The following is a 230,686-nucleotide window of genomic DNA, read 5'->3' as shown; positions in this document are numbered from 1 at the left end:
CATAACTCTTTTCAATTTGGTCCAACTCTGCTTCATTTTCTGTCTCCAACAAGGGAAACTCCCAAAGGTTTTGCCAAATACCCTTTCCTTTTCGCTGCCTAAGTTGAGTGATTTTGTCACCAGCTTCGGTAATACTTATAGGTACCAAATAGTTAAAATACCTTTTTTTTACTTTGGTCTTTCCAACCTTGACCGGTAAATTTTTTATGGTTCCTTTTGCCAAGGCCAAGCATCCATCAGCAATTGGACACATTTCACAATTAGGATTCTTTGGAGTGCATTGTATGGCACCGAATTCCATAATACCCTGATTATAATCCCCGATATTGATTGGGGGCAACATTTCCTGAGCCAACTGCTTAAAATATTTTATTCCTTCGGAACTATTAATGGGTATATCTACACCAAAATATCGGGACAATACCCTATACACATTTCCGTCCACTACCGCCTGGGGCTCGTTAAAACAAATGGATGATATTGCACTGGCCGTATAATCCCCAATTCCCTTTAACTTTAAAAGCTCCTCATAACTAGTGGGAAACACACCATTGTAATCCTGAACTACCATTTTTGCCGCGGCATGTAAATTTCTTGCCCTCGAGTAGTATCCCAGACCTTGCCATAGTTTTAAGACCTGCTCTTCTTCCGCATTGGCCAAATCCCTAACCGTTGGAAACGCATCAACAAACCTAAAGTAATACGGCATTCCCTGTGCTACCCTTGTCTGTTGCAAGATAATTTCCGATAACCAGATTTTATAAGGGTCCAAGGTCTCCCGCCACGGCAGATCTCGCTTATTTTCATGGTACCAGGCCAAAATTTTATCGGAAAAAGACATTGCCAAAAATAATAAGGGGCAAAAGTATCAGTTTAAATACTTAAAATTAGATCTTTAGAAAGAAAGATTGAATTTAATTTATATATTTGCAACCCGAAAAAAATACAGAAAATCTAATATTGTAAGATGACGAAAGCGGAAATTGTATCGAAGATCTCAGATAAACTGGGAATTGAAAAAGGAGATGTACAAGCGACAGTTGAATCCTTTATGGAAGAAGTTAAAACTTCTTTGGAGAGTGGTGATAATGTGTACCTACGAGGTTTTGGAAGTTTTATAATCAAAACCAGGGCAGAGAAAACAGGTAGGAACATCTCTAAAAATACAACCATCAAAATCCCCGCCCATAACATTCCTGCATTTAAGCCGGCAAAGGTTTTTGTAGAAGGTGTAAAAAGCAACGTACAAGTAAAATAATAATCTAAAAAGAAGAACTTTATGCCGAGCGGTAAGAAAAGAAAAAGACATAAGGTAGCTACCCATAAGCGTAAAAAGCGCAGAAGAGCTAACCGACACAAGAAAAAGTAGTTTTAGAAACTACTTTTTCGTTTTAATACCCACGTTCCTTGACATAGAGACTCCAAAGAGAGCCTCGGCAGATTTTTTAAATCTGTTTCCAGCATTGTTTAATCCATCTATCCCTAATTTTTATTGGGATGGATATAAATACATTCAGGTGAATAGAGAATTAATCGTAAGATCTAGTTCCGATGCCGTAGACTTTGCCTTATTAAAGGACGGAAAACTCACTGAGCTGCACAAAGAGGAAGACAATAATAACTTTTCGGTCGGCGATATATTCTTGGCCAAAATTCGCAAGCCGGTTACCGGACTAAATGCGGCCTTTGTCAACGTTGGTTATGAAAAAGATGCTTTTTTGCATTATCATGACCTTGGACCACAGTTATCTTCCATGTTAAAGTTCATAAAGCAAGTGAGTTCCGGGAAATTAAAGGATTACTCCTTGAAAAACTTTCCATTTGATAAAGATATTGATAAGAATGGCGTAATAACGGATGTTATTAAGGCCAATCAATCACTTTTAGTGCAAATTGTAAAAGAACCGATTTCCACCAAAGGACCCAGAATAAGTTCAGAGCTTTCCATTGCAGGACGATATCTAGTGATGGTGCCCTTTTCCGATCGCGTATCCGTATCACAAAAGATAGCGAGCAAGGAAGAGAAGGACAGGTTGAAAAGACTTGTCAAGAGCATAAAACCAAAAGGGTTTGGAGTCATCATTAGAACAGTTGCAGAAGGCAAAAAAGTTGCGGAACTGGACAAAGATCTAGAAAACTTGCTGAACAAATGGTCAGCAATGTGTAAAAAATTATATCGGGCTCAGACGCCCTCAAAAGTATTGGTGGAGCTCAACAGGGCTTCCTCTATCCTTAGGGATATATTTAACGATAGCTTTACCGGAATTTATGTGGACGATCCTACTTTATATGGCGAAATCAAGGACTATGTTTCAGAGATTGCACCAGAGAAGGAATCCATTGTTAAACACTACACCACCAATGTTCCTATTTTTGAGAAATTCGGAATAGACAGACAAATTAAAACTTCCTTTGGACGCACCGCGACCATGAGCAAAGGTGCTTATCTTATCATAGAACATACCGAAGCATTACACGTTATAGACGTTAATAGCGGTAACCGTTCCAGTAAGGCAAAGAACCAAGAAGATACAGCTTTGGAAGTAAACCTTTTGGCCGCTTCTGAAATTGCAAGACAGCTTCGCTTAAGGGATATGGGAGGTATCATCGTAGTGGATTTTATCGATATGGTAAAATCTCAACACAGAAAAAAGCTTTTTGACCATCTTAGGGATGAGATGAAAGATGACCGGGCAAAGCATAAGATCTTACCTCCAAGTAAGTTTGGGCTAATACAGATAACAAGACAGCGTGTTAGACCCGAAATGAACATTAAAACCACCGAAGAAAATCCTAACAAAGGTGGACAGGAGATTGAAGCTCCCATTGTATTGATCAATAAAATCAATGCGGATTTAGAGCGCTTGCTGAAAGGACCTGCTAAGGACAATAGCATTATATTGAACATACACCCTTTTATTGCAGCTTATATTTCCAAAGGATTCCCATCGATCCGTACCAAGTGGTTCTTGGAACATAAAAGATGGATAAAAATTCAACCAAGGGATGCGTATACGTATCTTGAATACCGTTTTAAAAATAAAGACGGCAAAACAATATATTAACGAAAAAGCGACTCCTTTTAGGAAGTCGCTTTTTTTGTTGGTAAGGATTTCGAATATGTAATGTCGTAAAAATTTGAACTCCTAAAATGCCGGAAACCTTTTCACAAAAATTATGCTTCCCTTACCTTTAGCAAGTAATATTGCAAATGAAATACTTGTCCATGTCAAAAAACAATCTACGGCAACAACAAGCCAAAGTTCTTCGCATTTCCCGGAAATTACACAGAACAACCGGTGCCCTTCTTTTTTTCTTTTTTTTATTCATATCGATAACAGGCCTGCTGCTGGGATGGAAAAAAAATAGCAATGGACTTATCTTGGCAAATACGGAGAAAGGGACCTCTACCGAACTCTCCGAATGGTTACCCATGCATCAACTTAAATCAAACGCTCAAAAAATATTCAGGGATTCCATTTCAAAGGAATTGTCATCGGAAATTAATAGAATAGACGTAAGACCGGACAAGGGTGTTTTAAAGTTTACCTTCAAGGACAATTTCTACGGAATTCAATTGGATGGGGCTACCGGCGCCTTGTTGAAAATAGAAAGGCGTAGGTCCGATTTTATTGAACAAGTACATGATGGCTCCATTCTTGACCATTATGCGGGAACTTCAGGCGGACCCATCAAACTCTTTTATACCTCCGTAATGGGTTTGGCCCTATTGCTCTTTACGATAACAGGATTTTGGCTTTGGTACGGCCCGAAAAGAATGAGAAGAACTTCAAAGGTTTAATGAAGCGTAACGAAACATATACTTTGGAAGAAGCCACCCGAAAACTGGAGGGTTACTGCGCCTATCAGGACAGATGCCATAAGGAAATTGTGACAAAACTAAAGGGTATGGGTATGATTCCCTTGGCAATCGACACCGTTATCTCCCATTTAATCAAGGAAAATTTTCTTAACGAAGAACGTTTTGCAAAAAGCTTTGCCAGGGGTAAATTCAAGATAAAAAAATGGGGTAAAAATAGAATCGTTAATGAATTGAAATTCCGTGATATTTCAAGATACAATATCCAAACGGCCTTAAAAGAAATAGAAGGTCCTGAATATTTTAACACACTGGACAATTTGGCTAAAAAAAGACTAAAACAAATCACCGAAAAAAATAGCCAAAAAAGAAAAAAGAAACTTGCCGATTACCTTTTATACCGTGGTTGGGAAAGTCATTTAGTGTACGATAAGGTAAATGAGCTGGTTGGTTAAGCCTTTCAACAAACTTAGGGCGTCAATTTCGTTTTTTGTTGTTGGTTTCAATTGCTTCGCTCAGGATAACAAGCTTACTGTTAATCGGTAATTTTCCCTTGACTATAATTCCCAACTTCTATCTACTTGTATTTTTCAATTTATCAGTCCTGGAAATGGCCCTTTCATTTTTTTGATCAATCCACTTTTGTCCTTTTATCTTTCGCATTAAAACATCATAATGACGCATTATTAACACATTGTAAAGCGCCTTGGCGAGGTTTTTTGGGTTCCTTGCAATAGCCCTTAAACTCATGGAGAAACCCGGAGTAATATATTTCATATAATGCCAATACCCTTCTGGCATATACAATACCTCTCCATGTTTTAAATTAGTCCTATAGCCATTCGCCTTCCTTAAAACAGGCCATTTTTCATAATCTGGATTAGAAAAGTCTATACTCTCGTGTGTAATCAAGGAATGGGGAACCTTATACAAGTATTTGGTTTCGGATTGTGGAAAAAGAATACACTCCTTTTCACCTTCAAAATGAAAATGAAATATATTTCCTAGATCAATATCGTAATGCATAAAAGTATATGAGTCCTGCCCCCCGAAGAACAACATGGGAAGCCCTTTCATTAGTTTGACCCCAAAATCAGGATACGAATAGTCCTGTTGTAATTCTGGCACCTCCTTTAATATATTCCAAAGAAAGATGCGGTATTTTGTGGGTTTTGTTTTAAGTAACTCTATATACTCTGACATTTTCATTTTTGCATGTGGCTCGTTAAATCCGTCCTCATGCTGCACGGGCCTATCATCATAAAGTGGTACGACCTTATCCCCCGCTATGTTCTTCATGTAGTCCAAATTCCATTTACTGAATGCAGGCCAATCCTGGATTGCACTTTGTATGACAACAGGCTTTTGGGGCTTGAAATAATACGTTATAAAATCTTCCTTGGTAATAGAAGCTACCTTTGGAATTTCTGTTAACTTCAAAGCAATTTGGGTTTTTAGTAAACCGCAAATTTAGTTAACACGGAGAAAATACTTTATTAAAATTGTAATAATGTAGGACTAGTCCGTCAATTTTGTCTTCTGTTTGGCCTCTTCGTTCCGTTCAATGGTGTGACCGGGTCTGGTCCATTTTGGCTTTTCGTTTAACGATTTAAATTCTGATTCCGTAGCCTCTACCGTTTTTGGCTGTGACACCTTGATAAACGGTTTTTGAGGATTCAACCCTAGAAGTTTGAGCATTTCCATGTCTTCATTAACATCGGGGTTGGGAGTCGTCAATAGTTTATCGCCGGCAAAAATGGAATTGGCTCCGGCAAAAAAGCACATGGCCTGTCCTTCCCTACTCATTTGTGTTCTGCCTGCCGATAGACGAACCTGAGTTTCGGGCATCACAATTCTAGTAGTTGCGACCATACGGATCATATCCCAGATCGCGATGGGTTCCATGTCTTCCATGGGAGTCCCCTCTACAGCTACCAAGGCATTAATGGGTACCGATTCCGGTTGGGGATTAAGTGACGCCAAGGCCACTAGCATGCCTGCCCTATCCTCTTCCTTTTCCCCCATTCCAATAATACCACCACTACAGACCGTTACATTACTCTTGCGTACATTGTCTATCGTATCCAAACGGTCCTGAAACGCCCGGGTTGAGATTACATCTTTGTAATAATCCTCTGAAGTATCCAAGTTATGGTTGTATGCATAGAGACCCGCCTCCGCCAAGCGTTTTGCCTGATTTTCTGTAAGCATACCCAAAGTACAACAGACCTCCATATCCAACTTGTTTATGGTGCGAACCATCTCCAAGACCTGATCAAACTCCGGACCATCCTTTACATTACGCCATGCAGCCCCCATACAAACTCTTGAACTTCCTGAAGCTTTCGCCCGAAGTGCCTGAGCTTTTACATGGGAAACCGTCATTAAGTCGTTTCCCTCAATATCCGTATGGTAGCGTGCCGCTTGGGGGCAGTATCCGCAATCCTCAGGGCAACCTCCGGTCTTTATAGAAAGTAACGTAGAGACTTGAACCGTATTGGGGTCATGATGTTTTCTATGAACCGTAGCAGCTTCATAAAGTAGTTCCATCAAGGGTTTATTATAAATATCAAGAATTTCCTCCTTGGTCCAATCGTGTCTAGATTCGCTCATAAATTCCATAAAAATTAACAGTAATCAAAAATAGCGGAATAAGTTCAGAAAATATAATTGGATATTCTAAACTTTGGAAAGCACAATACTCACAGCATTCCCACCAAAGCCAACAGCATTGACCAATACATTGTTTACATGAGAAGGGAAATTCCCATTTTCCAAAAAGGGAACCTTAATTACTTTCTGATGTTTCAACATTAATATTGCCATCTCAATATTCAGCATACCCGAAGCTGCAAAGGTGTGTCCAAGTTTCCACTTATTAGTAGTTAAAAAAGGAATATTGTTACCAAAAACTTTTTTTATGGCGGAAACTTCAGAAATATCTCCTTTTAGTGTTCCAGGGGCATGCATTACGACAACATCGATATTTTCAAGAGGTATATTTTTTAAAGCCATCTTCATGGATTTCTGAAAACACATGGCATCTGAGGAAATAGATACATTATGCTCTAAATGTTCCGTAGCATAACCAACCCCCTCTATAATCGCCAAGGAAGACGGATGTATACCTTTCTCCAAACAGGCCATGGAAGCTCCTTCTCCCAATACCATGGAATTCTCTTTTTTTTCCAAGTCAAGGGACTTACAGGGATAGTTCCGATTTCGCCAAGCTAAGGGTAATTTGGTATTAGAAAGCTCTCTAGAGTAAATTTTCAAGGCTTTCATTTGTGCAATGGTAAACGGGGTCAAAGGAGCTTCGCTACCTCCCACTAAAAACTTATCCGCCATTCCACTTTTTAACCAAGCCACACCGTTTAATAGAGAATGTAATGCGGTGGAACAGGTAATGGAGTGCGAAAATTCCGGTCCGTTTGTTCCCAAATCATGGGCTACCCAGGATGAAATATTCCCCAAAGTGGTGGTGGGCGAAGTTAGGGAAGGTGTTCTATTATTCTTTAAATAGTCTTCATGAAAATTCTCAAACAGCCCGGTAGCTCCTCTCGAAGAACCAATATTAATTCCAAAATTTCTTTCTTCTTTCCTTGACCAACCTGCCATTTGAATAGCATTTCGGGAAGCAAGCAGTGCATATAACACGCTATTATCCAATTCTTTATATTTGGTGTCAGATTTTCTTAGTTTTTCAACCTTTTGATATGTATTCTTGTTTAATCGACCCACCCAGGTAGGATTATCGTCAAAGTCTTGCACAGTAAGAAAATGCTCGCTCTTTTGGTAATTTTGCCAAATTCCCTCCAAAGTCTCACCTAATGGAGAAATGGATGAAATAGCGGTAATTGAAATTTTATCCTTCGACATTCTATCTAGAAACTTTCCAGTAATTCGTTGATTGCATTATATATTTCTCGCAGTTGATCGTTCGAAATCACAAAGGGCGGCAAAACATATATTGTATTACCCAGTGGCCTAAGCATTATGCCTCTATTCATAAAAAACTGATATAGTTGATCTCTTAAATTACCATATCGTTCAATTTCCAAGTCCAAATCTATTGCAAGAATGACTCCCATAGCCCGAGTATGCTTAATTTTTGGATGGTTTCGAACGGATAAAACAAAAAACTTATGGGCAGCTTCAATATACGTTCTTCTCTCCATTATTTCCTTGGAATTCAGTAATTCCAGTCCTGCCAAGGCTGCGGCGCACCCTATAGGGTGTGCGCTATAAGTATGGGAGTGAAAAAAACCTTTTGATACCTCCTCACTTAGAAAAGCATCAAATACATTTTGTGAACAGCTCGTGATACTCAACGGAAACATGCCGGCCGTCAACGCCTTACTGAGGCACATCACATCAGGTAGGTTTTGCAGATTTTCAGATGCAAAGTTTTTCCCGGTTTTACCAAACCCTGTCATTACCTCATCGGCAATACAGAGTACATTGTGTTCCCTACACTTTTTAACGAGCTTGTCCAAACCTTTGGCAGAGTGAAATTTCATTCCCGCAGCACCTTGAACCAAGGGTTCAAATATGAAGGCAGCACAGCGATTATTTTTCAAAATCGATTCCAACTTTTCAAGAACTTCGTCTATATTTTGGTCATTCGGAACCGGGATACGCTCCACCTTTAACAAGAAATCCTCGAACGGCCCATTATAGGAGGATAACCCGGAGGCGCTCATCGCACCAAAGGTATCCCCATGGAATCCATTCTCAAAGGCTATTAAAGTGTCCCTTCTGTCATTATGATTATGGTGATACTGGAGTGCAATTTTAATTGCCGCCTCTATCGCGGTAGATCCATTATCATTAAAAAATAGTTTGGATTGATTATCTGGAAGTATAGCCATTAACTTTTCGGCCAAATCAATGGCCGGTTCATGGGTGAAGCCACTGAACATTACAAAATCCAATTTCTTCATTTGCTTGTTTATGGCTTCAGTAATGAATTTATTTCCATGGCCATACATAGCAGTATACCAAGAAGCAATGCCATCTATATAAGAATTTCCTGCCTCATCCCACAAAAGGGCTCCTTCCGCCCTAACAATACCTAAAGGAGGAGCGGCGGTTTTGTGCTGGGTCAACGGATGCCAAAGATATCTTTTGTCCCGTTCCGATAGATTTTTCCCTTTCATAGAATTCAAGAATCCACAATTTATCTATCTTGCAAAGATGGGAAATAAAGTTAAACTTGTGAATGAAACCTAGTGTTCTAAAAAACGTCCTTTACGGTAATTCCCAACTTAAAAACAGAACTGTTTTTCTAATTCTTACCGGAATTACATTTCTTATCCGTTTTCCTTTTTTCTTTAGAGATTATATAGACCGTGACGAAAGCACATTCATTCTTCTAGGGCAATCCTTGGTAGACGGATACCTGCCCTATACACAACTCTGGGATTTAAAACCACCTTTGACCTTTGCGTTCTTCGCCTCAATTATCTACTTCTTCGGAAAAAGTTTTATAGCCATTAGGCTTTTTGGCGTATTTCTGGTAACCATTACTGCATTTTATTCTTATAAAATCTCCATTAGAATGACTTCTTCACACGTTTCGCTTTGGGCAGCTTCATTCTGTGTGATTCTTTTGAGTTTATTTGGAAGTCTTCAAGGGGTAATGTCCGAACATATTTGTATGGCTTTTTTTATTCCTGCACTCTATTTGGTTATATCCAAAAAAGGGCCAGCTTGGTTTTTCCTTTCGGGCATTCTGATAGGTATTTCCATTATGGTTAAACTAAACATGGCCTATCCTGCCCTCTTGATTGGTTTGTACCTGTGTTATGGGTATTTCTTACGTAAAAAAAAAGTATCTATAGGGGGAGTTATTTCTTTCGGAATGGGAGCGACTACGGTGGTTTTATTGACCATTCTTCCATATTATTTAAATGGTCAAGTTTCCGTTTGGTGGAAATCGGTCATTTTAGCTCCATTGGAATACGCAGAGGCTCGGCGCTCTTCGATTTTTAAGCTTGCTCCTCCTTTTTTATTGATTGGAATACTATTATACAATTGTTGGAAGAGAAGAATTTTATCATTCAAAGACAGAACATCCTTGCTTTTATTTATTGCTGTATGTGGTGTCCTATTCTCATTTTTTAAAGGAGGCAGAATCAATGGTCATTATCTTATCCAAGTGTATCCTATGGTAATAATATTTTTATCAATACTTATTGATCAACTCGTTCATCAACATAATCTAAGTATTCCCAAGTTATATCTGTTTGTTTTGTTACTACTTCCAATAGAGAGTTATTTGGAATATGTGAACATCATTCAAAATAAAATTGAACGGGGAACTTTTTTTAATGGTGAGGGGTTTAGTGTTCCCAAATACCTTAAAGAAAATAATCTTGACAGTAATCAAATTCTCTTTTTAGGCTACCATATTGGTTATTGGAACATTGGTGAACTCCCCCCGACTATGGCTTCTACACATCCTAGTAATATCTGTAGGGACGAGCTCTATCCTTTTTTTGACAACCCTCGACCAAATTCCCTAGCAGAACTACATTATATCATGGAAGAGGTAAAGCCCCATACCGTTGTTGTAAGAAAGGGAAGAAGTGTATTCGACAAGGATGAAATAGAGGAAAACGAATATATAAATGCCTATTTGGCTAAGCATTACAAAATAGAGGCTACTGTAGAAAAGGCAGAAATTTTACAGCGGTTAGAGGGTCTCTAGAATGTGTTTAAATTGACCGGCATATTTGGCAATAACTTCCTTATCAATTTTAGGTTCCTCATTAATTCTTCCCACGAGGGACACCCCAGTTTTATGAAGGATTATGTTTTCGGTATGTGGATTCTCATTTCCATTGAACAGTACGGAAACATCATAACCTTTATTTTGTAACCACCCAATAGTCAATAATGAGTGGTTGATACTCCCCAAATAATGTTTGGAAACCACAATTACCTTGTACTCTGGCATTATGATGTCAAACATCGTATCCTCGTCATTCAATGGAACAAGAAGGCCTCCGGCACCTTCTATAACCAAATTTTTATCCGTTTTAGGTTCCTTAATATGGAAACGGTCAATTTTTAAACCGTCGATTTCAGCCGCCGCATGGGGACTCATTGCCGTCGTTAACTCATAACTACTAGGAAGAATGGTGGTTTGATCGTTTGATATGAGATTTTTTACCGTATCACTGTCGGTTTGATCCAAATCCCCAGATTGTATTGGTTTCCAATAATCTGCCTTTAGGGCTTCAGTAATGATGGCCGAAGCAACTGTCTTTCCAACACCTGTGGAAATACCGGTAACGAAGATTTTCTGCATTCTTAACTAGATTTAGTGATCATGCCACAATTTAGGCACTTATATTTTCTTTTCTCAAAAAATGGAAAAAGTTTATAAAAAACTCCCTTCCTGTTATAATATACTTCAGATTTTGATGCTTTGCAATTGGGACAGGTAATCGGGTTATCATTTTCATCCAATGCATACACACGGACCTCGTTATAAATTTCCAAAGCCCTTTCCTTATCCTGTGAATATACCAGTAATTTGACACCCCCTATGGCTTGGCTAATAAGAGGGTCAGAATTTAAGGTATTCTCGTCCCTAAGGAATACCGGGATACCCTCGGATTCTAATTTTCCTTTAAGGATTTGAACATCGGCAACGTATTCAAAAGAAGCCAATTGATAAAATTTCCCGTCCATGTTCTAAATATACTTCGCCAACAATTGTAGGACCAAACCTATTTCCTCTTTGGAATTAAAACTATGTATACAAAATCTTAGGCGCTCTTGGCCCTCTGGTACAGTAGGGGAAAGAATTGCCTTTACCTCAAAACCATCGTCCCCTAGTTTTTTTGAAACGGCCTTAACTTTTTTATTACTGGGAAGCACACAAGACTGAATCGCATTATTACTAGCTATAAAATGCTTGTTCAATCCCTTTGCACTTACCTGGTTTTTAAAAAACTCAATATTCTCCATTAATTTAATCCTGGAGTTTTCTCCAATATCATTGAAAAAGGAGTGTGAAGCAATAATCGTAGCCAAGGTATGTGGCGTTAAGGCTGTCGTATAAATAAAAGGTCTGGCAAAATTGATAAGATAATCCCTTAATTCATTTGAACCCAAGATTGCGGCACCATGACAGCCAATGGCCTTGCCAAAAGTAACCGTTCTGGCAAAAACATCATTTTCAATACCCAATTGAGGCACTAAGCCCTCTCCATTTACCCCTGTTGTACCCACAGCATGGGCTTCATCAACGATTAAATAGTAGTCGTTCTGTTTTGAATACTGTATGAAGGCACTTAAATCTGGGGTATCCCCGTCCATTGAAAAGACACTTTCCGTTACAATATAAATGTTGGCCTCTTCCACGTTTTTATTTCTGTTCAATGCTAGGTCTACCTTTTGCCTTAAATCGCTTAAATCATTATGGGAGAAACTATAGGCCTTAGCATTACTCAAACGTATGCCTTCTCTAATACTTGCATGTATGAACTCATCATAAAAAATAAAGTCGCCACGTTGGGGAACGGCACCAAAAAATCCAATATTGGCATCATAGCCCGAATTAAAAACCAATGCGTTATCAGCTTTGTAAAATGAAGTCAATAAACTTTCCAATTGACCATATAATTTGTGGTTGCCAGAAAGCAAGCGAGACCCGGTTGATCCATTTGAAGCCACCTCCTCCTTTAGCAATAGTTGAAAGGTTTTGGAAAATAAATTTTCATCTCTGGCAAACCCCAAATAATCATTTGAGAAAAAATCAATTGAGCCATTTGAGGAAGATAAAGTCCTGAAAGTATCTTCTTTTTTCCGGTTTTCTAATAGCCTGGAGAGTTTTGTGGGAAATTCAGTCATATGACAAAAAATCTTTATGCTTATTTACACACATAATTACAGAATTTGTCAATGATTTTTACCAAAATCTGTAAATCATTTAAAAATTAGTCACTTTTGATATCTATATAGTGTATATTTTTTATAATATTCTGATTTATAATTGTTTAAATAAAAGTAAAAAATCATAAAGTTAAATTAAACTTTGATTTGAAACATATTTTATCGAGGTTTAGATTTATCTTTGCCGCCTTTTTAAAAGGAATTTTCTTACATTAAATAAAAGGGAACTCCATCTTAACTGTTTCGTATGAAGTCTAGCATTGGAGATATTAGAAGATTGGCGATTTTGGATACGCTAGAAATCATGGATTCAAGTCCAGAAAAAATTTACAATGACATCACTGCACTGGCTGCATCAATGTGCAATTCCCAAATTAGCCTTATTACATTATTAGATGACAAAAGACAATTATTTAAATCACATCATAATCTTGATTTTCATCAAACGCCCTTGGAGGTTTCATTTTGTAAATATCTAATCAAAGAGGATATCGACCAATTAATTGTGGAAGATGCCAAAGAAGACGAGAGGTTCTCTGATAATCCTTTTGTGTTGAATTACCCTCATATTTCCTTTTATGCAGGTGTTCCCTTAATATGGTCCAACGGAACCCGTCTAGGTTCTTTGTGTGTCATGGATAAGCAGCCCAAAAAGCTTAGCGGTCAACAAATAAAAGGATTAAAAACGCTTGCCCAGCAGGTTATCCATTTGTTGGAATTGCGTAAAACAAAAAAAGAAGTTGAAAAGAAAAATGAAGAACTTGAAAAAATTATGAATTCTTCATTGGACATTATCTGCACGATTGACAGAAATGGTACTTTTTTAAGCGTAAACAGTGCTTGCAAGAAAATTTGGGGGTATAGTCCTAATGAATTAATTGGAAGAAATTACATAGATTTTGTTTATAAGGAGGATAGACAAAAAACAAAAAAATCATCTGAAGCAACTTTTTCAGGTAAGGAGACTTTAAATTTTGAAAACAGATATTTACATAAAGATGGCTCACTGGTGTCCTTAATGTGGTCTGCAAATTGGAATAACCAAGATGGAATAATGTACTGTGTAGCCAGGGACATTACGGATAGGAAGAAAATTGAACACCAACTGGAACATAGTGAACGGCGATTCAAATCTTTAATACAAGAAGGCAGTGATCTTATAGCCATTTTGGATGAACAAGCGAATTACAAATATGTAAGTCCAACATCCACCAAAATTTTGCAAATCAAGCCAGAGGAGTTTATTGGGACCAATGCCTTTGATTATATACATCCCGACGACCAAGCTTCTGTATATAATAGTTTCAAGGAAATTTTAGAAAAATCTCAGATAAATATTGAGCCTTTTAGGTTTAAAAATAAGAATGAAGAGTGGCGATGGGTAGAGACCATAGCAACCAATCAAATGAACGAGCCTTCTTTAAAAGGTATTGTGGCAAATTCAAGAGATGTAACGGAGCGCATTTTGTATCTTAAAGCAATTGAGGAACAGAATGTTAAGCTTAAGCAAATTGCATGGACACAATCCCATGTTGTTAGGGCTCCGGTAGCTAGATTAATGGGGTTGATAGAATTAATCAAGGATAATGAGCTTTCTTTCGAAGAAAAAGATGAAATATTGAATTTTATTATAAAATCTGCCCACGAAATAGACTCCATCATTAAGGAGATTGTAGAAAATTCATTCTATAATATAGAATTGAAAAATTCAAAATAAGTAAGCACTTCATGCTTGAATATAATGGCCGAGATTTGTAAAATTACTTAAAAACCATAGCCGCATCATTTATTCAAAACTAAATCTATTTCCTGCAATGTCCTGAAATCTTAAATGACTATTCACAAATGGGTATGTACAATTGCAGGGTAATTAGGATCAGATTCTGAGAAAGTGAGGACTTAAACATATTTAGAGATCAAAATAGATAGCATAAGCTTTATTATATTAGCTAAAAAGTTATCTATGCGTTACTTCATCCTATGTTTGTCTTTCTTTTTGTACCTAAATGTACTATCCGCCCAAAGCAATTCGTATACCATTTCCTTTGAAAATGCCGTACATCATGAGGCAAAGGTAAAAGCTACCTTTCCAAATATTGACCAGGATACATTATCCGTACGCATGAGCCGATCTTCTCCCGGTAGATACGCCCTTCATGAGTTTGCAAAAAACGTATATGGTTTTAGGGCATTTGACAGCAAGGGTAATCCTTTGGAAATAGTTCGCCCAGATCCCTACCAATGGAAAGTCTATGGACATGATGGTACGGTAAAAATAGAATACCTTTTATTTGCCAACAGAGGTGGTGGTACCTACTCGCAAGTGGACGAAACACATGCCCATTTGAATATTCCCGCTACTTTTATGTTTGCACCAAGTTTGGAGGAAAGACCGATCGAAGTCACTTTTGATACAAGAGAAGATTTGAATTGGAAGGTTGTCACGCAACTACACTTGGTTTCAGGTACCACCTATACGGCACCCAACTTGCAATATTTTATGGACAGTCCCACGGAAATCAGTGATTTTGGTAGAAGGGAATTTAATGTAGACGGACAAACAATTCAGTTTGTTCTTCACCACAACGGAACGGATGAGGAACTGGATACCTATTTTGAAAAGGTAAAAAAAGTGGTCTTGGCAGAAAAAGAGGTATATGGTGAATTGCCCAATTTCGATTATGGCCGATATACTTTTCTAGCCTGTTACATCCCAAATGCATCGGGCGATGGTATGGAGCATAGGAACTCCACCATACTTACCAGCACCCGAAGTTTGGCCGATGGTGGAATGGAAGGTAATATTGGAACCGTATCCCATGAGTTTTTTCACGCTTGGAACGTGGAAAGAATACGACCACAAAGTTTGGAGCCATTCGACTTTGAAGAAGCGAATATGAGTGGGGCCCTATGGTTCGCCGAAGGTTTTACGAGTTATTACACAAACCTCATACTCTGTAGGGCGGGATTAATGGCGCCTGAGGAATATATAGAAGGTCTAGCGGGAACGTTCAATTATGTATGGAACTCACCGGCCAGACAATTTTTCAATCCCATAGAGATGAGCTACCAGGCACCTTTTGTAGATGCCGCCACTTCGGTCGATCCTGTCAACAGGGAGAATACGTTCATTTCCTATTATTCGTATGGTAGTGTTTTGGGCTTGGCCCTAGACCTTGCCTTAAGGGAAAAAGGATTGAACTTGGATGGGTACATGAAACTTGTTTGGGAAATATTTGGTAAGACCCAAATTCCCTATAAAATAAAGGACTTACAAAACACATTGGGCGAATATGCCGGAAAGAAGTTTGCCGATACTTTCTTTAATTCCTATATCTATAAAAGCGAAATGCCCAATTACAAAAACCTTTTTGAAACAGTAGGGGTTCTTTTAAAGACGAATCCAGAAGTCGCCTATTTTGGTGCTTATGCCGCTCTGGACGGTGACGGTAATGGAGAAATAAAGTCCAACCCTACAATCGATAGTCCAGCTTATATCGCCAATCTGGATAAAGGGGACATCATTACCGCCATTAATGGAGAACCTTTTCCGGATGGACAACAATTTGATGCATATTTATTACAGTTTAAACCCGGTGACGTTCTAAAAATTGAATTTGAAAGATTTGGAAAGCCAAAAACAACCCAAGTAAAATTGGTTTCCAGTCCCACCTATGTAATTTCTCCTTCGGAGAAAGAAGGGGATGAATTGACAAAAAAGCAACGCGATGCCCGGAAGGACTGGTTAAAGCTGAAATAGATGGATATACACTACTGTCGCGCCACATCGGACGTGGAACTGCATGGCATCTTGGCGCTTCAACAAAACAATACACCAAGTTTCCTTTCCGATGAAGAAATGTTAAAGGAGGGGTTTATAACCATAATTCATTCCTTTGAACTATTAAAAAGGATGAATGTGGATTGCCCGCATATCATCGCTAAAGTTGATGATAAAGTCAAGGGATATGCCCTCTGCATGACCCGAAAATTTAGTACCGATATTCCTTTACTTGCCCCCATGTTCAAAATGGCGGATATTCTCTTGGCCGGAAAAAAATACCTGGCTATGGGACAAATCTGTGTTGCCAAGGAATTTAGGGCCCAAGGTGTTTTTAAAGGCATGTATACTTATTACAGACAAGAACTTGAAAAAGACTACGATGGATTGGTAACCGAAGTGGCAACAAGCAACCAGCGTTCCCTAAATGCCCATTTAAGCGTGGGATTTGAAATACTTCAAACCCATGTTTCTGAGGACATTTCTTGGGAACTGGTCTATTGGGATTGGAAATAATATTTCCTTTTTACAGTATTTTATTATTGTTTTTCAATAATTATTTTATATTTGTTATTGTTAAACAATAATTTTTAATATGAAAATGTTCGGTTCAAAATCAGTCTCAAGTTATTTGTTCTATGTTTTCCGTTTTGCGTCACTTTGTAGCTTTATCCTATTACTTTTCATACTACTATCCTTTTTATTCGGCAATTATGAAGTACAGGATGGGCGCTTTACCATTCCATTCCCATTGTTTTCTTACTTTGACATTAAGGGCGTTTATAAAACTTCCATCATAACGAGCATCACACTAATTTTAATTTACAGTGGCGGATTTCTTTACAGTTTGTCAATGATTTTGAAATCATTCAAGTCGGCAGTTCTTTTTAATGAATCGGCCCTTCGACATTTAAACATACTGGCAATCATCAATTTACTGGTTTTCCCAATAGTATATTTATCGTTACGACTCGTAATCCTGAATATTTCAATAATGAATGGAATCCATAATTTGATTCTCAGTTTAATATTCGGTGTGTTTTTACTCTTTGTTGCCGCAATTTTCAAAAGAGGACTGAAAGTTCAAAATGAAAACGATTTAACAATTTAACATGGGAATCGTTGTAAACTTGGATGTCATGTTGGCAAAACGGAAAATGAAGAGCAAGGAACTTGCTGAAGCCATTGATATAACGGAAGCCAACTTGTCCATCTTAAAATCTGGAAAAGCAAAGGCCATTCGGTTTTCAACTTTGGAGGCGATTTGCAGGGAACTCGAATGCCAACCCGGGGATTTGTTGGAATATTCAGAATAAAAAAACCGTCCGCACTTCGACTTATCTCAGTGACCGGACGGTGTTATTTTTTATTATCAGCGTTTTTAATCCGCCAAAACAATTACTTTATTATCCTTTAGCTCAACAGTACCACTGGAAATCTCCAATACGGTATTTCCGTCCTGATCTTTTGTGAATTTGGAAGCAAATTCCTCATCCAAATTCATATTTCCCTGAACCTTTACCTTTCCTTCCTGTAAAAGGGAAACAATAGGTGCATGATTTTGCAACATTTGAAACTCTCCGTTGATTCCGGGAACGGTTACAGAAGTTACTTCTCCAGAAAATAAAGTTGCCTCGGGTGATACAATTTCTAAATACATATTTTTTAGTTGTTGGTTGTTGGTTGTTGGTTGCTAGTCCAGGATACCAAAACTATCAACCAACAACCAGCAACTAGTTATGCTTCGGCCAACATTTTTTCACCAGCTTCAATAGCTTCTTCGATTGTTCCTTTTAGGTTAAAAGCAGACTCTGGCAAATGATCTAACTCACCGTCCATAATCATATTAAACCCTTTTATGGTCTCCTTAATATCTACCAATACTCCTGGTATACCCGTAAACTGCTCGGCAACGTGAAAGGGTTGGGAAAGGAAACGCTGTACACGTCTAGCTCTACCTACCGCCAACTTATCCTCTTCTGATAATTCTTCCATACCAAGGATAGCAATAATATCCTGTAGCTCCTTATATCGTTGCAGCAACTCTTTAACACGTTGTGCACATCCATAATGGTCTTTTCCTAAAATTTCAGGCGTTAATATCCTAGAGGTAGAGTCCAATGGATCTACCGCTGGGTAGATACCCAACTCAGCAATCTTTCTGGAAAGTACCGTTGTAGCGTCCAAGTGGGCAAAAGTAGTTGCGGGAGCCGGATCCGTTAAGTCATCCGCAGGTACATAAACCGCCTGTACCGATGTAATGGAACCTCTTTTAGTAGAAGTAATACGCTCCTGCATAGCACCCATCTCGGTAGCCAATGTTGGTTGGTAACCCACCGCAGAAGGCATACGGCCTAAAAGTGCCGAAACCTCTGAACCTGCCTGTGTAAAGCGGAAGATGTTATCTACGAAGAAAAGAACGTCCTTTCCTTGACCTTCACCAGAACCGTCACGGAAATATTCAGCAATAGTCAAACCGGAAAGCGCAACACGAGCACGAGCTCCAGGTGGCTCGTTCATCTGTCCAAAAACGAAAGTCGCTTTGGAATCCTTCATGGCCTTTTTATCCACTTTGGACAAATCCCATCCACCTTCTTCCATGGAATGCATAAAATCATCACCGTATTTAATAATTCCGGATTCCAACATCTCACGAAGTAAATCATTGCCCTCACGAGTTCTTTCTCCTACACCGGCAAAAACAGAAAGACCACCGTGTCCTTTGGCAATGTTATTGATCAATTCCTGAATCAAAACCGTTTTACCTACACCTGCACCACCAAAAAGACCAATCTTACCACCTTTTGCATAAGGCTCGATCAAATCGATAACTTTAATACCGGTAAACAATACCTCTGTAGAAGTAGATAAATCTTCAAATTTTGGAGCTTCCCTGTGAATGGGCAAACCATCCTTACCTGATTTGGGCAAATTACCCAATCCATCGATAGCATCACCGATAACATTGAACAAACGTCCATAAACGTCATCACCTATAGGCATTTGAATCGCTGCACCAGTAGCAACTACTTCAGTTCCCCTACTTAATCCATCCGTAGAGTCCATGGAAATGGTCCTAACTGTATTTTCACCAACATGCGATTGAACTTCCAAAACCAATTTTGAGTTATCCTTATTGGTAATCTCCAAAGAGTCGTAGATTTTAGGAAGATCATCTCCCGACTGAAATTCTACATCAACCACTGGTCCAATGATTTGCGAAACTTTACCTGTAACTTTTGACATTACTAATCTGATTATATATTACTTTAAAAATATCTTAAAAGATGCTCTGATTTTCAGGCTGCAAAGATATGCCTTTCCCTTTTAAACAAAAATTGTTTTTTTGGGTTTTTTACAAAACAAAAAAGATGCACTAAAATGCATCTTTTTTGTTACTTCTTCACATTTATATCTTATTGAAGCGTTGGTGAAAAGTTCGTCGGATAATCGCCAACATTGACCAAGTTACCAGAATCTTCAAAATTTGAGCCATAAGTGGCATCAATAGCCTTCATAAATTCATTGGCCAATAAAGCGTATCCCCTAGCCGTAGGATGAACTCCGTCCAAGGAAAATGCGCTCCCTACGACCAAGTTAGAGGTCAATGTATAATCGCCACTAGTAATTCCCCCATTGGCAAGCTGTTCCAATAAACCATTGGCATCCACCAAAGCGAGCCCTGCTTGGCTTGCGGAAGCCGATATTATTTGATTAAAGGCTGTTGTTGCAGTAGCAATCTCGGTTTGTTCCTCTGGTGTCAGGACCCATTTATCCGCCAAGGGTAAACTAATACCTTCAACGGAAAACTGTCCAGCCAATGTTGCCGATAAGCCCTGTCCTACCAGTGCGCCTGCAGCTTCCATGTTCACCGTTCCTATGACATTACTACTGGGCAGTACGAAAAGGTCCTCGTCCGTGGCCTGTCTAGCCTGTCCGTAGGTTGAACCCAAAAGGCCTGCCACTAATGGTGCAGCTTGTGGTGGAAGACCAAATTGTTGTACAAAGGTTGGAAAACCAGGATTTGCGTTCAAAGCTCCTGTTATCTGGGCCGATAAATCAGTTAGACTTTCATCATAAATGACTACCGGACTAGCTTCGCTCGTGGAGAAGGTAATTATTCTTTCAGTAGCCCCCAAAGCGGTAAAAATTTGGTTCAAAGCTCCAAATATGGTATTCAGCGTTGGTATTTGACCAGCAAAATCTGGATTAGTAGGGTCCAATGGATTATAAGGAACCGTTGTAAAATGGGGAATACTCGTTACATTTGGTATATTGGCTACGACACCTTGTGCGCCACTTGAGGTCAAGGTTTGTATTAGCGCGCCGTAGGTATTTTGAAATCCTACTCCTGGAGGGCCATCAACGGGAGTTATGGGATTTGTACCATCTCCCCCGGATAAAGCATATCCCAGAACATCATTGTTTCCAATCCAAAGGGTAAAGAAAGTAGGAGATTGGCTAACTGCCATCTCCAAAACACTAATATCTGGAGTAGAACCCGTCATCCTTACAAAATACGGATTAGCCAAACCTAAAGAAACATTGGCCAAATTACCATAACCTGGAGCCAACAGATGAAAGCTTTTGGCACCAGGTACCCCTAAATTATTGAAGGGCCCTGATGGATTGTTTAATACGATATCAGTCCCAACAGTAACAGGGCCAATGACGGATTCAAGTGGGACTGGACCAGAACCTCCAAATACCAACCGTGGTCCTTGAATACGTTCGCCACCGGCGGCCAATCCACCAAGATTATCGCTTGTAAGTGGCTGAATAAAGTCTCCACCACCTACTATGGCAAATTTTTGGGAAAGTATATTAGGTATGGAGAAATTTTGACCTGCCTGAAATAAAGCCCCATCGGTAAAACCAGCAGTTAAGGAATTTCCCAAGGAAATATAGTTCGAAAAATCCGCTGATCCTGCCGTAAGTTCCGGTTTGGCATCGGGTTCAATAATTGGGTCCAAATCTACATCCTCTGGGTCGTTACAATTTGTAAGGACCAATAGGAGGGAGGATAAAAATATATAGGTTATTTTTTTCATTTCTAAACGAAGTTTAAAATTCATTTTTAGTTGTTAATGGTCCAAGATAGGTAGTACATAGAACCAATAAATCCGGTCCCAAACGCAGTAAAGTATTCATCGCCCAATAAATTATTACCACCGATCTTAAAGGTAGATTTAATACTAGGCACTGAATAATTGATCTGTGCATCCACAACGTGGAATTCTGGAATAGCCCCATTACCAAAGGTAGCCTCCCAATAATAATCGTCACTGAAGCGATAATTCACATTGAAACCAAAATTCTTGAACAGTTCTGCATTACCAAAGGAAGCCTTGAACTGATGTTCTGGTGTGTTAAACCCAACTTGAAAATCGGGATTGGCCACTCTATCAAAATCTAACTTGGCATAAGTATAACTTCCACTTAGGTCAAAATTCCCAAGAACCTTAGCGGTTAGACCCAAAGAGGCACCATAAGAATTGATATTCACATCTGAATTAGTATAGGCCTGATAGGTCTGGAAATCACGATTGGAAATGGCTGCCACGGACAAAGATCCATCGCCGACTGTACCATAATATGGAGCTACCACATTCTCTGGTGCTAAAAAGTTACTGTAGCTATTATAATAAGCACTAAAATCAATTACAAGTTTTTTGACCTTTCCACGATATCCAACCTCTACTGATGTCACCTGTTCAGGCTGAACCACATCAGGGTTAGCTACCTCCAAGTCTGCCGGGTTTCCCGTTTCTGATAACCTCAAAACAGATTCCGCAGAGTAAGAATTTTCATAAGCGGCCCTACCTGTTTGTTCAATGCTCGAGGGCTGCCCTAATAATTGACCACCTCCACTAACCTCAAATGTCCTTTGATACCTGTCCAAGTTATCCGGCGCTGCACCCACCAATACGGCTCTACCTGCATCCAAACCAATAAAAAGGTCCTGTGTTGTAGGGTTCCTAAAACCTGTTTGTATGGATGCCCTAATATTATGGTCTCTATTTAAAGAATACCCTGCAGAAAATCTAGGAGAGAAAAATCCATCAAAAAATTCATTCTTGTCATAGCGGACGGATGCCGTTAGCTTTAAACTTTTCTCATCTGCCATTTCAATTTTCTTTTGAACCTGCGTATAAAGTCCGTACTCGGAATAATCAATTGGTCCATCTGCATCGGTGTAAATAGTTCCGAAGGAATTAAGGCTATATTGTCTAAAGGACCCGCCTATTTGAACTTCTGCCCAATCCCATAAATGACCAAAATTATAATTGGCATCTGCATGATAGTATTTTGAAGCATCCCTAAATTGCGAACCTTGTGAAAGGTCGGGATTCTTAATTACTCTATTGAAGGCCGATTGAAATTCTGGGGTACCGGGCAAATACCTGCCTGATTCTGCTTGGGCTCTAGCTGCTGCGTGTGCCTGCTCTTCTGTAGCTCCAGCCAAAGTGGCCTGCACAAAAGTACCAGCATACTCCCCAAACCAAGTATTATCATCCTTCCAAGCCCTATTGATGTTGATTCCCGTAAATACCATATCATAGGAATCCCCTGCTTTATCCGAAACTACATAACCCCTTAGAAAAAAGTTATCGTTCCTTAGTTCCAATTTATGTTGTTCTTAGAAAAAATTAGCAATATTATATCGGTTTGTTCCTTGGTAAATGGTATTTCCAGTACCTATTTTACCTACATATGAAAGCTCCAGGTTACTTCCTTCAATGGGTCTATAATAGAGACCCCAATCAGATTTTATACTTCTAGCAGTATAATTGGTCAAATCGCTTTCATTGTAACCTGTTCGGCTAACTTCTACTGAGGGAACCAAGGCGTTCGCTCCTGCAGGCAGGATTCCCAATCCCTCCAAGGTTACAGCAACATCCTTAATATCCGTAGAAACTTCATCACCATAGACATTAATACCGTCATAATTTAAGGCATCCCTTGTACGACCTGGCACAAATTTGTCCACTGTACTTGTTGCCGCCCAGTCTGTACCATCCAAATACCCAAAATTCCACTTAATGGCGAACTTATCACTGAACTTATGGGCCGCTCGCACCCCTACATCTGTATATGAATTGGTACCAGCAGCTTCTTGGGATGTAACACCTTGTTTTACGGAAACACTAATACCTTGGTAATCAAAAGGGCTTTTACTTCGCATAAATAAAATACCATTAAATGCATTGGCGCCGTATAGAGCCGATGATGCCCCGGGCAAAAGTTCCACACTTAGGACATCTGTTTCAACCATACCCACCAAATTACCAATGGGAAAGTTCAAAGCAGGTGTAGAATTATCCATTCCGTCTACCAATTGCATAAAACGGGTATTCGCAAAAGTTGCAAAACCTCTGGTGTTTACAGATTTGAAAGTCAAACTATTCGTGTTTACATCGACTCCCTTTAAATTCTCCAGTCCTCCATAAAAATCAGCGGAAGCGGTATTCTTAATAGTTTCTATTCCCATTCTTTCCACAGTTACCGGGGATTCAAAAATCCTTTCCGGTGTTCGGGAAGCAGAGATAACAACTTCATCCAAAAATGTTTGGGCTTCTGAAAGCACCACTCTTACCGTTTGATCGGTTGAAGTAATATTTTCAAGTCCATCAGTGTAACCAATGCTTGTAATACTTAACTGAAATGGAGGAACTTCAGAAGTCTGCAACACGAAATTACCGTCAAAATCGGTAGTTGTCCCAATTGCCTTGCCCACAATGACAATATTGGCCCCGGGAATAGGTTCGCCATTTTCATCAACGACGTTTCCATTGATTGTAGTCTGAGCAAAACTTGTCGCTCCAAATAAAATCAATGCTAACAGTAGTATTGTTCTCATTCTAGATTTGAGTTAAAATTTTCGCAGATGAAGATACAGATAATTTTAAACGAAATATAGGAATTTGAAAAAAATTATGCGTGCATAGTATTATTTTAATAAAATCAAAGGCCTTTTTTAAGCGTTCCCATAATTTGGAAGCAAAAAAGGGCGCAAAACTGCGCCCTTTTACTTTACTATTTTTTTGAATTTATTCTACAGTGACCGATTTCGCCAAGTTTCTGGGCTGGTCAACATTACACCCTCGCATTACTGCAATGTGATAGGAAAGCAATTGAAGAGGAATTGTTGTTAACAAAGGTGAAAGACTTTCCAACGTTTCTGGAACTTCAATCACATGATCTGCCAATTCCTTTACTTGCTCATCACCTTCGGTTACAATGGCAATGATCTTTCCTTTTCTGGATTTTATTTCCTGGATATTACTGACCACTTTTTCATAATGTCCCTTTTTGGTGGCAATCACGAATACGGGCATATGCTCGTCTATCAATGCAATAGGTCCATGCTTCATTTCAGCAGCGGGATATCCTTCTGCATGTATATAACTGATTTCTTTTAATTTCAACGCACCTTCCAATGCCACGGGGAAATTATACCCCCTGCCCAAATACAGGCAATTAGTCGAATCCTTGTACACATCTGAAATAATTTCAATCAATGGATTGGCTTCCAATGCCCTTTCAACCTTACTGGGTATGGTTTCCAGTTCGGTAAGGAATTCGTGGAATTCCGTTTCTGAAAAAGTCCCTTTCTCCTTTGCCAATTTTAACGCCAGCAACGTCAATACCGTTATTTGGGTGGTAAAGGCTTTTGTAGAGGCCACTCCTATTTCCGGTCCGGCGTGTGTGTATGCCCCAGCATCTGACTCGCGAGCTATGGAAGAACCAACTACATTACAAACACCAAATACAAAGGCTCCTTTCTCCTTCGCCAATTTTATAGCCGCTAAAGTATCGGCTGTTTCTCCTGATTGGGAAATGGCAATAAGTACATCCTTTTCCGTAATTACAGGATTTCTATATCTAAATTCCGATGCATATTCTACCTCAACAGGAATTCTAGCTAAATCCTCAAAAATATATTCCGCTACAAGACCTGCATGCCAAGATGTACCACAGGCAACAATGATAATCCTATTGGCATTCATGAATTTTTCCAAATTTTGGTCTATTCCTGCCATTCGAATAATTCCTTGGTCCGCAAGTAGCCTTCCTCTATAGGTATCCTTTATAGCCCTGGGTTGTTCATATATTTCCTTCAACATGAAATGATCATAACCTCCTTTTTCTATTTCCTCCAAATTCATTTGAAGTTCCAATATTCTTGGGTAGGCTACCGCATCATTTTTAATCTTCCTAAGTTTTATCTCTTTTCCAAGTCTTACAATCGCCATTTCCTCATCTTCGAGATAGACCGCATTGTTGGTAAACTCAATAAATGGCGAAGCATCTGAAGCTATAAAAAATTCGTTCTCGCCAACACCAATAGCCAATGGACTACCTAATTTAGCAACCACAATTTCGTCCGGTTTTTTTCTGTCAAAAACAGCAATTGCATAAGCACCTACTACCTGATTCAAAGCTATTTGTACGGCTTGGCCCAATTTAACATCCTCAGTTTTCTTAACCTCTTCAATAAGGTTGACCAAAACCTCAGTATCCGTATCCGAAGTAAAGGTATATCCTCTTTTGGTCAGCTCTTTTTTTATGGATTCATAGTTTTCAATGATTCCATTATGGATAATAACCAAATCCCCAGAATTGGAATAATGTGGGTGGGAGTTCACATCATTTGGAACCCCATGTGTGGCCCATCTGGTATGGCCTATACCAATAGTACCCTCGTTGGAAATACTATTAGCTTTATTCCTTAAATCCTCAACCTTGCCTTTTGTTTTAACAAGATTAATTTGATTCCCATCAAATAAAGCGATACCGGCACTATCATAACCTCTGTATTCTAGTCGCTGTAATCCTTTGATGATTATTGGGAAAGCATCCCTATGACCAATGTAGCCAACTATTCCGCACATATTCTTGTAATTTTATTTTGAAAAAGTGTATCAAAAATATACTACTAAACCAAGGTTCAAAAAGTTATCTGCTAATTGAACGTATAAATCCTGTAAAGTGTATAAGTTATGATAAAAAAAGTTCTGATATGATACTTTTGATAGCCTATTCCGCTACGGTATAGTTTATCTCCAATTTTAACCTTTTATCATAACCTGGATCGGTTTTAGGGATATTACTTCCAAATAACACTGTCCCCAAAGGGGTCCATGTTGATGTGGATGGTATTTCTTCTTCCAAGCTATTGGAAAAAATTGCATTCAAAGCCCTTATATTTTGAATATTCGTGGTAAGTGTTAGCCCTAAGGTACTATTTACAGAATCTCGAACCACCAAGTTATTGATGTAATCTGTTATCCTAACTGTATATTTTACTCCCAAATCATTTTCCTCTACTAGGATTCCATCATAATTTAGGTAGGTGCCATATAATCCCCCAGCACTTGTATTTTGTTCCGTAGCAACATTGTACAAGGGATTATTTGTTTCAGCATTGTAAAGATAGAGTCGAGGAGGTTCGGCAGCTTCCACACCCATACCAGGATAATTCCTGTCTACATAGAAAACCAGGTTCGCTTCATTGATTATCCAATTATTGGCGCGTATTTCTTCCAATACATTCTCAGCATTATCTGGTTCAAAGAGCTCAATTTCAGTGGTGATTCCCGCACCTCCCTTTAAGAATATTCTAGAGGCATTGGTCTGAACACCCAAAGATTCCGAAATTCCAGTCGGATAGTTTTCGTTTATCAAAGTATTGATCGCATTACCAGAGAGGCCAGTTGTGGCAGAACCGGACAACAAGCTTAAGATAAAAGAACTCTCCCTGTCCAAGACGTTGCGTTCCGAGTCGAGTGATTTGTAGGTATAGTTTATCGTAATATTGGCCCGTGTCAAATCCAATAAAAGCATTGTTGGTTCTCCAACAGATTCAAGTAGGGACAAATGAATACCTCTAAGATATTCCGAAAAATTGGCCTGACTTAATAGTTCTGAGCTACCTTCTCTATCCAATATATTTTGCTGAAAGAAATCCTTGTTTAATGGAATTCTAATACCTGGGTCCAATTTTGTAAAAGTTAGAGATTCATCCACCTCTGTAGTGGTTTCGTCGTCTTCCCCGGGGATTAAAATTTCTTTGTTGTCCACTGTGATATTACCGTCGATATCAGAATCAAACAATACATCGGACACAAATGTCGGAGCAAACTGTTGTGAGGAATAGTATTGTTGGGATTCTTGAAAATTGGTGTTTGGATCCAAATCTCGAAGAAAATAAGTGGAACGCTGTACTTTTAAGCCAATTACGACGGGTTCAGCAATGTCATCATAATTTTTTGCATTTACATAAATGCTATCCAAATCTACAGTTTTGGCAAAATTATTTGCAATTATTTCCGAACCACCCAAGTCATTTAAACCATCACGATCGGAATCCACACTTTGATCATCCAATGGGTCGGTGTTGGCCGCTTTTTCCTCAATATTTGAGACCTGGTCCCCATCACTATCGTTTGTAGGGTCATTTGGTTCATCATCAAATAAATCCTCAACACCATCATTATCAGAATCGCGGGAAGCACCTTTAGTCAAATAAGGAATATAAAGATATACATCCTTGACCGTTTCTTCTTCATCGATAGTCGTTGCAGAATCATCATTATCTGCATTATTTTCTGTACTTTGTGATAGCACCCCAAAAGTAGGGTTGACGGACGGTAGTCTTAACTGGGAAGTTATCGTTGCTCTTGTGGTTCCATATACCGGATCATTGAAGGTTCCCAATTGATATACGGGCAACTTGTTGGCTCTAACCGCATCAATATTTCGGTTATAGGCAAAAACATCGAAGATTTCTTTTCCGGTAGAAAATGGGTTAGCACCGGTTACTCCTGCACCTACTGTTGTAAGATCTTCTTCGCAAGAAAAAAATATGGTAACTATAGAAACAACCCCCCACATTATGGGTAGACCCGGCTTTTGAAAAATGTTCATTCAGATTATTTTAAAACTTCCGTGTTATAAAAATTAGCATAGGCCTCTTCAAATTCTTGAATAGGGACATATGCTAACACAGGTTTTTCTTGGTTGGAAATATGTGTTGTTACATCTTCTGGAATTTCTTCCGATGCTAAAATAATGGCATCGGAATAATCGACGGCTACTTTTAACAAATTATTATAGGTAGGGCTTTCCAAAGAGGATATTTCTTCTTCAGGAATTCCGTCAAAAGCAATTCTTTTTATCATTTCCTTGTCCAGCTCTCCTTCAAAAGTTTTTCCATAAACGGAAAGTACAATTTTACTGTCCGCAAAAAGAGGTTCGTCCGCATAGTACTTCTTAAGATATAACGGCAATAAACTTGCCATCCAACCATGCACATGGATAATATCCGGGGACCAATTTAGTTTCTTAACGGTTTCCATGACCCCTTTGGCAAAAAAGATGGCTCTCTGATCATTGTCTGGAAACAATTCCCCTTTTTTGTCGGTAAATGTTGCCTTTCTCTTAAAGTATTCCTCATTATCTATGAAATAGACCTGAATACGCTCTCTGGGTATAGAAGCGACTTTTATGATCAACGGCATATCCATATCATTTATGACAAGGTTCATACCAGATAACCTGATTACTTCGTGTAATTGATGCCTTCTTTCATTAATGTTTCCGTACCTCGGCATAAAAATCCGTATTTGCCCCCCATTACTGTTGACCATTCTGGGAGCTTCATAGGACATATGTGAAACTTCATTTTCGGGGAGGTAAGGAACTAATTCAGAAGATACAAACAATACCTTTTTACCATTCATAAAAGTTATATTTTGTTTTTCGTGGAAACGCAGGTGCAAAATTACAAAAAATATAGAGATTACCAGTATTTATAGTAAGTTTGCTCGCTAATTACGTTTTCACATGCCCTTAATCAAGACCAAAAAAGAACTTGATCTTAAATTGAATAGTCATTCCTCTGACAAAAAATTAGGACTTGTTCCTACCATGGGAGCTTTACATAAGGGGCATATGGCACTTATTGAAAAAGCAATCTCGGAGAATGACCTTGTTGTCGTTAGCATCTTTGTGAATCCCACGCAATTCAATAATACCGAAGACCTGAAAAAATATCCAAGAGACCTTTCCAAAGATCTTGAACTTATTGACAGATATAATCAAGAAGTTATTGTATTTGCTCCTTCGGTAGAGGAAATCTATGATGAAAACGTACGTCCGAAGAGATATGATTTCAATGATTTGGACAAGGTTATGGAGGGTGAGTTCAGGGATGATCATTTTAACGGGGTAGGCACCATTGTTGAACAACTTTTTGACATTGTTAAGCCGGATAACGCCTATTTTGGCGAAAAAGATTTTCAGCAGCTCTGCATTATTAATAAGCTAGTAGAAACACAGGATATACCCGTTCATATTATACCGTGCCCCATTGTTAGGGAAAACAACGGTTTGGCCATGAGTTCCAGAAATGAAAGGTTAAGTAAGGAAATGCGACTAAAGGCTGGATTTATTTACAGGACACTACAAACTGCCAAAAAGAAATTTGGCACGAAAAGTGCACTAAAAATAAAGGAATGGGTTAAAAATCAGTTTCTTAAAGAGGATGATTTCACATTGGAATATTTTGAAATCGCCGATATTGAAACGTTGAACCCACTAAAAAGAAAAGTAAAGAATAAAAAATATAGGGCGTTTATTGCCGTTTATGCCGATGATGTAAGGCTAATTGACAATATAGCACTCAATTGATTAATTTTGTCCCATGCAAGTACAAGTAGTAAAGTCCAAGATTCATCGCGTTAAGGTCACAGGAGCAGACCTAAACTACATTGGTAGTATTACCATTGATGAGGATTTAATGGATGCTGCCAACATAATACAAGGTGAAAAAGTACAGATCGTGAACAATGATAATGGTGAACGACTGGAAACCTATGTAATCCCCGGGCCCAGAAATAGTGGGGAGATTACACTCAATGGGGCCGCAGCACGAAAAGTAGCCGTGGGGGATGTGCTAATATTGATAACCTATGCCTGGATGCCTATAGAAGAGGCCAAGACTTTTAATCCATCGCTTGTATTTCCTGACGAAAAAACCAATCTTTTAAAATAAGTCCTTCTTTTATTCTTAACAATAATTTTTAAGGCCTTCCCCATTGAAAAATACTTGCTTATTTTAGCGTTTGACAACGTATCCCTAAACTCGTGAACAATTCCTTGAAGAAGACGCTAAAGTTGATTGTACCCATACTTATCGGGGTCTTCCTGGTCCTGTATTGGTATATCAGGACCTCTCCGGAAAACAGGGAACAAATTCTTTTCTATATCAAGGAAGCCGATATTTTCTGGGTATCTATATCGTTACTTTTAGGTATTATTGGTCATGTATCCCGCGCTATCAGATGGAATTATCTTTTGGAACCCCTGGGCTATCGCCCGAAACTCATAAACAATATTCTCATGATTTTCATGGCGTACCTTGCCAATCTGGGAGTACCTAGAACCGGAGAAATTTTAAGGGCAACGGCATTGACCACGTATGAAGGAGTTCCTTTTGAAAAAGGATTTGGTACTATAGTAACGGAAAGGGTCGTTGATTTAATCATGTTATTGATTATAGTTATTATCACCCTTTTATTACAAACGGACATCATAATCACTTTCTTTGAGCAAAGGGGCATCAACCTCAATGGTATTCTATTATTGTTGTTTGCCGGCCTCGTGGGCTTCCTATTTTTCTTTTTGTTCATCAAAAAGTCAAGCCATGCTCTAGCATTAAAAATCAAAGCATTCATAAAAGGTTTGTTGGATGGGGTTTTCAGCATATTTAGAATGAAGAGAAAATGGGCATTCGTATTCCATACGTTATTAATTTGGGTCTGCTACATTGGTATGATGTGGGTCATAAAATTTACAGTTCCTGAAACCATGGACCTTTCCCTAAATGAGATTATGGTGGCCTTTGTTTTTGGTGCTTTTGCCATGGCCACGACCAATGGCGGTGTGGGGCTTTTCCCCATTTTGGTGAGTAAGGCCCTTGGTCTTTTTGGAATAAGTACCGTCTCCGGTGATGCTTTTGGATGGATCATGTGGATTGCACAGACCATGATGAACATTGTATTTGGTGCAATATCTTTTCTCCTATTACCGTTATTGAACAGAAACAAATAATACGTTTACTGTTTAAAAATATTCTATGCGTCAAATACTTACTGCTCTTACACTGCTCTTGGTGATGGTGGGGAGTGCACAAACTACACAGGAAATCTTTGAGTCCTTTAAACTGCAGGAGCGAAGGGACGTACAATATTATTTTCCTCCTAATTTGGATGAAACAAAAAAATACCCATTGATTGTGGTGTTGGATGCCAACTATCTTTTCGATCAGGTTGTTGCCGTCTCAAAATATTACAGTGAGTTCCATGGAATGCCAGAAAGCATCGTGGTTGGGGTTAACCAGAGCAAGAATAGCATTCGATTGGATGACTGTGCGTTTGATCCGGCAAGTGGACTTCCCAATGAAAAAGGAAAAAAATTCTACGAATTCATCGGGATGGAGTTAATTCCATATTTAGACCTCAATTACAGTACCGCTCCTTTCAAAATGATTTTCGGCTATGATATTACGGCGAACTTCCAAAATTACTGGTTGTTCAAGGATAACTCGGTTTTTGATGCCTATGTGAGCATATCTCCAACTTTGGCTCCAGAAATGGAGAGTAGGGTTCCCATGAGGTTAAACACATTTGACAAACAAATATTTTACCAGTTAATCGTTGAAGGCGAACAGACCGATGACACTCCTAAAATCATGGCCCTGGATAATGGTATAAAGGCCCTTAACAAGGAAACCTTGCATTATTTTTTCGATAAATATGATAAGGCAGATCATATCTCCGTGGCTACTTATGGCATTGGAAAAGCATTCGATAATGTTTTTGGCATGTTTAAACCCATTAGTCCCAAAGAATACAAAACGCAAATATTGACTTCGGAAGAACCGGTGTATCAATATTTGGAAAATAAATATCAGGGTATTGTGGATTTGTTCGGATTCAGTAAACCGGTGGAGCTTAATGATATTATGGCCATCTATGCCGCTTCCAGGAAGAAAGAAGATCTTGAATCCCTGAAATCTTTATCCGACCTGTGCAAGAAAGAGTATCCGGATACCATGATGGGCTTTTATTTTGAAGGGGAGTATTATGAGCAGATGGGGGAGCCCAAAAAAGCCTTGAAAACCTTTGAAAAAGCTTTTCAGATGGATGAAATCGATTTTTTAACCAAAGAAATGGCATTAGAAAAAATCGACGCATTAAAAGCGGATTTTGGTTTTTAACCTACGCCAAATCCCCGCTCCCAAAAAAATATAATCTTAGACCCCAAATCTAACCTACAACCTACACTTATGTTTAAAGGCATCTTTAAATACTACGTCTGTGCCGGCGTATATTTTACCTATTATGGCCTAAAGGGCGATAAAGTACTGGCACTGAGTATACTTTCGTTATTCCTGGCATGGGCCTCTTTTTTTATGGCCATATGGGAGTTCAAGAAAAAACAATCGGAAGAAGAATAATTCCTACTTCTTAGTACCTTAGCACAAATGAGATAAGCTAAGGATGGCCAAGACAAAAACCGCTTTTTTCTGTCAGAACTGTGGCACGCAATACGCCAAATGGGTTGGGCAATGTGCTGCCTGTAAGGAATGGAACACCGTTGTTGAAGAAGTTGTTCAGAAAGAAGAAAAAACAAGCTGGAAACCCACTAATTCCGTGGCAAAACGAGTTTCCAAACCGCTATTGGTCCACGAAATAAGTACGGAAAAAGAATTACGCCTCAATACCTTCGATTTAGAGTTCAATAGAGTATTGGGTGGTGGTTTGGTTCCCGGGGCATTGGTACTTTTAGGCGGTGAACCCGGAGTAGGAAAAAGCACCTTATTATTGCAGATTGCCTTAAAATTGCCCTATAAGACCTTATATGTTTCCGGAGAGGAAAGCCAAAAGCAGATCAAGATGCGAGCGGACCGTATCCATCCCAATAGCGAAACCTGTTTTATACTGACGGAAACCAAGACCCAGAACATTTTTAAGCAGATTGAAGCTACCGAGCCGGACATTGTAGTCATTGATTCCATACAGACCTTGCATTCAGATTATATTGAATCAGCGGCCGGAAGTATTTCGCAGATTAGGGAATGCACCGCAGAACTCATCAAATTTGCCAAGGAAACCAATACCCCGGTGATATTGATAGGTCATATTACCAAGGACGGCTCCATCGCAGGCCCTAAGATTTTGGAACACATGGTTGATACCGTTTTGCAGTTTGAAGGCGACCGAAACTATGTATACCGAATCCTCCGTTCCCTTAAAAACCGATTTGGCTCTACGGCGGAATTGGGCATTTATGAAATGCAGGGAAGCGGACTCAGGGAAGTGAACAACCCTTCCGAAGTATTGATTTCCAATAATGATGAAGGGTTGAGCGGAACGGCCATCGCCTCTACGGTGGAAGGTATGCGACCTTTACTGATTGAAATTCAGGCTTTGGTAAGTACTGCGGTCTATGGAACCCCTCAACGTTCCACTACGGGCTACAATGCCAAACGCCTGAACATGCTCTTGGCGGTTTTGGAAAAAAGGGCCGGATTTAAATTGGGTGCCAAGGATGTTTTTCTCAATATTACCGGTGGAATCTCTGTGGACGATCCCGCCATTGACCTAGCGGTCATTGCCGCTATATTATCCAGCAACGAGGACATTCCCATTGAAAAGGGTATCTGTTTTGCCGCTGAGGTTGGTTTGGCCGGAGAAATACGGCCCGTGCAGCGGGTGGAGCAGCGTATTTTGGAAGCCGAAAAATTGGGTTATACCACCATTGTAGTTTCCAAAAACAATAAAATTGGATTAAAGAATACTAAAATCGAGGTGCAGCTGGCCGGCAAGATTGAGGATGTGGTAAGTAGTTTGTTTGGGTGATTGTTGAACGTTGAGTATATTTTTAAGCGATCTTTTAGGAAAGTATTATTAAAAATACAGCTTTAGCGTTTCTTTTATTTATCACAGAGTTTCCTTGTTGATCCATTTGCCAACTGATGGTGCAACGTAGTTTTTCATTTTTTCGAGAAGTTCATCGATATTATCGCTAACCAAAAGCATTTTCTGATTGACTTCCTTTAAAAAGCCTTTATCAACCATAGTCTGCACCAAAACATTAAGCGAGTCATAGAAACCGTCAATATTCAAAATAGCTATTGGTTTTTTATGAAGTCCTAATTGTGCCCAAGTTAACATTTCAAAGAACTCTTCCAATGTCCCAAAGCCACCTGGCATTGCGATTACCCCATCAGATAGGTCATTCATCTTGGTTTTCCTTTGGTGCATTGTATCAACCAAAATAAGTTCTGTCAAATGTTCGTGGGCAATTTCCTTTGATTTTAAGAAATTAGGTAATACTCCTATTACTTTCCCGCCATTATTTAAGACCCCGTCTGCAACTGCCCCCATTAGACCGACATTAGCGCCTCCATAAATCAATTCAATATCGTGTTTGGCCAAAGTCTGTCCGAGTAAACTAGCTTGTTCTTGATAAATGTTTTCTGTTCCAGAACTTGAACCGCAAAACACAGTAACTCTTTTCATATTTTTCTAAAATTTTATTGTTGGTTGGGTGTCACTTCGCAGTGGCCGCTAACGTTTGAGCTAAGCGTAGTGCGGTTGCAAGGAAACCTTTCGTTTACGTCTGTGCACGAAGCTAAAGCTTATTGTTTTGTTTTATTTTTTCTTGTCTAAAGTTAAAGCCATAAGATTTAGCGACTTCATAAATATATACAGACCATTCCTTTTAGCCCTAAAGTCCGCATTACGTTTAGGTTTTGTTGTAATCTGTAGCGACACGTTCGAGTAAGCACTAATGATTCCGTTGCTTTGTTTTTCCGCCCGAGTAAAGTTCATCTGCACAACAGCTACGTCTGAGTGGAGTCTATTTGCATAAACTTGCTCAAATTTCATTTAACGAAATCGGAGGTATTGTCAATTAAGTTCTTCAAACCCAAATTCCTTTATAGACTCCAAATCTTGTCTGCTAACTTTTCCGACAATTCTCTTACCGCTTAAACAAAAGCAGGCGTTACATGAGATAGCAGTACCATCATTATTAATTGTCACATTGGATATTTCAATATTCTCCTCTTTGAGGTAATTATTGATTTTGTCCTCCAACTCCTTGTTATCGTCGCTATATCCCCAAGGGTCGGAGCAATTTGTTTGATTATATAAAACAAAGACATTTTCATTCGAATCATCATTGTTCGAGCAACTTAGAAAGGTTATTCCAATAAAAGCGAGTAAAATATATTTTTTCATAACATCAATATTTTAATTTATAGATGACTTTCTATGAAAATGGATGCGTTTAAATTAGTATTACGTTATTGAATGTAGAGTTTTTTTTAGCTATTGATTACAACAATTGTATATGTGTACAATTACACATATCTCTACTTTAAACAGAACTACCGCCTATCCCGCATAATCCTAGATAAGGTCAAAATGATTATGATGACCACAATGATCAAGACCACTTGCCAAAAACCTATCTTTAAAAAAACCAATAAATCCATCATCAAGGTGCTGGGTTAGGATGTTCTTCATGAATTTTTTCTATGCCTTCCATAATTTCAGAAGTCAGTGTAATATCAATGCTGCCAATATTTTCCTTCAATTGTTTCATGCTGGTCGCACCAATGATATTACTGGTCAAAAAGGGTTTGGAGTTCACATAGGCCAAGGCCATCTGGGCCAAGGAAATATTATGCTCCTGTGCCAACTCATAATATTTTTGCGTGGCCAAAACGGCCGTTTTTGAACTGTACCGAGTATAGTTTGGAAAAAGTTTAATACGGGATCCTTCTGGCAACCTGTCTCCCAAATATTTACCACTTAATACTCCAAAACCCAATGGGGAGTAGGCCAACAGTCCCATATGTTCCCGCATGGAGATTTCGGCCAGACCAACTTCGAACAATCGGTTAAGCAAACTATACGGATTTTGAATGGTGATCATCCTAGGAAGGGAGGCATGGACCTTGCTTTCCTCCAAAAAACGCATGGCACCCCAAGGCGTCTCATTGGAAATACCAACATGGCGAATCTTACCTTCACGCATTAAATCCCGCAAGGTTTCCAGCACTTGGTGAATATTATCTTCCCAATAATCCGTTACCTCATGGGTATATCCTCTTTTCCCAAAATAATTGGTATTACGCTCCGGCCAATGCAATTGATAGAGGTCGATATAATCGGTCTGCAAACGCTTTAAGCTTCCTTCCAGCGCTTCTATGATGGACTCTCGAGTAAAACCAGTCGTTCTTATAAATTTGGTAAAATCCGCCTTTCCGGCAATTTTACTAGCCAAGATGACCTTGTCCCTATTACCGTTCTTCTTGAACCAGGTCCCAATGATTTTTTCGGTCAACGAGTGTCTATCCGGATGTGCCGGAATAGGGTAGAGCTCGGCGGTATCAAAAAAATTGATTCCCTGGTCAAGGGCATAATCCATTTGCTCGTGACCTTCTTCTTCGGTATTCTGATTCCCCCAGGTCATGGTACCCAGACAAATTTTGCTTACTTCGATATCGGTGTGCGGAAGTTGGGTGTATTTCATTTTAGATTCGGTAGGTTATTGATTAAAAATGCCAAAATTACAAAATATGAACGGTTCACCTTTTAATCAATCATTAAGTTCCAGTAAAATTGGGCAATGGTCACTGTGCTTGGCCTCGGACAAAATAACGGAACGTTTTAGTTTATCACTTAAGGGTTCAGCGACCATCCCATAGTCCAAACGCCATCCCTTGTTATTATTTCTGGCATTAGCCCTGTAGCTCCACCAAGTATAATTTTCAGGTTCCTTATTGAAATACCTAAAACTGTCTATAAAACCACTCTTTATAAAATTACCGATCCATTCCCGTTCCACGGGCAAAAACCCCGAAACGTTCTTTAACCCCACCGGATTATGAATGTCAATAGCCTGATGGCAAATATTATAGTCGCCCAAAACAATCAGGTTGGGATGTTTTTTTCTGAATTCATCGGCATATTTCTGAAAATCGTCCATATAGGTCAGTTTATGTTCCAACCGAGCCAGATTGGTACCGGATGGCAGGTACATACTCATCACCGAAACATTATTGAAATGTACGGTAATATTTCGGCCTTCAAAATCCATATAATCGATACCGGTGCCAAACAACACCTCATCGGGTTTTTGTTTGGATAGTATGGCCACGCCGCTATACCCTTTTTTTTGGGCACTGAACCAATAATGATAGGGATAACCTGCCGCTTCAAAAAGGGATAGGTCCAACTGTTCCTCGTTGGCCTTAATTTCCTGTAGACAGACCACATCCGGGTCCACAGCGTTCAACCATTGCAAAAAATCTTTTCGCAATGCTGCTCTAATACCATTTACATTGTAGGAAACTATCTTCATTATACGTGCCTTTGAACCAAAAATAGAAAAGCCTGCATAAATACTCCCAAGTATGGCTGCCTAAATCCTAACTTTGTACACTTTGGAACAACCTTTGATTATTACTTTAAGATTTAGAAAACATACGTCATGAGATACTTTTTATTCCTGATTATTAGTCTAGGTTTCACCCTCTCCGTAATGGGACAAGCTTACCCCAGATTTGAAAACAATCACGAGATAAAATTCAATATCGGTCAATTTTTGGCCACTTCAACGGTCGAAGGTTCCTATGAGTATTTTTTCACGGAGGACACCAGTATTGGCGGAACCATCTATGCCGATGGTGATGCCACGGACTACAACGGCAACTTTGGAATTGGGCCTAATCTACGAGCCTATTTTGGCTATGTACCTAGAAGTGGATTTTTTGCCGAAGCTTTTGGACTCTATTATAAGGGAAGAGAAGAGAACAATAACGCTACCTTGGGAGCAAGAAACATTGACTATGGAACCACCGCCATAGGTTTGGGAATTGGAAATAAGTGGGTTACCCGAAGTGACCGATTTACCTTAGAAATTCATGGGGGAATTGGGAGAAACATAAATCCTTCCGATTTTCAAAATGCGTTTATGTTTCGCGGCGGACTCTCCATTGGTTTTAGATTTTAAATTATAAATTCGTATTTCATACACATTTTAATGAAATACCTACACTTTCTATTATTTTTTGCCGTCATTTTCGGCCAAGCACAAGACCCTATAGACAAAGATAGTGTTACCCAATTGGAGGAAGTAATTCTAATCGATGCGCTAAAAACCAAAAAAGTCATTGGTATTACCCCTTCAGATGTTATCTCCGCCAAGACCTTTCAAAATTACAGTCCGGTGGATATCGTATCCTCCATGAACCAAATTCCAGGGGTTTATGTGTTGTCGGGAGCCTTGAATACCAATAGAATTACCATTCGAGGTATTGGTGCCCGTACACTTTTTGGAACTGATAAGCTACGCCTTTATTACAACGAAATACCAGTGACGAACGGTACGGGATCTTCTACCATCGAGGCCTATGATTTGGAAAACCTGGGACAAATTGAAGTGGTCAAAGGACCAAAAGGAACGGAGTTTGGGGCCAACCTTGGTGGTGCCATAATTCTAACCCCAAAAGAGGCCTTGGGAATGTCCACCAACTTCAGCAATAATTTCACCATCGGCTCCTATAATTTGATAAAAAACAACTTGGCTTTTAATCATTACGATGGAAAATTACGGTTGAACTTACAGTACGGTCATATCGAAACCAATGGATATCGCGAGAACAACAACTTTGAAAGGGATGGATTTTTGCTTAATACTTCGTATCAATTGAATTCCAATAATAAGCTCTCCCTGTTAGTAAATCATATAGACTATACCGCTCAAATTCCAAGCTCACTCGGGTTCACCGCCTTTAATGAAGACCCGACACAAGCTACATTTACATGGAGGGCCTCACAAGGCTATGAAACAAATAATCAGACCCTGGTGGGGTTATCTCTCTCCCATCAATTTTCTTCCCGATTTAAAAACACGACCAGTGTATTTTATAATTATTTGGACAAGACCGAAGCCAGGCCCTTTGGCATTTTGGAGGAAATCACCAACGGATTTGGATTTAGAACCTTGTTTTCAGGTGATTTTACCTTGTTTGATACATCAGCTGATTTTGTCTTTGGAGCGGAACTTTACAAAGATGAGTACGATTGGGACGAATTTGAAAACCTTTATCAAGAAAACGACGGAAACGGAAGTTTAAAGGGTGCACAGTTTGCCCGCAACAAGGAATTTAGAAGTCAATGGAACGCTTTTACTTCAGTGCAATACCCAATATCAGATTCTTTTTCTGCCCAATTGGGACTTAACTTGAATAAAACCGCTTTTGACCTTCAAGACCGGTTCAACCCCATAAATACCAACAATAGTGGAAGTAGGGATTTTGATCTAATTCTATTACCCAGTTTAACCTTAAATTATTCAATTTCAGAGTATCATGAACTATTTGGGAATATTAGTAGGGGATTTACAAATCCGAGCCTTGAAAGAACATTGACTCCGGATGGCATCATCAATCCAGACATCCAACAGGAGACCGGGACAAACTACGAAATTGGAACGAACCTTCTTTTGGACGAAAACAGGTTACGAATCAACCTGACCCTATATCAAATGAACATCAAAAATCTTTTGATACGCGAACAAGTAGGAGATGATCAATTTATTGAGAAAAACGCCGGAAGTTCCAGACACCAAGGCCTGGAACTTGGAATAGACTATACCCTTTCTTCACCTAGTTCAAAAGTTCAAGTAAATCCTTTTGTCAATTACAACCTCAACCATCATAAATTCACTGATTTTGTGGACGATGGTATCGACTATTCCGGTAATGATTTAACAGGGGTGCCCAAACATCGATTGACCATAGGTTTACAAAATCGTTTCTTTACCCATTATTATCTCAATCTTATCTACCAACATGTGGGAAGTATTCCCTTGACGGATGCCAATGATAGGTATAGCGATGCCTTCAATTTGGTTAATTTAAGAACCGGATACCGAAAAAAACTAACGCCAAAATTCACTTTGGGAGTTAATTTTGGCGTCAATAATGTGTTTGATGTACTTTATGCCCGTTCCGTTCTTATAAACACTCAAGGTTTTGGAGGAGCGGAACCCCGGTATTACTACCCGGGAGATGGAAGGAATTTTTACGGAGGCCTTAATTTGGCCTATGCCCTTTGATCCTCCATTTTTAGTAACCACGTGCGCATATCCACGGCTTTGTGGATGATACTTTTTAAATCAGCAATAGCGACCCGTTCCTGCTCCATGGAATCCCTATAACGAATGGTGACCGTTTGGTCCTCCAAAGTCTGGTGGTCCACCGTAATACAAAATGGAGTTCCATTGGCATCCTGTCTTCTATATCTTCGGCCTACAGCATCCTTTTCATCATAAGTTACATTAAAGTCCCATTTAAGGTCCTCAAGGATTTCATGGGCTACCTCTGGCAATCCATCCTTCTTGACCAATGGCAAAATAGCAGCTTTGGTAGGTGCCAAAACGGCCGGAAGCTTTAAAACGGTTCTTGAAGTACCATTTTCCAATTCCTCTTCCTGTAATGAATTAGAGAAAACGGCCAAGAACATACGATCAAGGCCTATGGAAGTCTCCAGTACGTAGGGAACATAGTTCCTGTTCGTCTCATGGTCAAAATATTGCAGCTTTTTACCGGAGTATTTTTCATGACTGCCCAAGTCAAAATCCGTTCTGGAATGTATTCCCTCTAATTCTTTAAAACCGAAAGGAAAACGGAATTCAATGTCCGCTGCAGCATCTGCATAATGCGCTAGTTTTTCATGATCATGAAATCTATAATTTTCCTCACCCAGACCTAGGGAAAGGTGCCATTTCATTCTGTTTTCTTTCCAATGTTCGTACCATTCCTGTTGGGTTCCGGGCTGTATAAAGAACTGCATCTCCATTTGCTCGAACTCCCTCATCCTAAAGATAAATTGCCTAGCAACAATTTCATTCCTAAAGGCCTTTCCCGTTTGGGCAATGCCGAAGGGAATCTTCATCCTCCCTGCCTTTTGTACGTTCAAAAAATTCACAAAAATACCTTGGGCGGTCTCAGGACGTAAATAGAGATCCATAGCGTTTTCTGCACTTGCCCCTAATTTAGTACCGAACATTAAGTTGAACTGTTTTACATCGGTCCAGTTTTTGGAGCCTGACATAGGGCAGGCAATATCCAATTCCTCGATCAAAGCCTTTACATCGGCTAAATCCTCTTTCTCCAAAGATTTTGCCATTCGGCTCAATATGCTTTTTCCCTGTTCAATATATTCAACTACCCTGGGATTGGTTTCAATGAACTTTTGCTTGTTGAAGTTATCACCGAACCGTTTTTCGGCCTTTTTTACTTCTTTCTCTATTTTAGTATCGATTTTACCCACATAGTCCTCTATGAGTACATCTGCCCGATATCTCTTCTTTGAATCCTTATTGTCTATCAGAGGATCGTTAAAAGCGTCCACATGGCCTGAAGCCTTCCATGTGGTAGGATGCATAAATATTGCCGCATCGATGCCCACAATATTTTCGTTCAGTTGAACCATGGCTTTCCACCAATATTCACGGATATTCTTTTTAAGCTCTACGCCATTATGGCCGTAGTCATAAACTGCGCTTAAACCATCATAAATTTCGCTGGATTGGAATACGTAACCATATTCCTTTGCATGGGAAATTACCTTCTTAAAATTATCTTCTTGATTTGCCATGCGGCAAAAATAGAATTTTAGCCAAAAAGAAGTATAATTATTTTAATTGAAATTCCGAGGAAGTAATAAGTCTCTCATCTTCAAATACATTAAGAGTGTAAGTACCCTCCTTTAAGGAACCCTCTGGAACGGTAACATAATCACAGATGGAAGTTTCTTGGCCAAAATATTGAAACTCTACCCTTTTACTGTAAATATTACCGTTTACTGTTATGGTATTCGCATTATCCTCTACAATTTGTTTGTCAGGATCTAAAAATTGTAAATAAATTACCTTTTCGGAATTATTTACCTCAGGGTCGGCCAAAACGGTTACACAACCACGTAGTTTTTCAATAGTGGAGGCCTTGTTGGTACCTACGGGGCGAGAACCCCTAAGCCTAAACCCACTACCCTCGGAGTAATCCATCCTTAAGTAGTTCTTAACCTTTAACTGTTGATTAAGCTCCATGATTTTCCTTCGCTGTAAAGCTTCGGCTTCGGCTAAACTGTTACTATTCGCCTGCAAGAGCTCTATTTGCTTTCTGGCATCGTCGTATTTATCGGTCAGCAAAATATTGTTATATCTAAGAAAATTATTTTTAAGCTTTAAACTATCGTTTTTAGCCTCCAATCTTCTTAACTCGGTTTTAAATTCCCTTAATCTATCAATCGTAAAGTTTAGTCTTCCTACAGAATCCTTTAGCTTCTGTACCTGATATTTAGCATCCTGTAATTCAATATCGTTCATTTCATTTAACGCAGAAAGCCTGTCAAGATCTGCCTTCATCAGGGTAAGGTCCTTGACCAAAACATCCTTTTGTTGTTCCAAAAAACTTATTTCCGATTTGGATTGGGCATAGCTGTAGTAAAAGGCGATAAGGATACCAATTATAACAGCTGCCATTGCGGCAAGGATTATTTTATAATTGAATTTAGTATCTTGACTGTCCATCCAGTAAATGGGCGTTTAGTAGGTTAAATAATATAGTAAGAGTTGATTCTCACCAAGCTTTCAAATATAGCAAATGATATAAACACCCTCCTATTCCCTCATGCATGTTTTGGATGTAATGACCGATTAATTAGAGGAGAGAAGCTTTTGTGTACTGTTTGTCGACACCAATTACCACTCACCGATTATACATTTAACGAAGAAAACCCTGTAGACCGTATCTTTTACGGAAGAATTAACATTAAAAAAGCAAGTTCTTTCCTTCATTTTACAGACTATGGTATCGTTAAGAACCTAATTCACAACCTGAAATACAAAAATCAAGAGCAAATTGGAGAATTTCTTGGAAACTGGTACGGACACATTATCAAGGAAAATGACCACCTCCCTAAAATAGATTATGTAATTCCTGTACCTCTGCACAGGAAAAAGCTTAGAAAAAGAGGATACAATCAAACGGCCTTGTTTGCAAAACAGTTGGCAAAGCATCTGGCCTCAGAATATTTGGAGGATGTATTGGTCAAAACGGCCAACACAAGGACCCAGACAAAAAAGAGCCGTTTAGCAAGATGGTACGACAATAAATCACTTTACGAGATAACTAATGCTGAGTTGTTAAAAAATAAAACTCTTTTATTAGTCGACGATGTCATCACTACCGGAGCTACCATGGAACTTTGCGCCGAAGCACTGTTGAAAATTGAAGGCATCACCCTCTTCATAGCCAGTATAGCAGTTGTAGATTAGATTCTAAGGAATATATCGTTTCTTTGCGTAATAATATTTTGCTATGTTTCGTAGAATTCTAGGCTACATATTCATTATACTTTCAATTACAGCGTTTTACCAGTGCGCGCGCAAGGGAACTCCAACAGGAGGCCCTAAAGATGTTACTCCACCTGTTCTAATACGGGCGGAGCCGGAGAACATGAGTGTCAATTTCAATGGAAATAAAATACGCCTATATTTTGATGAGCTAGTAAAACTGGAAAAAGTCCAGGAGCAATTGATAGTATCACCACCCCTAAAATATCAGCCTTTGCTAAGTCCACAAGGAGGGGCCAATAAGTTCGTAGAAATTACCATACAGGATACTTTATTGGAAAATACGACATACACCATAAATTTTGGTCAAAGTGTTGTGGACAACAATGAAGGAAATCCATACCCATTTTTGACCTACGTTTTCTCGACTGGGGATTATATAGATTCTTTAGAGCTAAAGGGTGTAGTCAAGGACGCTCTGAACAAGGAAGCGGACAACTTTATTAGCGTAATGCTTTATAAGATAGATTCCAGCTATACAGACTCTACGATATATAAAAAACCGCCAAATTATATTACCAATACCTTAGATAGCAGTATAGTATTTACCCTTAAAAACTTAAAGGAAGGTAGATACGCACTTTTTGCCATAAAGGACCAAGCTAAGAACAACGTTTTTGATCAGAATACGGATAAAATAGGTTTTATAACCGACACTGTATTTCTTCCAACGGATTCCATCTATCTGCTTAATCTCTTTAAAGAAGTACCTGACTATGGTATTGCCGTACCTACTTTTGTCGCAAAGAACAAAATTAGTTTTGGATATTATGGTCATTGTGCTAGCATTGAAATTGACCCTATTTCCGATATTCCTGATACGGTAAAGACAAAAACTCTTAAGGAAAGGGATAAGGACACACTAAACTTTTGGTATACGCCATATGACATGGATTCTATCCTGTTCACTGTTACGAACGAAAACCTAAAACTCATTGATACTTTTAATGTAAAAAGTAGGAAAGTGGGGATCGACTCCCTCAAATTGACCCCTAGCCAAACTGGAACATTGGAATTTCAAGATAACTTCTCATTGTTGGCAAATACCCCATTGAGTTCCATTGATAGTACTGCCATCAGTGTATCCAAACAAGATACGTTGCCAGTGCCCCATTCGGTGGTCTTGGATACACTGCAGAACAAGGTTGATTTTGAATTTGAACTCGGACCCAACGAACAATATAAAATACAGTTGTTACCAGGGGCGATAGTTGATTTCTTTGGTATAACAAACGACTCCATTAGTGTTAACCTAAACACCAAAAGTTTCGCTGATTATGGAAATTTAACGGTATCTCTAAGTGGTAATTCCATAGAGTACCCCGTCATAGTTCAATTGACCGATGAAAAAGGAGTAGTCCAGAGAACACAAACCGCATCGGAAAGCCAAATATTCGAATTCAATAATATAAATCCAGGAAAATACCTCATACGTGCAATATTCGATAAAAATAACAACGGCAAATGGGATACCGGAAATTACCTTAAAAGAACACAACCCGAAAAAGTTTCATACTATCCAAATACAATAGAGATGCGAGCAAACTGGATTGAGAACATTACCTTTAGCATCCTCGATTAAAACCGCATTCATGAGGTTGTTTTTAGTTCCTATTTGTTCACTATCAAATTTGCCCACTATGTTTTCATAGGTGAACTATGCAAATCAAGTAAGGTAATATATTGCAAATCGGAAATAAGTAGGTAGCATCAACCTAAATCAAAAAAAATTCTCGCCAGGTCCAATACTTTCCATAGTGAAATAGAGGTTTTAAGGGATATATTACTTCTGCACTTTTACCAGTAAATGGAATACAAGTACTCCTTAATGGTAATACCTTTGTGCCGCTCAAGATAGCGGGGAAAAATAAATCAATTTTTGCCGAAATTCTTTATAAGAGAGAGAGAAAAGCCTATACAAGGTTTTCAACATTAAAATCAACAAAGCCCCTTCAGATGCTAAATTGTTAAACACGAAAAGCGAGGACAAAGTTGAGATAACTTCCAATTATTACTATAACAAAGATGGCAGTCAGGTCGTAGAACTACCCACAAGCAGGAGGTCTATGAAATCTGAACTACCTTCCCATTATATGGAAATCTTAAAAAAGGAAAAATTATCTCCTAAAAATGAAGAAGATTTGATTCAATTGTTTTCAATCCTTAACTCCAAGTAATTGGAACTTGTCCCTATCCTGAAGGAATTTTAATTTTTTCCGTACCTCCAAAAGATGGTCCTTATCGATATTAACTGATATTACTTCTTCCTTTTCCGAAAAAATTAATTGTTGGCCCAGAGAATCATAAATAGCGGAGTGTCCAACGTATTCCAGCCCTTTTTCATCCCTTCCAATTCTATTGACACCGATACAATAACTCATATTTTCAATGGCCCTTGCCTTTAACAGCGTGTCCCATGCTTCAACTCTTGGTTTTGGCCAATTTGCCACGTATACCAATACATCATAATCGGTGGTGTTTCGGCTCCAAACAGGAAATCTCAGGTCATAACAGATCATAAGGTTTATTTTAAACCCCTTATATTCAACAATCAAATGATTGCTGCCGGATTGGTATTTTTCATGCTCTCCGGCCAAAGTGAAGGTATGTCTTTTATCATACTGCTTTACTTCACCGTTGGGCATAACAAAAAACAATCGGTTAAAATGTAAGTCATTTTCAGAATAGACAATACTCCCAACGATTGCCGCATTTTTTTCCTTGGCCCAATCTTGCATCCATTTTATGGTAATATCACCTTCTTGCGCATCTATATTCTCAGGTGTCATGGTAAAGCCAGTGGTAAACATTTCTGGCAAGACTATTAGGTCAACCTCACTTTTGACATTGGCTATCTTGGAAGAAAAATTTTCTCTATTCAAGGCAGGCTGTTCCCAAATTAAGGGTGATTGGACCAATGCGATATTCAATTTATTTTCCATTTTTAACTATGTGCTTTAAGTTCTTTGCTCTTATGAATAAACGATTACAACTATTTCTCCAATAATTTAATAAGCTCAGGATACCCCTTGGCCAAAGCATAATCCAAAGCGGTATTTCCTTTTTGGTCCTTAATTTTCCTTTCAGCGCCATGACTTAATAAAAGTTGGGCCATTTCCAATTTATTGAACATTGCAGAATAAATGAGCGCTGTGGCACCCATGGAATTTTGTTCATTAAGTGCTGCCCCATAAGTAAGCAGCAATTTGGACAAATCCAAAAACCCCTTAAAACAAACACCCATAAGCGGGGTATTTCCCGCGGCGTCTTTTTCATTGATATCAGCTCCTGAATCAAGTAATAATTTGGTTATCTCAATTTGGTTATAGTAAGTGGCCAAAATTAAAGGAGTAGAACCTCTTTCATCCTTAGCATTGACAAGTTCAGGCCTATTAATAATGGATTTTTGAGTTTTCTCCAAATTACCGCTCCTTATATCATCGTAAATTGTGGCTTGCATTTTTTTCGTGAAAATTACAGAATACTCCATGTAATACCCAACTGATGCTGTTTTTTGTTGCCTTACAAGTGCAAAATATCTTTGTTAATTATCTAATTGCTTATATTTTAAAACCTGGGCTCTGACATCATTAAATTGGGCTAATAACTCAATATAAGATTTTTAAATAACATTCAGTTCGGTGATATGGACAAAGCAGTAGCCTTAGAAAGACCTAGGTAAAGAATAATTAATCCATAAAATGGAAAACAATATATTGTTTGTTTACAAACAACGAATTAATTCTATTTGCGAAACGATTGAAGTAGGTTAAATAAAGAAACTACCTTTGTAATAACCTTTAAAAATGTGAGTGACTATGGCTGTAAGTAAGATTAAAACATGTTGTATTATTGATGATGACCCTATTTTTATTTATGGTACCAGGCGAATTATGAAAGAGGTGAATTTTTGTGACGAATTTATTGTTTTTAATGATGGCCAAGATGCATTGGATGGGCTATCCAAAATTGTTGACCTTGGTAAAAAAGTACCCCAAGTCATGTTTTTAGATCTTAATATGCCAGTAATGAATGGTTGGGAATTTTTGGATGAAGTTTTACAGCTGCATTCAAATATTTTCGAAAATACTTCAGTATACATCACCAGTTCATCATTAGATCCCAGAGATTTGGAAAAAGTAAAAAACTATAAAGTGGTCAGCAATTACATCCTTAAACCCATAACTCCTAATGACTTGGAAACTGTCCTGAATTCCTTAAAGAACTAAACCTAAGTTTTATCAGTATTATTCTAAAATAGATTTGTTAATTTTGCCTCGAATTGCTGTCATAAATTAATACATCCGACTCATTATATAGTAGAGTAGTTTACTTATAAGCTCATCTTAATTTTTAAATCTTTTTGTATTCATTTCTATGAATAATCGGAAGTTTTTATTTAATTAACAGTCCAAGGAAAAATATTTGAATTAATAGTCTCTTTCATGAGAATTAATAGTCTCTTTCATGAGTAAGATTGGTAGCTGCTGTATTATTGACGATGATGATTTTTTTGCATTTAACGCCAAGAATCTAATGAAGGATATCGGTTTTTGCGAAAATGTACTATGGTATGCAGATGGACAAGAAGCCATTGATAATTTGGTGGGGCTTTTGATTGAAAATATACCGCTACCTGAAGTGATACTTCTAGACCTGAATATGCCCAATAAGGACGGTTGGGCCTTTTTGAAGGAATTTGAGAACATTCCCGAAAACCAAAGGAAAAATGTCAAAATATACATTGTAAGCTCTTTCGTAAGCCCTGAAAACATGGCAAAGGCCAAAACCTATTCTACGGTAGAATCCTATCTGGTAAAACCATTGACCGAAAAATCCTTGAAAAATATCAAATAAAACAATTACCTAATCCCCGGGGTAAAATCGTTAGGAGCCAATTGAGGTTGATTCAAAGTACCAGAGTCTCCGGTATCATTATATATTTCCCATTGGGAAAATTGATATACTGAACTTCCTTCAATAACATCTTGTCTTCGTTGTGCACGACCATCCTCAAACTCATGATTGGTTCCAGAACCGTCTTCACCTGGAATACCAAAAGTGTCCATTACCGTTCCAAACGGGTCTACCAATACTAAATTATCATCTCCATTGGAATCAGCCGGTGAGTTGGTCGCGGCATCCACATCGGGTAAAAACCCAAAAACCTGTTCAAAGACATCAGGATTAGGGGATAAAATCAAGGTACTCTGGCCATTTATAGTATAACCCGACAAATCTGTTGATGAACTCACCGTTTGACTTTCATTCGTATACCTGTGAATTTGCCACCCCTTTAGCGATAGAGGTTCTGGAGCCGCATTATAGATTTCTACGAACCTAGCTCCTGCATTATTATCTGGATCGGCCAATTCAGAAAAAAAGATACTATTGGACGTAAACTCATCTACAACATCCTCGCACCTTTCCTGGTCGAACTCTACATCGTCCATGTTTCGGATAATTAACTTAAATTCTGATCCCTCCTTGGTCAGCACACCAGTAATACTCCCACTACCTTCAGGGACAACTCTTGCCTGAAAACTTGAGTAACCGCTATTCAGCATAACTAGCTCATTATCGTCACAATCCACAAGTATTCTCTCCGTTTCCTCCTCCTTTTCAGCAAAGGTCCGGTTCAACTCCTCCGATGAAAATTCTATATTTTCCAATCTGACCAAGGTACCAGTCATGGTATCATCCAAATCAGGAATAGTTGATAACGTAGGTTCTAAAACACTAGATGCCTCACAAGCAACAAAGACACGCTCAAAAATACTATTGTACGGCAATCTTCCCACGGAATTATTCCCAAATGAACTAAATACCCCACCTAGTTTATATTGGCCTCTTGAGGACCCCAAATACAAACCCTTCAAACGTATCAAAACCTTGTTGCCAACCTCAAAGAAAAGATAGGAATCCCTCATATCAATTTCCAATTGAAACCCGTCAGTTGGATTATCAGGACTATTTTGAAAATATAGTACACTGAAAAAATTATTTTCCTTATCCGAAGAATTTATATAACCCTCAATAACCCAATCTTCCTGTATCTGAACAGTTTCTCCTTGATAATACTCCCTAAGTTTCCCGTAACTAATATTGGCGATTAAATTGGATTCGCATGATGGTTTTAAATTATCAAAATCATTACTTCTAACACAGGCAAAACATATTAATACCAAGAGCAATAGCCTAAATTTTGACAAGAATCTCCTATATGTATATATGCTAACATCCATGTTTAAAAACTTATAGCCAAGTTTAAAAAATAAGTCCTACCATACCCGTACCAATATTTTGGGGCAAAGGAGGGACTACCACTCAGATTATCCTTCCTCAACTGACCAAAATTTCCGTTTCTACTTTGCTCATAACCTCCAGTTCTAAACGTGGTGTCAAAAAGGTTATTGATGCTGGCAAAAACGCCTACATATTTACCCTTCTTCAACCAAGACTTTCCCCCTACAAGGTTCAAAAGATAAAAATTGTCCAATGGTTTTTGTTCCAGAAGGGCATTTACGTTTTCTTCCGTAGCATCCGGGAAATTTTGTCCCGTTTCCGGGTCTAAATAAAAACTTTTGGTTCTTGTAATCGTAGAAATATTGGCATAGTTACTGGCAAGATAGTTGGCCGTCATGCCAACCCACCAATACTTGGGATCCCTATACTCCATACCCAAAGCAAAGGCCTTTTGTGGTCCCTGTGCCAACTTATATCCTTTGATACTTGCTAAACCCAAATCTTGAGACCCCTGTATGTTTATTAAGTCCTCCTCAGCGGAAGCCGTATCAAAATTAATGGTCACTGAAGGATCACTTGCAAAAATATACTTACCAATTGAGGAAACCCACGATAACTTTACTGTAGAAGATAATTGGTATTCCAGCCCCAACTCGGTTCCCAAATGTAATTTATCCAAATCGGTCAAAACCTCCTGAACGAAGTCTGAACCCACCCCAGAATCCACAAAGAAAAAATTTACATCTGTGAGATTTTGAAATCTTGTATAATAGCCGGAGAGGCGACCCGTGAGGTTGGGCAGGCGCAAAAAATAGTTGACGTCCAAGGTTGAAATGTTTTCCGTTTGAAGATTTGGTACTATAGTGTTAGACTCCCTGGGATTTACAAAAATGTTTTGAAGTAAGGGTGCCTTATTAATCAAAGCTCCCTGCAAAGTGACCCAATGCCTTCCCGTTATGGCATGGGTTATACCTCCCTTTACCCCAAAGTTTGAAAATGGTATATTGCCGCTAGGACCTAAGGAGCTTTCCGGAAACCTTTCATTTTGAAAATGTCCTATTCTTTGGAATATTTGGTGATTAAATTGACCAGCCACGAACAATTTCCATTTATTAAGATCTATAGATAATTGGGAATACGCCCTAAGCTCCGAAGCTTTAAAATCATAATTATAGCCAAGGACTTCTCCTTCTCTCTTTTCCAAATCCGTATTTATATCATTTCTTGTGTTGGAAAAGGGATCTATGTCCGTATAAAAATTTGCGCCCAGCAAATCATCTACTTCAGCAAAATTATGGGACTTTAAATATCTGTTCATAATACCCAGATCCAGTTTTACCTGTTCGGCCCATTGAAAATTAACGTTAAGATTGGCCGTAAACTGCTCATCTGAAACCACATCATTATAAAGCTGATAAGCGGCATCGCCACCTAAAGAGGAATTGGAATTTGCGTTATATAGGTTTTGCCATTTTAACTGAGGATTTTGAACAAAACTGTTCTCGGCCATTTCGGCACTAATAAAATTGGCTCCAATGGGGCTATTGATATAAAAACTGGGCATATATCTATAATAAGTTGGGTCTGGATTGGGAGCATCTTTATAGCCGAGTCTACTTCTTTCATGGCTTCCTTTTTGGTATACCATACCAAGGGACAAATTCATTTTTTTGGAATCATGAAAATAATTCAACATAATCATGGGTTCAGATATATTACGTTCCCTGGAGTTCCTTATTTTGCCATCTTGCTCGCCCCAGTATGGATTATATTTTTTCCCAACTAAATCAAAAACCTCCTCCGTAATGGCAGATGACCTACCCCTTCTATTGGATGCCAAAATTCCAGAAAGCAAAACACTATTGCTTTCATTGATCTTATACTCCAACTGACCACTTAGGGAATAAGCGTCATATAACGTACCATCTATATAACCTTCCTTAGCGCATCTTCTTGAGCCAGATAACATATAGGCCAATCCATTGGCATTCATTCCGGAATTATACGTTGCCATAAGCCTACCAGTATAGGTCCTATTGGAAACCGATGATGAAATTCGTTTGCCCGGCCTCAAACCTGAAGGCCTTAAATCAATATTGGTATTCCCTAAAATCCCCCCGAATGTATAGTCGGAAGCTTCTATTCCGTTTGTATATTCCTGGTTCCTGGTAATATCATTAAGTCCACCCCAATTATTCCATTGTGGGCGACCATCATATATTTTGTTCATTGGTATACCGTTCAATAGAACTTCACCCTGTTGGGAATCATACCCACGAACCCGAAAAAAAGCCTGTCCAAAATCAAATGCGGCTCGACTTAAAAAAACATCCCTGGTGGCCTGCAACAGTCCTAAGGAATTGGATGCAGATTCATCATCCAAAAGCTCTGCATCCGTAAGGGTTATCAAATTGTCCTGTTGGTCCATTGAAATATCCCTTTTTAAATATATTCTTCCAAGATCCAATGCTTTCCCTTCGAGTTGAACCGGAATCCTTTTTGTTTCATAATCCTGAAACCTTACATTAAGAATATATTCCCCATTCAGGTTGGTTCGTAAATCAAACACTCCTTCTAAATTTGTGCTTGCTTCCAAAAACTCTCCTTCAATACTTATTATCGCTCCTTTAATTGGTTGATTGTCCGGTTCATTTAAAACAGTACCCGATAAACTATAATTTGTTTGCCCAAAGGAGAAGCTGAAGAAGAAAATAATTGGTATGAGGAATATACCCTTATACATGGTCTATGTTTAGTGCAAGATGTTAATGGTATTGTAATATATTTAAAAACAATTACTTAACTAGATTTTCTACATAAAAACCATATATTTCGACCCAAATGAGAAATTTTAATACATATTTTTTTCTCCTGTTTGTATGGGTTGGCTTAGGACAGTCCAAAAAAGAGTATCGAGTGAGGACCATCGCGTTCTACAATCTTGAAAATTTGTTTGACACAAAAAATGATAGCCTAATTTTTGATGACGACAGGACGACCAATGGTAAAGACAACTGGACCGAAGAACGCTATTGGAAGAAAATAGATAATCTTTCAAAGGTAATTTCTGAAATAGGCCTGGAAAATACACGTTCTGCCCCAGACCTCTTAGGTATCTGTGAGGCCGAAAACAAGACCGTACTTCTGGATTTAATCAACCATCCCAAACTCAAAAAAAAGAACTACGATATTATTCATTTTGATTCTCCAGATGAGAGGGGAATTGACGTTGGGCTCATTTATTCAAAACTTTCCTTTATTCCAGTTTCCTTTGTAAGTAGGAGATTGCTTTTGACCGACGAGGAAGGTTTTCGTGATTATACCCGTGACCAATTGGTTGTTGAAGGCTTGTTGGACAATGAAAAAATTTATCTTATCGTAAACCATTGGCCATCCAGAAGCGGCGGGGAACTTAGAAGTAGGCCCTACAGACTAAAGGCAGCGGAACTAAACAAAAGAATAATCGACTCCCTGAGACATTTGGACCAAAACGCCAAAATAATAGGAATGGGGGATTTTAATGATGACCCCATAAGTCCTAGTTTTAAAAAAATACTTAAGGTAAAAGGTAAAGAGAAGCAACTGGACTCGATGAGCCTTTTTGGACCCATGGAAAGTATGTTCAAAAAAGGAATCGGTTCTTTGGCTTATAGGGACCGGTGGAATCTTTTTGACCAAATATACCTAACCGTCAACTTGCTCAACAACTCAGAAGGATACCGGTTTTGGAAAGCGGATGTTTTCAGCCCATCCTACCTTATCGATCCAAAAGGGGTATACAAAGGATATCCTTTACGCACGTATGCCGGAGGTAGTTATATTGGGGGTTATAGTGACCATTTCCCCGTCTACATACATTTAATCAGGGAGGTAGATTAGCGAACCAAATTTTCTTATTTAATCCAGCGGAGTCAATTGAATGTTTTTCCATTTTACCTTGATACCTCCACCATCATGGATTTGAAGCAGAATGGAACCTTCTCCCTTACCTATAATTCTGTCCTTAAAGGAAACCATTTCCGTACCATTGAGCCAAGAGGTTATTTGTTTACCATCCACTTTGATGGTCATGTGGTTCCAATCCCCAAATTTTAAGGCACCATCCTTTTCCTCTTTTGGTTTCTTTAGCCATTGCCTTCCGTAAGATTCATAAACACCACCCGTAAATTTTCCGGGTGGGGCTACCTCAACCTGCCAACCACTTACCTTAGTTCCATCAACACTGGATCTTATAAAAACACCGCTGTTGCCATCGGCCTCTTGTTTAAAATCCAGATCAAGTATAAAATTTTTATACTCCTTTTCGGTTCCCAAGTACCCATAACCGGCATCAGGGCCACTTTCACAGATCAATAGTCCATCTTCCACGTACCACTTTTCGGTTCCAAAAACTTCCCATCCATCCAAGTTTTCACCATTGAAAAGGGAAACTGTTTGGCCCATCAGGTTATTACACAAAAAAACAATCAATCCTATACCAAAAATCTTCTTCATTATTATACTATTTAGAACCATTGACTCCATGGAATTCTACTTAAAATTAATATCAAACCAATACCATAAAAAATGGCAATACTCTTAAATTTCTTATCACCCTCTACAAATTTCTTGTGTCTGGACCAACCTATGGTTATCGATGCTATGGCTAAAATATTTACAAATGGATGCTCTACTGCCAGTAATCTCGCAGCAGAAGTTAGACCCCCCATACCAAACTCCTGTATCGCACTGAATCCGCTAGGAGATATGAAATAGAGAATAAGCCCCACCAATAATTGAATATGGCACAGGATGAGGGCAAAAAGACTTAACCTCAGGTCCTTGTTCATGGTGAAGACTCTTTTGCTCAATAGACCGGAAATGGCATTGATAACGGCAATAATCAATATTGCCAATGCTACATAGGCTAAATAGGAATGTAGCATTTGTATGGTTTCGTACATGTTATTGGTTTTAATGAATTTTAAAAATAGTGAATTTTAAGCATAAAAAAACCCTGCCAATTGGCAGGGTTCTTAACAATTAAGATTAATTCTTAAAAATTGAATCTTGCGCTCAGGTTCCAAGTTGTTCCGAAACCGAAGAATACCCTGTTTCTAGTATTGATACCGTCGTAGGTCTCGTCACCAGGTTGAGCAAATATATTAGTATCAGATTCCGCAATGTATGTGGTATCGAATACGTTGTTAACGTTTAGTCTGAAGCTAAGCATTTTATCGTCAAAAGGAATATTAAAAGTTGTACCGGCATCCATCAATCCGAAGGAAGGAAGCTTTAAAGAACCTTCAGGCCCAACATCAGTAGCATCAAATTGAGCATAAAGATTATCAGCGTAGCGATATCCAAGGTCTACACTCAAATTTTCAATGATATTATAATTGGCTCCAATAAAGGCAGTAAACTGAGCTGCATCACCAACTTTAATTCCATCCAATTCCAAAGTTTCCTGCTGTTCAACGCCCCCAATTACGATTGGGTTTTGATCATTATCGAAATACGTTGCGTTAACATCATCCTTATACTCCCAGTTACCAATGGAAATCATACCTGTAAGAGCAAATTTATCGCTAGCTTGAAACCTACCATCCATCTCGATACCGGTATGAACTTGCTTAATTCCCAATAAGTTAGCAGTTCCCCTAATTTCATCTGGTTGTCCCGCATTGAAAGTGGCACTGGCACTGGCAAATCTATCCTTCCAACTAGTTGAATACAGGTTTACATTTCCACGGAATTTTGAGCTTCTATACCCATATCCCAATTCGAAACCTGTAATTTTTTCATTTGTCAAGTTTGGATTTAGATTGTTCCCAAAGTTCAAGTAAACAGCATCAAACAAAGGTTGTTTTGAATAATAGCCTGCATTTGCAAAAACATTATTGTGTGCATCAATGTTCCAGTTTACACCACCTTTAACATTTCCACCTAAAATATTCTCGTAATCTGTTTTTTCTGGAGGAGTTTCGCTAAAAAATTCCTCTCTAGCAAAGCCTTGGTTTGATAATGCGCCTTGAACAAAAGCAGTTACATCTGGTGTAAAATTATATTCTACTTGTCCAAAAACACCTAACCAATTAACCAATCCTGTATTGTAGTAATCAATTTTTTCCTCATCATCTATATTTCCAAAAACCCACCAAGGTTGATTGGCCTTATACGTCTCACGGAAAATTTGATTGGGATCGTTGTCGTTATCCGTTTCTTGGTATGCATCACCGCCTAAAAGATCATTCACTCTTCTATAGTGGTAACCCGTATACTTTCTTAAGTCAAGACCAAAATCAATGGTCAAATCCTCAGAAATTCTATTGTTGAAGTTTGCCAAAAGACCATACCAGTTATGAGAGTTTACAGAAGCTCTTCTTGTAATACCGTTAGTGTTGTTCTCATTTGGATTTTGGTCGCTATTGTTCAAATAAAGACCGTTAATCTGCTCTCTAGGGGTATCACTAAAATCAGGAACCAATGTACCACTATTATAAGCAATAATATCATCTACCCTTACCAAACCATCTGCCGATTTAGGTAATGCAAATTGTCTGGTACCATTGATTTCTCCAATTTCACCCGTTCCACCACCTCGACCAAAGGAAGCATAAGCCGATGTTTCCAAAGTAGTTTTGTCCGATATAGCCCAACTCCAGTTTAAACTGATAACCGGCTTGTGATAAAAGTTACGCCTAAAACTGTATTCCTCACCATTTCTATACCCCCAGTCACTATTATATTTCCTGTTAGGCTTATCGGCAGTTCCGCCATATCTAATATAGTCTGCAATCGAAGGAGCAAAATCCCTCTGATGGTGCCATTGTGGAGCACCAGTTACCATAAATTCTAAATTATGATCTCCTTTGGTATAGCCAAGGCCTAAAAAGAAATTATATCCTTCAAATTTAGTACCATCAGCATACATACTCCCACCTGTCCTACTCAATAACAAGGAAGCTGAGAATCCATTATCAAGAAGTCCTGATGAATAAGAAGCCAAAGTTTTCACATAGCCATCGTTACCTACCGTAGCCCCTATTGCACCACCTTCAGCGTTTAAGGATGTTTTTGTAATAACATTGATCGTGCCACCAACTGAAGATACCGCCAACTTTGAGGAACCCAAACCTCTTTGAACCTGTATTGCGGAGGTTACATCCGATAGACCCGCCCAGTTACTCCAATAAACTTGACCATTCTCCATATCGTTTACAGGAACACCATTAATCATTACGGCTGAATTGTTCGTGTCAAATCCACGAATATTTACACGGGCATCTCCAAAACCTCCACCTGATTTTGTGGCATATATCGATGGAGTTGTATTCAATATCTCAGGGAATTCTTGAGATCCCAATTTTAATTGAATCTCCTCTGCCTTAATAGTAGAAACTGCGACAGGAGTCTTTCTATCCTTAGCAATATCCTGTACTCCAGTTACTACAACCCCTTCCAATTCTTCGGCGTTTGGCATTAAAGATATTGTACCAACACTACCTCCCGTAAAGGATACCTCTTGAGGCATAAAACCAATATAGGAAACTCTTAATGTTCCAGATGATGTCGCAGATTCAATAGTAAAGTTTCCATCAAAGTCTGTAGAGGTACCATTAGATGTACCTTTAACAACCACTGTAGCACCTGGTAATGGACCTCCCATTTCACCATCTACCACAGTACCTGTAATCGTCGTTTGTGAAAAAACAGTTGCGGTCAACAAAAAGGCCGCAATTGCAAAGTAGATTTTTTTCATTTTTTCTTGTATTTGTTAGTTTTTTAACTGGTGCAAAAGTCTTTTATTTTTCGACTTCCAACGTTAAGGGAACGTTAAATCACCAATTCAAACTTACAGTAAAAAACTTAAAAAACCCACTGTATATGAAGAAGTTACAGGTGTTGTTATAAAAATGGGAATCGTCTAACTCAACTCTTAAAATATTGCAAAAGTCTTAAAGTTGAGCTGTCATGTTGAGATATTGTTGATCCTTGAATATCCTTTAATATGGTGCCGGCCAATTGTTTTCCCAATTCCACACCCCATTGATCAAAGCTGAAAATATTCCAGATAACACCCTGAACAAATATCTTATGTTCGTAAAGTGCTATCAAAGACCCTAAACTTTTAGGGGTTAGTTTGTCTATCAATATGCTATTGGTGGGTTTATTCCCTTCGAAGACCTTGAAGGGGGCCAAACGTTCTACCTCTTCCTTGGACAGATTCTTTTCCTTTAATTCTGCGATGACTTCCTCCACTGTCTTTCCATTCATCAAGGCCTCCGTTTGCGCAAAAAAATTGGCCATTAGCTTTTCATGATGATCCGTATCACCATGTAATGAATGCTTATACCCAATGAAATCAGTAGGAATTAGTTTTGTTCCTTGGTGTATTAATTGAAAAAAAGCATGTTGGGAATTGGTCCCAGGTTCTCCCCATATAATGGTTCCTGTTTCATAACCTACCCTTTTTCCGTTCCTACCAACACTTTTACCGTTGCTTTCCATGATACCCTGTTGCAAATAAGCGGAAAACCTACTTAAGTATTGGGTATACGGAATTATGGCCTCTGTTTCTGCTTGATAGAAATTATTATACCAGATACTAATGAGTGCCATCAAAACCGGTAAATTTTCATTGAACGCCGTATCCTTGAAATGTTCATCCATTTCATGGGCACCCTGCAACATGGAATTGAAATTTTCATATCCTACCGCCAGCGCAATGGAAAGCCCAACGGCGCTCCATAATGAAAATCTTCCACCTACCCAATCCCACATAGGGAATACGTTCTTATCGGATATTCCGAACTCCGCTATCTTTTCGGTGTTGGTAGATACCGCGGCAAAGTGCTTGGCAATATCTTTTTGGGAAGCATGCTCCAAGAACCATTTTTTTATGGTAGTGGCATTACTCAATGTTTCTTGCGTGGTAAACGTTTTGGACACAACTACGAATAAGGTAGTTTCCGGATTTAAGGTTTTCAAAACCTCGTGAACATGGTCCCCATCTACGTTACTTACAAAATGTACATTTAAGTGGTTTTTGTAAAACTTTAATGCTTCGGTGACCATCGCTGGGCCTAAATCGGAACCTCCAATACCTATATTGACAATATCCGTAAATTTCTTTCCGGTGTATCCTTTACTTTCTCCGCCTATTATAGATTCCGAAAACTCTTTAATATGTTTCCTAACCTCAAAAACCTCTGGAATAACATTTTCACCGTCTACAAAAACTTTGTCAGATTCTTTACACCTTAAAGCCGTATGTAAAACTGCCCTTCCCTCAGTTTCGTTTATTTCATCGCCCTGAAAGTATTTTTTTATGGCATCCTTTAATTTCAATTCATCCGCTAGTCCCAACAACAATTCCATCGTTTCCGATGTAATCCTGTTTTTGGAAAAATCCAAAAGAAAATCGTTCCATTTTTTACTAAAGTTCTCCGCTCTTTTGCTATCCTCTGCGAACAGACTTTTTATTTGAATATCTCTAGAGTGCTTATAGTGTTGATCTAGCTTTTTCCAAGCTTCTGTGGTGGTTGGGTCTATATTATTTAGTTTCATCTATTTCATTGAGTGTTAACAAATCCTCTTCTTCAATCTTCTCCGGGTAAACGATACAATCCAACTGTTCCTTTATTGGGTTTATGTATGCATAGTAATCTGGTCTTAGTTCCTCTGCCAGTGGTTCCGCCTGTGGAAGCTCTTCCCTTAATGGGTCTACTTGTCTGCCATTTTTCCAAAACCGATAGCATACATGTGGCCCGCCCGTATTTCCGGTCATCCCTACCCATCCAATAACATCTCCTTGACGAACGAATTGTCCCTTTTTTACATTTTGCTTCTTCATATGAAGGTATTGTGTAGAGTAGGTTTCGTTATGTCTGATTTTTACATATTTTCCATTTCCTCCTCTTCGGGTTGATTCCGTGACCGTACCATCCGCAGTAGCAAGGATAGGTGTTCCTATGGCCGCGGCATAATCGGTTCCTTTGTGAGGTCTTACTTTATACCCGTAATACCTTATCCTTCTTTTAAGGTTATATCGTGAGGACAACCTGCCAAATTCCACGGGCATTCTAAGAAACGTCCGTCTTAGGTTGTTGGCCTCATCATCAAAATAATCTACCAACCTTTTTAAAGAATCATTTTCGTAGGCAAAAGCATAGATAGGTCTTCCATTATGCTCAAAATAGGCGGCATCTATAGGTTCTGCACCCGCGTAGACGGTATCGTTGATATACTTTTCCTTATAGATTACCTTAAACTTGTCGTTCTTTTGTAACATGGAAAAATCAATGGTCCAAGCATAAACATTGGCCAAGTTGTGCGTAACATTATAATCTATTCCTTGGTCTAAGATAGCTTCGGACAGATTGGTTTCAATAATACCAGAAACCTCCCTTTCCACATATTTTACCTTCTTTTTACCCTTGTAAACCTGTACACTGTCCCTAAGATCAACTACGGTATAGTCAATTGGATTGTTTTCATAAATAAAAACTTGGGCCTGTTCCGTAGTATCCTTGGATTTTAAAATCAAATAAGGTTTACCAACACGAATCCTGCGAACATCAAAAGTATCCTTGTATTTCTCTGATATGGTCGCAATCTTAGGATACTCAACCTTATTCTTCAACATCAACTCCCCAAAACTATCCCCATACTTTATCGTATCCAGATGAACATTGAATTCGTCAAAATTAAAACCAAATCGGGTGACCACGGGGTCCTCCACCGGGCTTATTTTTAGCTCTTCATGTTTTACAGTAACTTTTTCCTCCTTACATGCCCCTAAAAAAAACAACGTAAATATTATGCCCCAATATTTTCGCATCAAACCTATGTATTAATTTTATTGGGGTTATAAATATGGTCTACCCATTGTTTGCCCCAGTTATTTAATTCCTCTTTTGTATAAATTTCTGGAAAGAATACCACTTTTTGGAAACTTGGTGGAAGATATTCCTTCCAGTTTGTTCCTCCGGTCGCTTCCAAATCTCCTGAATCCTTTCCTAAATAGCGATGGGCCGAACCCATATGCATCAACGGCCAGTTGACATTGGCATTCAAATCCATCGTCTTTAACGCTTTAACCAATTCTTTATTTTGTTTGGCTTCCGGTGGCAAAGCTAAGTATTTATGATAAATTGTGTTATTTAACAATTGCTTGGCCGTTCGCACCAACCTTGGCGTATATCGATACTCAAACTGCTTAAGCGTTAGGGTTTTCTCCCCAGTAGAGATATCCGTAGCACCCTTTTTCCAATAGATGTTCTCGTATAGCTCCTCGATACTATTAGCTTCCGAAAAATCATTCCTTTGGGACTCGTGTACCAGATTTTGCAGGGGTGTGGAATAAATCTCTATCATCCTGAATTGAGCCGATTGAAAACCGCTCGCTGGCAATAAAGCCATTCTATATTGAAGAAATTGTTCTTTTTCCATTCCTTTGATCATAATGCTAAAAGATGAAATAAGGGCGGTATAGTAACTGTTAATTCTCCTTAGCTTTTCTACAAAAAAATCAAGGTTCTGGGATTTGTCGTCCACCAATTGTTTTTGCTCGTGCAAAATGAGCTTGAAATACAACTCGGTTATCTGATGGTACATGATGAAGATTTCCTCATCGGGAAAGTGGGTTCTGGGAACCTGAAGACTTAATAGGGTATCCAAGTGAATGTAATCCCAGTAGGTAAGATAGCGTTGGTATAGTAACCCATCTAGATAAGAGCTTAAATCTTGGCCAGAATCCCTGTACTTTTCCTCAAGTTTTAAAATTTGAGATTTGACCCGCTCTTTATCGTCCATTCTATTAATCCATTAGTATCTTAAATTGATGCTTTAAGCCATTATAACCATCCAAATCTGCCTTAATAGCACCAACCGCTAAATCTGCCTTTATTCTTATAGGAATGCGATTATCATCATTGGACACCCATAATGATAGACTTTCCTTCTCTTTAAAGACCCTACCGGATTGTACCAAGGGCCTAAACTTAAGACATTCTACCTTTCCGTACTTTGTATTTACAATCTCCTTTCCCAAGTACTTCAATTTAAAATTGAAAATACCATCATCGTCATATAGCATTTTCAAGTCTATGGCCTCACCGACAACTAAATCTTTGGGCTCATAATTGTTCCTTAGAAAGTAGAACGCGGAAATTAAATCCTGTATACTGTCTTGGAGATCAAAATTAAACTTTTTATTGTTTTTTTTATCATTGAGCACCGCTTTGTCCTTTTCATGGTCAAAATTGATTTCTACGTCCTTGGTATAACCTCCTTCATTTATTTTCCGGATAAACTTATAAGGTTTTCCATCCCTCTTGTCAAAATAACTTTCATAGGTATCATCCACTTTAAAAAAAATACTTGCGAATCCTGTGGTTTCTCCATGGCCTACCACGTGATAAACAGGTATGGAATCTATTGTAGCATTCTTTACGTGCAAGGTAGCATAGCTGGCATTAAGGATACCGTAGTGCATCCTAAACTTTAGCCATTCCCCAGATTTAAAGGCAGATTGCTGTTCTTGGGAAAATAGATTATTATATCCCATCAAAAGCAGTAAAACCAAAACCTTTCTCATAAGCACATTTTTTTTATAAAAATACTACATGATTTTTCATAATAAACGACCTTACAATTACTTAAACAAAATTTATTCCAAAGTATTGCATAAAAAAAGCCCAGTCATAAAACTGGGCTTTTCCTAAATAACCAACCAAACTTTAAATTATGAAAAACCAATACTTAAAGTTGTAAGGGAACCACCCCTTACGTTGGTAAAATTAAAACTTGTTCTTCTACTGGAGTAGGTTTTAACTTACTTTAACTTTCAACTTAACAGTAATTCACATTTAAGCCTTTCAATTGTGAATTCCTTAAGAAAAAAACGGTTCCAAATAGAAAAATCGTAGTTAAAACCAATAACCTATACTAAAGAAAAAATTGGAGTTTTGCCGCTCCGGGGACCAGGAATATAGTACCTGTATCGGTCCAATAAAGGACTCCCAACCATACCCTAATCCATACCCGGAGAAATCTGGCGCAGTAAACCATTCTCCCGTTCTAAACAAATCGTCTTCAACATTGGCAAAATTAGTTGCAAACAAAAGGTGGTTCTTTCCAATAAACTCATAATCCAATCTTGCATACGCCTTTACAAAACTATTCCCTGGCAGGCTCAAAAAATCATATCCTAAAAACGGAGTGAAATTATTTATCATATCCGTACCATAACCTCCAAGAACAAAATCAAAAGTGGTTACACCAGATGTACCCAATTTGAAACCTCCCTCGGTTTCTATATTCATGGATAGATTTTTAAAAATGGGGAAAGCAGTTCCCATCCTTGCTTTTGAAACCGAAAAATCCTTGAAGTTTTGATTATAATCCGAAGAAAACAGATAGTAATGCATGTCTCCTTCAAAAAACAAGCCTCTAGTAGGAAAGTACCTGTCATCATAGGTATCCAGCTTTAAATTACCATAGACGCTAAAGTAACTTCCTTTTTCAAAGAAAGTCCTTTCGTTGGAGGGTTCTGCCACCTCCGATGGTGTTTCAGCGGTGAATGGCTCTATAGTCCTTGTACTATACTTAAGAAACTGGTATTGCCCGCCAAGGGTAAAGGCAAATTCTTCCCTCAGAACGGTCTGCACGTATAGTTGATTTGTGAAATCGGACACATCAATATTTAAAGTATTAAGATTTGTTCCCGTGGGCACTTCAAAATTCTGCCGTATTAAATCAAAACTAATATCCTGACTAAAGGCATTGAACCGTGAGTTTAAACCAAAGCTCCAATAGGTTCCTTTGTCCACATAATATTGAAAGTCATATCTTACATTATCCCCCAATACAAGATCAAAAGAAGCTTCATCATCCCTAAATAAAAGTTTTCTTTTTGTGAAGTTTAGAATTGCCGCGCTTTTATAAAGGTCATCATAGTGCGCTCCCAATCTTATAAACGAAGTGTTTTGGGTTTCGTCCAAACGCAGTATTAAATCCTCACCAATTCCATTGGAGACTAACTTATATCTGTTCGTTGCAAAATTTCCTGTTGCCGTTAGATTACTTATACCCTGTTGTAGCTTTTCAAAAGTAATGGGTTGGGCTAGATTAAATCTTAGCTTTCCTTTTACATAACCTCTAGTATGTTGGTTGCTACCATTGATTATTAGTCGGTTTATGGTAAGCGTGTCCTTAAGACTCGTGATATGTATTCCTTTCTTTTCACGAAATGGTTTTCTTGCAATTTTTTTTAGATCCTCAAATTTTTCTTTGGCCGCCTGTTCCCCTCTTTCAATAATTTCACCCGTCTTGTCAAATTCAATTACTGTAAATCCTTCAATATCCGGTTTAATATAGATATCCGTTTTACGGGCCTTTTCAACCATATCCCTTACCGTTCTGTAATTGTTTATCTGTAAAAGAATTTCCGTTGCGGACAATAGGGCGTCCCTACTTGAAAGATCGTGCTGTACATCTACCCCTATTACGATATCGGCACCCATATCTCTAACTTTGTCTATGGGGTAGTTATTTACTACTCCTCCATCAATAAGTACTTTTCCATCTATACTTGATGGTTCAAAAAGAGAGGGCAAAGTTCCACTGGCCATAATGGCTTGTGGAAGATATCCAGAGTTTAAAACAACTTCTTGCCCTGTTTCAATATTAGTGGCAATACAAACGAAAGGAATGGGAAGCTTTGAGAAATCGTTCACATCCTTTACGGGATATAGCAACCTAACTAGCTCATTGTAAATATTTTGCCCTCCAGAAAATGCGGTAGGAACACTTACCTTAAAATTTTCAAACGGCAGGGTTAGGGCATAGCGCTCAGAATCCTCCTTCTCATGAAAAGTTTTTGCGTCCCTTGGAAGATTATCCTGTATAAGATTAATAAAATCGGTCGCCCTAAAAATAGAGTCCAGTTCCGATGCGGAATACCCCGCCGCATATAAGGCTCCTATGATGGCACCCATGCTAGTTCCGCCTATATAATCAATTTGCACGCCCGCTTCCTCAATTACCTTCAGGGCACCAATATGCGCCAGCCCTTTGGCACCACCTCCACTTAGAACGAGTCCAACCTTTGGCCTTTTAGGTTCGTCTGTTTGGGCCAAGCTTTGCATCGATACAAAAAATACCAAGGACAAAAGAATACCTTTGCCCATAAGTTTCCTTGCTATTTTCCATTCAATGAAACGAACCATATATTTTCTTTGCTTTGGAAGGTCCCACAATTTCGGTCAAATGCTCCAATGAAGCTTCCTTTATACGTTTAACGGATTTGAATTTCTTCAATAAATCACGTGCAGTTTTTTCTCCCACACCTTCAATAGTCTCCAATTCCGAATTTATTGCGCTTTTACTCCTTTTATTTCTGTGAAAAGTTATACCAAATCTATGAGCTTCGTTTCTCAAATGTTGAATTATCTTTAAACTTTCAGATTTTTTGTCCAAATAGAGTGGTATTGAATCACCCGGGAAATATATTTCCTCCAGCCTTTTTGCAATACCCACTATGGCGATTTTACCCCGTAGTCCCAAAGCCTCCAGACTTTTTAAAGCCGATGATAGCTGTCCTTTACCTCCATCAATGATAATTAACTGCGGCAGGGATTCATCTTCCTCCAAAAGTCTTTTATACCTTCTAAATACGACTTCCTCCATGGAGGCAAAGTCGTCAGGTCCCGTTACGGTCTTGATATTAAAATGTCTGTACTCCTTTTTACTTGGTTTCCCGTCCCTAAAGACAACACAGGCCGCAACGGGGTTAGTCCCTTGAATGTTACTGTTATCGAAACACTCGATATGCCTTGGCTCTTCTGACAATCGCAAGTCTTTCTTCATTTGGGCCATGATTCTATTGGTATGACGATCAGGGTCTATAATCTTGATTTGGTTAAAACGTTCCTGTCTAAAGAACTTGGCATTTCGTTCAGACAGTTCTACCAACCTTTTTTTATCCCCTAGCTTTGGTACCGATACCTTTAAGGATGCCTCCAATTCTACTTCAAAGGGAAGATAAAGTTCTTGGGATTGCGAGTTAAAACGTTGTCGTATTTCCACTATGGCCAATTGGAGTAGTTCCTCATCGGATTCATCCAATTTCTTTTTGATTTCCATGGTATGAGAACGTATTATTGAACCGTGGGATAATTGAAGAAAATTAACATAGGCCATGGCACTGTCAGAAATGATTGTGAAAACATCCACATTGCTGATCTTTGGATTTACAATAGTGGATTTGACCTGATAGTTTTCCAGAACCTCTATCTTATCCTTAATGCGTTGCGCCTCCTCAAACCTCATTTGATCTGCGAGGGATTTCATTTGAGCTTTAAAGTAATGTAAGGAGGATTTAAAATTTCCTTTGATAATTTCCTTAATATCCTCAATCTGCCTATTATACTCTTCAGAGGATTGAAGTCCCTCACAGGGTCCCTTGCAGTTTCCCAAATGATATTCCAGGCAAACCTTATATTTACCTCCCTTTATTTTTTCTTCGGACAAATCATAATTGCAGGTCCTTAATGGATAAACACTTTTGATCAAATCCAAAAGTGTCCTAACAGTTTTCATACTAGTATACGGACCGTAATATTCAGAGCCATCCTTTATAACACGTCTAGTGGGAAATAATCTAGGGAAACGCTCATTCTTTAAACATAGCCATGGGTAGGACTTATCATCCTTAAGCATTACATTATAACGTGGCTTATATTCCTTGATCAGATTATTCTCCAGCAAAAGTGCATCGGATTCCGTGGGTACCACAATGTGTTTGATCCGCTTTATTTTTTTTACAAGGACCCTGGTTTTACCATACTCGTGATTTTTATTGAAGTAGGATGACACCCTTTTTTTAAGGTTCTTTGCCTTGCCCACATACAGGATTTTATCATCCTTATCGTAAAATTGATAAACACCTGGTCCGTTAGGTAGTGCACTTAATTGAACGTCAATTGGTATTTGGGACATAAACTTAAAATAATAACGCTTTAGTCGATGGTTTTGAAATTACATGCTTTTCTCGAAACAACTAAAATTTTCCAAGCATTTTAACTCAAAAATATATACCGACATATATTTTAATTGGCATATAAGGATGTCTTAATCCTTGTTCAAAATAGGAACCTAGGTTACACTAAATTTCAATAATATTTCGCTTGCTCCTTTGAAATATGTTTAAACACCTTAAATACAGTTGCTTACACATATTTAAACCTGTTATTTATTCTCTTTACTGTTAATTTTTATATAAAAAAGTGCTTTTTAACGATAAAAATGTGCCTTTCAAGGATATTTAATATTTTTTTTACTTACATTTAACTCGAAGCAAACCTCAAAATCTTAAAGAATTTATTAATGGAAAGCTATATAATAACACTGGGAACTTACCTTATTTTGATGTTGTTTTTCAAAGTTTTCTTTGCTGTTGCAGGTAAGGACTAATTAAAATTAAATGACAAACAAATCATTTTTTCAATGATGTTGAAGAAAGATTTGCGCCAAAAATACCTTACTTTAAGAAACCAGCTTTCCTCAAGTCAGATAGCTGACAAAAGTCTTGCGATTTCCAATAAAACCCTTGAGCTTCCCATTTGGTCCAAAGACTATTACCATATTTTTCTTCCCATACTTTCAAAACAGGAAATAGATACTATAAATCTTCTTTCAATTCTTCAAGGAAAGGATAAAAATATTGTAGTGCCAAAAGTAGAAAATGATTCCTTGGAACATTATTTACTCACAGACAACACTAAATTTAAAAATAGTGCATGGGGCGTTCCAGAACCAGTGAACGGCATTCAAATAGAACCCAACAATATCGATGTAATCTTTATTCCTTTGTTGGCCTTCGATGAAAACGGTAACAGGGTCGGTTATGGAAAAGGATTCTATGACAAATTCATAGCATGCTGTAAACCCGAAGTGCTCAAAGTGGGGCTTAGCTTTTTTGAAGCGGAAAAAAGAATTTCCGGAGTATTGCCTACTGATATTCCATTGGATTACTGCGTTACCCCTGAAAAAATTTACTCCTTCACTGGTTCCCGATAATCTTCCTGATTCTCCGTAGGCTCAACAACCTTTTCCTCTTCATTATTATTACCAAATGCCCGCTTATTAAAAACCAGCAAAATTCCTACACCTGTACTTATAGCCGTATCCGCAATATTAAAGACCGGCTCAAAAAACCTAAAATTCTTTCCTCCCACCTTGGGCACCCATTCCGGCCAAGTAGTATCCACTAATGGAAAGTATAACATATCTACTACCTTGCCATGAAAAAGCTTTCCGTAGGGTTCATCCGAAAACAATGTGGCCACATGATTATAACTATCATCAAATAGCAACCCATAAAAAACAGAGTCCAAAATATTGCCCAAAGCTCCTGCGAATATTAAGGAAACGGCAACAATCAATGTTTTTGAAGATTTTTTCCTTACAACATCATACAACCAATATCCAATTCCAAAAATGGCGAACAACCTGAAAATGGTCAAAATCAGTTTACCTGTTGCATCTGAAATGGGCAGTACATCGCTAAGTTTAGCACCCCAGGCAGCACCTTCATTCTCAATAAATAGAATTTTAAACCAGTTAAAAACATCGACGGATTCACCTAAAACGAAGTTTGTCTTAATATATATTTTACTCCATTGATCCACTAGGAGAATTAGAACTATGAGTAAAATCGACTTTTTCAGGTTCATGGGCTTATTAAACAGCGCAAAAATAGAAATATTATTCGGTTTTGTTGAGGATGATATTTCCTGTTACGGAATTTAAATTATATTGATTAACTCCCCTTGGGATAGGGTTCTTTATCAATTCCCCATATTTTGTTTCTGCCACTATTTTGGCTGCATTTGCATAGACCAAAATATTTCCGCTTTGGGTCCTTACATTAACCTCTTCAGAAATATTATGCAGTACACAAGTCCCGTCGGATAGGGTAACGTTTAAATTAAGGTAATCTCCATAAACAACTACCCTAGCGCTTTTCCCAAAAATTTGAACATTTTTATACGATGGTATGGTAATCTTCAAGGCAATGGAAACCACTTTATGGGCACTTAATTTATCATTGGGGTTTTTAAAACTAGGTTGAAATCCCGCTCCAAGAACCAATGTATTGCCTACTTCCGAAACCTTCATCTGTAAATCATCCCGATATTCCCCATCCATTTGAGCTTCCACCTCGATCGCTGGATTATCCCCAGTTTCCAGAACCACCTCATAGCAATTTTCCGCGTTTACCTGTATCATGGTTATGGATTCGTCCAACAGTACTTTATGTACTTTCTTTTGGGCGGTAACCTGTGCGACCAGGACAAATAAAACTATTTGGAATAATTTCAAAACAGACCATTAAAAAACGCCCCGGAAGGCGTTTAGATTATTTTTGCATATTCTTGGCTTCGATACTCAAGGTTGCGTGGGGAACCAATTTCAAACGTTCCTTGTTGATGAGTTTACCCGTTACCCTACAAATGCCGTATGTTTTGTTCTCTATTCTAAGAAGCGCATTTTTCAAGTCCCTAATGAACTTTTCCTGACGTATGGCCAACTGGGTATTGGCCTCCTTGCTCATGGTCTCAGAACCTTCCTCAAATGCCTTAAAAGTAGGCGAGGTATCATCCGTACCATTATTACCATCGTTCATATAAGAACTTTTAAGTAGTTCCAAATGACTCTTTGCTTTTTCTATTTTCTCCTCGATCAATTCCTTGAACTCTGCCAAATCCTTATCGGAGTACCTTACTTTTAAATCTTCTGCCATCTCGTTAATGTTTTTCAATAAACAATTTAGTGTTCACTTCGTCAAAGGCAATTTCGGTGCCATTTTCTAAATTTTCTTCAAAATCCAATTCTGCTGTCAAAGTTTCCGCCTTTATATATTGTAGATTGCTCGTAACCGCCTGTTCTACCAAACCGTCCTTGAGCATCTTAATATCTATTCTGTCAGTAACCTCAAAACCAGATTCCTTTCTTAAATTTTGAATGCGATTTACAAGTTCCCTAGCTATACCCTCTTTTTTAAGGTCATCATTAATGGTTATATCCAGCGCAACTGTTGTTTTGCCAGATGATGCCACAAGCCAACCCTCGATATCTTGGGAACTTATCTCTACATCCTGAAACTGTAAATTAATGTTTTTATTTTCTATTTGAAGGGATAATTCGCCTTCTTGTTCAATTTTTTGGATATCCTCCTGATTTAGAGCACTTATGGCGTTGGCAATGAGCTTCATATCCTTTCCGTACTTGGGACCCAATGTTTTAAAGTTGGGTTTTATCCGTTTAACAAGTACCCCGGAAGCATCGTCCAACAATTGAATTTCCTTTACGTTTACTTCTGATTTTATTAAATCCGAAACGGCCAAAATATCCTTTCTGTCCTGCTCTCCCAAAATAGGGATCATGATTTTCTGCAGTGGCTGCCTTACCTTTATCTTTTCCTTCTGTCTTATGGATAAAACCAATGATGAAATGGTTTGCGCCTTTTGCATTTTTTGTTCTAAACCGGTATCAATCAAATTGTTGTCAGGTTTTGGGAAATCTGCCAGATGCACACTTTCAAAGGGTTCGCGATTGCTTGTCGCGATCAAGTCCTTATAGAGTCTATCCATAAAAAATGGGGCCACTGGCGCAGAAAGTTTGGAAACCGTGACCAAGCAGGTGTATAAGGTTTGGTACGCCGCTATCTTATCTTTTTGGTAATCGCCCTTCCAAAACCTTCTGCGGCATAAACGAACATACCAATTACTCAAGTTTTCCTGAACAAAATCAGATATGGCCCTGATTGCTTTGGTAGGTTCATAATCCGCATAAGCTTCATCGACCAATTTTATAAGTGAATTCAATTCGGACAAAATCCATCTATCTATTTCCGGTCTCTCCGACACCGGGATATTCTTCTCTGCATAGTTGAATTCATCAATATTGGCGTACAAGGCGAAAAAAGAATAGGTATTATACAACGTACCGAAAAATTTACGTTTCACCTCTACAATACCTTCCGGATCGAATTTAAGATTGTCCCATGGATTTGCGTTGCTGATCATATACCAGCGAGTAGCATCTGCACCATGCTCCTTCATGGTGTCAAAAGGATCCACGGCATTGCCCAGCCTTTTGGACATCTTTTTACCTTCCTTATCCAGTACTAGTCCGTTCGATACCACATTTTTATACGCAACTGAATCGAATACCATAGTTGCTATGGCATGCAGGGTATAAAACCATCCCCTAGTTTGATCTACACCTTCCGCGATAAAATCGGCCGGAAAAGTCTTCCCCTCATCAATCAACTCCTTGTTCTCAAAAGGGTAGTGCCACTGTGCATAGGGCATTGATCCACTATCAAACCAAACATCGATCAAATCACTTTCCCGTTTCATGGGTTGACCGGACGGTGATACCAAGGTAATCTGATCTACTATATTCTTGTGAAGGTCTATTTTTTCATAGTTGTCTTCGGACATATCGCCAATTACAAACTCCTCAAAAATATCCTTCTCCAAAACACCGGCGTTTACCGCATTTTCCATTTCAGTCTTTAGTTCTGCAACCGAACCTATAATCATTTCCTCCTTACCATCACTAGTTCTCCAGATGGGCAATGGAATACCCCAGTATCTTGATCGTGACAAATTCCAATCGTTTGCATTTGCCAACCAGTTTCCAAAACGGCCTTCGCCGGTAGCCTTAGGTTTCCAATTAATAGTCTGATTCAGTTCGAACATTCGATCTTTGATGTCCGTAACCTTAATGAACCAAGAATCTAGCGGGTAGTATAAAATAGGTTTGTCCGTTCGCCAACAGTTGGGGTAACTGTGCACATATTTTTCAACCTTGAAGGCCTTGTTCTCTTCCTTGAGCTTTATAGCTATTTCTACATCCACAGAACGTTGCGGTGCCTCACCATCCTCATAGTACTCGTTCTTGACGTATTTACCGCCAAGATCCCCCAATTCCGGTCTAAACTTTCCCTGCAAATCTACCAAAGGAACGAGATTCGCATTTTCATCCAACACCAACATGGGAGGTATTTCAGGTGTAGCTTGTTTCGCCACCAAGGCATCATCGGCACCAAAAGTTGGGGCGGTATGTACAATACCAGTACCGTCTTCTGTAGTTACGAAATCACCACTTATGACCCTAAATGCATTTTCAGCATTTTCATAGGGTAGAACATAATCCAATAACTGTTCGTATTTGATTCCTACCAAATCTTTACCCTTGAATTCCTTTACCTGATAAAAAGGAATCTTTTTGTCCCCAGCATTATAGGCTATCAATTCGGATTTTTGGGATACTTCAAAATATTTCCCCGTAAATTGTTTTCCAACCAAGTTTTTGGCAAGAATTACGTTCATGGGCTGAAAAGTATATTGATTATAGGTTTCCACTAAAACATAATCAATCTTAGGCCCAACCGTAAGTGCCGTATTTGAAGGAAGCGTCCACGGAGTGGTTGTCCATGCCAAGAAGTAAATGGTTCCTTCATCTTTTAGAAAATCGGGCAAAGTCTCTTCTATAGCCTTAAATTGGGCCGTTACCGTAGTATCGGTAACATCTTGGTACGTCCCTGGCTGGTTCAGTTCGTGTGAGCTTAAACCCGTACCTGCCTTTGGCGAATAGGGCTGAATCGTATATCCTTTATAGATAAGACCTTTATCATATATCTGCTTCAACAACCACCAAACAGACTCCATATATTTGGACTTGTAGGTAATGTACGGATCGTCCATATCCACCCAATAACCTACCTGTTCCGTCATGGCATTCCACACATCGGTATATCGCATTACAGCCTTTTTACAGGCTGCATTATATTCCTCTACCGAGATTTTTACCCCAATATCTTCTTTGGTGATTCCCAATTCCTTTTCCACTCCCAACTCAATAGGAAGCCCATGTGTATCCCAACCGGCCTTTCTTTTCACTTGAAAACCCTTCATGGTCTTATATCGTGGAAATATATCCTTGATGGTTCTTGCCATTACATGGTGGATTCCCGGCATTCCATTGGCGGATGGTGGTCCCTCAAAAAAAACATAGCTGTCCTTACCCTCTCTGGATGAAACACTTTTTTCAAAAATATTCGCTGTCTTCCAGTAGTTTAAAACTTCTTCTGCAACTTTTGGCAAGTCCAATCCCTTATATTCTGCAAACTTCATACGAATTGCTTATGGTTCTGGGTTTTAAGGCTGCAAAATTAATTAATTTAGTTGGAAATGCAGTCCTACTAAACCATGAAATGGTTCAAATAAAAACAATCCTAAAACAAGAATATGCCGGTCTTGATCCAAAATGGCCTTATACCCGTATATAAGTACATAAACACTAAAAAATCAACAACATGAAAAAATTAGCATTAAGTTCAATTTTAGTTTTGGCATTGAGCATTTCCTTTATCTCTTGTAGAGAAACCGCCGAAAAAGCAAAAGATGCAGCCAGCCAGGCGGAGGAAGCTATGGAAGAAACTGGCAACGATTTAAAAGAGGCGGGTGAGGATGCCATGGATGCAGCAAAAGAAGCAGGTGAAGATCTTAAGGAAGCAGGTGAAAAAGCTATGGATTCTGCCAAAGAAGCTGGTGAGGATGTGATGGACAAAGCCAAGGAAATTGGTGAAGATGTTAAGGATGCTACCCAGGAAGCGGCGGACAAAGTATCACAATAATTTACTTTTCAGCGGTTTTTACTATTAAGTATTCAACAAAACGCAGGCCCGTGAATAACGGGCCTTTTCATTTTAAAAAACATATCCTATACCCAATATTAAATTACTTCCAGGCGCCACTATTCCAGAAGAATAGGTCCTGTACCTTTGGTTTGTTATGTTCTCCAAACTTACAGTGGCGTTCAAATTATTCGCAATAGTATACTGTGATCGAAAATTTAAAGTATACCATGATGGTGAAAAGGGGTCGCCGTTCTCATCCTTTGCATAGATATAATCCTTAGACCTTTCCGACAGGGCCAATTCGTCATTGGAGACCTCACCATTATAATTCAGAAAAAAATCGGTAGATATCTTTTCCGTTTTCCATCTTACATGGAAATCACCAAAGGTTGGAGGTGCATGTCTTGCTGGGGAATCCGTGCCATCCTCTTCCTCCTCAATCCCCTCAGTTATTGTAAGATTTGACGAAAGCGACCATTGGTCAGTCAAATATGCGTCCAATCCAAATTCAAAGCCGTAAACATAGGCCTTGGCGGCATTTTGTATAGCCTGCACATTGCTCAACTCACCTCCATACTCGATTTGCGAATTGCCGTTAAAAGTGAAATCCCTTCGTACCAAGGCATCCACCAAATACGTATAGAAAGTAGCCCCTTTCAAAACAAGCTTGTCCTTAAAGTTCTTTTGTATGCCCAACTCCAGATTATAGGCATATTCCGATTCCAAATCAGGATTTGGCACTACTACGGAACCTGGTTCCGAATCAAATATTTTTCCGATATCATCAACATTTGGCGCCCTGAATCCCGTTGAACCGTTGAACGTTATTTGAAAATCTTGTTTTGGAAACCAGCTAAAACCTAGACTACCTGTCAATGCTCCTGTACTCAAATCGGCATTCTCAAAAGGAAATGCATAGAAAGTGTCATCGAACAAAGCATCGATCCAAACATGGCTATATCGCAAACCGGACATTACAATAAAGTTGGGTTTTGCCTTGTATTCACCATTGAGATAGCCTGCTAAACTCTTCCATGTAGCACCATCTGGATATCTAGAAGCTGCCTCGGTTTTATCCATAGTGACAATTTGAGTGTCCGAACCCTTTGACCCTACCGTATTGTATATGAACTCACCTCCATAATACAACTTGAATTTCCCCATCTTTTTGTTCTCCAGATCCAAGTTCAAATTCAACGCATCCACATTTTCCTCAGTAGCATTTAAAATGACGTCCTGAAAATCACGATTGTACCTACTTTCTTCAAAATGTTGGTAGGCGGCGGTTAACTTTAGCCCATCATATAGCTTTCCTTTTCCTTTCTTTTTCAACTGAAAATTTCCCATAAACCATTTCTGGGGGCCGTAGAACCACGCTACAGACCTTAGTCCCTGACCATCCCTTGAAGGCCGTATAAGCCTATCATATCGTGAATATTTTGAAGTTTCCGAAAAATGGATACCTAGATTAAAATCCAAGTTGACGTTGGGCCTATAGAGAAATTTCTGCATGAAATTTGTCTGGTTATAGCCCGTGGGCACTTGTTTTCTTGGGTCTTCATTAGGTACCAGTACGTCCTCCCCATTAACAGTCTTTACAAAGGAATTTCTTAAGTACGATTCCGGACCGTGACTGCCCATTTTCAAATCTTGAAAATCGTTATAGGAAAAACTCGTTAAGGACGCCCACTTTTCTTGACCAATGTTTACCTCTGCGTGTACGGTGTTTTCCGTATTTGCGGAAGAGAATCGATAGTTGGTGTTCCCCGAGATTTCAGTAACTCCCTTTTGACTAAGAATAGGCTGCTTGGTATAAAAGTTCATTACCCCACCAATGGCATCGCTACCGTAGATAACGGAGCCCGGCCCAAAGATAATCTCCGTATTCCTAATGGTAAAAGGATCGATAGATATGACATTTTGCAAATTACCGCCTCTAAAAATAGCATTGTTCATACGTACCCCATCAACCGAAAGAACCAGTCTATTGGTGGCAAAACCCCTAATCATGGGGCTGCCACCACCCAATTGGCTTTTTTGAACAAAGACCTTTCCACTACTTTGCAAAAGATCTGCGGATGTTTGGGGGGCATTCAACGCAATGGTCCGTGCATCTATGGAGACAATCTTATTGGGGACTTCCTTTTTCTGTTGTTCCCACTTAGAAACGGACATGACCACTTCATCCAACCGCTCAGGTTTCATTTGCAAAAAAATCTTGTAATCATTTTTGATGATCTGTAGCCTTGTAACTTTTTTAAGTTCATAGCTTAAGTGCTTAAGAATAATCCTGTCCTCGTTTAAAAAGGTGGAAAAATCAAAATTTCCATCAAAATCGGTAATACTAATTTTTGTCCTTTCCGGATTATAAACCGCTACGTTGGGAATTGGCTCAAGGGTATCATCGTCCAAAACGGTTACTTGTTGGGACCGCAACATAAAACAACTTAATAGGAAAATTAGGGGTAAAATTCTTATCATATTAACTAAAAACTTCATTTAGTACCGCCAGGGACCTAGGTTTTCTAAAACCCTGTAATTGCAATTCATAGTATAAAACCAAGGATTGAAGCAGTTCTTGCCTGTTATTTTTTCTCATTTTAATTGTATTAATTGCATCAAATTTTATGCCTAAGAATGATTTAAAAAACAAAAGATTTTCCCCGGACAAAATAGGGTTAAGCGATGGACTACTGATGAACTCCCCTTCCTGTAAATCGAAATAAGGGGCGTTTATAGTCTGCACATCGGGATAAAAGCCTAAGTACTTGGTCAATACAATCAAAAAATATAAGTGGAAGTTCGCTATTTCCTTATGGATATCCAACCACTGTAGGGAGGCTTCCAAAAAACCAAAAAGTTCCGTATTGGTTTCTTGCTCATGAATACTGTTGGCAAGCATTTCTGCTAAAAATAAAGCCATAGCATTTTTGACAATATTGGTCTGAAGGGTCTGATAATTATAATGAAGTTTTGCTTCTTTTATACTTTCCAATGAGCCCTTGTTTCTGTGATTGGCAACAAGTTCCAGTTGGGTAAGGGGTTGAAACAGGGCCTTTCTAACCTTCCCTTTTTTAGAAGCCAAAATTCCCCTTAGCAAGTATGATTTTAGTCCATCGGATTCCGTAAAAATTTTAACGATCAAACTGGTATCCCCATATTTTATGGAAGTGAGTACAATGGCCTTGGTTGTTACCTGCATCAATGAATGGTTTTTACAAAGGTATCCTTTACTTTGCTATCGTATTGTCTGTCCATTTTTGGGAATACTCCTTTAGAATTGCATCCCCAATATTTTTGGTATAGTGGTGCCTGTCCAACCAGTAGCAAGGGCTCACGCCCAATAGTTTAGAACCATAAGGCCTAAAGAGCTCAAAACCATTATTTTCAAGTACATCCAATAGATAACCAAATTGTATCCTTCTTTCAGTGGAACTGATATAATTATCATAGGAACTGGGATGTATTAGAAAGGTTAGTTTGATACCCCTTTGGTCACATAATTGTTTGATTTTCTGAAGAATTTCAATTTGTGAAGAAAAATCCAATGGCTGAATGGGTGCCGCATCGGGAACATCTAGAATCTCTAAATTTTCATGAAGCCTGCAATCAGTTTCATAAGCATTTTTTGCATAGTAATTGCCATCGGTATAAATGTCATGTTCAATATGCTTTTTGTCCAAATCGGTCCCCAAAATTTTCTTGATGGAAATGGGCAAGAACAGAAACTCCCATTGGACTTTAACCTCCATTAGGTTAACGAACTTTCGAGAGGCGTCGTTCTCATGGGCACTCGCCCGCTCGTAGATAACCCCTTCATCCATAGCTAAAATAATATTATCCACTTGAACATCGTTCTCAAGAAAAAGCAACAGGCTCTTATAGAATTCTTCTGGAGTACCTAGCGAATAGGTCATATTATACCATGTTGATTCCGCAGTATTCAATTGGTTCACGTGGAGCGTTCCTCCCTTGGAATTGGAAAACAAAAAACTGTTGAACTTATTTGGGTTTTGCAATACATAGTGCACTTTTAAACTGTGCTCGTTGGGTCTGATTCCCTTGAACTCCTTTCGGTTTCCCATAATTCCATATGGGTCTATAAGGTAATTATAGACACTGGTGGCCGAAAAGTACAGGAGCACAATCAAACCAAAAAAAGCCGCCTTTTTAAGAAATGCCCTCATCTAAAATTGAAAATAAATGAATTGTCCGGAACTCGTATTCAAACTAATCAGATAAACCACAGCGATAATCACTACTACCTCCACAATACCTAATACCCTTTTGTCAATTATTTCCAAAAAAGTAAAATTGAGTCGCTCATCCTTCCTAAAAATCCAATCCAAAAATAACAAGGAGCCCACACTATAGAGTCCATTTTTATAAATAGGGGGGAAATTGAATTTAGTAAACATGAACGATAAATATTCCAGGGCCGAAGCTAAAGATTCACTCCTAAAAAAAACCCATGCCAAAACCACCATTAAAAAAGTAAACAAAATTTGACCCGCCTCCCTTAATGAAGGGAACCAAGAGCTTTCCGCAACAACATTATCAACATATTTCCTATTGCTTCCCTTGATGTAACTTGGAACAAAGAGCATGGCATGTACCCCGCCCCAAACTACAAAAGTCCAATTGGCACCATGCCAAAGCCCACTCACCAAGAAAATGACAAATACATTTCTAAGCGATTTCCATGTACTTCCACGGGATCCACCAAGGGGAATATAAAGGTAATCCCTAAACCATGTGGAGAGTGAAATATGCCATCTTCGCCAAAACTCGGCTACATTTCTTGAAAAATATGGAAATTTAAAGTTGGACATCAGCTCTATGCCAAATAACTTGGATACCCCAATGGCAATATCCGAATACCCACTAAAATCGCAGTAGATCTGAATCGCAAAATATAGGGCCCCCAACCAAAGAACACCGCCGCCAAAGTCGTGATAATTACCAAAGATATCATCTACCTTTAGGGCCAAGACATCTGCAATAACCACTTTTTTGACCAATCCCCATAAGATCAACCTCAGCCCCTGCATACCCTTTTCATAGGAAAAGGTTCTTTGGCCCAATATCTGTGGCAATAGGTTGGATGCACGTTCAATGGGACCCGCTACCAATTGGGGGAAAAAAGATACAAATGCTGCGAAAGAAATAAAGTCCCCTGTAGGTTTAAGTTTATTGCGGTAAACATCAATAGTGTAAGACATGGTCTGGAACGTGTAAAAAGAAATGCCTACCGGAAGTATTATATTCAGCGTCCATGTATTCTGCGTATGGTAACCTATATTGTTCAATAGATGTATCCATGAATCCACAAAAAAATTAAAATACTTAAAGAACGCCAAAAGCCCAATATTAAAGGCCATACTGATTCCCAACAGCAATTTTCTATGGGCATTTTTTGTTGTTCGGTACAGTTGTAACCCAACAAAATAGTCGACTAGGGTAGATATGAAGATAAGGGACAAAAACCTATAGTCCCACCATCCATAAAAAATATAGGATGCCAGAAGGAGCAAAATATTCTGGTGCTTGACTTTCTTGTTGAAAACGAACCAATAGAATCCGAAAACAACGATAAGAAAAACCAAAAACTCAAAAGAATTGAATAGCAAGCCCTAGTTTTAGGGCTCAAAAATAGGGTAAAATATGATTAAGGAAGTCTCTTTTGGAACTAAAGCAATATAAAAAAAGCCTATCCGGAAAAAGGATAGGCTTTAAAATTTAAATATGTAGTATTAGATAACGCCTTGGGCCAACATGGCATCCGCAACTTTTACGAAACCAGCGATATTGGCACCCTTAACGTAGTTGCAATACCCATTTTCCTCCATTCCGTATTCGATACAGGAATCGTGAATATCAGACATAATACCTTTTAAGCGTTCATCAACTTCCTCACGGGTCCAACTGATCCGTAGGGAGTTTTGGGACATTTCCAATCCAGAGGTGGCAACACCGCCCGCATTGGAAGCCTTACCTGGTGCAAAAAGAATTTTTGCATCGTGGAAAGCATGAACTGCATCCGCGGTACAGGGCATGTTGGCACCTTCCGCTACACAAATGCACCCATTGTCCAATAACTGTTTTGCATCCTCTTCGTTTAATTCGTTCTGAGTGGCACAAGGTAATGCAATTTCGCACTTCACATCCCAAGGAGTTTTACCATCATGATATTCAGCGTTTGGATATTTTTTTACATATTCCGAAATACGTCCCCGTCTGTTGTTCTTGAGGTCCATTACGTATTCCAACTTATTAGTATCGATACCATCGGCATCATAAATATATCCACTGGAGTCTGAAAGTGTAACCACTTTGCCTCCTAATTGAATTACTTTTTCTGCTGCATATTGGGCCACGTTACCGGATCCGGAAATAACCACCGTTTTTCCTTCGAAATTCTCGTTTCTGGTTTTAAGCATGTTCTCGGCGAAGTAAACGGTACCATATCCAGTGGCTTCCGGACGAATTTTGGAACCGCCCCATGAAAGACCTTTACCGGTCAAGACCCCGGTAAACTCATTTCGTATTTTCTTGTACATCCCGAACAAGTACCCAATTTCCCGTGCACCAACACCAATATCACCAGCGGGAACATCCGTATTTGGACCAATATGTCTGTTAAGCTCCAACATGAAGGCGTGGCAGAAACGCATTACCTCATCGTCTGACTTGCCCTTAGGGTCAAAATCAGAACCACCTTTACCACCTCCCATTGGAAGGGTAGTCAAACTATTTTTAAAGACTTGCTCAAATGCCAAAAATTTTAGAATACTTGCATTTACCGTTGGGTGAAAACGCAAACCTCCTTTGTATGGGCCAATGGCCGAATTCATCTGTATCCTGTACCCCCTGTTTACGTGAATCTCGCCTTCATCGTCCACCCAGGCAACCCTAAAAGAAACCAGTCTTTCCGGTTCCACCATTCTCAAAAGTATATTCTTGCCGTTGTATATTTCTTTTTCGGCGATATAGGGAATAACCGTATCCGCAACTTCCTGAACGGCTTGGATGAATTCTGGTTCATGACCGTTTCGGGACTTCACCTCATCCATAAATGCTTTTATTTTTGCTTTCATTGAGCTCATCAAAATCGATTTAAATTATTGAATTCAAAATATATCGGCAAAATTATGCTATTATTATAAAAACATGTTTAAATTTTTCACAATACATTAAAAATTATGTTTTTTGCGGCAAAATTTAAATTCCGATGAATAATGCATAGACTTTGGCTCCAAAGCCTAAATTAAATTCTTAATTATTCCAAGGCTTGCGATAAATCCTCAATCAAGTCCTCAATATCCTCAATTCCAACACTTAATCGTATCAGTGCATCCACGATTCCTGACTTTTCCCTTTCCTCTTTTGGAATACTGGCATGGGTCATACTTGCTGGATGACCTGCAAGGCTTTCGACCCCTCCTAAGGATTCTGCCAAAGTGAAAACTTTTAGGCTTTCCACTATTTTGATGGCATCGGTATAATTGCTTCCCTTAGGGATGAAGGAAATCATCCCGCCAAAACCGTTCATCTGCACCTTAGCTATATGGTGATTGGGATGATTTTCAAATCCTGGCCAATATACTTGCTCCACTTTTGGATGATCATTCAAATACTTGGCAATGGCCTCACCATTTTCACAATGCCTTTGCATACGCACATGTAAGGTTTTAATGCCCCTTAGTACCAAAAAACTGTCCATGGGACCTGCAACCGCTCCGCTGGCATTTTGAATAAAATATAATTTTTTGGCCAATTCTTGGTCGTTTACGACCAAGGCTCCTAAAACTACATCGCTGTGACCGCCAAGATACTTGGTGGCAGAATGCATCACAATATCGGCACCAAGGTCCAAGGGCGTTTGCAAATATGGAGTGGCAAATGTATTATCCACCGCCAATAAAACATTTTCCCTTTTTGCCTCTTCGGAAATAGCCTTTATATCTATGATGTTCATCATTGGGTTGGTTGGGGTCTCCACCCAGATAAGCTTGGTGTTTTTGTTCAGACACTTCAAAATACCGGAAGTTTCAGCCATATCCACAAAGTGAAAAACGATACCATAGTTTTCAAAAACTCTTTTGAACAAGCGATAACTTCCGCCATAAAGGTCAGCAGTTGAGATAACCTCGTCCCCCGGGACCATCAATTTTAAGACAGCGTCTATTGCCGCCAACCCACTGGCAAATGCAAGACCGTGATTTCCATTTTCTATGCTTGCCAAAGCCTTTTCCAAAGCACTTCTAGTAGGGTTGGCACTTCTAGAATATTCATACCCTTTATGACTTCCGGGAGAGCTTTGGGCATAGGTAGAGGTTTGATAAATAGGTGGCATTACCGCCCCATAGGCCTTATCGGGCTCTTGCCCTCCATGTATCACCTTACTGTTAAATCTTAATTTTTTATCTGCCATATTATACAACTATAATCACAAATGTATCGTTATCTTTTGCGGATTACAATGAAGCAGTACATTTGTTAGTATTAGAAAAACGAAAATGAAACACTTTTTGACTTTACTTCTTTTCCTCCTTGTTTTTATGGGGTGCGAAGAAGACACCTCCCTAATTTTTGAACCCATGACCTTTGGCAACAAGACATGTGAGAATTGTGCCCTGATAGAGATTGACATACCCAAAGCCATTGGTAACAAAAGTATAGATGAAGTAGTTAATACGGCCCTTAGGGAGGAAATCATATCAATATTAAAATATGATGATGAAATTGACGTGTCAACCATTGATAGCGCTATTTTATCCTTTCAAAAAGAGTATGATAAGTTAAAGAGTAAATTCCCAGAAGAGTCCACAAAATGGGAAGCTACAGTGAAGGGCACCGTAACCTTTGAAAATAAGCAAATATTGACCATCCGTTTAGATTATTATTTATTTACCGGTGGTGCCCATGGATATAGTAGTATCCGTTATCTAAATTTCGACAAAACCAATGGAAAAGAATTAGGTAATAAGGAACTATTTAAGGATATAGAGGCATTTAAAAACTTGGCAGAATCCAAATTTAGGGCAGAAGAAAAAATACCGATGACCAGCTCCATAAACAGTACAGGGTTTATGTTTGAGAACGATACTTTCTACTTACCGGAGAACATAGGATTCACCCAAGAAGGCCTACAATTATTTTATGAACAGTACGAAGTTGCTTCTTATGCCGATGGACCTATAGTGCTCGTTCTACCCTACCAAGAAATAAAGAAATACCTTCCTCAAGCATTTTTCTGAGCGCCCTTTGCTAAAAATTTAAGTTGGGTCGATATGGTTGCCGTATGAAGACCTTCATGAAAGAGATTAAAGCTCATGGCATCCTCAAGGGTTTTCAACTCAAATCCGGCACTGGTCGTATAGGGTTTGTAATCCTTAAACAGCCCCGAATCTATATCCTGTTTGGTCCATTCCACGGTGGAGATAAGAAAATCGGCAATAATTTTAATTTCATCATCCGTGGCTGTTCCATCCGGTACGGTCCCTTTCATAAACTTATCCACGATTTCTTCTGGAATTCTCATTTGTAGTCCACTGAATTTATAGACCAAAATTTGCTGGGTAGCCACAACATGGGCTATATTCCACCATATATTGTTCCTGAAACCTTCCGGGATTTTCAATAAATCCTCTTTGGAAGTAGTGGTCAAAATCTTATGCAGAATTTTTCTACTCTGTACTGTTAATGCTAACTGACTTTCTAAACTCATACCATTTAATTGAATCCTAAAAATAGTACTTTTCAATAGATTTGGGTTTCTTTGTGTATCAATACACAAAACTATGGGTAAAAAAATATACCATCTAAGCACATGTAATACCTGTCAAAAAATCCTTAAGCAGCTGGAACCTTTGGACGAATTTGAACTGCAGGATATAAAAACCCAACCCATAACAGAGTCCCAACTAGAGGAAATGTACAATCTGGCCCAAAGTTATGAATCACTCTTTAGCAGAAGGGCAATGTTATTCAGACAAAGAGGACTCAACAAACAAGAACTAGGGGAACAGGATTACAAAAACCTGATTTTGGACCATTACACCTTTCTAAAAAGACCCGTAATTCTTTTTAACGATAAAATTTTTATTGGGAACAGCAAAACTACCGTTGAGGCGGCCAAAGAAGCCATTCATTCGTGAGCCGAAGAACCCTTGCCATATTGGCCGCCTTGGGGGCCACAACCATTTACGCACTTAACCATACTATTGCAAAAGGAGTCATGCCCAATTATGTGCAACCCTTTGGTTTTATTATGCTAAGGGTAACAGGAGCTGCACTTCTATTCTGGATTTTCTCCCTGCTAGGGCCAAAACAAAAAATAGAAAAAAGGGATTGGGGTCGTCTCTTGTTCTGTTCCATTTTTGGAATGGTCATTAATATGCTGGCCTTTTTTAAAGGTCTTCAGTTGTCCACGCCCATTAATAGTTCCGTTTTGGTAACCGTTACCCCAATCATTGTTGTGATTCTTTCCGCCCTTTGGATAAAGGAGAAAATTTCGTGGCAAAAAGCCAGTGGCATCCTCATGGGTTTTGTTGGTGCACTATTGTTGATCCTTATGGGTGCGGAAATACGACAGGATGCCCCAAATATCCCTATGGGAAATATTCTATTGATCGTAAATGCCACAGCCTACGGGACATACCTTATCCTGGTAAAAAAACTAATTGAAAAATATCACCCATTCACTTTAATGAAGTGGCTTTTTACGATTGGAGTAGTTATCAATTTCCCTATCACCTTTAACGAGGTCTCTGCCATAGAATGGTCTTCAATACCTTTACAAGTATACGCCGCAATAGCTTTTGTTATTGTGGGAACCACCTTCCTCACCTATTTGTTCAATGTTTTCGCCTTAACCCAGTTAAAGGCATCAACGGTAAGTGCCTTTACCTATCTACAACCCCTTATTGGAATTCTTTTTGCCTTGGGAACGGGAAACGACAATCTAAGTTTAATTAAAATACTTGCTGCCCTTTTGGTTTTGGCAGGAGTGTACTTAGCGAGTAGAAAACCGAAAGTTCCAAAAATTAAGATAGAATAATTGCAACTCCTTTTAAAGAACAGAGGTCTTACAATTCTCCAAATGCCTTCCCATAAGAAGTACGGCCTTATCCACATCCCTGTTGTGAATGGCAGAAATGATATCCAAATGTTCCTGTAATATTTCCTTCAGGGAACGAGTAGTACCCAAAAGTTCCAAGGCAGACCAAAAATTGGCCTTCATAAACAAATCTATCAATCTTTTATTTCCACAGTTTTTAACGATGAGTTCATGAAAAAGTCTATCTATTTTTTGAAAAACATGGGCATTTTGAGGTCCGTTTTCAAAAGGTACCATTAAATTCCGTAAATCATCAATCCTTGCTTGGGAGGCATTCAACGTAAAAAGCTTTACTGCTTTGGTTTCCAAGGCAATTCTACAATCCAGTACATCAATGATTTCTTTGGTCTCCACTTCCCTAACCATGACCTCTTTATTAGAGCCCATAATTACCAAAGTTTCCTTGCAGAGCCTTTTAATGACCAATTTTAAGCAGTCGTCATTGGTATTTAATATTTGGGAAAGTTCCCTTTGTCCAATGGCCTCCCCGGGAATTAATTTTTTGGTTACGATCAGTTTTCTTAACTGGGTGTAAACCTCCTCGGTACAATTGTTCATCTGTTCAAACATCCAATAAATTTAGTAAAATAAATCTTACAGAAACAAGCCGTTATTCCGAGGGACAAATACAGCCATTTAACTGGATGTTAAAGCTAAAGGTTATTTGGTGTTTTTGAAAATTTGCGGGTATCCTCTTTTGTCAAAATTCTAAATCCCTCTCCTTTTTCCACCCCACTGAAGGTAGCTAAAAAGTCGTTCGTGAGCCCGGTAAGTTTTCTCGTCTTCAAGTTTATCCAGGCACCCATCATTTCGCAATGGGCGAAATTTTCCCCCTTATGGTTGTAGAAATTATGATGAAATTCAAAAAACTTTGCATCCTCGCTCATTCCCATTATTTCCATGGATACTTTGATGGGCTTTCCCGGGAAAGCCTCTTTGAAATAATACATATGCTCGTAAAATACGACCGGACCTATCTCGTTGGCCGCCAATGTTCTCTGGTCAAAACCTATCTCCATTAAATAAGACATTCGGGTATGGCTCATATAATTAAGGTAGGCCGAATTTGCCAAATGCCTGTTGGCATCCACATCGCTCCACCTTATTTCAAATTCTTTTAAGTACATTCTATTTTGTTTTTTGCTATGCATGCATAATACTCCATAAAAATACCATAGTTTTGGTTAATCATTTAGGAATGATTGCACTTTTTGCTTAATTTTTCAATTCAAGACCATAACCCATGACCACAAACAGTTCATTTTTCAAAGACCTTTCCCTCCCCGTAATTGCCGCCCCTATGTTTCTTATTTCAGGGCCAAAACTGGTTATTGAATGTTGCAAAAATGGTATCGTAGGTACATTTCCGGCATTAAACCAACGGACTAGCGAAGGCTTTGAGGAATGGTTGATAGAAATTAAAACCGCCTTGTCACAATTTGAAAAAGAAACCGGAAAAAAACCGGCGCCTTTTGGGGTAAACCTTATCGTACACCAGACAAACCCACGATTGGAAGCAGACCTAAAGCTTTGCATTAAACACAAAGTACCCTTGGTGATTACCTCTTTAGGCGCAGTTTCCCAAGTTGTTGACGCCATTCATAGTTACGGTGGCCTCGTATTCCATGATATCATCAAAAAAAGACATGCAGAAAAAGCCTCGGAAGCCGGTGTGGACGGTCTCATTTTGGTTGCCTCGGGTGCTGGGGGACACGCAGGCACCATTAATCCAATGACCCTTGTATCTGAAATTAAACAATTCTATTCTAAAACTATTATTCTATCTGGTTGTATAAGTACCGGTAGGGACATTGCTTCGGCACTCCAAATGGGTGCGGATATGGCCTATATGGGAACCCGATTTATCAATACCGAGGAAAGTAAGGCAACACCAGAATATCGAAAAATGATCATTGATGCAGGTGCGAGTGACGTGGTCTATACGGCATCCATTTCAGGGGTACACGCTAATTTTTTGGGTGCCAGTCTAAAGGCCGCAGGTATCACGGAAGAGGATTTGAAAAAAGACACTAAAATTGATTTTGGAAAGGAATTGAATACCGAGGCCAAGGCCTGGAAAACCATTTGGTCCGCTGGTCAAGGTGTTGCCACTATCCATAATACCTTATCCGTATCCCATTTGGTGACCAACTTAAAATCTGAATTTAAAAAGGCTGTAGAAGAGCAAGCAAAAGTCTTGGAAATATTTCCAAAATAACTAGGTATGCCGCTTATCAGCTCCAATTACAACCCACCATTACTCTTTAAACACGCACATTTTTCTACAATCTATAATGGATTGTTTCGAAAAGTACATGGTCTAAACCAGAAAAGGGAAAGGATTCAGCTATCTGATGGTGACTTCTTGGATTTGGATTGGAGTTACTGTTCGCAACCTACAAAAAAAGTAGCCATCCTTATTCATGGATTGGAAGGTGATTCCAAAAGGGCCTATATACAAGGAGCTGCTAAAATTTTAAGCCAGAACGACTTTGATGTTTGTGCTTTAAACTTAAGAGGCTGTAGTGGTTTCCCTAATACATTATATCGTTCCTATCACTCCGGGGCCACAGAGGATTTAAAGGAGGTTGTTGATTACATTCTCGAAATGGATCACTATTCGGAAATTTATCTTTATGGTTTTAGTCTAGGCGGAAATTTGTTGCTGAAATATTTGGGAGAAAATAAAGAAGCACCCAAAGAAGTTAAGGGTGCCGTGGCCATCTCCGTTCCCTGTCAATTAGATGACTCTCTTGAACAGTTATTGCACTTTAAAAACATATTGTATTCCAAAAGGTTTAAAGGAAACCTCATCGATAAACTTAAAATAAAAAAACAACTTTTTCCGGACAAGATTTCCCTTTCGGAAATAAAGCAGATTAGGACTTTAAAAGATTTTGACGACATCTATACAAGTAGGGCCCATGGTTTTACCAATGCCATGGACTACTATTCCAAATCCAGTTGTTTGCAGTTTATACCTTTTATAGAAGTACCCTGCTTAATTGTAAATGCTCAAAACGATTCCTTTTTGGGTGAAGCTTGTTATCCATTTCAAGAAGCTGAAAAGAATAGGAATATTTATTTGGAAGTACCTATATATGGAGGACATGTCGGTTTCTACGGCCGGCAAAACAAAACATATACTGAAGTTCGTTCCTTGGAATTCTTAAAGGAAATTCATTAGTGCTTCTCCCCTTTTAAAAACATCTTCAACAAATAAAATTTCATATCTTAGTACTCCCAACGTTAATTAAGATAAAACTCAAAAAAGAAATGCGAAAATTATTCACCTTATTGGCCCTTGGCGCCTTGGTTCTAAGCTGTGGCGAAAAGAAAGAAGAAAAAAAGGATGGTTTTGAAATGAACCGTACAAAAAAAGAGAAAGTTAAGGCAACGGAAGCTTCGGGAGGTGTTCCCGTGGATTTGGATAACAAGGGTGTTGGCCCAATCAAGAATGTTGAGTTTAGTGATGAAATTGATGCGGATTTAGCAGCAGCCGGGGAAGAAAAATTCCAAGCTATCTGTACGGCCTGCCATATGGCAGAACAACGCATGATCGGACCGGCCTTAAAAGGAGTTTATGAAAGAAGGAGTCCGGAGTGGGTAATGAACATGATCATCAATCCCGATGTAATGCTCAAGGAAGACCCAATTGCCAAGGCTTTATTGAAAGAGTATAACAATGCCATTATGCTAAACCAAAATCTTTCTGAGGAAGATGCCAGAGCCGTTGCGGAGTATTTGCGTACGCTTTAAAAAAATACATAAAAATTTTAAAGCCCTTTCTAATCTTTGGAAAGGGTTTTTTATTCCCTACTGTTTTCCTTTGCTGCTATTAAACCATCTAAAATCTGCCTCACTTTTTCACTGTTCCAATCCGAAGCTCCCTTTTCCTTGATGATGATTTTTCCGGAGGCATCTATAATATAATTCGTAGGGATTGTTTTTTCATATAGGTCTTCAGGTGCTTCCATTTTTGGAACAACCGCAGGAACGCTAAAATTTTTCTTTTCTAGGAACTTCCTTATTTTCTCCGGGTCTTCATTGGATATCATCACAAAATTTATTTTGTCTCCATAATCTTGGTATAAGTCATCTATACTCGGGAATTCTGCGATACAAGGTGGGCACCAAGTGGCCCAGTAACTCATGAACGTGATGTCCCCATCACCCACTTTGACATAGGATTTTTCTCCTTTTAAATTTTCCAATTGATATACAAATGGGTTTAATTTCAACTGTTCTTCCTCAGGCTCCAATCCTGGAGAAAAAAGTTCAACCTTCAATTGGTTCAACATCACCATAATGGAAGTTCTTGTTTGCGGAACAATCAGCAAAACAATAAAAACCACAAAAAGAATATCACTTACCTTGATCTTTCCTTTTTTCATTCTCGTAACAATACTTTACTTGGATATTAGATGAAGTAGACGGACTATGTTCTGAAAAATTACATCTGTAACAAAAATGGGAAAATCACCACTAATAAAGAAATAATTGAAAATGGGTTCCGCAAGTCAACCAATGTTAGTCATAAAAGCCAATAGGGCACTTCTTAAAAAGAGACGTAGCTTTAAGGACATTCGTGCGGAATATGAGGATTTAACCAGTAATACCGAATTAAAATACAAGGAACTAACCCCTTTTCAGCAAAAGCTAATAAGAGACCGTATACGAAGCCAAGCTAAAAAGATACTATTCACAACCTTTGGGTGACCACAATCAGTATTGTAATCCTAATGTCCATTTTTACGTTTCTCTATACCCGATATATGGTTTGAAAGGATTTTGATATTAGAATTTATCGGCAACTACCTTATAGGTTGGATCTTCCATCACATTAACGTCAATAATCTCATCGGCATTTTGGAGTAGACGGATACAATCCTTGCTCAAATGTCTTAAATGAACCTTTTTTCCAACCTTGGCATATCGTTCCGTGATTTTGTTCAGCGCCTCGATACCGGACATATCCGCCACCCTACTTTCCTTAAAGTCGATAATCACTTCTTCCGGGTCATTGGGTACATCGAACTTTTCAGCAAAAAGCGTGGTAGAACCAAAGAAAAGGGGACCATAAATCTCATAGTGTTTTACCCCATTTTCATCCACATGTTTTCTGGCACGGATACGCTTTGCATTCTCCCAGGAATATGCCAATGCAGAAATGACTACCCCTAAAAGTACGGCTACTGCAAGATTATGTGTTATGGCCGTAATCAAGGTTACCAATACCATCACAATCACGTCGGATTTGGGCATTTTCCCAAAGGTCTTAAAGCTGGCCCATTCAAAGGTCCCAATGGCCACCATAAACATAAGCCCTACTAAAGCAGCCATAGGTAAGCGTTCAATCAAACTGGAACCGAACATAATAAACACTAAAAGCATAACCGCTGCAGTAATTCCGGATAACCGTGCTCTTGCCCCGGCAGAAGTGTTGATCAAACTCTGACCGATCATGGCGCAGCCGCCCATACCCGATAAAAATCCCGAGAGGATGTTGGCCGTTCCCTGAGCGACACATTCCTTATTTCCGCTACCGCGGGTTTCGGTAATCTCATCAATAATATTCAGCGTCAATAAACTTTCTATAAGCCCAACGCCTGCAACGATGGCCGCATAAGGTATTATGATTTTAAACGTTGCCCAAGTGAAGGGTAATTGCGGAATGGATAACGGAGGGAAACCACCTTTAATACTTTCCCCCTCGCCCATGATGTCCGCTACGGTCATCGTATTGATACCAAAGCCGATCACTATGGCAGAAACCACGATAATGGCAACCAAGGAAGAAGGAACCGCCTTTGTTAATTTAGGAAGCCCCCAAATGATAACCATGGTCAAAAGCGTGAGCCCTAACATAATATACAATGGAGCCCCACTTAATAAATCACCCGTAGTTTTATTATAAAAGTTGGGGAATTGTGCCATGAATATAATGATGGCCAACCCGTTCACAAATCCGAACATGACAGGATGCGGCACCAATCGGATAAACTTACCCAATCTTAAAAGTCCAGCACCTATCTGCAATACCCCTGCTAGGATAACGGTGGCAAAGACATAATTTAAAATGGTCTCTGGTTCAATCCCGGGAAAATTCCGTTTCAATTCCAAGATCAACCCAACAAAAATTACCGCAACGGCACCTGTTGCCCCCGAGATCATTCCCGGTCGTCCACCAAGAATTGAAGTCACCAAGGCCAAGACAAAAGCAGCATATAGTCCGGTTAGGGGAGAAAACCCAGGAATCAGGGCAAAGGCAATAGCCTCTGGAACCAGGGCCAAGGCCACGGTTAACCCGGATAGTATTTCGGTTTTGTAATCTACCTTTTGCTTAAAATCGAATAAATTCAAATACTTGCGCACGCCTCATTAATTTAAGGGCGCAAAAATAGTATTAATTCCAAGAAGCGGCCAGAAACCGAATGATTATTAACGATTTAGCAACTTACCAAGGTTTTAGACCCAATAATTTTTCTCCCAGCGGCGATAATTTGGCAGTTTCGTATCTCGTTTGTTCCCATTTTCTGGGATCCCCGGGAAATGCATAACCTTCTGGCGCCACCCTGTTTTTCCATGAATTTACACGCCAATTTTTAAGGGCCTCATTATCCTCTTCGGCAGGCATCATGGAAATATACTGAGCTATTCGCACTTTATCCCCTGATTTATTAGGCCGAATTCCATGTGGTTCGGTACTATTAAAAATCAGAAGGTCGCCTGCTTCCATTTTTACCTTCACAATTTTATCCTCCAAATCGGAAATATCAGGTTGAAAATGATCTCGGTCTTCGGGTTGGGTCAATTTCCAGGTATCATAATTACGGTACAACCAAGGAATACACTGAAAACCGCCCATGTTTTCATCGGTTTGATCGGCTAGCGCCAAAACACCCTGTACATTTTGCGGTTTGGTTTCCGGGTCATAATCCCAATGGATAAAACCTTTTTTGTTTTCACCCTCCCGCTGCGGAAAGTTTAGGTTGGCACGATCAATGGTCACCCATAGTTTTTCGGTTCCCCATACATCTACAAAAGCATCATATACTTTTTGGGTTTGGCGGTTATCCCATAAATATTGATGGTTATAGACTTCCACCATTCCAGTACCGGTAAGTTCCTTCATTTTCATCTCTGCCCGTGGCGGGGCATACCAGGTACTTTTGTCATTGGGGTCCTTTTCATCAAATTCCCAAAGGAATTCAGCGGTCTTTTCGGCCTGTTCTTTGGTTATGGCTTTCTTGATGACGATGTATCCGTTATGCTTCCAAAACTCCCAATCGGACTCGGAAAGTACTCGAAGTGGTTCTCCATTAGATCGGTCATTGAGCTTTTGCTTACTGCTTGTCGCGGTCGACGGATTTCCAGGAATATCCTGATGGGCCATATTTCCCATTGCTACTTTTTCTGTGGATTGTTGCATGTTGTATCGTATTTATGTTTGTCTCAATCTTTAGGTAAAACTAGTATGAAACAATTCTTCCGGCTACCGTAATATTAATCTATATTTGAACTATATTAACATTTTTATGTGTTACTTCTTGTTTAATTATCAATTTAGTTATATTAGGTGTAGAAATTCGCGTTGATGAAAGTACAACTGGAAACCATTTCGCCCGATTCTAAAAGTCCGTTCAGGTTATTGCACGACCCTAAACTGAGCCATCTTTTTTATTGGCATTTTCATCCCGAACTGGAACTGGTCTATATAGAAGGTGCCGATGCCAAACGGCATGTGGGCGATCATATCTCGAATTTTGAGGGCAGCGACCTTGTGCTTATAGGCTCCAACATTCCCCATTTGAATTTTGACCATGGCGTTACTACCTCGTACCGCAAGGAGGTATTACATATAAAACCCGGTTTTAAGGATAATGTATTGCGGGATTACCCGGAACTGAAGCAATTGGACCGTCTTTTGGATCTATCCAGATATGGGGTCGCCTTTCACGGTAAGACCAAGGAAGAGGTGGGTACGCTATTGAAGAAATTATATCAATTGGAACCCTTTGATTTCTTTATATCCGTATTGAACATTCTAAAACGTTTGTCCCAAAGCAAGGAGTTTCAACTGTTACATAAAACACCCTATGTTAACAAGCTAAAAAACAAGGAACAAAAGCGGATGCGAATGATATATGCACATATTGATGAACGCTACCAGGAAAAAATAACCTTGGATGAAATGGCCGACCTCTGCGGACTGACCAAACCGGCCTTTTGTCGCTATTTTAAAAAGACCACGGGTAGCACCTTTGTTTCTTTTTTAAACCAATATCGTATCAGTCAGGCCAAACGCTTATTGCTCATGGGAAAGAATGTGGGCGAAGCGTGTTTTGAGTGCGGATTTGAAAGTCTTTCCTATTTTAACCGAAGCTTTAAAAAGATAACGGGCGAGAATCCATCTGTATTTAAAAAAGGTTTTACCGGCCAGTAATTGCAATCTAAATTTTCGGGTTACTTTCCTTAACTTCGGGACACCAACAAATAGTTATATATGAATTACTTAGACCCTAGTATTTATATATCTTTAGTTCCGCATATATAAGAAATATAGATCATTAATGATCTATATACAATTGTTGTACGTATTTTGAGCTCGAACCAACTAAACAGATAATTTAAGCTGAATGAGAGATGACTTTTCTAAACTTACCAAAGAAATTCTAGCTAAACGCGTCAGTTATAAATGCTCAAATCCATCTTGCAAAAAAATGACAATTGGCTCTCATTCTAAATATAATAAAGTAATAAATTTAGGTGTTGCTGCACATATTACTGCTGCGGCTGAAGGCGGTCCTCGATTTTGTCAAGAAATGGAATCGAATGAAAGAAAGAGTATTAAAAATGGAATTTGGTTATGTCAAAATTGTGCGAAACTTATCGATACTGACATTAGAAAGTATTCTGTGGATGATTTGATTCAATGGAAATCTCTGGCTGAAAAAGAATCGTTGTCTGTTATAACGAATGAATTTATAAAAGAAAATCAAAATTCTAGTCTTTACGAAAAAAGAATTATGGTTCTTGAAAAACTATATTATGAAATTAGAGAGGTGGATTCACTAATCAAAGAAATAATTGAGGAAAAAAGTATGCCCTTAAATGAGAAAAATGAAACTGCTTTTTATCTTAGTTTACAAATAGCCCAATTTACTGATGATAACGGGTTTTATTTACAAGACGAAATTGCTGTTCAATGCATAGGAACATTTGTTGGTGTAGGCGATATATTTAATTCGGATGAAAAAATAAGAGAAGAAAGTTTAGAAAATTATACAAAAAACCTTCGAGCATCTCAACGTTTATTAAAATCAGTAGATTCGAAAGGAATAATAGACACTTCTATAAAAACTCCAATAATGACCTATTATTCTGAACTTGAAGCGAAAAAAAGAAAAGAAGATTTCAATTAAAAAAACTTCATACTTAAGACGTATAAAATTAATTGCTTAGTCTCGCCTATTTACGAAAGTACTCGCGGACTTTCTATCTGTGTTTATTTGCTAAATTAGTTGCTGAAACACGCAACGAAATCATACACGAACCGTTGTGCTTCATTATGACCAACCATTAATCAATGATAAAATTCTTTAGAAAAATTCGTCAAAACTTGCTTTCAGAAGGGAAAACTGGAAAATATGTAAAATACGCAATTGGAGAAATTGTTCTTGTGGTTATTGGAATTTTAATAGCATTGCAGATAAATAATTGGAACGAAAACAGAAAAAATACAGAAAAGGAAAATAAATACTTGTCAAATCTAAATAAGGAAATTATCAATGATTCTCTGTCGCTTGAAAGAGGCTGGTTTAATAACAGGCAAAAAAAAATTAAATGTTTAGAACTGGCAAGAAACTATGTGATGGGAAATTATAGTCCAACGGATACACTTATCTTTATAAATAATGTTGGTTTTGGCGGAATAAATAGTAGGGCATCTTTTACAGGTTCCACTAGAACTTACAGTGAATTGGTTAGTACAGGAAATTTAAGTTTAATATCCAATGACAGTATACGAGAACTAATAGTACAATATTACGCCACTAAGGATTTTTTAGAGGAATATTTGAGAAATATAAGAAGTGACTATGCCACTTATGTAAATGGAATTAAAGTATATAATTCAAAATATCCAGATAGTATTAATGCTATTGAAATTCCAAGAATTTTAAAAAAATTAAAAACCGATGAATTTCATAGTTTAATTAACCAAGAATTAACTTATACTTATTCCATAGAAAGGCCATTACAACTAAGTAAGAAAGGAGCATATACACTTAACAATAGAATAGAACAATTCTTAAAGAACAAATAACGAAAGTACAACATCGACTATAGCCCAACGCCAGCCAAGGCTTGGGTAATTTTTCCTACTTTAGAGATTATAAATCATTCCTGGGGAGGTTCGGGGCATCGAGGAGTCGGGCCATAGCCGGAGACGTTAGCGTTTTCGCTAAAAAGACAGCGTGTCCAAAATAAACAATGACCGATTTAAAAACATTCTTCAATAGTTTGACTTCTATTTCGCCCGAAAGTATGAGTCAGTTTTCGGCATTGTTCCATCCCAAAGTTTTGAAAAAAGGCGACTACTTCATTACACAGGGAATAACAGCTAAAGAAATCGGTTTTTTAGAACGTGGCGTTATTCGAGCTTTTTACAGAAATAATGAGGGCATTGAATACAATAAACATTTTTTTGTAAACCCATGCTTTATTGGCGGTTATGCTTCACTCATAACAGGTGCGCCCAATCAAATTATTCAACAGGCGTTAACCGACTGTAACATACAGGTTGCAAAGTTTATAGACATTCAAAACTTGTACGAAACCTGCCCTGATATTGAACGTGGTGCCAGGATTTTAGCCGAACAATTTTTTGTGCAGAAAGAACAGCGGGAAATTGAAATCGTGTTACTGGACGCCGAAAAACGCTATCAAATTTTCCAAAGGGACTTTCCTCAGTTGGAACAACTCGTTCCGCAATACCATATAGCTTCCTACCTTGGAATTACGCCAACACAACTTAGCCGTGTCAGAAGGAAATTATCCGGAAAGTAGCATTTATCAACCTATGTAAATGCAATTGGATTTTGGTTTCTCCAGTTTTGCAGTATCCATTAGATACAAGGCAAAATGAAGCAACTAATCTTAATGTTAATCATGGCATTTTCCCTAAATGCCAATTCCCAAACAAAACAACGTGATATGAAACATCAGAAACCCTACACCATTTTGGTATTGATGAACGCAACGCCCCAATGGCTTACTTTAAACAGAGAGAAGCGAAGCGAATTTGTAGAAAAAGAACTAACGCCAATCTTCGTCAGGGTAAGCAAAACCGTAAACGTTCAATTGTTTGACAGTGAGTATTTTCATGCTTCTGTGTCGGATTTCATGATAGTAAGCACTTCAGATTTGGACGATTACAAATTGTTTATCGAATTGCTTCGAGACACGAAGGTGTATGGTACACCCTATTTTGAAATTAAGGATATCATTGTGGGACAAGAGAACCTGTTTGAGGATTTTAACGACCAGTTTAAAAAGGAAAAACAATGATAACGACAGGAAACACCGTTTTAATTACCGGCGGTTCATCCGGCATTGGGTTGGCCTTGGCAAAACGTTTTTTGGAGCTCCATAACAAAGTCATTATTACAGGGCGTAACAAAGAAAAGTTGCAACGTGTGAAGGCAACATTCCCTGAAATCATAACTTTTTCCGGCGATTTAACGGACCAAAATTCATTAGACGAGCTTGTTTTGTTTATGAAACAAAAACATGTGGACCTGAACATTCTGATAAACAATGCCGCCGTTCAGTACAATTACAATTTTGTGGAAGAACCAGAACTGACTTACAAAATAAACTACGAAGTTGCCACAAACATCACTGCTCCCATACAACTGACAGGTTTGCTTCTCCCCTTGTTGCTGAAAAATAAAAACAGTGCCATAGTCAATGTCAGTAGCGGACTTTTCATGGCCCCTAAAAAATCGGCTTCGGTGTATTGTGCCAGTAAATCCGCTATCCATAGTTTCAGTAAGACTTTGCGCTACCAGTTAAAACACACGGATACAAAGGTTTTTGAAATCATCCCAGCTCTGGTAGATACCCCCATGACAGCAGGAAGGAATACATCAAAAATTTCACCTGAACAACTAACCGATGAATTTTTCCGCAATTTTAAAAAGGACCGATTCGAAAGTTATATCGGCAAAACGAAGTTGTTGAAATATATCAGTAGACTTTCACCCAAACTTGCCGACAGCCTTATGAAGAATAAATAATAAATTGAAAACCAGCTCACTATGAAGCCTCTAATCGTTTTACTTTCCGTATTTGCCGTTTCCCTCTTGACAACAAAGATTGTTCGCGGCAACTTTCAATTTGCGCTATCAGGGCGCATTGCTATGTCAGTAATGCTCGTGTTTACGGCAACCGCACACTTTGCTTTTACAAAAGGAATGTCAATGATGTTGCCCGAATTTATTCCATTCAAAACAGAAACCATTTACTTGACGGGCATTCTTGAAATTGTCGCGGCTATTGGATTATGTATTCCGAATTTTAGAGTATTGACAGGATGGCTTTTAATCTTATTTTTCATTCTCTTACTTCCTGCAAACATTTATGCAGCCGCAAAACACATTGACTTCCAAAAGGAAACTTTTGATGGAAATGGACCAACGTATTTGTGGTTTAGAATCCCGCTACAACTTGTTTTCATTGGTTGGACTTATTTGTCAGCAATCAGAAAAAGATAAAAGCCCGGATCGCTAACCTCTTATGAAAGCAATAGCGACTCTTGTGTAAACTTGAATCGTTATCGCTTTTAATACGTAACTTTCTATCCGAAAAGTAAGCGTACTCATCCGCTACTGCTTCTATACTGGTGGTTATTCCAAATTAAAATCAACTGTAATGAAAATTAGGGAAGCACATAGAAATGACTATACCATTTCAACGGACAAGGATAAGTTGGATATTTTGGGCTATATTACCAAAACAAGCAAATTGGCTTTGCCAGAATAATTTCGGACTATGCAACTATTGCGTATTTAGGGGATGTTTATGTTCTAAAGGAATATAGGGGAAAGGGTTTAAGTAAATGGTTGATACATGAAATAATGGAACATCCTAAACTTCAGGGATTAAGACGCTGGATTTTATTAACGGATACCGCAGAATGGCTTTATGAAAAATATGGATTTACCAAACTGCCCAAGCCAGAAATTTATATGGAGAAACATAACCCGAATGTATATTGCGGAATAGAAAAAACGCAACAATAAGAACTAAAAATCTAACCTCTTAATATTTGAATTATGAAAACAATATATTTCTTCTTAATCAATTGTACCCTAATCAGTACAGTTGCTTTTGGACAATCTAGCGATGAAATTGAAATCAGACGATTAGAAAAACATTGGACAGAATTGCTCGATAGTGGAGACACCTCCTCATTGCTGGAAATATGGTCCGAAAACTATGTTGTAAACAATCCCAATGGAAAAATCGTTACTCCCAAAGATATTGTAGCGCTTATGAAAAGTGGACATAAATTTCCCGCAGTCAAACGAATCATTGAAAATATAACATTCAATCAAGACATTGCGATTGTAATGGGTAAAGAGCTACAACAGCCTTCTAATATGAATCCCAACCATGAGGAATGGATACCGAGGAGATTCACCAATGTTTGGATAAAAAATAAAAATGTATGGCAGTTGGCGGCAAGACAGTCATCCAGAATAGTTAGTGAATAGCCCAGGCAATTAGTACGATATAAAAGTGAAGGCATAACAAAGCATATGGCTTATGACGGATGAGCTACTGATAGGAAAGTTCTTAAGAAATGCCATGAGGCATACTCAAAACCGTTATAAAAAATTCAAATCATGAGCAAAGCACCTCACTTGGGCATAGTTCTTTTAAGTGTCATAGCCATTCTTGTATCATGCACTTCCAAAGAGGAATCTGATCGCTTCATGAAAGAACAGCTCGTCCACGATGCTGAGGTTCTCAAGGATTCTACCAGATCCATAATCAGTAGAATAGATAGTACAGAAATAACAGTTAATGAGCTGGAAGCCAAGGTTAATTCCCTTGTGGTCCAAGCCAAAGTAACAGGACTCGCGATGTCAATCCTTAATGACAATCAGATTATTTACAGAAATGCCTTTGGGTATGCCAACTACGATCGAAAAACTCCATTGCTGATCAATCACTCGTTCTATGGAGCTTCATTGAGCAAAGCCGTTTTTGGATATCTGGTATCGGTTTTATCAAATGAGAACGTCATTGACTTGGATAAGCCTCTTCAAGAATACGTGGATTTTCCGCTTTACGAATTAAAATCCGGAGATAAATGGCGTGGTTTTCAAGATTTGAAAAACGACAAAAGACTTGAGAAGATTACAGCGCGGATGTGCTTATCTCATACCACCGGTTTTCAGAATTGGAGATGGATACCCAGACCCAATGATCCTGAAAACGACAGAATACTTAAGATTTACTTTGAACCGGGAACCCAATACTATTATTCCGGTGAAGGCATGATGCTTTTGCAATACGTTATCGAACATATCACTGGAAAAGAACTAGAAGCATTGGCAAGTGAAAAAGTTTTTAAGCCACTTCAAATGAAGAATACCAGCTATTTATGGCAGGAACGATTTGAGGACAAGTTTTGCAATGGGCATACGGCAGAGCAAGGTGTCCTTAAAAAGGATAAAAGGGATGAAGCCGGAGCAGCGGGTTCAATGGAAACCAACTTGATAGATTATTCGCTTTTTGTTCAACATGTGATGAAACTATACAAAGCGAATTCAGGAATAGCACAAAACTTGTTCAAACCGAATTTCAGAATTCGAACCAAGGCTCAATTCGGTCCCTTATCCCTTCAAGAGTCAAATGAAAACGACAATATTCAACTTAATTATGGATTGGGCTGGGGTTTGCTACAAACACCCTATGGATTTGGAACATTCAAGGAGGGACATGGTGAAGGATTCCAGCATTTTACCATTATCTTTCCCGAAATAGGGACTGGAATCGTGATGCTATCAAATAGCGACAATGCGGAGAGCATATTCAAGGAAATTTTGGAAATTAGCATTGGAGATACCTACACTCCTTGGAAATGGGAAAATTATATTCCCTATCAATCAAAAGAATAAAAACGGTTTACATCAATATATAAAAGGCCTTAAAACGACCGTGTATACGAGACGTTACTAGCAAACAAAAAACGGGCATTATCCATATGAATGCACAATCTGATTTTGAAATTTTCAGCTCTCGAATCTTAAACTTTCCCGTAGAAAAAGTGTATAAAGCTTTTGCCGATCCTGCCCATCTAAAAAATTGGTGGGGACCAAATGGTTTTACAAATACCATTCACGAATTTGACCTAAGACCCGGTGGTAAATGGCTTTTAACAATGCATGGCCCTGAAAAAGGCAACTATGAGAATGCTTCTGTTTTTGAAACTATTAAGCCAAACGAACTGATTCGTTGGAAAAGGATTTCACAACCTTTATTTGATATGGAAATAGCGTTTGAAAAAATTACGGATTCAAAAACTCAAATTTCGTTTCGAATGATTTTTGAAACTGTTGAAGGGTGCTCCAAAATCCGACCTTTCGCCGAACCAAAAAATGAAGAAAATTTTGATAGATTAGAAAAGGAAATTGAAACTATGTAATTTAAAAAAGCCTGCAGTCCAAATAGTGTATAAACTATAGGGGGTTCAGTGCTATTTTGAAGCGTAAGACTATAGATCAAATATTGCGCAATCTGACAGTTAAGTAGCGAGAAATCAGAAACTGTTAGTGCAAGAACCTTTGAGATACATGTATATAAACCGAATTACTATTAGAAAATGGACAAGGACATAACCAAGCTTTTAACGGCTAAATCTGAGCAAATAAAGAAACTCCAAGAAATTGTTAAGAAAGCAATTGAGGAAGAAACTTTAATCACGAACAATCTGTTAAACCCACCGAAAGAAATTCTCACTAGAGGGCAAACAATCTCCGATAAGGTCGCAAAATTTGGAGGTAGTTGGGCTTTTATCATTTCCTTTTTTATCATCCTAGTGGTATGGGTTCTTTTTAATACTTTAACTCCCGTAAAGGACAACTTTGACCCATATCCATTTATACTGATGAATCTTATTCTTTCCTGTATTGCAGCATTGCAAGCTCCAGTTATAATGATGAGCCAAAATAGACAAGAGGAAAAAGACAGAAAAAGAGCTGAAAATGACTACTTGATCAACTTAAAAGCGGAACTGGAAGTAAAAGCACTGAACCAGAAAATTGAGCTTCTAATCCAAGAACAAATTCAAACTTTATTTGAAAGTCAGGCAGCACAATTGGAAATTTTAAAAAAGCTTGAACATAAATTATGATAAAGACCATTTTTACAGATTTTAGAACGGCACTCTTTGCCGGAATAATAATAGTAGCAACAATTATTATCGCTTTTTCTTTTAAGTATTTATCTGAAAAATATATCAAAAAACTCGCCCTAACGAAGCACATAGACCCAACCAGCTATGTTTTTGCCAAAAAAGTCGTTACAGCAATTATTTATTTGATTGGAATTTCATTTGCCCTTGTACAAATACCTGAAATGAAAACTGTAGGCCATTCATTATTGGCAGGTGCAGGTATTTTATCTCTTGTTGCAGGATTGGCTTCGCAACAAGCCCTAAGCAATATTATGAGCGGGTTTTTAATTGTAATGTTCAAACCCTTTAAAATCAATGACAGAATAACATTTAATCAAACCTATACCGGGATTGTAGAAGAAATCAACCTGAGACAAGTAGTTCTTAGGGACTTTGAGAACAATCGTGTAATCGTACCAAACTCCGTAATAAGCACGCAAGTAATTGTTAATGCCAATCTCATCGAAACGAAAGTCTGCAAAATGATAGAAATTGGTATTGGTTATGATTCGGATATCGGTAAGGCCCTTAAAATAATGGAAGAGGAAATAATAAAACACCCTCTACATATCGACAACAGAACACCGGAAGACATACAAAACAATGTACCTGAAGTGGTTTCCAGGGTTGTGGCCTTGGGTAACTCTTCCGTAACATTAAAGGCTTGGGCATATTCTGATACTTCTTCAAATGGCTTTGTTATGTATTGCGATTTGTTGCGCTCCATCAAGGAAAGATTTGATAAAGAAAACATAGAGATACCTTATAGTTACCAAAACGTTGTTATTAAAAAAACGGAATAAAAACGACATCATAACTCGGCCCAAATAATGGAGCCTCCACTTTTGAAAAATCCTCTTGGATTTTTAGTTCTCTGTGTATACCGAGTTACTTGCAAATCCATGAAACTGTCCAGAAGAATAACTCCGAAAAATCAACTGGACATCAAGTAATCACTACGGTCACCTCGAGCGCAGTCGAGAGGTTGTTAATTTCGTTTATTAAAAAAGGCCTCAATGGCATTCAACCTTACATTGAAATTGTTCCTGTGATTGATTCCGGACATTCAATTTTTTTCGATACTTTGTAGGTAAAACCAATAAACGACTTTAAAATGAAAAAAATATTCCTCCTTACCCTTATGGTCTCTCAACTCGGTTGGGTTTATGACATCAGCGCACAGCAAAAAGACGATTCCAAAAACGATGGATGGATTTCCCTATTTAACGGTGAAAATTTGGATGGTTGGAAAGTAGGAAAAAATGCCTCCAGCTTTTCCATTGTGGACGGGGCCATTAAGGTTCAAGGGGATGTAGGACATCTTTTTTACAATGGGGAAGTAGAAGATCATCAGTTCCAAGATTTTGAGTTCAAGGCTACCGTAATGACCAAGCCTGGGGCGAATTCCGGGATTTACATCCATACAAAATATCAAGAAGAAGGATGGCCTTCACAAGGTTACGAAGTTCAGGTGAACAACTCCCACACCGATTGGAAACGTACCGGAAGTCTCTATGATATTGTGGATGTAAAGGAAAACTATGTACATGACAACGAATGGTATACCGAGTATATAAAGGTGGAAGGTAACAGGGTCATTGTGAAAATTAACGACATCGTTGTTGTGGACTATACGGAACCTTCCCAGCCCAAAAGAAATGAAGGCTCCATGCGCCTATTGAAGGGGGGAACTTTTGCATTACAGGCCCATGACCCCAACAGCATCGTATTTTTTAAGGACATTATGGTAAAACCCTTGCCTTAAAATAAGACTGACCAAATTCCAGTTCGCTTTGGCCTCTATCATCGCCGTAACCTCAACAACGCAAATAGCAAAAGTCGCCCATTTGGCACAAACCATTTGGACCGACCATTACACGCCTATTATTGGTGCGTTACAGGTAGATTATATGTTGGAGAAATATCAGTCGGAAATGGCCATAAATGACCAAATTAAAGAAGGGTATCAGTATTATTTGATAAAAACCGATGTTGGTCATGCAGGCTATTTTGCCTTCAACTTACACAAAGGTTTTCTTTTTTTGAGCAAATTTTATGTGCTCAAAAACATGCGGGGAAATGGGTTGGGTAAATTGGCCCTTTCCTTTATCGAAAGTAAAGCTATGGAACTCCATTTGCCCAAAATAAGGCTCACCGTTAACAAGCACAATTCTAAATCCATATCGGCCTATGAAAAAATGGGCTTTGCCAATGTTGACTCCATCGTGCAGGATATTGGGAATGGATATGTTATGGACGATTATGTTCTCGAAAAAAATATTGCTTAGAAAAACTTAAACACATCTGCTGTTGCGTAACTTATATGTAAAAATATGTTGACCGAAATCCATCCCAAATTACCCATGCGCGATAAGAACAAAACCAAGAACTACTATATAAATGCGTTGGGCTTCCGTAACATAGGCGCTGTGGATTATCCCGATTATTTGATGCTCGAAAAGGACGGTGTTCAAATCCATTTCTTCCTTTTTAAAGGTTTGGACCTCAAAGAAAATTATGGCCAGGTCTATATTCGTTGTAATGATATTGACCATTTTTATACATCACTTCTAGAGCAAAATGTGGCCATTCATCCCAATGGGAAATTAACGGTAAAACCTTGGGGACAAAAGGAATTCTCCCTCCTTGATCCAGATAACAACTTGTTGACTTTTGGGCAAAGCCTTTGATTGATTTAAATAATTGTTTATCAGTATTTTAAAATAAAAATAAAAAATCCCAACGGATCGATTTTAAATCTACCTTCGCGCGAAAAATCAATGACCTTACCGCAAAAAGTAACGTTGATAGAACAGTTGTTCCATCAACTGGAAAAGGAAACCGCAGCTTTTCAAAATAATACGGGTTTAAGTTGTCTTTCCGGCTGTGGAAGGTGCTGCACCCATCCAGATATAGAAGCGTCCCCATTGGAGTTTTTGCCATGGGCCTTTCACTTGTTTTTAACCGGTGAGGCAGAAAAAATGTTGCAAATCCTTAGGGAGATTCAAACCGCTACCTGCGTAAACTACCAGCCACTTACCGTTGTAGACCAAGGCCATTGCAAAACCTATAAGTATCGCGGGCTTATATGCCGACTGTTCGGTTATGCGGCCAATACGGACAAATATGGCAAGCTTAGACTGGCAACTTGTAAGGTCATTAAGGAAGGTCAAGCAGAAAACTTTGCTTCGGCATCGGAAAAAATAAGCCAAGGCATGTCCGTGCCCGTGTTTACGGAATACTATATGCAACTCAACCAAATAGATTTTCGTTTGGGAAATATCATTGTACCCGTAAACAAGGCCTTAAGAATGGCGCTGGAAGAGGTATTGCAATACTTTGCCTATAGACCCTTGCCACTTTCTGACAAGGAGTGCGTATAAAACGCATTAGAACTAATCTTTGATTTAATGGAGGTAAGCATACGAGTGCCCATGGCTTACCTTGTTTCTCTATTAATCCGGATGCTAATTGCTGCCTCTTTTAATAAGCTGGCCAAATTAGAGTCCCTAAAAAGATTTAGAAATGAACATTTATAAAGCCATCAAGGACGATCATGATATCCAACGGGAATTATGCTCCAAAATCCTAAAAACCTCAGGAGATTCTGAGGAAAGAAGGGATATCTGGGAGGAATTGAAGAAGGAATTGGAAGTACACGAAGTTGCGGAAGAACGATTTTTTTATTCCCCATTGATAGATTCCGATAAGATGCAGGAAGATGCTAGGCACGGCATGGCAGAACACCATGAAATGGACGAACTCATAGAAGAACTGGACGATACCGATATGAGTTCCCCACATTGGCTGGCCACAATGGAGAAACTTGCCGAAAAAGTGGAACACCATTTAAAGGATGAAGAAGAGGACTTCTTTAAAAAGGCAAAGAAAATCTATTCCAGTGAAGAAGCGGAATCCCTAGCCAAAAGTTATGGGGAAACGGTTTCAGAATATAGAAAGGGATGGCCAGAAGCTATTCCCGGTAAATAATAGATAGTTGCCATTTCAACAAAAAACCGCCGGGAGGTCTTATTCTCCCTGGCGGTTTGAACAACTAACCAACCTAAAAACTATTTTGCTCGCTTCCTTACCACATCCATGGTAGGATTGGAAGTCTTTATTCTTTTCTTAGCTACGGCACCTTTGCCTGTTTTTAAATATTGCTGATATCCCCTACCCTTAAATTCGTAGATAGTTCCGCTATCTGGGTGATATAATTCTATAGTGCCATCATTGATCACATAAAGCTCAAAATAATCGTTGCCAAAAAAATCATAATCCAAGGTCAAGGTCTTTAAGGAAGCATCATTGGCAACATCATAGACCTGATAATTCCCTTCATAATCCCATTGCAGACTACCCAAGGACGTTCCGGGTGCATCCACCGAAGAACGAAACATATTAGGTAGAAATTGAAGAAAGTTCTCATCGTCAAAATCATTCAATTCCCCTTCCGCACTGGTATAGGTCTTTTCCCAAGCATCATACTCTTGGATGAAGTAGTTAATGTTATCATAAAATACCTGGTCGTAATCAAAATTGCCTATTTGATAACCTTGAAGTATATATGATGTGTCCGTACTGGGGTCGTAAAGCTCTATAGTACTCCCGTTTACGGCGTATACTTCCAATAACCATGTGCCATCCACATCATGATCTATTTCTACCACGCCACGGTACACATCATAAAAACCAACATCGATTCCAAACCCGTTTCCGGTCTTCCCGATACCCACAATATTATTATTGGCATAAAAAGTACCACGATCAAAACTAACAGTAAAGGCCCTCTGTAAAAAAGGAACTTCCCCATTTCCACGAGTCTCATTGATGTCTACATACCATAGGTCGTACGCTTGTAAAACTTGGTCTGTATTGAAGGCGGATTCCTCAATGAATTCATCCTCCACAATAACATCTGCGTAGCAGGAAACCAATAAAGTCGCCAGTAATGCGTATCCGAAAAGTAGTTTTACATGTTTCATAACCTATAGTTTTAATTCCGATTAAAAGAAAACAAGCACCGTGCCAAAAAACATAACGGACTGATAATCATTACTTCATATGCAATTTATTATTTGGTAATTTTGTATTGATATTTTAATTGTATGAAGGAAGAAATGAAATTTGCAGTATTGGGAGGCGGGAGTTGGGCCACCGCTATAGTTAAAATGTTAACCGCCAATCAGGATACGGTGGGCTGGTATATGAGAAACTCTGATGCCATTGGTTACCTTAAAATTCAAAAGCACAATCCCAACTATCTTACCTCGGTCGAGTTTAAGACCGAGCAGCTATTCCTAACGGATGACATCAATGAAATAGTACATTATGCCGATGTCTTAATATTTGCCATACCATCGGCTTTTTTAATGCAAGAACTTGAGAAGCTTTCCGCTCCTTTGGACGATAAAATTATATTTTCCGCCATTAAAGGTATCGTGCCCGAAACCGGAAAAATTGTTGGCGAACATTTTCATAATACCTATAACATTCCTTTTGAAAATATTGGAGTAATTACAGGGCCCTGCCATGCGGAGGAGGTGGCCATGGAACGTCTTTCGTATCTGACCATTGCCTGTGCGGACCCAAAAAAGGCCAAGTTAGTGGCCAAAAATCTGTCCAGTAATTTTATTAAGACCAAAATAACCAAGGATATTATTGGTACGGAATACGCTGCCATGCTGAAAAATATCTATGCCATAGCAGCTGGTATCGCTCATGGTTTAGGTTACGGCGACAACTTCCAAAGTGTATTGATGAGCAATGCCATCCGGGAAATGAAACGGTATACCAAACGCATCCATAAAATAGACCGAAACATTAACCAATCTGCCTATCTAGGGGATTTACTGGTTACTGGATATTCCACATTTAGTAGAAACCGAATGTTTGGTAACATGATCGGGAAAGGCTATACCGTAAAAAGCGCCCAAATGGAAATGAGTATGGTCGCCGAAGGGTATTACGCCACCAAAAGTGCCTACCAAATAAAGAACGATTTTAAAAAGAAGGTAAAGACTCCCATCATAGACGCAGTTTACGAAGTCCTCTACGAAAATAAAAACGCTAAAAAAGTATTCGCCGCCTTGACTGAAAAGTTGGATTAAAAGCCCCCTAGCCCTCAAGGGGAAATATTCTTAGAAGTTTAATGTTCATTGGTTTAAAGAAACTAGTGTTGAATGATAGTAAGTGCTGTGGCATTTTATTATTCCATTAATGCTATCTCAATTTCCTTTTCCACAGCTTTTGAGGGTTCTTTAAAATTCGAGTTGATTATTTTACCATTCTTTCCGATAAGAATGTATCTGGGGATTGATTTGATATTATAGTTGTTACCAAATTCGGTTCTCATGCCATTTTCTATGAATAGATTTTGTGCGAAATTTTTATTTTCCTCTTTTAAAAACGATATCCACTTATCTCTTGAAGAATCAACTGAAACAAGGAGAATTTCTACTTCTTCGTTATTTCTGTATTTTTCCGAAAGTTCCAATACTTTTGCTCTATGGTTAATACAAGGCCCGCACCAAGTGGCCCAAGTATCAATGAAGATTACTTTCCCAATTGAACCTTTTAAATCGAATTGATTGCCGAATTTATCTTCAGCCTGAAATGGATAGGCCAACTCCCCATTTTGTGAGGCGAAAAAGGAAGAGGATGGTTGTTCAATGATATTGTAATAAATGTTGCTCTTTTCAGCATTTAATGTTTGGGTTAAAACCTCAGAGTTAAATAATTTTTCATGCTTTTCCCAATATGAAGGCATCTCAATTAATGCTTTGATATAAATAGCTTTCAAAAAGTCAGCTAAATCCTTATTCTCTGTTTTTTCTTCAATAAATTTTAAAAAATCGGTAGTACTCTCTATCCCTTCATGTGTTCTTAAATACTCTATTTCATATTTATAGAGGTAAATATCTGGTAGTGATTTTAATGTTTCAGATGCTTTTGGAATGTCACCTATAAAATCAAAAAAACTATTCTTGGCATCCAAGACTTTTGAAATTCTACCCAACCAAAACAAAAAGGAATAAATGCGAGCGTCATTTTGAAAATGAAGAATATCAGCAATTTCTGCGCTGAATTCGTCTCTATATAGATTTATGACCTTCTCTCTTTTTTGTCTAAAGCTTTCAAATAGAATAGGAATCGAATCAGTATTTTTTTTGTTAAAAATGAAAGAGGTATTATCATTAATAAATTCCAGATTGCTCTTCCAAAGATAATTAACCAAGGAATCCGCCATATTATTTGTCCTTATTATGGTATCTGGTGAAATGTAAATATCCAAATCTTTGTTTTGAGCCAATATCGTAAGGTACTGGGAACTTTTATTTTTAGTATGGATACTTGCCACAGTAGGTAAGCCTAACTCAACCCTTCGTATACCCTGGAAATCGTAAATTTTGGCTAAAGAATTATTAGTTGTTAATTCCGAAATGTAAAGTGTATCAAAATCAATTTTTGAGTCAACGTTGATAACAAAGTTGGAATTCTTTTGATTACAGCCATAGAATACAAATAAGACTAAAATCAATAGTAAGTATTTTGATTTCATTAAGTATTCTTTAATGGTTTGCCAAAAAAACTTTATACAAAATCAAGCCCTATTCAAAGAAAAATCTGAATGTTCCTTGATTTCATTTTCCAATGTTTTCTGCCAAGCTTTTAGCTGAGCATCATCCGCTTTGAAAATCTTTTTGAATTCCTTTAGGACCGAATCCATATACTGGGTAATACTTTCAATATCAAAATAAAGCCTGCCCGTTCTTCTAATAAAGAAATCCATGGGATTCAGCACCATTTCGTTGTAGCACCCGTACTCCAACTCCGCCAAAACAAGTTTGGTAGCATTGTCCGTTTCGGTTCTTTTTTCATACAGTTCTAAGATTGCTTCTGTCTGTTCCCCATAATTCGTAACCAAAAACCAAGCATCGTGTTTTGAAAAACCATCGGGCTTGATGCGTTCGTAAACCTTGTCAATGTATTTTTTTACGTGTTTGAATTTCTTGAAATTATCGTTTCCGCAGAGCGAAATCTTGTCCGTATAGCATTTCTTGGTCTCCGTTTCGTGTTCCAGCTTCAGTTTTTCCACTACACGGTCCACGACCCGTTCTGCCATTTTCCGATAACCCGTAAGCTTTCCACCCGCTATACTGATCAAACCGGTGTCGGAAACAAAAATTTCATCCTTTCTGGAAAGTTCGGAGGCCGATTTTCCTTCTTCATGAATCAAGGGTCGTAGACCTGCCCAAGAAGAAACAATATCATCCAGTTCCAGATTGATATCCGGGAACATATTGTTCACCGCGGAAATAAGATAGATGGCATCGGCAATATCCGTACGGACCTTGTCCTTGTTGTCGTTATAATTGGTATCCGTAGTACCTACATAAGTTATCTTCCCCCTTGGAATGGCGAACATCATTCGGCCATCGGGAATATCAAAATAAACAGATTGTTTTACAGGAAGCTTTTCATATGGAAAAACCAAATGTACCCCTTTGGTCAGATGCAGTTGCTTACCCTTTTTGGAATTGTTGAGCACCCTAAGGTCGTCAACCCAAGGTCCCGCAGCGCTAATGACATATTTGGACTTGATTTCGAAATCCGTCCCGGTAACCTCATCCCGTACTTTTACACCCGAAACCTTTTCATTTTTATACAAAAAATCGGTTACCACGGCGTAGTTCAAGGCCTGTGCGCCGAAAAGTAAGCTTGTCTTTATATTTTCAATGGTGAGCCTAGCATCGTCCGTTCTATATTCGGCATAATAACCCGCCCCGTTCAATATCTTTTTGGGCAAAAGGGGTTCCAATTTTAAGGCTTCCTTCTTCTCCAACATTTGCCGTTTATCATCACCTGAAACCTGGGCCAAAATATCATATACCTTTAGTCCGATGGAGGTCAGCCATTTCCCATAAGAACCGTTTTCAATCAATGGCAACAACATTTTCTCTGGAAGCACCAAGTGAGGAGCCAATTTATGTACGATGGAACGTTCTGTACCCACTTCCTTAACCAGCCAAAAATCGAATTGTTTTAAATAGCGTAAGCCCCCGTGTATCAATTTAGTGGACTTGCTACTGGTGCCGGATGCAAAATCGTTTTTTTCCAGCAAAGCTACTTTCAAGCCCCTGGACGCTGCATCCAAGGCTATACCTCCCCCAGTAATCCCTCCGCCGATAATCACCAAATCAAAAGATTCGGTTTTTAATCGTTCAATATATTTCTCGCGGTTTAAATTGGAAAACTCTATATGCTGCATAATTTTCTTTCTTCCATAAAGATAAGATGTAAGGCACCCGTATGAACCGCCATACTTCTTAATTTAATGATAAAATAACAGGCTTATTCCTCTTCCCAAGCTTTAGATCGTTCCACGGCCTTTTTCCATTGGGCATATAATCGTCTTCTTTTCGCCCGATCAAATTTTGGTTTGAAGATTCTGTTCATGGGTCGGTTCTCATCAATATCCGCTTGTGTCCAAAGCCCCACTTGAATACCTGCCAGAAATGCCGCTCCCATGGCTGTGGACTCTATCACTTCGGGCCTATGCACTTCGCTATCCAAGATATCGGCCTGAAACTGCATAAGGTGATTGTTTGCACAAGCACCGCCATCTACCCTTAGGTTTTTTAACTGTAATCCGGAATCATCCTCCATGGCCTTTAGGATATCCTTTGTCTGATAGGAAAGTGACTCCAAGGTCGCTTTGGCCAAGTGGGCCTTGCCCGTATCCCTGGTCAACCCAAAAATGGCTCCTCTGGCGTACATATCCCAATAAGGTGCGCCCAGCCCTGCAAAGGCTGGCACAACGTATACGGAACTTTCTCCCTCTACCGAATCCGCAAGGGCCTCGGTTTCTTTGGCATCTTTTATAAGTTGCAGACCATCGCGTAGCCACTGTATGGCCGCTCCCGCGATGAAAATACTTCCTTCAAGAGCATAATTGACCTTGCCATCCAAGCCATAGGCAATAGTGGTCAATAACCCATTCTTTGAAAATTGGGGTTCTTCGCCAGTGTTCATTAGCATAAAACAGCCAGTACCATAGGTGTTTTTCGCGGTTCCCTTTTTAAAACATCCCTGTCCGAACAAGGCTGCCTGTTGGTCCCCGGCAATCCCCGCTATGGGAATTTTAACTCCGTCGATTTCAAAATCCCCAAAATGAAATGCCGAGGGTTTTACTTCGGGTAACATGCTCTTTGGAATATTCATGGCACTTAATAGCCTATCGTCCCATTTTAAATTTACAATATCATACAGGAGGGTTCTTGATGCGTTGGTATAGTCCGTTAAATGGTTTTTGGTCGTGGTCATATTCCATACCAACCAAGTATCTATAGTTCCAAATAGCAATTCGCCCTTATCGGCTTTCTCCCTAGCACCTTCCACGTGGTTCAAAATCCATTGGACCTTGGTTCCGGAAAAATAAGAATCGATGACCAAGCCTGTAGTTTTTCGTACATGCTCGGTAAGACCTTCCTTTTTAAGATGTTCACAAATGTTTGCTGTACGTTTGTCCTGCCACACTATGGCATTGTACACGGGTTTACCCGTGTTTTTGTCCCATACCACGGCGGTTTCACGTTGGTTGGTTATGCCTATTCCTTTTACATCTTTTAAATCGACATTATTCCCCGATATTAATTCTTTTAAAACACCCATTTGTGTTTCAAGAATTTCAATGGCATCGTGCTCTACCCAACCCGACTTGGGAAAAATCTGTTTGAACTCCTTTTGCGCCATCCCTTGAATTCTCCCTTCCTCATCCACTAGCAATGCACGCGAACTTGTCGTTCCCTGATCTAACGATATGATATATGCTCCCATAAAATCTTTTGAATTTAAATACAGCCTAAACTGCATTTCTTAGAAAGATAATAGGATTTAATTAGTTTTCAAAGGAAATGGTGACTTCCCTAATTTGTAAGTGATTTTACTTTTCCCAGGAATACTCCCGTTCTACCTTGCAAATTCTAACCTTGTAGTTTTTATACCAGTCACTAATTCCTTTAGACTGCGCCAACATATGTTCGGAATTGCTTTTCCAATGGGCAATGGCCTCCAAACTTTCCCAATAACTTACCGTTATTCCAATATCTTCCCTAGCACTTTCAATACCTAGATAACCGGATTGGGTTTTGGCCAATTCATCCATGGCCTCTGCCATTTTCGAATAACCTTTATCACCATCCGTACGAACGGAAGTGAAGATTACGGCATAATAGGGTTTGGTTTTCATCTAGTCGATAAACTCCTTTTCTAAAAAATAATCTACAATGGCCTCTTTCATTAAAACGGCCTGCTCGCCTGCCTTTAAGGGTGGAAGATTTTCCTTGATTTTATAATGTGGCCAACCCTCTTCATCAAAAAAATCGAATTCATAATAGCCATAAGGTTCCAATAATCTGCAAATGGCTATGTGCATCAAATCCAATTTGTCATCTTTCTTATATTTCCTGTGATATTGGCCAAGTTCCTGTATTCCTACCAAATAAATAATGGCGTCCAATTCCAGAACGTCACCATCCGCAAATCTATTGGATAGTTTACTTACCAATATATCCCATCGTTCCTTCAATTGTATATCCCTTGCCATAAAGCAGTTTCAATTTTAAGATTATAAAGGTACTAATCTAAAGCATTATATTTGTTGAAACCAGGGTAATGAATTTTTTGGACATTGTATTGGGATTGCTTCTACTCTGGGGCCTTTGGAAAGGTCTCACCAATGGTCTTTTAATTGAGATTGCATCCATTATAGCCTTAATTGCCGGAATTTATGGGGCGATTCACTTTTCTTATATCGCTGGCGATTATCTTTCTGAAAGGATGGATTGGGACGAAAAAATCATCAATATAGCCGCCCTGACCATAACGTTCATCCTTATTGTTTTGGCAGTTCATATTTTGGGTAAAATATTGACAAAGATTATTGATTTTGCCATGTTGGGCATTTTAAACAAACTTGCCGGAGCCATCTTTGGTATTTTGAAGGTGGCCGTAATTCTTGGGGCGCTTTTGGTGTTCTTGGACCGCTTGAACACTAATTTTGTTTTCCCTAGCCAGGAGATGAAGGCAAATTCCGTTCTCTACGCCCCTTTGATAGATATTGGTGCCTTCATATTTAACAATGTGCTTAAAGGTAGTATGACCGAATAGCACCTGATCCCGACCAAAAACAACAATCCCCCGATTAAAAACACTTGTTCGCCAAATCCGAGCAGTTGGTCGAAAAATATAGAAGTTTTACCGTACCCAACATCTATTTTCTTTAATATTACATTGTTGATTTCCCCGATCAACACGAGAACAACACCCAATCTTATCTTTCCTACATAGCTATAGCTGAACAGCCTGCTTTCAAATAGAACACTATATGAAAATGAGATTGCTTTATGCTATCCCAGTGTTGTTTGTTTTGCTTTTTTCGTGTACGACGGAACCTTTGCAGAACGAGACAATTATTATGGAGGCACAGAACAATATAATTCTGGAACAGGAAGTATTGAACGTAGTAAATGATTATAGGGTTTCATTGGGCCTAAACAAACTTGAGTTCAGTGAAATCGCATACAAGTATGCGAACAAGCATACGGACTACATGATAGCCAAAGGAGGTTTAAGTCATGACAACTTTAGCGCAAGGGCATCCAGTATAAATTCTGAAATATCCGTCAAAATGGTAGCGGAAAATGTAGCCAAGGAATATGATACGGCCATGGAAGCCTTTGAGGGATGGTATAAAAGCACCAACCATAAAAAGACCATGGAGGGCGAATTTACCCATACAGCGGTTAGCGTTAAAAAGAATGCTCAAGGTGACTTTTACTATACACAGCTTTTCTATCAGGAATAGGTATAGCTTTCAATGCCCGTATTCACAATTGACTTACTGGGAACGGCACTAAAAAGTCGGTAAAATGAATATGTAGTTCGTCGATAATCCCTTATTTATTGGCGTTTGTCTAATCAACGTATTTTAAGGCCGTATTGAAGAAATTATTCTGATCTAACCTTACCTCTCCTTTATTTTTGCTTTAAATTCTTAACATTCCCCCGAATGAAAAAGCATGACATATTAGGAGTATTCCTAGCTTTAGTTTTGTTTCAATCCTGTACTAAAACTGAATATTTTGAAATTGGCGAACAAAATAATTTGAGCCTTTCAGCGTCCCAGAATATTCAGACTGAATTCGAAAATGAATTATTCGATCTAGTTAATGAACATAGATTGTCAATTGGACTAAATGAACTTCAATTTGAAATAACGAGTTATCAACAGGCTAGTGAACATAATGATTATATGATATCTATGGGGCAAATAAGCCATACTCATTTTGATACGCGCGCAGAAAATATTTCCAATAAAACAGGAGCCACCGAGGTATCGGAGAATGTTGCCAAAGACTATAATTCTCCTGAGGAGGCCTTTACTGCATGGTTGGGTAGCCAAAAGCACAGAATCAATCTGGAGGGCGACTTTACCCACTCCGCACTAAACGTTAAAGCAAATTCTAAAGGCGATCTTTATTTTACACAGATTTTTATCCGTTAAAATATTAGTATTTTACAAATTACGTACCCTTGCAATTGCAAGAGTTTTTTTATGCAAATCCATAATTAGTAGATGAGTTTTTTTACCTTTAAGAAAACAATTAAAATGGCTATAAAACCCCCTTTCAATCTAACTAAGTGGGTAGAAGAAAATAGAGATACCCTAAAGCCACCTGTTGGCAATAAAAACCTTTATAAAGATGCCGGGGATTACATTGTCATGGTTGTGGCAGGACCAAATGCTAGAAAAGATTATCATTATAACGAAACAGAAGAACTTTTTTATCAGTTGGAGGGTAATATTGAGGTTCACATTCAGGAAGATGGACAAAAAAAGACCATGAAATTGGGGCCGGGCGATATGTACCTTCATCCAGCAAAAGTGCCCCATTCCCCCGTTAGGCATGAGCACTCCATTGGTCTGGTCATTGAGCGTAAGAGGGCGGACATGAATGTAGATGACGGACTTCTTTGGTTTTGCGATAACTGTAACCATAAACTTTACGAGGCATACTTTACCTTGAACGATATAGAAAAGGACTTTTTTGCCCACTTTAAACATTTTTATAGCTCAGAGGAACTAAGAACCTGTGACAAATGTGGTACGGTTATGCCCGTTGACGAACGTTTCATCGCAAAGGAAGAGTAATGTTAATCCTGGCTAAAGTAGTTACGGTTTTGGTTGCATCAATGCATTGTTACTTTTTATGGTTGGAAATGTTTGCTTGGACCAGCAAGGCTAAAAAGGTATTCCGAAATTTTCCTGATGAACTATTTGAACCCACCAAAAGTATGGCAGCCAATCAAGGATTGTACAATGGTTTTTTGGCGGCAGGTTTATTTTGGTCCTTGATCATTTCTTCCAATGAATGGTCTATAAATGTAGCCTTGTTCTTTTTGGCCTGTGTTCTTGTAGCTGGAATCTATGGAGCCGTGTCCGTTTCCAAAAAAATATTCTATGTTCAGGGACTACCGGCAATATTAGGAATAATCTTGTGGTCTGCTGTTAAATTTGGTTTGTAAAGAGCAAACTATTCTTTGTATTTTTGTTTAAATATAACATTAGAGGATAAAAAAGTTACAAATGTCAGATATTGAAAAACCTTTTGGGATTAAAGAGGCTTTATCGGCCCTAGGGATACAGGATATTAACAATGGCTCTTCTACAGGGTCAGAAAATTTTGCTTCGGGGGATATTATAGAATCCTATTCCCCGGTCAATGGTTCTTTGATCAGCAAGGTAAAATCCACCAGTAAGGCGGATTACGAAAAGGTAATGGAAAAGGCAACGGAAGCCTTTAAAATTTGGAGAAAAATACCGGCCCCCCAACGTGGTGAAATTGTACGTCAATTTGGAAATAAGCTTAGAGATTTAAAAGAGCCTCTGGGAAAACTTGTTTCCTATGAAATGGGCAAGAGCTATCAGGAAGGGTTGGGCGAAGTTCAGGAAATGATAGACATTTGCGATTTTGCAGTTGGCCTATCAAGACAATTGCATGGTCTCACTATGCATTCCGAACGTCCCGGACATAGAATGTACGAACAATATCATTCCTTGGGAGTTGTGGGAATAATTTCTGCCTTTAACTTTCCCGTGGCCGTCTGGGCCTGGAATACGGCCTTGGCCTGGGTATGCGGAGATGTCTGTGTATGGAAGCCGTCGGAAAAAACACCTTTGTGCGGTATCGCCTGCCAGAATATTGCAGCGGCCGTTTTCAAGGAAAATGATTTGCCAGAAGGGATTTCGTGTTTGATCAATGGTGATTATAAAGTTGGCGAAATGATGACCAATGATTCAAGAATTCCCTTGGTATCCGCAACAGGCTCCATAAGAATGGGTAAAATTGTCGCGCAGGCCGTAGCTTCCCGACTCGGGAAATCTTTATTGGAATTGGGCGGCAACAATGCCATTATCGTTACTCCGGATGCAGATATAAAAATGACCGTCATTGGGGCCGTTTTTGGGGCGGTAGGTACTGCAGGGCAAAGATGTACTTCCACTAGGAGGTTGATTATCCATGAATCCATTTATGACAAGGTTAAGGAAGCACTTGTATCCGCATACAACCAATTAAGAATAGGCAATCCTTTGGATGAAAAAAATCATGTTGGCCCTTTAATTGATACTGAGGCAGTCTCACTTTACAAACAAGCCCTACAAAAGGTTGTTGAAGAAGGTGGCAACCTTATTGTTGAGGGTGGTGTCCTAGAAGGAGAGGGCTACGAAAGTGGCTGTTATGTAAAGCCGGCCATTGCGGAGGCCAAGAACGAGTTTGAAATTGTTCAACATGAAACCTTTGCTCCCGTACTTTACTTGTTAAAGTATTCAGGGGATGTAGAAAATGCCATAGAAATACAGAATGGTGTGGTTCAAGGACTTTCATCCGCTATTATGACGAATAATTTGCGCGAAGCGGAAAAATTTCTATCTATTGCGGGAAGCGACTGTGGTATTGCCAATGTCAACATTGGAACCTCTGGTGCTGAAATTGGAGGGGCCTTTGGTGGTGAAAAAGAAACCGGTGGGGGGCGTGAAAGCGGTTCCGATGCTTGGAAGGTCTACATGAGAAGACAGACCAATACCATAAACTATACTACGGAACTTCCACTTGCCCAAGGCATCAAATTCGACTTGTAACTTGAAATTAATTCACATAGAGGGCGGGCTAGGGGAATTCCCTTAGCCCGCCTTTTGATTGGATTCTGGAACCTTCCAACTGCCTTCCAACAAATTTTGGATTCCAAGTACGAAAAGCATACACAAGTACGAAAAGCATACATAGGAACCGAAATATTCCATGAACATCTTTTCTAAGCTTTTTCATGTCTCGTATATTTTGTCCTTACTGGAATCAATATACAATCTCTCTCCAAAAAATTCCAGTGCCGCTGTGTATGTGGGAATAATTCATGTATAAATGGTTTCTCCTCTTTTTCTAAAACAAAAAAGCTCCATTGCTTTTTTTAAGAATGGAGCCTTTTACTTAAACCAACTAACTCAAATATTAAATATCCTATTGCAATGCCGAAACTTTGTCGGGAGCAATAGAAACTATCTTATTTGTTGATTTAAGTTCCAAAAAAATATCATTGTATAAAAATAGATTTATATGGCTGCTCTATTTGCATGTGCAAATGGGAACAATATCTGTACGAATGGATAATTATTTCCAATTGATAATCAAGCATTAAGCATAAAAAAATATAATAATTTTAAGAAATTTTTAATACATTGTGTTACAAACACTAAACATTTAAGCACAATGAACAAAACAACAACCAACTTATTGTTGATGTTGATTACCATTATTGCCGGCACCTATTTTTTCATTAATTATTGTAGCGAATGTGGATCCAGTGCATTAGAGGAACCTTCACAAGAACCCATGGTAGGGGAAGAGATTAAATCAACATCATATCCGTTTGCCTTTAGTGACGGAGACTTTTCTTATGAGGTTAAGGACAACTACAATTTTAATGTTTCCTCATCCTCGATTTTGATGCCACTGGCCACGGGAATCGGAACGGGAATCTCACAATTAAAGGCATATTTTTTAGAGAATGGGAATAAGGTCATCAACGTAATAGGCTATTATGCGAGTAATGAAGAAAACAATACCGCTTATCCCAACCTAGGGCTTGCCAGGGCCAATGCCGTCAAAAATAATTTGGTGGAGCAAGGAATCCCCTCCGCACAAATCAACACAAGCAGTACATTGATGGACGAAATGGTTCCCAAGGATGGAATCTATTATGGGCCTATGGCCTACAATGTTGATATTAGGTCAGAAAATGCGGATGAGGAGTTATCGGCATTGTTTGATAAAATCAATGCAGACCCCTTGGTACTATACTTCAATACAGCAGAGGCCTCCATCAATCTTGATATGGAACAGCGTCAAAAAGTAGCTGACATTTCCAGGTATTTGGATAAAGTAGCCGAAGCGACAGTAAGCATAACAGGTCATACGGACAATACCGGAATGGCCGAGACCAATATGAAACTTGGAATGGACCGGGCCAATTTCGCAAAAGACTACTTTATAAGAAATGGTATTTCTACGGATAGAATAACCACCTCCTCAAAAGGGCAGGAAGAACCGATAGTGGACAATGCCACCGAGGAAGGAAAGGGCAAAAACCGAAGGACCGTAGTAACCCTAAACAAATAAGACTAACTAACTATTAAATATATATAAAATGAATTTCGAAACTATGAATATCTGGTGCTGGTTAATACCACTTTTAGTGGGTGTAATCTGTGGAATATTAGGATACTTAATTGGTAAATCCGGTAATACGACAATAGATAATTCTGCTCAAATAAAAATCTTGGAAGAGAAAAACGCCAAACTGAAAGCTGAACTTGAAGCTTGCAATAAAAAAGCCACTTCCTCCGTCAACCTTGGGGCCTATTCCGCTTCCTTTGCCGCGGGAGCTGCTGTAGCTTCCATTCCATTTGACGGTAGCGCCGCCAAAGCGGTTTTTGGAAAAGTCATAAAACAGGACGATCTTAAGGTTGTGGAGGGAATAGGTCCAAAAATAGAGGGCATGTTCAAGGATGCCGGAATAAAAACATGGAAAGCACTTTCCGAAGCTACCGTAGCCGATTGCCAAAAGATATTGGACGGCGGTGGAAAACGTTATCAAGTGCATGATCCTGCTTCATGGCCCATGCAAGCCAAAATGTGCTATGAAGGCAAATGGAAGGATTTGCTTAAATGGCAGGAAGAACATAAACACGGAAAATTGTAATAACCAATCCAACCTAGCGAAAAACCCCAACCGAAATCGGTTGGGGTTTTTTAATATTATACCAGTTCTGTCTTTTTACAAAGCTCCGTTAGCCTCCACCCATTTAAAATGATACTGATCTTCCGGAAACTTCATACGCTCCGCAATACGCTCCAGTCTTGCAGGCAATTTTAATAGATAGTCCCTCGCCTTTTCTGCATCTTCGTTAAGTGATCTAATGGATTCCAAATCCCAAAAGTCATTTAGTTTCTTTAAGATATCTATGTAATCCATAGCAGTATATACGCCAAGGCGTTGTGCACAATTGGAAAAATTCTCAAAGGCAGAACCAATCGTACCACCGGACTCACGTAGGAAGTGAGCAGGCATGACTATTTTCTTCTTCATCATATCAGCAAAGGCCAACATCATTCCAGAAGGGTCTTCACCAAAAATTGTTTTTACAAATTCCCTGTAGGCAAGATGATGTCTCATTTCGTCACCTGCTATAATAGTGCACATTTTACCTAACAGGGCATTTCCCTTTTTCTTGGCCATTTGCCCAACCCGTTTATGTGAAATATTGGTTGCCAATTCCTGAAAAGAGGTATAAACAAAGTTTTTGTAGGGATCTCTGTCCGTTCCAATATCAAAACCATCCGAAATCAGGTGCTGGGTAGTTATTTCGATTTCCCTCATATTTACCCTTCCGGACAAATACAAGTATTTGTTCAGCACATCGCCATGCCTGTTCTCCTCACCGGTCCAAGCTCTCACCCATTTCGCCCAGCCATTGGTTTTATAATCCCCATGCTGATCTATACCAACTACATCCATTAACCAAGATTCATAGGTAGGCAATGCTTCCTCTGTTATAGTATCAGCGACCATCGTCACCCAAAAGTCATATCCCAACTCCTTTGATTCCTCTCGAATTTCCTTCACTTTCTCCAAAAACCCATCTTCCTCAGAATCTGGTAGAAAATCACTGGGCTGCCATATTTTCTCAATCGGAATTAAAAAAGAATCCATAAAGCCAGCTACTTTGGGCTCCAAGGCCTGCATTACCTCCAGTCTTATATTTTTTTCTGCCATTCTTTATTTTTTATCAAAGTTCGTTAATAATATAACCTTTTAACGTTAATTTTCAATTCATTTTTCAATTTCTCCCCTTTTCACCGGGATAATAAGTGTGCACAGGGTCACTCTGCCAGAATTTCTTGGTATCAATATCCAAGGCCGTCAAGGGGCCCCTAAAAGCCGCGCCAGTATCCACATTCCATACATTTGCAGAATTTTGGGGTGTAGTTTTGCCCATTCTCGTCACCGGAGTATGACCAATGAATATTTCGTCATAATGTTTCAACCTTTTAGGATAATGATCATCTTCCTTTTCCAAATCGGGGTTTAATGACAATGCAAGCTCCCAAAGCGTGCGGTCCCAATAAAAAGCCTTGGTAAAATATTCATGTTCAATTCCTTTAAGATGCGTAAAGCCAGCATGTAAAAATAATTTGTTGCCTTCGGTCAAATGATAGTTTACCAAGCTCTCATAAAATAAAACATGTCTTTTTTTTGTGGCTTCATCAGCCTTGGCATACGATTCTGCTGTGGCCTTCCCACCATGCATGAACCATGTTGGATTATCCTTTCCGCCTGTGAGCCATTCATAACATAATTCATCGTGATTGCCTCTCAAGAATATGCAATCATGCGTGGTGTTCAACTGAATCAAATAATTTATGGTTTCAACGGCATCGCTCCAGGCATCAATATAATCCCCCAAAAAAATAAGACGGTCTTCCTCTGTTACCCTTGCCCTTTTGAGCAATACTTCCAATGCTTTTAATCCTGAATGTATATCCCCTATAACTAGGGTTCTTTGTAATGTCATTTTGCAAAAATCGCAAATAGTCCAATTAACACAAGGATAAAGAGCACTAAAAAGAATATTTTCCAGAAGGAATAGGGTCTTTTCCCACTTACGGCCCCAGTCTGGCCATTGATATAGAAAGAATACTCCTTTCCATTGTACCTGTAGGCACTAAGGTATATGGGTAAAAGAACATGTTTAAAGGTCTCATCGGTAAGTTTGATGTCCGCATTTGCTATTCTTTGGGTATCTCCTCCTATATCCCTTCTGATCCAATTATAGGCGATATTCTTGGCTTCTTGAAAGGACAAGTGATGTCCTTCCTTAAGAGACACGGTGTATTTTTCAGTTACAAAGCCGGACAGGTATTTTGTGTTAAAACCGACCAAATCCTTTAAATTCCAAAAAGCTACTTTTGATGGGATTTCCCTTCGTTTCCTATTTGAGGCATTGATCAAAATATCGTCCACAAAACCGTTCACAGTGCCCGAAGCATAGGTCCATCTGGTTTTCCTAACCTGTCTTGTCCTTTTTCCCTTGTTACTATTATAGGTCTGTGTCTCATAATAATAATCCCCTCTTTGGCCCTGATAGGTTGCATGCAGATTGGCATCAAAAGTCCAATAGGGAACATAAAGACCATGTAGCCCTTCTGGGTTCAGTGCGGCTCTTTTAAGTTTATTAGGGGCAAACCACAGACTGCCTACCCAATTTTTAAAAATATTCCTTGCTTTCTTGACATCTAACTGAAAAGGAACAAGGGCCCCTGGTGTAATCCAACCCTCTACTTCAGCATCTTCCCGAATAAGTGGTTCACCGCAATAAACACAGTCCAAGGACTTATAATTCTCCTCGACATGTTGGTTGGCTCCGCAGTTTTTACAATGCAAAAGTTCAATGGTTTCCGTGTATGCGTTCTCACCAACAATCTTTAGGTAGTGGGCCAATTCCAATTCCTCGAAACTGCTTTTGGACTGTTCAATAAACTCCTCGTAGCCACAGTATTCACAGGTAAGCTGATGGGAGCCAGGCTTGAATTTCATCTCTGCGCCACAATTGGCACAGGCTTTTTTATGTTCTGAATTTTGGATTTCTTCCATAGAAGCTTCTCCCCTTCCTTTTGAAAATGAAATTATTGTTTCTATTCAAATCAAAATTATGCGCCGGGCAAAGGGGGCGGTGTATTTCCTCCCAAAAAGGACTTTAATTCTTCCACATCCTTAAGGGCAGTCCAGTTGGACATTCCCTGCTTCCAAACCAAGGTATCCCTATTAATAGTTCTACTGGCAAATAGTTCCTGCAGCCTTTCAAAAGAGACCGGTCCCGTCTGTTGGCCATTAACTGCATAAAAATAGGTCACTTGGAGAGGTATTGGTGGTGGAACCGAGGCTGATTGGGGTGCCTGATTTCCCAAGGGTTGCGAGGATTGACCCATCATATTGCCCATCTGCTGCGCCAAAACAAAGCCCATTCCCATACCCATACCTGCACCTGCAGTTCCGCCCTCATTTTTTGCGGCGGCTTCCATAGCCTTGGCGGCCTTGAACTGTGAGAGTTTGGTCATATCCAATTTATCCAATCGGCTGTATTCAAAAATTTCCTTTTTAAGTTCTTCGGGCATGGACACATTCTCAATGTAGAATTTTTCCAGTTCGATGCCCACCCTATTGAACTCCGGTTGCATAACGTCTTGGCAAGTCTCCGAGAGCTCGCTGGTATTGGCCGCATATAGTTCAATAGGTAGGTTCGCCTCCCCAACAGTATCGGTAAATCTGGTGACAATCAAACTTTTTAAATGTTCGTTCACTTCGTAATTGGTGAAATTACCATCCGTGCCTACAACATCCACAACGAACTTTCCGGGATCGTTTATCCTAAAACTATACGTTCCAAAAGCCCGAATTTCTACCAACCCAAAACGATTGTCGCTTAACATAAAAGGATTCTTTGTTCCCCATTTCTCATCAGTGAACAATCTTGTGTTTACAAAATATACCTCAGCCTTAAACGGACTGTCAAATCCATATTTCCAACCTTTCAAAGTAGTGAGAATAGGCAAGTTCCTGGTATTCAATGTATAGGTTCCTGGAGTGAAAACATCCGCCAGCTGACCTTCATTTACAAACACGGCATTTTGACCCTCCCTTACGATCAACTGGGCATTGTTTTTTATTTCGTTTTGATATCGTTCAAATCTATGGACAATGGTATCGTTAGTAGTATCCAACCATTCTACAATGTCTATAAACTCGTGGCTCAGCTTCTTTTTAATCTCATCGAATATTCCCATTTTCTTAGGTTTTTAATTGTTGTAAAAAGGTAGTCATTTCTCGTAATTCCCACAAAAGAAGAAGTTGATAAGCCCATAATAAAATTCCCTGCAACTGGGAAGGAAAGTGCGCTCATGACCCTGAAAAACTAATTATTCACAACAAATTTTCGCCGAACCTATTTTTTCTGACTACCTTAGAATTTCAAATTCCATGTTACGTAACATGGAATGTTATTGTAAACATTGCTTTTTATACTTGGATGGATATTTACAACCAAGGCTCAAAATTAACGTTGTGTTACGATCAAAAGATATCCTTCAATAAATTTACGAAGATGAAAAAGGTATTCTGCATAGGTGAACTTCTGATTGATTTCGTTGCTGAAAATCAAGGGAAGAATTTATCCAAGGCCAAGGAATTTACCAAAAAAGCTGGTGGTGCTCCGGCCAATGTTGCCAGTGCCATTAGCAAACTGGAAGGCAAAAGTGTTTTTGTAGGATGTGTTGGGGACGACCCTTTTGGCCATTTTTTGTTGCAGATTCTGGAAGAAAACCATGTGGATACGTCAATGGCACAGAAATCCGATATTTTTACCACACTGGCCTTTGTCTCCATTGACGAGGACGGTGAACGGGATTTTGTGTTCAGTAGGGGCGCGGACCGGGAATTAAAGTACGACACCTCCTTAAAGAAAGAGTTTAAGAACAATATGGTCCATTTTGGTGCCGCCACCGCCATGTTGGGGGGTAATTTAGAGGAATCCTATAACAGATATTTTTTTGATGCCCTAACCAAAGACTCCTTTATAAGCTTTGACCCAAATTATAGGGAAGACCTTTGGAAACATAAAGAGGATGTCTTCGTAAAAAAATGCACGCCTTTTATCCAAAAATCCCATCTTGGAAAATTCAGCCTTGAAGAGGCCCAATTGCTTTCCGGAAAAAAAGATTTAAAAGAGGCTTGTGCCGTACTTCATGAGATTGGCGTCTCCATTATCGTTATAACCTTGGGTAAGGAAGGCACCCTGTTGAGCACAAAGAACTTTTCTAAAACCATACCCAGTATTGAGGTAACACCAGTGGATACTACAGGTGCGGGAGATGCATTCATCGGCTGTATGCTAAAACAGATTTCCGCCCATGATAGTTTGGATGCGCTTTTAAACGATGAGGACAGACTAACCAAAATTGTTGCGCTTGCCAACAAGGCAGGTGCCATTACCACTACTAACTTCGGGGCCATAGAATCGTTGCCCACCCAAAAACAATTAGATTCCTAGCATGAACCAAGCGGCTTTGCACAAATTAATAGCCTCCGAAAATATTTTAGGGAAAGGCCAAAAAAACACGACCGAACAATTTAAGCAGAGGTTCCATACTAATCTAACGTATATAAAGGACTTGTTCTTTTTGCTATATCCAGAGGTCGATAAAGAGGTGTTTTCCAAAAAACTTCCGGCAAAATTGGAATCCCTTTTCATGGAAAGGCCCCATGAACTAAAAAAACAAGACTTAAAAAGACTTCAGGAAAGTAACTGGTACCAGAGTGAAAAGTTGGTGGGAATGCAACTTTATGTGGACCGATTTAGCAAGAACCTCAAGGACCTGCAGACTAAACTCCCCTATTTGAACGACCTTGGAGTAAATTTTCTTCACCTGATGCCTATAACCACTAGACCTGCCGGAGAAAATGACGGAGGTTATGCGGTGAACAATTACCACGAAGTTGACCCTAGATACGGAACAAAGGATGATTTTTTGGATTTTTCCAAAAAGGCCCGTGAAATGAACATGTTCTTGATGTTGGATTTTGTAGTAAACCATACTTCGGATGAATTTGAGTGGGCCCAAAAAGCAAAAAAGGGGGAGAAAAAATATCAGGACTTTTATTATACCTATGATGATAGGGAAACCCCCGATGCCTTTGAGAAAACCTTACCGGAAATCTTCCCCGAGTCCGCCCCTGGTAATTTTACCTATGTTCCGGAAATGGATAAATGGGTCATGACCGTTTTCAATAACTATCAGTGGGATCTTAATTACCGAAATCCAGAGGTTTTTCTGGAAATGTTGGGAAATTTAATGGCCTTGGCCAATATGGGAGTAGATGTCATACGGTTTGATGCCCTTGCATTTCTTTGGAAAAAACTGGGAACAATTTCGCAAAACTTGCCGGAGGCCCATACCCTTATTTCCTTATTTAGAATGTGCCTACAGGTCATTGCGCCAGGCGTCATACTTTTGGCCGAAGCTATTGTGGCCCCACGTGATATTATCAAATATTTTGGAAAGGACCAATATCAGGGCAACGAATGTGAAATAGCCTACAACGCCTCATTAATGGCCCTTCTGTGGAATTCCATAGCAACAAAAAAATGTTCTTTGATGCTGAAAAGCCTCAAAGAAATACCCGGTAAACCCATTGACTGTACATGGGTAAATTATATTCGATGCCATGATGATATAGGATTAGGGTACGACGATGATTTCGTACGAGCAATGGGCTGGGAACCTTTTCCCCACAAGCAATTTATTTTAAATTACTTCTGTGGGCGTTTGGAATGGTCCCCGGCCAGGGGCCTTATGTTTATGTACAATCCTAAAAATGGGGACGGTCGTATTACCGGCAGTGCAGCCTCCCTGTTAGGGCTAGAAACTGCATTGGAACAAAAAAACCAGAATAGTATTACCTATGCCTTGGATAAAATAATTATGATGCATGGCATCATCCTATCCTTTGGTGGTCTTCCCATTATTTATGCCGGTGACGAAATTGCCACCTTAAACGACTATTCTTTTATGGAAGACCCCAAACATAAAAACGACAGTAGGTGGGTGAATCGCCCCAAACAGGATTGGAAAGTAGTCGAACAATTAGATGAAAAAGATGGTCCTGCTACCCAAGTTTACGGAGCCCTAAAAAAAATGATTTCCATTCGAAAGGAAAATTCCGTTTTTGCAGACCGAAACAATATCATCCTGCATGAAACTCCAAACCCCCATATCTTTGTGTATGAACGAAAACTGGAGGATAAATCGGTCTGGGTCTTCTCCAATTTCGATGAAGTTTCACAAAGCTTGGACATATCATGGTTACTGTCCATTGGTATTTTAACGGGGAGTTCCTCTATGGACCTTATTACGGAAGAACCGCTAACATTAAACGGGAACAAGGAATTTTACATGAAACCTTTCGGGCATTACTGGATTACCAATATCTAGTTGTATTTCACTTTTCGCAATACCCTTAGGGCTTCCTTTATAGACATGTAAGTCTTTGGGTAGCTCTTCTTTACTAAGTTCTTGGCCATATCCATTTGATTTTTGGCCTCCTCAAAACCGTTTAAGTAACAAATCAAATAGGTATCAGCCAAAAATTCCAGGTCCGATTTTTCCAAAGCAGTCAATCTTGTGTTGTTCTTTAATTTTGATAATAGGGCATTGCTGCTATTATATACATGGAACAAGGTTTTTTTATCATATTGTGGAGGTTCAAACAATAATTTCGACTCCATTTTGTACGTGCCATTATCCTTAAAACGGATTACAACCTTTTCTAGCGGATAATATTTCTGCTTTGATCCCAAGCCTAAGTGGATGTATTCCATGGTGGTAAACGAACTTTCATCAAAATCAATGGTTATCTCGTCCAAATCCGAATAAAACAATTTTACCTGCTCATTGATCAATTCTATATCCACCCGATAATAATAGGTCTGCCCCTTGACTACCTTTTTATTTCCTGCCCAACATACCACAAATTGTTCCTTAAAGACTTTGTAGTCACTTTCCAGGTCTTTATGTCGATTGTTCAAAAAGTCAATGACACCGTCCAGGGTCAGTTCTATATTATTTCTGGCATGTTGTTCTATAGTGGCAACTGTCTCGGAATTTATGTCCTTTAGCTCCACGCCATACGCTTTTGGCAGACTAATACTCCCTTCCCTAAAGAATACGGAGCCCCCATAATATTTCCAAATATTCTTGCGAAGGGAACATACCTTTCCAATGGACCTTATGGTTACCAAACCTACGACCTTGCCTTCGCTGAGGTGGGGAAAGGGAATGTTTTCATAGGATATCAAAGGTGGGTTGTCCAAATAGGCATTTACAAGATTCTGGATTTTACTGTCGTCAAAAAAATCTACTCCAACAATGGCATTGTCCTCGTCCTCTACCCCCACCACTATGAACGAATTGTTTTTGGGGTTGCTATTGGCAAGCGCACAGACATGTTTCAGGAATTTCGCCTTTCCTTCTTTTTCACCAATTGCTATAAAACGCTTTTTGTCGTAAAAACTGTTTTCGTCATTATGAGCGAGTAAGTTTTTAACAAGTAAGCGTTTATTGATCATAGGTTTTTATTGACAATGGTGGAGGAAGCTTGGGCCGTGGGCATGACGACAAGGTCCGCAATGTTTACATGGTAGGGCCTGGTCACCACAAAATATATGATATCTGCAATATCTTCGGGCCTCAAGGGTTCAAATCCTTTGTATACACTGTCCGCCCGGTCATCGTCCCCTTTAAATCGTACATTACTGAATTCGGTTTCGACCAAACCAGGGTTTACCGCTCCAACGCGTATCCCATATTGGTTCAAATCTATACGCATCCCCTGATTTATAGCATCTACAGCGTGCTTACTGGCACAGTAGACATTTCCCTTTGGATATACCTCCTTGCCTGCAGTGGAGCCAATATTAATTATGTGTCCCTCTTTTCTTTCGATCATTTGAGGAAGTATTGCCTTAGATACGTATAACAGCCCTTTTACATTGATGTCCAACATCGCATCCCAATCCTCAAGATTTCCTTCTTCTATAGGGTCCAATCCATGCGCATTGCCAGCGTTGTTTACCAAAATATCTATTTTGGAAAATTCTGGAGGAAGTGAACCTATGGCATCCTGAACAGCTTCTTTGTTCCTTACATCAAAGGTGAGGGTTTGAATTATCACACTATCTCCAAGTCTTTCCTTGAGGTCATCCAATCTATTCTGCCGTCTACCACAAAGAACAAGATTGATTCCCTTTTTGGCAAATAATTCCGCTGTTGCCTTTCCAATTCCACTGGTTGCCCCAGTAATAAATGCTGTTTTGTTCATTCCTAATTATTTATGCTACTTCTTCTCCATTACTTGCTTCCAACAATAAAAACCAATCTTCCAGTTCCAAGGAAATATCCACCGCCTTCATGGCCAGGCTAAGTCGCTCCGGCGTTGCAGTTCCCACAACGGGAAATATATTTGCGGGGTGTTTCATTATCCAAGAAAGGAGCAATTGATCCTCGGTGGCCTTATACTTATCCGTTAAAAGGTCCAACACTTTTTGAATTCTTTTACTTTGCTCGGAAGACTTTCTAAAATAGGTTCCAAGTGGACTCCATGCCATGGCCATTCTCTCTTTAATGATACAATCGTCCAACGTGCCATCTTCCATGACCTCGTTGTGGGTCAGGGAACATTCTACTTGGTTCCCTTCAACTCGCACAGCGGTTTCCAATAGTGCTATTTGAGAAGGTGTAAAATTGGAAACCCCAAATTGCCTGATTTTACCATCCTTTTTCAACTTTTCTACGGCCCTGGAAACTTCATGTTGGTCCATCAATGGGCTGGGCCTATGCAATAGAAACATATCCAAGTATTCCGTTTTTAACTTTTTCAAGGATTGTTCAACGGACCAAATGATATAGCGCTCCTCATAATTATAATGCTTTACCTTATTGTCCCGGGTTTCCGCCTTGAACTGAATGCCACATTTACTGATTAATTGAATGTTCTCCCTTTTAAGGCCGCTTTTCATAAACGCCGTGCCAAAATCTTCCTCATTGGTATAATCACCGTAAATATCTGCATGGTCAAAAGTAGTAACCCCTATTTCAAAACAGTGGTTCATTAACCCAATCATTTCATCGGTAGAAAGCTTTTTGCCCCATTTGCCCCAGGTCATGGTCCCGGCAATAATTTTAGAATATGTGGGAGGGTTTTTCATAAGGAGGTTAATTTAAAAAGAAATCCCTTAAATACTTCATAAAAATAAGGTCTTGTGGGTTTTTTTAACCAATCGTTAACAGCGACTCAATTAATTAATTTTCAATTTGCACAACTGTTAATTTTTTAGCTAAATTACGCAAACTATTACCTGATAAATGGAAGAAAATACAACTGTAGACATAAGTGCGGTCAATGAGAAAATAGCACAGGAAAGCGCATTTATAGATTTACTTGTTCTCGAGATGAACAAGGTGATTGTTGGGCAAAAGCATATGGTGGAAAGATTGTTGATCGGTCTACTGGGACAAGGACACATTTTGTTGGAAGGTGTCCCAGGATTGGCAAAGACACTGGCGATCAACACCTTGGCCAAGGCCGTAAAAGGAAGTTTTAGTAGAATTCAGTTCACTCCCGATCTTTTGCCAGCCGATGTCGTTGGAACTCTTATTTACAATATAAAGGAGAACGATTTCTCTATAAAAAAGGGACCGATATTTGCTAATTTCGTACTTGCGGATGAAATCAATAGGGCACCTGCCAAGGTACAGTCGGCACTTTTAGAGGCCATGCAGGAAAAGCAGGTTACCATTGGGGACGAAACCTTTATTCTGGACAAGCCCTTTCTAGTAATGGCCACCCAGAACCCTGTGGAACAGGAAGGTACATATCCTCTGCCCGAAGCACAAGTGGACCGTTTTATGCTTAAAACGGTAATCGACTATCCAAAAATGAACGAGGAGCAATTGATTATGCGTCAAAATTTATTGGGCGCCTATGATACGGTTAAGCCCGTAGTGTCCTTAAATCAGATTCTTAGTGCACAAAAGGCCGTTCGGGAAGTGTACATGGACGAAAAAATTGAAAAATATATTCTCGATATCGTTTTTGCGACCCGCTATCCAGAAAAATATAACTTGGAAAACCTAAAGCCCCTTATCAGTTTTGGAGCATCTCCCCGTGGTAGTATAAATCTTGGAAATGCGGCAAAATGTTACGCCTTCATAAAAAGAAGGGGGTATGTAGTTCCAGAAGATGTACGGGCCGTGGTTCATGATGTCCTACGTCACAGAATAGGAATTACCTATGAGGCCGAAGCGGAAAACATTACCTCTGAGGAAATCATCAATAAAATCGTAAACGAGATAGAAGTACCATAAATCAGTTCACGGTCATCACGGGAAAACCCATTGTCCACTGGAAGATACTTTGGGATGTTCTTGCTGACTGCTGCTTACTATTCCCTGCAAACTGAAAAAAATGGATACCAAAGAGTTACTCAAAAAAGTTCGTAAGATTGAAATCAAGACACGTCGTCTGTCCGACCATATTTTTGGTGGGGAATATCATTCTACGTTCAAGGGTAGGGGGATGACCTTTAGCGAGGTAAGACAGTATCAATTTGGAGATGATGTACGGAGCATTGACTGGAACGTTACCGCAAGGTACAATGAACCCTATGTTAAGGTTTTTGAGGAGGAACGGGAATTGACCATGATGCTCATGGTGGATGTGAGTGGTTCAGAATTCTTCGGTACTAAAAATCAGTTCAAAAACGAAATAGTAACGGAAATCTCGGCTACCCTGGCTTTCAGTGCCTTGCAGAATAATGACAAGGTTGGCGTCATATTGTTTTCGGATGAAGTAGAACTGTTCATCCCTCCAAAAAAAGGGAAAACACATGTTCTAAGGATTATTCGGGAATTATTGGAATTTAAACCAAAAAGCAATAAAACGGATATTGCCAAAGCCTTGAAGTACCTTACCAACGTAATGAAGAAAAAGGCCATCGTTTTCGTGCTTTCAGATTTTATAGCATCGGACTACGAAAAAACCTTAAAGATAACCGGGAACAAACATGACGTTACCGGAATACGAATCTATGATGAACGGGAAGAGCATATTCCCAATCTAGGAGTGGTGCAAATGATAGATGCAGAGACAGGAGCCTTACAATTGGTAAATACACAATCCAAAAAAGTTCGAAATTCCTACACCGAATTCTATATGGAACGGGTCAATTACTTTAAGGAAACCTTTACCAAGTCCGGCTGTGGAGTCCTGGATTGTAGGGTGGACGAGAGTTATGTTAAAAAACTATTGGGCTATTTTAAAAGAAGAGGATAATCAAATGCAAAGAAGAAACCATATAAATATTCTTAGTTTATCATGGTCGAGGTGCGCCCTTACCGTTTGTCTCCTGCTTTTCCTTTTCAGTGGCAAGGCTCAGGAAAAACCTACTATCGTTACTTCCGTTGATACCACATATATCAAAATAGGGGAACAGGTGCATTGGAAGGTTTCCGTGGACATAGATTCTACGGACCAGGTGATATTCCCTGAAGGACAGACCTTTTCTCCCTTGGAAACCGTTGAAGCTTTTGCAACGGACACCACCAAGAAAAAGGACCGGCTAACGCTTCAAAAAATATATGCATTAACCCAATTTGATTCAGGATCGTATAAATTACCCACCCAACGTATAGAAATTAATGGAATCGGATATTTTACAGATTCTATGATGATCGATGTGGAAACGGTTCCCGTAGATACCGTTGCACAAAAGATGTATGATATAAAGCCTCTAATCAATGTTGAAAAAAGCCATACGGATTGGTGGAAATACCTAGTCATAGGAATTTTGGTTTTCTTGATCCTTGGCTTTCTTTTTTATTGGTTCTTCATTCGCAAAAAACCTTTGACCCAAGAAGAAAAGGAAGCTTTGCTGCCGGCATATGATAAGGCACTATTGGAATTGAAGCGACTTGAAAACTCCAAATATTTGATACAGGACGAATTCAAGGAATACTATTCTGAGTTAACGACCATAGTTAGAGCGTATTTGGAAGAGGATGTGCATGTCGCCGCATTGGAAAGTACCACAGGTCAATTGATAGAAAAATTGGAGCTTTTAAGTGACTCCGGAGAATTGGAATTGGATAAAGATACCATTAAGCAGTTTAACAATATCCTGCAAACGGCAGACCTTGTTAAGTTTGCTCGAACCAAACCCTCTACATCAATAGCCGAACAAGATCGGAAATTGGTGGAACAGATAGTGGTTAGGACCCATGAAGCACTTCCGGAACCCACGGAGGAAGAACTTATGCAACAAGCGGAGTATTTGGAGGAGTTGAGCCGAAAAAAACAAAAAAGAAAACTTATTATTGGACTATCGACCCTGGCCGGAATTATTGTTTTGGGCGTAGTGATCGCAGGGTTCAAATTTGGTTTTACCTATTTAAAGGACACTGTACTGGGGCACCCCACCAAAGAATTATTGGAGGGCGAGTGGATTTCAAGTTCCTATGGATTTCCCCCCATCATTTTAGAAACCCCCAAAGTATTGGTAAGACAGGAAGTTAAACTACCTCCAGAGGCGAAAGCCAACATCCAAGACATACAGGCTTTTGGATACCATAGCCCAATCGGTCTGTTTACCGTGGCAACGACCTCCGTAACCATGAACCAAGAAGTGGAGGCCGCCTTTCAACAGTCCATCGAGCAAATCATTAAAGGATTTGAAAACCAGGGAGCAAAAAATATCATTACAAAGCAGGAGGAATTCACTACCATAAGTGGCGTTAAAGGAATTAAAGTATATGGTAGCGGAGATTTTCCAGTTCCCGGTTCCAATGAGCTATTGAAAGGAAAATACACGGTACTGCTTTTTGGTGGAAAAGGTTTTCAACAGAACGTAATACTCACTTGGCTAGAAAGTGATACCTACGCCCAGGAAATAGTTGACAGGATTCTAACCAGTGTAGAGGTAAAAACAGACGTTTAGATGTTAGACAATATATCATTCGCAAATCCGTATTTCTTTTGGCTTTTTTTAATATTGCCATTAGCGATAGCATGGTATATTTTTAAACGGAAGGAAGAAACGGCAGCTCTTAGAATATCAACCATAAAAAGTTTTGGTCACACCAGTTTTCTACCGAAGTTAAAGCCAGGGCTGTTTATACTAAGGTTGCTTGCCCTGAGTGCCATTATTGTGGCCATGGCCAGGCCACAGACTGAGGACATCTCTACCCGAACCAAAACCACAAAAGGCATCGACATTGTGATGGCCATCGATGTTTCCTCCAGTATGTTGGCCAGAGACTTAAAACCAAATCGTCTTTCCGCTTTAAAAGAGGTAGCTTCGGACTTTATCAAAAAGAGACCCAATGATCGAATTGGCTTAGTAGCCTATGCCGCGGAAGGATATACCAAAACACCCATAACTACAGATAAGGATATTGTACTCAATGCCCTTAAGGAAATAACCTATGGCCAATTGGAAGATGGTACTGCAGTAGGAATGGGACTAGCCATCTCCGTCAACAGATTAAAGGAAAGCAAAGCGAAGAGTAAAATCATTATTTTATTGACGGACGGGGTAAACAATTCTGGCTTTATTGAGCCCCAGACTGCGGCGGATTTGGCCGTCGAATATGGGATTAAGACATATACCATAGGACTAGGAACCAATGGAAATGCCTTGTCCCCAGTTGCATATAATGCCGATGGCTCTTATAGATACGGCATGCGCCAAGTGGAAATTGACGAAGATTTGTTGAAAAGTATTGCAGACGTGACCGGGGGAAAATACTTCAGGGCGACCGATAATGAGACCTTGGAGGAAATCTACGATGAAATCAACAAATTGGAAAAAACGGATATAGAGGAGTTTAAATATTACCGATACGAGGAAAAGTTTAGACCATGGGTTTTACTGGCCTTGGGAATTCTTCTTTTGGAATGGATTTTGAGAAATACAGTATTCAGAAGCTTTATATAAGACATGATTCAGTTAGACGAAAAAATTTACTTTTATCTATTGTTCATCATCCCGGTAATCGTGGTCATGTTCCTGTTCCTAATAATCTGGAAAAAAAGGACTCAAAAAAGGTTTGCCGATACCTCTTTGCTAAGGCGATTGACTCCCACAAGGTCCTATTATAAGGGAACGCTGAAGCTCATAGTGTTTCTTTTGGGGCTTTCCGGATTGATAATGGGCCTAGTCAACCCAAAAATAGGCACTAAATTGGAGACCGTTAAAAGAGAAGGTGTTGATATCGTTTTTGCCGTAGATGTTTCCAAAAGTATGTTGGCGGAGGATATAGCTCCCAATAGGCTGGAAAAGGCTAAGCGCTTGGTTTCGGAAATTATTAACCAATTGGCAAGCGATAGAATTGGGATTATCGCCTATGCCGGTCAAGCTTTCCCGCAATTGCCCATTACAACGGATTATGGTGCAGCAAAAATGTTTTTACAAAGTATGAATACGGACATGCTCACATCCCAGGGAACCGCCATCAACCAGGCCATAGAATTGGCAACGACCTTTTATGATGATGAGGAACAGACCAACCGAGTATTGTTTATAATATCCGATGGTGAAGATCATTCCGAAGACTCTGTCGCTAGTGCAGTGGAAAAAGCCGTGGACGAAGGTATTACCATTTATACCATTGGGGTAGGAACCGAAAAGGGCTCCGTAATTCCCATTAAAAGAAATGGTATAATGGAGTCCCTAAAAAAGGATGCACAAGGACAAGTGGTCATTACAAAGCTCAATGAAGAGGTGCTCACAGAGATAGCCAATGAGGGGAATGGTGAATATATAGACGGAACCAATACGGAAGCCGCAGTCGAGTTCATCAAGGAAGAATTGTTACAAATGGATAAAAAAGAGTTTGAGGCCAAACAATTTGCGGAATACAAAGATCAATTCCAATGGTTCCTGGGAGCAGGGCTGTTGTTCCTGTTTTTGGAAATCTTTATCTTGGACCGCAAGACAAAATGGTTGAAGAAGCTCAATTTGTTTAATGAAAAACATCCGGAATAAAATGAAAAAATCAATAGTTACATTTTTACTTCTTTTCATTTCCGTTTCTGTTTTTTCACAGGAAGAGGATGCAAGGGAAAAAGAAAAGGCATTAAGGACCTCAACCAATTTGACCTGGGATGGAAATAAAAATCTGTCCGAAAATAATTTTGTGCAAGCTGAAGTGGATTACAGAAAGGCCATTGCAAAAAGTCCGGAAAATGCAGCGGCTCCCTACAATCTAGGAACGGCGTATTATAACAATGAAACCTATAGCGAAGCATTTGGGAGATTCAAGGAAGCTGGCGAAGTAGCGACTTCCAAACAGGAAAAACACAAAGCCTATCATAATATGGGCAACGTTTTTATGAAACGGAAGGACTACCCAAAAGCCGTTGAAGCCTACAAAGAAGCCCTTAGGAACGACCCTACGGATGATGAAACCCGTTATAATCTTGCCCTAGCGAAGGAAATGCAAAAAAAGGAGGAAGAGGAGAACAAAGACAAGAACGACGATAATAAGGACCAGCAAGACCAAGAGGACAAGAAGGACCAAAACCAGGATAAGGATAAGGAAGGGGACAATAAAGAAGATCAGAACCAGGATAACAAGGACCAGGGCGAAGACGGGAACGAAGGTGATAAGGGCGATGAAAAGAAGGATGAAAATAAAGAAGGGGATGGTGACGAAAAAGAAGAACAGAAAAAGAAACCGGAACAAGGTGACCAACCAAACGAACAGCAAGAGCGAAAACCAAACCAGCTGTCAAAGCAACAGGTAGAAAATCTTTTAAGGGCCATGCAAAACGCCGAAAAACAAGTACAGGAGAAAATAGATGCCAAGAAAGTAAAAGGGGCGAAAGTAAAAAACGAAAAAGATTGGTAAGCAAGGAACAATGATCAAAAAACTTTTTTTACTGGTTCCGCTTTTCCTCTTCGCCGTATTGATGCGAGGACAGGAAGATGATGCCGTTACCTTTGAAATGAAGTTGAGCAAAGACAAACTGGGGTTAAACGAACGTCTCAGGGTCGATTTTACCATGAACAAGGATGGTGATAATTTCAACCCCCCAGATTTTAAAGGGTTTCGGGTTTTAATGGGACCCTCACAATCCATCAGCTCTTCTTGGATCAATGGTGTAAGAAGTTACTCCAAGACCTATTCCTATACCTTGGCACCCACTGCGAAAGGTAAATTCACCATTGAACAGGCGACGATTGTAATAGCAGGTAAAACCTATAAATCTTTACCCAAGGAAATTGAAGTGACCACAGCGGTAGACAAACCATCTGATCAAATGACAGCAGACGACGTTGCAGATGAAAACCTTCATTTGGTTGCGGAGGTTTCTAAAACGGACCCTTATTTGAACGAGGCCATCAGCGTGGTCTATAAGCTTTACGTAAGTCCCGATATCAGTGTTTCCAACTATCAACCCTTGGACAATCCTACATATAATAATTTTTGGAGTCAGGATATTAGAGTTTCAAGATTGACCGCCCAAAATGGAACCTATCAGGGTAAACCCTATCGTTATGTAATATTAAAGCGGGTAGTTTTATATCCGCAAAAGGTAGGCAAACTGGAAATTGAACCTTTATCCTTGGATGTTACGGTAGACGTTCCCACAGCCCGAAGGGATTTTTTTGGAGGTAGAATTTATTCGCAGACCAATAAAACCGTCTCCGCCGGAAATAGGGTCATTAATGTGAAGAGTTTACCAGTGGCCAATCAGCCCGCAGATTTTACAGGTGCAGTTGGTGATTTCGATTTTCGGGTCAATACAACCAAAACGGACCTGAACGCCACAGAATCATTACAAGCCACCGTTGAAGTTAGTGGTAAAGGAAATTTAAAGCTCTTTAAGCTTCCAGAACCTGATCTTCCAAGCTCTTTAGAAGTGTATGAGCCTGAGTTTACTGAAGACGTGAGAACAAACCTAAGCGGAATGCAGGGAAAAGTAAGCAACAGTTACACCATTGTTCCTTCTTTCAGGGGTAAATATCCCATTCCTTCCATTTCCTTCAGCTTTTTCAATCCAAAAACTGAAAGATACGAGACGTTAAATTCAGAAGAGATAATCATCAATGTTCTTGAAGGTCCCAATAATGTCGGAAACCTCTCAAATTCGGCCATTGGCCAAACCAATAAACAACAAGTAGTTACAACCGGTAGCCAGTTTAATTTTATAAAATTATCCCCCAACCTCTCGAAAATAGATACTTCATATTTCTTTGGTTCTACCCGTTATTATTTATGGTTATTAGGACCATTGCTGTTTATCCCGTTGGCCATATTCCTAAGGAAGAAAAGAGATGCTATTGCGGAGGATGTCATTGGCAACAAAGTAAAGCGGGCCAATAAATTGGCCCGAAAATATCTTTCTGCCGCAAGAAAGGAACTTGGGAACAAGGATGCTTTTTATATTGCCTTGGAAAGGGCATTGCATAATTACCTAAAAGCCAAACTAAAAATAGAAACCTCTGAATTTAGCAAAGACAAAATTTCTGAATTATTATCCAAAAAGGGCATAGAGCAATCTACAATTGCGGAGTTCATAGGATTGTTACAGAATTGCGAAGCGGCCAGGTATAGTCCATTTTCAGAGGTAGAAATGCAAAGGGACTATGACAAGGCAAGTGAGGTTATTTCATTAATGGATAAACAATTGTAGGTATGTTCAAGAAATTATCCATACTATTTGGTCTTCTATTAGGGTTATTGGGAAATGCTCAAAATGAGGCCCTGTTCAATCAGGCTACCGAGGCCTATAACAACGGTGAATATGAAAAGGCCATTCAAGCTTATGATAGCATATTGCAGAGCAAAGAACACTCGGCCGCATTGTATTACAACCTTGGAAATGCCTATTATAAATTGAATCAAATACCGGAAAGCATTTATTATTATGAAAAATCGCTCTTGTTGAATCCGGACGACCAAGAAGTAAAGACCAACTTGGCCTATGCCCAAAACATGACGCTAGACGCTATAGATACCTTGCCCCAAACGGGTTTTTCCAGAATTTATAAAAGTATTACGTCCAGATTGACATTTGACCAATGGGCGTATGCCAGTATATTATGTATGGCACTTTTTATTCTACTGTACATTGTCTTTTATTACAATCGATATTCCACAAAAAAAAGGTTTGCATTTATTGGTAGTTTAATAGCACTTTTCCTTTGTGTCGTTTTTATCATATTCGCTTCTATTGAACTCAACTCGTACAATACGTACAATCCCGCTATAATTTTTGCCGATGAAGTTGCCATAAGCTCAGAACCCAATACAACCAGTGATGAAGTTTTTGTTTTGCACTCCGGTACAAAGGTCAACGTACTTGAAAGTTTGAACAATTACGTGAGAATCAGACTTTCTGATGGCAAAACCGGTTGGATGCCGGAAAAAGATCTTAAAATACTAAAGCAGTTTTAGGCCCATTTGCTCATCTAACCTGTGCTTTCTCGTTAGAATGCTTATATTAGTGGAAAGCAAACCCTTTGTTGTTGAAACCTATCTTAAACTTATTAGTAGCCATTTCATTGATGATAGCCATTTTGGCTCCATCATTAATAACCTTGATGGATCTAGATGTGAAAAATCCTATAGTTATGGATTTAAACGATGAGGAAGAAAAACAAGAAACCAAGGAATTTATAGGAACAGCATTAGTATTCAATCTTAACATAGATTTTTGTCCCATCGACAAAAAGACCTTAGCCTTTAATGACCGTACAGAGTATCATTCTTCGGGTAACATTGAAGTATCTTTACCTCCCCCAAAATCTTAGGTTTTTCTTTTAACGTCTAGTATTAATGAATAACCAGTCTTCCATATTTGGATGACCTAACAATCTCAATATTTATGTTTAAACATATTAAAAATGATATTCCCGCGAGTATCGTAGTATTCTTTGTAGCCTTACCCCTTTGTTTAGGTATTGCATTGGCAAGTGGCGCTCCTTTATTCTCCGGTTTAATTGCCGGTATTATTGGTGGTATTGTTGTAGGGGCGCTGAGTGGATCTAAGATTGGAGTTAGTGGTCCTGCAGCAGGATTAGCCGCCATTGTTCTCACTGCGATTGGAACCCTAGGTGGTTATCAAAACTTTCTGGTTGCCGTTGTTTTAGGAGGAATAATACAAATCTTGTTCGGAGTTTTGAAAGCAGGTGTCATTGGGTACTATTTCCCCTCCTCTGTCATTAAGGGTATGCTAACGGGGATTGGAATTATTATCATACTAAAACAAATACCCCATTTTTTTGGCTATGATGCCGAACCGGAGGGAGCTGATAGTTTTCTTGAGCCTACAGGAGAGAATACATTCTCCGCCATATATCATATTTTCGACAATCTAATCTTAGGTTCTATGGTTATTGGAATCGTGGGCCTATTGGTAATTATAGTTTGGGACAATGTTTTGGCTAAAAAAGCGAAGTTCTTTCAAGTGGTTCAAGGACCTTTGGTGGCAGTGGTTTTGGGTATTCTTTTTTATGCGTTTACACAAGATAGCGATACTTTTTCCATTGCCAAGTCCCACTTGGTAAGTGTTCCTGTTCCAGATGATCTGAATTCGTTTATTGGCCAATTCAGCTTCCCTAATTTTTCAGCTATTACAAACCCTCAGATTTGGGTAACCGGTTTCACCATAGCTTTAGTTGCAAGTTTGGAAACCTTACTCTGTGTAGAAGCGACCGATAAATTGGACCCACACAAAAATGTTACACCAACAAACAGGGAGTTATTGGCACAAGGAACAGGTAACATTCTTTCAGGTCTGATTGGTGGTTTACCCATTACCCAGGTAATTGTAAGAAGTTCAGCAAATATACAATCCGGGGGCAGAACCAAATTGTCCGCTATCTTGCATGGTTTTTTACTACTGTTTTCCGTAATTCTTATTCCAACTTTATTGAATAAAATACCCCTCTCCGTACTTGCCGCCATATTATTTATTGTGGGCTATAAATTGGCCAAACCGGCGCTCTTCAAAAAAATGTACGATTTGGGATGGAAACAATCAGTACCTTTTTTTGTTACAGTAGTAGGTATCGTATTTACTGACCTTTTAATAGGTATAGGTCTTGGCCTAGCCGTTGGAATTATTGTAATCCTACTGAAAAGTTACCAAAACTCCCACTTTTTACATATAGAAGACAAAAGCGACGGTACACCGAGGATAAAGATGACCTTAGCCGAGGAGGTCACCTTTTTCAACAAAGGAGCCATTCTAAAAGAGTTGCATAATCTTCCTGAGAATACATTTTTAGAGCTTAATGTTCTAAACACAAGATATCTGGATAACGATATTATAGAAATTCTAGAAGATTTTAGATTTAAGGCCAAAGAACGAAATATAGATATTAAATTAATTTCGAAGCGCGGGGTAGTAGAAAACCCAGACAGTTTTGTGGAGTTTTTTCAGAAAAAACCGAAATCAGATTTAAGCCTTAGCTAGTGTAAATAAAAAAAGAAAAATGAAAGCACATACAAAAGAAACCCAAGCAACAATGACCCCTGAAAAGTCATTGCGATTTTTAAAAGAGGGAAACCAAAGATTTCAAAACAACCTAAAGGCTAACCGTAATCTTTTGGAGCAGGTGAACGATACCAGTGAGGGGCAATTCCCTTTTGCCACTATTTTGAGCTGTATTGATTCACGGGTTTCTGCTGAACTGGTTTTTGATCAAGGACTAGGAGATATATTTAGTATACGGATTGCAGGGAATTTTGTGAACGAGGATATTTTGGGGAGTATGGAGTTTGCCTGTAAATTGGCAGGTACCAAACTAATTGTAGTCCTAGGGCATACAAGCTGTGGAGCTATCAAAGGAGCCTGTGACCATGCCAGGTTGGGAAATCTTACCGCTTTAATCAATAAAATAGAACCTGCAGTAGCCGCTGTAAAGGAACCAATAGATGAAAGTAAAAGAAATTCTTCCAACTTAGAGTTCGTAGATAACGTTTCTGCAAAAAATGTAGAAATCACCATAGAAAACATAAGGGCCAGAAGTCGTGTTTTGGCAGAAATGGAGGAAAATGGAGAAGTTATGATTGTTGGAGCTATGTATGATATATCCTCTGGAGCAGTTGATTTCTACTAAAAACATATAACCCTAAGGAAAGTCCCATGTTAAAAGCATTGGCTTTTTTGTTTCAGAATAGACTATCTTTCTATCGACTAATACTATACTATGGCATCCAATTTCTTAGACAAGATATTTGAAAACAATAAAAAATGGATTCAGGACAAACTCTCATTGCAGCGAAATTACTTCAATGAACTTGGCAAAGGCCAAAAGCCGGAGTCCTTATATATTGGTTGTTCAGATAGCCGTGTTACTGCGGAGGAACTTATGGGGCTAAATCCCGGTGAGGTTTTCGTTCATAGGAATATTGCCAATATGGTCATTAATATTGACCTGAATACAATGTCCGTAGTTGAATACGCCGTAGAACATTTGAAGGTGAGCCATTTGGTAGTATGCGGTCATTACGCCTGCGGAGGGGTTAAAGCAGCTATGCAGTCTGCGGATTTAGGCCTATTAAACCCATGGCTACGTTGTATTAGGGATGTTTATAGGCTTCACAAAGATGAGTTGAATGCGATTGAGGACGAAGAAAAAAAATATGACCGCTTGGTGGAACTAAATGTACAAGAGCAATGTGTCAACCTTATTAAAACCGCAGTCGTGCAGAAAGCTTATCGGCAACGAGACCTAACGGTCCATGGATGGGTTTTTGACGTCCATTCAGGTAAATTGATCGATCTCAATATCGATTTTGAAAGAATACTTAAGGAGATTATGGAGATATATCATTTGGATTAACTTATTCATAATACTATTTATTAGATCATCTTAATCTAGAAAAACAGATCCTACGTTTTTTAAAAGTTTTAAATTTGCTGCTTTAATCAAGCGCTATGATTGATAAAATAAAGGAGCAAATTGCAGAAGTATCCTCGTTTACTGCAGACAACATGGATGCTATAGAAGCATTTAGAATTAAATATTTGGGTAAAAAAGGAATTTTAAACGACTTCTTTGCAGAATTTAAAAATGTTCCCAACGACCAGAAAAAGGAGTTTGGCCAAACTATAAATCAATTAAAGCAGGTAGCCACCGACAAGGTGGAGCAGCTGAAACAATCTTTGGAACGTAATATATCCGAAGAAAAACTCTTTGGTGACCTGACCAGACCTGGCAACCCTACAGAGTTAGGTGCCAGACATCCTATATCTATTGTTAAGAACAAGATTATAGACATCTTTTCCAGAATTGGATTCAATGTTTCCGAAGGGCCCGAAATTGAAGATGATTGGCATAACTTCACTGCACTCAATCTACCGGAATATCATCCTGCGCGGGATATGCAGGATACTTTTTTTATCCAAACAAATCCAGATATATTATTGAGGACCCATACATCTTCCGTACAGGTGCGTTATATGGAAAACAATAAACCTCCCATTAGGACCATCTCCCCTGGCAGGGTCTATAGAAATGAAGCCATATCTGCAAGGTCACACTGTTTCTTTCACCAAGTAGAAGGACTGTATATTGATAAGGACGTTTCCTTTGCGGATTTAAAACAGACCTTACAATACTTTACCACTGAACTTTTTGGGAAATCAAAAATTAGGTTACGTCCATCCTATTTCCCCTTTACGGAACCTAGTGCCGAAGTGGATGTGTACTGGGGTCTTGAAACCGAAACAGATTATAAAATGACCAAAGGAACGGGATGGTTGGAAATCATGGGTTGTGGTATGGTCGACCCAAACGTACTTAAAAATTGTGAAATTGACCCAGAGGTATATTCCGGGTTTGCTTTTGGCATGGGCATAGACCGGATTGCACTTTTATTACATCAAATAAGCGATATCAGGTTATTGAGCGAAAACGATATACGGTTTCTAGAGCAATTCAAGAGTGCCCTATAACTTTTGGGTTTTTGAAAATTATCAGTCCTAAAAAATACTTTTTGAAAAGAGACATAGAAATACCCATAGCAAAAGACGTTTACATTGCCCTTATTTACGAATGGAACAAGGAATTTTTGTCCAAGGACTGGAATGCCTATATCATCAACAACCGAAAAACGCCTATAGAAATGGCTCTTATTGTCTCCAAGGGCTATGATGGACAAGTAAAAACCTCAACCATGAGACATGCTATTGGCGTAGTAGGCGCCAAATCATTCGAAAAAGTGGAATTGGTTCAAGAAGATGTCCTTAGACTGAACAATGAGTTTTTTGTTACCTACTATGCGGATCACAAGCTTTATGAAAGGAGGTTTCTTTTTGAAAAAGGAACAGTGAACGAACATAACCTTATACCTATCCCATTGATCGAAAAGGATGGAATATTCGCAAAATAGCCCCAGTTTTTGACAATTTCATTGTCAAATCGATAATTTTATACCCTTATTATTATTCATTAAAAATTTTAACTAGTTGATTTTTATATTATTAGGATAGGATTTGGACTTGCCTATTTCTAAATTAGTCTCTATAGCTAATTAAACCATATAGAACTAATGGAAACAGGAAAATTAAATCGTAGAAACTGGTTAAAAACGGGATTGCTCACAGCAGGAGGAATCACTTTATTTCCACACTTGGGAATCTCGGAAGTTCCTAAAACATATATTCCTTTGGATACGGAAGGAAACGCTTTGTACAGCCCATTTTTTAAAGAGTTTGTGCCTAAGGAATTTCCTGAGGAATCCAAACTATTGGCCAAGTTGAATGCCAATGAAAATCCATATGGCCCTTCTCCAAAAGCGGTAGAAGCTCTTAGAGAAGTTGCCACTAAAGGTAACCGATATGCATGGAAGGAGTTATTCGGTCTTATTGATAAAATTGCGGTCGAGGAAGGCGTAAGCCCAAAAAATATTATGATGGGACCAGGATCTTCTGATCTTTTGGAAAAAACCGGTATGGTCCTTTTTCTTGATGGAGGAAATGTAGTTTCTGCAGATCCATCCTATATGTCGCTTATGCAGGTAGCCCAAGCAACTGGAGCCAGTTGGAAACCTGTTCCTCTAAAGGAGGATTGGTCACACGATTTAAAGGCCATGGAGGAAGCTGTAGATTCGGAAACTAAACTTGTGTATATCTGTAACCCAAACAATCCTACCGGTAGTATAACGGACAGTAAGGAATTGTTGGATTTCTGTTCAAGGGTCTCGGAAAAAGTACCTGTTTTTGTGGACGAGGCCTACCTTGCATTCCTAGAAGATGGTGCCAAACAAAGTATGGTTAGCCTTATTAATGAAGGTAAGGACGTAATCATTGCCAGGACTTTTTCCAAAATCCATGGTATGGCAGGACTTCGCGTAGGGTATATTGTAGCGCAGGAATCCACTTTGGAAAAAATTCAAAAAATTACCCGAGGAGGTATGGGCATTTCCTATACGTCAATTTTTGCCGCCCTAGCTAGTATGGATGACAAGGATTTTCAGGATTCTTCACGAGAAAAAAATGCGGCTGCAAGGGAATACGTTTATAAGAGTCTATCCAAATTAGGCTATGATTATGTTCCATCACATACTAGCTTCATTATTTTTCCTATAGAAATGGATGGGAAACTTTTCTTGGATAAGATGCGCGCAAAACAGGTAGGTGTTAGGGCATTCGAATTTATGGGCAAGAATTGGTGCAGGGTGAGTATGGGCACCATGGATGAAATGAAAATATTTACTGCTGCACTTACTGACGTTTTGGCCTAAAAAAGATGGATTATACATTACAAAAGACATTTACCTTTTTGTTGTTTATTGGTATTGGTCTACTCCTTAAATTCAAATTTGGATCAAAGGAAGAATTGACCGGAATCAAGAAAATAATTTTAAACCTTTCATTACCTGCAACCATTTTTATTGCCTTGTTAGGTGTTCAAATAGATGCGGAACTGCTTTCCTTGCCATTTTTAGCACTTGGCTTAAACGTTGTCCTATTTCTTCTGTTTCCATTTGTAATGCCCATAACGGGTATTAAAAAAAATACTCCTGAATACCGGACGGCAAGATTACTGGTTCCATCCTTGGCACCCGGACTATCCTGTTTTCCTTTTGTCTTGGAGTTTTTGGGTGAAGGATACTTGGCAAAGGCGGCAATGGCAGATTTGGGCAATAAAGTGTTTGTATTGATAATCCTCTACCTAGTGGCCATGAATTGGTATTATAGCAAACGAGCTATTACCGACCAATCCAGGGCTTCGAAATTAAAATCTTTGATAATGGCAATGATCTCCGAACCCGTAAATATCTTTATAGTCATTGCCTTGATTTTGGTATTTTTTGGTTTTAAAATGGAGTCATTGCCATTTTTCATAAGTGATACGTTAACGAGGCTTAGTGTTATTATGACGCCACTTGTTTTATTGTTCATCGGGCTGGCCATGAAAGTAAAGAAACAGCAGATTTATAAAATCTTCTCACTTTTGTTTTTAAGGGCTGGCTTTGTAAGTGTCCTTTCAGGCGCATTCATCCTAGTTGCAAATATTACGGTACAACAGGATATACTTTTATTACTTTCATTTGGGTTAAGTGCCTGTAGTTTCTGGCCATTTTCACATATTGCGGTCGTGGGCTCCCAAGAAATGGACATTAAAAAGAAACAGAAGACCTTCAATGCTACTTTTGGAGTGAACATTCTTGCTTTATCCTTTCCCTTATCAACGGTTCTCATATTGGGGATTCTATCCAGCGGAAATCTTTTTTCCAATGGATATTCCGTATTGGTCTTAGGTATGATATTTTCTATTGTGGGTACACTACCTTATTTGCTTAAACGTATTTTCAAAACAAGGAAAAAGGAAGACAGACGGAAATCTGGTTGGATCATTTACAAAACCACCAGAACGGAAGCAACTTGATTTATTGTAATAAAAGGAATTGTTTAAGCTAAACCCAGGATTTTATCTTAAAGGAAATCCTTTGGCCGCCCACCATGGGTGTATTTCTATAACCAATCTACCCGATTTGACCATTAGGTCCATGTTGGCAAGGCTATCTGCCATTTCCAAAGTTGGCGTGTTATATATATGGTAATGCCCCTAATTTCCCCATCATCACCAAAAGGTCCGGAAATATCCGCATATCCCAGTTCATACATACGACCCAAATGGGCCAAATGAAGGGATTGGAGGTTATCTGCCTGCTCCTTTGACTGACTTCTATTGGGACCCGACTTTAAAAATGCTATGTAATATTGTTGCATCAAAACGGTATCCTTTGTCTTGTCATCCACATAATCAAAGATTTCATATCCTTTATCCATCAATTCCTTCTTCAATTCTGCAGCAGTTTTGGTCTTTTCTGTCTTTGTACCATTCATTTTCCTGTCCAACTTTGGGTTACCACAAGAGACAAGTATGGTAAGAAATAAAGGTAAAATCATTTTCATATTACCAAGTAGTATAGGGTTGTTTACTTAATTGTGAATTATAGTATTTAATGTCTCCCGTAACTTCTTCTCCCAGCCAATTCGGCTTTTGGAACATTTCGTTTTCGTTTGACAGTTCAATTTCGGCCAAAATCAGCCCCTCGTTCTCCCCCTCGAATACATCCACCTCAAAACTATGATCGTGAAATGGAACCATATACCTCGTCTTATCAATAATTCCTTTTTCACAAAGTTGAAGCAACTTTTCGGCATCCTTTAGTCCAATCTCCGTTTCCCACTCAAAACGTGTAGTTCCGGAATCGTTGGATTTTCCTTTTACCGTCATAAAACCTTTTTCCCCATTGATTCTAATTCTAACGGTCCTTTCTGGATGGGTGTTTAAAAAGCCCTGTACAATCTTAGTCTTGGAAACCGCCCCATCAACAAAATTCATGGACTTCACAAGAAACTTTCTTTCAATTTCAATCACCTTTTGCCATCTTTTTAATTTCATCGGAAGTTATCCTTCCACTCTCCTGTTCCCTATTGGCCAACAGAAGCATGCATTTTGCTATTTCCGATGGATGAACGGACCTATATTTTCTTAATGAGCCAACGAACAGTACCTCAAATACCTTGAACAGTTTCTTGGCCATCCATTCACCTACACGTTTTTCCTTCCTTTGCCCGGAAATTAATGAAGGCTGCAAGATATAGGTTTTGGGTACATCTATATCCAGGACGGCCTCCTCCATTTCTCCCTTTACCTTATTGTAGAAAAAAGTACTATTTGGGTCGGCCCCCATTGCGGAAATAACGATAAAGGTATCAATGCCATTGGCTTTGCACATTCGAGCTGTCTCTACAGGAATTCCAAAATCTATCTTTCGGTATAGTTCCCTATTGGGTGTTTTTGACTTAGTGGTACCAATACAGCAGAATACCTCGTCCGCATTAAATACAGGTTTAAAACGCTCCAAATCCAGTACATCCCCAAGATGTTCCTCGATTCTATCCGAGGATATATTCACAGGTTTTCTTGAAAACAATTTTATAGTTTCATACCGGGAATCTTCTAAAAGTAATTGTAAAAGAGTACTGCCGGTGAGCCCTGTAGCTCCAAGAATAATAGCCGTTTTTTTGCGGTGTTCCATCAAATTAAATATACCTTAATTTTACAGGATGTCCAATGAATTTCCATTACGAAAAATTATCCATGTAGATATGGATGCTTTCTATGCCTCCGTAGAACAGTTGGACAACCCTGAACTTAGAGGCAAACCCATTGCCGTAGGCGGTAGTTCCGAAAGGGGGGTAGTGTCCGCAGCTAGCTATGAAGCAAGGAAATTTGGCGTTAGAAGTGCCATGAGCAGTGTTTTGGCCAAACGGAACTGCCCTGAACTTATTTTTGTAAAAGCCCGTTTTGATCGTTATAAGGAAATTTCCAAACAGATCCGTTCTATTTTTTATGACTATACGGATTTAGTGGAGCCTTTATCGCTGGACGAGGCCTATTTGGATGTCACCGTAAACAAGAAAGGAAATCCTTCAGCGACACTCATTGCACAAGAAATTAGGGACAGAATCTTAAAAGAAACAGGTCTAAATGCGTCCGCAGGTATTTCAATAAACAAGTTCATCGCCAAAGTTGCCAGTGATGTAAACAAACCCAATGGCCAAAAGACGGTGAACCCAGAAGAAGTACAAACGTTTTTGGAGAATCTGGAAATACGCAAATTTTACGGGGTTGGGAAAGTTACAGCTGATAAGATGTACCGTTTGGGAATTTTCACGGGAAAAGATCTAAAAACCAAATCCCTTGCGTTTTTGGAGGAACAATTTGGGAAGAGCGGAAGCTACTACTATCAAGTAGTCAGGGGCATTCATAACAGCCCGGTCAAACCGCATAGGATACCAAAGTCTGTGGGAGCAGAACGTACTTTCAACGAAAATTTGAGTAGTGAAATATTTATGTTGGAACGGTTGGAGCATATTGCCAACGAATTGGAAAAACGTCTTAAAAAATCCAGAATAGCTGGTAAAACGGTGACCCTAAAAATAAAATACAGCGACTTCACCTTGAACACCCGAAGCAAGACATTGCCTTACTTCATATCAGACCAAAAACTAATCTTGGAAACGGCAAAAGAATTGTTGTACCAAGAAAAGTTACAGAACTCTGTAAGGCTTTTAGGGATTTCATTAGCCAATTTAAATACGGAAAAAAAGGTAGGGCCAAAACAGGAAAAGGAAACTGTTTCCGTGCAACTAAAATTTGATTTTTAGTTTTTTTGGTAAAGGTCCTTTATTTAAAGGGGCTAGTTAAATTACCTGCATGGAGGCGAGGGTAGCCAACCATACAATGACCGAAGAAAAGAAAATACCAGTGGTATTGGCCCAAAAAGCCTTTTGCCGTTCAATTTTGAAAAGATAGGCCGCTATGCTACCTGCATAAACACCAGTACCGGGAAGCGGTATCATTACGAAGAACATCAACCCAAAAAAACCAAATTTCTGAATCTTATTTCCAGACCCCATTTTTGCCCTTCTCGCAACGAATAAAGCGGATTTTTTATAGAAGTGCCAACGTATAAAATAAACATTGATTTTATCCAGGAAAAACATCATCATGGGAAAGACAAGGACATTTGCCAAAAAGCAAAAAATAAATACGGCGTAGATGTTCAACCCATTGAGCATACCGTAAGGTATCCCTACCTTGGCCTCTCCAAAAGGGGAAAAACTCCACAACATTGCCAAAAGAAAATCAAGTATCACAAACAGTTAACTTTAAGTCTACGAAGCTAGTCATCCCTTCGATTATGCCACCTATATCAATTCATAAAAAAGAACTAAAGTTATGGGTAAATACTAATCCAACAATTCTCCAAGGATTGGCCCAAGAGGAGGATTATTCTATCGGAACAAGAAATACCTATAAGGCAAAAAAAAGACCTGATGAATTCATCAGGTCTGTGAAACAGTATTATTTTTTGTTCTTTAAAAATTACAGGTCTCTATTTCAGTAACCCTTAAGGTATTCACCATACCCTTAGCCTTTATGGGCATGGCCGCCAAGCTTACCAACATATCACCCACCTCTAAATAACCTTTTTTGCAAGCAATGCCGTTCACATCCTCGATTGTTTGGTCTGTAGAGACAAATTTATCGTAATAAAACGCCTTCACGCCCCATAATAAATTCAATTGGGTGAGAATTCGTTTATTTGAAGTGAACACTAAAATGTGGGCACTAGGCCTCCATGCAGAAATTTGAAAAGCCGTATATCCACTATTGGTCAAGGTAGAAATAGCTTTTGCCTTTATTTCGTTCGCCATTAGGGCGGCATGGTAACAAATGGATTTAGTGATGTATCTATTTGTACGTACATGTGGTGGGTCATGGGGTACCTTTATTAACTCAGATGCTTCGACACTTCCCAAAATACTTGCCATTTTTTCTATGACCTGTACTGGATAATTACCAACGGAAGTTTCTCCCGATAACATAACTGCATCCGCTCCATCCATCACAGAGTTGGCGACATCGTTCACCTCTGCCCTAGTAGGGGTAAGGCTTGTAATCATAGTTTCCATCATTTGGGTTGCTATGATGACGGGTATTCTCGCTTTTTTGGCCCTAAGCACCAATTTCTTTTGAATTAAGGGAACTTCTTGTGCAGGAACTTCTACACCCAAATCCCCACGGGCAACCATTAGCCCGTCACAGTAAGCGACAATTTTATCTATATTCTCAACAGCCTCCGGTTTTTCTATTTTGGCAATAATGGGAATTTTATGAGGGGAATGCTCCTTAATGATGTTTTGAAGATCAATCAAATCCTGACTAAACCTAACGAAAGAAAGGGCCATCCAATCCACTTCAAGCGAAATTGCAAATTCTGCATCCTTAATATCTTTTTTGGTAAGTGCAGGTAAGGAAATATTGGTGTTTGGAAGGTTTACGCCCTTTTTGGACTTTAATGGTCCGCCCTGTATAACCTTTGCCTTTACTTCAGATTCGCCATTTGTCGTGACTACTTCAAAAATTAATTTACCATCATCAAGTAGAATTCGCTCGCCAGGTTTAACATCTCTGGGGAATTCTTTATAATTCATGTACACTCTTTCCGCCGTGCCCTCAAAAGGTTCTCCTGTCACAAAAGTAATTTCGTCTCCAGGACTTACCACAACATCACCGGACATTACCCCGACCCTTAGTTTAGGACCTTGTAAATCTGCCAATATTGCCGTATTGGTTTCCAATTCCTCGTTTAACTCGCGAATAAGATTCACACGTTCCCTTACATCATCATAATCGGCGTGGGAAAAATTAATCCTAAAGACATCCACTCCTGCCAGCATCATGCTTTTTAGCACCTCTTTCTTACTTGTAGCTGGACCTAAGGTTGCTACGATCTTTGTCTTCTTGTTGCTTGACATTATTAAAAAATTAAATTATTTCTAGATTTTAGTTTGTTCACATCTACCTCATAAGCAGCCATTACGTTAGGAATGCCCAATAAGGTTTTTATTATAGTGTCTCCGTCCAATGTATCGTCATCATCCTCAATTTTAAGAAAATAATCCACTTCCTTGAGTTCGGGAATTAATCGTGGTGTAGAATAGGTAGTTTCATTTTCAAACAAATCATTGTTGCTTACCAATTCTTTTTTAGAGCTTTGATTGGAAACCAACACCCAATACCTACAATTATATTCATCTTCCCAATCATAATAGGGAAAGGAACGAATTTCCGACAAATCAAAGTCCGCCTTACTCCTCTTGAATTTTGCCTTTAAGACACCATTTAAACCATATGCAATGGCATAATCCTCCAAAGTGCTATGCAATGCGATTAAAAAAAAGGTGTCATCAAAAAAATCATCCTTTATTTTATATACTGCGGACATATGCGCTGAAAAACGGTAAATATAGAACTATTAAAGTATAAAGCCTAACGGGCAATTAAGTTTAAGATGTGGTTATAGTTACGAAAACGTTAGCGTTTTGTTGTAATTATAACGTTTCTATTTCATTTTATCCTGTAAGGCAAAAAACGCCCTCTTCGAGGCTCTTTCCTCTGCCTTTTTTTTGGAGGTAGCCCTCGCCTTTGCTACAACATTATCGTCTATGGACAATTTTACGGCAAAGTGCTTTAGCGAATCGTTTCCAGTATCATCGTACACATTAAAATTAAAGGATTTCTTTTGCTTTTGGCACCATTCAATAATTAGACTTTTATAACTAATTACCCTACCCTCCAATTGCTCAATATCCACATAAGGTTCTATTACCCTTTTGTTGATAAATTTTTCACAGTATTTATATCCCCTATCCAAATAAATAGCACCAACAAGGGCTTCGAATACATTCCCATGGATATTTTCCCCAAAATGTGATTTTGGAATTCTACTTTCTACGTAATTGATTAAATCTAGATCTTTACCCAATTCGTTAAGATGTTCCCTGCTCACAATCTTGGACCTCATTTTAGTCAGATAGCCCTCATCACCTTCCGGAACTTCATTATATAAATGTTTGGAAATAATGGTTCCCAGCATGGAATCACCCAAAAATTCCAATCGTTCATAATTCATAGGGTTTCCATTTTCATCCTTTTGGTTCATGGACCTATGCAAAAAGGCCTTTTTGTAGAATACCAAACGCTTGGGCTTAAAACCTAATATTTTCTTTATTCCTAAAAAAAAATCCCCATCCTGTTTAGAATGGGAATTAAATATATTTTTAGGGAAGGTCATAAATGTCTTAATCAATTTTTTTAAAGACAACACATGCATTATGCCCCCCAAAGCCAAAGGTATTGCTCATAGCGACCTTAACATCCCTCTTTTGGGCCTTGTTAAGAGTTAAGTTCAGACTCGGATCTATATTTTCATCTACCGTTGTGTGGTTTATAGTCGGAGGCACGATTCCGTGTTCCATGGCCAAAATAGAAGCAATGGCCTCTATAGCTCCCGCGGCACCTAATAAATGTCCGGTCATGGACTTGGTAGAATTAATGTTTATATTTTTCGCATGCTCACCGAATACCTCTGAAATTGCCTTTAATTCTGCAACATCACCTAAAGGGGTAGAAGTACCATGTGTATTGATGGCATCTACCTCTTCTATACTCATGCCTGCATCACGCAAGCAGTTTTCCATTACCTTAACAACACCTATTCCATCAGGATGTGGCGCAGTCATATGATAGGCATCACTGGAAAGACCTCCGCCTGCCACCTCCGCATAGATTTTGGCGCCCCTAGCCTTGGCGTGTTCATACTCCTCAAGTATCAAAGCCCCTGCACCTTCACCAAGAACGAAACCGTCCCTAGTAGCGTCAAAAGGCCTGGATGCCGTTTCCGGACTTTCATTTCGGGTAGAAAGTGCATGCATAGCACCAAATCCTCCCATACCCGCAATGGTAACCGCTGCTTCACTACCACCGGATACGATAACATCACAATGGCCCAAACGTATATAATTCAATGCGTCTATCAGTGCATTTGCGGAAGAAGCACATGCTGAAACCGTGGTGTAATTTGGTCCCATGAAACCGTGCTTTATAGAGATATGCCCTGGGGCTATATCTGCAATCATTTTAGGTATAAAAAATGGATTGAATCTGGGGGTACCATCACCTTGGGCAAAGTTCATTACCTCATTTTGGAAGGTTTCAAGGCCACCAATACCTGCCCCCCAAATAACTCCTACCCTAAACTTGTCCAATTTATCCAAGTCTAGCTTGGAATCTTTAATAGCTTCATCAGAGGAAATTAAGGCATATTGTGCAAACCTATCCAGTTTACGTCCTTCCTTTCGGTCAAAATAATCCTCTGTATTGTAATTTTTTAGTTCGCAGGCGAATTTTACCTTGAATTTTTCAGTGTCATAATAGGTTATAGGTGCGGACCCACTTTTTCCATTTACAAGACCGTTCCAATACTCCTCAATATTGTTACCAATTGGCGTAAGAGCACCCAACCCGGTAACCACAACTCGCTTTAATTGCATTGAACTTATTTTTAGTTTATAAATAAACTGAAGGTAAATTAAAAAAAATTATCCATGCGGAGCATTTACCGCATGGATAATTTGAATTCTATTTAAGAAATCATCAAATTACTTTGCTTCTTCTATATAGCTAATGGCTTGGCCAACTGTTGCGATGTTCTCAGCTTGATCATCAGGGATTTGAATATCGAATTCCTTTTCGAACTCCATAATCAACTCAACAGTATCCAATGAATCTGCCCCTAAATCGTTGGTAAAGCTAGCTTCTGATACCACTTCGTTTTCGTCAACTCCTAATTTATCAACAATGATAGCTTTAACTCTTGATGCAATGTCTGACATAATAATATTGGTTTTAAAAATTTAAATTGAAGGCAAAAATATAAAACTTTGGATTAATTACACTAATTGTCGTTAAAATGTAATGTAATTTAAGAAAATAAAAAGCATACAACCTTAAATAATACCATAATTTTTTAAACCAAACCGAAGTCTTGAAAAGGTTCATTTATCAAAATATACTTGGCACTTACTATATTTCTGATTTCTTTTGTTTTAAACTTTTGAAGAAAATATCATCTCAAAACAACCCTTACATCTTTTGGATACAAAAAAAATTGTGCTGTTTGCTTCCGGCTCCGGGTCTAATGTAGAAAATATTGCCAACTACTTTAGCAATGATAACAGAGTTAATGTTGAAGCCGTATTTACAAACAAGCGGAACGCTAAAGTTTTGGAGCGTTGCGACCGGTTAAGTATTGATGCAATTTATTTTAACAGACACGCCTTTTTTCAAAGCGAGTTTGTTTTGAATATTTTAAAGGCACTTCATCCGGATCTCATAGTGCTTGCGGGATTTCTTTTGAAAGTACCGGAAAACATTATTGAAACCTTTCCAAACAAAATTATCAACATCCACCCCGCTTTATTGCCAAAATACGGGGGCAAAGGCATGTATGGAATGAACGTGCACAATGCCATAAAAGAAAATAAAGAAACCGAAACCGGTATTACCATACATTATGTTAATGCCAATTATGACGAGGGTGCTGTAATAAAACAGGTGAAAACCAAAGTATTTGAAAAGGATACTCCAGAGGACATTGCCAGTAAAGTCCATCAGTTGGAGTACGAATTCTTTCCAAAGGTGATTGAAGAATTGTTGTTCTAATGGGAAAAAAGAGCAAGTTTTATGTAGTTTGGAAGGGCAAAAGACCCGGGATCTATGACACTTGGGACGACTGCAAGGCCGCCATAAAAGGAGTAAAAGGTGCCGAATATAAATCTTTCACCACATTTGAATTGGCCAAAAAGGCCTATAATGGAAATTACCAAGACTATAAGGGCAAGAAGAAGGGAGAGTCAGAGCTTTCACCTTCGGAACTTTTGAAAATCGGCCAACCTAATTATCATTCCATTGCGGTTGATGCAGCATCCAGCGGAAACCCTGGAGTTATGGAGTACCAAGGAGTGGATACCAAGACCCAAAAAAAATTGTTTAAACAAGGACCCTTTGAGCAGGGCACCAACAACATTGGAGAATTTTTGGCCATCGTGCATGGTCTTGCATTTCTGAAAGAAAGGAACAGTGACCGGATAATTTATACCGACTCCCGCACGGCCATGAGCTGGGTTAGAAAGAAAAAATGTAATACCAAACTCACGGAAAACCAGAAAAATAAAGCGTTGTTCGATTTGATAAAAAGGGCTGAAAAATGGTTAAAAACAAACCAATATCAAACTCCCGTTGTAAAATGGGAGACCAAGGCTTGGGGAGAAATTCCTGCGGATTTTGGGAGAAAGTAATTCTTGATAACTATTAAAAATGTACTGCCCTATCAATCTTAATTCCCTTGGCAAATCCTTATATTTGCAACTTCATTTTTGATATACTTTATGGGTAAGCTTTTGATTGTAGGTACTGTTGCGTTCGATGCTATAGAAACTCCATTTGGAAAGACGGATAAAATTCTTGGTGGTGCTGCTACGTTCATAGGTTTGGCAGCCTCTCAATTTGAGGTGGACTCTGCAATCGTTTCCGTAGTAGGGGAGGATTTTCCACAAGAATATTTGGACTTGCTATCCCATAGGGACATAGATATCTCCGGTTTGGAAATCGTACCCGGAGGTAAAACGTTCTTCTGGATGGGAAAATACCATAACGACCTGAATTCTAGGGATACTTTGGTCACCGAACTCAATGTTTTGGCCGACTTTAATCCTGTCGTTCCTAATGACTACAAAGATTCCGATGTGGTCATGCTTGGAAATTTGCACCCAAATATCCAAATGAGTGTAATTAATCAAATGGAAAAACGACCAAAGGTCATCATATTGGATACGATGAATTTTTGGATGGACCATACCTTACCAGAATTAAAGGAAGTAATCAAGCATATAGACGTTTTAACCATAAACGACGAGGAAGCCAGGCAGTTAACCGGGGAATATTCCCTGGTAAAGGCCGCGCAGAATATTTTTGAAATGGGTCCTGATTATGTGGTCATTAAAAAAGGGGAACACGGAGCTTTACTTTTCCATGAGGAACAAGTATTTTTTGCCCCTGCCCTACCGCTAGAGGATGTCTTTGACCCCACAGGAGCCGGAGATACGTTTGCCGGAGGTTTTGCGGGCTATTTGGCCGCATCGGATGACGTTTCTTTTGAAAATTTGAAAAAAGCCGTCATCCACGGATCTAATCTAGCTTCATTCTCTGTCGAGAAATTTGGAACCGAACGCATGCTAAACCTTGATCGGGACGAGATAAACCGAAGATTACATCAGTTCAAGGCATTAACACAATTTGAAATTGAATTACAATAACCCCGCGCCCCATCCTTGGGGTTTTTTTAATACATATACCAATGAGTGACGCTATCAAGCACGAGTGTGGAATCTCCGTTATCCGATTGCTCAAACCACTTGAATATTACAAGGAAAAGTATGGGTCGGCCTTTTATGGGGTCAACAAGATGTACCTGATGATGGAAAAGCAGCATAACCGTGGACAGGATGGTGCTGGCTTTGCGAGCATAAAATTGGACGTAGACGCAGGACAGCGTTATATGAGCAGGGTGAGATCTTGCCAACAACAGCCCATACAGGATATTTTCGCGCAAATTAACGAGCGTATCAATAATGAACTCAAAGAGCATCCTGAGTACGAAAACGATGTGGCGCTACAAAAAAAGAACATTCCATACATTGGAGAACTACTGTTAGGGCATGTCCGCTATGGAACCTTTGGTAAAAACAGTATCGAAAGCGTCCATCCTTTCTTAAGACAGAACAACTGGATGCACAGAAACTTAATTGTTGCTGGGAATTTTAACCTGACCAATGTTCATGAGCTATTCGATAATTTGGTTCAATTAGGTCAACATCCAAAGGAAATGGCGGATACGGTGACCGTTATGGAAAAAATAGGTCATTTCTTGGACGATGCCGTGGCCAAGCTCTATAAGCAGATAAAAAAGGAAGGGTATAGCAAACAGGAAGCTTCGCCAATTATTGCCGAAAGGTTAAAGGTATCCAAAATCCTAAGAAGAGCGGCAAAGAATTTTGATGGTGGTTTTTCCATGGCTGGTCTATTAGGGCATGGAGATGCCTTTGTTCTGCGTGACCCAGCAGGAATTAGACCTGCATATTACTATAAAGATGATGAGATTGTTGTAGTTGCTTCTGAAAGACCCGCAATTCAAACAGTTTTCAATGTTCCGTTTGAAGAGGTTCAAGAGTTGGAACCAGGAAATGCCATTATTATAAAAAAGAACGGTACAACCAAAATAAAAGAAATACTGGAGCCTAGGGAGCGCAAAGCATGTTCCTTTGAACGCATCTATTTTTCCAGGGGTAGCGACAAGGAAATTTACCAAGAGCGTAAAATGTTGGGAAAACTGGTGTTCCCTCAAATTCTTAACGCCATAGACCATGACATTAAGAATACTGTTTTCTCATATATTCCCAATACGGCAGAGACTTCGTTCTTTGGAATGGTCAAAGAGGCACAAAATTACCTGAATAAAAAAAAGGAAGAGCAAATATTATCCATCGGTGCCAAAATTACTAGGGAGGAACTACATGAAATTTTAGAGGTAAGACCCAGAATTGAAAAGGTTGCCATTAAAGATGCCAAACTTAGAACGTTTATTACTCAAGACGATAGTCGTGACGACTTAGTTGCTCATGTTTATGACATTTCCTATGGTTCTGTAAAAGAGGGCGATAATCTGGTTATTATCGACGATAGCATCGTTAGGGGAACTACACTCAAAAAGAGTATTTTAAGAATACTTGACAGGCTAAACCCCAAAAAAATAATCGTGGTGTCTTCCGCACCCCAGATAAGGTACCCAGACTGCTACGGTATTGATATGGCCAAACTGGAGGATTTCATAGCATTTAGGGCTGCTTTGGCTTTACATAAAGAAAACGATAGCATGCACATTATACAAGAGGTCTATGAAAAATGTATTAACCAAGTAAAGTCAAAAGACATAGATATTGTCAATTATGTAAAAGAGATATATGCGCCATTTAGTGCCAAAACGATTTCACATAAAATAGGACAACTTCTAAGTCCTGCCGATATCCGGGCAGAAGTACAGATAATTTATCAAAGCATATCCAGTCTGCATGAAGCATGCCCTAAGAATTTAGGCGATTGGTATTTTACTGGAAATTATCCTACACCAGGTGGAAATAGGGTAGTAAATCGCGCCTTTATTAATTTTTATGAGGGTAAAAATGAAAGAGCTTACTAATTGATAAAATATCGTTTCAACTTAACAATAAAGCACTTCATCGGAGAAAAATGCATTTCGTCGATGTAATGGCTTTTCAGATAAGACTAATCTTACTTTTAAGCTTGCCATAGCATAAGTAGGTTAAGTTCATGGTAAGATTTGGGGCAAAAAAGGTGGAGGACTCTCCACCTTTTTTATTTTCTACATTTCCAATCAGTTCAACTTTCATCTACTGTAGGATAATAATACAACTTAGGTATTTCAACTAAGGTTTACGCTGTTCAACCAATTCCTTTTACTAGTGTATTCTTTGAACATATCTTTGAAGGACCATAGCATAAGTAGGTTAAGTTCATGGTAAGATTTGGGGAAAAAAGGTGGAGCAATGCTCCGCCTTTTTTATTTTACATTCAATAAGGATGGATACCTTTTGATTAACAGCCCCTTAAACAAGAGAATGTAATTTTTTTTAACATTTCTTTTTTTATTTCCCACAATACCAGTAATTTAGTATTGCCATAGCATAAGTAGGTTAAGTTTATGGTAAGATTTGGGACGAAAAGGGTGGAGACTTCTCCGCCCTTTTCTATTCTAAAAAATAAAAACCACTTACAGATTACTCCATAAGTGGTTGTCTTAATTCCTATTAAGTTTTTTTATGAGCCTATTTTATTTATTGGCTGAATATAATTTTGAAACTTCATCCCAATTGATAAGATTAAAAAAAGCATCGATATATTCTGGACGTTTGTTTTGATAATTTAGGTAATAAGCATGCTCCCACACATCAAGACCTAAAATGGGATGTCCCCCACAGCCAACACCAGGCATAATGGGTGTATCTTGATTAGGTGTAGAGCAAATTTCTACTTTACCTCCCTTATGCACACATAACCAAGCCCAACCAGATCCAAATCTTGATCCTGCAGCATTTGAAAATTTTTCCTTGAAACCATCAAAAGAACCAAAAGCATCGTCTATTGCTCCTGCCAGTTCACCGGAGGGTTTTCCTCCACCGTTTGGAGAAAGGATAGTCCAAAACAACGAATGATTATAAAAACCACCTCCATTGTTTCTAACCGCGGTATTGTCCATATCCAATCCGGAAAGAATGTCCTCTATAGATTTACCATCCATATCGGTTCCCTCGATAGCCGCATTTAGTTTTGTGGTATACCCGTTATGATGTTTTGTATGATGTATTTCCATTGTCCTAGCATCTATATGTGGTTCTAAAGCATCATATGCATAGGGCAAATTTGGTAATTGAAAAGCCATAATTTATTTGTTTTTAGATTAATACTTATTGTCCCTCAAATTTACGGATTTTAACATTTATATTAACCCAATAATTTGTTAAGAACTGTTGCATAATCCTTATTTTGCAGGTAAAAATAGGTGCAAGAAAGTCCGTTTAAGATATATAATGCTTCTGCTGGTTCCGGAAAGACCTATGCCTTATCCAAGGCATATCTTAAAATTGCACTATCCGCCCCTTATAGTTTCAAAAGAATTTTGGCCATTACGTTTACCAATAAGGCGGTAAATGAAATGAAATTCAGAATTCTTGAAAGCCTTTTCTCTTTTGGCAAAGTTCGTTCCTTGGAAACCGCCCCCCCGCTCTTCATAGAGTTAATGGATGATTTACAGTTAAGCGTGGAATCCCTTAGTAATTTATGCAAATTGCGTTTAAAGGAAATACTGCACAACTATGCCTTTTTTGATATTTCTACCATAGATAAATTTACACATAGGCTTATTAGAACTTTTGCCAGAGATTTAAAGTTGCCCCAAAACTTTGAAGTGATCCTTGACATGGACCTATTACTCTCTGAGGCCGTATCCAGGGTTTTATCAAAAGCAGGAGAGGACAAGGAACTTACCAAAATCCTTATGGATTTTGCCATGGAGAAAATAGACGATGATAAAAGTTGGGATATTGGTTATGACCTTCTTAAAATAGGAAAACTTCTCTTGGACGAAACAAACACGTTCCATCTTCACCGTTTCAGGGAAAAGCAAATTTCCGATTTTCTGAAACTTCAAAAACATATACAGTCGCTGATAGTATTAACTGAAAAGAACATACATGCAATTGCCGAAGAGGCGCTTTCCTATATACGTTCCTCAGGAATTAACGAATCTGATTTTCCTAGACAGACACTGCCCAACCATTTTAAGAAAATTCTTGAGGGAGTTCTTAGTCCGTCCGTACTTTACAGTAATAAATTAGAAGACAATTTGATAGAAGGCAAAATTCTCAAAGCCGGTTTGGAAAATCCATCAGAAGACTTTGCCCAAAGCATACTAAAAAAATACTTGGCCATAAAGGAACGTATTTATCAGAGAGGTTTTCTTGTCAATATTTACGGTAATCTTGTTCCTTTAACGCTTCTCAATACCATTGAGAATGAACTAAAACAAATACAGGTAGAGAAGGATCAACTTTCGATTTCAGAGTTTAATCGAATTATTTCCAAAGAAATAAAAAATCAGCCTGCACCTTTCATATATGAGCGACTGGGGGAAAAGTATCGACATTATTTTATAGACGAGTTCCAGGACACTTCAGAAATGCAATGGAATAACCTGGTCCCTTTAATTGCAAATGCATTGGAGGGCACGGATGAGCAGGGCAGGTCTGGGTCACTCTTCTTGGTGGGGGATGCCAAACAAGCAATTTATCGCTGGCGCGGTGGTAAGGCGGAACAGTTTTTAGATCTTGCCACTAAAAAAAATAGTCCGTTTACCATTACGGCTGAGACCTATCAACTTCCCAAGAACTTTAGGAGCTATGACGAGATCATCCGTTTCAACAACGCTTTTTTTCAAAACATTAGTTCCCTTTTAGAAAATCCATTCTACAAGGATTTTTTTAAAGCGGGAAACCAACAGGAAACGAACAACAAGGTCGGTGGATATGTCAAACTAAGTTTTCTTAAGGAAGAAGAGGATGACGCTTATGCTTCTCAAGTCATGGATGCCATTGAACAATCCTTAAAGGCGGGTTTTGAATATGGCGATATATGCATCATCGTACGTAAAAAGAAACAAGCGGTACTACTCACGGATTTTTTGATGTCCAAGGACGTTCCGGTGATATCCTCGGATTCCCTCTTGCTTTCCAGTAGTCCAAAGGTTCGGTTTTTAATTTCCTTAATCAAATTTGTGCAGATTACGGATGACAGGGAAACCAATTACAGCATACTGGACTACTTATCACAAACTAAAGAAGACAAGCATGAATTCATATATCAGCATTTGGACCACCTCAAGTCATTTTTAAAGGGTGAATATAATTTTGACGTGTATGGGGTTCAAGGCCGATCACTTTTGGACACCATGGAGCATGCCATAAAGGTTTTTGACCTAGCACCAGAATCTGACGCGCACCTTCTGTCCTTTATGGATTTTGTTTTCGAAATGGAGCAGCGCCATGGTACCGATGTTCAGTCCCTGCTTAACAATTGGGAACTAAAGGCCAATGTGTTAAGTATAAGTACTCCGGAGAATACTCCCGCAGTTCAGGTAATGACCATTCACAAATCCAAGGGATTGGAATTCCCTGTAGTTATTCTTCCTTATGCGAATACCAAAATATACGAAGAAATAGACCCTAAGCTTTGGATGCCCGTTGATCCAAATGTATTTATGGGTTTTGATGAGTTGCTTATCAGCAAAAAACAAGAGGTTAAAAATTATGGTGAGGTTGGCTCAAAGCTTTTTGAAATGGAGCATCAAAGACTACAATTGGATGCATATAACCTATTGTACGTAGCCCTTACAAGAGCAGTAAATTCCCTATATATTATAAGCTATCAAGATTTAAATAAAGACGGTGGTTATAAGACCGATTACCTATCAGGGCTATTTATAAAATATTTAAAGGATATAGGTGTCTGGAATGAGGAAATTTTGGAGTATGATTTTGGGAAAGTAGTCGTGTCTCCTAAAGGGGAAACTCAAAAAGAGTCAAGTATTACGGTTCCCTACCTGTACTCTTATAAAGACAGGGACACTTTTAAAATTCACACCAAAGCGGGAATGCTTTGGGATACCGGAAGGGAAATCGCCTTGGAAAAAGGAAATGTTTATCATTATATCCTAGAAAGTGTAATCTCCGGAAATGATCTGGAGTCGGCCATTGAAAAGGCTTTTAAAAAGGGGCTTTTGAACGAATCATCGTTAGATAAAGTACATAAAACCCTTTTTGAATTGATAAAGCACCCAGATTTAATTGGATTCTACGCGGAAGGCAACACCGTTTATAACGAGAAAGAACTATTGGTGTCGGACGGGTCAATATTAATACCGGACCGCGTTGTACTTATGGAAGATACCGTCAATATTATTGACTATAAAACAGGGAGAAAAAACACTAAGTACAAAGAACAATTAGAGTCCTATGCAAACGCCTATGAAGAAATGGGATATAAAGTTCAAAACAAAATCATTGCTTATATTAACGAAACTATAACTGTAGAATATATTTAGTATGTACGGAAAAATAAAAGAACATTTACAACAGGAGTTGGAACAGATAAAGGAAGACGGTCTTTACAAAAAAGAACGCATTATCGTTTCTCCCCAGGACGCCGTTATAAAAATTTCGACCGGCGAAGAAGTGATTAACTTTTGTGCCAATAATTACTTAGGGCTATCCTCGCATCCAGACGTCATACAGGCGGCCAAGGATACCATGGACACACATGGATTTGGAATGTCCTCCGTAAGGTTTATCTGTGGCACCCAGGACATTCATAAAGAACTGGAGCGAAAAATTGCGCAATTCTATGGTACAGAAGATACCATATTATATGCAGCGGCCTTTGATGCTAACGGTGGAGTATTTGAACCGCTACTGGGCCCAGAAGATGCCATAATATCCGATTCATTAAACCATGCGTCCATAATTGACGGGGTGAGACTGTGTAAAGCTCAAAGGTACCGATACGCCAATAGTGATATGGATGACCTTGAAAAACAGCTAAAAAAAGCCAACGAGAATGAAGCTCGATTTAAAATAATTGTCACGGATGGTGTTTTCTCCATGGACGGTCTGGTAGCACCATTGGACAAGATATGTGATTTGGCCGAAGCATATGATGCAATGGTTATGATTGATGAGTGCCACGCTACCGGCTTTATAGGTCCAAAAGGTATCGGGACTTTAGAGGAAAAAAATGTCTTGGGAAGAATCGATATCATAACGGGCACCTTAGGAAAGGCATTGGGCGGTGCCATGGGCGGGTACACCACAGGTAAAAAGGAAATTATCGAAATCTTAAGACAACGTTCAAGACCTTACTTGTTTTCAAATTCCTTGGCACCGGCAATTGTTGGGGCCTCTATTAAGGTATTTGACATGTTGGCCAACGATACTTCCCTGCGCGACAAGTTGCAATCAAACACCGAGTATTTCAAGGCCGGAATGAAAAAAGCCGGGTTTGATATTATTGATGGGGATTCGGCTATTGTTCCGGTAATGCTCTATGATGCGAAGCTCTCTCAAGAAATGGCAGAAAAACTATTGGAAGAGGGTATTTATGTAATAGGTTTCTTTTACCCCGTTGTTCCAAAAGGAAAGGCAAGAATAAGAGTACAGCTATCCGCTGCTCATGAGAAAAGGCATTTAGATGCTGCAATTAATGCCTTTATTAAAGTTGGAAAGGAGTTGAATATCGTTTAAATGCGCATTTTATACTATTAAATGAGTTAAAAAAACAGGAAATTGATTTTGTTAATAATATTTAACAACTTACATTTGCAGCTAATAAACACTTAAAACTTAAAATTTTGAACATGAAACATCTTAGCAAATTATTGGTTGTTGTCCTACTTGTTGTAGGTTTTAACAACGTACAAGCGCAAGACGAGAATAATCCTTGGCAAGTGCAGTTCGGTGCTAACGCCATCGATGTATACCCTACTGGGGACGTTAGTTCTTTTGGGAATGAATTCTTCAATGTAAACGATCACTGGAACATTCTTCCTTCTATTTCTTATGTAGGGGTATCTAAAAGTGTTGGCGATGGTTTTTCCATAGGGGCTAGAGGTTCCTTAAACAAAATCAGCAAATTGGGCGACGTTAGCGTTGATGATCTATCTCATTATGCTATAGATGGTACAATAAAATATAACCTAACTAAAGAAACCGTAATCCAACCTTTCATTGAAGTAGGTGGTGGTTATACTTGGGTTGATGAAATTGGTGCAGGTACCGTAAACGGTGGTTTGGGTATTAACCTCTGGTTTACTGAAAACCTTGGACTTACTCTACAATCTACTTACAAGCACGCTTTCGAAGATTATGGTGTAAAACATTTTCAACACTTAGCTGGTATCTCGGTTAAATTTGGTGGTACCGATACTGACGGTGACGGTATTTATGACAAAGATGATGCTTGTCCAGAAGTTGCTGGTCTAGAGGCGTTCAACGGATGTCCAGATGCTGACGGTGATGGTATCGAAGATAGCAAGGATAGCTGTCCTAACGAAGCTGGTTCTAAAGAAATGAACGGATGTCCAGATGCTGACGGTGATGGCGTTGCCGATAAAGATGATGCTTGTCCAAACGAAGCTGGTCTAGCTGCTTTAGCTGGTTGTCCAGATGCAGATAGCGATGGTGTTGCCGATAAAGATGACGAGTGTCCAAACGAAGCTGGTCCATCTGAAAACAATGGTTGTCCATGGCCTGATACTGACGGTGATGGTGTTCTTGACAAAGACGATCAATGTCCAGATGTTGCTGGTACAGTTGCTAACGCTGGATGTCCAGAGGTTACTGAAGAAGTTCAAAAGCAATTGAACGACTACGCTAGAACTATTTTGTTCGACACAGGTAAGTCTACTATCAAAGCTGAGTCTACTTCCGTAATGGTTGATATCATCCAAATCTTGAATGAATATCCTAATGCTAAATTTACTGTTGAAGGACACACTGATAGTGTTGGTAGTGCTAAATTGAACCAAAGTCTTTCCGAGTCAAGAGCTCTTTCAGTAAAAGAATTCTTGGTTGATAAAGGAATCGAAGAGTTCAGATTGTCAGCTATTGGATATGGTAAAGACAAGCCTATCGCTACAAACAACACAAGAGCTGGTAGAGCACAAAACAGAAGGGTAGAAATTAACTTAGTAAAATAAGTTTACCTTATATAAACATTAAGTGTTTTAATATTCAAAAAGCTCCGCATAATGCGGAGCTTTTTTATTTTTACATATATGGTAAGTTTTTTGGAAGATGTCATTAAAGAGCTATACAACGATCAAGTTGATATAGGAAAAAGTATATACGTGCTTCCAAGTAAGAGAGCTGGAACCTTTCTAAAAAAAGTACTCTCAAAAAAAGTAGGTAAAACAATGATCTCACCGGACATATACAGCATAGAGGAGTTCGTTGAAAAAATATCCGGTTTATCCTATGCTACCCAAACACAACAATTATTTGAATTATATAAATCCTATCTGCAAGTTGGTACTTATGAAAAAGAATCATTTGAATCCTTTTTAAGTTGGGGGCAAACCCTAATTCAGGACATTAATGAAATAGATAGGTATCTTGTAGATGCCTCTTCCCTATTATCAGGGTTAGCGGCCATACAAGAAGTTAACCATTGGTCCCACGGAGATAAAAAAACCTCCTTAATGAAGAATTATCTTCACTTCTGGAATCAATTGTACCATATTTACATTGCGTTTAATTCTAATCTTTTAAAAAATAATCTTGGGCATCAAGGTTTGGTATACAGAAAAGCCTCCGAAAAGATTCAAGAGTATATTGATTTAGAAAAAAGAGTACATGTATTTATTGGATTCAATGCTCTAAACACCTCAGAAAGTACCATTATACAAGCCATTCTGAATGATTCTATTTCAAAAATATATTGGGACCTTGACGAATACTTTCTCAAGGACCAGCTTCACGATGCCGGACTTTTCATAAGGAAACACAAAACTTCTTGGAAACATTTCGAAGCAAATCCAATCAAAGGTATTAGCCAACATTACAACCAAAATAAGGATCTTAGGGTTATAGGTACTCCAAAAAACATCGCACAAACCAAATTTGTGGGCGACCTAATAGAAAATATCCAAAAAGAAAATCCAGGTCAATTGAAAGATACGGCTATTATACTGGGTGATGAAAGTTTGTTGAATCCATTATTGAATAGCCTTCCAAATACCATTACCTCGGTAAACATAACCATGGGGCAAAAATTGGAACTATCTGGGATAGCCACATTTTTCTTGGGCTTTATTGAATTACACATTGCCAAAAGCAATAGAGGTTGGTTTTATAAGGATTTCACAGCATTTGTACATAACCCATTTACCGCAATGCTGTTGAAACAATACAATATTAATGCTGGTGAATTGATTTCCCACATATTTTTAAAGAATTGGGTCTATATATCAAACAAGGAGCTATCAAGATTCCCTGAAGCCAACCAGGAAGCAATCTCAAGGCTGTTTTTCAACTACGAAACACCTACTCAATTTGTTGAAAAGTGTTCGACATTGATACAGATTTTAAAAATAATCTTGGAAAAAGAAAATAATTATTTGGCTCTTGAACAGCTTTATAAAATTCATACGCTTTTTAATCAGATAAAGGAATTGACCCATGAATTTGAATATTTAAATTCCCTTAAGGGCCTAAAGGTTTTATTTCGTCAGTTGATTGCATCGGAGACAATGGATTTTCAAGGAGATCCCTTGGAAGGTCTCCAAATTATGGGGATGTTGGAAAGTAGGAACCTTGATTTTGAAACGGTAATCCTCACTTCCGTTAACGAAGGAATTTTACCCTCAGGTAAATCCAACAACTCCTTTATTCCCTTCGATTTGAAGATAGAATTCGGATTACCTACTTATAAGGAGAAAGATGCTGTTTATACCTATCATTTTTACAGGTTGATGCAACGTGCCAAAAATATATATCTCATTTATAATACCGAACCCGATGTACTTGAAGGTGGGGAAAAAAGTAGACTTATTACCCAAATTCTAACAGATGAAAATAGGACCGATGTTATTGAGAAAATTGCGACTCCTAAAATTCAAGACATAACCATTTCCCAAAAAATTGTGGATAAGAGTCCCAGTCTTATGGAACTGTTATACAGCTATGCCCACAACGGTTTTTCTCCTAGCTCCTTAAGTAATTATATTAGAAACCCCATAGATTTTTACAAACAAAACCTTTTAGGTATTCAGGATACAGAGGAAGTGGAGGAAAATATAGCGGCCAACACTATGGGAACCATTATCCACGATACGCTTGAAGAACTCTATACTCCCTTTATGGATAAGGAAATTGATAGAAACCAACTTATAAAGGCAAAGGAATCCGTTGAATCTTTAGTCCATAAAAACTTTCAAAAAACATATCTTGATGGTGCCTATGACAGCGGTAAAAACCTAATTGTTTTTAACGTAGTCATTAGATATATCCATGATTTTTTGGATAAGGAAATTATGGAGTTACTACATCACAATGTCAAAATAATTGGATTGGAGAAAAAGCTTAATGTACAGGTATCTCTTCCCAACGTCAACAGAAACGTGGTTCTTAAAGGAAAACTTGACCGTATCGATGTATTTGATGGAATCATCAGAATTATAGACTACAAAACCGGTAAAGTGGAGAAAAGGCACCTGGAAATAGTTGACTGGGAAAATCTCATAGCATCCCAAGATTACAGCAAGGCTTTTCAATTACTCTGTTATTCCTATATGTTCCTCAGTGATAACACTATTGAAAATATAAACGCCGGAATATTCAGTATAAAAAATTTGAAAGAGGGATTAATATTATTTTCTAAAAAATCATCCCCCAGGGATACAAAAAAGAACCCGATTATTAATAAAGAGGTTGTTCTGGAATTTGAAAAATTACTCCATAAATTAATTGAAGAAATTCTAAACCCAAAAATACCCTTTATAGAAAAAGAAGTGTGAATTACTTTTTATCCGGTCTAGTTGGTCTCACCTCAATTTTACTGGGCAGTGTTCTTGAGTGCATTTTTAGAAGATCCAATACAAGTTGCCCGATATCCTCTGGCTGTATCTTCCATGCATCAGAATCATCGGGAACATGATTATTGAAATGGGTTGCAACAGATCCGGGCATAATGGTGGTTACCTTCACATCATACTTGCGCAAATCCAGCATAGCGGCTTGGGTAAAACCAACTACCCCAAATTTAGAGGCATTGTAACCCGCCCCCGATGGGAAAAAATTGGTACCCGCCAAACTGGCCAAGGTCATGTAGTATCCTTTCGATTTTTTAAGTTCTTCAATGGAAGCCTTTAAAGTATGGAACACGCCGTTTAAGTTGGTATCTATCATTTGATGCCACTGAACCTCGGTCATTTCATCAATTGGCGCAAAATTACCCACTCCGGCGTTAGCCAAAACTACATCCAGTTGTCCCCATTTAGCAGCGATTTGGTTAACAGCGTTCATTTCATCCTCGATTTTACTAACATCGGATACTACACCCATGGCGTTCTCATCGTTCAAACTCTTAAGTCCTTCTTGTATACTGGCATCCGACCTTCCGCTGATAACCACTTTCATTCCATTGTCCAACAGGGTTTTGGCAACCCCTAACCCTATTCCCTTCGTTCCACCGGTTATGTAGGCCACTTTATCTTTTAAGTTCTCCATTTTTAATTTTTTACAAAATTATTAATCCATGTCCAATAAAGTAGCGGATATGCTTAAAGATTTAACGGTTTTGATTTACTATATTTAAAAGTTTTAAATAAAAAAGAAATGAACAAAATTGTACTTTGGTCCATAACGGCTGCCCTTGCAGGGTTTTTATTTGGTTTTGATACTGTTGTAATTTCTGGTGCTGACAAAAAATTACAACTACTTTGGGATAGCTCGGACTCTTTCCACGGTTGGGTGGTAATTTCAAGTGCCCTTTGGGGTACGGTCCTAGGGGCAATCTTTGCAGGGATTCCAACGGATAAATGGGGAAGAAAAAATACCCTTATAGCCATAGGGTTATTGTACAGTATATCGGCAATTGGATCCGCATTGTCCAATGATCCTATAACCTTTGCCTTTTTTAGGTTCATAGGAGGAATTGGTGTTGGGGTTTCCACGATTGCGGCCCCTGCCTATATTTCAGAAATCTCACCGGCAAACAAAAGAGGCAAGCTCGTCGGCTTTTATCAGTTTAGTCTTGTCTTCGGAATACTAATTGCATTTTTGTCAAACTTCTTATTAAGTGGAATCGGTGAGAACGATTGGCGATGGATGGTAGGCGTAGAGGCATTCCCTGCTATTATATACACAATATTTATATTGTCCGTCCCCAAGAGTCCAAGATGGTTATTGATGAAGGGCAAAACGGAGGAAGCAGGGAAAATACTTCAAATTATAAACCCCAACAGAAGCGTAGCCGATATGATTGAGGAAATTCAAAAAAATAATGTGAGGCCCGAAAGTCATGAACATATTTTCATGAAAAAATATCGATTCCCGCTAATTCTAGCTTTTCTTATTGCCTTTTTTAATCAAACCTCTGGAATTAATGCATTTTTATATTACGCCCCTAGAATATTCGAGGAAGCCGGCCTTGGTGAAAGCACGGCGCTTCTCAGCAGTGTTGGGATAGGAGTGACCAATATGATATTTACATTGATAGGCATTAACCTTATTGATCGTTTGGGACGAAGGCAATTGATGTACATTGGTTCCATTGGCTATATAATTTCCCTTTCATTAGTGGCCTGTGCCTTTTTCTTTAAATGGGAAGGCATGGCGGTTCCCATGTTCCTTTTCATTTTTATAGCTTCCCATGCCATTGGCCAAGGAACCATCATCTGGGTTTTCATTTCGGAGATTTTTCCCAATCATTTGAGGGGAAGTGGTCAGTCCTTTGGATCTTCCGTACATTGGATTTTGGCGGCATCAATTCCGGCGGCAGTACCATTCCTTTTCTCCAGTATAGGTGCAGGAACGGTATTTGCCTTTTTCGCTTTTATGATGGTTTTACAGCTCCTTTTCGTACGATTCATGATGCCGGAAACAAAAGGCATTTCCTTGGAGGAATTAAGCAAGATCATTATCGCAAAAAAATGAGGTCAGAATTTCTGAAAATCTAGGAGAAAAGGTTATTTAAGCACAGTTTGAAACGTTTTAAGAAAGAAAAATACGATGATCTTGGTCTTGATACCAAATCTCCTTCCAATGGGTATAGGGCTCTTAACAAAGACGGTACGTTTAACGTTAGAAAAGAGAATGTATCCTTTTTTGAGAGGATGAATATTTTCCATTCCGTGGTTTCCATGCCATGGCTTCAATTCTTCCTGATTCTTGGACTAGGGTATTTCATCATTAATATTGTATTTGCTTCCCTTTACCTAATTATTGGTACAGAGCATCTCACCGGGATATATGGGACCACCAAAATAGACCAGTTCATAGAGGCCTTCTTTTTTAGTGCCCAGACCATTACCACCTTAGGTTATGGTCAAATAGCCCCATTGAACTTGGCCGCCAATATTGTCGCAGCTACAGAATCGCTTTTGGGCCTGCTTTTGTTTGCTCTGGCAACAGGTCTTATGTATGGTAGATTTTCCAAACCCTTTGCTACCATTAAATATAGTACCGTAGCTGTTATTGCCCCATATAACGAGATCAACGGATTCATGTTTAGGGTAGTCAATCCAAAGAGCAATCAATTATTGGAGGTTGAAGTGAACGTAAACCTTTCCATAAAAAGAGAAAATTCGGATTTACGTGATTTCTACTCTTTGGAGCTAGAACGTTCTAAGGTTGTTTTCTTTCCGACCATGTGGACGATTGTGCATCCTATTTCGCAAAATAGTCCCATATATGGGCTGAAAAAGGAGAATCTTCTTGAAAAAGATGCTGAATTTATTGTGGTTATAAAAGCATTCGATGAGTCCTTTTCCCAATCGGTCTACTCCCGTTCCTCCTATAAGGCTGAAGAAATTAAGTGGGGAGAGAAGTTCGCTTATCTAGCAAAAAGGGATGAATCGGGAATATCCATAGACGTTGGTAGAATTGACGAAACCTTTGCGGTGGATTTGAATTGATTCATTTTTATTTAAAACAAAAAAAGCCACACGATTGTGTAGCTTTTGTGGAGAATACCGGATTCGAACCGGTGACCTCTTGCCTGCCAGGCAAGCGCTCTAGCCAACTGAGCTAATCCCCCTTTTTTAGGCGAGGCAAAGGAAATACTTTTTCACAACCTATCAAAATCCATCTTAATCTTTCTTTGTGCTCAAGATCAATACCGGAATGGGAACAGAGAACTCCGATTTTAAAATTGTGCTTTTCTCCCAAAGCTTTTTAAAGAAGCCCCGTTTTCTTCTAAAGACACACAGTAGTTCTGGGTGTTTGGATTGAAAATGCTCCAATACCCCTAAATACGTTGTTGCATTTTCTGTTATGGTCAGCTGTGAGCTAATGTCCAATAATGCCGTGTTTATTTTTAGATCATCATCAGAGTAGCCGGGAGTTTTAACCAGCAATAAGTTAACCTCTGTCCTATGCTTTTCAGCAATAGTTATCAATGGATTTAAAATTCTCTTACGCTTAAGTATCCCTGATTTAAAGGCAACTAAAATATTATGAAAAGGTTTATATGAAGTGCCCTTAGGAACTACAAGAGTTGGTATATTGGTCTGTTTTACAATTTTTCCGGAAGTATACCCTAGATACACTTCCTCTTGAATATCGTTACTTCTAGGGGCCAGTATAATCAAGTCTATGCCCAATTCCTTGTCTATTTCTTTAAGACCATCCACCAACTCACCCTTGTAGGAAGCTATTTTAATCTCAATATTCTTGGAGTCGATTTGACCGATTACACCCTTTAATCGTTCTTTTCCGCTTTCCGCTACCTTTTCGGTAACATTGGCCAACGTTCCCGCTTTTGAGGTGATATTAAAAACTTCCATCACATAGACCTGCGCACCAAAATCGGTTGCAAAGTCTACGGCATATTGTAAGGTTTCTGTAGCGTCCGGTGATGTGCCTATGGGAACAAGGATATTCTTCATGGTTGTTTTATTGTTTATTCCTCTAAATTTACAATTTTAATAAATCGTTTTATGATTCAACGTGCAAAGATATCCGAAATTCCTGAGATTCTTTCAATGACAAACGCATGTAGAATAAACATGGAGTCCAAAAATATTTTTCAATGGACGGAAGAGTATCCTTCTAAGGAAGAATTTCTGATGGATATTAAAAGAAAAGAATTATATGTACTTAAAAGGGAGCATACTCTTATTGGATCTATAGTCATTTCTACCCTTATGGATGATGAGTATAAAAACGTTGCTTGGCTAACATCGAACGCCAAAAACCTTTATATCCATAGGTTGGCCATTCATCCGGATTATCAAGGGAAAGGATATGCCCAACAACTAATGGATTTTGCAGAAAATTTTGCCAAACAAAATGATTTCATTTCGATACGTTTGGACACATTTAGCCAAAACAGCCGAAACCAAAGGTTTTACGAGGCAAGAGGATATAGAAAATTGGAGGATATTTACTTTCCAAATCAGAGCAGCTATTCCTTTCATTGTTATGAACTTATAGTATAACACCATTTTGAAATCTACAGTTACCTTAAAACGAATCAATAGCCTGGCCATACCCGCCACCGTTGCGGGAATCGCAGAGCCCTTACTTTCCATAACGGATACGGCCATCGTAGGCAATATACCGGTGGACGGACTCGAATCCTTAGCTGCAGCCGGAATCGTGGGCTCTTTTTTATCGATGCTCATTTGGGTCTTGGGACAGACAAGAAGTGCCATATCGGCAATAATCTCACAATATTTGGGAGCTGGGAGATTGGAAGAGGTCAAGACATTGCCTGCGCAAGCTATCTTTCTAAATATAGCCCTGAGTCTTTTGATTTTATTGTCCACGGTTTTCGTTATCCGAGAGATTTTTGAACTTTTAAATGCCTCCGGGAAAATTTTGGAGTATTGTATCAGCTATTACTCCATTAGGGTATGGGGCTTTCCCCTTACCCTGTTCGTGTTTGCGGTCATGGGCATCTTTAGGGGGCTTCAAAACACCTATTGGCCCATGGTCATTGCGATAACTGGAGCCGTACTTAATGTAGTTTTGGATTTCATTTTGGTCTATGGAATAGAAGGCATTATAGCACCTATGTATTTAGAAGGTGCAGCTTGGGCAAGCCTAATTTCACAGACTGTTATGGCGATTATGGCCTTGTGGTTATTATGGAAAAAAACGGAAATCAGCTTGGTACTAAAATTCCCTATCCACCATGAACTTGGGCGTTTGGTGGTTATGAGCCTGAATCTCTTTGTTAGGGCCTTGGCACTAAACACGGCTTTAATTCTAGCAGTTAGGGAAGCCACTGCATTAGGGGACAAATACATTGGGGCCCATACCATAGCGATAAACCTATGGCTTTTCTCCGCCTTCTTTATCGACGGATATGGGGCCGCTGGAAACATTATGGGGGGCAGGCTTCTGGGTGAAAAAAACTATGATGATCTATGGTTGCTGGCGAAAAAAATAGTAACATACGGATTTTACGTGAGCATAACCCTCATGGCGGTCTCCTTCTTCTTTTATAAACCCATTGGCCGATTATTTTCCAATGAGGATTTAGTGCTGAATACTTTCTATGGTGTATTTTACATTATCATATTGGGCCTTCCCATTAATACCGTCGCCTTTGTTTTGGATGGTGTTTTTAAAGGATTGGGGGAAATGAAGTATTTGCGCAACACGCTTCTTGTGGCCACTTTCTTGGGATTTGTACCCATTTTGTTTTTAAGCCGATACTTTGATTGGGGACTTACAGGAGTTTGGATTGCCTTTACCGTTTGGATGTTTATCCGTGGAGCCGCTCTAGTACTTAAATTCAGGTTAAAGTTTCGGCCACTTTTACAAAACGCTTAATTTTGACATAAATAACAGATGATGGGAACCGATAGGGAAAACGGAAGTCTTTATACCAGTATTAATGGGTACGTGGCTACCGTAGAGTTTGGGCATCCGGCAAGTAATTCTTTTGTTTCTGAATTGTTGGACCGGCTAGCCAAGGAATTCAACAAACTATCCGAAAATAAGGATGTACATGTTATTCTGTTGAAGTCCGAAGGTAATAAAGCATTTTGTGCAGGAGCCTCCTTTAATGAACTAATGTCCGTTTCCAATTTGGAAGAAGGCAAGGTATTTTTTAGTGGTTTTGCCCATGTCATCAATGCCATGAGGACCTGTAAAAAAGTTATTGTAGGCCGTGTTCAGGGAAAGACCGTAGGAGGAGGGGTTGGTTTAGCGGCTGCATGCGATTATGTCTATGCACATGAAAATGCCTCGATAAAACTATCCGAATTGAGTATTGGGATTGCCCCTTTGGTGATAGAACCTGCCGTGGAACGAAAAATTGGCACAGGTGGCTTGTCCGAATTATCGCTGGCTCCTGCAGAATGGAAAACTGCCTATTGGGCCCAAGAAAAAGGGCTATACGCCAAGGTTTTCGATTCCATTTCTGAAATGGATAAAGAGCTCGATTTTTTCACGAATCAATTGGCATCCTATAATCCAGACGGTTTAGCCGAATGGAAAAAAGTACTTTGGAAAAACACGGATCACTGGGAACAGTTGTTGGTTGAACGAGCCGCCATTACAGGAGGTCTTGTTTTGTCTGACTTTACCAAAAATGCCCTTTCTAAATTTAGAAAATAGGCAATAAGACAAATCCTATCCCGTTGTTAGCTCTAAATTGATTTAAATAGATATGTTACAGTTTTTGAACGGAAATCTTATTTTTCCACTTTTAGTCCTTGTGCTTGTAGTCGTATATTTTGTGAACAGGATACGTACTAGGCGCAAATTTAAGCGCTAGGACATTACCGGGTTTTTAGCCAACCTGTAATGCTAAGTCTCTGTCGGTTGGCAGGCTTTACTTCATGTTCTATTTTTTGGCTTTCGAATATGACCGTCCTTCCCGGCATGGGATAAATGGATTTGGCAAATTCCTTTCCGTTTTCATCCTGTAGGTACAGTACCAGCTCCCCTCCATGCTCGGGCAACCAGTCATCCTCGTTTAGATAACAAACCACGGAAAGCCTTCGGCAGTCATCATTTTGAAAAGTATCCAAATGTCTTTTGTAAAACTTGCCTTCCGGATAAACGGCATAATGAAATTCCTTCCTCAAGATTCCCAAGAAACAGGTTTTGTTCAGATAGACGGAAAAATCATTGATACTCTTAAAAAATTGTCCTTGTACCTCATTAATCTTGGCTTCATCCATCCAAAGAATAAAATCACCTCGAATCTCGGATTTAATGATTTCATTGGTTCGGTTACCAATGGCTGCCTTTTTAAACTGATCTTCCTCGTATTTATTAAGCAGGTCGGCACGAAGCCCAACAACGGTTTCCGCGACGAAAAAATTATCCATAACACTATAGCCGTCCCTTAGGATGTCCTCTATAAGCTGTTCATAGACTGGATTTTCCTCAAACTCCAGTTGCTCTGCCAATCCGGCCATATCGATATGTATAAAAAGCCGACAAATGTAATTCTAAAAGAGATCGGTTTTACAAATTGAATACCTTTGTAGCTTCAACAGGAGCTTATGAGCAATATTAGGATTACCAAACAGTTCAATTTTGAAACCGGCCATGCCCTCTATGGTTACGATGGCAAATGCCGCAATGTCCATGGACATAGCTATAAGCTTTCGGTAACCGTTATCGGTAAGCCCATTACGGATACCTCCCACGTGAAACTGGGTATGGTCATTGACTTTGGTGACCTGAAAAAAATCGTAAAAGAGGAAATCGTGGATAAATTTGACCATGCCACTGTATTCAATAAAAACACGCCCCATGTTGATCTTGCCAAAGAGCTGACGGAAAGAGGGCATAATGTGATATTGGCCGAGTACCAACCCACCAGCGAAAACATGGTCATTGACTTTGCCAAAAAAATAAAATCGAGACTTCCGGATAACATTGCACTTTTCTCGCTAAAACTGCAGGAAACGGATACCTCCTTTGCGGAATGGTATGCCAGTGACAACTAAGGTTTAAACATTTCCTATCTTTATCCCTGATGACCAACATAGAACTTCCTGAAGGCAAAAAGGTTTATTTCGCAAGCGACAATCATTTAGGTGCACCGGATGCCGAATCGAGTCTACCGCGCGAAAAAAAGTTTGTAGCATGGTTGGACAAGGTAAAAGACGATGCCGGAGCCATTTTTTTGTTGGGTGACCTTTTTGATTTTTGGTTTGAATACAGGACGGTGGTTCCCAAAGGATTTACCAGAACCTTGGGTAAATTGGCAGAACTGTCAGATTCTGGCATCCCCATCTACTATTTTGTCGGAAACCATGATCTATGGATGGACGGTTATTTTGAGGAAGAATTGAATATTCCCGTTTTCCACAAACCGCAACAGTATCTCATTAACAACATTTCCTTTTTTGTTGGTCATGGTGATGGTCTTGGCCCTGATGACAAAGGATACAAGCGGATGAAAAAGTTGTTTACCAATCCAGTGGCCAAATGGTTCTTTAGGTGGCTACATCCGGACCTCGGGGTTAAGGTAGCGCAGTACTTCTCGGTAAAAAACAAATTGATTTCCGGTGATGATGACGCTAAATTTTTAGGGGAGGACAAAGAGTGGTTAGTACAATACGCCAAACGGAAATTGGAAACCCAACATTACGACCACTTTATTTTTGGACATCGGCATTTACCCTTGGAAATTACACTTTCGGAATCTTCAAAATATACCAATATCGGGGACTGGATCAACTACTTTACGTATGCCGTTTTTGATGGGCAGCACCTAGTCTTAGAGAAGTATTAAAGTCGTACTGTTTTCGCTCCAAGGGCGCAACCTTTACCCGTAATGGCATCTTAGGAGGAAAGTGAGATGGTGAAAAAAACAGTGCCCATTACAATGCTCTTATTCGTTCTTCTTTTACTATGGGTGGGTTGCACGAAGGAGGAAGAAAAAGAAATCTATAATAACTATTCCTTATATGGAAAATGGCATTTAATTAGTTATGGCGGGGGTTTCACTGGTCAATTTAGTAACTACGATAGGGAAGTTATCACTTGGACTTTTGACACCATTAACCACAAAGTTTATATCAAAAACAAAAGGAACTATTTTGGACCTAATGCAGGTATATATCCGTATGAGCTTAGAAGAAACGATAATGACCAAATTCTATACTTCAATGATTCTGTACAAGGAATACTATATATCAACGAAAGTGAATTACTTTACTCTCACGTTGGCCTTTTAGCTACCTTCAAAAGATAGATTACGCTCCTACTTTGATGAATTTTATTCCTTTTCATGCTCCTCAATATCCTTGGAAAGATCCAATTTCCTAAATGAAGGAGAGGCCAATGCCGTTAACCCAACGGTCAATAAGGTCATACTACCACCAAAAATTACAGCAGTGACCGTTCCCATGAGCTTGGCGGTAACTCCGCTTTCAAAAGCTCCAAGTTCGTTGGAAGAGCCTACGAACATTGAGTTTACGGAGGCTACCCTGCCACGCATATTATCAGGTGTTTTTAATTGTAATATCGTTTGGCGGATAATCATGGAGATACCATCTACGGCGCCACTCACAAAAAGGGCAATCACGGAAAGCCAAAAATAGGTAGACATTCCAAAGACAATAATACATATTCCAAATCCGAAGACGGCCCACAACAACTTTTTACCCGCATTTTTATGCAACGGAAATCTTGTGGATCCCAACATAGTTATGGAGGCCCCAACCGCTGGTGCAGCCCTTAGAATTCCAAACCCCTCCGATCCCACATGTAAAATATCCTGGGCAAAAATAGGTAACAAGGCCACCGCACCTCCAAAGAGTACCGCTATCATATCCAAGGTCAAAGCTCCTAAAATGGCCTTTGTATTGAAAACAAACTTTAGACCTTCCTTTAGACTTTGAAATATCGGCTCTCCAATCTTCGGATTCATTATGGGTTTTCTGGAAATTTGCAACAAGGTTATCAAAGCCAGCACGGAAAAACCGAAAATGACGCACATAGACCAATGCACCCCTATAAAACTAATGGAAAAACCGGCCAATGCGGGTCCTAAAACGGATGCCAGTTGCCAAGTGGAACTACTCCATGTGGCCGCATTTGGATAGATTTTCTTGGGCACGATAAGCGCGATAAGTGAGAAAATCGTAGGTCCCAAAAAAGCCCGCACCAAACCGCCCATAAAAACAAGGGCATAGATTCCATACAAAATGGTCTTGGTTTCCCACGTATCTTCCAAACTGGGCCAACTCAATACGAATAATCCAAAACTGATTACCGAAAAGCCCAAAATACACTTCACCAAAAGGTTCCGTTTTTCTTTCTGATCTACGATATGCCCTGCAAACAATGCCATTCCCACAGCGGGAATTACCTCCATTAAACCAATAATACCCAAGGATAAAGGGTCTTTGGTCAAGGAATAGACTTGCCATTCGATGACGATAAATTGCATGGACCATGCAAAGACCATGGCAAAACGCACTAGTAAGAAAATATTGAATTCCTTAAACCGTAAGGCTGCGTAAGGGTCAATGTTTTTGCTCATACCCTAAACCGTAATTTCTATTTTATTCCCTTCTGGGTCAAGTACCAAACTTTCGTAATATCCATCACCGGTAGTTCGTGGCTCTCCAAGGACCCGTATTCCCGACCGTTTTAATTTATCGGTCAGGAAATCCACTTTTTCCTTGGAACCAACGGAAATCGCAAAGTGTATCAACCCTAAGGATTCCTCTATCACATCGTGTTTCAATATTTTCTCAGATACATCAGGTCGATGCATTAACTCCAATCTTGGACCGTCATGAAAACTCAAAAAATAGGATGAAAAACCTTTTCTTTCATTAACATATTTGTTCCCAGAAGTAGCTCCGAAAAAATCCTTATAAAAATTTCGCATACGCTCAAGATCCCTTACCCAAATGGCCAAATGTTCTATCCTCATTGAATATCACGAAGTTTAAGTTGTAAACTAATGTTTCCCTGCCACTCGTTCTCATCGATGGAAAATACCGCATTAAAAGGTCTTCTACTGGTAACTTTTGAAAGTTTATCCCCTAAATTAAACCCGATCCCATCAATCTTATGGCTACCCTCTTGCGTAACCGAAACCTTTAAATGTGCCCCTTCTTGTCCTACTGTTCTCGCATATCCTGTGTCCGTTAATTTTTCAGCCATAAATACAGGAGCCATGTTGCCGGGACCAAAAGGTGCAAACTGTTTCAAAATGCGCATGAGTTTAGGAGTGATGTCCTTTAATTCAATTTTGGCGTCCACCGTAATCTCCGGAGTTAATAAGGTCGGGTCTATGGTATCCTTGACCACTTGTTCAAATTGTTCCTTAAAAACTTCATACTGTCCCTCCAAGAGGGTAAGCCCCGCAGCATATTTATGCCCCCCGAATTGCTCGATACAATCCGAACAACGTTCCAAGGCATTGTACACATCAAACCCTTTTACGGATCGGGCCGAGGCCGCCAATTTATCACCGCTTTTTGTAAAAACCAAGGTTGGCCTATAATAGGTTTCGGTCAATCGCGAAGCTACAATTCCAATAACCCCTTTATGCCAATCTTCCCGAAATACTACAGAAGTAAAACAATCCTCTTCCTTATTTTCCTGAATTTGCAATAACGCCTCCTCGGTTATTTCCTGATCCAATCCTCTTCTATCCGTATTAAATTTTTCAATCTCTGCGGCAAATCCCATGGCAATTGACACATCTTTTTCCATAAGTAGATTTACCGCATATTGACCATGTTCCATACGCCCGGCGGCATTAATCCTAGGGGCAATGATAAAAACAACATCGGTAATGGTAAGCGTTGTCTTTTTTACCTGTTGAATTATCGCTTTAAAGCCGGCTCGCGGACTTTGGTTGATAACCTGCAAGCCGTAAAATGCCAGTATTCGATTCTCTCCAGTTATCGGAACGATATCCGCGCCTATGGCAGTAGCCACTAAATCAAGATAAAACACTAAATCATCTATAGTTTCCCCTCGTCGGGAACCTAAGGCCTGTACAAGTTTAAATCCTACCCCGCAGCCACAAAGTTCATCATAAGGATAGGTACAGTCCTCTCTTTTGGGGTCTAATACCGCAACCGCCGGGGGTAAAACCGAATCCGGTCTATGGTGGTCACAGATGATAAAATCGATTCCTTTTTTGGAGGCATATTCAACCTTTTCAATAGCCTTGATGCCACAATCCAAGGCAATGATCAAGCTAAACCCATTATCCTCGGCGAAGTCGATACCCTTATAGGAAACCCCATAACCCTCGTCGTATCTGTCAGGAATATAGGTGGCCACATTGGGATAATAGGAAAGTAGATAAGACGAGACAAGCGCCACGGCCGTAGTACCGTCCACATCATAATCCCCATAAATTAAAATATTCTCGCTTTCGGAAATGGCCTTTTCTATTCTTGAAACGGCCAAATCCATATCCTTCATCAAAAAAGAATCGTGTAAATCCTCCAATTGCGGGCGAAAAAATTTTTTGGCCTCCTCAAACGTGGAAATTCCGCGCTGAAGCAATAAATGTGCGACAATATCATCCACACCCAAGGCATCGGCTAAAGAGTCGATTTTAGATTGTTCGGGTTTTGGTTTTATTGTCCAGCGCATTTTCTAAAGTTCAAGTTCAAACTCAAATTCAATCGGGTCTTGTCATTGTTTTTTGTTCTTGATAATAGTAGCAATAATTCTTACAAGTTGCTCTACTTCGTTCAACAATTTACTTCTCATGGAGTTGCCTACATATTTCACCCTGTCCAAGATTCTTAAATTAACTCGGGATTCCTTCAATTCTTTTAGAGTAATCGAGACCTTGTTGATATAATCTTTATCTGAGTTTGTTCCCTGTGCTTCGCCAAAATTCAATGCAGAACTACCACCAGGTCTCAACAGTTGGTTACCATAATATTGACCTGTCATATCTGAGGGCATATCTTTGCAGAAGAAAACGATATCCGCCGCAAAACATACGAGTCTATCCTCCAAATCAAACTTTTTATCGGAATTCATGTAAATTCAGTTGGGCTTGAACTTGAATTTTGCACTTGATATTTAACTATGGTGAAATATAGTTTTAATATCCAATACAGCAAACCTCCGGAACATCTCCATCACTCCGCAATATTTTTCTACAGAAAGATCTACCGCGCGTTGTAACTTTTTCTCATCCAGATTGGGTCCATGAAAATGGTATTCAATTAGGACCTTGTCATAGTATTTGGGATGTTCGTCCGTAAGATTGGCGATGGTTTCGATGTGAAAATCGATTACCTCCAGTTTCATTTTTTTGATAAGTGCGGCAACATCCAAGCCCGAACACCCCGCCAATCCGGATAGCATAAGAGCTTTGGGTCTTACCCCACTACCGTCGCCACCGTCTTCCTTGGCGATATCTATCCGTATAGTTTGCCCTGAGGGATTATTGCTCTCAAAGGCCATGTTTCCCAACCACTTGGTGGTAATATGATTTGTAGTACCCATAATATTTTGTTTCTTGTGGAATACAAAAATACCATAATTATGGTCTAAAACGTATCCTATGGCACTTGTAAATCCCCTTGATCCCAACCATGACCCGGAAACCAAAAAACTAGCGGAGTTTTTCAATGAAACCCTAGGATTTTGCCCTAATTCCGTTTTGACTATGCAGCACCGGCCTGCCATATCCAAAGCGTTCATCAATCTCAATAAAGCCGTCATGGCCAATGAGGGCAGGGTCACTTCGGCATTAAAAAGAATGATTGCCTGGGTAAGTAGTAATGCAACAGGATGCCGTTATTGCCAGGCCCATGCCATTAGGGCTGCCGAACGTTATGGCGCAGAACAGGAACAACTGGACAATATATGGGAATACCGTACCCATCCCGCTTTCTCCGATGCAGAACGGGCCGCATTGGATTTTTCCCTACAGGCTTCCCAAGTGCCCAATACCGTGGATGCCGAAATAAAGGAACGGCTTTACAAATATTGGGACGAAGGTGAAATTGTGGAAATGCTGGGTGTGATTTCACTTTTTGGCTACCTCAACCGTTGGAATGACTCTATGGGGACTTCGATAGAAAATGGAGCCGTGGAAAGTGCCGACCAATATTTGGGCAAACATGGTTGGGAGAAGGGTAAGCATGACGGCTCTCGGTATTAGTTGTTGGTTGTTGGTTGTTGGTTGTTGGTTGTTGGTTGTTGGTTGTTGGTTGTTGGTTGTTGGTTGTTGGTTGTTGGTTGTTGGTTGTTGGTTGTTGGTTGTTGGTTGTTGGTTGTTGGTTGTTGGTTGTTGGTTGTTGGTTGTTGGTTGTTGGTTGTTGGTAAAAAAATGATTTTTCCGTCACTTCGAGCGCAGTCGAGAAGTCTTAATCATATTATTACTCAGATAAAACTAATGTAGTTGTTTAAAGAAAAAATAACCTTGCTTTTTAGTGAGGTTTTTTCTTTTCTGGAAAATGACTTTGCAGCTATTATATCATAATATGAATAGGGTGGTTTTTTTTGTTCTTTTTTTTTGAAACCCGATATCATTTGCTTTACAGCGAAAAGTCTATAAATTTTTTTAAGACTTTAAAACATAAGTTTGTTTTTGAAGAAATATTCTAACAAAGATTGTTTCAAAACTCAAACTAGTGGAGAAATGTATTTCACAAATTAAAAAATGTTAAAGGATTTAAAGCTCATTGAAAAATGTAGGGTGGTTTTTTTTGTTCTTTTTTTGGCCAAGACTAATAAATAACTTGCTCGGAAATGGTTCAAAAGGATGTGTCCTTTTAAATGGTAGACAAAAATTATAGCTTGAAACCGCCTAACTGAAAATTTATAACGCTTGAGCAAAAACGACACTATTTATATTAAAATAATCATGAACAAAAATCTATTAGCGGTCTTAATCTTTGTACTGGTTCTGGTAGTTTGCTTCTGGGCAATGCCGAACATGAAAATCGATACCATAGGAGACTTCTTTGAGAAGATCATAAAACCTGTATCAATACCCTTATCCGCTCTAATCGCCGTACGGCACGGGATTGTAAAATACATCGAAAGGAAGAATGGAAATAAAAAGGAACAAGATTATCTTTAAACCACTTTCTTTCAAATTTTTAAGTGAAAGACCGAAAAAGTGAGCCGTAACTAGATATTTTGTATGAATTTTACCCATTCACCACAAAAGCCCTAAACAACCATATCGTCAACATTCCCCAAAAGGTACTGGTAGCCATGCTTAAAATGGCCAATACTATGGCATGGGGCATCCATTTGAGATTATAAGCCGCCGTAACCGCAGGTGCCGTGGCAATACCTCCCACGTTGGCCATACTGGCGATAGGCACCCAGGCCATGTTTACGTTCAACAATTTGGCCACCAAGACCATAAAAATAAAATGGCCCAAAAGCCACACACATAAAAACCCGAAAAAAGGAAGATTAAAACCTAGTGTGGCGATTTGCAATTTCAATCCCAATACCGCCATCACCACGATAATCAAGATTCCCCCAGCCTTTAGGGCGAATCCAAAGTTCCATTTCGGTATAAAATTGCTCAACCCCAACCCTATAAAGGAAAGTAGCACCACTTTTACAATGAAGCTGTCAATAAGGTAATTGCTTACAACCACAATGATAAGTAGCACCAAGGCACACAGCCATGGTTTCCATTTGCTTCCTTTTTCCAAACGGATATCCTCTGGAATGGCAACATCCGATACCCGAAACCTTCTATTTAACCAATCACTTTTTTTAATGGTTTGGAACATGAGAATCGTCCAAACGTTCACCAAAATATTATCCATCACCAAAACGGTCAAAAAGATATTCTCCGGGCATTCCACTAATTCCTTCAATACGAGCTGACTCGTACTTCCCCCAATCCAACTGCCGACAATTGGCGGTATGCCCATCCAATAGTTTTCCGTTACCAAGGTTTTTGAAATCAAATCGGTGTCAGAAAAAAGTAGCATAAGGACTATAGGAAAAAGAGCAATAAAAAAGGAGCCTGCCAGAAAAACTAATATCGGCTTATAGCCTATGGGCTTCAACTGACCCAGGGATAAACTGCTCATCACGGCGATGATGGCCAAGGGAATAAAGTAATTCCTACTAAAGTCGTGAATATCGGCCTGTGAATAGTCTACCTTGAAGACATACGAAATAACGGCAGGAATAATGTAAGCGAGTAAAATGGCAGGAACCCAATCGAACAAGGATTTTATATGCCTATTTTCCCATCGGTCCAAAAAATAGACCACAATCACGGTAAACCCAGAAATGAACCATGGCGTTAACATGGTCCCAATTTAAGTTATTTATAGGTTTATATATTGATATTCAAATACAACATCACCCTGTTTTTCACCTCCACTTTACCATTATTTAAATCTTGGGCAATAGGCAACATACCGGAAACTCCCAAGGCAAACCTATTGTAATTGGCCTCGAGCCCCAGTCGGCCAAAGTAAACTTCCCCGCCCGTATCGTTAACCACCAAACCAAACTCCTTGTTCTTATCAAAATACTCCGCTCCAAGACCCAGTTGCGGGGTAAACGACCAAGTATCCGATAGGTAATAGGTCTTAAAACTATTGACGGCCAAGTTCCACTGATTCCCAAATAGGTATGAAACACTATTTTCGGTTTTTATGGTATAGTTTACAAGTGCGGAAATCCCACAATTTCTGTGGGTAAGCCCATAGTTAGCGGCTAAAATATAATCCCAGCTACCTGTTCCCAACTGAAAACTGGGATTGATGCTGCCTTCCAGGTTTTCTTCGTTAAAGCTACCTGTTGGAAGCTTCACTCCACCCCCCAACTGCAAAATATGTTTTGGTTTTATGGAAATGATGCTGTCCGGAGTAGGGGCTATAACTTGATAAAAGGCCAGTAAGGTAGCATCCCCAATTCCCTTGATTTCTTGCTCGGTATTGTCCGAAAATCTTCTATTGTGGGCATGGTAGGGAACCAAGGCATTGACCAAAAACCTATTCCCTATTGGAAATTTGCCCCAAACCTGAACGGTATTGAAGTTTTCGTTAATCCACGGTGAATTATCAAAAATCCCATCACGCGAACGATATTTTTGGCCAATATACCTAAGTCCTATAAAGTTGTTGTTCAATCCCGTTCCAAAACCCATGCTGCCGCCATTGCCACCGCAGCCGCAAGTATCACAAAAATCCTCAAACATTGTGCCCGTCCAAATACAGGATTCCGGGAGCAGCTTATCATCATTGGCATTTACAAATACAGTGGTTGCCAGGGACAAAACCAATAGTAGTCTCTTCTTCATAATCAATACTCTGAAAATCGTTTATCGTTGATAAAAGTGTCGTCTGTCAAGGTTTCCAAAAAAGCCAACAGCCCTTCCTTTTCGGTGTCGTCCAAAGGAATTCCAATTTTATCCTCAGACCTTAGACTATCGTCCAAAGTGGGGGAATCAATCATACCATTGGTGTAAAAATTCAACACCGATTCCAGACTGCCGAACCTACCGTCATGCATATAGGGAGCGGTAAGGGAAACATTCCTGAGACTTGGCACCTTAAATTTATAATTGTCCGCAACGCCACCACTGACCTCTGCCCTTCCTATATCGTTTAACGACGGGTTCGGCGGTAGTCCGTTGTTCCTGAAACTTCCGTCCGTAAACAAATCGGTAGCATGGCAAGAAGCACATTTCGCTTTAAAGACATTTAGACCTAACACCTCTTTTTCGGTAAACTGTACACCATCTTCCCCTCTTACGTATTTATCATATTTGGAGTTGGAAGAAACCATCATGACCATAAATTGGGACAATGCCTTTAAAAAATTCTCGGTGTTTACCCCGCCTTCCTCAAAGGCCGCATTAAATGCTTTTTGATATGCTTCATCGGCCTGTATTTTGCTTATAACATTGGTCATAGTTTCTCCCATTTCTACCTCGTTGGTTATCGGTATGATGGGAAAAAGGTCCAAGTTTGACGTGGCACCGTCCCAAGTAAATTCGTTCATAAAGGCCATATTGGAAATCGATGGCGTATTTCTTGTTCCCGTTAAGTCATCTATTCCGTGGCTAAACTGGTGTCCATGGTGGGTAAAGGCAAAACGCTGTTCATGGCAAAAGCCGCAGGAAATAAATCCATTAGCCGAAAGTTTGCCATCATAGAACAGTTTCTTTCCCAATTCAAAGCCGAATTTTGTCGGTGGATTGCTTTCCATATTATAGGCTATTTCCGGAAAATTCTCGGGAACAACCAGTTCCAATGGTTCGTTTTCCTCAAAGCTGTCATATTCATCATCATTTGAGCAGGACATTAAAACGCCCAGCATCAAAATGCTATATAAAAATTTCATTCTTACTTTTTTTAGTAAAGAAAATTGGGCTGCCGAAACAGCCCAATTTCATATTAGTGTGTATCTCCAGAACCGTTGTGAACATGATCTACGGTAAACATACCGGCCGTATTTACAGCTATTTTTGGAGATTTCTCCTCACTGACCATAATAACGGCTTGTTCGGAAAGGGAAATTTTATTGGCCCCGTCCAAAATTGCGTTTGCATCGGCAACCATGTGGATTATTGGGTTCATTTCGTCACTGACCAAAGCTTCAGTACCTAAGTTTAGGGTTACTTCCTTGTAATTGTCCAAACTGGAACCATGGCTTCCCATATGTATCTTGAAATTTGTAGGTTCGGTTACCGTTGGTGAGGTAAAAGTTCCTTCAAAGTTTAAGAACTTATAGCCCGCCTGCCAAGACCACATCATGTTGGTCTCCTCGGCTTTGGCCAGGAATGTCCCTTGACCATCGGCACCTTGGAGGTATTTCTCTTGGTCCACACCTATCCCAAACGTTACGGAGACATATCTGCCGGCGGGTACATTGGTCAAAGAGATTTCGGTCTCTCCCGTTTCCTCGCTTGTAATAAAATAACTGTCGTCCTTGGGGTACGTAAATGTTTCCCCCATATCATTGGTCAAGGTGAAATTGCTTACAATGTAATTGAGTCTTGAAATAGTCAAAACTTCATTTTGTGAATTCGTATAGGAGGAAGCCCCCAACAACAAATCATCAGACCCAAAGCTGTTGTCGAATGTTAGTTTAACGGTTCCTTCTCCACTCAGTTCTTCCATATTATCGTCATCGTTACAAGCCATGAATAGGCATAATGAAAAAACTGCAGGTAAAAGTTTATATAAAAATTTCATAATAGTTTAAATAATGGGCATACACTATTCTTTTAGTGTTGATACCCTTGTGAATTGAATACATTTATTAATCCCCAAATCGTATAATCGACAGGGATAGACGTACATAACATTACACTTTCACTATTAAATGAAAATGTACGTTGTAGCTAATTCTTATTTAAACTATAGTATTTGGTGGGTGGAAAATGGAAGCGTTGTGTTTACCTTGATAAAGGTTCTTCCAGGAAATAATAGTTTTTTTGGAATTTATATTTGTAACGAAGCCGTACTCAAGAATATCAACGAAACCGATTGGATACTCCCTTAAGTCTACCGAAGGAACATCTTGGTGTTGCTTTTCCTTCTGCTGTTCCTTGATCATTTTGGCCAAGTAACATTTTCCGTCACAATTGAGCATAGGTTTATCCTTGTTTATACAAAGGACTTCAGCTATATAATCTTGGTTGTAGAGATATTCCAATACAGGCATTACAGGTTTTACCATAGCCATAAGGTATAGGAAGGTAAAAAGTAATGATAGGCTTTTTCTCATTTCCAAAATTCGCCGCTAAGATATGTAGCTTCATGAATTTATCATAAATAATATGTACAATTAACTATTTAAAAAGGAGTTCTTTTCTAAGGTTCAAGTAGAAATTTATTTTTTACCCCCTACGACAATAACAATTTCTCCTTTGGGAGGTTTTTCAGAATAATGCCTTAAAACTTCCTCGGCGGTTCCGCGAACAGTTTCCTCGTACATTTTGGTAAGTTCCCGAGATACTGAAACAGGCCTATCCCCTCCAAAATATTCTACAAAATGGGCAAGGGTCTTTAATAACTTGTGCGGGGATTCGTAAAAAATCAGGGTTCTTGTTTCTTCCGCCAAAAGGGTCAAGCGGGTCTGCCTTCCTTTTTTAACCGGTAAAAAACCTTCAAAAACGAATTTATCATTGGGCAGGCCACTATTCACCAATGCAGGGACAAAAGCCGTTGCACCCGGAAGACATTCTACTTCAACACCTGCTTCCACGCAGGCGCGGGTCAACAAAAATCCGGGATCGGAAATGGCGGGCGTACCCGCATCGGAAATCAAGGCGATGGACGCATCGCCCTGTAATCGGTTAACGATCGCTGTCACCGTTTTGTGTTCATTGTGCATGTGGTGACTCTGCATGGGAGTAGAAACCCCAAGATGTTGTAAAAGCTTTCCACTGGTACGTGTATCCTCGACCAATATTAAATCGACCTCCTTTAGCAGACGAATGGCCCTTAACGTAATATCCTCCAAGTTGCCAATGGGAGTTGGCACAATGTAAAGTTTCCCCATAGACCCAAAATTAAAGACCCAACACCAAGTGTTGGGCCCTTTCAATAAATATTTTCAGTATTTAAGAAAATCTACGTTCCAACAGTTCCATGAAACGCATTTCATACTCTTCCTTTCCTTCCCAGTTATTATAATCGGGTTTTACCATATTCTTTATGAAGGAAACCGATCGTTCATGAGTATCAATTGTACTCAATTGGGATAAAACTCTATTATAATCCTCGGCACTTCCATTGAACAAATGTTTTATAAACCCTAGCTTATTGTTTAAATCTACCTTTAATTCTTTTGTTACAAGTCTATCGTTAAGTGATTTAGGAGTTTCAGGTTTTTTAACGCCGATTGGAGGCATGAACAAATCCTTGTCATTTTTCATTAATTCAGGATTGGACATAAATTCTGTAAGAACCTCTTCTAAATTATCTGAATTGGGCATTTCTGAAACCATGTCCTTTATGGTATCCATTCCTGGAGTCATGATATCCTCCTCATGTGGATTACTTTCCGGAACCGATGTATTGGCACTCATTACGGCCTTGGCCATCTTTTCGAATTTTTCCGCAATCACGTTTTTGGAAACATCTACCTGAATGTCGTTCAACTCCTCATCTATAAACTTGAGCACCGCGATTTTTTCATATAACTTTTTAGCAGCCTCGTACAGGTCCGTAATGTCATTAATCTTCCTGGAAGTAATGATATCCGTGGACATTTTTATTAATTCCGCCTTTAGTTTTTCCTTCATAACATCAAATTAGTTTATTCTGCTCTAATTCCGCACCTTTTTTTAATAACTTTAAGATTCTATGGATAAGAACGGAAAAACCTATTATTTTCGTTTAAAAATACAAAATGTTTCTCGAAAATACCGTTAACCACAAGGAACAGTTCGGCTGGATCGAAGTCATAGCCGGCTCCATGTTTTCGGGAAAAACCGAGGAATTGATACGTAGATTGAAAAGGGCCCAGTTCGCCAAACTTAAGGTAGAGATATTTAAACCCATGGTAGATACCCGGTATGATGATGACATGGTGGTTTCCCATGACGCCAACGAAATCCGTTCTACTCCTGTACCTGCCGCAGCTAACATTCGAATCTTAGCGGACACCTGCGATGTCATTGGTATAGACGAAGCACAATTTTTCGATGACGAAATCGTTACTGTTTGTAATGATCTGGCCAATAAAGGAGTTCGGGTAATTGTAGCAGGGTTGGACATGGACTTTAAGGGAAATCCTTTTGGTCCCATGCCCGCACTAATGGCTACAGCGGAATATGTAACCAAGGTACACGCCATTTGTACCCGAACGGGAAATCTGGCCAATTATAGTTTTAGAAAATCCAACAATGATAAATTGGTAATGCTAGGCGAAACCAACGAATATGAACCCCTAAGTAGAGGTGCCTTTTACAAGGCTCTGTTAAAACAAAAGGTAAAGGGCATGGAGGTAGATGTGGAGGAAATCAAATATCCTAATAAGAAATCCAATGCCTGAGGCGCAGGAAACCGTACTGGAAATAGACTTGAAGTCGTTAGAGCACAATTACAAGTACTTACGTTCTAAACTTAAGGGGGAAACTAAATTTCTTTCAGTGGTAAAAGCCGCTGCCTATGGTAGCGCGCCAGATATAGTAGCACTGAAATTGCAGGAATTGGGAACCGACTATTTTGCGGTGGCCTATGTAAAGGAAGGAGTGGCACTTAGACATGCCGGTATCACCAAACCCATATTGGTTCTGCACCCGCAGGCCGTTAATTTTGAAACACTCATAGAACATTATTTAGAACCAAGTATTTATTCTTTTCGTATCTTAAATCAATTCTTGGCTGTTCTTCAGGAAAAAGCAATAGATGATTACCCCATACACATTAAGTTTAATACAGGTCTAAATAGAATAGGTTTTGGAGAAAAAGACTTGACCGAAATAATTTCAATAATACAAGGGGAAAGTTCTTTATCTGTGGTTTCGGTATTTTCCCATCTGGCCGCGACCGAAGATAAAAACGAAGAAAAATTCACCCGAAATCAAATTACCCTTTTTGAAAAATTAAGTTCGGCATTCTGCACTAGCTTAAACCTAAACCCCCTTAGACATATATTGAACACTTCCGGTATTCTAAATTATGCCGATGCCCAGTACGATATGGTTCGTAGCGGTATTGGGTTGTACGGGTATGGAAACGACTCTCGAGTAGATGAACAACTAAAGCCCATAGCCACCTTGAAGACCGTCATATCCCAATTACATCAACTATCCGAAAATGAAAGTGTTGGCTATAATAGAGCCTTTATCACACAAAAAAACAGGGTCACTGCTACCCTTCCCGTAGGTCACGCCGATGGTATTGGAAGGCAATACGGAAAAGGAAAGACGTTTGTTATGATTAACGGTCAATTGGCACCTATCATTGGGAATGTCTGTATGGATATGATTATGGTAGACGTAACTGAAATTCCCTGTAAGGAAGGCGATGAAGTGATACTATTTGGACCGCAGCTGTCCGCACACAAAGTCGCCAAAACAGCGAACACCATATCCTATGAGTTGATTACAGGAATCTCACAGCGCGTTAAAAGAATATACCTTCCTTAGAATCCTGTCATTAACATATTCTTAAGAAAACATTTTTTTCTTACATTGCGGGTATATTAACCATTTTTAAAACACTAAATCATGCTTAAGGAATTTAAGAACTTTATTATGACCGGAAATGTCATTGACCTGGCAGTTGCGGTAATCCTTGCCGGAGCAGTTGGCCTGGTAGTCAATGGATTTGTATCTGACATTATGATGCCTATCGTAGGTCATTTTGCCGGTGGTCTGGACTTTGCCGATATGAAAATTGTATTGGATGAAGCCGTTGTTGGTGCAGATGGAGAAGTGACCAAACCAGAAAACGCCATCATGTATGGTAAATGGGTCAATGCCATCATTAACCTGATTACCGTTGGTTTTGTATTGTTCATGATCGTTAAGGCCTACAACAAAACGAAAAAGAAGGAAGAACCCGCGCCAGAAGCACCAAAAGGTCCAACTACAGAGGAACTTCTTATGGAAATAAGGGATGCCTTGAAAAAATAACTATCCTTTTTAGGATAGACCGCTGCACCGCAGTTTAATCTTTAACCGCCAATCTTGTATCGCTATCAAGGTTGGCGGTCTTTTTTTTGACTCTTGAACAATATATAGAATGTGATATTTGAAACTTTTTGTTATATTTTGATTATTTATGTTTTTTTCTATGGTTGACTTCCCACTTATATCTATTTTTGTGCCCTCAATATAAATTAATACAAAACATATGAAAGTAGCTGTAGTTGGTGCCACAGGAATGGTAGGTGAGGTAATGTTGAAAGTATTGGCAGAACGCAATTTTCCTATTAGTGAACTATTGTTGGTCGCATCAGAACGTTCCGTAGGTAAAAAAATCACTTATAAAGGTGAGGAACATACTGTAATTGGATTAGCGGAAGCCGTTGCCGCAAAACCGGACATAGCTATTTTCTCTGCTGGTGGAGATACTTCATTGGAATGGGCCCCGAAATTTGCGGAAACCGGGACCACCGTAATCGACAATTCATCTGCTTGGCGTATGGACCCCGATAAAAAGCTTGTGGTGCCGGAAATCAATGCAGATTCCATAACCTCAAAGGACAAAATTATAGCTAACCCCAATTGCTCTACCATTCAATTGGTTATGGCCCTTGCCCCGCTTCACAAAAAATATCAAATGAAAAGGGTGATTGTTTCCACTTATCAATCTGTTTCGGGCACAGGGGTGAAAGCAGTTCAGCAATTGGAAAATGAAATAGCGGGGGTTACTGGTGAAATGGCCTATCCTTATCCCATCGGTCGGAACGCCCTACCTCATTGTGATGTATTTCTAGAAAATGGATACACGAAAGAGGAAATGAAACTGGCCCGAGAGCCTCAAAAGATATTGGATGACCGTACCTTTTCTGTGAGTGCGACTGCAGTACGAATTCCAACGGCTGGCGGACATTCGGAATCTGTTAATGTAGAGTTCCATAATGATTTTGACCTTAATGAGGTACGACAAATTCTAAATGACACCCCTGGGGTAACCGTTCAGGACAATCCTGATACCAATACTTACCCGATGCCCATATACGCCCATGACAAGGATGAAGTCTTTGTTGGAAGAATACGAAGGGACGAGACCAATCGCAATACCTTAAATATGTGGATCGTAGCGGATAACCTTAGAAAAGGAGCGGCTACCAATGCGGTCCAAATTGCAGAATATTTGGTAGAGAAAGGCCTTGTTTAAACCACAACATGATAATGTTAAAACCTTCAAAACGACCATGTTTTGGAGGTTTTTTTATGGTATTTTTAGGCCGACTAATTCAAAAAACCATGAAAAAACTAATTTACCTTTCCTGTGCTACTATAGCGCTGATTGCGTGTAAAACAGAAACGAAAAAAGAACCTATTGTTGTGAACTATCCAGAGACCGCTAAAGTTGATACCGTAGACATCTATTTTGGAACCGAAGTGAAAGACCCATATCGCTGGTTGGAAGATGACCGTAGTCTGGAGACCGAGGCTTGGGTTAAAAAGCAGAACGAGACCACTTTCGGTTATTTGGAAAATATACCGTACAGAAACGACATCAAGAATCGTTTGGAAAAATTATGGAATTACGAAAAAGTAAGTGCCCCTTTCAAAGAGGGTAACTATACCTATTTTTATAAAAATAATGGTCTCCAGAACCAATATGTGGTCTATAGGAAAAAAAATGATGGGGACGCAGAAGTCTTCTTGGACCCCAATACATTCTCGGAAGACGGCACAACCTCTTTGGCGGGTTTGGAATTTACCAAGGACGGATCCATGGCCGCCTACCTCATTTCCGAAGGGGGTAGCGATTGGCGCAAGGCCATCGTAATGAATACGGAAAATAGGGAAATTGTTGAGGATACTTTAGTCGATATTAAGTTCAGTGGAATTTCTTGGAAGGGCAACGAAGGATTCTATTATTCCAGCTATGATAAACCTGAAGGCAGTGAACTTTCTGCCAAAACGGACCAACATAAAGTTTATTATCACAAATTGGGAACGCCCCAATCACAGGACGAATTGATTTTTGGTGACATTCCTTTGGAAAAACATAGATATGTGGGTGCCGGTGTTACGGAGGATGAAAAGTATCTCATTATTTCCGCATCGGTTTCCACCTCAGGCAACAAGCTATTTATCAAGGACTTGGAAGACCCTAATGGACTATTAATTCCGATTGTGGAAGATACGGAATCGGATAATTCCATTATTGAAAACGTGGGTTCCAAACTCTACATCGTCACCAATAGGGATGCACCAAACCAAAAGATAGTTACGGTAGATGCCAAAAACCCGTCCATAGAGAATTGGGTGGATTTTATACCGGAAACGGAAAATGTTCTAAGCCCAAATACCGGAGGCGGTTACTTCTTTGCCGAATATATGGTAGATGCCATCTCCAAGGTTTTGCAGTACGATTATGATGGAAACCTCGTGCGGGAGGTAAAACTTCCCGGAGTGGGAAGTGCTAGTGGGTTTGGAGGTAAAAAAGATGAAAAGGAATTCTATTTTTCCTTTACCAATTATAACACTCCCGGGTCTTCCTACAAATACAATGTGGAAACCGGGGAATATGAGCTGTATTGGAAACCGGACATCGATTTTAATCCCGATGATTATGAATCCAAACAGGTCTTCTATCCTTCAAAGGACGGCACCAAAATCCCTATGATCATTACCTATAAAAAAGGGGTTGAACTAAATGGAAAAAATCCTACCATCTTATACGGTTATGGCGGTTTTAACATCAGCCTTACCCCTTCCTTCAGTATCGTAAACGCTGTTTGGATGGAACAAGGGGGTGTCTATGCCGTTCCCAACCTTAGGGGTGGTGGCGAATATGGAAAAAAGTGGCACGATTCGGGCATCAAGACCAAAAAACAAAATGTGTTTGACGACTTTATCGCCGCAGCGGAATATTTAATTGAGAATAAATATACTTCCAAGGAATACTTGGCCATTCGTGGCGGTTCCAACGGAGGATTGTTGGTAGGGGCCACCATGACCCAAAGACCCGATTTGATGCAGGTAGCCTTGCCTGCGGTCGGAGTAATGGATATGCTACGCTACCATACCTTTACGGCCGGTGCAGGGTGGGCCTACGATTATGGTACGGCTGAGGACGACGAGGAAATGTTCAACTATCTAAAGGGATATTCCCCAGTACATAATGTAAAGGAAGGAACAGCCTATCCCGCTACTTTGGTCACAACGGGTGACCATGATGACCGTGTAGTCCCTGCACACAGCTTTAAGTTCGCGGCGGAGTTGCAGGAGAAACAAGCTGGAGATAATCCGACCCTAATCCGAATCGAGACCAATGCAGGTCACGGTGCCGGAACGCCCGTGAGCAAGACCATTGAACAATATGCGGATATTTTTGGGTTCACTCTCTATAATATGGGCTTTGAAGAGCTACCCAATCAATCCGTACTTAAGGAATTTAAGGATTAAACGATTTGTATCATCAATAAAATTTCAGAAAATCCGTTCTTCATAAGGGACGGATTTTTTATAATTCCGTTGTAGAGCACTTTTTTATGCTTAGAATAGAAAATGTTTCCTTTGGCTACCATAAGGCTTCCGTTTTGGAGGACATCAACCTTCGTATTCAACGTAGGGAACATGTAGCCATTATTGGGGAAAGCGGTTGTGGCAAAAGTACCTTACTGAAGATAATATACGGTTTGATGGATTTGAAGCAAGGGGAAATTTTCTGGGAAGACGAACCCGTTTTGGGTCCTGCCTACAATTTGGTTCCCGGGCCTCCGTTTATGAAATACCTTTCCCAAGATTTTGATTTGATGCCATTTATCACCGTGGCAGAGAACATCAGCCAATACCTGTCCGTTTTTTATCCCCAAGAGCTTAAGGAGCGTACCTCAGAACTTTTGGACATGATCGGGCTTACGGAATTTGCCAATAGAAAGGTAAATACCCTTAGTGGAGGCCAACAACAACGTGTGGCTCTGGCAAGGGTATTGGCCCAAAAGCCGGAAATTCTTCTGTTGGATGAACCTTTTAGCCACATCGACAATTTTTTAAAAAACAGGTTAAGACGAAACATCTTTAAATACCTCAAGGAAAACGGTATCACCTGCATTGTTGCCACGCATGACTATCAGGATGTCCTGCCCTTTGCCGATAGGCTTGTGGTGCTCAAGGACAAAAAGGTTCTGGCCAAGGGAAGTCCCATGGAGATTTATAAAAATCCGAAAAGCCTCTATGTCGCCTCGCTCTTTGGGGAGGCCAATTCCATCTCCATTGATATTCTAAAATCCTACGCCAACACCAAACGAAAAATCATCGTTTATGCCCATGAATTTAGGGTTTCGGAAAACTCTGGTATTCCAGTAAACGTGAAAGAGACCTATCCCATGGGAGCCTATTATTTGATACAGGGAGATACGGATGAGGGCGAAACTTTGTTCTTTCATTCCCCAAAAGAACTAAAACTCGATAAAAAGGTCTTCCTAAATGTGTCGTTGGAAACCATCAATCAGAGATTGCAGCAGGGGCCTTCAGTATAGCCGAAAATTAGAACACTTCATCTAATATTCAAAAAAAGTGTGGGCGTTAATGAACTAAACCCTAGTTCCTTACGTTAAGGGTTAAATTTTAATTTTTATACCCATGAAAAGATTTCACCTTATCCTGACCATTGTTGTTTTTTCCCTATTGTTGATTCCTGTTTTTATCAAATAATCGAATAGCCTTGGATATCTTACCTTTGTTCAAAAGCAATTTTTGAACAAAGAGGTAATTTTAAGGGAACTTCAATTCAAGGCCATACGAAGTAGTGGCCCCGGCGGGCAGCATGCCAATAAGGTTTCCTCTAAGGTAGAATTGACTTTTGATTTGAACGATTCGGAAGGGCTTTCAGATACCGAAAAAGAACGCCTTTTAAGAAGGCTGGATTCCAAACTTTCCAAGGAAGGGAACATTCTCTTGCAATGTGATGAATCCCGAAGTCAGCACAAGAACAAGGATTTGGTCATAGAGCGATTCTTCGGATTGTTGGAAGTCGCCTTGACCGTGCGAAAGAAAAGAAAGGCCACCAAGCCTTCTAAATCGGCTACTGAAAAACGATTGAAAGGCAAGAAGATTGCATCGCTCAAAAAAGCTAATCGGTCCAAACCGGAATTCTAGAAAAGCGGTTTTCTCCCTTATAAGGAGCGATTTCTTTGGATGTTAAGCAAACAGCGTATACAACACAAAAACAGCCAACGCCCCGGTAAAACCAAGTATCCCGCTTCCCAAGCTGAATAATCGATAGCCATTTTTCACGTTCATACCGCTCATCTGGGTAACCACCCAAAAAAAGCTGTCGTTCGCATGGGAGACCACGGCAGATCCCGCTCCAATAACGATTACCACCAATGCTTTTTGTATTTCCGTTTCAAATCCCAGGGACGTCATCATGGGAAAAATGATGGAAGCGGAAGTCACCAACGCTACGGTAGAGGATCCTTGTGCCGATTTTATGGCAGCGGCAATGACAAAAGGAAGAAAAATACCCAAATTATAACCGCTGAGTAAATCACCCAAGGTTTCTGCAATACCCGAATTTTGAAGAATTTTACCAAAAATACCGCCAGCACCGGTAATCAGGATGATGGAAGCCGCGTCCATAATGGCTTTTCCGATCCATCCGGAGGAAGAAACCATATCATACTCCAGCTTTTTAGGCAACAACAGACATAAAAACACACCAATCAATAAAGCAATAACCGGCTCTCCGACAAAATTCAGGAAATCCACGAATCCATTGTCAATACCTGTCCGCTCCGGGTTGAGTATAGAACGTAAGACAATGAGCAAAATAGGAATAATGATGGGAATGGAAGATTTTAGGGCACTTGGCTGTTCCTTGTAAATTCTCTCGGAATCCGAACCACCGATCAACTCGGGTTCAATATACGTTTTGGAGGCATACTTCGAGGCAAAAACGAGCCCCGCAATCAAGGCAATTATACTTACCGGAAAGCCAAAGGCAATGACCAAGCCCAAATCGGCCCCAAGAATACCTGCCGCAGCTATAGGTCCCGGAGTTGGGGGCACCATAGTGTGGGACGCCATAAGACCCAATCCCAAGGCAATGGCAGGACCTGCAATGGAAATCTTTGCTTTTTTGGACAAGCTTTTGGACAATGGATGCAATAAGAGAAATCCACTATCTGCAAAAACGGGAATGGAAACAATATAGCCCAACACTCCCATAGCGGTAATGATCCGTTTCTTGCCGATAAACTTCAAGACCTTTTCCGCAATGGCAAAGGCCCCTCCGGTATTTTCCAAAAAGGCACCAATAATCACACCCAGAACGATAATCAGTCCGATTTTTCCCAACGTACCACCAAAACCGTCGTTTATAGATGTAATAATATCTCCATAGGACATTCCGGAAAATAGACCGTAGGCCAAGGAAACGATTAACAGGGCCATAAAGGCATGGACCTTCAAACGGGTGGTGAGAAAAATGATAGCCACAATGGCCAGAAGCAAGTAAATTAGTACCATATCAGTGTAAATCGCGTTCTACCTTGGACCCTGAGCCTCCGACCAAAAAGTCCAGATCGGCCCCTTGATCGGCCTGTTCTACGTGGTCAATATACATTTTTACATATCCCCTATCTGCAACAGGTTTTGGCGGAATCCAGGCTTTCTTTCGTTTGTCCAGCTCGGCCGGATCAATATCCAAATGCAAGGTTCTTTGGTTTACGTCCAGTTCTATCCAATCCCCGTTTTGCACTAGGGCCAGCGTTCCTCCCACCGTTGATTCCGGGGAAACGTGAAGTACAACGGTTCCGGCTGCGGTACCGCTCATACGGCCATCGGAAATACGGACCATATCCGTAATGCCTTTCGCCAGCAATTTTTTCGGTAAATCCACATTACCAACTTCCGGCATGCCGGGATAACCTTTGGGCCCTACCCCTTTTAAAACAATGACGCTGTTCTCGTCGATATCCAAATTGGGGTCGTCTATCCGTTCGTGATAATCTTCCATTGTTTCAAAAACAACAGCCTTACCCCGATGTTTCATCAGTTTAGGCGAAGCTGCCGAAGGTTTGATTACCGCCCCGTTTTCACACAAATTGCCCTTGAGGACAGCGATACCCGATTTGTCCTGAAAAGGTTTTTCAAGCTTCGCAATGACATCCGTATCATAACAAACTGCATCGGTATAATTAGCTGTCAAAGCCTTTCCGTTGATAGTTATGGTTTCCTTATGTAACAGTGGCGTCAATTCCTTCATCACCACGGGAAGACCTCCCGCATAATAGAAATCCTCCATCAAATATTTCCCTGAAGGTTTCATATTTACCAATAAAGGAATCTTACTTCCAATGGTATCAAAATCCTCCAATTTTAAATCGACCCCGATTCTACGAGCTATGGCGGTGAGGTGAATAATTAGGTTGGTAGAACCTCCCACAGCCGCATTGACGATGATGGCGTTTTCAAAGGCATTGCGGGTCAAGACTTTTGACATGGTCAAATCCTCTTTCACCATCTCCACAATCCTACGCCCGGAAAGTTGGGCATACATTTTCTTTCTGGAATCCGCCGCTGGAATAGAGGAATACCCCGGAAGGGTCAAGCCCAAGGCTTCGGTCATGGTGGCCATCGTCGATGCCGTTCCCATCGTGTTACAGTGACCTATACTCCGTGCCACACAGACTTCGGCTTCGCGAATATCGGCAGCGGAATATCCTTGGTTTTCCTGCCGTTCCTTGATCATCCAGTTCATGGATCCGGAACCTACCTTTTCTCCCCTGAAACGCCCGCTCAACATCGGTCCGCCAGGCACTACAAGCGTGGGAAGGTCCACACTACAGGCGCCCATAATGGTGGACGGGGTGGTTTTGTCACAACCCGTAAGCAACACAATACCGTCCAACGGATTGGCCCTGATGGATTCTTCGGTATCCATGCTCGCCAGGTTTCGAAACAACATGGTCGTGGGCTTCATAATGGTTTCCCCCAAGGACATAACGGGAAACTCCATAGGAACTCCTCCCGCTTCTAAAATGCCTTTTTTGACCACTTCGGCGAAATCCCGAAGGTGTCCATTACATGGAGTTAATTCCGACCAGGTATTGCAAATACCGATGACGGGCCTACCCTCAAAATAATCATCGGGATATCCTTGGTTTCTCAACCAAGAACGGTGTACAAAACCCATTTTACCATCATCCCCGAACCATTCTGAACTCCGTAGCTTTTTCTTTTTATCCATAGGAAAGTAGCAACAAACATTAATTTGGCGTCAAGATAGTCAAAAAATCCACGATTTTTTTAGGATATCGATAAAACGGAAAAAGTGTTTCCGTTAAATAAAAACGTCTCCCCAACAGTTTTTCCCAATAACAATTTGCCGATGGGTGTCGCCGGGGAAATACAGTAAATAGGAATGCCTTCGTATGTAATTGCCCCTGCCGAAATAGCTATATAGTAGTATTGATTTGCCGTTTCGATCAAGGCCCCCATACCCCCGATAGCATTCTGGGAATCTGGCTGTACCCTATGGAGCAGTTCCTGCATTTTTTCACATTCGGCCAATTGATTGCCCAGTTTTTCCCGTTCCAACTGAACCATGGCCCTACCCGTTTCATGCTTGTCCCCGGCACTGCTTTTGGTCTCCGAAGTCAAGGATTCCTGAACTTCCTGAATTTGCTTGGATATTCTGGACAGGCGATTGGATACAAATTCCTTGCAGTGTTCGTAGGCCCGTTTTTTAATTTCCTGATGCTTCTTCAACGTGATATAAATCGGCTAATTTGTAGATCAGGAAGTTAATCATTTGGTCCGAACCTTTGCCTTCCTGCATCATTTCTTGGACAGCCTCCCTATTCTCCCTTTTAAAATAATCCAGGTCACCGGATCGGTCGTCACTGAAGATATTCCAGGACCGCAACCCGCTCAGCATGGCCCTGTGTGCCTGAAACTTACGTTCAACCTCCTCCCGTTGCTTCTTTGAAAAATTTTCGGGGTTGTTCTGTATCTGTTTATATTCGGCAGTAATACGGGTGTCCAATTTCTCTGCTTCGGTAATGATTTTAAAGTAGGCCCTTGAAACGAGGGATTGGTATTGGCTCTCGAAAGCCATTTCGTAATTTGTGGTAGATTCGTCCAAGACTTCCTCGTCATCCAAACTGGCATATAGCCCCACGGGCACCTCAACATCCTTGCCTTTTAGCGATTCCATCCAGGCTTGGGATTGTATCATCTCCCGCCAAATTTCATTATACCTACGCTGATATTTGGTCTGGTTCACCGCACAGGACGAAAACAGACAAGCAAAAATTAATGCAATAAGGAAGCTTCTTCCCATATAACGGAGTTCTCTTTTAAACATAAAAAAGCAAAAAGGTAGGAAGACATTATAAAGGCTTGGGGCACTTTATTCCCGGAAACGGGAACATGCAATATAGGAAGAAAATAGCATCTGCAATAGGGTGAGGGATAAGAGGGATTAAAAATAGTTGTACGGCATATTTCTTCTAAAACAGCCCCCCTAATTGCCTTCCTACAGAGGTTCCAATGGCGATGCCCATACCGCCCAGACGGACGCCGCAGGCTACGTTTTCCGAAAGGTGTTTGATAATAGGCCGCTTTTGGCGTCCAACGCCCATGATACCACTCCATCCGTTATCGATTTCAACATCTTGATCGGGTAAAATGACGGTTTGCAATAGCTCCTTTAATTTGTGTTGCACTATGGCAGTAGAACCGAATTCCGTGGTTTCCTCCGTGTTAAAATCCAAATTTCTACCCCCACCAAAGAGGATTCGGTCATCGATATTTCGGAAGTAATAATACCCTTCATCCAAATGAAAGGTTCCCTTTATTTTTAGTCCGGGAATGGGTTTTGTGATGATGACCTGGGCACGGGCAGGTTTTACCTCCTCGTTCAATAATTGTTGCGTAAAGCCATTCGTGGCGACTAAAAGTTTCTTGGTTTTAAACTCAAAATCGGTACACTTCACCAAAACCGAAGTGCCAAAATCCTCCATTTGGGTGACCTCTGTGGCATTCAAGATTTGAATCCCCGATTTTTGTGCTTTCTGCAGCAGCGACCGCATCATCTTTCCGGTATCGATTTGCCCCTCAAAACGATGGGTGATGTAGCTGTCCTGTATGCCCTTAAACCCAAATTTATTCTCAGTCAACTGAAAAGGAGCCTCCTTAAACACAGGTTTCAGCAATTGATTGGCAGCATCGATTCCATCCACACAGGTTTCATAAAGGGCCCTGTCCTTCTCCAAAAACACCTCATGCCCTCCATAGTTGTAATACCCAATATTGTCATCGCCCAAGAGTTCCCGAAGGGACTGGATACCCAAATAGCGCTGTTCCACCAAACCTAGCAATTCGGCCTCGGTATGGGTTTTTAAATCTGATAAAATTTCGGAGATACTTCCAAAACAGGCAAAACCGGCATTTTTGGTGCTAGCGCCTTGGGGCAACACCCCCCGCTCCGCAATCAGGATATTCGCCTTGGGATGTTTTTCCCGAAGTCGTAACGCACAGGTGAGTCCCACGATCCCGCTTCCGATGATGGTGAAATCCACATCGGTAAACCAAGATTTTCGTTCCCAATAGCTTAGGTTCATTTAGTTATTTCGTATTTATAAAACTCGGCTAATAATTATTAAGTGTCACCTCTTGTCTTTCGGCTTCGCTCAAGATAAACAAAAGTCGAGAGGTCAATAGTCATAGTATATTTAAGATAAGGTCTCGCATCTCGACTGCGCTCGATATGACAGCTCGACCAGACATTCAAAAGTATATAAAATCGCTTAGGATTATTGGTGTAACTGTTTTTGGATCCAAGTTAAAATGGTGTCCAGTGCTTCTGGGGCAAAGGTTTGGGATATCTGCCCGTATTCGACTGGGGAACCTGTGGTACTTTCCTGAAAGAGGTGGTTCAACTTTGGAAGTTCCTTGATGGTAACTTGGGTGTTCCCGCCACGCTCCAAAGCTTCTTGGATGGCGGTCAGGTTTTCTTTAGGAGGCACCTGCAGGTCCTTTTCACCGTTGATGGCCAATACCGGACATGCTACCTCTTCTAGGGCTATCGCCGGGTCATACCGGATCAGATGCAACCACCAAGGGTTCAATAACTGATCTACTTTTAACTGGGCATAGGTGTCCGCATCCACCCCAGGCGGCTTGGTTGTGTCCGGATGTTCTTTAAGGTATTGGGTAAGGTCCGAACTCAGTTGCGCGATGTTCGTGGATTCCTTGATCATGGAAAAAACGGCCTTGTTGGCCAGTTCAATATCCATCAATAGGTTCTCGCTGAGGCCCGAAACTTTGCCCACTGCCCGTTGCTGCAGCAACAGCAGTTCGTCCCCGGGAATTCCCGAGCCGGCCATCAACACGATAAAGGCGATATCCTTATCCCGGCTCGCCACCATGGGGGCTATGATTCCTCCTTCGCTGTGACCGATGAGGCCGATGTGATTGGCATCTATTTCTTTTCTGGTTTGTAAATAAGCCACGGCGGCTTCCACATCTTCCGCAAAATCCTCACTGGTGGCCGATTCAAAATTTCCTTTGGACAGGGCCGTGCCGCGATCGTCATAGCGAAGTACGGCAATGCCGTTTCGGGTCAGGTGATCCGCCAAGACCAAAAAAGGCCTATGCCCAAACAATTCCTCGTCCCGGTTCTGGGGTCCGCTCCCACTGATCAGGACCACTACGGGGAAAACACCTTCCTGTTGTGGCAGGCTTAAGGTCCCTGCCAACTCCACATTGGCTTTTTTGTTGGTAAAGGTGACTTCCTCTGTATAATAGGGATATGGTTTTACAGGTTCTTGAGGCCGTAGTACGCTTTCCTTTTCTGGGACTTCCCGGCTCAATTCCAAGGGAAGGATCTGCCCATATTGGTTAAAATCTCCTGTGATGGTACCTGCTTCGTTTAAAGTGCCCTTATACACAATCCCCAAATTGGGCATCCCTATTTTTAAAACCGAATTTTCAAAAGAAGTGGACGTTGCCGGAATACCCTTGGCTCCTTGATCCGGACTATCCATAGTAGCAGTATAGCCTTCACTTTCTTCCTGAATATGAAACACCACCCGCAATTGCATGCTCTGAACTTTTAGCATACCGTGCCAGTCGCCGGTGATGTCTTGGGCGGTAAGCGTAACAGCAAAAAGGAATAGGATTAGAACTATAGGGCGGCTTTTCATAAGTGAATGGGATTCTTATTTAAAGGTACTAGATTAGAGTAATTTAGTTAAGATTTTATTATTTCAATTAACTATACATTTGCTAGCGTCCCATACTTTTTAAACATTTGATTTAGTAATTTCTTTTAAAGTTTTGATTTTACACCCTCCTGATCGAATGTCAATGAGTTCCTTTAGTTGACAATTCCTATCTTAATGTTAATTCCGTCAAAATTTTCTTTATATCCAAATGGGTTGCTCCTTGAACCGACTTTGAGTTAAACTCAACCAAATCAATCCAGTCCATAATTTTTTTCTTTTCCGTTGTTCTCATATCCCAATATTCCTTCAATTCGAGAGCAGATGTGTTTATTAAAACCTCCAATACAGAATCTATGTTATCAAAAAGCTTTATAAAAACTCTTGGAATATCTCTATATGTTTTGTCTTTAATCAAATAGTTACCTTTACCACCTGCTGTAAACAGGTCTCTTACATTTGGACAAACAATAGATTCTCTTGTTACAAGCCAAATTGATAGTCGAGCGAATTTGTCACTACGATTACTAAAAACTTCTGGAAAGTAAACCATTGCTCTATTTTTAGTATGTTGTTTTTCATTCGAGCTTAAGTTGTTCCAAATATCAATTACAAGTTTACTCGCTTTTTCTGTATCTTGAATCCACCATAAATCTTGTCCTGGTTTTAGTTTGCTTTTGTAATATTCGGTGATTGGTTTAATCGGATTTTTCTTTTTACGAAGCGTATCATAAGGTGTTTTGATTTTGTCAAAAATCGTTTTGCCTTTTTCCAAGTTCATATCGATTAAATATCGTGGTGAATGAGTTACCACAACTTCCGACAAACATTCTTCGTATGCTCTACACTTAAATTCTATCGGTTTGCCTAGTTTGCCAAATAACATAAAGATTCTCTCAACATCTTCAACTCTTGTTGATTCCATTACGCTATTTCCCGTTGTTTTCCAATGATTTTGAGTTGTGGTTTTAACCTCAATACCATAGAATTTTTTAGCGACAATATCTGGAAACTTTTGTCCACCAATTAATTCGATTGAATTTTCAAAAGGTGTTCCAATTGCTAACTCGCTCATTACATCTCTTGCGTAAGGTTCAAGCTTGTTGCCTTTTAGTTTTTCTATTGTAGCTGGTGATTTCTTTGCGTGTTTGTTTAACTCATCGATTGTAGAATTTAACAACACATTGAATTCACTTTTGTGCGGTTCAGGGTTTACAGATACTACCATTATTTCTTAAAATATAAATCCCAAACTTCTTCAATCCTTGTCGCCAAATTGTAGGCGAGAAGTGGCGGAACTGCATTTCCAATTACTTTGTAAGCCTTTGATGGACTAACTAAATAAGAACCTTTTCTTCCCTGCTTGTTTGGTATTACAAATTCATAATCAGGAGGAAATGTTTGTATTAATGCACATTCTCTTGGTGTCAATCGTCTTTCTTTGAGTCCTTTAGAAAGTTCTTCGGAAATAACTCCGCCATTTTTTTTAGACAATCTTCTAAACTCAATATTTCCGTGATGTTCTGCTCTTATGGTTGGTCCAATTCCATCTGGTTTTATTTCGGTTTGTCCTTGGCAATGTTTCCCCATAAATTTTGCCTTTGAGTAGAACATTTGAGACAAATCTTTTGATTTTTCAGGTTCTTCTAAATTTGCAAAAAGTTCTTTTAAGTCAACGTGTCTTTTTAAATCTTCGCCATCTGTTGTATATGCGTGAGTTGGTTTTGGATACGGATTGTATTTATCAGAAATCTCATCTTGCTGTAATTGTTCGAGAGCTGATTTCTTGAGTGCAGATTTTTTAATACCTATAAAGAAAACCCTTTCTCTTGATTGTGGCACACCATAATCAGCTGAATGTAAAACACGAGGATTTAATACTAAATATCCATTATCGCCAATACTCGAAAAATCACTTTGAATGATGTCTTTAACGTTTGAAAGATTGACTAAACCCTTTACGTTTTCAGCAACAAATATTTTAGGTTGTGTGATTTCTATTACTTGTTTCATCCACATATAGAGTTTTCCACGAGTTTCTTCTGTTGCACAAGTTTTTGTGTTAAGTTCTCCTTTGTGGTTTTTGTGAGAGTTGAAACCTTTTCTTTTTCCTGCTACGCTAAAGTCTTGGCAGGGAAACCCACCTGTTACAATGTCTATATTTTTTGGAAAAACATTTGTACCACTTTGATGCAGTTTCACTAAATCCACGATACTGTCCGTTTGAAAATCCTCTGCGTTGTGTCCTCTTTTAGCAAAGTGATGCACCCAAGCGTTTCTTGCGTCTTTGAGAATATCATTTGCAAAAACGGTTTTAAACCGTGTTTTTTTAAGCTCGACAAAGTTATTATCAAGTTCCTTTTCGATAAAGTTTGGTTTTAAAATTTCATTTACGGAAGATTTTAATACTGAAAATTGTCCCTCAAATCCCAAATCCATTCCTCCACAACCCGAAAAAAGTGATAACATATTTAGAGTGGATTTATCCTTTCCATCCTTATTTTTCTTTTTTGGATAAAATTTAACAGCTAATTGAGGCTCCTCAACCACATTTGTATTTTCTATATCTTTTGTAAATGTTCGCATATTTAGTTCTGGACTGGTTGTGATTTTAAATATTTGATTTTCTTTTCCGCAACTTTTAGAGCTTTGCTGGCACAGTCTTCATCTGCTATTTCGTATGCAATTTTGTCACTGATATATTGAACTAAAAGCTCATCTTTATCGAGTTTTAAAATTTCAGCTAGTTTTTCTAACATTTCTTTAGTAGGTTTTCGTTCGTTTCGCTCAATTTTGCTCAAAATGGCTTGGTCAATATCGACATAAGCAGAGACTTGTCTTAATAGCAGTCCAAGCTCTTGTCTTTTATTTCGTAAAATTTGTCCGATTGTTTCCATTTGAAGATTTTAACTTGACAATAAGTGTCAAATATAATCTGTCAAATTTCGGCAAGCAAATAATTTCATTAAGTTTATTATTTGTAAGTTTTTGATTTTGCTTTGCGGAAATTTATTTATCGTTGTTGCTTCCAAGCCAAAGGCATTTCGGCTTCCTTCAGCTATCCCTCGTCTCCCCTTCGACTTTCCCTCGGCTGCGCTCGGGACAAGCTACTCAGGGAACACGCTCGGGCAAGCTTCTCGGGACAGGGTACTCAAGGCAAGCTTCTATTAGACCTTTTTTGTCGTTTCGACTCCGCTCAACGTCCAAAAGGTTCAAAAAAAAACTCCAACATTGCTGTTGGAGTTTTTCTTATTTTAATTTTCCTTTGGGGGATCCATCTTAAAATCGTTCATAAAGGCGGTGGTATAGTTCCCCGCCAAATAATCTGGATGGTCCATCAACTGTCTGTGGAAGGGTATCGTGGTCTTTATGCCCTCGATCACAAATTCGTCCAAGGCCCTTTTCATCTTATTGATTGCTTCTTCCCGCGTCTGTGCCGTGGTAATCAGCTTGGCAATCATGGAATCATAGTTGGGCGGTATGCTGTAGCCGCTATATACGTGAGTATCCATACGAACACCATGCCCACCTGGGGTATGCAAGGTCGTAATTTTCCCTGGGGAAGGCCTAAAATTGTTATAGGGGTCTTCCGCATTAATCCTACACTCAATGGAGTGTAACTTTGGGATATAGTTCTTACCGGAAATAGGTACCCCGGCCGCTACCAAAATCTGCTCACGAATCAAATCGTAATCGATTACCTGTTCCGTTATGGGGTGCTCTACCTGGATACGGGTGTTCATCTCCATGAAGTAGAATTTTCTGTGTTTGTCCACCAAAAACTCTACCGTACCGGCACCTTCGTATTTTATGTATTCCGCTGCCTTTACGGCCGCTTTTCCCATCTCGTCACGGAGTTTGTCCGTCATAAAAGGGGATGGGGTTTCCTCCGTTAATTTTTGATGGCGACGCTGTACGGAACAGTCACGCTCGGACAGGTGACAGGCTTTTCCGTATTGGTCACCCACCACTTGGATTTCAATATGCCTGGGCTCCTCGATGAGTTTTTCCATATACATACCTCCATTGCCAAAGGCTGCCGTGGCCTCTTTTACCGCACTTTCAAAGTGGGCCTGCATTTCATCCTCGCTCCAAACGGCCCGCATTCCTTTACCACCACCACCGGCAGTAGCCTTGATCATAACGGGATAGCCCATTTTCTTGGCGGTCTTCTTGGCATCGGCCAAATCCTTCAACAAGCCTTCAGATCCGGGCACACAGGGAACCCCCGCTGCCTTCATGGTCGCCTTGGCCGTGGCCTTGTCGCCCATTCGGTCTATCTGCTCCGCGGATGCTCCAATGAACTTAATATCGTGCTCCGCACATATCTTGGAGAACTTGGAGTTTTCCGAAAGGAAACCATATCCCGGGTGAATGGCGTCCGCATTGGTGATTTCGGCCGCCGCAATGATGTTAGGTATCTTTAAATAGGACTCGCTACTGGGTGCGGGACCTATACAAACGGCCTCGTCGGCAAAACGGACGTGAAGACTTTCCTCATCGGCCTTACTATAGACCGCTACCGTTTTAATTCCCATTTCCTTGCAGGTACGGATAACGCGCAAAGCAATCTCGCCCCTATTTGCAATCAATATTTTTTTAAACATAACAGTTTCGAATTCCAAACGTCAAATTCCAAATTCCAAAAAGCATTCTTGGAGTTTGGGATTTGGTGCTTGCGGTTTAACCTTATGATGGGTCTACTAAGAAGAGTGGTTGATCGAACTCCACAGGTGAGGAATCGTCCACCAATACCTTTACAATGGTACCTGATACTTCAGATTCGATATCGTTGAACAACTTCATGGCTTCGATCACACAAAGTACGTCCCCGGCAGCGATTTTGTCGCCCACCTCTACAAAAGCAGGCTTGTCCGGAGATGGCTTTCTGTAGAAGGTTCCAATGATCGGTGACTTGATCGTGATGTATTTGGAATCGTCCTCTTTATTGTCCGCTTCCTTGGCCGGTGCCGCAGGGGCAGCAGGTGCCTCTTGCTGTACTGGAGCGGCCGCAGGTGTCACGGGCGCTTGGGCCATGGGAATAGATTGTACAAAGGTAGTCTCGCCACTACCTGAGCTACCTGTACGGATGGTGATCTTGATATCATCCGTCTCCAATTTTACTTCACTAGCTCCAGATTTGGCTACGAACTTAATAAGGCTTTGAATTTCTTTAATATCCATAAGAATAAATTAATATTAGTTGGTCTTCCTAATTAATAGGCCCACTTTAAATAAATGGACCCCCATGTAAATCCGCCTCCAAAGGCGGCAAAAACTAGATTATCTCCTTTTTTCAATTTGTCCTCGTAATCGCTTAGCAACAAGGGCAGGGTAGCCGAAGTGGTATTCCCGTACCGTTGAATGTTCATGAGCACCTTGGATTGATCCAGGCCCATTCTATTTGCGGTTGCGTCGATGATACGTTTATTGGCCTGATGCGGTACCAACCAGGATACATCGGTATCGCTAAGGTTGTTTCTCTTCATGATGCGTTCCGCAACATCGGCCATATTGGAGACCGCAAACTTGAACACGGTCTTCCCATCCTGAAATATAAAATGTTTTTTGTCCTTTACGGTCTGCTCCGTTGCGGGCATTAGGGAACCTCCCCCTTCCATCCCTAAAAACTGACGGCCTCCGCCATCTGCCCTTAGATATTCATCCTGCAAACCCAAACCTTCGGTATTGGGTTCGAACAAAACGGCACCGGCACCATCCCCAAAGATAATACACGTGGTACGATCTGTATAATCTATAATGGATGACATTTTATCCGCACCGATCAACAAGACCTTTTTATATCGTCCCGATTCAATATAACTGGCTGCCGTGGACATCCCGAACAAAAAGCTGGAACATGCTGCCAACAGGTCATAGGCAAAAGCGTTTACCGCACCTATTTGCGAAGCCACAAAGGCAGCCGTTGATGCCACCATACTGTCAGGCGTTGCCGTTGCTACAATAACCAAATCTATTTCCAAAGGATCTAGATTTCTTTTTTCCATCAATTGCTTGGCGGCCTGTATCGCCAAATAGGAAGATCCTTCCCCTTCTTCTTTTTTTAATACCCTACGTTCCTTGATTCCTGTTCTGGTAGTAATCCACTCGTCATTGGTATCTACCATTTCTTCCAACATTTTATTGGTGAGGACAAATTGGGGAACATAGCCTCCCACAGCGGTTATTGCTGCCGTAATTTTGGTCATATTTTAATTGCTTTCGTGTGAAAAACTTTCAAAAACACGTCAAAAGTTGTGAAAATTAGTGATTTTCGTCGACTTTTTGTGTCAAAACAACCTGTTTTTGAAAAAAATAGTCTTTTTAAACGGAATCGTTTCTTAATACCCTCTTTATCTGTCGCATAAAGAATGATGTAGTTTTTTAGCTAAAAAAAACTCCCGCTTCTTTCGAAGTGGGAGTCATATATGTCTTTTAGAAACAGATTAAGCTTCTACGTCTTCAGTCTTATCAACCAAAACCTGACCTCTGTAATATAGTTTACCTTCGTGCCAGTGAGCTCTGTGGTACAAATGCATTTCTCCAGTGGTAGAATCTGTAGCCAATGTAGGTGCAACCGCTTTGTAATGTGTTCTTCTTTTGTCTCTCCTAGTTTTGGAAATTTTTCTTTTAGGATGTGCCATTTGTAACCTTATTTATCCGTTAATAGTTTTTTTAATTCGTCCCACCTGGGGTCACTTTCGTCATTATTGTTTTTCTTGTCCTTTGGTTGAAGCGCTTGAAGTCTTTCCAAGGCCTCTGATTTTAACGTCCCGTCCTCGATACCTGGATGCACCCTTTTTTGGGGTACCGCCAAAATAATCATTTCGTAGATATACTGTGCCACATTGATCTGATGTTCCCCGTGGGGCAAAATGAGAATTTCATCGTCATCGTCATTGTACTCATCCCCAAACTTTACCACCAAATGCAAATCGCCCTCAATGGGTTGATCGTAGGGTTCACTGGTAATATCGCAATCCACGTTTACACTACCCGATGCCTCAAAGTCAAGCTCCAACATGGTACTTGTCTTGGTCAACACTATGGATAATGTTGCATCTACCTCGTTAAATTCGTCGTAACCAAAAGATTCAAAGAACTTGTTATCGATTTCATACTTAAAGTCGTGCTTTCCCTGTTTCAATCCTGAAAAAGGAATATTAAACTCCTTTTGCTTCATCACGTACAACTCTTAATATTAAATCATTACCTTAAAAGGCGGGTGCAAAGATACTATTATTTTGATAATCGGCAATAGTTATCAACTATTTATCTTGATATCTTTTTTCGCCTTAAAAAATGGGCATTAGCGCTTTACACGCTGCTTCTTTAGCACGTTTTCCGTAAGCTCCAAATACTCCGTTCTGTTCCTGAATATCTTTATCGCCATAAATACGGCCTCTTTAAAGGAGCTGTGGTCTGCTTGGCCCTTACCCGCAATCTCGTAGGCGGTACCGTGATCCGGTGAGGTCCTTACCTTGTCCAGGCCTGCCGTAAAATTGACTCCCTGCCCAAAGGACAAGGTCTTGAACGGAATCAACCCCTGGTCATGATAGGCGGCCAAAACGGCATCAAAATTTTTATAATTGTCCGAGCCAAAAAAACTGTCCGCGGAATAGGGCCCAAAAACCAAATGCCCGTTGTTGGTCATTTCCTGGATGACCGGTTTCAGCACCTCATCGTCCTCCTTACCAATAACCCCATTGTCGCCACTGTGGGGGTTTATTCCCAATAAGGCAATTTTAGGTTTACGGATACCAAAATCCATTTTGAGGGATTTTTCAATGGTGTTCACCTTATCCCGCACCAATCTTGGAATAATGGCCGAAGATACATCCTTAACGGCGACATGGTCGGTCAAGAGCCCTACCTTTAATCCATCAGTAACCATAAACATAAGGCTTTCCCCTTCCAGTTCCTGAGCTAGATAATCGGTATGGCCGGGAAACTTAAAGTCATCGGACTGTATATTGTTTTTATTGATGGGCGCCGTCACCAGCACATCGATATCCCCATTTTTTAAGGCCGCCACCGCTGCCTTTAGGGATTGTAGGGCAAAATCTCCCGCTTCCCTGGTCGCTTCACCAAATTGTATGTTGGGCACCTGCTTCCATACATTCACGATGTTCAATTTTCCATCTACCGCCTTCGATGCCTCGTGGACACCGTTGAACGGAATGGAAATTCCCAACGCCTTTTGCTGCCCGGAAATGGTTTTGTTGGACGCAAAAATGACCGGCGTACAAAAGTCGAACATACGAACGTCCTCAAAAGTCTTCAGTGCCACTTCGCAACCAATACCATTTAAATCGCCAATGGATATACCCAACTTAATATTCCCCTTTTCCTCCATTATATCTGTATCTTTGTAAGCCAATTTTAAACTTCAAAATTACTTAAATAAAACGACACATGTTCACGGGAATCATCGAAACATTAGGCACCGTTACGCAATTGGAAACCAAGGGTGGCAACCTGGATTTAACGATACAGAGCAGCATTACCTCTGAACTCCAAATAGATCAAAGTGTTGCCCATAACGGGGTCTGTTTAACGGTGGTGGGCATCTCCGGGGATGCCTATACGGTCACTGCCATTTCCGAAACCTTGAAAAAAACGAATTTGGGTACCTTAAAAGTGGGCGATTCGGTTAATTTGGAGCGCGCTATGATTATGGGGTCCCGGTTGGACGGCCATATTGTTCAAGGGCATGTGGACCAAACCGGTATCTGCACGAGTGTTAAAGAGGAAAACGGAAGTTGGATTTTTTCTTTTGAATATGACCATGCTACCGGAAACCCGACCATTGAAAAAGGTTCTATCACCATTGATGGCACTAGTCTTACCGTAGTTACTTCAGGAAAAAATACTTTCGATGTAGCGATTATTCCCTACACCTACGAACACACCCGTTTTAATACTTACAAAGCAGGTACAGTTGTGAACCTAGAATTTGATGTGATTGGCAAGTATGTGGCCAAGTTGATGCAGCGTTAAAGGATAAAATTAGTTTTTTATACACTTTGAATACTGTCAATAAGCCCTTAAAAAATGAGTGGCACTGTCCCCTTGAGGGGACTTCAGGGGTGTTCGCGTTTAACTTTTTTTATTTCATAAACGGTTTCTTCAATCTTTAACAATACACTGAACATTTCCTTTTTTATTTCTATATCCGTTACTCTCAAAAAACGAACTCCTTGCTCTTCTAGTTTTAACTGTCGCTTTTGGTCTTCTATAAATTTATTTTCATGGCTATTACCATCAACTTCAATGGCTAGCATTAGTTCGTGACAATAAAAATCCACGATATATTCCAATAAGGGTACTTGCCTGTGAAACTGTACCCCAAACGCCCTATTCTTTATCTTTTGCCACAACAATACCTCTGACAAGGTGCTGTTTTTTCTCAACTGCCTTGCCAGTTCCTTTAATTTTGGGTTATATGGAATTATTTTGTTTTGCACGCATTTAATTTTGTCCCATTGAGGCCACCTTAGAGGTGTCATGTAATCTTTCCTCTATTATTTACACCCCCCTTACCCCCCTCAAGGGGGGAATAATCTTTAATCGTTTATATCCTTTTCACAATTTATTAAAACCAATCCTTGACTTTCAACAGTGATGTGATTCCGCTATTAGGGCTCAGTATGACGGAAAGATTGAGGCTAAAAATTCCGCATTCATATTAGCAAGTAAACCCAAAAACCCAATAGGGCTATACCTTAATAAAAATCTTCCTTTGGTACAGGACATATCCCAAAAAGGCATAAAAGGCTACAACGGTAAGTCCGTATAGCAGCGATGACATTTCTAGGGAAATAGCATCATGGACGTAAATTTTTTGAAACAGATATCCATGAAGGGAGGTTTCGCCTACCCGTATTTGGCCCATGAGCTTAGAAATAAAACTCGATAAAAAATAAATGATAATGGCATTGGCCCCGGCATATCTGAAAATACTCCCGAACTTGATTTGCTTCACGTCGGTTAGGTAATAGATCAAGGCCAAAATCAAATTGGCCCATCCAGCGGTCACCAATACAAAACTACTTGTCCATAAGGCTTTGTTGATTGGGAAAACCAAATCCCATAAATGGCCAATAATCAGAAAGCTCCCGCCTATCCCCATCAATATTGTGGCCTTTTTCTCCTGCTTGGAAACGAGGATCAGCCCCGTAAAGATTCCCAATAATGAACTTACAATGGAGGGAATAGTGCTCAAAAGTCCCTCTGGATCATAATCCGGTTTATAATTATGCGAACCAAAAACCTTTACGTCCAACCAATTGGCAAAATTATTGGGCGCCCTTTCCAATGTGGATGCAATACCCTCAACGGGTATCAAGGTCATCATTAACCAATAGCCGATCAATAAAGCAATTGCAATACCCAATAAAGTCTTCCACTTAAAATTGATGAACAGTATGGAGGCGAAGAAAAAAACCACCCCGATACGCTGTAGTACACCAGGAAAACGGATGTTCTCCCAGGCCTTAAAAAATGGAAATTTGATTATGAAGGCCCCAAGAAACAATCCCAGGCCAATGAGCTTTAAGGTCCGGACGATGATTTTCTTATAGGTATCGGTATTGACTTCCTTGTTCCGGTAGGAAAAAACAATGGAGGTTCCTACGATAAACAGAAAGAAGGGAAATACTAAATCGGTTGGGGTATAGCCGTGCCATTGGGCATGTAGAAATGGAGCATATACATTGGACCACGTTCCAGGAGTATTCACCAATACCATCAATAAAATAGTTGCTCCCCTAAAAATATCTACCGAAAGAATTCTATTTTTCATTTTTTCCGGTTTAAAGGATATTGTCTTTCATTCTATTCCATGCCTTTATCAAAAGGAATCCAGTAACCAACGCAACACCAGATAATATTAGGGCATTGGTCGTTCTGCCATAGATCCAATATCCGGTAGCGAACATAATGGAATATATTAAGGCGATGCCCAACAACATGGCCGTCACCCCTTGCGGCACGCTCCATCTTTCACCTGCTTTTACAATTTGTTCGTTATCCGCTTCGGATTGATCAACCACTTTCTTCCAACCTGGACCTCCCGGTTGTATCTTCTTATAAAAGGAACGTAGGGTCTCATCCGATTCCGGAGACGTCATAAACGTTGCCAAAAGCCAAATGGCGGTAGTTACTACCACAATAAATGGATAATTGGCCCACTCCGGGAATATTCCCGTTTCTGGTGCGAATAACATCGTACCCAACTCTGTCTTGGCCAACAAAATGACCAAAATTCCTGATGCGAACATGGCGGTAATCTCGCTCCACGCATTGATACGCCACCAAAACCAACGAAGGATAAATACGAGTCCGGTACCGGCACCAAACTGAATCAAAAGGTCAAATACCTCAAAAGCGTTCTGAAGCGTTAAGGCAAAAAGTGCACTTACAACCATTAGTACAACCGTAGAAATACGCCCAACGGCTACCATTTGCTTTTCTGTAGCATCCGGATTAATCTGCCTTTTATAAAAGTCAAAAACAATATAGGATGAACCCCAGTTCAATTGTGTAGATATCGTACTCATGTAAGCAGCAATCAAAGAAGCCAAGACTACTCCTAGAAGACCACTAGGAAGTTTGGTGAGCATTGCGGAGTATGCAAGATCATGTCCCAGTTTGTTCTCCGCGACGTTGGGAAAAGCCTCAGCGATGCTTGCAATATCAGGGTATACGACCAAGGAGGCCAACGCCACCAAAATCCATGGCCATGGGCGCAAGGCATAATGCATGATATTGAAAAAGAAGGTGGCCCCTATGGCATGATTTTCGTCCTTGGCCGCCAACATACGCTGTGCGATATAACCACCTCCGCCAGGTTCCGCCCCAGGATACCAAGAGCTCCACCATTGTACCGCAATTGGAATGATGAAAAGGGTGATCAATACTTCGGTATTGTCAAAATCCGGCAGGATATTAAGCTTGCTGGTAACATTTTCATTTTCCATTAAGGCTGCAATTCCTCCAACCTCTGGAATATTGACCAGATAGTAGGCCGCTCCTATAGCGCCGGACATGGCCACAAAGAACAGGAGAAAATCGGTATAGACCACACCCTTAAAACCTCCAAGGGCGCTGAAAATTACGGTGATAAGACCTGCGCCAACAACGGTTTCCCAAGGTTCTAGGCCCAACATAATCCCTCCTATTTTAATAGCAGCCAGAGTCACCGAAGCCATGGTAATGATATTGAACAAGGCCCCCAGGTAAATGGCCCTAAACTTTCGTAAAAAGCTCGCTGGTTTGCCTCCATATCGCATTTCATAAAATTCCAAATCGGTATTTACATTGGATTTACGCCATAGCTTTGCATAGACAAAAACCGTTAGCATTCCTGTAATCAAAAAACACCACCACACCCAGTTTCCCGAAACACCATTGGTCCGGACGATGTCGGTAACCAAATTGGGAGTGTCGGTGGAAAAAGTGGTCGCCACCATGGAAAGGCCCAATAACCACCAAGGCATGGTTCTTCCCGAAAGGAAAAACTCCGAAGAATCTTTTCCTGATTTCTTTGAAACATAAATTCCTATTCCTAAAACGATTGAGAAAAAGACCACTATAAAACTGTAGTCGAGGGTGCTTAATTCCATAATTTGGTTGTTAGTTAGCTTCTAAAGATATAATATTTTAAAATACTTTTGTCATTTGTCCAAAACCTTGGGCTTCTTACCTTTGAGCCATGGAAATTTCTTTAACGTCTTGGATTTTGGCCACGTTGGCCGCATTTGTGATCGGAATGTCCAAGGCAGGAATAAAGGGGATTGCGGTTATCAACGTGACATTCATGGCTTTGGCCTTTGGGGCCAAGGAATCCACGGGCATGGTAGTTCCACTCCTCATTTTGGCAGATATTTTTGCCGTTATCTACTACAACCGACATACGCAGTGGAATTATGTTTTTAAGGTATTGCCTTGGATGGTCCTTGGACTGGTCATTGGGGTTTTCATAGGAAAAGATCTTCCAGAGTCACTTTTTAGGATAGGAATGGCCATTATCATCATCATCACCGTTCTTATGATGTATTGGTGGGACCGAAAAAAGGAAAAGACCGTACCCACACATTGGGCATTTTCCAGCTCCATAGGTACACTTGCAGGGATTACAACCATGGTGGGAAATTTAGCGGGGGCCTTTTCCAATATTTACTTTTTAGCCATGCGATTACCCAAGAATCATTTTATTGGAACTGCAGCTTGGTTATTTCTAATAATAAATGTTTTAAAGCTTCCTTTTCACTTCTTTGTTTGGGAGACCATTACTTGGGAATCCTTAGTGCTCAACTTAAAATTGTTGCCCGGCATTTTCTTGGGCTTCTTCGTCGGCATTCGTATCATTAAATTAATTAATGAGGAGTTTTTTAGGAAGATGATTTTGGTTCTTACGGCCTTAGGTGCATTGTTGATCATGATGGGATAATAAAAAAAAGACCCACCTTACAACAGGTGGGTCCATTTATTCTTCTTAATCTTTTATTCCGTTATTCAGAAGCACCTTCATATAGAGCATTGAATATGAGCTTGTAGGTACCCCGGGGTTGCGCCCTAAACTGAGGTCTAAAAGCAAAGAGGATTACGGATCCTTTCCCATAACCTGCTTTGACCATAGCCGGTTTTTTAGCAATGTATTTATCCTCGCCCATGGCCCATCCGCTCATCAATAAATTTTTAGGGGCGTAGGTGGCAATAACCTCCACTTCTGGAGTTGGGGCATCCTTTATATCCTCAACACCGCCTTCTCCTTTTTTACTCTGCTTGTCGATTGTAAATGCGCGACTCCTATTAAAGGATACCGCTACCGTATCCTGCATTCCAAACGCTAATGGATTGGTGGTATCTATACCCGTTTTAATTAAGGAACCGGGAATGAAGAAATCCTTACTATCGGCACCCTGAGTTGCATCCCTAAGGGGTAATCCAAATTGTTCGATTATGTAATTACTTGCGTCATCAAAGGTCAATAAAGTTCCTCCATTTTTCACGTATTTACTAAGGGCCACGGTACCTTCCAATCCAATACCGCCAGTAAATTTTTCTGGCATATCCAAATTGGAATGTCCGTGTAAAATAGAACTAGGCCGTTGTGCTGGAATGATCAAGGCATCGTACTCCGATAAATCCTTGGTTTGGATATCTCTATCGTGTAACGTGTCCATGGCAAATTCATATTCGTCCATTACAAAACGTGTCCAACCTTCATCCATATTGGAAACCCAAGATTTATAAAGGCCTACTTTTGGCAGGTGTACTTTGGTCAATTCAATTTCTGGTTTATCAGAAAGTCCAAAGAATTCCAATCCATACTTATCCGCCAAATCCTCCACAGAGACCGTACCTCCGGAAACAATATAGGACCCTGCAGGTAACGTGGTTTTTCCAACTTTTAGCGACTCCTTGGTTTTGTACGCGGTGCCTCCAGCCTTCAAAACCTTGTTAGTGGCAAGTACGGATGCGTTGCTATTAGCACTTAAAGCATATCCGAAGGATGCTTTACCCATTACATCTCCATCGTAATATTCTGCAGCTATTGCCACCTTCTCAGTGGAAACATCAAACGACTCTTTTATTTTGTCTACGGCAACTCCCATCTGCATGGGCAAGGTCCAACCCGCTAAATCGTACGGAGTATCCGGTGGTCCTCCTGGATATTGAAAACGTGTTGGGTAGTTTTGTTTTTCCAAAAGGTCCATCAAATAGGGTCTAAAAGCTTGCCCTCCATAAATGATATATGACCCCTTTTCATATTTCTTGTCGCCGATAGTAAAGCTTTTCGTTGCTTTTTCAATTTCAATACCGCCTTTAAGTAACACGTTGACAAGGTTGACCGCCTCAAAAGTGTCCCATTGATCCTTTCCTATCACATAGGCAAAGGGTCCTTCGGTTTTGGCCTTTTCAATGGCCGAAGCTCCCATTTTGTAAATATTGTACAAATAGTTGCTCTTACGGTCAGCGGCAAGATCCAAGGTCGCCCAAGTAGCCGTCAGCATATAATCCACAGCATCCCTAAAGTGCGACTCCCCACCTTTCCAAGGATCTGCGTACATAATATCCGTACCATCCGTTGGAGTTCCCCCTGCAACGGTTTTTGGTAATTTTTCTGGGTCATAAAACCTAGGGGTTGGTGTTGTATGTCCTGTTTCCGTAAGGATACCTATCATATTATGGTAATAGGGGACGGTTCGCCCCCCACCGTTCCAGAACATGGTATAGAAATTATCGGCTATGGCGCCTGGCATGTTCTCCAATGAGAATCTTTTGGACATGGCCGAACCTACCTCACTTACCCCAGCGGTTACTGCTGGATGAATCTTTGGGTTAACCGGGTCCGCATAGGGCGGAATCGAAATCTTGGTCCATGCCGGGGAAGATTGATGGTGGTTGTACACAATCTGTGGATACCATTCATTATAAAGTATTTTGGTCACGTTATAGGTTTCGGGCATGGTGTTCATGAACCAATCCCGATTATTGTCGTGCCCCATGTAATAATGATATAAAATAGGCGGACGAGAGGTCTCATACGCAGTACCCATATTCTTTTTATACCAATCCACAACAATGTCCAATCCGTCCGGATTCATTACAGGCATCAAAATAGTAATGACATTATCGCGAATTCTTTTCATTTCGGTGGTTTCCGAAGTAGCCAAGGTATAGGCAAGCTCGGAAGTCATTTGTCCGTGGGCCAACTCCGTAGAGTGCATGCCTCCATCCACCCATACAATTGCTTTTCCTTCTTCCGAAAGTTGTAAGGCCTCCTCGTCCGAAACCTGAACACGGGCCAATTTGGTACTTATATCTTTCCACTTATCCAGATTCGCCAAGTTTTCTTCGCTTGAAATAAAGAGGACATACATCTTGCGTCCAAGAACGGTCGTTCCTATCTCCTTGATCTGGACACGGTTGGAAGCAGCGGCCAACTTACCCAGATAATCCTCAATTTGTGCATAATCGGCTAGTTTGTAATCATCCCCAACCCGGAAACCGTAGACATCCTTGGGAGAGGGAACTTGCTGTGCCATGGTCTGAAAAACGCATGACATCGTTAATACTACGGTCAGTAACTTGACCACGTATCCGTTAATTTTTGAAGTCATTTTTGAATTAGTTTGATTTTGAGTCAGGAATTTAAGCATTCCTAAGGAGTAAATAAAATTGGAACAAAAAGTATTGGCCTTGGTACCGCTTCTTTTTCTAGGTTGATAATTCTGGGGCACTTTTTTTATCAAATACCTGAGATGAATTTAGGTTGGTTCCAAAAGGGATAAAGAATAACATCCTATTCCTGAAATTCTTAGTTTTAAAATAGCACTATTTTTTATTTCTTAATTTTTTGTCCCACCAAACATATGCCCCAAAAGCAACCAAACTCACCAAAGAGCCCCAAAGCAAGCCTGTTTTTAATCCCTCCGTGGAACCCCCAAAATAGGCAATGAACAGGGTCAAAGGTGCAATGCCCACCAAAGTAGCCCCAATAAACTTCCAATACCCCATTTGGAGCAGTCCCCCAACGAAACTTATGGCGTCATTGGACAAGAAAGGATTGAGTCGGGTTACGATCACCGCCCAAAACCCATAATCGTCCAAAAAGTCCTCTACTCTCTTTTCAGACTTTTCCCCTATAATTTTCTTCACAATAGAATCGCCAAAATAATCCCCTATCACATATCCCACGGAGGATGCGGCGAACACCGAGGCAAAAACAATTACACTTCCCCAAATGGGACCATAGGCCAAAATGGCAACAACCATTAATAACACCGAAGGAATGATGAGCAAGAACATTTGTGCGATCATGGCCAACACAAGGACTACGGGGCCCATCCATCCAAATCCACTGACCCACGATTCTATGCGTTTCTCATCGTCGCTTGTTAGTACGTTCCAAGCTTCATTCATAAAGGATTGTACCTCTGGAAAAATGAAATAAGAAACAAGAATTGCCCCTACTAGAAATAGGGAGATGACCAAGGGCAGTTTACTCTTTTGGGGTTTGGATGTTTTTTTATCTCGATTTGACATATAGTTTTTCTCCGATTTTCGCAGTATGGTATCATACCATAATACTTCCAATGCCTTAAAATATAATGCTTTTTAAAATTGAATCTTGACCCGATACTTAATACTTGATGTTTAAAAAAATAGTTCCTTATAAACATCTAGAAGAAAATTCTTGAAACCCCTCTCTTTTTTATGAAGTCTTTATGCGTCGCTCACCAAAGCCGCCATAATTAATTGGCAAACCTTTTTAGTCCCTGATACCTTTTAATTCTTTTGGACCCTATAGGTGATTCTACGATTGGTGATTACAGTTCTAACATTTATGGTTAGTAAGGCCGCATTGGAAGTAACGGGAGCACAGCTTGTGGTTGAGTTGGACAAAATCGCCCGATACAAATAGCCGTTTTGAGGGTGTTCGGTATTGTTGACAGTAAGAGTAGCCGTCTGGGTTCCAGAGTAATCAGTTCCGTCAAAAATATCTCCATATGTAGAACCCCCATCGGTACTTACCTGCCATTGAAAGGTATCCGCATTGCTAGCATCTACTTCAAAAACAGCATTCGCTCCTTCCAGCACCGTCTGGTCCAATGGTTGGCTGTTTATGGTAACGAGAGGGTCGCCCCCAATGGTATAAGTACCTAGATAGGTCGGGCATTCGCCGTTACCCCATCTTACCCAGAGAATATAGGTGCCCGCGGCTAGTCCTGAATAGGTTGTTGAACCACTATTGTCATTTAAAAAGGCACCAGTACCGTATCTACCTTGATCATCTATACTAAACGAAATTCCTGTTCGGTTCGGGTGGTCAGGGAAGGTAAACGTAATTTCGCCATTGTCCAGGTCACAGGTCGTATCGGTAGTACTAACGGTTGCCGTTGGATTGGACTCTACCTTTACCCTAACAGTGTCAGTATCTTGACATCCGTTTTGATCTGTAACCGTTACCGTGTAATCTACATTAACATCCATATTTGGGTTTCCTGGAGGTGTTACGGTAATACTGGGAGTGGTTTCACCGGTACTCCATAGATAAGTATAGCCCGGAGCTCCTCCTGTGGCTGTAGCCGTAAGCGTAGCGGCCTCCCCGTCACAGATTTGTTGGTTGACACCTGCATTTGCAACCGGTTGATCAACGGTTAAAGTGACGGTGTTCGAGGTCTTTCCCCCACAAACGTAAGCGGTATGCAATACCTGTACGCGATATTGATTTCCATTGTCCGTTAATTGGGCATTGGTGATGGTAAGCGTTGCCGTGGATGTACCACTATGAATTCCCGTATCGGTAAGGTCATCCCAGGTAGAACCATTGAAAAGTTGCCATTGGTAGGTATCCGTATCTGATGCCGTGACCGAAAAAGAGGTATCTCCATTTAAGCAAGTATTTGTATCCGTGGGCTGAACTGTAATTGCAGGTGCCACATTAGCTTCCTTGTAATCATAAATGGTATTTGAATCTCCGTCAGCTGGCGTTGGATATGTTGCGGCCACTACGGTTCCGTCAGTATTTACGCTTGGGGTTCCTGAACCGTACATGCCATTATCATCACTATCGGCATTTATATCATTATAAGCCTCATCAGAATCGTTACAACCATCGGCATCAGCATCCAATTCTACCGAATCTATATTTCCATCATTATCAGAATCCCCTACCGTATAGTTTACAGTACCATCATTAGGGTTAGCCTGTACCGTATTAGGTACACCATCGGTTCCAACAGCTCCATTAACAACCCCATTTGTATGTGTTTGCGTATGGTTTGCTTCAACAGCATCATAAATGCCATCATTATCACTATCTAAGTCAAATCGGTTTAAAATACCATCACCATCCGTATCACATTCTTCACTAAACCTTAATATGCCGTTCATATTGGTAGGTCCGGTTATGAACTGTCCAATACTTATCGTATTGGCTCCGGAAGGATTCCAGGGAACGGTTGATGGTGGCGTATCCAAGGTCAGATTTACTAAAGGCCCGCCGGAAGATTGTACGCCGTACAATTCAAGATGACCATCAGAATCTATGGTTACCCGTAATACGGGGGTTTCAATTGAACCGGTCATTGACCACAATTGCGGCACACCACCTTGTCCATAGGTAAAGCCCGTATCAAAACGTGCAAAATTTCCAGGTGCACCAGGTTGAAATTGAAATTCTGTAGCTATATCGGCACCATTAATTGTAAGGTTAAAGGAATTGTCAATAGAAATAAAATCAATATACAATTTCCCTCTGCCATTTGTCGCTGTGTTCGTTACCGTAGTGCCGTTTGTTGAAGTAAAAGCTTGTGTTACTAAAGGTATAAATGGACATTCTTCCCAATCTAAAATTCCATCATTGTCATTATCCAAATCAACCTCGTCTCCAATACCATCTCCATCCGTATCTTGTGAATAGGACGAGGAACATATTAAAAAACTAAAAATCACCAATAAAATTAGCTGGTTCTTAAAAGTCACCCCAAATGCATTAGAATTTAAGCTTTAAAAGTATCCACGAACGTTGGCATACGCCAATCTATGTTGTGTAATTACAGAAACCCGATGTAAAATGGTTATTGACAATATTGTAAGTGAATCGTTTTGGTTTCTAATTCTCTGTTTAAAAGAGTTTTTCAATTTTCGAATAAAGCGTATGAGAACATAAACAACAAAAAGAAGGTCCTTAAATAAGGTTTTGAAACTAAGTATCATCCAAATTTTTACAACCCATTTTAATTTTTAGTAGCTTGTAATACCTAAAAACTTTTTTATGAAACCCTCCATTTATTTGGTTTTATTTCTTGTCTTCTTGGTGCAAGGTTGCAACCATCAAAAACCGGAAGAAACCACTACTAAAACAAGGCCCAATATCATCTATATCCTAGCCGATGATTTGGGCTATGGCGAGCTAGGCGTCTATGGACAGGAAAAAATAGAAACCCCGAATATCGATGCCTTGGCCCATAACGGAATGCTTTTTACACAGCACTATACCAGTGCCCCCGTATGTGCCCCGGCCCGGTACATGTTATTGACCGGAAAGCATGCTGGGCATGCCTATATTCGAGGTAACGATGAATGGAGCGACCGTGGCGATGTTTGGAACTACAGAGCGATGGCCCATGATTCTACCTTGGAAGGGCAACGGCCAATTCCCTCCAATACCGTTTTACTTCCCCAAAAACTCAAGGAGCAGGGATATTCCACAGGAATGATAGGGAAGTGGGGGCTGGGCGCTCCACATACGGAATCCATTCCTACCAAGATGGGGTTCGATTTTTTCTATGGTTACAACTGTCAGCGTCAGGCCCACACTTATTATCCTCTCCATCTCTACCACAATGAAAACAGGGTACATTTACAGAACGATACCATTGCACCATCCACCAGATTTCCGGAGGGAACAAACCCCAATGACCCCGCAAGCTATGCAGATTATACCCTAAAGGACTACGCCCCGGATTTGATGTTCGCACAAATGATCAATTTTATTTCCGAGCAGCAAAAGGACCCGTTCTTTTTCTATTGGGCCACGCCCATACCCCACAATGCAATCCAGGCCCCTCAGCGTTGGGTAGACTATTATACAGAAAAGTTTGGACCGGAAGAACCCTATTTGGGAGACAAGGGCTACTTTCCACACCAAAATCCGCACGCAGGCTATGCTGCCATGATTTCCTATTTGGATGAGAACGTGGGCAAATTAATTGCCCACCTTAAAAAGGAAGGACTCTATGAAAACACCTTAATACTATTTAGCTCCGATAACGGGGTGACCTTTACCGGAGGTACCGATGGTGAATTTTTCAATAGCTCCGGACCTTTTGGGGAGGAACGTGGTAAAGGCAAGGGGTTTGTATATGAAGGCGGAATTCGTGTGCCGATGATTGCCAGTTGGCCCGGCCATATTGCGCCCGGCTCAAAAACCGACCATATATCTGCTCAGTATGATGTGATGGCCACCTTGTCAGATTTAATCGGCTTTGAAAAGCCCGTGGACTCAGATGGTATCAGCTTTTTGCCTACCCTATTGCAGCAAGAAAATCAAAAGGAACACGAATTTCTGTTTTGGGAATTTCCGGAATACGGTGGACAGGTCGCCATACGTATGGGTGATTGGAAAGTGGTCCGTCAACATTTAAAGGATGACGAAGAACCTACCTTGGAACTTTATAACCTAGCAACCGACTCCGCAGAAACCCAAAATGTTGCTTCTCAACATCCGGAAATTTTGGAAAAGGCCGCTGCTATTTTTGCGGCTGAGCATATGGATGCGGAAACCGAACGCTTTCGAATTCCCTTGATTGAGAAGGGCTTGTTGGGTACCCGATAATATCGCTGCGGAAAAGACCCGGCCAATACTTGGATATAGATAAAATATACTGCCCAATTCTTGTTAAGGATTTTATAAATAGCGTATTTCAACCAATAAACAACCCTTTTTACCGATGGCGATAGCTTCATTGGACTAAGAGGACGTAACTATTAAGAACCGGGTTCATAAAGGCCATTAGCTAGGTCAACGTTCTTTTTATAATTCATAATTCTTTTTAAGATGAAAGCAAAACAGATATTGTCCATCCTTACCATACTAACCATCTGTTTGTTTACCAACGCCCAAGAAAAACCACTTTGCATTTATGATGAATGTGGTTTTGAACCCGGGCAAAACGTGTACCTTTTTGGCGACCAGGTACAGCTCAGGGAAGCCCCCACACTAAAGTCCAAGGTTTTGAAACGGTTGCCTATCGGTACGCGATTGGTAGTCCGGGAAAAACATGAAAATTCTTGGCCCTATAAAGGGGTGGAACACCACTTTTACAAAGTAGCCTATAATAACATGGAAGGTTATGTGCTAGGCGGACTCATTGCCCTGGAAAAAAAGACAATCAATACTATAGTGCATCTCTTTGGCTACAGCAGAACGGGTGATGAGGATTATCTCTTGATACGTTCCCTGAAGGACGATGGCAGTTTTACCGAAAAATCGACCCGGTTGGCCAATGGCCAGTTCTATTTAAGTGCTTTGGGAAGCAAGGGGCTACCGAATATTGAGGGAATCCTTTTTGTGGATTATCTGGCCGAAGCCTGCGGGGTCGAGGGAGGCGGCATTTACCTTTTTCAACAAGAAGGCGCTCTGCACCAAGTTGCCCGACTTTCGCAAGTTTCCGATGCAGGAGTATATTATTTTTGGGAGGAGTTCATCTTCCCCGATGACCAATATGGTGTGCCCGGAAAAATCCGTTATAAAAAGGAAATGGGCGAAAACCTGGATGAAGAATCCCATTGGAAAAAGACTAGCAAAGAGAGCAAAATACTGGTTTGGAACAATCTTAATCTGGAGCTGGCGCAGCGATAAAATCAATAATTTTAATCTAAACCTGTCACCATGAGTGGCAGGTTTTTGTTTTGTAATACTACGGTCTATTCGTCACTTCGAGTGAATTTTCGAGGTACGAGAAAATTTGTATTGAGAAGCATTCGGGTAAACAAGGGTTCTCGATACAACGTCTCTTACAGGACGCCACTCGAACTGACATTTGATTTTTTAATGGCAGATTTCCTCCTATTAATTTGTACCTCTTTTCCGTCACTTCAAGTGAATTTTTGAGGTACGAGAAAATTCGTATCGAGAAGCTCTCGGACCCAAAAAGAGTCTGCCCTGAGCGAAGGCGATGGGTTCTCGATACAACGTCTCTTTCAGGACGCCACTCGAACTGACATTTGCTTTTTTAATGGCAGATTTCCTTGTATTATTTCGTATTTTGTTTAAGTGAAAATATACTTTGTTTACATTCTTGAGTGTTCCGATGGGACTTATTATACGGGAATTACATCCGATTTAGAAAAACGTTTGGAATCACACCAAAGTGGAAAACACAAGGATAGTTACACATCTTCAAGACTACCTGTCAATCTAGCTTATTTTTGTGAATTTACGGAAGCCACAATGGCCATTCAGACGGAAAAACAGATTAAAAAATGGTCCAAAGCCAAAAAGAAGGCTTTAATCCTTGGTGCGTTTGAAAACCTACCGAACCTTGCCAAGAAAAAATTCATATAAACCATTTGTCACTTCGAGTGTTTTCAAAAGAACGGTAGTGAAGTTGAAAATGTATCGAGAAGCATTCAGGCCAAAAGAGTCTACGCTGAGCAAAGGCAATGGGTTCTCGATACAGCGTCTCTTTCGGGACGCCACCCGAACTGACAATCGGAGAAACACCCTTCAGTACTTAGAGAAGAAGGCTCTTGTGGATTTCTCGTCGTCCCGATAGCAATCGGTCCTCTGTCGAAATGACTAAAGTGAACCAAAAGTCATTTCGAACCGAAACAGAGTGGAGCGTGAGAAATCTAAAATTCCAACCTTAACATTTTGAAACCTTTTTTCGGTAATGGAAAAAGTATCAAATTCAGACCCTCCCCATTTCACTAAAGTGAAACACCCCTCCCTAACTAGGGAGGGGAGCTTTTTTGTGGTAAGAAATGGATAGCTCTTCAAAAATTTTCTCAAGGCATAAAAACAACCGGCCTATTTTAGGATAGGTAGCAAATCGGGGAGGCCTTGGAGATGGCCCTTTGAAAATCGCCCAAAAAGTATTCCGATGCAATCGGAAACGGCCTGGGCGATGCGGACCAAGGACTTGCTCGATTTCAAGTATCCTAAAATCAGCCTAGCCTTTTTGGATACTTTTTCGGCGATGGAAAAAGTATCAAAGAACTATCCTCCCGTTTCACCTCCGTGAAACAAAACTTCCCGGACAGAAAAGGTGGCTCTTGTGGATTTCTCGTCGTCCCGATCGGCATCGGGACTCCGTCGAAATGACTAAAGTGAACCAAATGTCATTTCCAACCGAAACAGAGTGGAGCGTGAGAAATCTATAGAAACAAGCCGTTCATTATCCTCTTCAAAGCTACTTCCTATTTCTTTGAAAATTAATCTGTAGCTTTAGGTATAATCATTCTTGGCCTGACATATGATTTCAAAATACGCTTTATTTCTACGTAGTTCCTATGGATTTCTGATTGTACCCTTTTCATTGCTATGCTTTTCCTGCAAAGAAATTCCTAGTGAGAACAAAGACCCTAAAAAAGAACTCCTTATAGCATTGGAAGCTTCATTAGATACCCTTTCCAACGTTTGGTATCCAAGAACCATTGATAGTACCCACGGTGGTTTCTGGTCGGACTTTGATTATAAATGGGATAAGGTTGGAAATCAAAACAAAATGTTGGTGAGTCAGGCACGGCATGTTTGGACCGCCTCCACCTTGGCCCTGTATTACAATGACCCCAAATATCAGCAAATCGCCAAACACGGATATCATTTCTTAAGAGATCATATGTGGGATTCCCAGCACGGTGGTTTCCATACCCTGTTAGGTTTAGAAGGGGATTCCTTAAAACTGCTGTCCACAGGGAAAAGCGCCTATGGGAATTCATTCGCTATTTACGGACTGGCCACATATTACAAGGTCTCAAAGGATACAACAGCTTTGAATTTGGCCAAAAAAACGTTCCATTGGTTGGAGGAACATGCCCATGATCCAGAATATGGAGGCTATTTTGATGTGTTGCAAATGGATGGTTCCTGGATGTTGGATGTTACCGAAAATGACCGTAACTATGACAATTTTATCCGGAAGGACTGGAAGGATCAGAACTCGTCCATACACCTGTTGGAGAGTTTTACAGCATTATATGAGGTATGGCCCGATGCCTTGGTAAAAGAACGGCTGGAGGAACTTTTGGTGTTAATACGGGATACCATCACCACGAAAAAAGGGTACTTAACCCTGCACTTGCGAAGGGATTGGACACCCGTTTCCTTTAAAGATTCTACGGAAAGTGTCCGCAAAGAAAACTTCTTCTTGGACCATGTCTCCTTCGGTCATGATGTGGAAACTGCCTTTTTACTCTTGGAAGCCTCCCACGTGCTGGGCAAGAAAAACGATACGCTTACCATGAAGAAGACAAAAGTCATGGTAGACCATGCCTTGGATTGGGGCTGGGACAATTCAAAAGGTGGGTTTTACGAAGGGGGTTACTATTGGGACGAAACCAAAGCTAGAACTATAGAGGATAGTCGGAAGGTATGGTGGACGCAGGCAGAATGTCTGAACACGCTTTTGCTCATGTCCAAACTATATCCTGAAGAACCTCGTTATTCCGAGTTGTTTGAGAAACAGTGGCGCTATATTAACACATATCTCATAGACCATACTCATAACGGTTGGTTTGACGCCGGTTTGGATACGAGTCCGGAAGCGGAAAAAAGGGCGAAGGCCCAGATTTGGAAGGTAAACTATCACAATGTCAGGTCGTTGATGAACGTCATAAAAATGATGAAGGGCGAATTTGAATTGACCCATTCCTACCAATAAACGCTTTTGGAATCCTCAAAGTTTCCAGCTACCGGCCAAAAGGCTTTTCTTTTTTTGCTAACTTAACGGAAACTAAATGATTATGGCTAGCTATTCACTGAATATCAACGGAACCTCACATGAGGTCAATGTGGCCCAAGGCACCTCTTTACTTTGGGTATTACGGGAACACTTGGGACTTACAGGCACCAAATATAGTTGCGGCAAGACCAAGGTGGCATATTCCTCATTTTCAAACTCAAAAGCTCCCTTTTTATAGGCGTACAATCCGCCAATAAGGGCTATCAAAACCAGTGCCGTTATACTTTTATAGTTCATTTGGAATACTTTCAAGTCCGGTCGACCCTTAAATGTAATCAATTTACCCATAATTTCTATCAAACCCGATTATCCACACAAAGGGTCGTATGGAGTGCATCCACAAAAAGC

The 230,686-nt window shown here is 39.7% G+C and carries 219 protein-coding genes, 1 tRNA gene and 2 pseudogenes (1 of these 222 only partly in view); 111 read left to right on the top strand and 111 right to left on the bottom strand.

Annotated features, from left to right (window positions below):
* A protein-coding gene (mutY, locus tag CJ263_RS09710) for an A/G-specific adenine glycosylase (RefSeq protein ID WP_094997082.1) crosses the window boundary here: on the bottom strand, positions 1 to 841 show its 5' portion. Its footprint begins 209 nt before the window's first position; the window shows 841 of its 1,050 coding nt (coding positions 1-841); it begins with the start codon at positions 839 to 841; its stop codon lies off the left edge, out of view.
* 126 nt (positions 842 to 967) lie between these two features.
* Between mutY and CJ263_RS09705 the strand changes: the two genes are divergently transcribed.
* The 4 genes from CJ263_RS09705 (at position 968) to CJ263_RS09690 (ending at position 4,275) form a co-directional block, all read left to right on the top strand.
* Positions 968 to 1,258: an HU family DNA-binding protein gene (locus tag CJ263_RS09705; protein ID WP_013306152.1), complete on the top strand. Its 291-nt coding sequence runs from the start codon at positions 968 to 970 to the stop codon at positions 1,256 to 1,258.
* Between the two features lie 259 nt (positions 1,259 to 1,517).
* Positions 1,518 to 3,065 carry an Rne/Rng family ribonuclease gene (locus tag CJ263_RS09700; protein ID WP_094999197.1) on the top strand — a complete coding sequence of 516 codons (1,548 nt, stop codon included), beginning with the start codon at positions 1,518 to 1,520 and terminating at the stop codon, positions 3,063 to 3,065.
* 161 nt (positions 3,066 to 3,226) lie between these two features.
* Positions 3,227 to 3,802, top strand: a complete 576-nt coding sequence (locus tag CJ263_RS09695) for a PepSY domain-containing protein (protein ID WP_094997081.1) — start codon at positions 3,227 to 3,229, stop codon at positions 3,800 to 3,802.
* A complete protein-coding gene (locus CJ263_RS09690; RefSeq protein WP_094997080.1) occupies positions 3,802 to 4,275 on the top strand; it encodes a regulatory protein RecX in 474 nt (157 codons plus the stop codon). The genes CJ263_RS09695 and CJ263_RS09690 overlap by 1 nt, the downstream gene beginning before the upstream one ends.
* A 118-nt stretch (positions 4,276 to 4,393) precedes the next feature.
* On the opposite strand, the gene CJ263_RS09685 is transcribed toward CJ263_RS09690, so the two are convergent.
* From CJ263_RS09685 to bioA, 4 genes are all read right to left on the bottom strand, one after another.
* The gene (locus CJ263_RS09685; protein WP_373288299.1) at positions 4,394 to 5,260 is read right to left on the bottom strand and encodes a cupin-like domain-containing protein; all 867 of its coding nucleotides are present in this window, start codon (positions 5,258 to 5,260) and stop codon (positions 4,394 to 4,396) included.
* 78 nt (positions 5,261 to 5,338) lie between these two features.
* Positions 5,339 to 6,433, bottom strand: a complete 1,095-nt coding sequence (gene bioB, locus CJ263_RS09680) for a biotin synthase BioB (protein WP_094999196.1) — start codon at positions 6,431 to 6,433, stop codon at positions 5,339 to 5,341.
* 66 nt (positions 6,434 to 6,499) lie between these two features.
* Positions 6,500 to 7,699, bottom strand: coding sequence for a beta-ketoacyl synthase N-terminal-like domain-containing protein (locus CJ263_RS09675; RefSeq protein WP_094997078.1), 1,200 nt, complete (start codon positions 7,697 to 7,699; stop codon positions 6,500 to 6,502).
* A 5-nt stretch (positions 7,700 to 7,704) separates the two neighbouring features.
* Complete coding sequence (gene bioA, locus CJ263_RS09670; RefSeq protein WP_094997077.1) at positions 7,705 to 8,979, bottom strand: adenosylmethionine--8-amino-7-oxononanoate transaminase; 1,275 nt, start codon at positions 8,977 to 8,979, stop codon at positions 7,705 to 7,707.
* A gap of 62 nt (positions 8,980 to 9,041) precedes the next feature.
* Between bioA and CJ263_RS09665 the strand changes: the two genes are divergently transcribed.
* Complete coding sequence (locus tag CJ263_RS09665; RefSeq protein WP_094997076.1) at positions 9,042 to 10,532, top strand: ArnT family glycosyltransferase; 1,491 nt, start codon at positions 9,042 to 9,044, stop codon at positions 10,530 to 10,532.
* On the opposite strand, the gene bioD is transcribed toward CJ263_RS09665, so the two are convergent.
* From bioD to CJ263_RS09650, 3 genes are read right to left on the bottom strand one after another with little or no spacing between them, the layout of a single operon-like run.
* Positions 10,518 to 11,135: a dethiobiotin synthase gene (gene bioD, locus CJ263_RS09660; RefSeq protein ID WP_094997075.1), complete on the bottom strand. Its 618-nt coding sequence runs from the start codon at positions 11,133 to 11,135 to the stop codon at positions 10,518 to 10,520. The genes CJ263_RS09665 and bioD overlap by 15 nt on opposite strands.
* A 2-nt stretch (positions 11,136 to 11,137) precedes the next feature.
* Complete coding sequence (locus CJ263_RS09655; protein ID WP_094997074.1) at positions 11,138 to 11,521, bottom strand: putative signal transducing protein; 384 nt, start codon at positions 11,519 to 11,521, stop codon at positions 11,138 to 11,140.
* Between the two features lie 3 nt (positions 11,522 to 11,524).
* Positions 11,525 to 12,685 carry an aminotransferase class I/II-fold pyridoxal phosphate-dependent enzyme gene (locus CJ263_RS09650; protein ID WP_094997073.1) on the bottom strand — a complete coding sequence of 387 codons (1,161 nt, stop codon included), beginning with the start codon at positions 12,683 to 12,685 and terminating at the stop codon, positions 11,525 to 11,527.
* Positions 12,686 to 12,974: 289 nt separating this feature from the next.
* On the opposite strand from CJ263_RS09650, the gene CJ263_RS09645 reads away from it, so the two are divergent.
* From CJ263_RS09645 to CJ263_RS09625, 5 genes are all read left to right on the top strand, one after another.
* The gene (locus CJ263_RS09645; protein ID WP_094997072.1) at positions 12,975 to 14,444 is read left to right on the top strand and encodes a PAS domain S-box protein; all 1,470 of its coding nucleotides are present in this window, start codon (positions 12,975 to 12,977) and stop codon (positions 14,442 to 14,444) included.
* A gap of 246 nt (positions 14,445 to 14,690) precedes the next feature.
* On the top strand, positions 14,691 to 16,487 hold the full coding sequence (locus CJ263_RS09640) for a M61 family metallopeptidase (RefSeq protein WP_094997071.1): 1,797 nt from the start codon (positions 14,691 to 14,693) through the stop codon (positions 16,485 to 16,487).
* Complete coding sequence (locus CJ263_RS09635) at positions 16,488 to 17,024, top strand: GNAT family N-acetyltransferase (RefSeq protein WP_094997070.1); 537 nt, start codon at positions 16,488 to 16,490, stop codon at positions 17,022 to 17,024. It begins immediately after the preceding gene.
* Between the two features lie 79 nt (positions 17,025 to 17,103).
* Positions 17,104 to 17,619, top strand: coding sequence for a DUF2975 domain-containing protein (locus tag CJ263_RS21445; protein WP_094997069.1), 516 nt, complete (start codon positions 17,104 to 17,106; stop codon positions 17,617 to 17,619).
* A 1-nt stretch (position 17,620) separates the two neighbouring features.
* Entirely contained in the window at positions 17,621 to 17,824 is a 204-nt protein-coding gene (locus tag CJ263_RS09625) for a helix-turn-helix domain-containing protein (protein WP_094997068.1), read from the top strand.
* Positions 17,825 to 17,889: 65 nt separating this feature from the next.
* Here CJ263_RS09625 and CJ263_RS09620 read toward each other — a convergent pair whose 3' ends face one another.
* The 7 genes and pseudogenes from CJ263_RS09620 to CJ263_RS09590 all read right to left on the bottom strand — a co-directional run bounded on the left by CJ263_RS09620 (position 17,890) and on the right by CJ263_RS09590 (position 29,254).
* Positions 17,890 to 18,168, bottom strand: coding sequence for a F0F1 ATP synthase subunit epsilon (locus tag CJ263_RS09620; protein ID WP_094997067.1), 279 nt, complete (start codon positions 18,166 to 18,168; stop codon positions 17,890 to 17,892).
* Positions 18,169 to 18,245: 77 nt separating this feature from the next.
* Entirely contained in the window at positions 18,246 to 19,754 is a 1,509-nt protein-coding gene (gene atpD / locus CJ263_RS09615) for a F0F1 ATP synthase subunit beta (protein WP_094997066.1), read from the bottom strand.
* Between the two features lie 170 nt (positions 19,755 to 19,924).
* Positions 19,925 to 21,559, bottom strand: a complete 1,635-nt coding sequence (locus CJ263_RS09610; RefSeq protein ID WP_094999195.1) for an SGNH/GDSL hydrolase family protein — start codon at positions 21,557 to 21,559, stop codon at positions 19,925 to 19,927.
* A gap of 26 nt (positions 21,560 to 21,585) precedes the next feature.
* A pseudogene (locus tag CJ263_RS09605) lies at positions 21,586 to 24,369 on the bottom strand (TonB-dependent receptor).
* A gap of 190 nt (positions 24,370 to 24,559) precedes the next feature.
* Positions 24,560 to 26,404 carry a glutamine--fructose-6-phosphate transaminase (isomerizing) gene (gene glmS / locus CJ263_RS09600; protein WP_094997065.1) on the bottom strand — a complete coding sequence of 615 codons (1,845 nt, stop codon included), beginning with the start codon at positions 26,402 to 26,404 and terminating at the stop codon, positions 24,560 to 24,562.
* A 145-nt stretch (positions 26,405 to 26,549) separates the two neighbouring features.
* Positions 26,550 to 28,439 carry a DUF4270 domain-containing protein gene (locus CJ263_RS09595; protein ID WP_094997064.1) on the bottom strand — a complete coding sequence of 630 codons (1,890 nt, stop codon included), beginning with the start codon at positions 28,437 to 28,439 and terminating at the stop codon, positions 26,550 to 26,552.
* Between the two features lie 5 nt (positions 28,440 to 28,444).
* Positions 28,445 to 29,254 carry a glycogen/starch synthase gene (locus CJ263_RS09590; RefSeq protein ID WP_094999194.1) on the bottom strand — a complete coding sequence of 270 codons (810 nt, stop codon included), beginning with the start codon at positions 29,252 to 29,254 and terminating at the stop codon, positions 28,445 to 28,447.
* Between the two features lie 103 nt (positions 29,255 to 29,357).
* Here CJ263_RS09590 and panC point away from each other — a divergent pair, with 103 nt between their 5' ends.
* The 6 genes from panC to radA all read left to right on the top strand — a co-directional run bounded on the left by panC (position 29,358) and on the right by radA (position 34,438).
* Positions 29,358 to 30,203, top strand: coding sequence for a pantoate--beta-alanine ligase (gene panC / locus CJ263_RS09585; RefSeq protein ID WP_094997063.1), 846 nt, complete (start codon positions 29,358 to 29,360; stop codon positions 30,201 to 30,203).
* A gap of 13 nt (positions 30,204 to 30,216) precedes the next feature.
* A complete protein-coding gene (panD, locus tag CJ263_RS09580) occupies positions 30,217 to 30,567 on the top strand; it encodes an aspartate 1-decarboxylase (RefSeq protein ID WP_094997062.1) in 351 nt (116 codons plus the stop codon).
* A gap of 92 nt (positions 30,568 to 30,659) precedes the next feature.
* The gene (locus CJ263_RS09575) at positions 30,660 to 31,625 is read left to right on the top strand and encodes a lysylphosphatidylglycerol synthase transmembrane domain-containing protein (RefSeq protein WP_094997061.1); all 966 of its coding nucleotides are present in this window, start codon (positions 30,660 to 30,662) and stop codon (positions 31,623 to 31,625) included.
* Positions 31,626 to 31,650: 25 nt separating this feature from the next.
* Positions 31,651 to 32,793, top strand: coding sequence for an alpha/beta hydrolase (locus tag CJ263_RS09570; RefSeq protein ID WP_094997060.1), 1,143 nt, complete (start codon positions 31,651 to 31,653; stop codon positions 32,791 to 32,793).
* Between the two features lie 69 nt (positions 32,794 to 32,862).
* Positions 32,863 to 33,033, top strand: a complete 171-nt coding sequence (locus CJ263_RS20935; protein ID WP_158657124.1) for a hypothetical protein — start codon at positions 32,863 to 32,865, stop codon at positions 33,031 to 33,033.
* 43 nt (positions 33,034 to 33,076) lie between these two features.
* Positions 33,077 to 34,438, top strand: coding sequence for a DNA repair protein RadA (gene radA, locus CJ263_RS09565; RefSeq protein ID WP_094997059.1), 1,362 nt, complete (start codon positions 33,077 to 33,079; stop codon positions 34,436 to 34,438).
* An 81-nt stretch (positions 34,439 to 34,519) separates the two neighbouring features.
* Here radA and CJ263_RS09560 read toward each other — a convergent pair whose 3' ends face one another.
* The 4 genes from CJ263_RS09560 to CJ263_RS09540 form a co-directional block, all read right to left on the bottom strand.
* Positions 34,520 to 35,101: an LOG family protein gene (locus CJ263_RS09560; RefSeq protein ID WP_094997058.1), complete on the bottom strand. Its 582-nt coding sequence runs from the start codon at positions 35,099 to 35,101 to the stop codon at positions 34,520 to 34,522.
* Positions 35,102 to 35,491: 390 nt separating this feature from the next.
* Entirely contained in the window at positions 35,492 to 35,824 is a 333-nt protein-coding gene (locus CJ263_RS09550) for a hypothetical protein (protein ID WP_094997056.1), read from the bottom strand.
* A gap of 259 nt (positions 35,825 to 36,083) precedes the next feature.
* Entirely contained in the window at positions 36,084 to 37,124 is a 1,041-nt protein-coding gene (locus CJ263_RS09545) for an NADP(H)-dependent aldo-keto reductase (protein WP_094997055.1), read from the bottom strand.
* A gap of 66 nt (positions 37,125 to 37,190) precedes the next feature.
* Entirely contained in the window at positions 37,191 to 37,955 is a 765-nt protein-coding gene (locus tag CJ263_RS09540) for an exodeoxyribonuclease III (RefSeq protein WP_094997054.1), read from the bottom strand.
* 129 nt (positions 37,956 to 38,084) lie between these two features.
* Here CJ263_RS09540 and CJ263_RS09535 point away from each other — a divergent pair, with 129 nt between their 5' ends.
* Positions 38,085 to 38,606: a hypothetical protein gene (locus CJ263_RS09535; protein WP_094997053.1), complete on the top strand. Its 522-nt coding sequence runs from the start codon at positions 38,085 to 38,087 to the stop codon at positions 38,604 to 38,606.
* A gap of 30 nt (positions 38,607 to 38,636) precedes the next feature.
* The gene (locus CJ263_RS09530) at positions 38,637 to 40,715 is read left to right on the top strand and encodes a TonB-dependent receptor family protein (protein WP_094997052.1); all 2,079 of its coding nucleotides are present in this window, start codon (positions 38,637 to 38,639) and stop codon (positions 40,713 to 40,715) included.
* On the opposite strand, the gene CJ263_RS09525 is transcribed toward CJ263_RS09530, so the two are convergent.
* The gene (locus tag CJ263_RS09525) at positions 40,703 to 42,259 is read right to left on the bottom strand and encodes a glycine--tRNA ligase (RefSeq protein WP_094997051.1); all 1,557 of its coding nucleotides are present in this window, start codon (positions 42,257 to 42,259) and stop codon (positions 40,703 to 40,705) included. The two genes, CJ263_RS09530 and CJ263_RS09525, sit on opposite strands and share 13 nt — an antisense overlap.
* Positions 42,260 to 42,296: 37 nt before the next feature.
* Positions 42,297 to 43,193, bottom strand: a complete 897-nt coding sequence (locus CJ263_RS09520; RefSeq protein ID WP_094997050.1) for a hypothetical protein — start codon at positions 43,191 to 43,193, stop codon at positions 42,297 to 42,299.
* 42 nt (positions 43,194 to 43,235) lie between these two features.
* On the opposite strand from CJ263_RS09520, the gene CJ263_RS09515 reads away from it, so the two are divergent.
* Together CJ263_RS09515 and CJ263_RS09510 are read left to right on the top strand one after the other, a co-directional pair.
* Positions 43,236 to 43,940, top strand: coding sequence for a ComF family protein (locus tag CJ263_RS09515; protein ID WP_308423222.1), 705 nt, complete (start codon positions 43,236 to 43,238; stop codon positions 43,938 to 43,940).
* Between the two features lie 43 nt (positions 43,941 to 43,983).
* Positions 43,984 to 45,600 carry an Ig-like domain-containing protein gene (locus CJ263_RS09510; protein WP_094997049.1) on the top strand — a complete coding sequence of 539 codons (1,617 nt, stop codon included), beginning with the start codon at positions 43,984 to 43,986 and terminating at the stop codon, positions 45,598 to 45,600.
* A gap of 574 nt (positions 45,601 to 46,174) precedes the next feature.
* Here CJ263_RS09510 and CJ263_RS09500 read toward each other — a convergent pair.
* Both CJ263_RS09500 and CJ263_RS09495 read right to left on the bottom strand, forming a co-directional pair.
* The gene (locus CJ263_RS09500; protein WP_094997047.1) at positions 46,175 to 46,960 is read right to left on the bottom strand and encodes an amidohydrolase; all 786 of its coding nucleotides are present in this window, start codon (positions 46,958 to 46,960) and stop codon (positions 46,175 to 46,177) included.
* 50 nt (positions 46,961 to 47,010) lie between these two features.
* Positions 47,011 to 47,478, bottom strand: coding sequence for an ankyrin repeat domain-containing protein (locus CJ263_RS09495; protein ID WP_094999192.1), 468 nt, complete (start codon positions 47,476 to 47,478; stop codon positions 47,011 to 47,013).
* 358 nt (positions 47,479 to 47,836) lie between these two features.
* Between CJ263_RS09495 and CJ263_RS09490 the strand changes: the two genes are divergently transcribed.
* On the top strand, positions 47,837 to 48,247 hold the full coding sequence (locus CJ263_RS09490) for a response regulator (protein WP_094997046.1): 411 nt from the start codon (positions 47,837 to 47,839) through the stop codon (positions 48,245 to 48,247).
* 238 nt (positions 48,248 to 48,485) lie between these two features.
* Entirely contained in the window at positions 48,486 to 48,875 is a 390-nt protein-coding gene (locus CJ263_RS09485; RefSeq protein WP_094997045.1) for a response regulator, read from the top strand.
* 5 nt (positions 48,876 to 48,880) lie between these two features.
* Here CJ263_RS09485 and CJ263_RS09480 read toward each other — a convergent pair whose 3' ends face one another.
* Both CJ263_RS09480 and CJ263_RS09475 read right to left on the bottom strand, forming a co-directional pair.
* Complete coding sequence (locus CJ263_RS09480; RefSeq protein ID WP_229702401.1) at positions 48,881 to 50,212, bottom strand: DUF5689 domain-containing protein; 1,332 nt, start codon at positions 50,210 to 50,212, stop codon at positions 48,881 to 48,883.
* A 53-nt stretch (positions 50,213 to 50,265) separates the two neighbouring features.
* Positions 50,266 to 53,007, bottom strand: coding sequence for a TonB-dependent receptor (locus tag CJ263_RS09475; protein ID WP_094997043.1), 2,742 nt, complete (start codon positions 53,005 to 53,007; stop codon positions 50,266 to 50,268).
* Positions 53,008 to 53,180: 173 nt separating this feature from the next.
* Between CJ263_RS09475 and CJ263_RS09470 the strand changes: the two genes are divergently transcribed.
* A complete protein-coding gene (locus CJ263_RS09470; RefSeq protein WP_308423221.1) occupies positions 53,181 to 54,143 on the top strand; it encodes an endonuclease/exonuclease/phosphatase family protein in 963 nt (320 codons plus the stop codon).
* Positions 54,144 to 54,161: 18 nt separating this feature from the next.
* On the opposite strand, the gene CJ263_RS09465 is transcribed toward CJ263_RS09470, so the two are convergent.
* From CJ263_RS09465 to uvrC, 9 genes are all read right to left on the bottom strand, one after another.
* Positions 54,162 to 54,758, bottom strand: coding sequence for a 3-keto-disaccharide hydrolase (locus tag CJ263_RS09465; RefSeq protein ID WP_094999191.1), 597 nt, complete (start codon positions 54,756 to 54,758; stop codon positions 54,162 to 54,164).
* An 11-nt stretch (positions 54,759 to 54,769) separates the two neighbouring features.
* On the bottom strand, positions 54,770 to 55,207 hold the full coding sequence (locus CJ263_RS09460) for a hypothetical protein (RefSeq protein WP_094997041.1): 438 nt from the start codon (positions 55,205 to 55,207) through the stop codon (positions 54,770 to 54,772).
* Between the two features lie 92 nt (positions 55,208 to 55,299).
* On the bottom strand, positions 55,300 to 58,005 hold the full coding sequence (locus tag CJ263_RS09455) for a TonB-dependent receptor (protein ID WP_094997040.1): 2,706 nt from the start codon (positions 58,003 to 58,005) through the stop codon (positions 55,300 to 55,302).
* 170 nt (positions 58,006 to 58,175) lie between these two features.
* Positions 58,176 to 59,813 carry a glucose-6-phosphate isomerase gene (gene pgi, locus CJ263_RS09450; protein ID WP_094997039.1) on the bottom strand — a complete coding sequence of 546 codons (1,638 nt, stop codon included), beginning with the start codon at positions 59,811 to 59,813 and terminating at the stop codon, positions 58,176 to 58,178.
* Entirely contained in the window at positions 59,800 to 61,086 is a 1,287-nt protein-coding gene (locus tag CJ263_RS09445; protein ID WP_094997038.1) for a M23 family metallopeptidase, read from the bottom strand. Before CJ263_RS09445 ends, pgi begins: the two co-directional genes overlap by 14 nt.
* Before the next feature lie 5 nt (positions 61,087 to 61,091).
* Positions 61,092 to 62,060: a tryptophan 2,3-dioxygenase family protein gene (locus CJ263_RS09440; RefSeq protein ID WP_094997037.1), complete on the bottom strand. Its 969-nt coding sequence runs from the start codon at positions 62,058 to 62,060 to the stop codon at positions 61,092 to 61,094.
* A gap of 4 nt (positions 62,061 to 62,064) precedes the next feature.
* A complete protein-coding gene (locus CJ263_RS09435) occupies positions 62,065 to 62,844 on the bottom strand; it encodes a DUF3108 domain-containing protein (RefSeq protein WP_094997036.1) in 780 nt (259 codons plus the stop codon).
* 331 nt (positions 62,845 to 63,175) lie between these two features.
* Positions 63,176 to 65,476 (bottom strand): patatin-like phospholipase family protein, encoded by a 2,301-nt coding sequence (locus CJ263_RS09430; RefSeq protein WP_229702400.1) that lies wholly within the window; start codon positions 65,474 to 65,476, stop codon positions 63,176 to 63,178.
* On the bottom strand, positions 65,460 to 67,247 hold the full coding sequence (gene uvrC, locus CJ263_RS09425; RefSeq protein ID WP_094997035.1) for an excinuclease ABC subunit UvrC: 1,788 nt from the start codon (positions 67,245 to 67,247) through the stop codon (positions 65,460 to 65,462). Before uvrC ends, CJ263_RS09430 begins: the two co-directional genes overlap by 17 nt.
* A gap of 507 nt (positions 67,248 to 67,754) precedes the next feature.
* Here uvrC and CJ263_RS09420 point away from each other — a divergent pair.
* Positions 67,755 to 68,327, top strand: coding sequence for a 5-formyltetrahydrofolate cyclo-ligase (locus tag CJ263_RS09420; RefSeq protein ID WP_308423220.1), 573 nt, complete (start codon positions 67,755 to 67,757; stop codon positions 68,325 to 68,327).
* Here CJ263_RS09420 and CJ263_RS09415 read toward each other — a convergent pair.
* Genes CJ263_RS09415 through ileS form a run of 4 tightly spaced genes read right to left on the bottom strand, consistent with a single transcriptional unit; the run spans position 68,303 to position 73,456 of the window.
* Complete coding sequence (locus CJ263_RS09415; protein ID WP_094997033.1) at positions 68,303 to 68,983, bottom strand: lipoprotein signal peptidase; 681 nt, start codon at positions 68,981 to 68,983, stop codon at positions 68,303 to 68,305. The two genes, CJ263_RS09420 and CJ263_RS09415, sit on opposite strands and share 25 nt — an antisense overlap.
* Before the next feature lie 31 nt (positions 68,984 to 69,014).
* The gene (locus CJ263_RS09410) at positions 69,015 to 69,632 is read right to left on the bottom strand and encodes a hypothetical protein (protein WP_094997032.1); all 618 of its coding nucleotides are present in this window, start codon (positions 69,630 to 69,632) and stop codon (positions 69,015 to 69,017) included.
* Positions 69,633 to 69,669: 37 nt separating this feature from the next.
* Positions 69,670 to 70,053 (bottom strand): TraR/DksA family transcriptional regulator, encoded by a 384-nt coding sequence (locus tag CJ263_RS09405; protein WP_094999189.1) that lies wholly within the window; start codon positions 70,051 to 70,053, stop codon positions 69,670 to 69,672.
* Positions 70,054 to 70,057: 4 nt separating this feature from the next.
* Entirely contained in the window at positions 70,058 to 73,456 is a 3,399-nt protein-coding gene (gene ileS / locus CJ263_RS09400; RefSeq protein ID WP_094997031.1) for an isoleucine--tRNA ligase, read from the bottom strand.
* A 182-nt stretch (positions 73,457 to 73,638) separates the two neighbouring features.
* Between ileS and CJ263_RS09395 the strand changes: the two genes are divergently transcribed.
* Complete coding sequence (locus CJ263_RS09395; protein WP_158657123.1) at positions 73,639 to 73,959, top strand: YtxH domain-containing protein; 321 nt, start codon at positions 73,639 to 73,641, stop codon at positions 73,957 to 73,959.
* A 72-nt stretch (positions 73,960 to 74,031) separates the two neighbouring features.
* Here CJ263_RS09395 and CJ263_RS09390 read toward each other — a convergent pair whose 3' ends face one another.
* The 6 genes from CJ263_RS09390 to CJ263_RS09365 all read right to left on the bottom strand — a co-directional run bounded on the left by CJ263_RS09390 (position 74,032) and on the right by CJ263_RS09365 (position 82,396).
* Positions 74,032 to 76,401, bottom strand: a complete 2,370-nt coding sequence (locus CJ263_RS09390; RefSeq protein ID WP_229702399.1) for a TonB-dependent receptor — start codon at positions 76,399 to 76,401, stop codon at positions 74,032 to 74,034.
* Positions 76,402 to 76,444: 43 nt separating this feature from the next.
* Positions 76,445 to 77,164 (bottom strand): DNA repair protein RecO, encoded by a 720-nt coding sequence (gene recO / locus CJ263_RS09385; protein ID WP_094997028.1) that lies wholly within the window; start codon positions 77,162 to 77,164, stop codon positions 76,445 to 76,447.
* 28 nt (positions 77,165 to 77,192) lie between these two features.
* On the bottom strand, positions 77,193 to 78,149 hold the full coding sequence (locus tag CJ263_RS09380) for a hypothetical protein (RefSeq protein ID WP_094997027.1): 957 nt from the start codon (positions 78,147 to 78,149) through the stop codon (positions 77,193 to 77,195).
* Entirely contained in the window at positions 78,150 to 79,592 is a 1,443-nt protein-coding gene (locus CJ263_RS09375; protein WP_094997026.1) for an MBOAT family O-acyltransferase, read from the bottom strand. It lies immediately after the preceding gene.
* A gap of 123 nt (positions 79,593 to 79,715) precedes the next feature.
* Positions 79,716 to 81,059: an NADP-specific glutamate dehydrogenase gene (gene gdhA, locus CJ263_RS09370; protein WP_094997025.1), complete on the bottom strand. Its 1,344-nt coding sequence runs from the start codon at positions 81,057 to 81,059 to the stop codon at positions 79,716 to 79,718.
* Between the two features lie 182 nt (positions 81,060 to 81,241).
* Positions 81,242 to 82,396: a cystathionine gamma-synthase gene (locus CJ263_RS09365; RefSeq protein ID WP_094997024.1), complete on the bottom strand. Its 1,155-nt coding sequence runs from the start codon at positions 82,394 to 82,396 to the stop codon at positions 81,242 to 81,244.
* Positions 82,397 to 82,481: 85 nt separating this feature from the next.
* On the opposite strand from CJ263_RS09365, the gene CJ263_RS09360 reads away from it, so the two are divergent.
* Positions 82,482 to 83,222, top strand: a complete 741-nt coding sequence (locus CJ263_RS09360; RefSeq protein WP_094997023.1) for a DUF3298 and DUF4163 domain-containing protein — start codon at positions 82,482 to 82,484, stop codon at positions 83,220 to 83,222.
* Here CJ263_RS09360 and CJ263_RS09355 read toward each other — a convergent pair.
* The gene (locus tag CJ263_RS09355; RefSeq protein WP_094997022.1) at positions 83,207 to 83,692 is read right to left on the bottom strand and encodes a DinB family protein; all 486 of its coding nucleotides are present in this window, start codon (positions 83,690 to 83,692) and stop codon (positions 83,207 to 83,209) included. The two genes, CJ263_RS09360 and CJ263_RS09355, sit on opposite strands and share 16 nt — an antisense overlap.
* A gap of 73 nt (positions 83,693 to 83,765) precedes the next feature.
* Between CJ263_RS09355 and CJ263_RS09350 the strand changes: the two genes are divergently transcribed.
* Together CJ263_RS09350 and CJ263_RS09345 are read left to right on the top strand one after the other, a co-directional pair.
* A complete protein-coding gene (locus CJ263_RS09350) occupies positions 83,766 to 84,122 on the top strand; it encodes an arsenate reductase family protein (RefSeq protein WP_094997021.1) in 357 nt (118 codons plus the stop codon).
* Positions 84,119 to 85,024, top strand: coding sequence for a DMT family transporter (locus CJ263_RS09345; protein ID WP_094997020.1), 906 nt, complete (start codon positions 84,119 to 84,121; stop codon positions 85,022 to 85,024). Before CJ263_RS09350 ends, CJ263_RS09345 begins: the two co-directional genes overlap by 4 nt.
* 12 nt (positions 85,025 to 85,036) lie before the next feature.
* Here the strand turns inward: CJ263_RS09345 and CJ263_RS09340 are convergent, their stop codons facing one another.
* Together CJ263_RS09340 and CJ263_RS09335 are read right to left on the bottom strand one after the other, a co-directional pair.
* Positions 85,037 to 85,654: a GntR family transcriptional regulator gene (locus CJ263_RS09340; RefSeq protein WP_094997019.1), complete on the bottom strand. Its 618-nt coding sequence runs from the start codon at positions 85,652 to 85,654 to the stop codon at positions 85,037 to 85,039.
* A gap of 83 nt (positions 85,655 to 85,737) precedes the next feature.
* Positions 85,738 to 86,211, bottom strand: coding sequence for an acyl-CoA thioesterase (locus CJ263_RS09335; RefSeq protein WP_094999188.1), 474 nt, complete (start codon positions 86,209 to 86,211; stop codon positions 85,738 to 85,740).
* A gap of 116 nt (positions 86,212 to 86,327) precedes the next feature.
* On the opposite strand from CJ263_RS09335, the gene CJ263_RS09330 reads away from it, so the two are divergent.
* From CJ263_RS09330 to CJ263_RS09320, 3 genes are all read left to right on the top strand, one after another.
* A complete protein-coding gene (locus tag CJ263_RS09330) occupies positions 86,328 to 87,302 on the top strand; it encodes an NAD(P)H-dependent flavin oxidoreductase (protein WP_094997018.1) in 975 nt (324 codons plus the stop codon).
* Positions 87,303 to 87,308: 6 nt separating this feature from the next.
* Positions 87,309 to 88,271 (top strand): YheT family hydrolase, encoded by a 963-nt coding sequence (locus CJ263_RS09325; RefSeq protein WP_094997017.1) that lies wholly within the window; start codon positions 87,309 to 87,311, stop codon positions 88,269 to 88,271.
* Between the two features lie 89 nt (positions 88,272 to 88,360).
* On the top strand, positions 88,361 to 88,843 hold the full coding sequence (locus tag CJ263_RS09320; protein ID WP_094997016.1) for a c-type cytochrome: 483 nt from the start codon (positions 88,361 to 88,363) through the stop codon (positions 88,841 to 88,843).
* A gap of 50 nt (positions 88,844 to 88,893) precedes the next feature.
* On the opposite strand, the gene CJ263_RS09315 is transcribed toward CJ263_RS09320, so the two are convergent.
* Complete coding sequence (locus tag CJ263_RS09315) at positions 88,894 to 89,478, bottom strand: TlpA family protein disulfide reductase (RefSeq protein ID WP_094997015.1); 585 nt, start codon at positions 89,476 to 89,478, stop codon at positions 88,894 to 88,896.
* 112 nt (positions 89,479 to 89,590) lie between these two features.
* Here CJ263_RS09315 and CJ263_RS09310 point away from each other — a divergent pair, with 112 nt between their 5' ends.
* Positions 89,591 to 89,803: a hypothetical protein gene (locus tag CJ263_RS09310; RefSeq protein ID WP_094997014.1), complete on the top strand. Its 213-nt coding sequence runs from the start codon at positions 89,591 to 89,593 to the stop codon at positions 89,801 to 89,803.
* 78 nt (positions 89,804 to 89,881) lie between these two features.
* On the opposite strand, the gene CJ263_RS09305 is transcribed toward CJ263_RS09310, so the two are convergent.
* Both CJ263_RS09305 and CJ263_RS09300 read right to left on the bottom strand, forming a co-directional pair.
* The gene (locus CJ263_RS09305) at positions 89,882 to 91,459 is read right to left on the bottom strand and encodes a SulP family inorganic anion transporter (RefSeq protein WP_094997013.1); all 1,578 of its coding nucleotides are present in this window, start codon (positions 91,457 to 91,459) and stop codon (positions 89,882 to 89,884) included.
* Between the two features lie 82 nt (positions 91,460 to 91,541).
* Positions 91,542 to 92,516 (bottom strand): phytanoyl-CoA dioxygenase family protein, encoded by a 975-nt coding sequence (locus CJ263_RS09300; protein WP_094997012.1) that lies wholly within the window; start codon positions 92,514 to 92,516, stop codon positions 91,542 to 91,544.
* A gap of 165 nt (positions 92,517 to 92,681) precedes the next feature.
* Between CJ263_RS09300 and CJ263_RS09295 the strand changes: the two genes are divergently transcribed.
* From CJ263_RS09295 to CJ263_RS09210, 18 genes are all read left to right on the top strand, one after another.
* Positions 92,682 to 93,530: a helix-turn-helix transcriptional regulator gene (locus CJ263_RS09295; protein ID WP_094997011.1), complete on the top strand. Its 849-nt coding sequence runs from the start codon at positions 92,682 to 92,684 to the stop codon at positions 93,528 to 93,530.
* A gap of 193 nt (positions 93,531 to 93,723) precedes the next feature.
* Positions 93,724 to 94,509, top strand: a complete 786-nt coding sequence (locus CJ263_RS09290; protein ID WP_094997010.1) for a hypothetical protein — start codon at positions 93,724 to 93,726, stop codon at positions 94,507 to 94,509.
* A 164-nt stretch (positions 94,510 to 94,673) separates the two neighbouring features.
* Positions 94,674 to 95,411, top strand: a complete 738-nt coding sequence (locus CJ263_RS09285) for a DUF6090 family protein (protein ID WP_094997009.1) — start codon at positions 94,674 to 94,676, stop codon at positions 95,409 to 95,411.
* A 167-nt stretch (positions 95,412 to 95,578) separates the two neighbouring features.
* The gene (locus CJ263_RS09280; RefSeq protein ID WP_094997008.1) at positions 95,579 to 96,154 is read left to right on the top strand and encodes a Crp/Fnr family transcriptional regulator; all 576 of its coding nucleotides are present in this window, start codon (positions 95,579 to 95,581) and stop codon (positions 96,152 to 96,154) included.
* Positions 96,155 to 96,301: 147 nt separating this feature from the next.
* Positions 96,302 to 96,655, top strand: a complete 354-nt coding sequence (locus tag CJ263_RS09275) for a darcynin family protein (protein ID WP_158657120.1) — start codon at positions 96,302 to 96,304, stop codon at positions 96,653 to 96,655.
* Entirely contained in the window at positions 96,652 to 97,386 is a 735-nt protein-coding gene (locus CJ263_RS09270; RefSeq protein WP_094997006.1) for an SDR family oxidoreductase, read from the top strand. The genes CJ263_RS09275 and CJ263_RS09270 overlap by 4 nt, the downstream gene beginning before the upstream one ends.
* A 21-nt stretch (positions 97,387 to 97,407) precedes the next feature.
* Positions 97,408 to 97,863 (top strand): DoxX family protein, encoded by a 456-nt coding sequence (locus tag CJ263_RS09265; RefSeq protein WP_094997005.1) that lies wholly within the window; start codon positions 97,408 to 97,410, stop codon positions 97,861 to 97,863.
* Positions 97,864 to 98,112: 249 nt separating this feature from the next.
* Positions 98,113 to 98,391 carry a GNAT family N-acetyltransferase gene (locus tag CJ263_RS09260; protein WP_308423225.1) on the top strand — a complete coding sequence of 93 codons (279 nt, stop codon included), beginning with the start codon at positions 98,113 to 98,115 and terminating at the stop codon, positions 98,389 to 98,391.
* Between the two features lie 33 nt (positions 98,392 to 98,424).
* Positions 98,425 to 98,865 carry a nuclear transport factor 2 family protein gene (locus CJ263_RS09255; protein ID WP_094997004.1) on the top strand — a complete coding sequence of 147 codons (441 nt, stop codon included), beginning with the start codon at positions 98,425 to 98,427 and terminating at the stop codon, positions 98,863 to 98,865.
* A 132-nt stretch (positions 98,866 to 98,997) separates the two neighbouring features.
* Positions 98,998 to 100,278, top strand: a complete 1,281-nt coding sequence (locus tag CJ263_RS09250; RefSeq protein ID WP_199768165.1) for a serine hydrolase domain-containing protein — start codon at positions 98,998 to 99,000, stop codon at positions 100,276 to 100,278.
* Between the two features lie 86 nt (positions 100,279 to 100,364).
* Positions 100,365 to 100,805 carry an SRPBCC family protein gene (locus CJ263_RS09245; protein WP_094997002.1) on the top strand — a complete coding sequence of 147 codons (441 nt, stop codon included), beginning with the start codon at positions 100,365 to 100,367 and terminating at the stop codon, positions 100,803 to 100,805.
* Between the two features lie 177 nt (positions 100,806 to 100,982).
* Positions 100,983 to 101,513: a DUF1003 domain-containing protein gene (locus CJ263_RS09240; RefSeq protein ID WP_094997001.1), complete on the top strand. Its 531-nt coding sequence runs from the start codon at positions 100,983 to 100,985 to the stop codon at positions 101,511 to 101,513.
* Positions 101,510 to 102,358, top strand: a complete 849-nt coding sequence (locus tag CJ263_RS09235) for a mechanosensitive ion channel family protein (RefSeq protein WP_094997000.1) — start codon at positions 101,510 to 101,512, stop codon at positions 102,356 to 102,358. Before CJ263_RS09240 ends, CJ263_RS09235 begins: the two co-directional genes overlap by 4 nt.
* A gap of 311 nt (positions 102,359 to 102,669) precedes the next feature.
* The gene (locus CJ263_RS09230; RefSeq protein ID WP_094996999.1) at positions 102,670 to 103,320 is read left to right on the top strand and encodes a 3-keto-disaccharide hydrolase; all 651 of its coding nucleotides are present in this window, start codon (positions 102,670 to 102,672) and stop codon (positions 103,318 to 103,320) included.
* 28 nt (positions 103,321 to 103,348) lie between these two features.
* A complete protein-coding gene (locus CJ263_RS09225; RefSeq protein ID WP_094996998.1) occupies positions 103,349 to 103,843 on the top strand; it encodes a GNAT family N-acetyltransferase in 495 nt (164 codons plus the stop codon).
* Between the two features lie 45 nt (positions 103,844 to 103,888).
* The gene (locus CJ263_RS09220) at positions 103,889 to 104,245 is read left to right on the top strand and encodes a bleomycin resistance protein (RefSeq protein WP_094996997.1); all 357 of its coding nucleotides are present in this window, start codon (positions 103,889 to 103,891) and stop codon (positions 104,243 to 104,245) included.
* Between the two features lie 90 nt (positions 104,246 to 104,335).
* Positions 104,336 to 104,938, top strand: a complete 603-nt coding sequence (locus CJ263_RS09215) for a YkgJ family cysteine cluster protein (RefSeq protein WP_094996996.1) — start codon at positions 104,336 to 104,338, stop codon at positions 104,936 to 104,938.
* Positions 104,939 to 105,080: 142 nt separating this feature from the next.
* Positions 105,081 to 105,545, top strand: coding sequence for a hemerythrin domain-containing protein (locus CJ263_RS09210; protein ID WP_094996995.1), 465 nt, complete (start codon positions 105,081 to 105,083; stop codon positions 105,543 to 105,545).
* An 80-nt stretch (positions 105,546 to 105,625) separates the two neighbouring features.
* On the opposite strand, the gene CJ263_RS09205 is transcribed toward CJ263_RS09210, so the two are convergent.
* Complete coding sequence (locus tag CJ263_RS09205) at positions 105,626 to 106,540, bottom strand: nicotinic acid mononucleotide adenyltransferase (RefSeq protein ID WP_094996994.1); 915 nt, start codon at positions 106,538 to 106,540, stop codon at positions 105,626 to 105,628.
* Between the two features lie 123 nt (positions 106,541 to 106,663).
* Between CJ263_RS09205 and CJ263_RS09200 the strand changes: the two genes are divergently transcribed.
* Entirely contained in the window at positions 106,664 to 107,665 is a 1,002-nt protein-coding gene (locus CJ263_RS09200; RefSeq protein ID WP_094996993.1) for an NAD(P)H-dependent glycerol-3-phosphate dehydrogenase, read from the top strand.
* Positions 107,666 to 107,763: 98 nt separating this feature from the next.
* On the opposite strand, the gene CJ263_RS09195 is transcribed toward CJ263_RS09200, so the two are convergent.
* From CJ263_RS09195 to CJ263_RS09175, 5 genes are all read right to left on the bottom strand, one after another.
* Positions 107,764 to 109,116 (bottom strand): TlpA family protein disulfide reductase, encoded by a 1,353-nt coding sequence (locus tag CJ263_RS09195; protein ID WP_094996992.1) that lies wholly within the window; start codon positions 109,114 to 109,116, stop codon positions 107,764 to 107,766.
* A 42-nt stretch (positions 109,117 to 109,158) separates the two neighbouring features.
* On the bottom strand, positions 109,159 to 110,826 hold the full coding sequence (locus tag CJ263_RS09190) for a glycerol-3-phosphate dehydrogenase/oxidase (protein WP_094996991.1): 1,668 nt from the start codon (positions 110,824 to 110,826) through the stop codon (positions 109,159 to 109,161).
* Positions 110,827 to 110,909: 83 nt separating this feature from the next.
* Complete coding sequence (glpK, locus tag CJ263_RS09185; protein ID WP_094999187.1) at positions 110,910 to 112,394, bottom strand: glycerol kinase GlpK; 1,485 nt, start codon at positions 112,392 to 112,394, stop codon at positions 110,910 to 110,912.
* Positions 112,395 to 112,500: 106 nt separating this feature from the next.
* Positions 112,501 to 112,806, bottom strand: a complete 306-nt coding sequence (locus CJ263_RS09180) for an antibiotic biosynthesis monooxygenase family protein (RefSeq protein WP_094996990.1) — start codon at positions 112,804 to 112,806, stop codon at positions 112,501 to 112,503.
* A complete protein-coding gene (locus tag CJ263_RS09175; protein WP_094996989.1) occupies positions 112,807 to 113,163 on the bottom strand; it encodes a hypothetical protein in 357 nt (118 codons plus the stop codon).
* A gap of 68 nt (positions 113,164 to 113,231) precedes the next feature.
* Here CJ263_RS09175 and CJ263_RS09170 point away from each other — a divergent pair, with 68 nt between their 5' ends.
* The 6 genes from CJ263_RS09170 to amaB all read left to right on the top strand — a co-directional run bounded on the left by CJ263_RS09170 (position 113,232) and on the right by amaB (position 117,759).
* Positions 113,232 to 113,726: a CvpA family protein gene (locus tag CJ263_RS09170; protein WP_094996988.1), complete on the top strand. Its 495-nt coding sequence runs from the start codon at positions 113,232 to 113,234 to the stop codon at positions 113,724 to 113,726.
* A gap of 223 nt (positions 113,727 to 113,949) precedes the next feature.
* Positions 113,950 to 114,423: a CAP domain-containing protein gene (locus CJ263_RS09165; protein ID WP_233726905.1), complete on the top strand. Its 474-nt coding sequence runs from the start codon at positions 113,950 to 113,952 to the stop codon at positions 114,421 to 114,423.
* Between the two features lie 204 nt (positions 114,424 to 114,627).
* Positions 114,628 to 115,122, top strand: a complete 495-nt coding sequence (locus tag CJ263_RS09160) for a CAP domain-containing protein (protein WP_094996986.1) — start codon at positions 114,628 to 114,630, stop codon at positions 115,120 to 115,122.
* Positions 115,123 to 115,227: 105 nt separating this feature from the next.
* Positions 115,228 to 115,770: a 3-hydroxyanthranilate 3,4-dioxygenase gene (locus tag CJ263_RS09155; protein ID WP_094999186.1), complete on the top strand. Its 543-nt coding sequence runs from the start codon at positions 115,228 to 115,230 to the stop codon at positions 115,768 to 115,770.
* Positions 115,770 to 116,144 carry a DUF1304 domain-containing protein gene (locus CJ263_RS09150; RefSeq protein ID WP_094996985.1) on the top strand — a complete coding sequence of 125 codons (375 nt, stop codon included), beginning with the start codon at positions 115,770 to 115,772 and terminating at the stop codon, positions 116,142 to 116,144. Before CJ263_RS09155 ends, CJ263_RS09150 begins: the two co-directional genes overlap by 1 nt.
* A 61-nt stretch (positions 116,145 to 116,205) precedes the next feature.
* Positions 116,206 to 117,759, top strand: coding sequence for an L-piperidine-6-carboxylate dehydrogenase (amaB, locus tag CJ263_RS09145; protein WP_094996984.1), 1,554 nt, complete (start codon positions 116,206 to 116,208; stop codon positions 117,757 to 117,759).
* A 28-nt stretch (positions 117,760 to 117,787) separates the two neighbouring features.
* Here the strand turns inward: amaB and CJ263_RS20930 are convergent, their stop codons facing one another.
* Positions 117,788 to 117,946 carry a hypothetical protein gene (locus tag CJ263_RS20930; protein ID WP_158657119.1) on the bottom strand — a complete coding sequence of 53 codons (159 nt, stop codon included), beginning with the start codon at positions 117,944 to 117,946 and terminating at the stop codon, positions 117,788 to 117,790.
* A gap of 438 nt (positions 117,947 to 118,384) precedes the next feature.
* Here CJ263_RS20930 and CJ263_RS09140 point away from each other — a divergent pair, with 438 nt between their 5' ends.
* Entirely contained in the window at positions 118,385 to 119,293 is a 909-nt protein-coding gene (locus tag CJ263_RS09140; RefSeq protein WP_094996983.1) for an OmpA family protein, read from the top strand.
* 28 nt (positions 119,294 to 119,321) lie between these two features.
* Positions 119,322 to 119,876 carry a hypothetical protein gene (locus CJ263_RS09135; protein ID WP_094996982.1) on the top strand — a complete coding sequence of 185 codons (555 nt, stop codon included), beginning with the start codon at positions 119,322 to 119,324 and terminating at the stop codon, positions 119,874 to 119,876.
* A 75-nt stretch (positions 119,877 to 119,951) separates the two neighbouring features.
* Here CJ263_RS09135 and CJ263_RS09130 read toward each other — a convergent pair whose 3' ends face one another.
* From CJ263_RS09130 to CJ263_RS09115, 4 genes are all read right to left on the bottom strand, one after another.
* The gene (locus tag CJ263_RS09130) at positions 119,952 to 120,950 is read right to left on the bottom strand and encodes an acyl-ACP desaturase (protein ID WP_094996981.1); all 999 of its coding nucleotides are present in this window, start codon (positions 120,948 to 120,950) and stop codon (positions 119,952 to 119,954) included.
* 64 nt (positions 120,951 to 121,014) lie between these two features.
* Complete coding sequence (locus CJ263_RS09125; protein WP_094996980.1) at positions 121,015 to 121,749, bottom strand: metallophosphoesterase; 735 nt, start codon at positions 121,747 to 121,749, stop codon at positions 121,015 to 121,017.
* Complete coding sequence (locus CJ263_RS09120; protein ID WP_094996979.1) at positions 121,746 to 122,828, bottom strand: DNA helicase PriA; 1,083 nt, start codon at positions 122,826 to 122,828, stop codon at positions 121,746 to 121,748. Before CJ263_RS09120 ends, CJ263_RS09125 begins: the two co-directional genes overlap by 4 nt.
* 56 nt (positions 122,829 to 122,884) lie before the next feature.
* Positions 122,885 to 124,018 (bottom strand): SPFH domain-containing protein, encoded by a 1,134-nt coding sequence (locus CJ263_RS09115; RefSeq protein WP_094996978.1) that lies wholly within the window; start codon positions 124,016 to 124,018, stop codon positions 122,885 to 122,887.
* A 317-nt stretch (positions 124,019 to 124,335) separates the two neighbouring features.
* Here CJ263_RS09115 and CJ263_RS09110 point away from each other — a divergent pair, with 317 nt between their 5' ends.
* Positions 124,336 to 125,280 carry a carbohydrate kinase family protein gene (locus CJ263_RS09110; RefSeq protein WP_094999185.1) on the top strand — a complete coding sequence of 315 codons (945 nt, stop codon included), beginning with the start codon at positions 124,336 to 124,338 and terminating at the stop codon, positions 125,278 to 125,280.
* A gap of 1 nt (position 125,281) precedes the next feature.
* Positions 125,282 to 127,222 carry an alpha-amylase family protein gene (locus tag CJ263_RS09105; protein WP_094996977.1) on the top strand — a complete coding sequence of 647 codons (1,941 nt, stop codon included), beginning with the start codon at positions 125,282 to 125,284 and terminating at the stop codon, positions 127,220 to 127,222.
* Here CJ263_RS09105 and CJ263_RS09100 read toward each other — a convergent pair.
* The 3 genes from CJ263_RS09100 to CJ263_RS09090 are packed head-to-tail and all read right to left on the bottom strand — an operon-like array spanning position 127,219 to position 129,993.
* Positions 127,219 to 128,355, bottom strand: coding sequence for an ATP-binding protein (locus CJ263_RS09100; RefSeq protein WP_094996976.1), 1,137 nt, complete (start codon positions 128,353 to 128,355; stop codon positions 127,219 to 127,221). The two genes, CJ263_RS09105 and CJ263_RS09100, sit on opposite strands and share 4 nt — an antisense overlap.
* Entirely contained in the window at positions 128,352 to 129,107 is a 756-nt protein-coding gene (locus CJ263_RS09095; RefSeq protein ID WP_094996975.1) for an SDR family NAD(P)-dependent oxidoreductase, read from the bottom strand. The genes CJ263_RS09100 and CJ263_RS09095 overlap by 4 nt, the downstream gene beginning before the upstream one ends.
* 10 nt (positions 129,108 to 129,117) lie before the next feature.
* Positions 129,118 to 129,993 (bottom strand): aldo/keto reductase, encoded by an 876-nt coding sequence (locus CJ263_RS09090; protein WP_094996974.1) that lies wholly within the window; start codon positions 129,991 to 129,993, stop codon positions 129,118 to 129,120.
* A 157-nt stretch (positions 129,994 to 130,150) separates the two neighbouring features.
* Here CJ263_RS09090 and CJ263_RS09085 point away from each other — a divergent pair, with 157 nt between their 5' ends.
* From CJ263_RS09085 to CJ263_RS09010, 16 genes are all read left to right on the top strand, one after another.
* On the top strand, positions 130,151 to 131,152 hold the full coding sequence (locus tag CJ263_RS09085) for an AAA family ATPase (RefSeq protein WP_094996973.1): 1,002 nt from the start codon (positions 130,151 to 130,153) through the stop codon (positions 131,150 to 131,152).
* A gap of 100 nt (positions 131,153 to 131,252) precedes the next feature.
* Positions 131,253 to 132,119 carry a DUF58 domain-containing protein gene (locus CJ263_RS09080; RefSeq protein WP_094996972.1) on the top strand — a complete coding sequence of 289 codons (867 nt, stop codon included), beginning with the start codon at positions 131,253 to 131,255 and terminating at the stop codon, positions 132,117 to 132,119.
* A gap of 4 nt (positions 132,120 to 132,123) precedes the next feature.
* On the top strand, positions 132,124 to 133,779 hold the full coding sequence (locus CJ263_RS09075) for a hypothetical protein (RefSeq protein WP_094999184.1): 1,656 nt from the start codon (positions 132,124 to 132,126) through the stop codon (positions 133,777 to 133,779).
* Positions 133,780 to 134,778: a vWA domain-containing protein gene (locus tag CJ263_RS09070; protein WP_094996971.1), complete on the top strand. Its 999-nt coding sequence runs from the start codon at positions 133,780 to 133,782 to the stop codon at positions 134,776 to 134,778.
* A 3-nt stretch (positions 134,779 to 134,781) separates the two neighbouring features.
* A complete protein-coding gene (locus CJ263_RS09065) occupies positions 134,782 to 135,828 on the top strand; it encodes a VWA domain-containing protein (RefSeq protein ID WP_094996970.1) in 1,047 nt (348 codons plus the stop codon).
* A gap of 1 nt (position 135,829) precedes the next feature.
* Entirely contained in the window at positions 135,830 to 136,693 is an 864-nt protein-coding gene (locus CJ263_RS09060) for a tetratricopeptide repeat protein (protein WP_229702398.1), read from the top strand.
* A gap of 10 nt (positions 136,694 to 136,703) precedes the next feature.
* Entirely contained in the window at positions 136,704 to 138,482 is a 1,779-nt protein-coding gene (locus CJ263_RS09055) for a BatD family protein (protein WP_094996968.1), read from the top strand.
* A 2-nt stretch (positions 138,483 to 138,484) separates the two neighbouring features.
* Positions 138,485 to 139,246: an SH3 domain-containing protein gene (locus CJ263_RS09050; protein ID WP_094996967.1), complete on the top strand. Its 762-nt coding sequence runs from the start codon at positions 138,485 to 138,487 to the stop codon at positions 139,244 to 139,246.
* Positions 139,247 to 139,317: 71 nt separating this feature from the next.
* Positions 139,318 to 139,602 (top strand): hypothetical protein, encoded by a 285-nt coding sequence (locus CJ263_RS09045; protein ID WP_158657118.1) that lies wholly within the window; start codon positions 139,318 to 139,320, stop codon positions 139,600 to 139,602.
* Between the two features lie 74 nt (positions 139,603 to 139,676).
* A complete protein-coding gene (locus CJ263_RS09040) occupies positions 139,677 to 141,269 on the top strand; it encodes a SulP family inorganic anion transporter (protein ID WP_094996965.1) in 1,593 nt (530 codons plus the stop codon).
* A gap of 19 nt (positions 141,270 to 141,288) precedes the next feature.
* Complete coding sequence (locus CJ263_RS09035; RefSeq protein WP_094996964.1) at positions 141,289 to 141,915, top strand: carbonic anhydrase family protein; 627 nt, start codon at positions 141,289 to 141,291, stop codon at positions 141,913 to 141,915.
* A gap of 90 nt (positions 141,916 to 142,005) precedes the next feature.
* Positions 142,006 to 142,641, top strand: coding sequence for a carbonic anhydrase (locus CJ263_RS09030; RefSeq protein WP_094996963.1), 636 nt, complete (start codon positions 142,006 to 142,008; stop codon positions 142,639 to 142,641).
* A 95-nt stretch (positions 142,642 to 142,736) separates the two neighbouring features.
* Positions 142,737 to 143,756 carry a phenylalanine--tRNA ligase subunit alpha gene (gene pheS, locus CJ263_RS09025; RefSeq protein ID WP_094996962.1) on the top strand — a complete coding sequence of 340 codons (1,020 nt, stop codon included), beginning with the start codon at positions 142,737 to 142,739 and terminating at the stop codon, positions 143,754 to 143,756.
* 41 nt (positions 143,757 to 143,797) lie between these two features.
* On the top strand, positions 143,798 to 144,193 hold the full coding sequence (locus CJ263_RS09020) for a hypothetical protein (RefSeq protein ID WP_094999183.1): 396 nt from the start codon (positions 143,798 to 143,800) through the stop codon (positions 144,191 to 144,193).
* A gap of 159 nt (positions 144,194 to 144,352) precedes the next feature.
* Positions 144,353 to 145,546 (top strand): pyridoxal phosphate-dependent aminotransferase, encoded by a 1,194-nt coding sequence (locus CJ263_RS09015; protein WP_094996961.1) that lies wholly within the window; start codon positions 144,353 to 144,355, stop codon positions 145,544 to 145,546.
* 5 nt (positions 145,547 to 145,551) lie between these two features.
* Positions 145,552 to 146,694, top strand: coding sequence for an AEC family transporter (locus CJ263_RS09010; protein ID WP_094996960.1), 1,143 nt, complete (start codon positions 145,552 to 145,554; stop codon positions 146,692 to 146,694).
* 42 nt (positions 146,695 to 146,736) lie between these two features.
* Here CJ263_RS09010 and CJ263_RS09005 read toward each other — a convergent pair.
* The 3 genes and pseudogenes from CJ263_RS09005 to CJ263_RS08995 form a co-directional block, all read right to left on the bottom strand.
* Positions 146,737 to 147,155 (bottom strand): annotated as a pseudogene (locus tag CJ263_RS09005) (YciI family protein).
* A gap of 70 nt (positions 147,156 to 147,225) precedes the next feature.
* A complete protein-coding gene (locus CJ263_RS09000) occupies positions 147,226 to 147,693 on the bottom strand; it encodes a CYTH domain-containing protein (RefSeq protein WP_094999182.1) in 468 nt (155 codons plus the stop codon).
* Positions 147,686 to 148,357 (bottom strand): NAD(P)H-binding protein, encoded by a 672-nt coding sequence (locus CJ263_RS08995; protein WP_094996959.1) that lies wholly within the window; start codon positions 148,355 to 148,357, stop codon positions 147,686 to 147,688. Before CJ263_RS08995 ends, CJ263_RS09000 begins: the two co-directional genes overlap by 8 nt.
* Positions 148,358 to 148,385: 28 nt before the next feature.
* On the opposite strand from CJ263_RS08995, the gene dinB reads away from it, so the two are divergent.
* Positions 148,386 to 149,489, top strand: coding sequence for a DNA polymerase IV (gene dinB, locus CJ263_RS08990; RefSeq protein WP_094996958.1), 1,104 nt, complete (start codon positions 148,386 to 148,388; stop codon positions 149,487 to 149,489).
* 36 nt (positions 149,490 to 149,525) lie between these two features.
* On the opposite strand, the gene CJ263_RS08985 is transcribed toward dinB, so the two are convergent.
* From CJ263_RS08985 to CJ263_RS08955, 6 genes are all read right to left on the bottom strand, one after another.
* The gene (locus CJ263_RS08985; protein WP_188669441.1) at positions 149,526 to 149,957 is read right to left on the bottom strand and encodes a COG2426 family protein; all 432 of its coding nucleotides are present in this window, start codon (positions 149,955 to 149,957) and stop codon (positions 149,526 to 149,528) included.
* Between the two features lie 246 nt (positions 149,958 to 150,203).
* Positions 150,204 to 151,646 carry a pyruvate kinase gene (gene pyk / locus CJ263_RS08975; protein WP_094996955.1) on the bottom strand — a complete coding sequence of 481 codons (1,443 nt, stop codon included), beginning with the start codon at positions 151,644 to 151,646 and terminating at the stop codon, positions 150,204 to 150,206.
* A 2-nt stretch (positions 151,647 to 151,648) separates the two neighbouring features.
* A complete protein-coding gene (locus CJ263_RS08970) occupies positions 151,649 to 152,116 on the bottom strand; it encodes an IPExxxVDY family protein (protein WP_094996954.1) in 468 nt (155 codons plus the stop codon).
* Positions 152,117 to 152,233: 117 nt separating this feature from the next.
* Positions 152,234 to 152,965: a ribonuclease III gene (gene rnc / locus CJ263_RS08965; RefSeq protein ID WP_094999181.1), complete on the bottom strand. Its 732-nt coding sequence runs from the start codon at positions 152,963 to 152,965 to the stop codon at positions 152,234 to 152,236.
* A gap of 7 nt (positions 152,966 to 152,972) precedes the next feature.
* Positions 152,973 to 154,223, bottom strand: a complete 1,251-nt coding sequence (gene fabF, locus CJ263_RS08960) for a beta-ketoacyl-ACP synthase II (RefSeq protein WP_094996953.1) — start codon at positions 154,221 to 154,223, stop codon at positions 152,973 to 152,975.
* Positions 154,224 to 154,331: 108 nt separating this feature from the next.
* Entirely contained in the window at positions 154,332 to 154,565 is a 234-nt protein-coding gene (locus CJ263_RS08955) for an acyl carrier protein (RefSeq protein WP_047247024.1), read from the bottom strand.
* A 259-nt stretch (positions 154,566 to 154,824) separates the two neighbouring features.
* On the opposite strand from CJ263_RS08955, the gene purN reads away from it, so the two are divergent.
* The 4 genes from purN to CJ263_RS08935 all read left to right on the top strand — a co-directional run bounded on the left by purN (position 154,825) and on the right by CJ263_RS08935 (position 158,986).
* Positions 154,825 to 155,394 (top strand): phosphoribosylglycinamide formyltransferase, encoded by a 570-nt coding sequence (gene purN, locus CJ263_RS08950; protein ID WP_094996952.1) that lies wholly within the window; start codon positions 154,825 to 154,827, stop codon positions 155,392 to 155,394.
* Complete coding sequence (locus CJ263_RS08945; protein ID WP_094996951.1) at positions 155,394 to 156,029, top strand: ribonuclease H1 domain-containing protein; 636 nt, start codon at positions 155,394 to 155,396, stop codon at positions 156,027 to 156,029. The genes purN and CJ263_RS08945 overlap by 1 nt, the downstream gene beginning before the upstream one ends.
* 90 nt (positions 156,030 to 156,119) lie before the next feature.
* Positions 156,120 to 157,046: a PfkB family carbohydrate kinase gene (locus tag CJ263_RS08940; protein WP_094996950.1), complete on the top strand. Its 927-nt coding sequence runs from the start codon at positions 156,120 to 156,122 to the stop codon at positions 157,044 to 157,046.
* A gap of 41 nt (positions 157,047 to 157,087) precedes the next feature.
* Positions 157,088 to 158,986: an amidophosphoribosyltransferase gene (locus tag CJ263_RS08935; RefSeq protein ID WP_094996949.1), complete on the top strand. Its 1,899-nt coding sequence runs from the start codon at positions 157,088 to 157,090 to the stop codon at positions 158,984 to 158,986.
* Positions 158,987 to 159,637: 651 nt separating this feature from the next.
* Here the strand turns inward: CJ263_RS08935 and CJ263_RS08930 are convergent.
* Complete coding sequence (locus tag CJ263_RS08930) at positions 159,638 to 160,246, bottom strand: superoxide dismutase (protein WP_094996948.1); 609 nt, start codon at positions 160,244 to 160,246, stop codon at positions 159,638 to 159,640.
* Positions 160,247 to 160,366: 120 nt separating this feature from the next.
* Here CJ263_RS08930 and CJ263_RS08925 point away from each other — a divergent pair, with 120 nt between their 5' ends.
* The 4 genes from CJ263_RS08925 (at position 160,367) to CJ263_RS08910 (ending at position 168,928) form a co-directional block, all read left to right on the top strand.
* Positions 160,367 to 163,462: a UvrD-helicase domain-containing protein gene (locus CJ263_RS08925; protein WP_094996947.1), complete on the top strand. Its 3,096-nt coding sequence runs from the start codon at positions 160,367 to 160,369 to the stop codon at positions 163,460 to 163,462.
* 1 nt (position 163,463) lies between these two features.
* A complete protein-coding gene (gene kbl, locus CJ263_RS08920) occupies positions 163,464 to 164,657 on the top strand; it encodes a glycine C-acetyltransferase (protein WP_094996946.1) in 1,194 nt (397 codons plus the stop codon).
* A gap of 113 nt (positions 164,658 to 164,770) precedes the next feature.
* On the top strand, positions 164,771 to 166,111 hold the full coding sequence (locus CJ263_RS08915; protein ID WP_094996945.1) for an OmpA family protein: 1,341 nt from the start codon (positions 164,771 to 164,773) through the stop codon (positions 166,109 to 166,111).
* 51 nt (positions 166,112 to 166,162) lie between these two features.
* On the top strand, positions 166,163 to 168,928 hold the full coding sequence (locus CJ263_RS08910; RefSeq protein WP_229702397.1) for a PD-(D/E)XK nuclease family protein: 2,766 nt from the start codon (positions 166,163 to 166,165) through the stop codon (positions 168,926 to 168,928).
* Position 168,929: 1 nt separating this feature from the next.
* Here CJ263_RS08910 and CJ263_RS08905 read toward each other — a convergent pair whose 3' ends face one another.
* Positions 168,930 to 169,640, bottom strand: a complete 711-nt coding sequence (locus CJ263_RS08905) for an SDR family oxidoreductase (RefSeq protein ID WP_094996944.1) — start codon at positions 169,638 to 169,640, stop codon at positions 168,930 to 168,932.
* 108 nt (positions 169,641 to 169,748) lie between these two features.
* On the opposite strand from CJ263_RS08905, the gene CJ263_RS08900 reads away from it, so the two are divergent.
* Positions 169,749 to 171,068, top strand: coding sequence for a sugar porter family MFS transporter (locus CJ263_RS08900; RefSeq protein ID WP_094996943.1), 1,320 nt, complete (start codon positions 169,749 to 169,751; stop codon positions 171,066 to 171,068).
* A gap of 47 nt (positions 171,069 to 171,115) precedes the next feature.
* On the top strand, positions 171,116 to 172,048 hold the full coding sequence (locus CJ263_RS08895; RefSeq protein WP_094996942.1) for an ion channel: 933 nt from the start codon (positions 171,116 to 171,118) through the stop codon (positions 172,046 to 172,048).
* A gap of 48 nt (positions 172,049 to 172,096) precedes the next feature.
* Here CJ263_RS08895 and CJ263_RS08890 read toward each other — a convergent pair.
* Positions 172,097 to 172,170: transfer RNA gene (locus CJ263_RS08890), tRNA-Ala, on the bottom strand.
* Between the two features lie 52 nt (positions 172,171 to 172,222).
* A complete protein-coding gene (locus tag CJ263_RS08885; RefSeq protein ID WP_094996941.1) occupies positions 172,223 to 173,020 on the bottom strand; it encodes a universal stress protein in 798 nt (265 codons plus the stop codon).
* A 51-nt stretch (positions 173,021 to 173,071) separates the two neighbouring features.
* Here CJ263_RS08885 and CJ263_RS08880 point away from each other — a divergent pair, with 51 nt between their 5' ends.
* Genes CJ263_RS08880 through CJ263_RS08870 form a run of 3 tightly spaced genes read left to right on the top strand, consistent with a single transcriptional unit; the run spans position 173,072 to position 175,703 of the window.
* On the top strand, positions 173,072 to 173,572 hold the full coding sequence (locus CJ263_RS08880; protein ID WP_094996940.1) for a GNAT family N-acetyltransferase: 501 nt from the start codon (positions 173,072 to 173,074) through the stop codon (positions 173,570 to 173,572).
* Positions 173,573 to 173,579: 7 nt separating this feature from the next.
* Entirely contained in the window at positions 173,580 to 174,914 is a 1,335-nt protein-coding gene (locus CJ263_RS08875; protein WP_094996939.1) for an MATE family efflux transporter, read from the top strand.
* A 21-nt stretch (positions 174,915 to 174,935) separates the two neighbouring features.
* A complete protein-coding gene (locus CJ263_RS08870; protein ID WP_094999179.1) occupies positions 174,936 to 175,703 on the top strand; it encodes an enoyl-CoA hydratase/isomerase family protein in 768 nt (255 codons plus the stop codon).
* A 164-nt stretch (positions 175,704 to 175,867) separates the two neighbouring features.
* On the opposite strand, the gene CJ263_RS08865 is transcribed toward CJ263_RS08870, so the two are convergent.
* Positions 175,868 to 176,512: a 2OG-Fe(II) oxygenase gene (locus CJ263_RS08865; RefSeq protein WP_094996938.1), complete on the bottom strand. Its 645-nt coding sequence runs from the start codon at positions 176,510 to 176,512 to the stop codon at positions 175,868 to 175,870.
* An 87-nt stretch (positions 176,513 to 176,599) separates the two neighbouring features.
* On the opposite strand from CJ263_RS08865, the gene CJ263_RS08860 reads away from it, so the two are divergent.
* From CJ263_RS08860 to CJ263_RS08850, 3 genes are all read left to right on the top strand, one after another.
* Positions 176,600 to 177,049 (top strand): 6-pyruvoyl trahydropterin synthase family protein, encoded by a 450-nt coding sequence (locus tag CJ263_RS08860; RefSeq protein ID WP_094996937.1) that lies wholly within the window; start codon positions 176,600 to 176,602, stop codon positions 177,047 to 177,049.
* A gap of 29 nt (positions 177,050 to 177,078) precedes the next feature.
* On the top strand, positions 177,079 to 177,840 hold the full coding sequence (locus tag CJ263_RS08855; RefSeq protein ID WP_094996936.1) for a UDP-2,3-diacylglucosamine diphosphatase: 762 nt from the start codon (positions 177,079 to 177,081) through the stop codon (positions 177,838 to 177,840).
* 93 nt (positions 177,841 to 177,933) lie between these two features.
* The gene (locus CJ263_RS08850) at positions 177,934 to 178,302 is read left to right on the top strand and encodes a hypothetical protein (protein WP_158657117.1); all 369 of its coding nucleotides are present in this window, start codon (positions 177,934 to 177,936) and stop codon (positions 178,300 to 178,302) included.
* 24 nt (positions 178,303 to 178,326) lie between these two features.
* On the opposite strand, the gene CJ263_RS08845 is transcribed toward CJ263_RS08850, so the two are convergent.
* From CJ263_RS08845 to CJ263_RS08825, 5 genes are read right to left on the bottom strand one after another with little or no spacing between them, the layout of a single operon-like run.
* On the bottom strand, positions 178,327 to 179,595 hold the full coding sequence (locus CJ263_RS08845; RefSeq protein WP_094996934.1) for an MFS transporter: 1,269 nt from the start codon (positions 179,593 to 179,595) through the stop codon (positions 178,327 to 178,329).
* 3 nt (positions 179,596 to 179,598) lie between these two features.
* Positions 179,599 to 179,994 carry a VOC family protein gene (locus CJ263_RS08840; protein WP_094996933.1) on the bottom strand — a complete coding sequence of 132 codons (396 nt, stop codon included), beginning with the start codon at positions 179,992 to 179,994 and terminating at the stop codon, positions 179,599 to 179,601.
* A complete protein-coding gene (gene recJ / locus CJ263_RS08835; RefSeq protein ID WP_094996932.1) occupies positions 179,991 to 181,679 on the bottom strand; it encodes a single-stranded-DNA-specific exonuclease RecJ in 1,689 nt (562 codons plus the stop codon). Before recJ ends, CJ263_RS08840 begins: the two co-directional genes overlap by 4 nt.
* 42 nt (positions 181,680 to 181,721) lie before the next feature.
* The gene (locus CJ263_RS08830; RefSeq protein WP_094996931.1) at positions 181,722 to 182,078 is read right to left on the bottom strand and encodes a four helix bundle protein; all 357 of its coding nucleotides are present in this window, start codon (positions 182,076 to 182,078) and stop codon (positions 181,722 to 181,724) included.
* 42 nt (positions 182,079 to 182,120) lie between these two features.
* Positions 182,121 to 182,549, bottom strand: coding sequence for an OsmC family protein (locus CJ263_RS08825; protein ID WP_094999178.1), 429 nt, complete (start codon positions 182,547 to 182,549; stop codon positions 182,121 to 182,123).
* A gap of 58 nt (positions 182,550 to 182,607) precedes the next feature.
* Between CJ263_RS08825 and CJ263_RS08820 the strand changes: the two genes are divergently transcribed.
* Both CJ263_RS08820 and CJ263_RS08810 read left to right on the top strand, forming a co-directional pair.
* Positions 182,608 to 183,210 (top strand): carboxymuconolactone decarboxylase family protein, encoded by a 603-nt coding sequence (locus tag CJ263_RS08820; RefSeq protein ID WP_094996930.1) that lies wholly within the window; start codon positions 182,608 to 182,610, stop codon positions 183,208 to 183,210.
* Positions 183,211 to 183,915: 705 nt separating this feature from the next.
* Positions 183,916 to 184,134, top strand: coding sequence for a hypothetical protein (locus CJ263_RS08810; RefSeq protein ID WP_094996928.1), 219 nt, complete (start codon positions 183,916 to 183,918; stop codon positions 184,132 to 184,134).
* Between the two features lie 70 nt (positions 184,135 to 184,204).
* Here CJ263_RS08810 and CJ263_RS08805 read toward each other — a convergent pair whose 3' ends face one another.
* The 7 genes from CJ263_RS08805 to CJ263_RS08775 all read right to left on the bottom strand — a co-directional run bounded on the left by CJ263_RS08805 (position 184,205) and on the right by CJ263_RS08775 (position 190,293).
* Positions 184,205 to 185,338, bottom strand: a complete 1,134-nt coding sequence (locus CJ263_RS08805) for a DUF819 family protein (protein WP_094996927.1) — start codon at positions 185,336 to 185,338, stop codon at positions 184,205 to 184,207.
* A gap of 26 nt (positions 185,339 to 185,364) precedes the next feature.
* Positions 185,365 to 186,336, bottom strand: coding sequence for a transporter (locus tag CJ263_RS08800; protein ID WP_094996926.1), 972 nt, complete (start codon positions 186,334 to 186,336; stop codon positions 185,365 to 185,367).
* 2 nt (positions 186,337 to 186,338) lie between these two features.
* Positions 186,339 to 187,382, bottom strand: coding sequence for a cytochrome-c peroxidase (locus tag CJ263_RS08795; protein ID WP_094996925.1), 1,044 nt, complete (start codon positions 187,380 to 187,382; stop codon positions 186,339 to 186,341).
* Between the two features lie 53 nt (positions 187,383 to 187,435).
* Entirely contained in the window at positions 187,436 to 188,236 is an 801-nt protein-coding gene (locus tag CJ263_RS08790; protein ID WP_094996924.1) for an MbnP family protein, read from the bottom strand.
* 160 nt (positions 188,237 to 188,396) lie between these two features.
* Positions 188,397 to 188,771, bottom strand: a complete 375-nt coding sequence (locus CJ263_RS08785; RefSeq protein ID WP_094996923.1) for a hypothetical protein — start codon at positions 188,769 to 188,771, stop codon at positions 188,397 to 188,399.
* Positions 188,772 to 188,876: 105 nt separating this feature from the next.
* Complete coding sequence (rsmI, locus tag CJ263_RS08780) at positions 188,877 to 189,548, bottom strand: 16S rRNA (cytidine(1402)-2'-O)-methyltransferase (RefSeq protein ID WP_094996922.1); 672 nt, start codon at positions 189,546 to 189,548, stop codon at positions 188,877 to 188,879.
* A 61-nt stretch (positions 189,549 to 189,609) separates the two neighbouring features.
* The gene (locus CJ263_RS08775; RefSeq protein WP_094996921.1) at positions 189,610 to 190,293 is read right to left on the bottom strand and encodes a hypothetical protein; all 684 of its coding nucleotides are present in this window, start codon (positions 190,291 to 190,293) and stop codon (positions 189,610 to 189,612) included.
* A 107-nt stretch (positions 190,294 to 190,400) separates the two neighbouring features.
* On the opposite strand from CJ263_RS08775, the gene CJ263_RS08770 reads away from it, so the two are divergent.
* The 7 genes from CJ263_RS08770 (at position 190,401) to arfB (ending at position 197,784) form a co-directional block, all read left to right on the top strand.
* The gene (locus CJ263_RS08770; protein WP_094996920.1) at positions 190,401 to 191,045 is read left to right on the top strand and encodes a thymidine kinase; all 645 of its coding nucleotides are present in this window, start codon (positions 190,401 to 190,403) and stop codon (positions 191,043 to 191,045) included.
* Positions 191,038 to 192,144 (top strand): alanine racemase, encoded by a 1,107-nt coding sequence (alr, locus tag CJ263_RS08765; RefSeq protein WP_094996919.1) that lies wholly within the window; start codon positions 191,038 to 191,040, stop codon positions 192,142 to 192,144. The genes CJ263_RS08770 and alr overlap by 8 nt, the downstream gene beginning before the upstream one ends.
* A gap of 81 nt (positions 192,145 to 192,225) precedes the next feature.
* Positions 192,226 to 192,633: a large conductance mechanosensitive channel protein MscL gene (gene mscL / locus CJ263_RS08760; protein ID WP_094996918.1), complete on the top strand. Its 408-nt coding sequence runs from the start codon at positions 192,226 to 192,228 to the stop codon at positions 192,631 to 192,633.
* A 220-nt stretch (positions 192,634 to 192,853) separates the two neighbouring features.
* Positions 192,854 to 193,843: an aspartate-semialdehyde dehydrogenase gene (locus CJ263_RS08755; RefSeq protein WP_094996917.1), complete on the top strand. Its 990-nt coding sequence runs from the start codon at positions 192,854 to 192,856 to the stop codon at positions 193,841 to 193,843.
* A gap of 89 nt (positions 193,844 to 193,932) precedes the next feature.
* Positions 193,933 to 196,089 (top strand): prolyl oligopeptidase family serine peptidase, encoded by a 2,157-nt coding sequence (locus CJ263_RS08750; protein ID WP_094999177.1) that lies wholly within the window; start codon positions 193,933 to 193,935, stop codon positions 196,087 to 196,089.
* A gap of 86 nt (positions 196,090 to 196,175) precedes the next feature.
* Entirely contained in the window at positions 196,176 to 197,165 is a 990-nt protein-coding gene (locus tag CJ263_RS08745) for an ABC transporter ATP-binding protein (RefSeq protein WP_094996916.1), read from the top strand.
* A 217-nt stretch (positions 197,166 to 197,382) separates the two neighbouring features.
* Positions 197,383 to 197,784: an alternative ribosome rescue aminoacyl-tRNA hydrolase ArfB gene (arfB, locus tag CJ263_RS08740; protein WP_094996915.1), complete on the top strand. Its 402-nt coding sequence runs from the start codon at positions 197,383 to 197,385 to the stop codon at positions 197,782 to 197,784.
* 42 nt (positions 197,785 to 197,826) lie between these two features.
* Here arfB and CJ263_RS08735 read toward each other — a convergent pair whose 3' ends face one another.
* The 15 genes from CJ263_RS08735 to pdxA all read right to left on the bottom strand — a co-directional run bounded on the left by CJ263_RS08735 (position 197,827) and on the right by pdxA (position 213,213).
* Positions 197,827 to 199,155, bottom strand: coding sequence for a GntP family permease (locus CJ263_RS08735; protein ID WP_094996914.1), 1,329 nt, complete (start codon positions 199,153 to 199,155; stop codon positions 197,827 to 197,829).
* 1 nt (position 199,156) lies between these two features.
* The gene (locus tag CJ263_RS08730; protein WP_094996913.1) at positions 199,157 to 200,878 is read right to left on the bottom strand and encodes an IlvD/Edd family dehydratase; all 1,722 of its coding nucleotides are present in this window, start codon (positions 200,876 to 200,878) and stop codon (positions 199,157 to 199,159) included.
* 59 nt (positions 200,879 to 200,937) lie between these two features.
* Positions 200,938 to 201,399: a GreA/GreB family elongation factor gene (locus CJ263_RS08725; protein ID WP_229702396.1), complete on the bottom strand. Its 462-nt coding sequence runs from the start codon at positions 201,397 to 201,399 to the stop codon at positions 200,938 to 200,940.
* Positions 201,377 to 201,973, bottom strand: coding sequence for a hypothetical protein (locus tag CJ263_RS08720; RefSeq protein WP_094996912.1), 597 nt, complete (start codon positions 201,971 to 201,973; stop codon positions 201,377 to 201,379). The genes CJ263_RS08725 and CJ263_RS08720 overlap by 23 nt, the downstream gene beginning before the upstream one ends.
* Before the next feature lie 169 nt (positions 201,974 to 202,142).
* Complete coding sequence (locus tag CJ263_RS08715; RefSeq protein WP_094996911.1) at positions 202,143 to 203,255, bottom strand: NAD(P)/FAD-dependent oxidoreductase; 1,113 nt, start codon at positions 203,253 to 203,255, stop codon at positions 202,143 to 202,145.
* A 192-nt stretch (positions 203,256 to 203,447) separates the two neighbouring features.
* On the bottom strand, positions 203,448 to 204,839 hold the full coding sequence (locus CJ263_RS08710; protein WP_094996910.1) for an alpha/beta hydrolase family protein: 1,392 nt from the start codon (positions 204,837 to 204,839) through the stop codon (positions 203,448 to 203,450).
* 187 nt (positions 204,840 to 205,026) lie between these two features.
* Positions 205,027 to 206,085, bottom strand: a complete 1,059-nt coding sequence (locus CJ263_RS08705) for a hypothetical protein (RefSeq protein ID WP_229702395.1) — start codon at positions 206,083 to 206,085, stop codon at positions 205,027 to 205,029.
* Positions 206,085 to 207,443 carry a DNA cytosine methyltransferase gene (locus tag CJ263_RS08700; protein WP_094996909.1) on the bottom strand — a complete coding sequence of 453 codons (1,359 nt, stop codon included), beginning with the start codon at positions 207,441 to 207,443 and terminating at the stop codon, positions 206,085 to 206,087. The genes CJ263_RS08705 and CJ263_RS08700 overlap by 1 nt, the downstream gene beginning before the upstream one ends.
* A gap of 2 nt (positions 207,444 to 207,445) precedes the next feature.
* On the bottom strand, positions 207,446 to 207,754 hold the full coding sequence (locus CJ263_RS08695) for a helix-turn-helix domain-containing protein (protein WP_094996908.1): 309 nt from the start codon (positions 207,752 to 207,754) through the stop codon (positions 207,446 to 207,448).
* 357 nt (positions 207,755 to 208,111) lie between these two features.
* On the bottom strand, positions 208,112 to 209,464 hold the full coding sequence (accC, locus tag CJ263_RS08690) for an acetyl-CoA carboxylase biotin carboxylase subunit (protein WP_094996907.1): 1,353 nt from the start codon (positions 209,462 to 209,464) through the stop codon (positions 208,112 to 208,114).
* An 82-nt stretch (positions 209,465 to 209,546) separates the two neighbouring features.
* The gene (gene accB, locus CJ263_RS08685; RefSeq protein WP_094996906.1) at positions 209,547 to 210,041 is read right to left on the bottom strand and encodes an acetyl-CoA carboxylase biotin carboxyl carrier protein; all 495 of its coding nucleotides are present in this window, start codon (positions 210,039 to 210,041) and stop codon (positions 209,547 to 209,549) included.
* 32 nt (positions 210,042 to 210,073) lie between these two features.
* Positions 210,074 to 211,066, bottom strand: a complete 993-nt coding sequence (locus CJ263_RS08680; RefSeq protein ID WP_094996905.1) for a beta-ketoacyl-ACP synthase III — start codon at positions 211,064 to 211,066, stop codon at positions 210,074 to 210,076.
* A gap of 237 nt (positions 211,067 to 211,303) precedes the next feature.
* Entirely contained in the window at positions 211,304 to 211,501 is a 198-nt protein-coding gene (gene rpmF / locus CJ263_RS08675) for a 50S ribosomal protein L32 (protein ID WP_094996904.1), read from the bottom strand.
* A gap of 8 nt (positions 211,502 to 211,509) precedes the next feature.
* Complete coding sequence (locus tag CJ263_RS08670; RefSeq protein WP_094996903.1) at positions 211,510 to 212,040, bottom strand: YceD family protein; 531 nt, start codon at positions 212,038 to 212,040, stop codon at positions 211,510 to 211,512.
* A gap of 126 nt (positions 212,041 to 212,166) precedes the next feature.
* Positions 212,167 to 213,213 carry a 4-hydroxythreonine-4-phosphate dehydrogenase PdxA gene (gene pdxA, locus CJ263_RS08665; RefSeq protein ID WP_094996902.1) on the bottom strand — a complete coding sequence of 349 codons (1,047 nt, stop codon included), beginning with the start codon at positions 213,211 to 213,213 and terminating at the stop codon, positions 212,167 to 212,169.
* Positions 213,214 to 213,272: 59 nt separating this feature from the next.
* Between pdxA and CJ263_RS08660 the strand changes: the two genes are divergently transcribed.
* Positions 213,273 to 213,857 carry a riboflavin synthase gene (locus tag CJ263_RS08660; protein WP_094996901.1) on the top strand — a complete coding sequence of 195 codons (585 nt, stop codon included), beginning with the start codon at positions 213,273 to 213,275 and terminating at the stop codon, positions 213,855 to 213,857.
* An 83-nt stretch (positions 213,858 to 213,940) separates the two neighbouring features.
* Here CJ263_RS08660 and CJ263_RS08655 read toward each other — a convergent pair whose 3' ends face one another.
* The 3 genes from CJ263_RS08655 to CJ263_RS08645 all read right to left on the bottom strand — a co-directional run bounded on the left by CJ263_RS08655 (position 213,941) and on the right by CJ263_RS08645 (position 217,483).
* Positions 213,941 to 214,324, bottom strand: a complete 384-nt coding sequence (locus tag CJ263_RS08655; protein WP_229702394.1) for an endonuclease domain-containing protein — start codon at positions 214,322 to 214,324, stop codon at positions 213,941 to 213,943.
* A gap of 251 nt (positions 214,325 to 214,575) precedes the next feature.
* Complete coding sequence (locus CJ263_RS08650) at positions 214,576 to 215,661, bottom strand: acyltransferase family protein (RefSeq protein WP_094996899.1); 1,086 nt, start codon at positions 215,659 to 215,661, stop codon at positions 214,576 to 214,578.
* Positions 215,662 to 215,671: 10 nt separating this feature from the next.
* The gene (locus tag CJ263_RS08645; protein WP_094996898.1) at positions 215,672 to 217,483 is read right to left on the bottom strand and encodes a sodium:solute symporter family protein; all 1,812 of its coding nucleotides are present in this window, start codon (positions 217,481 to 217,483) and stop codon (positions 215,672 to 215,674) included.
* Between the two features lie 89 nt (positions 217,484 to 217,572).
* On the opposite strand from CJ263_RS08645, the gene CJ263_RS08640 reads away from it, so the two are divergent.
* On the top strand, positions 217,573 to 218,310 hold the full coding sequence (locus tag CJ263_RS08640; protein ID WP_094996897.1) for a sulfite exporter TauE/SafE family protein: 738 nt from the start codon (positions 217,573 to 217,575) through the stop codon (positions 218,308 to 218,310).
* A 61-nt stretch (positions 218,311 to 218,371) separates the two neighbouring features.
* On the opposite strand, the gene CJ263_RS08635 is transcribed toward CJ263_RS08640, so the two are convergent.
* From CJ263_RS08635 to CJ263_RS08625, 3 genes are all read right to left on the bottom strand, one after another.
* Positions 218,372 to 220,987, bottom strand: coding sequence for a M14 family metallopeptidase (locus tag CJ263_RS08635; RefSeq protein WP_094999174.1), 2,616 nt, complete (start codon positions 220,985 to 220,987; stop codon positions 218,372 to 218,374).
* Between the two features lie 214 nt (positions 220,988 to 221,201).
* Positions 221,202 to 221,912, bottom strand: coding sequence for a TVP38/TMEM64 family protein (locus CJ263_RS08630; RefSeq protein WP_094999173.1), 711 nt, complete (start codon positions 221,910 to 221,912; stop codon positions 221,202 to 221,204).
* 243 nt (positions 221,913 to 222,155) lie between these two features.
* Positions 222,156 to 224,354, bottom strand: coding sequence for a hypothetical protein (locus CJ263_RS08625; RefSeq protein ID WP_094996896.1), 2,199 nt, complete (start codon positions 224,352 to 224,354; stop codon positions 222,156 to 222,158).
* 292 nt (positions 224,355 to 224,646) lie between these two features.
* On the opposite strand from CJ263_RS08625, the gene CJ263_RS08620 reads away from it, so the two are divergent.
* The 6 genes from CJ263_RS08620 to CJ263_RS08595 all read left to right on the top strand — a co-directional run bounded on the left by CJ263_RS08620 (position 224,647) and on the right by CJ263_RS08595 (position 230,516).
* Positions 224,647 to 226,209, top strand: a complete 1,563-nt coding sequence (locus CJ263_RS08620) for an arylsulfatase (RefSeq protein ID WP_094996895.1) — start codon at positions 224,647 to 224,649, stop codon at positions 226,207 to 226,209.
* 222 nt (positions 226,210 to 226,431) lie between these two features.
* Positions 226,432 to 227,235: an SH3 domain-containing protein gene (locus CJ263_RS08615; protein WP_094996894.1), complete on the top strand. Its 804-nt coding sequence runs from the start codon at positions 226,432 to 226,434 to the stop codon at positions 227,233 to 227,235.
* Between the two features lie 414 nt (positions 227,236 to 227,649).
* Entirely contained in the window at positions 227,650 to 227,940 is a 291-nt protein-coding gene (locus CJ263_RS08610) for a GIY-YIG nuclease family protein (RefSeq protein ID WP_094996893.1), read from the top strand.
* A gap of 538 nt (positions 227,941 to 228,478) precedes the next feature.
* Entirely contained in the window at positions 228,479 to 228,619 is a 141-nt protein-coding gene (locus CJ263_RS20925) for a hypothetical protein (protein ID WP_158657116.1), read from the top strand.
* A 231-nt stretch (positions 228,620 to 228,850) separates the two neighbouring features.
* Positions 228,851 to 230,257: an AGE family epimerase/isomerase gene (locus tag CJ263_RS08600; protein ID WP_094996891.1), complete on the top strand. Its 1,407-nt coding sequence runs from the start codon at positions 228,851 to 228,853 to the stop codon at positions 230,255 to 230,257.
* A gap of 76 nt (positions 230,258 to 230,333) precedes the next feature.
* Positions 230,334 to 230,516 (top strand): 2Fe-2S iron-sulfur cluster-binding protein, encoded by a 183-nt coding sequence (locus CJ263_RS08595; protein ID WP_308423219.1) that lies wholly within the window; start codon positions 230,334 to 230,336, stop codon positions 230,514 to 230,516.
* Positions 230,517 to 230,686: the final 170 nt, after the last annotated feature.

The organism is Maribacter cobaltidurans (assembly GCF_002269385.1).
In the GTDB taxonomy this organism is placed as follows: Bacteria; Bacteroidota; Bacteroidia; order Flavobacteriales; family Flavobacteriaceae; genus Maribacter; species Maribacter cobaltidurans.
The sequence above is the reverse complement of the archived record's forward strand: the minus strand, read 5'-3'. Positions and strand labels throughout refer to the sequence as shown.

What these genes read in the sequence shown, in the direction of transcription:
- CJ263_RS09705 (WP_013306152.1), top strand. Translation starts at nt 968, where the DNA reads ATGACGAAAGCGGAAATTGTATCGAAGATCTCAGATAAACTGGGAATT.
- CJ263_RS09695 (WP_094997081.1), top strand. Translation starts at nt 3,227, where the DNA reads ATGTCAAAAAACAATCTACGGCAACAACAAGCCAAAGTTCTTCGCATT.
- CJ263_RS09690 (WP_094997080.1), top strand. Translation starts at nt 3,802, where the DNA reads ATGAAGCGTAACGAAACATATACTTTGGAAGAAGCCACCCGAAAACTG.
- bioB (WP_094999196.1), bottom strand. Translation starts at nt 6,433, where the DNA reads ATGAGCGAATCTAGACACGATTGGACCAAGGAGGAAATTCTTGATATT.
- CJ263_RS09675 (WP_094997078.1), bottom strand. Translation starts at nt 7,699, where the DNA reads ATGTCGAAGGATAAAATTTCAATTACCGCTATTTCATCCATTTCTCCA.
- bioA (WP_094997077.1), bottom strand. Translation starts at nt 8,979, where the DNA reads ATGAAAGGGAAAAATCTATCGGAACGGGACAAAAGATATCTTTGGCAT.
- CJ263_RS09665 (WP_094997076.1), top strand. Translation starts at nt 9,042, where the DNA reads ATGAAACCTAGTGTTCTAAAAAACGTCCTTTACGGTAATTCCCAACTT.
- bioD (WP_094997075.1), bottom strand. Translation starts at nt 11,135, where the DNA reads ATGCAGAAAATCTTCGTTACCGGTATTTCCACAGGTGTTGGAAAGACA.
- CJ263_RS09655 (WP_094997074.1), bottom strand. Translation starts at nt 11,521, where the DNA reads ATGGACGGGAAATTTTATCAATTGGCTTCTTTTGAATACGTTGCCGAT.
- CJ263_RS09650 (WP_094997073.1), bottom strand. Translation starts at nt 12,685, where the DNA reads ATGACTGAATTTCCCACAAAACTCTCCAGGCTATTAGAAAACCGGAAA.
- CJ263_RS09645 (WP_094997072.1), top strand. Translation starts at nt 12,975, where the DNA reads ATGAAGTCTAGCATTGGAGATATTAGAAGATTGGCGATTTTGGATACG.
- CJ263_RS09640 (WP_094997071.1), top strand. Translation starts at nt 14,691, where the DNA reads ATGCGTTACTTCATCCTATGTTTGTCTTTCTTTTTGTACCTAAATGTA.
- CJ263_RS09635 (WP_094997070.1), top strand. Translation starts at nt 16,488, where the DNA reads ATGGATATACACTACTGTCGCGCCACATCGGACGTGGAACTGCATGGC.
- CJ263_RS21445 (WP_094997069.1), top strand. Translation starts at nt 17,104, where the DNA reads ATGAAAATGTTCGGTTCAAAATCAGTCTCAAGTTATTTGTTCTATGTT.
- CJ263_RS09625 (WP_094997068.1), top strand. Translation starts at nt 17,621, where the DNA reads ATGGGAATCGTTGTAAACTTGGATGTCATGTTGGCAAAACGGAAAATG.
- CJ263_RS09620 (WP_094997067.1), bottom strand. Translation starts at nt 18,168, where the DNA reads ATGTATTTAGAAATTGTATCACCCGAGGCAACTTTATTTTCTGGAGAA.
- atpD (WP_094997066.1), bottom strand. Translation starts at nt 19,754, where the DNA reads ATGTCAAAAGTTACAGGTAAAGTTTCGCAAATCATTGGACCAGTGGTT.
- CJ263_RS09610 (WP_094999195.1), bottom strand. Translation starts at nt 21,559, where the DNA reads ATGAAAAAAATAACCTATATATTTTTATCCTCCCTCCTATTGGTCCTT.
- glmS (WP_094997065.1), bottom strand. Translation starts at nt 26,404, where the DNA reads ATGTGCGGAATAGTTGGCTACATTGGTCATAGGGATGCTTTCCCAATA.
- CJ263_RS09595 (WP_094997064.1), bottom strand. Translation starts at nt 28,439, where the DNA reads ATGAACATTTTTCAAAAGCCGGGTCTACCCATAATGTGGGGGGTTGTT.
- CJ263_RS09590 (WP_094999194.1), bottom strand. Translation starts at nt 29,254, where the DNA reads ATGAATGGTAAAAAGGTATTGTTTGTATCTTCTGAATTAGTTCCTTAC.
- panC (WP_094997063.1), top strand. Translation starts at nt 29,358, where the DNA reads ATGCCCTTAATCAAGACCAAAAAAGAACTTGATCTTAAATTGAATAGT.
- panD (WP_094997062.1), top strand. Translation starts at nt 30,217, where the DNA reads ATGCAAGTACAAGTAGTAAAGTCCAAGATTCATCGCGTTAAGGTCACA.
- CJ263_RS09570 (WP_094997060.1), top strand. Translation starts at nt 31,651, where the DNA reads ATGCGTCAAATACTTACTGCTCTTACACTGCTCTTGGTGATGGTGGGG.
- CJ263_RS20935 (WP_158657124.1), top strand. Translation starts at nt 32,863, where the DNA reads ATGTTTAAAGGCATCTTTAAATACTACGTCTGTGCCGGCGTATATTTT.
- radA (WP_094997059.1), top strand. Translation starts at nt 33,077, where the DNA reads ATGGCCAAGACAAAAACCGCTTTTTTCTGTCAGAACTGTGGCACGCAA.
- CJ263_RS09560 (WP_094997058.1), bottom strand. Translation starts at nt 35,101, where the DNA reads ATGAAAAGAGTTACTGTGTTTTGCGGTTCAAGTTCTGGAACAGAAAAC.
- CJ263_RS09550 (WP_094997056.1), bottom strand. Translation starts at nt 35,824, where the DNA reads ATGAAAAAATATATTTTACTCGCTTTTATTGGAATAACCTTTCTAAGT.
- CJ263_RS09545 (WP_094997055.1), bottom strand. Translation starts at nt 37,124, where the DNA reads ATGAAATACACCCAACTTCCGCACACCGATATCGAAGTAAGCAAAATT.
- CJ263_RS09540 (WP_094997054.1), bottom strand. Translation starts at nt 37,955, where the DNA reads ATGAAGATAGTTTCCTACAATGTAAATGGTATTAGAGCAGCATTGCGA.
- CJ263_RS09535 (WP_094997053.1), top strand. Translation starts at nt 38,085, where the DNA reads ATGAGATACTTTTTATTCCTGATTATTAGTCTAGGTTTCACCCTCTCC.
- CJ263_RS09530 (WP_094997052.1), top strand. Translation starts at nt 38,637, where the DNA reads ATGAAATACCTACACTTTCTATTATTTTTTGCCGTCATTTTCGGCCAA.
- CJ263_RS09525 (WP_094997051.1), bottom strand. Translation starts at nt 42,259, where the DNA reads ATGGCAAATCAAGAAGATAATTTTAAGAAGGTAATTTCCCATGCAAAG.
- CJ263_RS09520 (WP_094997050.1), bottom strand. Translation starts at nt 43,193, where the DNA reads ATGGACAGTCAAGATACTAAATTCAATTATAAAATAATCCTTGCCGCA.
- CJ263_RS09510 (WP_094997049.1), top strand. Translation starts at nt 43,984, where the DNA reads ATGTTTCGTAGAATTCTAGGCTACATATTCATTATACTTTCAATTACA.
- CJ263_RS09500 (WP_094997047.1), bottom strand. Translation starts at nt 46,960, where the DNA reads ATGGAAAATAAATTGAATATCGCATTGGTCCAATCACCCTTAATTTGG.
- CJ263_RS09495 (WP_094999192.1), bottom strand. Translation starts at nt 47,478, where the DNA reads ATGCAAGCCACAATTTACGATGATATAAGGAGCGGTAATTTGGAGAAA.
- CJ263_RS09490 (WP_094997046.1), top strand. Translation starts at nt 47,837, where the DNA reads ATGGCTGTAAGTAAGATTAAAACATGTTGTATTATTGATGATGACCCT.
- CJ263_RS09485 (WP_094997045.1), top strand. Translation starts at nt 48,486, where the DNA reads ATGAGTAAGATTGGTAGCTGCTGTATTATTGACGATGATGATTTTTTT.
- CJ263_RS09475 (WP_094997043.1), bottom strand. Translation starts at nt 53,007, where the DNA reads ATGTATAAGGGTATATTCCTCATACCAATTATTTTCTTCTTCAGCTTC.
- CJ263_RS09465 (WP_094999191.1), bottom strand. Translation starts at nt 54,758, where the DNA reads ATGAAGAAGATTTTTGGTATAGGATTGATTGTTTTTTTGTGTAATAAC.
- CJ263_RS09460 (WP_094997041.1), bottom strand. Translation starts at nt 55,207, where the DNA reads ATGTACGAAACCATACAAATGCTACATTCCTATTTAGCCTATGTAGCA.
- CJ263_RS09455 (WP_094997040.1), bottom strand. Translation starts at nt 58,005, where the DNA reads ATGAAAAAAATCTACTTTGCAATTGCGGCCTTTTTGTTGACCGCAACT.
- pgi (WP_094997039.1), bottom strand. Translation starts at nt 59,813, where the DNA reads ATGAAACTAAATAATATAGACCCAACCACCACAGAAGCTTGGAAAAAG.
- CJ263_RS09445 (WP_094997038.1), bottom strand. Translation starts at nt 61,086, where the DNA reads ATGCGAAAATATTGGGGCATAATATTTACGTTGTTTTTTTTAGGGGCA.
- CJ263_RS09440 (WP_094997037.1), bottom strand. Translation starts at nt 62,060, where the DNA reads ATGGACGATAAAGAGCGGGTCAAATCTCAAATTTTAAAACTTGAGGAA.
- CJ263_RS09435 (WP_094997036.1), bottom strand. Translation starts at nt 62,844, where the DNA reads ATGAGAAAGGTTTTGGTTTTACTGCTTTTGATGGGATATAATAATCTA.
- CJ263_RS09430 (WP_229702400.1), bottom strand. Translation starts at nt 65,476, where the DNA reads ATGGTTCGTTTCATTGAATGGAAAATAGCAAGGAAACTTATGGGCAAA.
- uvrC (WP_094997035.1), bottom strand. Translation starts at nt 67,247, where the DNA reads ATGTCCCAAATACCAATTGACGTTCAATTAAGTGCACTACCTAACGGA.
- CJ263_RS09420 (WP_308423220.1), top strand. Translation starts at nt 67,755, where the DNA reads ATGATGTTGAAGAAAGATTTGCGCCAAAAATACCTTACTTTAAGAAAC.
- CJ263_RS09415 (WP_094997033.1), bottom strand. Translation starts at nt 68,983, where the DNA reads ATGAACCTGAAAAAGTCGATTTTACTCATAGTTCTAATTCTCCTAGTG.
- CJ263_RS09405 (WP_094999189.1), bottom strand. Translation starts at nt 70,053, where the DNA reads ATGGCAGAAGATTTAAAAGTAAGGTACTCCGATAAGGATTTGGCAGAG.
- ileS (WP_094997031.1), bottom strand. Translation starts at nt 73,456, where the DNA reads ATGAAGTTTGCAGAATATAAGGGATTGGACTTGCCAAAAGTTGCAGAA.
- CJ263_RS09395 (WP_158657123.1), top strand. Translation starts at nt 73,639, where the DNA reads ATGAAAAAATTAGCATTAAGTTCAATTTTAGTTTTGGCATTGAGCATT.
- CJ263_RS09390 (WP_229702399.1), bottom strand. Translation starts at nt 76,401, where the DNA reads ATGTTGCGGTCCCAACAAGTAACCGTTTTGGACGATGATACCCTTGAG.
- recO (WP_094997028.1), bottom strand. Translation starts at nt 77,164, where the DNA reads ATGCAGGTAACAACCAAGGCCATTGTACTCACTTCCATAAAATATGGG.
- CJ263_RS09380 (WP_094997027.1), bottom strand. Translation starts at nt 78,149, where the DNA reads ATGAGGGCATTTCTTAAAAAGGCGGCTTTTTTTGGTTTGATTGTGCTC.
- gdhA (WP_094997025.1), bottom strand. Translation starts at nt 81,059, where the DNA reads ATGAAAGCAAAAATAAAAGCATTTATGGATGAGGTGAAGTCCCGAAAC.
- CJ263_RS09365 (WP_094997024.1), bottom strand. Translation starts at nt 82,396, where the DNA reads ATGGCAGATAAAAAATTAAGATTTAACAGTAAGGTGATACATGGAGGG.
- CJ263_RS09360 (WP_094997023.1), top strand. Translation starts at nt 82,482, where the DNA reads ATGAAACACTTTTTGACTTTACTTCTTTTCCTCCTTGTTTTTATGGGG.
- CJ263_RS09355 (WP_094997022.1), bottom strand. Translation starts at nt 83,692, where the DNA reads ATGAGTTTAGAAAGTCAGTTAGCATTAACAGTACAGAGTAGAAAAATT.
- CJ263_RS09350 (WP_094997021.1), top strand. Translation starts at nt 83,766, where the DNA reads ATGGGTAAAAAAATATACCATCTAAGCACATGTAATACCTGTCAAAAA.
- CJ263_RS09340 (WP_094997019.1), bottom strand. Translation starts at nt 85,654, where the DNA reads ATGTTTGAACAGATGAACAATTGTACCGAGGAGGTTTACACCCAGTTA.
- CJ263_RS09335 (WP_094999188.1), bottom strand. Translation starts at nt 86,211, where the DNA reads ATGTACTTAAAAGAATTTGAAATAAGGTGGAGCGATGTGGATGCCAAC.
- CJ263_RS09330 (WP_094997018.1), top strand. Translation starts at nt 86,328, where the DNA reads ATGACCACAAACAGTTCATTTTTCAAAGACCTTTCCCTCCCCGTAATT.
- CJ263_RS09325 (WP_094997017.1), top strand. Translation starts at nt 87,309, where the DNA reads ATGCCGCTTATCAGCTCCAATTACAACCCACCATTACTCTTTAAACAC.
- CJ263_RS09320 (WP_094997016.1), top strand. Translation starts at nt 88,361, where the DNA reads ATGCGAAAATTATTCACCTTATTGGCCCTTGGCGCCTTGGTTCTAAGC.
- CJ263_RS09315 (WP_094997015.1), bottom strand. Translation starts at nt 89,478, where the DNA reads ATGAAAAAAGGAAAGATCAAGGTAAGTGATATTCTTTTTGTGGTTTTT.
- CJ263_RS09310 (WP_094997014.1), top strand. Translation starts at nt 89,591, where the DNA reads ATGGGTTCCGCAAGTCAACCAATGTTAGTCATAAAAGCCAATAGGGCA.
- CJ263_RS09300 (WP_094997012.1), bottom strand. Translation starts at nt 92,516, where the DNA reads ATGCAACAATCCACAGAAAAAGTAGCAATGGGAAATATGGCCCATCAG.
- CJ263_RS09295 (WP_094997011.1), top strand. Translation starts at nt 92,682, where the DNA reads ATGAAAGTACAACTGGAAACCATTTCGCCCGATTCTAAAAGTCCGTTC.
- CJ263_RS09290 (WP_094997010.1), top strand. Translation starts at nt 93,724, where the DNA reads ATGAGAGATGACTTTTCTAAACTTACCAAAGAAATTCTAGCTAAACGC.
- CJ263_RS09285 (WP_094997009.1), top strand. Translation starts at nt 94,674, where the DNA reads ATGATAAAATTCTTTAGAAAAATTCGTCAAAACTTGCTTTCAGAAGGG.
- CJ263_RS09280 (WP_094997008.1), top strand. Translation starts at nt 95,579, where the DNA reads ATGACCGATTTAAAAACATTCTTCAATAGTTTGACTTCTATTTCGCCC.
- CJ263_RS09275 (WP_158657120.1), top strand. Translation starts at nt 96,302, where the DNA reads ATGAAACATCAGAAACCCTACACCATTTTGGTATTGATGAACGCAACG.
- CJ263_RS09270 (WP_094997006.1), top strand. Translation starts at nt 96,652, where the DNA reads ATGATAACGACAGGAAACACCGTTTTAATTACCGGCGGTTCATCCGGC.
- CJ263_RS09265 (WP_094997005.1), top strand. Translation starts at nt 97,408, where the DNA reads ATGAAGCCTCTAATCGTTTTACTTTCCGTATTTGCCGTTTCCCTCTTG.
- CJ263_RS09255 (WP_094997004.1), top strand. Translation starts at nt 98,425, where the DNA reads ATGAAAACAATATATTTCTTCTTAATCAATTGTACCCTAATCAGTACA.
- CJ263_RS09250 (WP_199768165.1), top strand. Translation starts at nt 98,998, where the DNA reads ATGAGCAAAGCACCTCACTTGGGCATAGTTCTTTTAAGTGTCATAGCC.
- CJ263_RS09245 (WP_094997002.1), top strand. Translation starts at nt 100,365, where the DNA reads ATGAATGCACAATCTGATTTTGAAATTTTCAGCTCTCGAATCTTAAAC.
- CJ263_RS09240 (WP_094997001.1), top strand. Translation starts at nt 100,983, where the DNA reads ATGGACAAGGACATAACCAAGCTTTTAACGGCTAAATCTGAGCAAATA.
- CJ263_RS09235 (WP_094997000.1), top strand. Translation starts at nt 101,510, where the DNA reads ATGATAAAGACCATTTTTACAGATTTTAGAACGGCACTCTTTGCCGGA.
- CJ263_RS09230 (WP_094996999.1), top strand. Translation starts at nt 102,670, where the DNA reads ATGAAAAAAATATTCCTCCTTACCCTTATGGTCTCTCAACTCGGTTGG.
- CJ263_RS09220 (WP_094996997.1), top strand. Translation starts at nt 103,889, where the DNA reads ATGTTGACCGAAATCCATCCCAAATTACCCATGCGCGATAAGAACAAA.
- CJ263_RS09215 (WP_094996996.1), top strand. Translation starts at nt 104,336, where the DNA reads ATGACCTTACCGCAAAAAGTAACGTTGATAGAACAGTTGTTCCATCAA.
- CJ263_RS09210 (WP_094996995.1), top strand. Translation starts at nt 105,081, where the DNA reads ATGAACATTTATAAAGCCATCAAGGACGATCATGATATCCAACGGGAA.
- CJ263_RS09205 (WP_094996994.1), bottom strand. Translation starts at nt 106,540, where the DNA reads ATGAAACATGTAAAACTACTTTTCGGATACGCATTACTGGCGACTTTA.
- CJ263_RS09200 (WP_094996993.1), top strand. Translation starts at nt 106,664, where the DNA reads ATGAAGGAAGAAATGAAATTTGCAGTATTGGGAGGCGGGAGTTGGGCC.
- CJ263_RS09195 (WP_094996992.1), bottom strand. Translation starts at nt 109,116, where the DNA reads ATGAAATCAAAATACTTACTATTGATTTTAGTCTTATTTGTATTCTAT.
- CJ263_RS09190 (WP_094996991.1), bottom strand. Translation starts at nt 110,826, where the DNA reads ATGCAGCATATAGAGTTTTCCAATTTAAACCGCGAGAAATATATTGAA.
- glpK (WP_094999187.1), bottom strand. Translation starts at nt 112,394, where the DNA reads ATGGGAGCATATATCATATCGTTAGATCAGGGAACGACAAGTTCGCGT.
- CJ263_RS09180 (WP_094996990.1), bottom strand. Translation starts at nt 112,806, where the DNA reads ATGAAAACCAAACCCTATTATGCCGTAATCTTCACTTCCGTTCGTACG.
- CJ263_RS09175 (WP_094996989.1), bottom strand. Translation starts at nt 113,163, where the DNA reads ATGGCAAGGGATATACAATTGAAGGAACGATGGGATATATTGGTAAGT.
- CJ263_RS09170 (WP_094996988.1), top strand. Translation starts at nt 113,232, where the DNA reads ATGAATTTTTTGGACATTGTATTGGGATTGCTTCTACTCTGGGGCCTT.
- CJ263_RS09165 (WP_233726905.1), top strand. Translation starts at nt 113,950, where the DNA reads ATGAGATTGCTTTATGCTATCCCAGTGTTGTTTGTTTTGCTTTTTTCG.
- CJ263_RS09160 (WP_094996986.1), top strand. Translation starts at nt 114,628, where the DNA reads ATGAAAAAGCATGACATATTAGGAGTATTCCTAGCTTTAGTTTTGTTT.
- CJ263_RS09155 (WP_094999186.1), top strand. Translation starts at nt 115,228, where the DNA reads ATGGCTATAAAACCCCCTTTCAATCTAACTAAGTGGGTAGAAGAAAAT.
- CJ263_RS09150 (WP_094996985.1), top strand. Translation starts at nt 115,770, where the DNA reads ATGTTAATCCTGGCTAAAGTAGTTACGGTTTTGGTTGCATCAATGCAT.
- amaB (WP_094996984.1), top strand. Translation starts at nt 116,206, where the DNA reads ATGTCAGATATTGAAAAACCTTTTGGGATTAAAGAGGCTTTATCGGCC.
- CJ263_RS20930 (WP_158657119.1), bottom strand. Translation starts at nt 117,946, where the DNA reads ATGAAAAAGCTTAGAAAAGATGTTCATGGAATATTTCGGTTCCTATGT.
- CJ263_RS09140 (WP_094996983.1), top strand. Translation starts at nt 118,385, where the DNA reads ATGAACAAAACAACAACCAACTTATTGTTGATGTTGATTACCATTATT.
- CJ263_RS09135 (WP_094996982.1), top strand. Translation starts at nt 119,322, where the DNA reads ATGAATTTCGAAACTATGAATATCTGGTGCTGGTTAATACCACTTTTA.
- CJ263_RS09130 (WP_094996981.1), bottom strand. Translation starts at nt 120,950, where the DNA reads ATGGCAGAAAAAAATATAAGACTGGAGGTAATGCAGGCCTTGGAGCCC.
- CJ263_RS09125 (WP_094996980.1), bottom strand. Translation starts at nt 121,749, where the DNA reads ATGACATTACAAAGAACCCTAGTTATAGGGGATATACATTCAGGATTA.
- CJ263_RS09120 (WP_094996979.1), bottom strand. Translation starts at nt 122,828, where the DNA reads ATGGAAGAAATCCAAAATTCAGAACATAAAAAAGCCTGTGCCAATTGT.
- CJ263_RS09115 (WP_094996978.1), bottom strand. Translation starts at nt 124,018, where the DNA reads ATGGGAATATTCGATGAGATTAAAAAGAAGCTGAGCCACGAGTTTATA.
- CJ263_RS09110 (WP_094999185.1), top strand. Translation starts at nt 124,336, where the DNA reads ATGAAAAAGGTATTCTGCATAGGTGAACTTCTGATTGATTTCGTTGCT.
- CJ263_RS09105 (WP_094996977.1), top strand. Translation starts at nt 125,282, where the DNA reads ATGAACCAAGCGGCTTTGCACAAATTAATAGCCTCCGAAAATATTTTA.
- CJ263_RS09100 (WP_094996976.1), bottom strand. Translation starts at nt 128,355, where the DNA reads ATGATCAATAAACGCTTACTTGTTAAAAACTTACTCGCTCATAATGAC.
- CJ263_RS09095 (WP_094996975.1), bottom strand. Translation starts at nt 129,107, where the DNA reads ATGAACAAAACAGCATTTATTACTGGGGCAACCAGTGGAATTGGAAAG.
- CJ263_RS09090 (WP_094996974.1), bottom strand. Translation starts at nt 129,993, where the DNA reads ATGAAAAACCCTCCCACATATTCTAAAATTATTGCCGGGACCATGACC.
- CJ263_RS09085 (WP_094996973.1), top strand. Translation starts at nt 130,151, where the DNA reads ATGGAAGAAAATACAACTGTAGACATAAGTGCGGTCAATGAGAAAATA.
- CJ263_RS09080 (WP_094996972.1), top strand. Translation starts at nt 131,253, where the DNA reads ATGGATACCAAAGAGTTACTCAAAAAAGTTCGTAAGATTGAAATCAAG.
- CJ263_RS09075 (WP_094999184.1), top strand. Translation starts at nt 132,124, where the DNA reads ATGCAAAGAAGAAACCATATAAATATTCTTAGTTTATCATGGTCGAGG.
- CJ263_RS09070 (WP_094996971.1), top strand. Translation starts at nt 133,780, where the DNA reads ATGTTAGACAATATATCATTCGCAAATCCGTATTTCTTTTGGCTTTTT.
- CJ263_RS09065 (WP_094996970.1), top strand. Translation starts at nt 134,782, where the DNA reads ATGATTCAGTTAGACGAAAAAATTTACTTTTATCTATTGTTCATCATC.
- CJ263_RS09060 (WP_229702398.1), top strand. Translation starts at nt 135,830, where the DNA reads ATGAAAAAATCAATAGTTACATTTTTACTTCTTTTCATTTCCGTTTCT.
- CJ263_RS09055 (WP_094996968.1), top strand. Translation starts at nt 136,704, where the DNA reads ATGATCAAAAAACTTTTTTTACTGGTTCCGCTTTTCCTCTTCGCCGTA.
- CJ263_RS09050 (WP_094996967.1), top strand. Translation starts at nt 138,485, where the DNA reads ATGTTCAAGAAATTATCCATACTATTTGGTCTTCTATTAGGGTTATTG.
- CJ263_RS09040 (WP_094996965.1), top strand. Translation starts at nt 139,677, where the DNA reads ATGTTTAAACATATTAAAAATGATATTCCCGCGAGTATCGTAGTATTC.
- CJ263_RS09035 (WP_094996964.1), top strand. Translation starts at nt 141,289, where the DNA reads ATGAAAGCACATACAAAAGAAACCCAAGCAACAATGACCCCTGAAAAG.
- CJ263_RS09030 (WP_094996963.1), top strand. Translation starts at nt 142,006, where the DNA reads ATGGCATCCAATTTCTTAGACAAGATATTTGAAAACAATAAAAAATGG.
- pheS (WP_094996962.1), top strand. Translation starts at nt 142,737, where the DNA reads ATGATTGATAAAATAAAGGAGCAAATTGCAGAAGTATCCTCGTTTACT.
- CJ263_RS09015 (WP_094996961.1), top strand. Translation starts at nt 144,353, where the DNA reads ATGGAAACAGGAAAATTAAATCGTAGAAACTGGTTAAAAACGGGATTG.
- CJ263_RS09010 (WP_094996960.1), top strand. Translation starts at nt 145,552, where the DNA reads ATGGATTATACATTACAAAAGACATTTACCTTTTTGTTGTTTATTGGT.
- CJ263_RS08995 (WP_094996959.1), bottom strand. Translation starts at nt 148,357, where the DNA reads ATGGAACACCGCAAAAAAACGGCTATTATTCTTGGAGCTACAGGGCTC.
- dinB (WP_094996958.1), top strand. Translation starts at nt 148,386, where the DNA reads ATGTCCAATGAATTTCCATTACGAAAAATTATCCATGTAGATATGGAT.
- CJ263_RS08985 (WP_188669441.1), bottom strand. Translation starts at nt 149,957, where the DNA reads ATGTTGTGGAGTTTTTCCCCTTTTGGAGAGGCCAAGGTAGGGATACCT.
- pyk (WP_094996955.1), bottom strand. Translation starts at nt 151,646, where the DNA reads ATGTCAAGCAACAAGAAGACAAAGATCGTAGCAACCTTAGGTCCAGCT.
- CJ263_RS08970 (WP_094996954.1), bottom strand. Translation starts at nt 152,116, where the DNA reads ATGTCCGCAGTATATAAAATAAAGGATGATTTTTTTGATGACACCTTT.
- rnc (WP_094999181.1), bottom strand. Translation starts at nt 152,965, where the DNA reads ATGACCTTCCCTAAAAATATATTTAATTCCCATTCTAAACAGGATGGG.
- fabF (WP_094996953.1), bottom strand. Translation starts at nt 154,223, where the DNA reads ATGCAATTAAAGCGAGTTGTGGTTACCGGGTTGGGTGCTCTTACGCCA.
- CJ263_RS08955 (WP_047247024.1), bottom strand. Translation starts at nt 154,565, where the DNA reads ATGTCAGACATTGCATCAAGAGTTAAAGCTATCATTGTTGATAAATTA.
- CJ263_RS08945 (WP_094996951.1), top strand. Translation starts at nt 155,394, where the DNA reads ATGGGAAAAAAGAGCAAGTTTTATGTAGTTTGGAAGGGCAAAAGACCC.
- CJ263_RS08940 (WP_094996950.1), top strand. Translation starts at nt 156,120, where the DNA reads ATGGGTAAGCTTTTGATTGTAGGTACTGTTGCGTTCGATGCTATAGAA.
- CJ263_RS08935 (WP_094996949.1), top strand. Translation starts at nt 157,088, where the DNA reads ATGAGTGACGCTATCAAGCACGAGTGTGGAATCTCCGTTATCCGATTG.
- CJ263_RS08930 (WP_094996948.1), bottom strand. Translation starts at nt 160,246, where the DNA reads ATGGCTTTTCAATTACCAAATTTGCCCTATGCATATGATGCTTTAGAA.
- kbl (WP_094996946.1), top strand. Translation starts at nt 163,464, where the DNA reads ATGTACGGAAAAATAAAAGAACATTTACAACAGGAGTTGGAACAGATA.
- CJ263_RS08915 (WP_094996945.1), top strand. Translation starts at nt 164,771, where the DNA reads ATGAAACATCTTAGCAAATTATTGGTTGTTGTCCTACTTGTTGTAGGT.
- CJ263_RS08910 (WP_229702397.1), top strand. Translation starts at nt 166,163, where the DNA reads ATGCGGAGCTTTTTTATTTTTACATATATGGTAAGTTTTTTGGAAGAT.
- CJ263_RS08905 (WP_094996944.1), bottom strand. Translation starts at nt 169,640, where the DNA reads ATGGAGAACTTAAAAGATAAAGTGGCCTACATAACCGGTGGAACGAAG.
- CJ263_RS08900 (WP_094996943.1), top strand. Translation starts at nt 169,749, where the DNA reads ATGAACAAAATTGTACTTTGGTCCATAACGGCTGCCCTTGCAGGGTTT.
- CJ263_RS08885 (WP_094996941.1), bottom strand. Translation starts at nt 173,020, where the DNA reads ATGAAGAATATCCTTGTTCCCATAGGCACATCACCGGACGCTACAGAA.
- CJ263_RS08880 (WP_094996940.1), top strand. Translation starts at nt 173,072, where the DNA reads ATGATTCAACGTGCAAAGATATCCGAAATTCCTGAGATTCTTTCAATG.
- CJ263_RS08870 (WP_094999179.1), top strand. Translation starts at nt 174,936, where the DNA reads ATGGGAACCGATAGGGAAAACGGAAGTCTTTATACCAGTATTAATGGG.
- CJ263_RS08865 (WP_094996938.1), bottom strand. Translation starts at nt 176,512, where the DNA reads ATGGCCGGATTGGCAGAGCAACTGGAGTTTGAGGAAAATCCAGTCTAT.
- CJ263_RS08860 (WP_094996937.1), top strand. Translation starts at nt 176,600, where the DNA reads ATGAGCAATATTAGGATTACCAAACAGTTCAATTTTGAAACCGGCCAT.
- CJ263_RS08855 (WP_094996936.1), top strand. Translation starts at nt 177,079, where the DNA reads ATGACCAACATAGAACTTCCTGAAGGCAAAAAGGTTTATTTCGCAAGC.
- CJ263_RS08850 (WP_158657117.1), top strand. Translation starts at nt 177,934, where the DNA reads ATGCTCTTATTCGTTCTTCTTTTACTATGGGTGGGTTGCACGAAGGAG.
- CJ263_RS08845 (WP_094996934.1), bottom strand. Translation starts at nt 179,595, where the DNA reads ATGAGCAAAAACATTGACCCTTACGCAGCCTTACGGTTTAAGGAATTC.
- CJ263_RS08840 (WP_094996933.1), bottom strand. Translation starts at nt 179,994, where the DNA reads ATGAGGATAGAACATTTGGCCATTTGGGTAAGGGATCTTGAGCGTATG.
- recJ (WP_094996932.1), bottom strand. Translation starts at nt 181,679, where the DNA reads ATGCGCTGGACAATAAAACCAAAACCCGAACAATCTAAAATCGACTCT.
- CJ263_RS08830 (WP_094996931.1), bottom strand. Translation starts at nt 182,078, where the DNA reads ATGAATTCCGATAAAAAGTTTGATTTGGAGGATAGACTCGTATGTTTT.
- CJ263_RS08825 (WP_094999178.1), bottom strand. Translation starts at nt 182,549, where the DNA reads ATGGGTACTACAAATCATATTACCACCAAGTGGTTGGGAAACATGGCC.
- CJ263_RS08820 (WP_094996930.1), top strand. Translation starts at nt 182,608, where the DNA reads ATGGCACTTGTAAATCCCCTTGATCCCAACCATGACCCGGAAACCAAA.
- CJ263_RS08810 (WP_094996928.1), top strand. Translation starts at nt 183,916, where the DNA reads ATGAACAAAAATCTATTAGCGGTCTTAATCTTTGTACTGGTTCTGGTA.
- CJ263_RS08805 (WP_094996927.1), bottom strand. Translation starts at nt 185,338, where the DNA reads ATGTTAACGCCATGGTTCATTTCTGGGTTTACCGTGATTGTGGTCTAT.
- CJ263_RS08800 (WP_094996926.1), bottom strand. Translation starts at nt 186,336, where the DNA reads ATGAAGAAGAGACTACTATTGGTTTTGTCCCTGGCAACCACTGTATTT.
- CJ263_RS08795 (WP_094996925.1), bottom strand. Translation starts at nt 187,382, where the DNA reads ATGAAATTTTTATATAGCATTTTGATGCTGGGCGTTTTAATGTCCTGC.
- CJ263_RS08790 (WP_094996924.1), bottom strand. Translation starts at nt 188,236, where the DNA reads ATGAAATTTTTATATAAACTTTTACCTGCAGTTTTTTCATTATGCCTA.
- CJ263_RS08785 (WP_094996923.1), bottom strand. Translation starts at nt 188,771, where the DNA reads ATGAGAAAAAGCCTATCATTACTTTTTACCTTCCTATACCTTATGGCT.
- rsmI (WP_094996922.1), bottom strand. Translation starts at nt 189,548, where the DNA reads ATGGGGAAACTTTACATTGTGCCAACTCCCATTGGCAACTTGGAGGAT.
- CJ263_RS08775 (WP_094996921.1), bottom strand. Translation starts at nt 190,293, where the DNA reads ATGAAGGAAAAACTAAAGGCGGAATTAATAAAAATGTCCACGGATATC.
- CJ263_RS08770 (WP_094996920.1), top strand. Translation starts at nt 190,401, where the DNA reads ATGTTTCTCGAAAATACCGTTAACCACAAGGAACAGTTCGGCTGGATC.
- alr (WP_094996919.1), top strand. Translation starts at nt 191,038, where the DNA reads ATGCCTGAGGCGCAGGAAACCGTACTGGAAATAGACTTGAAGTCGTTA.
- mscL (WP_094996918.1), top strand. Translation starts at nt 192,226, where the DNA reads ATGCTTAAGGAATTTAAGAACTTTATTATGACCGGAAATGTCATTGAC.
- CJ263_RS08755 (WP_094996917.1), top strand. Translation starts at nt 192,854, where the DNA reads ATGAAAGTAGCTGTAGTTGGTGCCACAGGAATGGTAGGTGAGGTAATG.
- CJ263_RS08750 (WP_094999177.1), top strand. Translation starts at nt 193,933, where the DNA reads ATGAAAAAACTAATTTACCTTTCCTGTGCTACTATAGCGCTGATTGCG.
- CJ263_RS08745 (WP_094996916.1), top strand. Translation starts at nt 196,176, where the DNA reads ATGCTTAGAATAGAAAATGTTTCCTTTGGCTACCATAAGGCTTCCGTT.
- CJ263_RS08735 (WP_094996914.1), bottom strand. Translation starts at nt 199,155, where the DNA reads ATGGTACTAATTTACTTGCTTCTGGCCATTGTGGCTATCATTTTTCTC.
- CJ263_RS08730 (WP_094996913.1), bottom strand. Translation starts at nt 200,878, where the DNA reads ATGGATAAAAAGAAAAAGCTACGGAGTTCAGAATGGTTCGGGGATGAT.
- CJ263_RS08720 (WP_094996912.1), bottom strand. Translation starts at nt 201,973, where the DNA reads ATGGGAAGAAGCTTCCTTATTGCATTAATTTTTGCTTGTCTGTTTTCG.
- CJ263_RS08715 (WP_094996911.1), bottom strand. Translation starts at nt 203,255, where the DNA reads ATGAACCTAAGCTATTGGGAACGAAAATCTTGGTTTACCGATGTGGAT.
- CJ263_RS08710 (WP_094996910.1), bottom strand. Translation starts at nt 204,839, where the DNA reads ATGAAAAGCCGCCCTATAGTTCTAATCCTATTCCTTTTTGCTGTTACG.
- CJ263_RS08705 (WP_229702395.1), bottom strand. Translation starts at nt 206,085, where the DNA reads ATGGTAGTATCTGTAAACCCTGAACCGCACAAAAGTGAATTCAATGTG.
- CJ263_RS08700 (WP_094996909.1), bottom strand. Translation starts at nt 207,443, where the DNA reads ATGCGAACATTTACAAAAGATATAGAAAATACAAATGTGGTTGAGGAG.
- CJ263_RS08695 (WP_094996908.1), bottom strand. Translation starts at nt 207,754, where the DNA reads ATGGAAACAATCGGACAAATTTTACGAAATAAAAGACAAGAGCTTGGA.
- accC (WP_094996907.1), bottom strand. Translation starts at nt 209,464, where the DNA reads ATGTTTAAAAAAATATTGATTGCAAATAGGGGCGAGATTGCTTTGCGC.
- accB (WP_094996906.1), bottom strand. Translation starts at nt 210,041, where the DNA reads ATGGATATTAAAGAAATTCAAAGCCTTATTAAGTTCGTAGCCAAATCT.
- CJ263_RS08680 (WP_094996905.1), bottom strand. Translation starts at nt 211,066, where the DNA reads ATGACCAAAATTACGGCAGCAATAACCGCTGTGGGAGGCTATGTTCCC.
- rpmF (WP_094996904.1), bottom strand. Translation starts at nt 211,501, where the DNA reads ATGGCACATCCTAAAAGAAAAATTTCCAAAACTAGGAGAGACAAAAGA.
- CJ263_RS08670 (WP_094996903.1), bottom strand. Translation starts at nt 212,040, where the DNA reads ATGAAGCAAAAGGAGTTTAATATTCCTTTTTCAGGATTGAAACAGGGA.
- pdxA (WP_094996902.1), bottom strand. Translation starts at nt 213,213, where the DNA reads ATGGAGGAAAAGGGGAATATTAAGTTGGGTATATCCATTGGCGATTTA.
- CJ263_RS08660 (WP_094996901.1), top strand. Translation starts at nt 213,273, where the DNA reads ATGTTCACGGGAATCATCGAAACATTAGGCACCGTTACGCAATTGGAA.
- CJ263_RS08650 (WP_094996899.1), bottom strand. Translation starts at nt 215,661, where the DNA reads ATGAAAAATAGAATTCTTTCGGTAGATATTTTTAGGGGAGCAACTATT.
- CJ263_RS08645 (WP_094996898.1), bottom strand. Translation starts at nt 217,483, where the DNA reads ATGGAATTAAGCACCCTCGACTACAGTTTTATAGTGGTCTTTTTCTCA.
- CJ263_RS08640 (WP_094996897.1), top strand. Translation starts at nt 217,573, where the DNA reads ATGGAAATTTCTTTAACGTCTTGGATTTTGGCCACGTTGGCCGCATTT.
- CJ263_RS08635 (WP_094999174.1), bottom strand. Translation starts at nt 220,987, where the DNA reads ATGACTTCAAAAATTAACGGATACGTGGTCAAGTTACTGACCGTAGTA.
- CJ263_RS08630 (WP_094999173.1), bottom strand. Translation starts at nt 221,912, where the DNA reads ATGTCAAATCGAGATAAAAAAACATCCAAACCCCAAAAGAGTAAACTG.
- CJ263_RS08620 (WP_094996895.1), top strand. Translation starts at nt 224,647, where the DNA reads ATGAAACCCTCCATTTATTTGGTTTTATTTCTTGTCTTCTTGGTGCAA.
- CJ263_RS08615 (WP_094996894.1), top strand. Translation starts at nt 226,432, where the DNA reads ATGAAAGCAAAACAGATATTGTCCATCCTTACCATACTAACCATCTGT.
- CJ263_RS20925 (WP_158657116.1), top strand. Translation starts at nt 228,479, where the DNA reads ATGCAATCGGAAACGGCCTGGGCGATGCGGACCAAGGACTTGCTCGAT.
- CJ263_RS08600 (WP_094996891.1), top strand. Translation starts at nt 228,851, where the DNA reads ATGATTTCAAAATACGCTTTATTTCTACGTAGTTCCTATGGATTTCTG.
- CJ263_RS08595 (WP_308423219.1), top strand. Translation starts at nt 230,334, where the DNA reads ATGATTATGGCTAGCTATTCACTGAATATCAACGGAACCTCACATGAG.